This window comes from Streptomyces sp. NPDC033178 (assembly GCF_055577685.1).
The window spans coordinates 1-224,570 of sequence record NZ_JBVIPT010000011.1 but is presented as its reverse complement, the minus strand read 5'-3'; the positions used below and the strand labels follow the sequence as shown (position 1 = coordinate 224,570).

Here is a 224,570-nt window from a genome sequence, read left to right as displayed (position 1 = left end):
TGCCGGTGTGCCGCAACAGGTCCCGCACCTGCCACTCGGGACACGTCGGCACCTTGGCGTCGGCCCCGGCCTCCTCCGCGGCCTCGGCCAGCAAGCCGCCTTCCCGGTCCAGGCTTCGAATGAGCTCGGCAGTCTCCATGTAGAGAAGTGTGCCGGATGGAGCGGGCTTCAGGAGGGGCAGCAGGCGGCGTACTGGGCGAGGGTCACGATGGTCGCGCCGTGACGGCTGAGACTCGAGCCGACGGAGTCGACAGTGCCGACGGAGCCCGGCGGGGCGTCGTGCGCGTTTCGACACGAGCCGGCGTGTCCAACTCCGCTGTCAGCCGCCGGTGTTCGCGTCCTTCTCGTCGAAGCTCGCGAAGTAGGCGGCGGCCATGTCCTCGTCGGCGTGGCCCTGGGCGGCGGCGCGGGCGAAGCGCTCGGCGCTCGCGGCGGCGACGTCGAGACGGAGTCCGTGCCGCTCCCCGGCCTCGACGATCAGACGGGCGTCCTTGGCGGCGGTGCCCACGGCGAAGGCGGCGGGTGACAGCTGGTCATTGAGGATGAGCCCGGCCTTGGCGCGCAGGTAGCCCATGTCGAGCGGGCCGCCCGCGATGGCGTCGAAGAAGCTCTGCGGATCCACGTCCAGGGCCTTGGCCAGGGCCAGCACCTCACCGGTCGCGTTGGTGACGGAGAGGACCCAGCTGTTGGCGACGAGCTTGAGACGGGTGGCGCTGCCCGCGGCACCGTCCTCACCGGTCCACACCGTACGGGCGCCGACGGCGTCGAAGACCGGCGTCACGGTCTCCCTGCCGTCGTTCGGACCGGCGGCCAGGACGAGCAACTGGCCGGCCTCGGCGGGCTGTCGGGTGCCGAGAACGGGCGCGTCGTAGAAGACCAGGCCCTTCTCGCGGGCGAAGTCGGCCAGTTCGCCGACGGCCTCGATCCCGGCGGTCGTCGACTGCACCCACGCGGTGCCGGCACGCAGGGCGGGTGCGGCCTGCCGCATCACGTCCAGCGCGGCAGGGCCGTCGTACAGCATGGTGAGGACGACATCGGCGCCCTCGACCGCCTCCACGGGGGTGCCGACGACGAGCGCGCCGTCGGCGGCGAGGGGTTCGGCCTTGTCGCGGGAGCGGTTCCAGGCACGGACGGTGTGTCCGGCGCGGACGAGGTTGCGGGCCATCGCGGCGCCCATGATCCCGGTGCCGAGGACACTGACGGTGAGCTCGTCGGTCATGACATCAACTTTCCTGATCCGTATGGTGCGTCGGTTACCACTGTGCCTTGCCCTGCCCTGCTGTGCCTTGCTGTGCCCTTGCTCTGCGGTGGCGTGCTGCGCCGTGGTGATGTCGGGCGGGCGCGCGAGGCGCCGCGCGGCGGCGGGCGGTGTCTCACCCGGCGGCGGCTCCGACGATGCCATCAGCCGACATCATCAGTCGGCAGTCGCCCGCCGCGTCCCGTATCCGATGACGGCGGCCACCGCGGCCAGGGTCGCCACGCTGGTGAGGGCGATGGGCAGGGAGAACCAGTCGGCCATGAAACCGATGGCGGGGGGCCCGAGGAGCATGCCGCCGTAGCCGAAGGTGGAGGCGATGGCGACGCCGCTGGGGCCGGCCAGGGCACCGGCCCGTTCGACGGCGATCGGGAAGATGTTGGCGAGGCCGATGCCGGTGACGGCGAAGCCGAGCAGGGCCGCCCACACGGAGGGGGCGAGCGATCCGACGAGCATGCCGACGGCGGCCATGGCGCCGCCCGCGACCACCGTCCGGGTCCGCCCGAGCCGCTCCAGGAGCGTGGTCCCGCAGAGTCGGCCGATCGTCATGGCGAGCGCGAAACACGAGTAGCCCGCGGCGGCGATGCCCGGGTGCGCGTCCAGGTCCTGCTCCAGATGCAGTGTGCCCCAGTCGGCCAGGGCCCCCTCTCCGTAGGCCGTGCAGAGGGCGATCAGACCGAAGACGACGACCAGTCGGCGCGTACGGGGGTCCGGTCGACGCGGTGCCCGCTCCTCGGGCTCTCCGCGATCCGGCCGCGGTACGGGGGACTCGTACCGCAGCAGGGCGCGTCCCGCGACGGCCGTCACCAGCAGGCCGATCATGGTCAGACCGAGCAGATGCCGGGTCGGCGACAGCGAGCCCGCCACCAGCCCACCGAGGCCGGCGCCGATCATCCCGCCCAGGCTGAAGGCCGCGTGGAAACTGGGCATGATCGGCCGCCGCAGCGCGGCCACCAGGTCGACGGCGGCGCTGTTGAAGGCGACGTTGATCCCGCCGTAGGCGATCCCGAAGATCAGCAGTACGGCACCGAGTGCCAGTGCCGAGTGCGTGAGTGGTGGCAGTGCGACGCTGAGGGAGAGCAGGACGCCGCAGATGACGGTGATGGGGTGGCTGCCGTAGCGGCGGCAGAGTCGACCGGTGAACATCATCGTGACCACAGCGCCGGCGGAGACGCCGAGGAGGGCGAGGCCCAGGGCGCTGGCGGAGGCATTGGTCTGCTCTTTGATGGCGGGGATACGGACGACCCAGCCGGCGAAGATGAAGCCGTCGAGGGCGAAGAAAACGGTGAGGGCGATGCGGAGTCGCGTGAGGTCGTTGCCCGGCACGACGCTGTGCGATCGGGATTTGTTTATTAGCGGCACAAAGTCAGGCTAGGTGGGAGCCCGTGGCTGGGCAAGGGAGTTGACGGGTGCCTGGTCGCCGAGGGCTTCGGGTGCCGAAGGGAAACGCCTCCGGGAGCAATCGAGCCCAGCCGCGCGTGGCGGATGACCGAGGCAGTCATTGCGGGCTTCTGTCGCCTTCCGGGGGCTGTTCGTGCTCTTGGACCACGCGATTGCGTACCGGTGCTGGTTGGGTTGCGGATCATGGGCTGACGGGCAGGGGATGCCGTCGCCTGTCAGGCTCTGGGCGATGGCGAAGAGGTCGAAGCCGGCCAGGTATTCCGCGAAATTCCGTCGCAGGCGGTCGTGGCGTCAGGCACGAGACGGTGCAGCCGCTTGCCGTCGGCCGCTTATGCACCGTCGCTGCCGTCGCGCAGGGAATGGATCATGCTCTGCAGGATCCGGAACGCGCCTGACTGCTCGGTCTCGGTCATGCCGGCCAGCATTCTGACCTCGACGGACCGGACCGCTACGGTCGCCTTCTCCAGGCTCCGTCGGCCGCGAGGTGTGAGCCGTGCGGGAAGGACCTTCCCGACGGGTGCCTCCGCGGGCCTGGTCACGTAGCCGTCTCGTTCCAGGGCCTGGAGCAGCACGTTCATCGACTGCCGTGTCACGAACGCGCCCCGCGCGAGCTCGGAGTTCGACAGGCCCGGCCGTTGAGCCAGCAGTTCGAGACAGGAGTAGTGCGTCACGCTCATCCCGAGCGGCCGCAGCACCTCCTCCATGGCTGCGCGGAGGACGCTCGACGCCTCTTTCAGCAGGTAGCCCAGTGACGTCTCCAGGTCGACACCGTCTTGATTCATGTCAGAATTCTGACATAAATTGACCGTGTCAGAAAGCTGACACGAAGAGAAGGAGCATCATCATGCCCGCCACCGGCCCCGACTTCATCTCGCTCCAGGCGCGCGACCTCGACGCTTCGCAGGCGTTCTACGAGCAGTACCTCGGCCTCGTCCGCTCGCAGGCCGGACCTCCGCACGCCGTCGTCTTCGAGACGAAGCCCATCGCGTTCGCACTCCGCGACGTCGTTCCCGGCACCGATCTCGCATCCGTTGCCCAGCCCGGCATCGGTGCCGCGATCTGGCTCCACGCCACCGACGTCCAGTCCATCCACGATGCTCTCGTCGCCGACGGCCACACCATCGTCTCCGCACCGATCGACGGCCCCTTCGGTCGGACATTCACCTTCGCCGACCCCGACGGCTACCAGGTCACGCTCCACGACCGCGCCTGATCGGCCAAACGCCACCGGACGATCATCGATCCCCGAAGACCGCGGTTGCGCCCTGGGCTCGTGCGTGACGCTACTGCCTGAGCGGGTGGGTCAGAAGATCGGCGTCTGTGCTTGGACTTCGGTGAGCGCATCCTCCATGGTCAGCGACGGGAGCACGCGGACGCGGTTCCAGTGGGGGAGACGAGACTCCACCAGGAAACGGTCGATGTTCTCGACCTTGTCGGACTGCACGATCGCGACAATCGTGTGTTCACGGTTGACGAAGGGACCGGCCACGATCTCGACGCCTGCCTTCTGGGCGAGGTTCGGCACGTCAGGACCGGTCTTCAGCATCAGGTCGCGCGTTGTTGCGTTGGAGGTCGGACAGATTTCCGGAGTGTGGGTCGCGATCAGGACGAAATGCATCTCGAGGTTTCCTTCCACTCGAAGGCCCCTGATCTCAGGCTAAGCCGCGTCAAGGTGCTCCGCGAACGGCGATCCCGGTGGAGGAGTCAAGCCGTGTGGCCGGTCACGGCAACAGGGGCTGCAGTGCGTGGAGTGGGTGACTCTCGCAGGGACGGCGCTCGGGGCTGTGACGGGGGTGGGGGCCACCTTGCTCGGCGAACAGCTGCGCTGGCGGCGCGACCAGCGACAACAGGCTGCAGGATCTCCGGAACCTGCATGACCTCAGTTCCCTGGTCATCTGGTTTGCCGTGTCCGTGTACGGCTGCTTTCCGGGCCCGGCGGCGAACGTGTCTGTACGACTACGGCTGGAGTACTGGCCGGTGGGCCGGGGCCTGGCGACTTGGTAGAGGCATCGGTCCCGGATCAAGGCCCACAGGAGTAAGTTCCAGTGTGTTCAGGCCGTCTGCCCGCGCGCAACTCAACGGTGCTGACTCTTGGGTGACAGGTCAGCAGCCATGCGCACCCAGCGCGCCGCCGACGCCCATCGGGCACGTGCGCGGACTCGTGGCCTGCCTGCCCGCCGGGCACCCGGAATGTGTCTACCGGCTCTACGACTACATGGCCGACGCGGTTCGTATCGACTCCTCCAGCAGCTGTGGTAACACCCTGGTACCGGAGTACTTCGTGCCGTAAAGGCCTGCGATGGCGGCGACTTCCGGATTTGCACCATCCGGGCTTCTAGAGATCTTCCGCAGCTGGGCTACGGCGGTTGGAGGCCGAGACCGCCTTGGCATGAGGCCCTCGATGTGGAGGGGCCGACACTGCCATCTGTTTGAGCCGGGCCTTCACCAGTGCGGTGTTCTGGGCAGGGCTGTGGCTGATGAATGGTGGCCGGGGACCGTGACGCGGGTGGACGCGATGCAGCGCCGGACAGTGACCAGCCTGTTGGGCGGCGTGAGGTCGCGATGGACGAGACCAGTCTGGTGAATGGAGACCAGGCTTCGGCCAGTCCGGCCGCTAGAGGTTGGCCCACAAGGGCGGGGCACAAGTGAGATGATCTCTCATGCCGTCTGTGTGCTCGCGACCACCGGCGGGTGCTGGCGGTGCTGAGATTCCTGGAAGGAAACGGCTGACCCCAGGCGCTCGCCGAAGGCCCGGCCGACGCCGGGGCGGCGAAAAGGCTGGTGTGCGGGGCCGACGGAACCGGGTAACGTCTTTGTCATGTTCTTCCAGACGTCGATTTACGAGTGAGAGCGTGACGGGCCCCTGCTGACGTCCTTCGACGTCGCCGCCCGTCCCCCACCGATGAATCCGTAGATCATTTCACATCATTACCGGGAGAAGCCGTGACCGTGAGCAAGAACATCAACAATCCCGTGGGCATGGGCGGCGGCCAGCGCAAGAAGCTGTCCCGCGCCGAGCGGCAGAACAACGGTCCGTACCGGAACCTCGACCGCCAGGGTGCGGCCGACCAGAAGGCGGAGCTGGTGCGCAAGATGCGCGAGAAGACAGGCGCAGCTGAGGGCGCCGGGCAGGCGGGCGACGACACGGCACAGAGCTGACGCACCGCCGCCGCAGGGCGGCACCGCACGGGCAGGGCCCGGACCGCGACGCGCAGTCCGGGCCCTGCCGCCGTATCGGGGCTCTGGTGCCGTACCGGGCACGGCCGGTCCTGCTCAGCTCTCGACCGACCACCCGTGTCTCAGTTGACCACCCGGGGCAGCCGCAGATTCGGCAGCCCCGTCACCGCCACTACCCCCGAGCTGCACCAGCAGCTCAGCGTGTTCCCCGTGCCCAGCCCGGGCGACACTGCAGCTGAGGCTTGTTCTGCAGAAGGATCTTTGCTCTGGCGGCGTGGCTGATCGCGCTGTGAACTGCCTCTCTGCCCAGCGAGGTTGAGGTTGTGCAGGCGCGCGATTCCGCGCATGGCGTGATGGACTCCGGGCAGGGTCGAAGACCTCGCCTCTGCCACCCGCGACCTGTACGCCGAGGCTGAGGCCGCGCTGGTCCTCGCCGAGAACGACGCTGGGCAGGGGCAATAGCCGCGGGTCGCCCGGGTCGCCCGGGCCGCGCGGGTTGTCGTCGGCGTCTCGACGGCCAGGACTCCGCGCAATCACCGCATCCCGAGCGAGTGCAGCCACCGAGACGATCACCACGCCGACGATGCTCGGTCCATCATGGACAGCGCCCGTGGCAAACGCCGGCAACGATCACTCCGCTGATCTGGGGTTTTTGCGCTGGTTGGCATTGAAGCGCGCTTTCTTCTGACGATTCCCGCACGTGTTCATGTCGCACCATTTGCGGGTGCGACTTTGGCTGGTGTCGAAGAAGGCGGCTCGGCAGGTTGGTGATGCGCACAAGGCCAGTTTTCCGTCTCGTTCGCCGGCGATGATGCTGATCGCGTCGGCGGCGATCACGCTGAGGGCGTCCTCCACGCAGGAAGCCGAGCCGAGCTGCCACCGCCGCTTGCCCTCGGGCGTCAGGATGGCCGCGGCCCGACCCTGAGTGCTGCAGTCGTTGATGACTTGGACAGCAGACGCAGGGAGAGCGTCCTGGATCGCGGCCGCTGTCGCTGCGGTGTGAATCGACTCCCTCAGTTCCCGGGCGAGGTCGAGTTGGGCAGTGGTGCAGGACGCCACGGTGAGGCCGTTCACTGCCAGCCAGTCGATGAGTCGGTGTGGCGTGGGAATGCGCTCCACAGCGTTGCCATGACGCTCCGACAGAGTCCCCGTGAAGCTGGTCGCCAGCACGCTACCGAGGCGGAAGTCAGGGAATCCAGCACGCATGGAACCACCTTAGAGGGTTGCGGCGTGGCTCGGAGAACTGCTAGAACCGCCTTAGCCGGTTCCACGAAGGCCAGGAGGTCTCATGCCCCGTCCAACCAGCGGCGTGCAAGCATTCGAAGCCCAGGCAACTGACGCTGACCTCGATGATCTGCGCGCGCGACTGGCCGCGGCGAGACTGCCGGAGGCTGAGACGGTCCATCGCGCCGCGCCCGACCCTCGCCGATGGGAACAGGGCGTTCCTCTCGCCGACCTCGTGGACGTCGTGAACTACTGGCGCACCGGGTACAACTGGCGGTCGTTCGAGGAGCGTCTCAACCGGATCGGCCAGTTCCGTACGACCATCGATGATCTGGGAATCCACTTCCTGCACCGCCGATCCGCGCGCGCCGATGCCACGCCTCTGCTCTTGACGCACGGCTGGCCGGACAGCATCGCTCGGTTCATCGATGTGGTGGACGAGCTGGCAGATCCGAAAGACGCAGACGCGCCGGCGTTCCACGTCGTGGTCCCGTCGCTGCCAGGCTTTGGTTACAGCGACAGGCCGGCCACCACCGGGTGGGGAACCGAAAAGATCGCGGCCGCATGGGTGGAACTCATGGGAAGGCTCGGCTACAGCCGGTTCGCAGCCCACGGCGGCGACTGGGGAGGCAACATCACCACGGTGCTCGGCGGCAGGTTCCCGGCGCACGTGCTCGGTATCCACACCACGTTCGCGGAGGCACCACCCGGGTTGACAACGGACGGGCTGACGGCGGAAGAGCGGAGGTGGACCGAGGAAACCCGCGATTTCTGGCGCCACCGCGCGGCGTACGCGAAGCAGCAGGCGACCCGACCGCAGACCATCGGCTACTCGCTCGTCGACTCACCGGTCGGGCTCCTCGCCTGGATCCTTGACAAGTTCGCCGAGTGGTCGGACACCGAAGACAGCCCGTTCGAGACGATCTCCATGGACAGGATTCTTGATGACGTCACCCTGTACTGGCTGACGCGGACCGGCGCGTCGGCGGCCCGCATCTACTACGAAAGCCACAACTCGCTCGATCCCGAACTTCGGGTCGACGTCCCGTCAGCACTCACTATGTATCCCCGCGACGTCGAGAAGTGTCCGCGCCCCTGGGCGCAGGAGCGGTACCGACAGATCGTCCGATGGAGGTCGCCCGAAACCGGGGGACATTTCCCGTCGCTGGAGGTTCCCGAGTATTTCGTCAAAGATCTACAAGAGGGCCTCGTGGCGGTGCTGGCCGCCAATCGGTGAACGCGGCTGGGTGCCGGCGCTCACTCACCCCACTTCGCCGTCTTCTTCATCGCGGGCAAGGGCGGTGCGGCTCGCCCAGACCCCCGCAACCCCTACGGCCGCCACACCCACTCCAACAGCTGCTACACGCCCGGCTTCCGCAGCCGCGCTCTTCAATTGCGCCGGGTCCCGGGCCGCGTCCCACCATCGTGTCGCCTCCAATGAACGTCGGCCGGACTCGATTCCGAGAGGCCTGTGGAATTCATCGACGGCAATGCCGACATGGTTGATCGAGCCCACCACAGCCCGGAGCGAGGGCAAGTGCAGCAGCACATTCGAGTTGGCCGTGCCGGCAGCAGCATCCATCCGTGCCATCAGGTGCTCGATCTTCTGCGAGATGAGTTCCCGCCGCTTCTGCCGGTCGTCCTTCAGTACGAGCCGACGCCCGTCCAGTCCGTCCGGGGACTCGTCCAGCACCCGCGCCAGTCGCAGCACATCGAGCGCGTCCTGCAGTTCGAAGCAACGAGCCACGACGGCGAGCAACTCCTGGACCTCGGACTCTGCTTCCTTGGCCGTCTTGGCGAGTTCACCGATCTTGGTCGTGCTCTCCACCCTCTTCGCGAGTGCGTCGAGGCCGCCCAGCGCCCACCCCAGGGCATCCGTGATCGTGTGGGTCCTACCCTGCACGGTCGACCACGTGTCGTCGTCGACCCCACCCGTCCGTTCCAGAACGTTCATGGCGGAATCGAGGTCGATTCCCGCTCCGAACACCTTCGCCAACTCGGCGTTCTTCTGGGCGCGGAGCACGTCGTCGACCTTCTTGTCGATCGTCGCGAGATAGCTCTTGATCTCGCTCATCTCATGCTGCCTCGCGAGCTGCGCCATGATCCCCGCGGCACCGGCAAGAATCGCGGGGTTGGTCAGCAGCGAGCCGGGCCCCTTCACGATCCGGAGCCAGGACTCAATCGAGCCCGGTCTCCCCACCATCGCGTAGCTGACCCCTGGCGTCTTGCTTTCCATCAGCCCGTACTTCTTGACCAGCTGCGCGGACTCCTCGGTCAGCTTCACCCAGCGGCACGAGTTGGCGGCGATCTCGGAACCTGCCTGTGCGAGTCCGGCCCCGAGGCGGAGGAGAGGTCCGAGCCTTCGCAATCCGAGGTCTTTCGACAACGACAACAGTCCCTCGGAGGCGAGGAAGCGCTCGACATCCGTCAGGGTCCCGATGACCGCAAGGCCATCGCCGTCACTGATCAGCTGAATCTCGTTGTCCATCGCCCGCTCCTGTAGTGACTCCTCGCAGCTGAGGGTAGTTGCACACCGCGGCCGCACCCTCAACTACGAAGAACCCCTTCACTCTTCGGTCTGTTCGAGCAGCGGGGCCAGGTACTCGATCAAGCGCCAAGTGTTCGCAGCATCACCCATGGACTCCGCCCAGTCGGCGACAAGCTCCAGCAACAGGCTGTCAGCACGTTCTGCCTTGCCGGCATAAAGCAGCAGACTGACCTCCTCAGTACGGAGTACAAGCGTGACCCCGTCCGTGCTCCCCAGAACTGACCGGCACTGATCCACCATCTTCTCCACCAGCACCACGGCTCTTCCGAAGTCACCGCGCGCTGCCAGCTCGGTGAGCCATGCACGCCGCAGCGGCATCAGTTCCCAGGCGTCGCTGCCCAAGATCCCTTCCGCAACGGCAAGTCGAGTCCCGGCGTCGTCGAGTTCCGACTCCGGGGGAGCCAGGATGTTCAGCTGGGTGCGGCGGCGGAGGGTCCGCGGATGGTCGTGTCCGAGGTCGCGCTCAGCACGCCCCACGGTCTCGTCGGCCAACGCCCGCGCTCCGGCAGGATCGACGCGCGACAGCGCCGAGAGCGTTAGACAGAGCAACCAGAACGTGTTCGGGTGGTCCTCTCCGAAGAGGCGTCTCGCCTCCGCCAGCTGCCTCTCGAACAGCGGGCAAGCCCGTTCGAAGTCGCCCAGCCATGAATAGGCCAGGCCCGTCAGCAGCCGTGCTCCGGCAGCCGCGGGGCTGTCCGCGCCCCTGAGGCGCTCCAGAGCGGCAGCGCTCCGAGCACAGAGAGCCGCGCTGCGCGCCGGATCGATCGAGGCGAGGTACAACGCGGCCTTGATGAACAGGTCCGCCAGTTCGGCGGTATCGGACTCGGCGGAGGAACGACTGGCCAGCGCCTCCACGTGGGTCGCCCACAGCCGTGCGGCTGGACCCCAGGCATGGCCTTCGATGCGGACCTCTCCCAGCGCCCAGGCCGCGCAGTCGCGGTCGCCGAGTGCCTCCTCCGGATCCGCTGCCCGGGCCGACGCCTGGACCAGCCGGTGCACCGAGACGGTGTCTCCCCGCAGCGTGATCATGCTGTATGCCGCAAGACGGCGGATGCCTTCGGTCACTGCGAACTGATCCGCGAGCCTGTCCAAGTACGCTCTCGGGATCTCTTCCGGTGCCCACCAGGCGATGGTCCGCAGGATGCGCGTCGCAGTGGGCGTTCCGTTGAGACGCTCCAGCGTGACCTGCCATACCCGGGCGATCGTCCGCTGCGCATCACCGCCCTCCGCAGTCGCGGCGAACATCTGGGAAGGCCGACGGGCAAGGAGATCGAGGTACTTCCTCGGAGTCACTCCTGATTCACGGCAATACGCGGCCGCTTGGTCGACGGCCAAGGGGAGTCGGCCCAGTTCGGCGCAGAGCTCCTCGACTCCGTCCGGTGCACCGGCTTGGATGCGCATGAACAGGTCCACGGCCTCGGCCGGCTCGAGTACGTCCAGGTCCAGCGACTTGCTGACCCCCCGCCAAGTCGCCGCGCCCAGCCTTGTAGTGATCAGGAAACGTCCGTGCGGCAGCCGTGCCAGCAGGGGTCGGATGTCGGCCAGGTCCGAGACATTGTCGAGGACGAGCAGCCAGTCGCCGTGGGAGGAAAGCCACTGGAGTACCCGCTCCCGGAGCGCTTCGTCCGTCAGGATGCCGACCAGGGCGGGCTGGAGGGCCCGGCCGAGCGCGGCGAGGCCCGCGTCAAGTTCGCTCGGGGACTCCGCCGTGATCCACCACACGGGGTTGTACACGGTGGCTTGGGCCGCGGCCCAACGAGCCGCCAGCGTCGACTTTCCGACTCCGCCCAGGCCGTGGACAGCATGGACGACGACCCCTCCAGTGTCGGCGAATGCCTGGTCCAGCAGCTCCAGTTCACGCCTCCGCCCCACGAATTGCTCGGTGCGCTCGGGTAGATGGCACACCCGTCCGGCGAAGTCGAGTGCCTCCGCCGGAAGGAAGGTCGCCCGCGCAACCTGCGTGACGAAGTCACCGGTTGAGACGCTGCCGATGTCACCACCGGCCGCGACCGCCCGCTCTCCCGATGCCTCGCCAGACATGCCACCGCTCATGCGTCCCCCGTGGAGACACTCCCGATGTCACCACCCGCCGCAACGGAACGGTCGCCGGAGGCGATGACGGTCCCGCCGGAAGGCGTGGTCGAGGCAGACGTCGTCCGAGGCGTCACGGACACCCCGTCCCCGGTGGCCACGGCACCGATGCTCCCGCCCGCGGCTACCGAACGCGCACCGCTCGCGGTCACATCCGGCCCGGGAGCCGCCGACGATCCGAGCAGGGCGTAGATGGTCAGCGCAAGGCCGATCAGTCCCGCCGCGCCACCCGCCACACCTGCCCAGGGATCAGCTGCATCGACGTCCCACACTCCACCCACGAGCAACCCCACGGCCCCCGCCGCGCAGAGCCCGATCCCCGCCCACATCAACACCCTCGACTGGCCCGTCATCCGGACATCATCCCGCCGGAGCATCCGGACCGCAGCAATTCGCCAGTCTGCGAACTCCTTTGAGAGCCTGCGACACGATCACGGCCGCGCCTACTTGAGGCGTCTCCATGCGCTCGGTCGGGAAGCGTCTCTGCGTGCCCAGTCGAGGGCCGGCCCGCGGATCGCCGGCTCCTGTGTGGGAGAGAGGGCGTGGTCGAGCGCCGGGTCAGGCGGCACGACGGTGTTGCCCGCTCACGAGCGCGCGGATGCCCGCTAGGAAACGTCGGCCACCGAGAAGACCCCCGGCCCGCTGACCCCGTACAGCACACCGCCCACCAGAAGCGGCGGCACCGAGTTCGGCGTCAGTTCCTCGAAGGAGCGGTCACCTGTGTCGAAGGACGAGGCGGTGCGCCCGATCTCCTTGCCGGTGCGTGGATCGAGAGCCAGGATGCTGGTGTCCGGCATCGTGACGTACAACCGGCCGTCGTGGAGTGCCGGTTCGCTGAAGACGCGCAGGTCGCGCGAGCTGGTCCAGAGCGGCTTCCCGCGTTTCAGATCGAGGGCGAGCAGGGTCTCGTTGCCGTAGTCGAAGATGTACATGGTGTCGCCGTGCACCAGCGGCGGCGCTTCCGGCTCGACGCTCCAGGGAAAGTCGAATCGGCGGGTCTTCCCGCTGCCGAGTTCCTGGATGAAGAAGGCGGCGGAGACCCCGGTGTTGTCGTCCCAGCGCGCGTAGTACGCCGTGTCGTCGTGGACCGTGGCCAGCCACAGATCGCCCTTGGGCGCCTCGACGTTGCTCAGCGTCCTGCCGGTGCGCGCGTCGAGGCGGGCTATGCCGCCGGAGCCGCCGCGCAGATCGGCGTAGAGGGTTCCCTCGGACCCTTCGTGGAACGGGCTCGCCGACGCGGAAGCCAGTTTGCGCTGCCACAGTTCCTCACCCGTGCGCGGCTCGTACGCCGCAAAGCGCGCGCTGTCGGAAGGCCCGAGCTCGTCCAGCCGTACGAGCAGCACCCCGCTCAGGTACGCGAAGTCGCCCACCGGACCGTCCACATGCCACAACCGTGCGCCGGTCCTGCCGTCGAAGGCGTCCACTCCCTCGGATCGGTCCGAGCTGTTGACGAACACCACACCCTCATGGACGACGGGCTCGCGCAGCGTGTAACCGCTGACCTTCTTCTGGCTCATGGGACTGGTCCACTCCACGCGGCCCGTCGCGGAACTCAGTCGCATCAGCGCGATCTGTGGAGAGGAGCAGAAGACACCGAGCGCGTCCGGAACGCACGCCGGGCCGAAGGGCATCGGCTCGTCCTCCTTCACGTCCGGCTCCAGTGCGTTGTGCCACGGGCTCCAGCCCGCCGGTACCGGGCCGTCGGCACGGTCGACCGTGCTCGCCGGATCGTCGTCCAGCACCGTGACCGAAGCCGCCCCGGCCATGCCGAGGACGACCGCGCCGACGAGGGCGGTCCACAGCCAGGTTCTACGGCGCCTCCGTTCGGTCGGCCTCGCGCCCGAAGGCGGCAGCCTCCCTGATTCCGGCAGCACGGTCACCGGGCTCTGGGACGGCTCTTCGTCGGAATCGGACTCTTCGCCGGTCGGCTCCTTCGGCAGTCCGGTCAGTGCGTCCAGCACCTCGCTCGACGTCGGACGGTCCGCCGGCTCCTTCGCCAGACAAGCCGAGACCAACGGGCGCAGCGGCTCCGGCAGCCCGCCCAGCTCGGGCTCGCTGTGCACGGTGTTGTACGCGGCGAGGTAGGCGTTCTCCGCCTCGAAGGGGCTGCGCCCGGTGGCCGCGTACACGAGTACCGCCCCCAGTGAGAAGACATCGACGGCGGGGCCGACCTCGCGGGGGCGGCTGAACTGCTCCGGTGCCATGAACGGGGGCGAGCCCATCACCATGCCCGTCTGGGTGCGGACATCGCTGCTTGCCGCGCGCGAGATGCCGAAGTCGATGACGCGTACCGCCCCGTCGTCGCCCTCACCCTCCAGCAGGAGCACATTGCTCGGCTTGAGGTCCCGGTGCACGACCTCCGCGCGGTGGATCTCACGCAGCGCCTCGGCGAGTTCGGTGCCGAGGCGGCGCAGCGCCTGCCGATCCAGCGGACCCGCCTCCGCGACCCGTTCGGTGAGTGTGCGGCCCGGAACGAACGCGGTTGCCATCCACGGTCGTTCCGCGTCCGGGTCGGCGTCCACGACCGGCGCGGTGAACGCACCGCTGACCCGGCGCGCGGCCGCGATCTCCTGCCGGAACCTGGCCCGGAACTCGGCGTTGTCGGCATACCTCGTGTGCACGACCTTGACGGCGACGGCCCGCCCCGAGGCTGATCTGCCCAGATAGACGACGCCCATGCCGCCGGTCCCGATCCGCGATTCGATCCGGTAGCCGCCGACAGACCGCGGATCGTTCTCGCGCAGGGTCACCCTGGCTCCTCCACCAATTCTCGCCCGGACGGTTCTGGCCCGCGTCCTTCTGACGGGGACCCTTCTGACAGGGACCCTTCACTCTAGTGCCCGTCTCCCGGGCTCATCCGGTGAACAGTCGGCGCATGGGCTGCCGATTCCGCCCGGGCGTCATCGTTCGAGCGTCATGTACAGGCGGGTGCCATGGGGTTGGTAGCCAACGCGTTCATAGACGCGACGGGATCCCTCACCCCCGTACTCCAGCCAGACCGTGCGTGCTCCGCGGGCGAACATGGCCTCGCTGAGCGCCGCGGTGACAGCGGCGGCGATGCCCTGGCCCCGGAAGGCGGGCCGGGTGCCCACGCCCGCCAGCTCCGCGGTGTCCACGGCCGGCGCGGAGCAGGAGGCCGCACCGGCGCAGCCACCGTCGGGGGCCCGCACGAAGCGAACGGCCCCGCCGCCCGCCTCGATCCGGCGCAGCCTGGCCGCGCCTTCCGCGGACGCGGGGAACTCCCCGGCGAACGCCTCGGACAGTGCGGCATCGATCGATGCGTACTCCTCGTCCGACCGCGGGGCTTCGACCTGCGGCGGAACGAGGCTCACGGGGTGCGTCGTGCCGACGGCCGACGGCATCGTCAGGGTGGCGGGAGTACAGACCAGGTACTCGTGCGTGGCCTCCGTGATGAACCCCGCCTGCCGAAGGGCCGCTTCCACGGCGGGCGCGCCGTCCGGCGCGAACTCCAGGCGTGGCTTGAGGCCGCGCTCTCGGAATGCGTCGATCAGGACTGCGACGTCCCGTCTGCTCGGGTGGGCGCCGGGCAGAGGCGTTGCGTAGTTGACGTAGGGGCTGGTGGTCGAGGGGTCGAACCCCGCGATGAAACCGCCGACTTCGGTCGCTTCGGGGCGGCGACGGAGGTTGATGACGGCAAAGCTCTGGACGTCGATGTCCACGGTACGGATGACCTCACGAAAGACAGCGTGACGGAGCGCGCTCCCGCCGCACGTACATACGGATCGAGAGCCACGCAGGCTTGTGGTCCCGGCATCGACCGGGAATCACCTCGGCGCCGAGAGGTGAGGGCGGTGCATCGGACACCGCGTTGGTGGGCCACCGTCATCAGCGCGAACGACACCGATCGCCGCCATGCCCGAAGGCAGGGCGGTCAGTGCCGACGGCGGCCGCTGGGGGACGCCGCAATCATTGGCTTCAGTCCTTCGACGTGAGTGAGTACAACTGGAGAACTCGACGGACGCTTCCACACCATCGAGGTGCAAGGCAAGGGAGTTCCCGACAGCAGCGCTCCACCCTTCCCGTAGACCTTCCCGCAGAGGTGATTGCGTATGGGTAACTCATCAAGTCAGATACATGCACTTGATGTTAAGTGAGTGTCTCTCTAGCGTTCTCGGCATGAACCTCACCGTCCTCGCGGCCTCCGGTCGGACCGGAATCGCCCTCACCCGACAGGCGCTGCGACGTGGTCACACGGTGACCGCCATCGCGCGTGATCCCGAGAAGATCGTCCTGCCCGACTCCCCGAGCCTGCGGAAGGTGGCGGGCGACGTGAACGACGCGGCCGGTATCGCCGCCGTCGTGGACGGGGATTCCGTGGTCCTGTCCGCGCTCGGCACGGACCGGGCCGGGACTCTCCTGACCGGCGCCCGGGCTCTCGTCGCCGCCGGTCCGCGGCGCGTCATCTGGCTCGGTGCCTACGGCACGGGCAGGTCGGCCGAAGCGGCGGGGGAGGGCGCGGGCGTGCTCGCCCAGGTGCTGGGCGACCGGCTCGCGGACAAGGTCGAGGCCGACAACACCGTTCTCGCGGCCGGCGGCACGGTCTTCCACGCCGGGATGCTCGCCGGCGGGCCGGAAAGCCCCCGCCGGCGCACGGTCGGCCTGGAGGCCGCGCCTCCCTTCGACCTCGGTGCGAAGGTCAGCCGGGAAACCGTCGCCGCGGCGATGCTCGACGAAGCCGAGGCGCCCGGTTTTCCCGGTGCCGTGGCCCTGCCATTGGCAGAGTAGGAGAGGTAGGTGGAGCAGCCGGCAGGCGGGGTGGTGGGCAGGTGGAGTGGTCAGCAGGCGGTGATCTCCTCGATCGACGCCCGGACCTGCTCGCGGAGCCAGGCGTGGGCTGGGTCGGAATCGTAGCGCTGGTGCCAGTTGCAGTTGATCGTCGCCACCGGGGCCCCGATCGGCAGCGGCCGGGCGACGAGCCCGAACACCTCGATGAGCGGGCGGCCGAGGACCGCCGTGCAGGTGACCAGCGCGTCGCCGCGGGCGGCGATCTGCAGAGCGGTGGACACCGTCGCCACCGCCGCGACCACCCGGCGCCGCAGGCCTTCGGCGGCCAGCACGTCGTCGATCGACGCGGTGAGGCGGCCACGCCGGGAGATCACCACATGCGGCTGCGCCGCGTAGGAGGCCAGGTCGAGTCCGGCGGCACACGGGTGGTCCGCGCGCATCGCCACGACGAGACGGTCGTCGCCGAGCGGCTCGGACCGGAACTCGGGCAGATCGGGCCTGCCGCCACCGAGTTCCAGATCGACCCGGCCGCGTCGCAGGTCGTCGGTGTCGACGGAGTTCTCCGCCAGCACCCGCAACTGCACCCCGGGAGCCCGCTGCTGGATCCTCCCCACCAGTACCGGCACCAGTGACGCGGCCACCGCGTCGTGACACTGGATCGTGAAGGTGCGAGCCATCCCGGCCGGGTCCAGCTCACGGACCGGCGAGAGCACGTCGTGCGCCTGCCTGACCAGCCGGTGGACGTCCTCCCGCACCGACAGCGCGTACGGGGTGGGAGCCATCGAGTGGCCGGTGCGCACCAGGATGTCGTCCCCAGTGACGGCGCGAAGCCGGCCCAGCGTGCGGCTGACCGCGGGCGAGGACAGGTGCAGCCGCTCGGCCGCACCCATCACGCTGCCCTCTTCGAGCAGGGCGTCCAGCACGGTCAGCAGATTCAGGTCCAGTTGCATGAAAGTAAATCTTAACAAGACATGGATCCACTTCGATCAACTCGGGAGCATCCCATGACCCAGAGCCAGGAACTGCTTGCCGCCACCGTCGCCGCCGTCCGCCAGGCCGGCGCCCGGATGATGACGCGCTATTCCACCGAGTCCCGTCAGCCCGGGCTCCCCGAACTGCTCGCGAACCTCCAGGCCAATGACGCGGTCGTCGTCGACACGTTGCGCCCTGCGTTGACCGAGGCCCTGCCGAGCGCGGGCTGGCTCAACGACGAACACGGATCAGGACCGCTGCCCACGGGCGAGTGGTGGCTCATCGACCCGGTCGGTGGCAACGTCAACGCCGTGCACGGCATGCCCGACTGGAACATCGGAGTGAGCCTCGTCCGTGACGGCCGCCCGGTGATGGCGGTGGTCTACTTCCCGGTCTTCGACGAGATGTTCACCGCGACCGAGGGCGGCGGGGCGTTCCTCAACGGCGCACGGCTGCGGGTTTCGGTCAAGACGTCGCTGGACGGCGCACTGGCCGGGACCGGCCAGGCCCAGCCGGGTCACGACCCCGACCTCGCGAAGCGGATGGGCTCCGCCTTCACCGCGATGACGAACTCCGCCCTTCATGTACGCATCTCCGTACCGGTGACCCACCAGCTCGCCCAGGTCGCCGCGGGCCGGATGGACCTGCACTGGCAGTTCGACAACGTCCGGTCCCACGCGGCCGGTGTGCTGCTGGTCCAGGAGGCCGGAGGAGTCGTGACCGACATGGAGGGCAAGCCGTGGCAACTGGCAGGCGTGAACTACCTCGCCGCCGCGCCGGGTGTGCACGCCGCCGCGCTGGAAGTCCTCCTTGCCTGAGGGAGTTCGGCGCGGCGACGCTCCCGGGCCCCGGTTCAGGCTCGTGCGCCTCCGTCTACCCGCAGGACCGTGCCGGTCACGAACGAGGAGCGGTCGCTGAGCAGCCAGGCGGCGGCCTGGGCGATCTCGTCGGGGTCGGCCGCGCGGCGCAGCGGGGTGTGCGCCTGGAGGCGCTCCTGGAGGCCGGGTGATTCCGTTTCCCAGGTACGGATCATCTCGGTCAGCGTGTTGCCGGGGGCGATGGCGTTGACGCGGATGCCCTCCGGGCCGTACGTGATGGCAGCCGACTCGGTGAGGCTGTTGACCGCCCGCTTCATCGCACCGTACGCGGGCAGCTCGGGGTTGCCCATCAGGCTGCCGACGGACGAGTTGTTGACGATGGCCCCCGTCCCGGCGGTGGCCCGGATGGCGGCGACCTCGGCGACCATCGCCACCCACGGGCCCTTGAGGTTCACGGCGTAGACGTGGTCGAAGTCGGCCTCGGTCACCTGGTCCATCGGGCCGGGCGGCACGAACGTACCGGCGTTGTTGAAGGCGATGTCGAGACGGCCGTACAGGTCCACGGCACGGTCCACGGCGGCGCGTACGGCGGCCGCGTCGGCCAGATCGCACACCGCGTAGTCCGCGATGCCGCCCGCCGCCCGGATCTCCTCGGTCACCGCCTTCAACTGGGCCTCAGTCCGGGCCGCGAGCAGTACCCGGGCGCCCTCTCGGGCGAACAGCCGCGCCGCGGCCGCGCCGATACCGCGACCGGCGCCGGTGATGAAGGCGACCTTGCCGTCCAGCAGGCCGTGGGCGGCAGGGGCGGCGGATGTGTCGGTGGTTCGTGTGTTGTCCATGGCATCGAGCCTGCGCCGGTCCGCGGAGCCCATCCAGGCACCGGCGGTACCTGGATGGGCCCACCCCACCCGCGCACACTGGGGGTGTGGACAGACGAGAACTGGCGGACTTCCTGCGCAGCAGGCGCGAGCGGATCACCCCGGCCGACGTGGGGCTGCCCGCCGGGCCGCGCCGCCGCACGCCGGGACTGCGCCGCGAGGAGGTGGCACAGCTGGCGTTCATCTCGACCGAGTACTACATACGCCTTGAGCAGGCCCGCGGCCCGCACCCGTCACGCGAGGTACTGGCCGGGCTGTCCCGGGCCCTGCGCCTGTCGGACGCCGAGCGCGACCACCTCCACCACCTCGCCGGCGCACCACCCGGCCCGCCGCCCGGACCCTCGCGCGAGGTGCGGCAGAGCATCCTCGACCTGCTTGGCCGACTGCCGCAGGCCGCCGCCATCGTGACGTCCGCGACGTTCGAGGTGATCGCATGGAACGACCTGGCGGCCGCCCTCATGGAGGACTTCTCCGCCCTTCCGCGGCGCGACCGCAACCTCGTACGCCGGGTCTTCCTCGGTCCGCACCCACAGGGGCGGCGGCTGTACGGAGTGTCGGACGCGGACGCGTTCGCCCGCAACGCGACGCAGCGGCTGCGCGCCACCGCCGCCCGCTATCCCGAAGACCCCGAGGTGACCGGGCTCGTGGCTGAACTCCTCGCCGGAAGCGAGGAGTTCACCCGGCTGTGGGCCTCCCACGACGTGAGCGCCGAGCCCACGCTGCGCAAGACCTTCCAGCACCCGCTGGTCGGCCCGGTCACCGTCAACTGCGACGCCCTCGACATCAGCGACCGGGACCAGCAGGTCGTGATCTACACCGCCGCCTCCGGCTCACGGTCCGAGGAGGCGCTGCGACTGCTGTCGGTCATCGGCACGCAGCGCATGGACGCGGGCCGCTGAGCCACGCCGGGCCGACACCGGGAGTACACGGCGTCGGCCATCCAGGTCGCCCCTCGGACCCGCGTAGTCGCTCCTCAGACCCGCGTATACGTGAGCCGTCGCCCGTCGGCCAGTTCACGTACGAGCGTGCCGCCCTCGGTGCGCAGCGTGGAGGAGCCGCCGCGGAGGCAGGGGCCGGAGGACGCGGCCCGGTCGATCGCCGGCGGCGCGAAGCGTGCCGGACCGCCGTTGTCTCCCACGGAGACCAGGTTCATGTCGGCCTCGCAGTGCTCGCCGCCGCCGTCCGAGACCAACGTGGCGGCCGGGCTGCCCACCGGCGTCCGCTCGACGGTCATGCGCTGCGTGCCACCGTTGGCCAGTGAGCGCTGCCAGGTGCCGAGCAGGTCCTCGGACAGCTTCTCCGGCCCCTCGACCCTGTGCAGTTCGGCGGTGCGCCCCGCGGCCTCCCAGCGGAGGGAGTCACCGTCGACCCGGGAGAGGACATGCTCGCCGAGGGCCGAGCACGAGCCCGGGGGGACGCTGCTGACGACCTTGGTGTCCAGCCGCAGCGACGTACCGCCGCCGGACGGCTTGGCGGCGAGCTTGCCGTCGCTCTTGCACTCGTACTCCTTGCCGAGGCTGATGCTGGTGGCGACGACCTCGCCCACCTGCCCCGACGAGACGACGAACCGGCGGAACTGATCGGTCGGCTTCCCGTCCCGCTCGACTTCGCCCGCCCAGATGCCCACGAACTCCTTGGGCACATCGGATGTCACGCCGCCGTTGTCACCGGAGCCGGAGGCGGAGTCGGATTCCGAGCCCCCGTACGGCAGCGGCAGATCGGCGGTCGACGCCGCGTACGCGGCTCCTGCCACCACGGCGGTGGCCGCCAGCGCGAGCGCGATTCGTCGGTTCTTGCCCCTTGGGCGAGGGCGCGGCGAAGGAGTTGACTCCGTGCGCCCGTGGTCCGGCTTCGGCACGACCTGGGTTCCCCACTCCGAGCGTTCCGACTGCTCCGACGCGGGCGGTTCCTCCCAGGTCACAAGTGAGGCGGCGGACGCGGTTGCCGACGATGGTGCGGGCGCGGCCGGTGCGGGCGACGCCACGAAGGCGGTCGGTGCCGGCGCCGCCATCGCGCTTGCGTGCGGGGGTGTGTCCGTGTCGAGCAACTGGACGGCACTGCGCCCCAGTTCGGCGATGATCTGGGCAGGCAGCCACGGCGGAGACGAGGCGCCGGTCGCCACCGGTCGCATCCGTTCGACCACCTCCTGCGGAGTCGGCCTGGCGGCCGGGTCCTTGGCGAGGCAGTCGGAGACCAGTCCCCGTACCGGCTCCTCGATCCCCGTCAGGTCCGGCTCCTCCTGCGCGATACGGAACATCACGGCGTGGACCCCGCCGGAACCGCCACCGCCGAACGGCGTCTGCCCGGTCGCCGCGTACGCCAGTACCGTGCCCATGCAGAAGACATCGGCGGCCGGGCCCACCGGCTCGTCCCGGAGCTGCTCGGGCGACATGAAGCGCGGCGAGCCGACCAGCACGCCCGAGCTGGTCGGGGTCGATCCCGGTACCGCGTCCAGCGCCCGCGCGATACCGAAGTCGATGACCCGGGGGCCGTCGATGGTGATCAGAACATTGGAGGGCTTGAGGTCCCGGTGGACAAGACCCGCGCCGTGAATGTCGAGCAGGGCGCTGGCGAGTCCATGGGCGAGGGTGCGTACGGAAGGGGCGGGGAGGGGGCCGTGTCCGTTGGGCGAGACGATGTGTTCGAGCGAGGGGCCCGCGATGTAACCGGTGGCCACCCAGGGCGTTTCGGCCTCGGTGTCCGCGTCGAGGACCGGTGCCGTCCAGCGGTCGCTCACCCTGCGCGCCGCCGCCACCTCAAGCCGGAAACGCTCACGGAACTCGGGTTCGGCGGCCAGCTCCGGCTTGATGAGCTTGACCGCGACCGTGCGCCCGCCCTCCGAACGCGCCAGACAGACCCGGCCCATACCGCCCGCGCCGAGGGTTCTGAGCAGTCGATACCGGCCGATTCTGTCGCCAACCCCACCGGAGGTGGCATCGAAGTCGCCTGTCGACGGCTTCGTCATCTGACTGTCTCCCCTCGGTCGGCACTCCGCCCCACTCACCGCCACGAAGGGTCACGAGCCGGTGGACCACGAGCTTCCGTCTGACGTGAACAGAGGCTACCCGGCTTCGAGTTGCCGGTCGTGCGACGTCCGCAGGCTCTGCCGCCGCCGAACACGCGTACTCCTTCGGCCGTCGCGGCCGGGCGACGACACGTGAGCGGCCGGGCGACGACATGTGAGGGGTCACGCGCCGGTCAGCTGCGGCGCGTGACGATGCTGAGGGAGTTGGCGGCGACGATGGCCCCGATGCTCGCCCACTCCGTCCAGCCCAGGTTCTGGCCGAGGCCGAGCCGGCCGACCAGGGCGGCGAGGACGGGGTTGACGCTCATGAACAGCCCGAAGGCCTGGGCGGGTACGCGGCGCAGGGTGAACATGTCCGCGAGGTACGGCACCGCCGAGGAGAGCACCCCGGCGGCGACGGCGTAACCGACGGCCTCGGCGGTCGGCGGGTGCCGGAGCACCAGGACGACGCCGACCGGCAGGAACATCAGGGCGGAGAGTCCTGACGCGGCGGCCGAACCCTGTGCACCGGGGACACGTTGGCCGACGGTGCGGTTGAGGAGGATGTACGACGCCCAGCAGGCGGCGGCGAGCAGGCCCAGGGCCATCCCGGCGTAGTCGGTCGAGGGCTGGGGGCGCATCAGCGTCACCACACCCGCGGCGGCGACGACCGCGGCGCAGATGTCCACACGGCGGCGCGCGGCAGAGAGGGCGATGGCGAGCGGGCCCAGGAACTCCAAGGTCACCGCCAGTCCCAGACCGATGCGGTCGATGGCGCTGTACAGGGACAGGTTCATCGTCCCGAAGACCAGGGCAAGGAGCAGCACCGGCCGCCACTGCGCCGCGGTGAAGGTCCGCAGCTGCGGCCGGCCGACGGCCAGCAGGACGACCGCGGCGACGTACTGGCGGACCGCGACGACCCCGACAGGACCGAGTACGGGGAAGGCGAGGGACCCGATCGCGGCGCCGGTCTGGGTGGACAGACCGCTGCCGATCATCGTGGCCACACCGGCGAGCTGCCGTGAACGTCCGGCCGGCTGCGGGTCCGGGAGATCCGGGGCCGCCGGGCGCGGGGGCACCGCGGGGGGTGGCGGGACTGTGGGGCGTACGGAAGCGGTGGTGCCCTGTGCGGGTGCGGCTCGCATGCTTCGAGCGTGTGACATGGCGCCTCTTGCGCAAAATGCACCCGGCAGCCTATCTATACGCTTGAGTCATGGATGTGGAGCTACGGCAGTTGCGTTGTCTCGTCGCGATCGTCGACGAGGGCAGTTTCACCGACGCGGCCATCGCGCTCGGCGTTTCCCAGGCGGCCGTTTCCCGGACCCTGGCGTCACTCGAACGTGCCCTGGGCGTACGGCTGTTGCGCCGCACCTCGCGCGAGATGGCACCGACCCCGGCGGGACTGCGCGTGGTGGCACACGCCCGGCGGGTGCTCGGGGAGGTGGCCGATCTGGTCCAGGAGGCCAGGTCGGGTCATACGCGTCTGCGGATCGGGTACGCCTGGTCGGCGCTCGGCCGCCACACGTCGGCCTTCCAGCGCCGCTGGGCCAAGGCGCAACCGGAGACGGACCTGCGTCTGGTCCGCGTCAACTCCGCCACCGCCGGTCTGGCGGAAGGGGCCTGCGAACTCGCGGTCGTGCGCAGGCCGTTGGAGGAGGACCGGCGGTTCGACTCCGCCATCGTCGGCCTTGAACGGCGCCTGTGCGCCCTGGCCGCCGACGACGCTCTGGCCGGACGCCGTTCGGTCCGGCTCGCGGACCTCGGCGGGCGCACCCTGCTGATCGACCGCCGGACCGGCACCACGACCGCCGAACTCTGGCCGCCGGACGCCCGCCCGGCGACCGAGGAGACGTCCGACGTCGACGACTGGCTCACCGTGATCTCCAGCAGCCGCTGCATCGGCCTGACGGCGGAGTCGACCGCCCACCAGTACCCCAGGCCCGGCATCGTCTACCGGCCGGTCCGCGACGCCGAACCCATCGCCGTACGCCTCGCCTGGTGGCGGGACGACCCGCACCCGGCCACCCAGGCGGCCATCGAACTGCTCACGGCTCTGTACCGCAACGGCTGAGCGGCTTCAGCCCGTTCTGCGCCGAACGGTTCTGCGCCGACCATCGGTCCGGTTCAGCCGACATGCACCCGCGGCCGCCGTGCCCGGTCCGCCTCCGCCTCGCGGAGGACCTCCCGGGTGACGGGGGCGACCTCGCCCTGGCCGAAGAGGAAGAAGCGGAGGAAGTTGGTGAAGGGGCTGCCCTCGGTCCACTCGAAGTAGATGTGCGGGATGCAGCCGGTGGTGTCGCGTACGTGCAGGACGAGGGCTGCCAGGGCGTTGGGGACGGAGGACGACTCCAGGGTGAGGACGCGGTAGCGGCCGTGCAGGACCTCGCCGCGAACGGTCAGGCCCGCCTCGAACTCCGACGGGTCCAGGACCGTGACCTCGACGAAGACGAAGTCCTCCTGGGCGGGAACGTCGTTGTCCGCGCGGATCTGCTCGATCTTCTCGCGGTACTCGGTGATGTCTCGGTTGTCGGGTTCGTTGGCGATGAACCGGATCCTGCGGCTGGCGATGTCCCGTACGAACCGCTGGGCCATGTCGTCCATGGTCACGCTGGTGACGCGGAGTTCGAAGGCACGGGCGAGCCGCGAGAGGAGCGAGAGGAGGATGATGCCGGCGATGAAGCAGGCGCCGATCTTCACGCCGTCCGGACGCTCGATGACGTTCGCGACGGTGACGTAGAGGAAGACCGCCGAGATCACGGTGAAGGCGATGGTCCAGTTGCGCTGACCGGCCTTGCGCGCCGCGATGGTCACCGCGATCGCGGCCGAGCTGATGAGGACCAGGACACCGGTCGCGTACGCGCCGCCCTGCGCGTCGACGTCCGCGTCGAAGATCCACGTGACCAGGAAACCGACCAGCGTGAAGACGATCACCATCGGGCGGACGGCGCGCGCCCAGTGCGGGGCCATGCCGTAGCGGGGCAGATAGCGGGGCATCAGGTTGAGCAGCCCGGCCATGGCCGAGGCGCCGGCGAACCACAGGATGGCGATGGTGGACACGTCGTAGACCGTGCCGAACGCGTTGCCCAGGTACGCATGCGCCAGATAGGCGAGCGCGCGGCCGTTGGCCTCGCCGCCCGACTCGAACTCCTTCTCCGGGATCAGCAGCGTGGTGATGAAGCTGGTCGCGATCAGGAACACGCTCATGATGAGCGCGGCCGTGGTCAGCAGCTTCTTCGTGCCGCGGATACGGCCCTCGGGGTTCTCCTCGGTGTCGCCGGGATCGCCCTCGACGTGCGGCATGACCGCCACACCGGTCTCGAAGCCGGACAGGCCGAGCGCCAGTTTCGGGAAGACCAGCAGTGCGACGCCCACCATTGCAAAAACGTTTCCGTGCTCGGCGGTCAGAGCGGTGGACCAGTCGCTGATCACATGCCCCTCGGTGGCCACGTGCCAGAGCCCGGTCACCACGACCACGACGTTGAGCGCCAGATAGAGGCCCACCAGTGCCACGGCGACACCGATCGCCTCCAGGAAGCCCTTGAGGAACACCGCGCCGAGCAGTGCGATGAGCACCAGCGTGATCAGCACCTGCTTGTCGTGCAGCGCGTCGGCCAGATGGGGGTTCTCCACCAGGTGGGTGGAGGCGTCGGCGGCCGACAGGGTGATGGTGATCAGGAAGTCGGTCGCGGCGAAACCGAGCAGGGTCAGGACGAACAGCTTTCCCTTCCAGAAGGTCAGCAGCCGCTCCAGCATGGCGATCGAGCCCTCGCCGTGGGGGCTCTCCTCGGCCACCCGCCGGTACACAGGCAGTGCGCCCGCCAGTGTGACGACGACCAGCACGATGGTGGCCACGGGTGACAGCAGCCCGGCGGCGAGAGCCGCGATGCCAGGCTGGTAGCCGAGCGTGGAGAAGTAGTCGACGCCGGTCAGGCACATCACCCGCCACCAGCGCTGTCCCTTGTGCAGGGGCTCCGGCTGGACGGGCCGCGGTGCCGCCTGCCTGCCCTTGCCCATGTCGGACAGCCCCTCCAGCATCCAGGCGCGCAGGCGACTGGGCGGAGGGCGTTCGGTGGTGGCCATCGGCGTGCTCCTGATGTCCGGCTCGGCGTGCGGTTTCCGGCCATCACGCGGACGGCGGCACCAGCGTATGCAGAGAGTGACGCACGGGCCCACGGATGAGGCCGCCGTGGGCGTCAAGCTTCCGTTAAGAGAAACCGGGCGACTGTCACCGGCCCATCAGGACGACGACGTCCTGGCTGCGGGGGAGTGGCCCGGGCCGTCGAGCGGCGCCACAGGCCGCGCCCGTCGGGCACGGACACCCAGCGTCATCCCGTACGTCGTCTCACGGGTTCCCTGCACGAACGTGATGCCGACCGGCAGGGGCCCTCGCGCCGATCGACGCGGCCCGGCGCCGCCGCGGCGGCCGGGGGATCAGCGGTCCCGCTGCCCGTCGGCCGGTGCCTTCAGCAGCCGCTCCAGTTCATCGCCGGCCTCGTCGTATCCGGCGTCGGAGATCCGTTGCAGCTCGCGCAGGTCTCCGGTCGCCTTTGCGCGTCGGGTGAGCAGGAACCCCGCGTGCATGGATCCCTCGTCCAACAGCTCGCTCAGTTCCCCGACGTCGCCGGCCGATTCGGCAAGGTCGGCCAACCGGTCCAGGGCGGTCTCGTTGCCCTCGTCGGCCAACTCGCGCAGGGTCTCCCGATCGATGTTCATGTTCGCCATGGGGCCATGCTGCAACCCCGCCCCAAGGGCAGGGTCAAGTGGCACGATGACCGGGTGATCACCATCGGGCAGCTGGCCGGGTACGTCGGGGTGTCGGTGAAGACCGTCCGCGTCTACCACGACAAGGGCCTGCTCCCCGAGCCCGACCGCGACGCGTCCGGCTACCGGCGGTACGGCGCGAACGACGTCATCGACCTGATCAAGATCCGGACGCTCGCCGAGGCCGGCGTCCCCCTGGCCCGTATCCGGGACCTGAGATCGGCGGGCGACGAGGAGTTCCGGCAGGCGCTGCGCGAGATCGACGACGGGCTCACCGACCGCATCCGTGGCCTGCGGGCGACGCAGGGGCGCCTGCGCCGGCTCGCCGCGGGGGATCTGGCACCGCTGCCCACCGAGGTGGGCGCGCATCTGGAGGACCTGGCCCGCTGGGGATTCACGCCCCGTTGGGTGGACCTGCAACGCGACCTGTGGATCCTCGTGTTCGCCACCCACCCGGACCGCGCGACCGCACTGTTCCACGACCAGGCCGAGATCCTGGCCGACCCGGCGCTGCGGCGGATCTTCCTCGACTACGACCACGCGTACGACCTCGACGCCGACGATCCCCGCATCGACGACCTCGCCCGCCGGGCCGCCGAAGCGACCCGTGAACGCTACGGACCGGACGAACTGCCCGGGCTGGATGCGGCCTCCGAGATTCCCGCCCTCGTCCAGGGCACGGTCAACGCGTCGTCCCCGGCATGGCAGCGGATCGACACGCTCATTCGCGCACAACTGGAGTAGCCCGATCGGCCCGGCTCGCCCGGGGTGTCCTCCGGGGTGACGGACGCGACCACCTCCGTCGCGTCCACGAGACCGCCGAACTCGCTCAGTCCGCCAAGTCCTCGGACACCGTCGTCGACCACGTCCGGGGCGAGCTGACCGAAGTGCTCGCCCTGCGCGCCTGCCGCTTCGAGTACCCGAGGACCGCGCCCAGGGGTACGCCCTGGAACGCGACTGGGTCCGCTGGGACCCCGGGGTGCCGCTGATCCGGCTCACCTCCGAGCGTCGTGCCCTGGGCCGCCCGATCACCGCGGACGTGGGCGAGAGCGCCGCTGCCGAGCCCGGCACCCGCGTCACGGTGCTGATCCCCGAGGTCGAGCCGGACCGGCTCTGGCAGCGGCTGCTGCAGAACCATCGGGGTGCCGTGGTCGCCCATGCCGTCCGGCAGGACGCGGACGCGGTGATCTGCCGGCTGCGGTTCGGCATCTGATCCCGCACGCCGGAAGCAATCCTCCCGGAGGGCTTGCCCCGGCGGTGTTCAGGCGCCCGGGGGGGATTGGTTCACGTAGATGGATCAGCCCGCCGTATGGGTTCCGTCAAAGCCGTACGAACCTGCGTATGGGAGCCGTCAACGGCGCTCGAATCCGGCCAGAGAGGCGCTTTCCTCCAATCGTCCGATCGATTCGAACCTCATCTAGGAGCTTGCGATGGCCGACGTGGCCTTCGTCGTCACCACGATCGCGGTGTTCGCGCTGGTGGCTCTCGTCGCCAAGGGGGCGACGAAGCTGTGACCGCCGAGAACATCGTCGGCCTGATCGTGGCCGTCGCCCTGCTGGGCTATCTCGTCCTCGCCCTGATCTTCCCGGAGAGGTTCTGAGAAGCGAATGAGTCCCGTCCTTGCCGGTGTGCTCCAGATGGTCGCTCTGATAGCGGCCCTGGCTCTCGCTTACCGTCCCCTCGGCGACTACATGGCCAAGGTCTACTCCTCGGACAAGCACTTGCGCGTCGAGAAGTGGATCTACAAGGGCATCGGCGCCAACCCCAACACGGAGATGCGCTGGCCCGCGTACCTACGCGGTGTCCTCGCCTTCTCCGCGGTGAGTGTGCTGTTCCTGTATCTGCTGCAGCGCTTCCAGGGCAGCCTGCCCGGCTCGCTCGGCTTCTCCTCGATCGACCCGGACCAGGCGTTCAACACCGCCGCATCGTTCGTCTCCAACACCAACTGGCAGTCGTACTACGGCGAACAGGCCATGGGCCACGTCGTACAGACCGGTGGCCTGGCGGTGCAGAACTTCCTGTCCGCCTCGGTCGGTATCGCCGTCGCCGTGGCACTCGTCCGGGGCTTCGCTCGCTCGCGCACCGGTGAGCTCGGCAACTTCTGGTCCGATCTGGTCCGCGGCATCATCCGTATCCTGCTGCCGATCTCGGTGATCGCCGCGATCGTGCTCGTCGCGTGCGGCGCGATCCAGAACTTCGCCGGCATCCACGAGGTCGGCCAGTTCACTGGCGGATCGCAGCAGTGGAACGGCGGCGCGGTCGCCTCCCAGGAGGCCATCAAGGAGCTGGGCACCAACGGCGGCGGCTACTTCAACGCCAACTCCGCCCACCCCTTCGAGAACCCCAACGCGTTCTCCAACCTCTTCGAGATCTTCCTGATCCTGCTGATCCCGTTCGCGCTCACGCGGACCTTCGGCCGGATGGTCGGCTTGCTCAGGCAGGGTTACGCGATCCTCGCCACGATGGTCACCATCTGGATCGGTTTCACGGCCCTGATGATGTGGACCGAGTTCGCCCACCACGGCCCGGCGTTCGATGTCGCGGGCGGTGCGCTGGAGGGCAAGGAGACCCGCTTCGGCGTCGGTGCCTCGTCGATCTTCGCGGTGGCGACGACGCTGACCTCGACCGGCGCGGTGGACTCGTTCCACTCCTCGTTCACCGGACTCGGCGGCGGGATCACCATGCTCGGCATGCAGCTGGGCGAGATCGCGCCCGGTGGCACCGGCTCCGGCCTCTACGGCATGCTGATCATGGCGATCATCGCGGTGTTCATCGCAGGTCTGATGGTGGGCCGAACGCCCGAGTACCTGGGCAAGAAGATCGGCACCCGCGAGATCAAGTTCGCCGCCTGCTACATCCTCATCACCCCGGCGCTGGTACTCGTCTTCACCGCCGCGGCGATGGCCCTGCCGACCCCGGGCAACTCGATGACGAACAGCGGGGCGCACGGCTTCTCCGAGATCCTGTACGCCTACACGTCGGCCTCGAACAACAACGGTTCGGCCTTCGCGGGTCTGAACGCGGACACGCAGTGGTTCAACAGCACGCTGGGTCTGGCGATGCTGCTCGGCCGCTTCCTGCCGATGGTGTTCGTGCTCGCGCTGGCCGGATCGCTCGCCGAGCAGAAGCCGGTGCCCGCGACCGCGGGCACGTTGCGCACCGAAAAGCCGCTGTTCACCGGGCTGTTGGTGGGCGCGATCCTCATCATCACCGGTCTGACCTACTTCCCGGCGCTCGCGCTGGGGCCGCTGGCCGAGGGGCTGGCGTCATGACCACCCGCACAGAGAAGCAAGAGGACACCGTGTCCACGACTACTCCCACTCGGGCGCCGCACAGCGATGTGCCGACCGGTCACAAGGACGAAGGACGCGTCGGCGCGGGTCTGTTCGACCCGAAGCAGCTGCTGAAATCGCTGCCGGACGCCTGTCGCAAGCTCGACCCGCGGGTGATGGTCAAGTCCCCCGTGATGTTCGTGGTGCTGGTGGGCTCGGTCCTGACGACCGTGTTCTCCTTCAAGGACCCGGGCGACTGGTTCGGCTGGGCCATCAGCGCCTGGCTCTGGCTCACCGTGATCTTCGCCAACCTGGCGGAGGCGGTGGCCGAGGGCCGCGGCAAGGCGCAGGCGGACACCCTGCGCAAGGCCAAGACCGACACCGTCGCGCGCCGGCTTTCCAAGGACGGCGAGCCCGGCAAGACGGAAGTGCAGGTGCCGGGCACCGAACTGCGCGTCGGCGACCTGGTCGTCTGTGAGGCGGGCGACATCATCCCCGGCGACGGTGACGTCGTCGAGGGCGTGGCGTCCGTGGACGAGTCGGCCATCACCGGTGAGTCGGCCCCGGTCATCCGCGAGTCCGGCGGCGACCGCTCCGCCGTGACCGGCGGTACGAAGGTGCTGTCCGACCGCATCGTCGTCAAGATCACGACGAAGCCGGGCGAGACCTTCATCGACCGCATGATCGCCCTGGTCGAGGGTGCGGCCCGGCAGAAGACGCCCAACGAGATCGCGCTGAACATCCTGCTCGCCTCGCTGACGATCGTCTTCCTGCTGGCCGTCGCCACACTGCCGCCGTTCGCGGACTACGCGGGCACGCACCTCACCATGGTCGTGCTGGTGGCCCTCCTTGTCTGTCTCATCCCGACCACGATCGGCGCGCTGCTCTCCGCGATCGGTATCGCGGGCATGGACCGGCTGGTGCAGCGGAACGTACTCGCCATGTCCGGCAGGGCGGTCGAGGCGGCCGGAGACGTGTCGACCCTGCTGCTCGACAAGACCGGCACCATCACGCTCGGCAACCGGCAGGCAGCCGAGTTCGTACCGGTGACCGGCACCACCGACGCCGTCCTGGCCGACGCCGCCCAGCTCTCTTCGCTGGCCGACGAGACGCCCGAGGGCCGCTCCGTCGTCGTCCTGGCGAAGGAGAGGTACGGGCTGCGCGAACGGAGCCAGGGCGAGCTGTCCGGCGCCGAGTGGATCGCCTTCACCGCCCAGACCCGGATGTCGGGCGTGGACGTCGACGGGCGCAGGATCCGCAAGGGCGCGGCCGGTTCGGTCATGGCCTGGGTCCGGGAGCGGGGCGGCGAGGTGTCCGAGGACGCCGACACCCTGGCCAACCGGATCTCCGAGGCGGGCGGCACACCGTTGCTCGTCGCGATCGAAGACACCGAGGGCGCCCGGGTGTTGGGCGTCATCCACCTCAAGGACGTCGTCAAGGACGGCATGCGCGAGCGGTTCGATGAGCTGCGCCGCATGGGCATCAAGACCGTCATGATCACGGGTGACAACCCGCTGACCGCCAAGGCGATCGCCGATGAGGCCGGCGTCGACGACTTCCTCGCGGAGGCCACTCCCGAGGACAAGATGGCCCTCATCAAGCGGGAGCAGGCGGGCGGCAAGCTCGTCGCGATGACCGGCGACGGCACGAACGACGCCCCCGCGCTGGCCCAGGCGGACGTCGGCGTGGCGATGAACACGGGTACGTCGGCCGCGAAGGAGGCCGGCAACATGGTCGACCTCGACTCCAACCCGACCAAGCTCATCGAGATCGTCGAGATCGGCAAGCAACTCCTCATCACCCGGGGCGCGTTGACGACGTTCTCCATCGCCAACGACGTCGCGAAGTACTTCGCGATCATCCCGGCGCTGTTCGCGGCGGTCTACCCGGGCCTGGACAAGCTCAACATCATGCAGCTGTCCTCGCCCGACTCCGCGATCCTGTCCGCGGTCATCTTCAACGCGCTGATCATCATCGCGCTGGTGCCGCTCGCCCTGCGGGGCGTGCAGTACCGGCCGGTGAGCGCGGACAAGCTGCTGCGGCGCAACCTCGGGATCTACGGCCTGGGCGGGCTGATCGCGCCCTTCATCGGCATCAAGATCATCGACCTGATCATCTCCCTCATCCCCGGGCTGTAACTTTTTGAAAGCGTGCTGATCAACTATGAACAACTCGGTATCGAACACTGCCCGGTTGCTCTGGGCCGGCCTGCGTGCGCTTCTCGTCCTGACGGTGGTGACGGGCATCATCTACCCGCTGGCCATCACCGGCGTCGCCCAGGGCCTCTTCAACGACAAGGCGAACGGCTCGGAGATCACGTCGAACGGCAAGGTCGTCGGCTCCTCGCTCATCGGCCAGGCGTACAACCTGCCGCTGAAGAAGGGCCAGGAGACCCCGGAGCCGGACCTGAAGTGGTTCCAGGGTCGTCCGCAGAACGGCCTGGGCACCAACAGCGTCAACACCCAGTACAAGCTGATCCTGTCCGGCGCCACCAACCGCTCCGGTGACAACGGCGCGGTCGACGGTGTCTGCCCGAAGGACCCGGCGAAGGCCGAGGAAGCCACCCTCTGCCAGTGGGTGGTCGCCGCCAAGGACGCTGTCATCAAGGACAACTCCGTGAACGGTTACACGGTCAAGAGTGTGCCCCCCGACGCGGTCACCTCCTCAGGCTCCGGCCTGGACCCGGACATCTCCCCGGCGTACGCCGACATCCAGGTCCACCGGGTCGCGGAGAAGAACGGGCTGTCCGTCGCCGAGGTCCAGAAGCTGGTCGACGACCACACCGACGGCCGTACGCTCGGCTTCATCGGAGAGCCCACGGTCAACGTCCTCCAACTCAACATCGCGCTCAAGGAACTCGTGGCGAAGAGCTGACCGCCTTACGCGCACCATGCGGGAGTTGGCGGCCGGGGTGACACCTCGATTCGTCAACTCCCGCAGCCATAAGGCTTGTTCCGTACGACCTCGGTCCTCCGCGCGACAGGAAAGGCATACACCGATGACCCGGGTACTGGTGGTGGAGGACGACCCTCAGCTTGTCCGGGCCCTCGTGATCAACCTTCAGGCCCGCAAGTACGGAGTGGACCCGGCACCCGACGGCGCCACCGCGCTCCGTCTCGCCGCCGCGCGCCAGCCCGACGTGGTCGTCCTCGATCTGGGCCTGCCGGACATGGACGGTGTGGACGTCATCAGGGCCCTGCGCGGCTGGACCCGCGTACCGATTCTGGTGCTGTCCGCCCGCCGGGCCTCCGACGAGAAGGTGGCGGCGCTCGACGCGGGCGCCGACGACTACGTCACCAAGCCGTTCAGCATGGACGAACTGCTGGCCCGGCTGCGGGCCGCCGTCCGCCGTACCGAGACCACCCCGCTCGCCCAGGAAACCGCCGTGGTCACGACGGACGACTTCACCATCGACCTGCTGGCGAAGAAAGCCACCCGAGCCGGACACGACATACGCCTCACGCCGACCGAATGGCATCTGCTGGAGATCCTGGTCACCAGCCCCGGGCGTCTCATCACGCAGAAGCACCTGCTCCAGGAGGTGTGGGGCGTCTCCCAGAGCAACAAGACCAACTATCTCCGGGTCTACATGGCGCAACTGCGCCGCAAGTTGGAGGCGGATCCCTCCCACCCCCGCTACCTGATCACGGAACCGGGCATGGGCTACCGCTTCGAAGGCTGAAGCGGCGCTCCGGACACCCGCCCCTCGCGCACCACCCTTCCTCAACACCCCCCGGCACCCCGCCCGTAGAGACGAAGAGACGAGAAGATGGCACGCGGCAAGCTTCGGATCTACCTCGGTGCGGCGCCGGGCGTCGGCAAGACGTACGCGATGCTCTCCGAGGCACACCGCCGTGTCGAGCGGGGCACCGACTGCGTGGCCGCGTTCGTGGAGCACCACAACCGGCCGCGTACGGAAGTGATGCTGCACGGCCTGGAGCAGACACCCCGCAGGGAACTGGAGTACCGGGGCACGGTCTTCACCGAGATGGACCTGGACGCGGTGCTCGCCCGGCACCCCCAGGTGGCCCTCGTCGACGAGCTGCCCCACACCAACATCCCCGGCTCGCGCAACACCAAGCGCTGGCAGGACGTCGAGGAACTCCTCGCGGCCGGCATAGACGTGATCACGACGGTCAACATCCAGCACCTGGAGTCGCTGGGCGACGTCGTCGAGTCCATCACCGGCGTACGGCAGCAGGAGACCGTCCCGGACGAGGTGGTGCGCCGGGCCGACCAGATCGAGCTCGTCGACATGTCCCCGCAGGCGCTGCGCCGCCGGATGGCGCACGGCAACATCTACAAGCCCGACAAGGTCGACGCGGCCCTGTCCAACTACTTCCGCCCCGGCAACCTGACCGCCCTGCGCGAGCTGGCGCTGCTGTGGGTGGCGGACCGGGTCGACGAATACCTGACCGAGTACCGCAACGAGCACCGGGTCTCGAAGATCTGGGGTTCCCGCGAGCGGATCGTCGTCGGCCTCACCGGCGGACCCGAGGGCCGTACGCTGATCCGCCGCGCCGCCCGGCTCGCGGAGAAGGGCGCCGGCGGCGAGGTGCTGGCCGTCTACATCGCCCGCAGCGACGGCCTGACCTCCGCCTCCCCGAAGGAACTCGCCGTCCAGCGCACCCTCGTGGAGGACCTGGGCGGCACCTTCCACCATGTCATCGGCGAAGACATACCGACGGCCCTGCTGGACTTCGCGCGTGGGGTGAACGCCACGCAGATAGTCCTCGGGGTGTCGCGTCGCAAGGGATGGCAGTACGTCTTCGGACCGGGCGTCGGAGCCACGGTGGCCCGGGAGTCGGGGCCCGACCTGGACGTCCACCTGATCACCCACGACGAGGCGGGCAAGGGGCGCGGACTGCCCGTCGCCCGGAGCGCGCGGCTCGGCCGGTCCCGGGTCGTCCGGGGCTGGCTGGTCGGTGTGGGCGGCCCCGCCCTCCTGACGCTGCTGCTCACCGGCGTCACGCCCTCGGTCGGCCTGGCCAACGACATGCTGCTGTTCCTGACGCTCACGGTGGCCGCGGCCCTGCTCGGCGGCCTCTATCCGGCGCTGGCCTCGGCCGTGGTGGGCTCCCTGCTGCTGAACTGGTACTTCACCCCGCCCGTGCACACCCTGACGATCGCCGACCCCAAGAACATCGTCGCCATCGCCATCTTCGTGGGAGTCGCCGTGTCGGTCGCCTCCGTGGTGGACCTCGCGGCCCGGCGCACGCATCAGGCGGCCCGGCTGCGGGCCGAGTCGGAGATCCTCTCGGTCCTGGCGGGCAGTGTGCTGCGCGGGGAGACCAGCCTGGAGGCGCTGTTGGAGCGGGTCCGGGAGACCTTCGGCATGGAGGCGGTCGCCCTGCTGGAACGGGACAGCGACGTCGATCCGTGGACCTGCGCCGGCAGCGTGGGCCCGCGGCCCTGTCGGAGCCCCGAGGACGCGGACGTCGACATGCCGGTCGGCGACCACATGGCCCTCGCGCTGTCGGGACGGGTGCTGCCGGCGGAGGACCGACGGGTGCTCGCCGCGTTCGCCGCGCAGGCCGCGGTGGTCCTGGACCGCCAGCGGCTGCAGTCCCAGGCCGACCAGTCACGTGCGCTGGCCGAGGGCAACCGCATCCGCACCGCCCTCCTCGCCGCCGTCAGCCATGATCTGCGCACCCCGCTCGCCGGCATCAAGGCCGCGGTCTCCTCGCTCCGTTCGGAGGACGTGGCCTGGTCCGAGGAGGACCAGGCGGAACTGCTCGAAGGCATCGAGGAAGGCGCGGACCGCCTGGACAACCTCGTGGGCAATCTGCTGGACATGTCCCGGCTCCAGACCGGCACGGTCACACCGCTGATCCGCGAGATCGACCTCGACGAGGTGGTCCCGATGGCGCTCGGCGGAGTCCCCGAGGGCAGCGTGGAACTGGACATCCCCGAGACGTTGCCGATGGTCGCCGTCGACCCGGGCCTGCTGGAGCGGTCGGTCGCCAACCTCGTCGAGAACGCGGTGAAGTACAGCCCCGCCGAGGAGCGGGTCCTGGTGTCGGCGAGCGCCATGGCCGATCGCGTCGAGGTCCGGGTGGTGGACCGCGGCCCGGGCGTCCCGGACACCGCGAAGGACCGCATCTTCGAACCCTTCCAGCGCTACGGCGACGCCCCGCGCGGCGCCGGAGTGGGCCTCGGCCTCGCGGTCGCCCGGGGCTTCGCCGAGGCGATGCGCGGCACCCTGACCGCCGAGGACACCCCCGGCGGCGGCCTCACCATGGTCCTCACCCTCCCGGCCGCGCCCGGCGCCCACCAGATCCGCCCCGACCTCCCGGCGACCGCCACGTCCTAGAGCTCAGGCCGCGGTCACCAACCCCTTTGCACAGCGCACCCCAGAGCGAGTGTGACGACTGCCACACGCCGAAGTTCGAACTTCGGCGTTCGCCGTGCATCCAGTCGGCGTCCGGCCATCGAGCGGCTGCGGAACACCACTCCTCCGCAGTCGTCCACTTCATTTCACCAAGGAACGTTCAATGGGTTATGTGCGCGGATTCATCCCCTGGATCGTCTCCGGCGTCGTGTCGTCCTTCGACTGGCGCTGGGGTGCGACAGGAGCCGGCCTCGTCGGAACCGCCGTCTTCACGAAGGTCCATCCCGCCCGGGCCCAGGCCCGACTGCTGGCCCAGGCGCCGGTCGGAACGTGACCACCGGTACCCGGGCGGCGAGGCCCGGGCCGCTCGACGACCGTTCGGCGCGACGGCCTTCACCGGCCGGCTGCCCGGGCACCGTCACGGACACGATCGAGGACGCGGCCCACGCCACCACGAGGAGAGCGCAATGACCGACCGGACAGCTCTTCCCCTGTACCTCCGGGGCCGCTTCGCCCCGGTCCCCGAGGAACACAGCACGGCCGATCTCACCGTGCGGGGCTCCCTGCCGACCGACCTGGACGGCCGCTATCTGCGCAACGGCCCCAACCCGCTGCCCGGCCAGGACACGGGCCACTGGTTCACCGGTCACGGCATGCTCCACGGCATCCGGCTGCGGGGCGGCCGCGCCGAGTGGTACCGCAACCGGTGGATACGTACACGGAAGCTGGAGGGACATCCGTTCATCCGCGGGAACGCCACTGTCGACCTCACCGTGACGCCCGCCAACACCCATGTGATCCGGCACGCCGACACCGTGCTGGCGCTGTGCGAGGTGGGCCTCCCCTACTGGGTCTCGCCCTCCCTGGAGACCGTCGGACCGTACGACTTCGGCGGGCGGCTGACCACCTCGATGACCGCCCACCCCAAGGAGGACCCGGTCACCGGCGAACTGCACCTGTTCGGGACCGGGTGCGCCCCGCCCTACCTCACCTACCACCGGGTCACCGCGGAGGGGCTGCTGCTCGACAGCCGGCGGATCGACGTGCCGGGCCCGACGATGATGCACGACTTCGCCATCACCGAGCACCACGTGCTGTGGATGGACCTGCCCGTCGTCTTCGACCCCGCCTTCGCCGGGCGCGGCGGCATGCCCTACCAGTGGGACGAGGGGTACGGCGCGCGGCTCGGGGTCATGTCCCGCGCGCCCGGCAGCACCGATGTGCGGTGGTACGACATCGACCCCTGCTACGTCTTCCACGTCGGCAACGCCTACGAGGACCCGCGGGGGCGCATCGTGCTGGACGCGGTGCGCTACGACCACGCCGGCTTCCGGAACGCCTGGACGGACATCGGCGGACCCGCGGGCCCCGGTGGCCTGGCCGGTGCGCTGGAGCCGGGCCGTTCCCGGTCCCTCGCCGTCCTGCACCGCTGGACACTGGACCCGGCCACCGGCCGCGTCACCGAGTCCCAACTGGACGACCGTGCGGCCGAGTTCCCCACGCACAACGAGACCCTCACCGGGCGCCCGAACCGCTACCTGTACACCGTCTCCGGTGACGGCATCGCCAAGCACGACCTGACGCGCCACACCGGTCACGCCTACGAAACACCAGGCAGCCGCTACGCCGGGGAGGCGGTCTTCGTACCCGCGGCGGACGGCGCGGAGGAGGACGAGGGCTGGCTCCTGTCGCTCGTCTCGAACGACGACGGCCAGGCGGGGGAACTGGTTGTCCTCGACGCCACGGACCTGTCCGTCCAGGCCGTGGTGGAGCTGCCGTACCCCGTACCGGCCGGTTTCCACGGAAGCTGGCTGCCGGAGTCCGTCCACCGGCCCCGGGGGCTCTAGTGCGGAGCCGGCTTCGCGGTCGCACGCGGCACCGGGGATCCGCCCCGGCACGTCCTCCTCGGCAAGGGCTCCGCGAGTTTTTGCCCAAGTTCCACCCCGCGCACATCGTCGAGTGGAAAAAATGGGAGCCCATCTCCCGAGCACCACACGGTTCGTGATTCGTCCGCACGGAGGCGTTCAGCTCATGTTGCCCCTCAACCCGCCCACGGATGAGGAACTCACCCGCAGGGCCCAGGCCGGCGAGACCGGAGCCCTGGGACTCCTGCTGGCTCGCCACCAGGCGCCGATGCGCGCGGTGGCGCTGAGCGTGCTCGGCTACGGCCCGGACGCGGAGGACGCGGTGCAGGACGCCGCGCTGACCGCGCTGCGGCGCATCGGCGACGTACGGGATCCGGCGGCCGTGGGAGCGTGGCTGCGCGCGATCGTGCGCAACGCCTCCCGCACGCGCCTGCGAGACACCCGCGAGACGCCCGGCCTGGACGGGCTCGACCACCTGCGGCTTCGCGACCAGGAGGCCTCGCACCCGGAGCAGCTCATCGAGCAGCACGCGATGCGGGACTGGATCTGGGACGCGGTGGACGAACTGCCGCCGAAGCTCCGGCTGGTGCTGATGCTGCGGCACTTCAGCGGCGTCACCTCCTACCAGGAGATCGCCGATGTCTGCGAGGTACCGGTCGGCACGGTGCGCAGTCGGCTCAACCAGGCCAGGGGGAAAATGGCCCAGGTGCTGCTGTCGACCGCCGCTCAGGCGCACGACGACGCCGCCGCGCTCACCGAGGACAGCCGGCACGAGGCCGTGGAGACCCTGCAGGCATCCGAACGCGGTCAACTGCCCCAGGAGATATCCGAGTTGTGGCCGGCGGAGAGCGAACTGGTCGGCCCGCTCAGCCGGCCGGGAGAACGCACCCATCCCGTCCCCGTCATGCGGCAGACCCTGGAATTCGGGGTGCGCCAGACCCTGCGCCATGTGGTGGCCAGCCGCGACATCACCCTCTGGGAAATGGACGTCACCCACCACGTCACCGACCACCGCGCCGACCACATCTGCCCGCCGACCCTCGCCTGGCTCATGTTCCGCCAGAAGAGAAGGGTTCAGAAACTGCGGCTGATCTTCCCCGCGCCGGTTTCGACGGGCCCGGCCGGGTTTCCGGAACCTGCATGAGGCGTCGGTTATGAGGCGGCGGTGCCCAGGCCGGGACGGGAGCCCGCCGTGGCCGAAAGGCCCCGAGGGCTGACGCCGGACAGATCGTGGGCGGTCATGCTGTTGCGGTCGGCGACCGCGCGGCCCAGGGCGTGGTGCGGCCACAGACCCCCGGCCACCCGGCGGCTGCGCTCGCCCCATTCACGGGCCGGCGCGCTGCTGGTCTTGTAGTGGTTGAGGGCGTAGCCGCCGGAGTGGATCCGGAGCAGGCAGAAGCCGCCGGGATAGTCCTTGGCGGCGCTGACCTCCTGCAGGGTGACGTGCGGCGCCTGCGGCAGGAGGGTCCGCTTGTTGCGGTGGGTGTGGCCCGCGTGGTGGAGGAAGACACCGGGCGCGGAGGCGTAGGCGTCGAGGATGGAGCGGGCCTGGCGGCGGCCGAGACGCTGCCCGCCGCTCACGGGAAAGAGGGAGTCCCGCACGGTCAGCGGATGGTGGCCGAACACGACGGTGGGCTGGTCGCCGCGCTCCTTCAACCGGGCCCGGAACCAGGACAGTTGCTCGTCACCGAGCCCGCCGGCGTCGGCGCCGTTGCCGTCCTTCTCGTAGGTGTCGAGCCCGATGATCCGCAACCCGCCGAGGTCGCGGGCGAAGTACGCGGGCCCGGCGCCGCCGAGGAACTCTGCGCGGAAGGCGTCTCCGGCGTCACGGTGACGGGGTCGGTCGTGGTTTCCGCGTACGGCGAAGTAGTCCTGTCCGTGGCTGCCGAAGCCGTCCAGGATCCGCTTGGCCTCCGCCAGGTCCCGCGGTGCGCCGCCGGCCGAGATGTCCCCCGCGGCAAGCAGCAGATCCGCTCCACGCCGCCGGGCCTCCTCGACCAGGGCCCGGCTCATGATCTCCGGATACGGCGCGAGCCCCGGCTCCTGCGCCACGCCCCGCAGCAGGGGCAGGCCGGCCATCAGACCGGCGGTGGTCTCCCCGATGTGGAAGTCGTTGCACAGCGCTATGGACAGCAGGTGCCGCCCCGGCGGGGGCTGCGGTGTTGTGAAGGAGTACGGGCCCCCGCTCGAACCCAGCCCATAGCGGTTGGTGCCGACGGCGTTGCCGCGGATGAGGTGCAGCGGCGTGGGCGTGGCGGCCGTGCCCCGCGAGCGGGCCTGGTAGTAGTACGTCTGCCCGGGCTCCAGGTCCGTGAGCTCGACATGGTGGTGCGCCGTGGGCCGGTCCTCCGCCGCGCTGCGGTCCAGCCGGGAGGGGTGGGTGCCGTAGACGACCTCGCCCTCCGTGACGGCGGGGAGCATGTGGCCCAGCCCGTCGTTGGTGCCGGGAATCCCGGTGTACCAGGTGATGACGGCGCGGTCCTCGGTCAGGGTGACCAGTTCCAGATGGACGGCCGTCAATGCGTCGGGGTGATGGGCGTGGCTCTTGCGTGTGGACCCGTGGAGGGCTCCGGCGGCGGCCCGCAGCAGCGTGGGGGCGAGGAGGGCACCGGATCGTAGGACTTCACAGGGAGAGGGCAGGGCCGACATGGCCGCGAGGGGAGCGGAGAAGCAGCAGCGCATAACTGAGTATGTGCCCGCGCGCAGTGAACGCCAGTGGTGACACCGAATGCGGCGCCCGGTACGGAATGCGACATCGCCGCACGATCAGGTGCATACTTGATCTTTCTCCAAGGTTTCGCACTCTCGTCGACAGGCCCAACAGGGTTGTGTCGCAAGGGATTTGACGGGAGTCTGATGGTGCGTCAGTCGAGCCGAGCCGAAGCGGCGCTTCGGTGGGCGGGCCGTGTGTCCCGCCCGGACGTGTTCTTCGCCACCTCCGGCGCAACGGGGCGTTTCCGCGACCGGATCTCTCGCCGTGGTCACGCTCCGCTCTGGCGTCGTGCCTCAGGGTCAATCTGCCGCCAGGGGCTGTTGATCGTCCGGACCCCTGCACGGAGGGGTACATCAACCGCGTACCGTGGAGCCATCAAGACCGGAGGTCACGCACATGTCCGCGCTACCGCACGAGCCGAGCCCGCAGGCCGATTCGGATCCGTACCAGCTCGAATCGGACCCGTACCGGCTTGAGTACGCCGAGGGCCCCCAGACGCTCGCCGAGTTGCGCGCCGCGCTCGAGGTGATCAACCCCGATGTGCTGACCGCTTTCAACGCCCGGCTCGATTCCGCGAGGTTCGGTGCGGAGCAGGCCGAGGTCATCGCCAAGGCCCGCCGCACCGTGGCGTTCCAGAAGCGTGCCGAGGTGGAGGCCGCCGCGGCGCTCGCCGCGGACGAGGCCGCCGGGGAGCTGCCGGTCGAGGATCTCTGGTCTCACCTGGACGTGCGCGACAGCGCTTCGTGACGTCCCGGCTGCCTGGCTAAACTGGGGATACGCAGAAGTCTTGAGGAGGAGCCGGGATGCCGCCGCACAGCCCTTCCGCGGCCGGTGTCCCGGACGAGGGCGACGAGCGGAGTGTGGCCCCTGTCCGGCAGGCCCTGTCGGACAGCGTCTACGAACGCATCAAGGCGATGGTCATGGACCACGAGATCGCCCCAGGCGCACGCGTGGGCATCGAGTCACTGGCCCGAGCGCTCAAGGTCTCGCCGACCCCCGTCCGGGAGGCGCTGGCCCGGCTTGAGTCCGACGGCCTGGTGGTGAAGCGCGCGCTCTCCGGATACCGGGCCACGGAGTTGCTGACCCGGCAGGGCCTTGAGGAACTCTTCGAAATGCGCCTGCTGCTGGAACCCAGGGCGGCGGCCCTGGCCGCCGACAACGCCACCGAGGCGCAACTCGACGGCCTGGAGCGGATCGTCGAGGAGATGCAGGTCCAACCGAGCCCGAACGGACGGTACGCGTCCTACCGCGACTTCGCCGCCCTCGACCAGCGCTTCCACGAGGCGATCGGACAGGCCGCGCATCGGCCGCTGCTGGCGGACGCGGTGGAGCGGCTCCACGCACACCTGCACATCTTCCGGCTCAGCAAGGTCGTCGGCGCGGGCGGCCCGACCGTCGCGGAGCACGAACGGATCGTCCGCGCGGTTCTGCGCCGCAATCCCGAGCGCGCGGCCGAGGCGATGACGGAGCATCTCACGCGCAGCATGGAACGCCAGCACGAGGAAGACGACGGGCCCGCTCCCGCTCCTTCGACCCGCTAGACGCGCGCCGAGGCGGCGGATCACGGGGCAGAGCCTGTTCGGCCGCGCCTGCGCCTCGAAGGCGGGCAGAGTGAACGACCGCCGCGGCGGCCGGAGTTCGGGGCCCTGCTGCGTTCACTCCATGAGGAACACCTGTTCAGCCGTCGCCCACCACTCCCCGGGGGCCGCCTCCGCCACCGGCACCTGACAGGGGCCGGTGAGCTTCCACCACCGCTGCGTGGCTTCGTCCGCGGCCATCAGGGCCAGGTCTGCCTCAAGATCGTCGCCGTGATACTCGAAGTAGCCGAACAGCCGGTCGCCCAGCAGATGGATCGAGTAGTTGGAGATGTGACTGCGCCGGATCCGGTCGAGCACCGCTGGGGGTACGTTGCGGTGCAACTCCCGGTACTCGTCGAGCTTCTCCGGCCGCACGGCGATGATCTGTGCCACGCGTCTCATCCGCCCACCGCCTTCGCGCCGGCCGTATCGGCCACGCCGGCGATGGGGTCCGCGCGGTCGTGGATCAGGCGGATGACGCGGCCGCTCATACGGTCGTAGTCGCGGTCGTTGTCGACCTCGCCGCGGACGCGGTGGTCGGTCATGACGACGATCCGGTCGGCGAGGGTGACCATCTCGGCGAGGTCGCTGCTGATCAGCAGCATAGGCAGGCCGTCGCGGGCGAGGTCCCAGATCAGTTCGTGGAAGGCGTGCTTGGTGCGGACGTCGACGCCCACCGTCGGTTCGTCGATGACGAGCAGCCGGGTGTCGGCGGCGAGCCACTTGGCGAGGCTGACCTTCTGCTGGTTCCCGCCGGAGAGTTCACCGGCGTTCTGCCCGAGTCCCGCGATCCGGATGCCGAGCCGCTCGACGAGGTCCTGCGCCACGTCACGCTCCTCGCGTGCGGAGACGAACCCGAGGGCCTTGGCCAGTCTCCTCCACACCGTCACCGTGATGTTGCGGACGATGGGCTGCTCCAGGAAGACGCCCTCCTCCTTGCGGTTCTCGGTGACGTAGCCGATGCCGAACTCGTGCAGGGCCTGGCGGGGCGAGGTGATCCGGGCCGGTGCGCCGTGCACCCGGACCTCGCCGCCCGTGATGCGGTCCAGGCCGAGCACCGCCTTGACCAGTTCGCTCCGCCCGGCGCCGACCAGTCCGTACAGGCCCACGATCTCCCCGGGCCGCACCTCCAGGCTGATGTCACGGTGCCCGCCGGCCGTGGAGACCGCGTCCAGCGCGAGCACCGGGGCGGCGGTCCGGTCGACCGTGCGCGGGCGCATCTCGGTCGCCGCGTGGGCGTGGCCCACCATGAGGCCGACGATGTCGTCGTGGGTGTGGTCGGCCAGCGGCGCGGACTCCAGCACCGACTTCCCGTCGCGCAGCACGGTGACGGTGTCGCAGACGGCGAAGACCTCCTCCAGCTTGTGGCTGACGAAGACGACGCAGGCGCCGTGGGCGGCCAGCCGCCGGATCACCTCGAACAGCCGCTCCGTCTCCTGCGGGGAGAGGGACGCGGTGGGTTCGTCCAGGAGCAGCACCCGGCTCTCGGTGTGGAGGGCCTTGGCCGTCTCCACCAACTGCTGTTGTGCGACGGACAGTTCACGCACCGGCTGATGCGGATCGAGGTCGACACCGAGCTCCGCGAGACACGCCAGGGCCGGTTCGGTCATGGCCTCGCGGTCGACCAGTCCACGGTGCGAGGGAGGCTTCTGCAGGGTGATGTTCTCCGCCACCGAGAAGCCCGGGATCAGATTGCGCTCCTGGTGGACGACACCGATGCCGGTACGGGTGGCCTCCAACGGCGAGCGCAGGTGGACCGGTTCGCCGCACCAGGTGAGCCGGCCGCCGTCGGGGGAGTGCACCCCGGTGAGGACCTTGATCAGGGTGGACTTGCCCGCGCCGTTCTCGCCGAGGAGCGCGTGCACGCTGCCGGCGGTCAGGCGCAGCCCGACACCGTCCAGCGCCCGCACACCGGGGAAGACCTTGACCAGGTCGTGGCATTCGAGAAGGACCGTACTCAACGGGCACCTCCCGGCTGCGGCAGGACGGCGGACGGTTGCTTACCGCCTTCCGCCGGTGGGGGTGCCGCGCCACCCGTCCTCCCCAGACGGCTCTGGTGCAGGCGGCCACCGGCGACCGTACCCAGGACGACCAGGCCGATCAGGAGGTTCACCCAGCTCGGGTCCAGCGAGAACTGCGCTCGCGCCGCGTCGATCAGCCGCGTCACGAAGGCGGCGAGGACGGTCCCGAACACGGCGATGGAACCGCCGGTGAGCGCCACGCCCCCGATGATGGGCGCGGCGAAGCTCGGCAGCAGCCAGTCCCCGCCGACGCTTCGGTTGACGCCGGGCAGCGAGGCGGTGGCCGTCACGGCGGCCACGCCGATCAGCAGCCCTGACAGCGTGTGCGCGGCCACGATCTGCCGGTCGGTGGAGATACCGGCCAGCCGGGCCGCGAGGGGGTTGCCGCCTGCGGCGAGGAGCTGCCTGCCCGCAACCGTGCGGTACATGAAGGCGGCCAGCAGGGCCGCCGCGACGAGCGCGGTGACGAAGACGAGGGGGATGTTCAGCGGCGCCGCCGTGCCGAGGTCGCGCAGCGCGGGGGAGTAACCGTCGACGGTACGGGTGCCGGTGAGCCGGTACTGCGCTCCCAGGAGGATCGTCATGGTGGCGAGCGTGACGATGAACCCGTTGATCCGTGTGGCCACGATGATGACGCCGGTCACCAGGCCGACGGCCGTCGCCGTCAGCAGGCCCACGATCACGGCGACCGCGGCAGGCACGCCGTGGTCGGCCATGAGAACACCCGTCAGACAGGCGGTGAAGCCGCCCAGGGCGCCGACGGCGAGATTGAGCTGCCCCACGCACAGCGCCACCATCTGCGCCAGGCCGATGAGGATGGGGGTGGCCAGGTACTGGAGGAAGACGCGCACCGAGGGGCCTTCGAAGAAGGCGCCCGACGAGGCCGCACCCAGCGCCACGTATCCCGCCACGACCACGCACAGCAGCATCGCCGTCGTGGAACGGGAGAACCGGCGCAGTGCCGGTGTGGTCCGGCTCCACTGTTCGCGGATCGTACTCATGTGGAGCGCACCACCTTGCGATAGGACACCACGGTGCGTATCCGGTCGGCCGACAGGGCCAGCAGGAGGACACAGCCGAGGTAGATGTTCAGGCTTTCCAGGCCGACGCCGAGCAGGTCGAGGCCCTTGCGGATCACGCCGACCAGGGCGGTGCCCAACAGCGTGCCCAGCACGGACACCACCCCGCCGGTGAGCAGGGTGCCCCCGAGCACCGCACCCAGGAAGGAGGGCAGCATGAAGTCGTTGCCGATGGAGGCGCGGAACGTTCCCGTGCCCGCGGCGGCCATGAATCCGGCGAGCGCGGCGAGCAGCCCGGAGAGCGTGTGCGCGAGCAGGACACGGCGCCCGGTGGGAATGCCCGACAGCTCCGCGGCCGCCGGGTTCGCACCCGTGAGCAGCAGTTCCCTGCCGATGCGTGTGCATCCGTACAGAAAACCGAGGCCGACCATGGCGAGCACGGTGAACTGCGCGATCTGCGGTACGGCGGGCGAGCCGCAGACGGGCCCCGCACAGATGTCGGCGAGCGAGTAGGACCGCAGTTCGTCGATGCCGGACGGCCGGGTGGTGAAGGCGGCCTCCTCGGTGAGCGCCGAGTACAGCAGGGACACCAGACCCAGCAGGGCGAAGTCCATCGCCAGCGTGACGACGAAGGAACTCACGCCGGTACGGGCGATGAGCCAGCCGGTGACGGCGCCGATGGCGGCACCGGCGGCCAGACACAGCAACAACCCGGCAGGCATTGGCAGACCCAGCCGGTCGTACCCCAGGCCCGCGAACATGGCCCCGAAGGCCGCCATCCGTCCGACCGCGAGATTCATGTGCCCCACGGACAGGGCGACCATCTGCGCGAGCGCCACCACGGTCAGCGTGGCGACGTCCCGCAGGAGCGGGAAGAGCACCAGGCGCTGGTCGAGGAACGCCGGCCGCAGCACACCGAACAGGACACTCAGCGCGATGACCAGCACCAGCAGGCCGAGCCGCTGGTTGACCCAGAACGGCATGCGATGACCTGCCGCCTTCTCCTCCGGGACGGTGTCCGGCGGGCTGATGGAGGTCGTCATGCCACCCTCCGGTCGTCGAGGGCGTCCAGGTCCCAGTCGATGCCGATGCCCGGCGCGTCCGGGGCCACGGCCATGCCGTCGCGGATGGTCAACTCGGTCCGGGTCACGGCCCGCAGCTGCGGGATGTACTCGACGTACCGGCCGTTGGGCACCGCGGCCGCGAGGCTGACGTGCAGTTCCATCAGGAAGTGCGGGCAGACCATCACGTTGTGGCTCTCGGCCAGGTGCGCCACCTTCAACCACGGTGTGATGCCACCGATCCGGGCGGCGTCGACCTGTACGACGGACGCGGCCCCGGCCTCCAGATAACTGCGGAACTGCATGAGCGAGTACATCGACTCCCCGACGGCGAGGGGAATCCGGGTCGCGCCCGCGAGACGGGCGTGCCCGCTGATGTCGTCCGCGGGCAGCGGCTCCTCCAGCCAGTACGGGTCGTACGGCTCCAGTGCGGCCGCCAGCCGGAGCACGGAGGACGCCGTCTGGGACTGGTTGGCGTCGGTCATGATGTGCAGCGAGGGGCCCACGGCCTCGCGTACGGCGCGCATCCTTTCCGCGTCCTCGGCGGGATGCGGACGGCCCACCTTGATCTTGACGCCCGCCCACCCCGACTCCTGGGCCCGCACGGCGCCCTTGACCAACTCCTCGGCGCTCAGATGGAGCCAGCCGCCCTCGGTGTCGTAGACCGGCACCTCCTGGCGGTGTCCGCCGGCCAGCCGCCACAGCGGCTCGCCCGCCCGCTTGCACCGCACGTCCCACAGGGCGGTGTCCACGGCGGCGAGGGCGAGCGAGGTGATGGCTCCGGTGGTGGTCGCCCGGGTCAGGCCGAACAGCCGCTGCCACAGCGCCTCGACGTTGCGGGAGTCCTGTCCGACGAGGGCGGGCAGCAGATGGTCGCGCAGCAGGGCCAGTACGGACGTGCCGCCGGTGCCGATCGTGTAGGTGTAGCCGGTTCCCGTGACGCCGTCCCCCGTCTCCAGGCAGACCAGGACCGTCTCCTGTTTGACGAAGGACTGCACCGCGTCGGTACGGTCCTGCTCGACGGCTATGTCGGCCAGCCGGGCGGTCGCGGTCGTGATGATGCTCATCCAGCGAATCCGATTTCTGTCGTGGTCCGTCGTGGTCCGTCGTGGGTCGGCCGAGGGTCGTCGTGGTCCGTTGTGAGTCGGTCGAGGGCCCGTCGGGGGTCTGTCGTCGTGGGAGCCGGTCAGCCGCACGAGAGGATCTTGTCGGCGAACTCCGTCTTGAGCTGGGCGGTCTTCTTCTGCCGGGCCTTGTCGTAGGCGGAGACGTTCGCCTTGTCGACGACGAACGAACCGGAGTCCACCTCCACCCCGGGATCGCGCACGGTGCACTGCTTCGTCTGCAGCAGCGCCAGGGCCCACGTTCCGATCTCGGCCTGACCGACCGGGTTCTGCACCACGGTGGCCGTGACCGTGCCCTGCTTGATGCCGCTGAGGATCTTGGCGTCGTCGTCGATGGCGATGACCTTGGCCTTCGACCCTGAGGTGCTGACGGCGTCGGCTGCGGCGACGGCCGGGTTGTAGGCGGTGGCGACGATGCCCGTGATCTTGTCGCCCTTGGCCGCCATCAGGTCGGACACCGCCTTCTGCGCGGTCTGCAGATCCGTGTCGATGTCGGTGATGGTCTGCAGGAGCTTCACCTTGCGGCCCGTTTCCTTCACGGCCTGAGCGACACCCTTGATCCTCAACTGCGTATTGGCGTCAACGTTGTTGCCCGTCAGGTGGACCAGAGTGCCGCGACCGCCCATGGCCTCGATCGCCGCCTTCGTGGCTTTGTAGGCGGCGAGTTCGACGTCCGTGGAGAGGCAGAAGTCGGCCTCGTCCTTGTCACCGGCGGGGCAGGAACCCAAGGACGCCACGGGGAAGCCCTGCGACCTGAGGTCCGCGAAGGTCGAGTTGATGTCGGTGGGGGAGACACCGAACACCCCGAAGGAGTTGTAGCCGCGCGCCGCCAGCGTGGACAGCAGGTTGTTCTGCTTCTGCTGGTCCCACTCCGCCGTCTCGTCGAAGGTGACGGCTCCGAGGCCGTAGGTCTTGCGCGCGGTGGTGACCGCCGCCTTCCAGGGCTGGAAGTACGGGTGGGCGCCGCCGGGCACGAGGGCGACCTTGGTCCGGGAGCCGTCCACGAGTTCGGCCCCGCCGCCCGTCCTCGCGCTCGGTGCGGCCTGACCGCCGGACGGAGCACCCGAGTTCTTGTAGGTGCAGGCCGCCGTCCCCGCGGCCAGCACCACGGCTGCGACAACTCCGGGCAGGACGGATCTGGTTGGGAAGCGCATGCCCCACCCCTGAGGAATCAGATAGGAAATCGATGCGGCGATCGTGGGGCAGGAACGCTGACGCGTCAAGACTTTCGGCACGGGTCGATGGCGCAAAGAGAGGTTTACGCTGGCATGTCACGGCTCCGTCCGACTGCAGGGCGACCCCGGAGGGCGTGGCGCCTGCGCTTCTCAGGAGGTATGGACGCCCCCAAAATCATATAGGAAACTGAAGTTCGCCCCGCTCGACAGTGGAGCCTGGGCTTTGGTCAAGGGTTTCCCTCGGAGTTCCCAAGAACGGTTCAACTGTTGATCATGGTTCATCAATGCTCGTCCATGATTCGGCAACCCCAGCGGAGGGGGGTCGAGTCGGACGTACGTTCCCGTTCGTGATCTCTGACCCAGCACCCCACAGAGCTGTCCGCCCTTCGCGGACGGCATCCGTCGCCCCGCTCTCCGGCGCGACATCTCCGGCCCGGCGCTCCCTCCTCCGCGTCGCGCTCACCGGGACCGCGGTCCTCGGCGCCGGCCTGGCCGTCGGCGCCGCACCCGCGGCCGCAGCACCCCTCACCGCCGCCGCGCGCAAGCGGCCCACCACCGCCGAAGAGGCCCTGCGGGAGCTGGCGGCGGGCAACCGCCGCTGGAGCACCTTCCGCGAGCAGCATCCCGACGAGTCTCCCGCCGTCCGGCAGTCGCTGACGACCGCTCAGCACCCCTTCGCCCTCCTGCTCGGCTGCATCGACTCCCGGGTGCCTCCGGAGCTGGTCTTCGACCAGGGCCTCGGCGACCTGATGACCGTACGCAGCGCGGGCCAGGTCCTCGACGAGGCCGTGCTCGGCAGCCTCGCGTACGGGGTGCTCGAACTGGGGATCCCGCTGCTCATGGTGCTCGGCCACCAGTCGTGCGGGGCCGTGAAGGCCACGGTCCAGGCGGACGAGTCGGGCGAGGAACTGCCCGCCCACATCCAGTACCTGGCCGACCAGATCAGCCCGGCCATAGATCGCAGCCAGGAGGGTGACGCGCGCGTCGACGCGACGATCGACGCCAACATACGACTCATACGGTCACGGCTCGCGGCCGAGCCCGACCTCGCCGCCAAGGTGGACTCGGGTGAGCTGGCCATCGTCGGCGCCCGCTACGAGCTGACCACCCAGCGGGTGCACCGCATCGGCTGAACCACGTACACATGGGGGCGACCGCGGCGGACAGTTGCCGCGGTCGCCCCTCGTGCGCAGGTCAGCGGGCGGTGCTGAGCCAGGGCAGCGGATCCGTGTACTGGCCGTCGAGGAGGACCTCGAAGTGCAGGTGGGGTCCCGTGGACAGGCCGGTGGAGCCGACGAGTCCGACCGGCGAGCCGGCGGTCACGGTCTGGCCCGTCGTGACCTGGAGGGCCGACAGGTGACTGTAGGTCGTCTGCAGCCGCTTGCCGCCGATCGTGCCGTGGTCGATCACCACGCGGATGCCGTACGCCGTGGTCGTGTCCGCGAACACGATCCGGCCGTCACGCGCGGCGGACACCTGTGCCCCTTGAGGTGCGCCGAAGTCGACTCCCGTGTGGAGCTTGGTGACCCCGGTGAGCGGATGCGTACGCGATCCGAAGGACGAGGTGACCGTGAGGGTGCTGACGGGAGGGGTCAGTACGGCGGCGGCGTTCTGGCCGCCGTTCCGGTCGGGGGTTCGGCGGACGAGCGCGTCGTACCGCGGAAGCCGTGCCTTGACCTGGCCGAGGAACGTGCGTGCGTCGGCGGGCACGCGGCCCGCCCGCTCCACGGCGTCCGTCCCGGCCGTGTACGCGGCGAGCGTGAGGTCCACGAGGTTGCCGCTGACGGTTCCCTCGGTCCTGAGGTCGGTCACCCTCTCGGCGAGAGAGCAGTCCTGCCGTCCGAGAGCCATGATGGCGTCCTCCGCATCGCGCGGTGAGGAACGGCCGTTGGCGTTGTCGTCCCGGCCCCAGGTCCGCCATTGGGCGTCCGTGAAGCCTGCGATTCCCTGCTGCGACAGGCTGGCGCTGTCGTTGCTCCACCCGGAGAGCTGATCGATCTGGGCGGCGAGGAGGGCGGGAGTGACGACCGTGCAGGCCTCGGCCGCCTTGCGCAGCCAAGGGACATAGGAGGCGTCGACGTTGGCGACGGACGTCTGTGCCGGATCCGGCCCCTGGGACTGGTCGGGGGAGAGCCCGCCGGTCAGGGCCAGGTATCCCGACACCCCGATCAGCGCCACCAGACTGGGCGCCACGATCAGGGCGAAGGGGCCGGGACCGCGGCGCCGCTGTCGTTGTTGCCGACTGAACGCCTCTTCGGAACCAGTGCGTTCGGCCGTGCCCGCCGCCTCGCGGACGGCTGCCGTGCCTTCCCTCTCCTCGGTCACGTGCTGGGCTGGCTGCGCAGACGTGGTGAGGCTGGGAGTGGTCTCGAAGGAATGTTCATGCTCACATTCGGACGCTAACGGCCCTTCGACCGCACGTCACCGGCCATCGAGGCACATTGGCCTGCCCGAAGGGGCAGTTCTGCGAGGCTTGCCGCCGTGGTCCCGGGTCTGGGACGATCGCTGACCCTGCGCCCGCGCCAACAGATCACGCCAACAGGTCGCGGCAGTCAAGGAGGTCCGGTGCACAGACGGTGGCTGTTCATCGGGGCGGCCGGGGTGCTCATCGTCGTCTCCTTGATCGTGGGGCTGCTTGTCGACCACAAGGGCGACACCGGGGGTGCCGAGGCCAAGCCCGTCGCCGGTACCCAGGCGGACGTCCCGCCCCCGACGGTGTCTCCGACGGCGTCCGTCAGCGCGACCGAAGCATCGGCGAAGCCGTCGGCCAGGAGGACTCCGCGGAAGGAGTCCGCCCGCGCGACGGCCACGTCGGCGAAGCCGTCGGCCGCGGACACCCCGCGAACCGGGTCCGCCGCCGCGCCGCTGGCGGGACGCATACGGCCCGGTGCCACGTACCGGGGCATCGCCACGTTCTACGACTCGGACGGTACGGGCGCCTGCATGTACGACGCGAGCGGTGACGTCATGACCGCGGCGATGAACAGCACCGACTACGAAACCGCCAAGGCGTGCGGAGCGTACGTACTCGTCCGCGCGGCCAACGGGGCCTCCATCACGGTTCGCGTCACCAACGAGTGCCCGGGGGACTGCGCGCCCGGTCAGATCGACCTCAGCGCGGAGGCCTTCGCCGAACTCGCCCAGCCCTCGGCGGGCCGGATCCCGATCACCTGGACGCTGTCGAGCCCGAGTGCCGCCGACACGGTCTCGGTCCGGTACAAGACCGGCTCCAGCCGCTACTGGTGCGGCATCCAGGTCATCGGTCACCGCAATCCGGTGGCCCGGCTCGAAGTACGCGCGGGCAGCGGCTGGCGTCAGCTGTCGCGCGCCGAATACAACTACTTCATCTCCGACGACGGCAGCGGGTGCGGCGGTGCGATCAGGGTCACGGACATCTTCGGAGAGCAACTCACGCTCAACGGGGTCGCGTTGACGGCGAACGCCGTGCAGTCGACCCGGGTCCAGTTCGCCAAGCGCTGACCCGGGCGGCCGTCGCGCCGACGCCCGGGGCCATGGTTCGCCGCTCAGGAGCGGGTCGGGCCGGCCCTTCGGCCGCCCCGCTCACGCGGACGGTGCCCGGGCGCCGACCAGCCAACTGGCCGCGGTGAAGCGGACTTCCGTGCCTTCCACAAAGGGGTCGAAGGCGGTGCGGACCGTTTCGACGACCTTCGCGCGGGTCTGCTCGTCCGCCTCGCCCAGGATCAGGCCGACGGGACCGAACCGGGTGAAGTAGCGGATCAACTCGCTTTCGGGGAGCGTGCAGGTCACGTCCTTCGGCTGGATGTCGATCCCGGTCCAGCCCGCCTCCGCCAGGATGCGCCGGACCCGGTCCGCGTCCGCGAAGGCGAACTGCCCCGGCTCGTCCGGCCGGCGGGCGGGAAGGTTCGGAAGGAGCGGTGCCGCGGCGCGTTCGGCCGTCGTCATGAACGGGTTCTCCGCCGGGCCGCGCCACGCGATGAACCGGAGCGCGGCCCCGCCCTTCGCGGCACGCCGCAGGTTCGCGAAGGCCCGGACGGAGTCGCTGAAGAACATGACGCCGAAGCGCGACACGACGGCGTCGAAGGTGGCGGGCTCGAACGCGTACTCCTGCGCGTCGGCGCGGATGAAGGACGCCGGTGCGTCCGCCTGCTCGGCGCCCGCCCGGGCAGCGGTGATCATCGGCTCGGAAATGTCGACGCCGACGATGTGGCCCCCCGCACCGAGCCGGCGCGCCACGGCCAGCGTGGTGGTGCCGGTGCCGCAGCCGACGTCGAGCACACGGCCGCCGGCGTCGAGCACATGGTCTCCGGCATCGAGTACATGGTCTCCGTGATCGGCGGACAGCGCTTCGACGAGGAGGTCTTCGAAGGGCTTGAGCACCCCGTCCACCAATGTCTGGGCCTCGACCCAGGCATGGCCGGCGGGCCCGTTCCAACGGGCCGTCTGCTCGTCATCGGTCCTGCGCGTGGCGTCCATCTTCGTCTCCTGTGCTTGCCTTCGACGGGCCTGGGTGAAAGCGTGCTACTTCAAGTCGACTTGAGGTCAAGAGAATGACAGACCTGGACATCTCCGAGGTGGCGCACCGCGCCGGGGTTCCCGCCTCGACGCTGCGGTTCTACGAGGAGAAGGGGCTGATCACCCCGATCGGCAGGCGGGGCCTGCGCCGTCAGTACGATCCCGGTGTACTGGAGCGCCTGTCGCTGATCGCGTTGGGGCGGACCGCAGGGTTCTCGCTCGACGAGATCGCGCGCATGGTCGCACCCGACGGGCAGCCACGCATCGACCGGCAGATGCTCACGGCCAAGGCGGAGGAACTGGACAGGACGATCCGCGAACTCGGCGTCCTGCGCGATTCCCTGCGGCACGCCGCCGCCTGCCCCGCGCCGAGCCATATGGAATGCCCCACCTTCCGCCGCATCCTCAAGGCCGCCGTGTCCGGCGTTGTCGCAGTCCCGAGGAAGCGGGCCTCGGGGCCACCGTGACCCCGGTACCCCGCTGAGGCAGCGCGAACACGCCGGGCCCGACTTGTAGGGTGCGTTCCATGTCGGACGCTTCGCCCCGCCCCGAGCCGTTCGCACCGCACACCGATCCCGCGGTGCTCGAGGACCTCCGTGCGCGACTGCGTGCGACGCGCTGGCCGGACGCGCCCGAGGACGCAGGGTGGTCGCTCGGCACCGACATCGCCTACCTCCGCGAGCTCGTCGCCCACTGGGCGGACGGGTTCGACTGGCCGGCGCAGGAGGCGGCGCTCGCCCGGCTGCCCCGGTTCCGCGTCCCGCTCGGCGGCCTGGGCATCCACTTCGTACACGCCCGGGCCGCCGCGCCGACCGGGTCCGTCCTGCCGCTCGTCCTCACCCACGGCTGGCCGGACTCGTTCTGGCGCTACACGAAGGTCATCCCGCTTCTCACCGATCCCGGCGCGCACGGCGCCGACCCCGCCGACGCGTTCGACGTGGTCGTTCCCGACGTGCCGGGCTTCGGGTACTCCGACCGCCCCACGGGGCCGCCGCTCGACTCCATCGCGGTCGCCGGACTGTGGGCCGAGCTCATGGGCGTCCTCGGTTACGAGCGGTTCGGTGCGGCGGGCGGGGACATCGGCAGTCATGTGAGCCGCTACCTCGCGCTCGACCATCCCGATCGGGTCGTGGCCGTCCACCGCATGGACGGAGGCCTGCCCGTCCTCACCGGCGATCCGGCGGACCTCGCGCCCGAGGAACGCGCATGGATCGAGGGCGTCGGGGCCTGGAGCGCGACCGAGGGCGGCTACGCAGCCATGCACCGCACGAAGCCCCAGACCGCCGCCGTCGGGCTCACCGACTCGCCGGCCGGGCTCGCCGCGTGGATCGTCGAGAAGCTCCGGTCGTGGAGCGACTGCGACGGCGACGTCGAGCGGGCGTTCACCAAGGACGAGATCCTCACGAACGTCACGCTCTACTGGCTCACGGGGACGATCGGTTCGTCGATGCGTATGTACAACGCGAACGCGGCGATCCCACCCGCGCAGCTCGCCCGCCGGGTCGAGGTCCCCTCCGGGTTCTCGCTCTTCCGCGGCGACGTCGTCCGCCCGCCGAGGGCCTGGCTCGAACGCACCACGAACGCCGTACGCGTGACCGAACCCCCGCGCGGCGGCCACTTCGCACCGTTCGAGGAGCCCGAGTTGTACGCGGAAGAGCTGCGCGCGTTCTTCCGCCCCTTCCGGGCGGCAGCAGCGACGGCGGCGGCAACGGGCTGAGAGCGAGGCCGGCCGGGGCGGAGACTGGCACACCGGCCTGCCCCTTCGCGCGGATGGGCCGTGGCTTCTCGGGAGGCCACGGCCTGTCCTCGGTCCCACGGCCCACCAGCCCCGCCCAGCGGGCTACCGCGCTCCCACCAGCACCTCCGCGGCGGCCACCCCGGAGGCGGCGGTGGCGCCATGGGTGAAGATCTGTACCGCCCCCGGAACAGCGGCACCCGGCAGGCCCATCTCCACGACGATCGCGTCGGGACGCGCCGCGATGAGGTCCGCGAGGGCGCGGGCCATCCACTCGTGCCGGGAGGCGTCCCTGACCACGACGACCAGGGGGCGCCCGGCGGCCGGTTCGAGCGCGCAGGTCTTCAGGGCGCTCATGGCGGCGGCCCGTGAGTCCAACTCCTGGTGCCGCACCCGTACGGTGGTCGTGCCGGGCAGCCGCTCGCTCAGCGGGGCGGCGACACCCCAGGGGGTCTCCTTGCCGATGGCCAGGTTGGTGGTGGCCACGAACTCCACCACGTGCGGCGCGGCGGACAGGGGCAGGGCGTCCCGTGCCGCTCCGGCCAGCCGGATGGCGCGGCGGGCGGCCGCGAAGCCGATGTCGCTGCTGATCGCGTCGACGCTGTCGGCCTGGACCAGGCCGGCCGACCAGTCGGCGAACGCCCTCACGCGCCCGGCCGCTTCCTCCAGCCGCTCCCGGGTGAGGTCACCGCGGACCACGGCGTCGGCGAGAGCGTCGGCGAGGAGGCCGACGGTCGCCTCCTCGGCGTTCTCGCCGCCGACACAGACCGCGTCGGCACCGGCGGCCACCGCTCTCACCGTGGCACCGTCGATCCCGTAGCGGTCGGCGACAGCACCCATCTCGATGGCGTCGGTGACCGTCATCCCCTCGAACCCGAGCTCCCCGCGGAGCAGCTCGCCCAGGATGCGCGGGCTGAGCGTGGCGGGCAGGTCGGGATCGTAGGCGGGCACCAGGAGGTGGCCGCTCATCACCGCGCGGACACCCGCGTCCAGCGCGGCCCGGAACGGAGGCAGGGCCTGCGCGGCGATCTCCTCGCGGTCGGCACCGTACGTGGGCAGGCCGTGGTGGGAGTCGACTGCGACATCGCCGTGGCCGGGGAAGTGCTTGGCGCAGGCGGCGACCCCGGCCGACTGAAGGCCGCGGATCCACGCGGCGGTGTGCCGGGACACCACCTTCGGGTCCACGCCGAAGGACCTGACCCCGATGATCGGGTTGTCGGGGTTGGAGTTGACGTCCGCGCTGGGCGCGTAGTCGAGGCTCACACCGATGGCGCGCAGCTGGCGGCCGAGGCCGGCGGCGACGGACTCGGTGAGTTCGGTGTCGTCGACGGTTCCGAGGGCGAAGTTGCCCGGCCGGGTGGAGCCGGTCGCGGACTCGATGCGGGTGACGTCGCCGGCCTCCTCGTCGATGGCGATGATCAACTCGGGGTTTTCCGCGCGGAGTTGGCCGGTCAGCCGGGCGACCTGGTCCAGCGAGACGATGTTGCGGGAGAAGAGCACGACGGATGCGAGTCCGTCGCCGATCTCGCGCAGAACCCAGTCCGGTGCCTCGGTGCCCACGAACCCCGGCTGCAGGACGGAGAGCGCCAGCTGCCGCAACTCCTTGCTGTGCTTGCTGGAGACCATCGAGTGCGTTCGCCTTTCGGGTAGAGCCCGCGCGTCGGTGCCGCCGATGACGGCGCATCGACACCATGACACAGCTTGGTACAGACCAATGAGTCTCCGCTCAGGCTAGCCGCTCGTGTCAAGAGGCGGGTTGGGCCGTCGTGCGGGCATCGCCGTGGGACTGTCGTGCCAGGTGGCCGGTGTCCCGGGTGTCCTCAACCGGTGTTCGGTGCAGGCGATTTGGGTGCGACACGCAGTCAACGACCATGTTTGACAGGGCGGTTGGTCTAGTCCAGGTTAGTGGCACGCGAGTTCGAGGGGGCTGGCGCGGCGCCCGATGCAGTGACCCTGCAGGCCGGCCGTCTCTCTCTTCATGCCGTGCGACGTGCGCTGCTTCCGGCGTCGTCGTACAGCGCCGGTGCGCGTCCGGAAGCGGGCTGCGCAGACCGCCGCCCGTCCGGATCCACGCGATTCACGTGCCGCGAGCCACCGGTGACCGCGTTTCCGTCCTCGTCGACGTCTCCGTCGACGGGGAATCCCGAGGTCCGGAGCACTGCATGCCCATGCCTGACGACTATCTCCATCGAGCCGCGTCTCGCGTCCCCTACTTCAGTTCGGACGGCGAGACCTATCTGGCGCAGACCCCGCTGCGCGATCTGAAGAAGACCGTCCCGCTCAGGGTGCTGTCCGAGGAAGACCTGGCCTTATGGCAGACCTACGGCTACGTCGTGGTGAAGCAGGCCATCCCCGCCTCGGCGGCCCGGAGCCTGCTGGACTTCAGCTGGGACTTCCAAGGACTCGACCCCGAGCGCCCGGACACCTGGTACGAGGATCGCGAGTACCGCTCGGACCTGGACCGTGACCTGCACATCTACGGGTTCGTCGAGGCCTACCAGCACCAACTCCTCTGGGACAGCCGCCAGGCGCAGCGGGTCTACGACGCCTTCGTCGACGTATGGGACTGCGAAGAACTGTGGGTGACCCTCGACCGGCTCAACCTCAACCCGCCCAACATCAAGAACCGAGACCGTGCCCTGATCCCGCGTACGGACGAGGGCTTCGACATCGAGCTGCACTGGGACGTCGACACCACGCTCGGCATACCGCCGCAGCGGGTGCAGGGGATCATCGCGCTCAACGACACCAGTCCGGAACTCGGCGGCTTCCAGTGCTGCCCCGAGCTGTTCCGGCAGCTCGACCGGTGGAAGGCACTCCAGCCGGACGACCGCGACCCGATCCGGCCCAGGATCGACAAGGCCGAATTCCCCGTCGTACGACCGGAACTGGAGGCCGGCGACCTGCTGATCTTCAACGGCCTCCTGGCACACGGAGTGGCCCCCAACACCTCCACCCGCAACGGTGTGCGGGCGGTGCAGTACCTGTCGATGATGCCGGCGCTGGAGACCCACCAGACCCTCAGGGACTCACGGGTCGAATCGTGGCGCACCCTCAGCACACCGGACTGGAACGCGACCCTGCTCGGCGACGCCGTGCGGCACGAGTCCCTGCGGTACGGCAGGGCCGAACTCAGCGACCTGGGCGCCAAGTTGCTGGGCCTCGCGTCCTGGAACGGTCCGGAACTGGACGAGCCGGTCGGAGAAGCGGCATGCGCAGAATATGTCTGACCCTTCCCACCAACAGGCCGTGTTCCGCCACGATCGAGGCCATCGGTGAGGAAGCGGCCCACGCGGCCGAGTACTTCGACACCGAGGTGCACCTGCTGATCCTGGACTCCTGCGACGCACCCGCCTACGCGGAACACGCCGAGACCGTACGCCACCTGCCCGTCGACCCGCGGATCGTCGTACACCACCTCGACGAGGCGCGGCAGCGGGACTTCCTCCAGCGGACGATCGGCCGGACCGCGGCCACGAAGCCCGACCTCCTGCTGGAACTGATGCTCCCCGCGGGACTCTCCTACGGTGCCTGCACCAACCGGGCGTTCCTCATCGGCGCCGCCCTCGGCTGCGAGTCCGTGCACCGCCGGGACTCCGACAGCCGGTACCAGGTCGTGAACGGCGAGACCGTCTTCCCCGTCCATCACGAACTCACCTCGCTCGGCAGACGCGCGGCCGACGCCGCGCACGACGTCACCGAGAACGCGTTGGCCGCACAACACGCGGACAAGCGGGTCGCGATGGTGGGCAGCTCCTTCGTGGGCGAACTGTCCGTGGACATCGGCGAGATCCTTCGGATCGACCCCGACGTCTACTACGACTTGGTCAGCCTGTGGGCACCCGCCCACTGGTCGGGCGAGCAGAAGAGGGGCCTCGTCGACGAGTCCTTCCGCGGCGCGGGCACGGACCCGTTCGTCCGGGACCACTCGACGCTCGCCCTGGTCGACCCCATGCGTGTGGACATGTGCAATATCAGCTTCCACGGGGTGCACGAACACGTGCCGCTGCCACCGGCCACCGACACCATCGGCAGCGACTACTTCCTGATCCATCTGGTCCACGACGCCGCGCTGCCCGGTGTGCTGCACAACCGGAGCATCGTGAACTTCTACACCGGCGAACGCAGAACGGACGCGGGCTTCACGGCGTACCAGATGCGCTACGTCAAGTTCCTGCTGTCGATGCTCTACTTCAACGCCATCTACGACGGGATGGCCGAGGCCGGCCCGGAGTTGACCGACGAGCGGGGGCAGGTGCGCGCGTCCGTCGTCGCCCGGCTGGTGACCGAGAGCACGCGGCTCGACCGCACCGAGAACATCCAGCGACTGGACGCCCTCGACACGGCGTACCGGAAACTGGGCGGCGCCTACGCCGAGTTCGCCGACCTCCTGGCCACGCGCCGCGAACGGCTCCTCGACGAAGCCCGCAGCGACATGGAGGACTTCGCCCTCCTGACCGAGGCATGGGGGCAGCTGGTGCACGCGGCCCGGCGTACCCCCGTACATACCTCACCGGGGAGGCCGGGGTGAGGCCGGCCACGACACATGAGTCAGCAACACATGAGTCAGCAACACATGGGTCCGCGGTCCTTCTCGCCGCGCTGGCGGCCGCCGAAGAGGACCGGATCGTCTTCGACCTGACAGGTGTCGAGGACCGCTACGAGACGCTGCGGCGCGAACTGCCCGGAGTGCTCGTGCGGTTCGCGATGAAGGCCTGTCCGGTGGACGAGGTGCTCGCGTGCCTGACGGCGAAGGGCGCCGGCGTGGACGGGGCGAGCCCGCGCGAACTGGAGCAGGCGCTGCGGGCGGGGGTGCCGCTCGACCGCATGCACTACGGCAACACCGTCAAGTCCGACCGGGACATCGCCGAGGCCCATCGCCTCGGCATCAGGGACTTCGCGACCGACAGCCTGGAGGACGTGGCGGCCATCGCCGCCCATGCCCCGGGCGCCCGGGTGTTCTGCAGGCTGACGACCAGCGGTGAAGGGGCGCTGTGGGGCCTCAGCAACAAGTTCGGCTGCTCGCCCGCCGACGCCGTACAGGTGCTTGAAGCGGCACGGGCACAGGGCCTGACACCCTCGGGTCTGTCCGTGCACGTCGGTTCCCAGCAGATGACGGCGGACGCCTGGCACAGTGCCGTCGAATCCCTGGCGGACGTCCTGACCGCCCTGGGCCGGCGCGGGATGACCCTGGATCATGTCAACCTCGGCGGCGGTCTTCCGGCACTCGGATATCTCGACAGGTTCGGCATGCCCCTGGATCCGCCGATGGACAAGATCTTCGCCGTGATCCGCGAGGGGATGCGGTACCTGAGAGGCGTCCACGGCGACCACCTCCGGTTCGTCATGGAGCCGGGGCGTCATCTGGTCGCCGACCAGGGAGCCATCCGGGCCCAGGTGGCCCGGCTCGCCGAGCGGCGGGGACCGGACGGCGAGCGGCAGCACTGGCTCTATCTGAGCTGCGGCAAGTTCAACGGGCTCTACGAGATGGACGCGCTGCAGTACCGGCTCGTGTTTCCCACACACCCCGACGCCGAGTGCGTTCCCGCCGTCGTGGCGGGTCCCACCTGCGACAGCGACGACGCCTACCTCCATGAACACGGCGGCCTTGTCCACGTACCCAAGGACCTGGCGTCGGGGGACCCGGTCTGGGTGATGTCCAGCGGTGCCTACGCGATCAGTTACATGACCCAGGGCTTCAACGGTTTCGATCCGCTCCCGTACACCTGGACGAGGACGGGCCGCCCGTGAGAGACGTCGTACACATACGCCACATCACCGAGGCCGACTGGGACGGCATCGTGGCGATCGAGTCCCGTGCCTACACCGCACTCGGCCTGTCGGAGGGCCGCGCGGTGCTCCGGTCGCGGGCGGAGATCTCGCCGGGCACGTGCTTCGTCCTGGACGTCGGGTCCGGACCGGCGGGCTACCTGCTGGCACTGCCCTATCCGGCCCTCCGGTACCCGGACCTGGAACGGCCCGAGGAGGCGGTGGTCCCGCCGCGGCCCGCGCCCGCGACCCGCAATCTCCACTTGCACGACATCGTTGTCGAGGAGGGCCTTCGCGGCAGGGGACTGGGGCAGCGCCTTCTTCACCACTTCACCCTGGCGGCCCGGTCGCGCGGGTACGAAAGGATCTCGCTGATCGCCGTCGGCCGCAGCGACACGTTCTGGTCGGCCCGCGGCTACACCGCACACCCGGGAATCTCGCCCGGCGGCTACGGCGCGAACGCCGTCTACATGTCCAAGGCGGTGCCGACCGACCCGGGTGCACAGCCTGAGCCGACCGGCGTGGTGCCGCGCGGCCCCTCCGTCCCCACGAAGCGAGCTGATGCGCGTGTCCCGTGTCCATGACCCCTTCCTTCGCAGCCAGTTGGCGATCGCCGCACTGTTCTGTTCCCTCGGCTTCCAGTACGCCACCTGGGCCGCGCGCATCCCCGCCATCAAGGCGGATCTCGGCCTGACCGCGGCCGAGGTGGGTGTGCTGCTGATGGCGGCGGGGATCGGCGCGGTGGCGTCGTTCCCCGTGGTCCCGGTGCTCATGAAACGGCTGGGTTCGGCGCGGCTCGCCCTCCTGTCGGCCCTCTGTCTCACCCTCCTTCTCCTGGCGCTGGCCGCGGCGCCCAACTATCCGGTCGCCCTGCTGGTCATGGGCGTCGACGGTGTCTTCGTGGGATGCCTGAACGTCGCCATGAACGCGCAGGGCGCGGCCCTTGAGGGACGGCACGAACGCAACACCATGGCCAGACTGCACGCGACCTTCAGCGGCGGTTCGCTGCTCGCCGCGCTCCTCGCCTCCGGCATGAACGCGGCGACCTCGTCCGTCGCGGCGCACTTCGGCGTGGCCGCCGTGATCCTCGTCCTGCTGGCCGCCGCCGCGCGCCCCGGTCTTCTCGCCGAGGACGCGCCTGCCGAGGCGAAGGAGCAGAAGACCCGCGGCAGATGGAACCTTCCGTCCCGTATGACGCTGTGGATGTGCTGCGCCATGGCGTTCGGCACCGTGACCGAGGGCGCCATGACGGACTGGTCCGCCCTCTACATGAAGGACGTGGCCAAGGCGTCGGCGGAACTGGCACCCATGGGCATCGCCGTCGTCTCGGGAATGATGGTGGTGGCCCGTCTCTTCGCCGACGGCTGGCGCAGCCGCTGGGGCGACGGACGAGTCGTGCTCCTCGGCAGCGCGCTGGCCGCCGCCGGGCTGGCCTTCGCCCTGGTGAGCGGAGGAGTGGTGCCCGCCCTCATCGGATTCGCCTGCGTCGGACTGGGCTGCGCGGCCGTGACCCCGTGCGTGTACGTGGCCGCGGCGAAACAGGGCTCGGACGCGCTGGCCCTCGTCGCCGCCACGGGCACGACGGGCCTGCTGGCGGGCCCGCCGTTCATCGGCTTCGTGGCGAATGCGAGCAGCCTGGTGTGGGGGCTGGGGGTGGTCGCGGCCGCGGCGGTCGTGGTGTCCCTGTGCAGCACCCGGATCCGCTGGACACCGGTCAGCAGCTGACCCGTTACGCCGGTCGTCGATTCCGTCAAGGGCAGGTCCCGTCGGCAGTGGTGCCACGTGACCTGCTCCGGCAGGCGCCGGGGAAGAGTCGTTCTCCGCTTACGGGGAACCTGGAGACGAATGGAGCACAACGACACGAACTCACCCGACCGAGGAGTCCCGCCCGCCGTGACCGACCCCGAAGAGAAACGTCACAAGACCGCGAACAGCGACCCGGTGCCGGAGCGGCCCGAGGGCGCGAGCGGACTCACCGTTCTGGAGCGGGCGCTGGAGCGCCTCGGAGCGTCACTGCTCGCGCAGTTCCGCCACAAGGAACCGGTCGAACTGGTCGCCGCGCTGCGCAGGGAGTGCGACGACCACGCCGTCGTGTGCAGTGAGAGCCTGGTCGTCGTCCCGAACGCCTACGGCGTCGAACTGCCCGAGCCCGTCCATCAGGAACTGGAGCGGAACGGCGGTCGCGTCGACCAGGTGCTCACCGACAGTCTGCTCCGGCACGGCGAGAGCCGGGGCTACGCATGGGCGGGGCCCCTCGCGGTGCATGTCACCCGGTCGCCCTCCGTGCCGAACGGCCGGTACCGGGTGACGAGCAGCGTGATGCGGCACGTGCGGGCCGGCGAGTTCCACAACTGAGCCGGGCCCGAGGCGTTCGACCCGAGCGCGCAGGCTTGAGCCGTCAGTCCCGAGGCGCCCGGCCCGAGGTGTCCGCCCGTCAGTTCGTGAGCGTCACGCAGGGCAGGCCCACGCTCGCGCCGCCGCGAAAACCCTCCGCGCACAGCCGGGTGCCCGGGACGATGACGCAGCCGAGTGCCGCGGCAAGGGTTCCGATTCCCGCAGTGATCTTCTTGGTGATGCTGCGCATGTGAAGCGACCTCAAGCAGTTCTCCGGGCCCGACGGGCGTCGTGTTTGATGTCCGGGCGGACCAACGAGGGGCATGATCATGAGTTACGTGCTCCTACGCCCTACCCCTGCCTCGCTCGGCCTGCGAGGTCAGCGCCCCGGCAGCCATTCGCTGAGCGCGTCGATGAGGCGGTCGAGCGCGGGCTGGTCGGCGGAGCGATCGGTCATGACCGTGCGGCCGTTGAACTGCAGCGCGTACTGGAACATGTCGGCCGCCCCCGTGTCGATCGTGAACTCGGGGACGTCGTCGAGCGCCGGATCGCCGAGCAGCGTGCGCAGCTCCGTGAACTGGGCCGCGCTCGTACGGCGTACCACGGGGTCGCCCTTGTCGTCGGCGAGGACGGTGCCGTCGCCCCGGAGAACCACCTTCTGGTTGACCCCCGCGAAGCCGCCGGTGACCGTCATGGTCACCAGCTTCTGCTTGGGCCCGGTGACGGGCACCGGCGACGGGCTCCTCGCAGCCGAAGCCGAAGCCGAAGCGGACGCCGAAGCCGGAGCGGACTCGGAAGGAGAGGACGTGGGTGAGACCGGCGGCGAGGCGGACGAAGGAGACGCGGTGCTGACCGCCGTACTCGCCGTACCCGCCGTGCCTGCCGTTCCCGCCGCATCCGGCGACTCCTCCGAACCGCCGCCCGACCCCGACGTGCAGCCGGTCAGTCCCAGTACCCCGACCGCCATCACCGACGCCGCCATCGCGGCCGTACGCCCTCCGAACATCGTGCCCCCGCCCGTCACCGTCGACCGACTCAACCGGACTGTGAGTACCACGGAACCGCAATCGTCATGTCCGGTGCCATGCTGTCAGTTCCGCGCTGCCTCATGGAGGTCTTCATGCCCGAGCCGTCCATCCTCGCCTCGCTGGTGTCCGCGCTGCGGAGCGGGGCGATCGAAGTCGTCGACCTGACGGCGCCGTTGTCGTCGTCGACACCGGTACTCCAGTTGCCGCCCGAGTTCGGCCAGACAGCGGTGTTCGAACTGGATGAGATCAGCAGGTACGACGACCGGGGCCCGGCCTGGTACTGGAACAACTTCCGCAGTGGCGAGCACACCGGCACCCACTTCGACGCGCCGAACCACTGGGTGACCGGGAAGGAGCTCGCCGACGTGGCGTCCGTACCGGTCAACCGACTGGTCGCACCCGCCGCCGTGCTCGACTTCACCGCGGAGGCGCAGGAGAACCCGGACTTCCTCGTGGAGGTCGACCACGTGAAGGCGTGGGAGGCGGAGCACGGGCCGTTGCCCGACGGCGGCTGGCTGTTGGTGCGCACCGGCTGGGACGCGCGCTCGCATGCCCAGGAGCCGTTCCTGAACGCGGACGAGAACGGCCCGCACACGCCCGGCCTGTCGCCGGAATGTGCCCGTTGGGTGGCTCAGGAATCGCCCGTCATCGGCCTCGGGGTCGAGACGGTGGGTACCGACGCCGGTGGGGCGCACTCGTTCGACCCGGCCTTCCCGTGTCACTCGTACCTCATGGGCAGTGACAAGTACGGGCTGACCCAGCTGCAGAACCTGGCGGTGCTGCCCGCGACCGGCTGCGTCGTCGTCGCGGGGCCGCTGCCGATCGTCACCGGGTCCGGGTCTCCCGCGCGGGTGCTCGCCCTGGTGGAACGTTCGTGAAGGTCGCCGAGGCCGTCGGACGGGCGCTGCATGCGGCCGGGGTCGGTCAGGTCTTCGGCGTGGTCGGCTCGGGCAACTTCCATCTCACCAATGCCATGGTCGCGGCGGGTTCGCGGTTCGTGGCCGCACGTCATGAAGGCGGCGCGGCGACCATGGCCGACGCGTACGCCCGGACGAGCGGAACGGTGGCCGCGCTGAGCGTTCATCAGGGACCCGGCCTGACGAACGCCATGACCGGCATCGCCGAGGCGGCCAAGAGCCGTACGCCGCTGCTCGTGCTGGCGGCCGAGGTGACCGAGCCGCGGTCCAACTTCTACGTCGACCAGGAGGCGTTGGCGCGATCGGTGGGCGCGGTCACGGCGCGGGTGACGTCGGCGGAGGACGCCGTCACGCAGGCCGTCGACGCCGTTCGGCGAGCGGTGTGCGAGCGGCGGACCGTGCTGCTCAACCTCCCGCTGGGCGTACAGGCCCTTGATGTGCCCGATGCACCCGACGTACCCGGCGACGCGTCGGCCCCCGCCGTCATTCCGCCCGAACGAGCCTCCGTGGAGCCGGAGTTCGCCGACGTCGAGGCGCTGGCGCGGGTGCTGGAGAAGTCCCGGCGGCCGGTCTTCGTGGCCGGCCGGGGAGCGCGCTCGCCCGGAGCCCGGGACGCCCTGGCGGCGCTCGCGGAACGTCATGGCGCTCTGCTGGCCACGTCGGCCGTCGCCCGCGGCCTCTTCCACAGCGATCCATGGTCGCTCGACGTGTCCGGAGGCTTCGCGTCGCCCCTGGCTGCCGAACTGATCCGGGAAGCCGACCTGATCGTCGGCTGGGGCTGCGCGCTGAACATGTGGACCATGCGGCACGGCAGGCTGATCGGCCCGGACACCACCGTCGTACAGGTCGACGACGACGCGTCGGCCCTCGGCGCGCACCGGGAGGTGCACCTCGGAGTCACCGGCGACGTGGAACTCACGGCCCGGCGCGCGCTGGAGACGAACGAAGCGAACCGGCAGCCCCAGCCAGGGGAACAGGCCCGGCAAGGCCAACAGGCCCAACCAGGTCAACAGGCTCAGCGAGGCCAACAGTCCCGACAGGGCTTTCGGACCGCCGACATCGGCGCGGCCATCGCCGCACGCGTGCGCTGGCGGGACGTGCCGTACGAGGACACGGGCAGCCGCGAGCGCATCGACCCGCGCACACTGAGCATCGCGCTCGACGACATCCTCCCCGCGGAGCGGGTGATCGGCGTGGACTCCGGCAACTTCATGGGCTACCCGAGCATGTACCTGTCGGTGCCGGACGAGAACGGCCTGTGCTTCACCCAGGCGTTCCAGTCGATCGGCCTGGGCCTCGCGACCGCGATCGGCGCGGCACTGGCGCGGCCGGACCGGCTGCCCGTGGCCGCGCTCGGGGACGGCGGCGCGATGATGGGCGCCGCGGAACTCGACACCGTACGCAGGCTCGGGCTGCCGATGGTGGTCGTCGTCTACAACGACGACGCCTACGGGGCGGAGGTCCACCATTTCGGACCGGACGGACATCCGCTGGACACCGTCGAGTTCCCGCCGACGGACATCGCCGCCGTGGCGCGGGGCTACGGCTTCGAGGCGGTGACCGTACGCACGCGGGCGGATCTGAAGGCCGTCGAGGACTGGCTCGCCGGGCCACGCTCCGCGCCCCTGCTCATCGACGCCAAGGTGGTCGCGGACCGGGGGGCCTGGTGGCTGGAGGAGGCGTTCCGCGGACACTGAGCGACGGCCCGCGGCCGGACGGGATCGCGGTCCGCCTCCGGGGTGTCGGCGTGGCCGGGCAGCGGTGTTGCTCCTCGCGGGCCGCCCGGCCACGCCGACCCGGTTACGGCAGTCCCCAGGGCTCTCCCGGCTCGCTCGGGGTGACCGGGGCGATGACGAGGTTGGGGCGCTTGTCCGCGTACAGCAACACCTCGCGTCCCTTGGGCAGTTCGACGGCGAGGGTGCCGTCGTCCGCCGTGTGGGTACGTGCCGGAGTGCCGTCGTCCAGGACCGCGGTGACCCGCCCACCGGTCAGACCGTGCCGCAGGCGCAGCGGCTCGCCCGCCAGACTCCGTACCCGTACGAAGCGGGTGACGCCGCCGCTGCGGACCGCGCTGACCAGGAAGGCCCCCTGGGTGCGGAAGTCGTGCAGGGTGACATCGGCCCAGGAGTCGGGCACGGCGGGAAAGACCCGTACGACGCCGTCCCAGCTCTGGCAGAGCATGTCGTGCAGGGACTGCGACGCCGACAGCGGTGTCTCGATGACCGGCCCGGCCTCCGTGTAGTGGGTGTTGGCCCGGCACGGGTAGCGCGTGCTGGTGTCGAAGAACTTCTTCAGGTACGAGAGTGCCGTGTCGCCGCGGCCCATCATGGCGTACAGCGAGGCGGCGCCCGTGTAGCTGTACCCGCGGTGGGAGCCGGTCAGCGCGTGCCAGTGGACGACCGACTTCTCGATCAGCTCGCGCTGCTCCGGCTGGTCCCAGTTCACGAGGTACAGCGGATAGACCATCAGCAGGTGCGAGTAGTGGCGGTGGGACTGTGCGTACGGCGTGTCCGCGCCGATCATGAAGCCGTTGCCGTCCACCGGATACGGCGTCAGCCTGGCCAGCACCTCCTGCCAGCGCGGCACGAGCGGATCGTCGACACCCAGGCGCTCGGACGCCTCCAGCAGCGCGCCGCAGCCCCAACGGATCAGCGCCAGATCGTAGTTGGTGTCCTTCGGCGGAACCACCGGGTACTCCGGGGACAGCGTCGAGGGCAGATGCAGCTTGCCGTCGTCGCCCGGCTGGAGGAAGTGCAGGTAGTAGTTGATCGCGCGGCGCAGCAGCGGGTACACCGTGTCGCGCAGCAGGTCCTCGTCCATGCTGTGGCGGTAGCTCAGCCAAACGTTGTGCAGGGCCCAGGTCAGATTGCCCGCCTCGCCCCCGCTGCCCGGCACGGGGACGCCGCGGTTGGCGAACATGTCGGAACTGCGGCCGACTCCGGCGCTGTCCGCCCGGTACGCGGCGGGCACGTTCGCGATCAGCTGTTCCTGGTTCTGCCGCAGGGTGCTGGCGAGCGAGTCGAGTTCCAGGTGGTTCGAGCCGTGGATGAGCCAGTACTCCAGCTGGATGTTGAGGTTCCACCACACCGCGGGCCAGGGGGTGGGTTCGAGCCAGGGCCCACAGGTGGCCATCGGGGGGCCGCCCTCGCGGCTGGCCGACGCGATCTTGTAGAGCTGGATCCAGTGGAAGCTCTGCAGCCGTTGGTCGGGGATCGAGACGAAGCTCCGGCGGTAGAACGCGTGCCACCAGCGGGTGTGCTGCCTGCGGAGCGCTCCGTAGGGAGCCGCACGCTGGATCTTCCTGAGCGAGGCCTCCCCGGCCCGGGTGTCCGAGGGGTGGCTGTGGGAGACGTTGAGCAGCAGGGTGTCGCCCGAGCGGCGGTAGGCGGTCGCGGTCTGGCCGCCGCCGACAAGCGGCTGGAGCACCTGCTCGACGTCACCGGTGGTGCGGGTGGTCCAGGGCGGGTTGGCGACGTAACCCGTCGGCGGTGCCTCGCTGATCTTCCGGGGGCTGACGGCCTCCTCGGGGTGGAACGTCCAGCGGACCTCCTCGTCGCCGTCGGCCGTGACACGGGCGGCGAGGACTCCGTCATGGATGAGGGCGGAGAGTGTCAGGGTGCCCTTGTCGGTGGTGACGGTGCCGGTGAGTTCGGCGTTCCACAGGCTCAGGCGCCAGTCGACCGTGCCGATGGTGCCGACCGGATCGAGGGTCAGATGTCCCACGGGTAGCCGACAGGTGCCCCAGCCGCTGCCGAACTCGGGCCGGTGGTCCTGTACTTCGCCGTGCTGGACGGTGAAGCGGACGCTGTTGGCCCCCGGCTCCTTGTAGACCATGCTGCCCAGCCGGCCGTCACCGAGGAACGGCCCCTCGTGCCACAGCGTGGGCATCCTGTGCCACACCAGGTCTTGCTTGCGCAGGAAGTCGTTCCACGCGCCGTCGGAGCCCATGCGGTTGCGGAGTTTCCAACTGCCGCCGGTGGACCCGGCCGTGAGGTCCTCGCCCACGGTGTCCGGGACTTGGGCGGGCGCCGCCTCGGCGACTCCTGGCAGCGCGGCGGCAGCCGTGCCGCCCAGGACCGAACCGAGCACAACTCTTCTAGAGGTCATCTGCGGGTGCCTCCAAGCTGCGACATGGTTCACCGCGTCCAGTACGTGAGGTTGCGGAAGCGTGCTTCGGCCCGGCCGCTGCCATGGTGGTAGACACCGTTCTTGAAGTGGCGGGTGGCGGGCCCCCGGTCCTGGGTCGTCAGGACCAGTTCGTCGTCGAAGTAGACCTTGACGCTGCGACTGGAGGCGTTGTGCTCCAGCTTGACGTTGAACCACGTGTTGTAGGCGTTCGTCCTGAGGACCGTGCTGTCGTACGCCCTCACCGTGCCGCCGCTCGCGCTGTAGGCGTTGAGCATGAAGTCCGTCGCGGGTGTGCCCGACGGGTGGATCACACGGAGGATCTGCACGAAGGTCGCGCCGTTCGTGCCGGACGGGAGGTACACGTCGGCGTCCCACATGTGCCGTCCGGACGTGTACTCCTGCCGCCAGCGCATCTCGGTGCGCGGGTCGGTGGAACTGCCCTGCGACATGGGCTCGTCGGTGTCGTACACCCACATGCGGTGGACGCCGCCGCTGTTGCCGTACCGGTCGCCCAGGTCCAGGTTCCAGGGCTTCTGCATGCCGTAGGTGAACGCGGTCTTGTTCCAGCCGTCCGTGGGCGACGCGGCGGAGGCGGCGGAGGACGTCGACGGGGTCGTCGCCCAGGCGGCGCCTCCGGCGAGTAAGCCTCCGGCGGCGAGAACGGTACGTCTCGATGGGTTTGATGGGGGCATGCCAATCCAATCCTCGAAGCGATGTGCGTGATACGAACGGGCGACACGAGCGATTCATCGGATCTATTGCCTGTCGAAGGGTAGAACTGGCCGCATGGAGCGTCAATGATGGTGATGAGGCAAAGATAGATCCGATGTGCGGGGTCAGTGTTCGGTCGTGGAACCGGGGCGGAGGCGGCGCAGTGTGCGGATCAGCAGCGGGGGCAGCAGTGCGCACTGCACGGCGACCGCGGCCCAGAAGAGACCGGGACACCCCGAGCGCTCGGCCAGTCCGTAGCCCCCGCCTCCCGCGATGCCGCTGACGAACGCGCCGATTCCCGCGGCCAGCCGCTGGTGGCCGAAGACGACGGCGGGCGCGCGGGGTGACCGGGCCAGGGCTTCGAGGTCGTTCTTGAGGAAGAGCACGATCTCGCCGAGGCAGATGAGCAGCGCTCCGGCCAGCAGGGCGGCGGGACGGCCGAGAGCGAGCGTGGCCATGCCGGCGGCCAGCGCGGCGAATCCGAGGCGCAGGGCACGGGGATACGGCATGCGGGCTATCCGGCCCGACAGGAGAGGCTGGGCCACCACCAGGAGCACGGCGTAGAGGGCGAGGACCAGACCGTAGAACTCCGTCGAGGTCCGGGGCACGGCGTACACCGCGAGGTAGTGCTGGAAGAACATGAAGACGTACACGCTCAGGACGGTGACAGCGAAGGGCAGGACCGGCAGTCCGGCGAACGGCTTCTGCCGGTGGCGGGGCGGGGGTTGGTCGTTGACGCCGTCCTTCGGTCGTGCCGGCTCTTCCGGGTGGTGGTCGGGGGCTTCGACGGGCAGCAGCGCGTGGCCCACGGTGATGGCCGCGAACAGTACGGCGACCGCGGTGAAGAGCCCCGCGGAGGCGCTGAGTACGAAGGGGGCGGCGGCGAGCGGACCCAGCGCGATACCGGCGTTGAGGGCGGAGCCGCTCGCAGACAGCAGCAGCGGGCGCTGCTCGTCCGCGACGCGGTGTACCAAGTACGCCTTGTTGGCGGGCAGATAGAGCGCCGCACCGCAGGAGACGAGGAACAGCGCGGTGACGGCCGCGGCGGGATGGCCGAGCCCCGGCACGAAGGCGGCGAAGCCCGCCGTACGGATCACCAGGGCGAGCAGCATGGTGCGTTGCAGCCCGATGCGCTCGGCGACCACCGCCCCCACGACGCCACCGGCGAACTGCACGAACGAGGCGACGGCGAGCACCACGCCGACGGCGCCGAGCCCCATCCCCAACTGCTCGTGCAGCAGTACCGACATGAAGGGCAGCACCGCGAAGCTGCCCAGTGGGATGAGGAACGATCCGGCCAGCAGGAAGTACTGCGGGCCGCTGAGACCGGCCGGCCCCTTGAGGCTTTTCCGCCCGGTGAGCCGTGCCGGGCGGAACCGCAGTCGGCCCGGCGGCTCGGCCGACGGCGTCACCCCTCGTCGTCGGCCGCGACGACCGGACGTACGCTCCCGGCCGCGCTGAGCGCCCGGTGCAGGGCCAGTTCGGCCGTCGCGGCCTCGGCCAGCACGATCCCCGTACAGCCTCGCTGATCACCCAGGTGCTCAACACGCCGTCCCGGGGCGGAGGTTGGATACCACTCGGGTGAGCCGGGGAAGGCGGACAGGGCGTCGAGGCCGGTCCAGCCGGTGAGCTTGCCGCGTCGGTCCGGGTAGACGAGCACGAAGCCGGTGGCCGGTCCCGAGGAGGCGTCGACAGGGCTGTCCAGCAGCGCGGGGCGGCGGCCGAGAGCCGTGTCGACCATGGCCTCGTAGACGTTGGTGCCCAGGGCCCGGCACAGCGCCTCGCCGACCAGGGCACCGCCGACACGGCGGTTGATCTCCACCAGTTCCGGCCGCTCGGCCGTGAGGACGAACTCCACGTGCGCGAAGCCGGTGTCATGGCCGGCGGTCGCCAGTACGCGCCCCACCCAGTCCTGGAGCAGGGCCAGTTCGGGATCCGGGAAGGCCACGGGGAAGGCCGCGGCCTCCTCCCGGACGGACGGTTCGGGGGACATCTGGCGGCTGAGGACGCCCAGCAGCCTCGTCTCGCCCTCCCAACTCAGGGTTTCCGCGCTGTAGACGGGGCCGGAGAAGAAGGGCTCCACGAACAGCCGCCCGGCGAAGGTGCGTTGGGCGGCCTCGGCCAGGGCGGCGTGCAGCTGCTGCTCGTCGCGTACCGGCCACACGTTGCGGGAGGAGGTGCCTGCCGAGTCCTTCAGGATCGCCGGCAGCCCGATCTCGCGGACGATCTGGGCGGCGGCGTAGGAGGGATCGAATGGATCGGCGGGATCGGCGGAGCCGACGGGGACGGTCAGGGCGCCGCCGAGGCTCAGTCCGTGCTCGTGGAGGAGAGTACGCACCCGGCTCTTGTCGCGCAGCAGCCGGACCGCGGCCGGGTCCGGCCCAGGGAGGCCGAGTTTGGCGGCCAGGTCGGCGCCCGGAACGCTCCAGGTGTCGGTCGAGTTGACGAGCCCTCGCAGGTCGGGCACCGCGGCCAGCGCGGCCGCGCAGGCGGACTCGTCGAGCGTGTCGACGTCGACGATGTCGAGTGCCGTGAGCGCTTCGGGCGTGAGGTGGGCGAGTTCGTGGCGGTAGACGGCCCGGTCCCCGGTGAGCAGGCACAGCCGGTGCCCGGCACCGCCGGCCGCCTCCGCCAGGCGGCCCAGTCCGAAGGTGAGTGCTTCCAGGGCGGCGATGGTCACGATGCCCGGTCCTCCTTGTTCGTTGCGGCAGTTGATACGGCGGCAGATACGTCAGTTGATACGGCGGCGGATACGCCGGTCGATGTGGCGGTCGGTGCGGCAAGCGGCGCCGGTACCTGTGCGGGTGCGGCGGTCCCGCGTACGTCGTAGCGCCGCCGTTGCCATGCCATCACCGACCAGGGCGGGGCGAGATCGGCGAGGTCCGTGATCTGGTGGGGCTTGAGGACGCTCGGGTCGAGGGCTTCCTGGTGGCGGGCGAAGACACGCTCGGTGTAGCGGTGTCCCGTGTCGGCGCCGATCACGACGTGCACCCGCTCGGGGTGGCGCGCGGCCTCCCAGCCGGCGACGAGGTGGGCGGCGCCGGTGGACAGACCGGCGAACACGGCGTGTTCCCGCAGCAGGCCGACGGCTCCGGCCATGGCATGACGGAAGTCGAGCCAGTGCAGCGTGTCGTAGAGGTCGTGGCGGACGTTGTCGAACGGGATCGAGCTGCCGATGCCCGCGATGATCGCCTCGGGGTCGCTGAAACCCTCGCTGCCGAAGGTGACGCTGCCGAAGGGCTGCACCCCCAACAGCCGTACGGTCCGGCCGCGTTCGCGCAGCGGATCCACCAGACCGCCGGTGGACGATCCCGTGCCCACGGCACCCACGACGGTCAGCGGGACGTCGGGAAGCGCACGGTCGACCAGGTCGGCGAACTCGCGGTAGCCCGTGTAGTGGACGGCGTCGTGGTACTGCCGCATCCAGTGCAGACCTGGCCTGTCGGCCAGCAACTGCCGCACCCGGCGCACCCGCCGCTCCTGATCGAGTCTCAGATCTCGTGAGGGCGGCATCTGGTCCACTGTCGCCCCGAGGATCTCCAACTGGGCGCGCATCGCGGCGTCGACGGTGGTGGAGGCGACGATGTGGCAGTTCAGCCCGTACCGGTGACACGCCATGGCCAGGGCCAGCGCGTAGATGCCGCTGGAACTGTCGACGAGGGTCTGGCCCGGCTGGACGGTGCCGCGCTCCAGCAGAGTGCGGACCGCGCCGAGGGCGGCGTAGACCTTCAGGGTCTCGAAGCGCGCGAGCACCACGTTGTCGGACAGCCGGAGCAGGTCGGGGGCCTTCATCGCGTCGGTGATGTGCTCGTGGACCGGGGGAGCGGGAGTGGGTGCGGGCGTGGGTGCGGTGCGCGTCGGAGTCACCGTCACTGCCCGACCGAGCGCAGGTAACGGCCCAGGTCCTCGGCGCCCTTGACGTTGCGGGGACCGCTGACGGCGTCTCCGTACGACATCACGAAGAAGCGGTTGTCCTTCACCGCCGGTACGGACTCAAGGCTCTTGAGCGACTTGAGGTAGGCGATCTTGTCCTTGGCGGGCTGGTCGGCGTAGTCGACGATCACGATCACTTCGGGCTTCGCCTCGATCACCGGTTCCCAACCGACCGTCGTCCAGCCTTTGTCGAGCCCGTCGAAGACGTTGGTCGCTCCGGCGGCGGTGATGATGTCGTTCGGCGCGGCATGGCGGCCCGCGGTGAACGGCTGGTCGGTGCCCGAGTCGTAGACGAAGACCTTGGCCGGATCGCCCTTCTCGGGCCAGGTCTTCTTCAGCGCGGCGACGCGGTCCTTGAGGTCGGTGACGAGCTCGTCGGCCCGCTTCTCGACGTCGAAGATCCGGCCGAGGTTGTCCAGGTCGGTGTAGAGCGCGTCCAGCGGTGTCACGTCGACGCTCTTGTCGCCGTAGTCCCAGCAGGTCTCGGTGTGCAGATAACTGGCGACGCCTACCTTCTCCAACAGGGCCGGTGTGATGCCCCGTTCCTCACTGAAGCCGGAGTTCCAGCCCGCCAGCACCCAGTCGGCCTTGGCGTCGACGACGATCTCCCGGGTGATCCGCTCGGTGCCCAGCCGCTCGACCCCGGTGTAGTCCTCGCGCCAGGGCGAACCCTTGATGGCCGGGTCGCCGAGCTTGTTCATGACGTAGCCGCGCATCCGGTCGGCCAGCCCGAGGGAGAACATCTTCTCGGCGCCGCTGACGTCGTAGGCCACCGCGCGCTTCGGGCGGGTGTACGTGACGTCCTCGCCGCAGTTGGAGACGGTGACCGTGTCGTCCTTCTTGTTCTTCGCCGCGGACTCGACCTCGGCGCCGCAGCCGGTGGTCAGGAGCCCGGCCGCGAGCAGTACGGCGGCCAGGGTCCGGGGCAGCGGTGGTCGCATCATGAGTGCCGTCCTTCTGGTGGGGCGTCGGGGAGTGCGGAAGGTGCCGCGGCGGTCAGGTCGTGGATGCCGTGGCGGTCAGGTCGTAGATCAGGTGGGGTGCGCCGGTGCGCGGGTGGTGGACGACCGTGACGTCGACGCCGAACACCTTGCGGACCAGCTCGGGGGTCAGGACTTCCGCGGGGCTGCCGGTGGCGACCAGGGAGCCGGAGCTCAGTACGGCGATCCGGTCGCAGGCGGCGGCCGCCAGGTTGAGGTCGTGCAGGGCCGTGAGCACGGTCAGCCCGGAGCCGCGCAGGAAGGACAGCAGCTCCACCTGGTGCCGTACGTCGAGGTGGTTGGTGGGTTCGTCGAGGACCAGGACACGGGGTTCCTGGACCAGGGCGCGAGCGACGAGGACGCGTTGGCGCTCCCCGCCGGAGAGCGTGAGCACGCTGCGGTCCGCGAGGTGGGCGACGTCCAGCCGTTCCATCGACTGCCGGCCCAGGGCACGCTCGCGGGCGGTGAGGGGGTGATTGCCCCGTGCGTGCGGAGCGCGGCCCAGGGCCACCACCTCCTCGACGGTGAAGTCGAGTTCGGTCTGGCTCTCCTGGGTCAGAGCGGCGATCGACCGGGCGCTGTCACGCAGTTTCAGCGATGTCAGGTCGGTGCTGTCGAGCAGGACGGCCCCGGACGTCGGCCGCAACGCCCGGTAGACACAGCGCAGAGCGGTCGACTTGCCGCTGCCGTTCGGACCGACGAGCCCGACGATCCGACCGGCCTCCACGTCGATGTTCAGCCGGTCCACCAGGGCACGCCCGGCCGCCTCGACCGACAGGTCACGCAGGGACAGGACCATCTACCGGCCTCCGAACAGATAGCCGCGGCGGCGCATCAGCGTGATGAACACCGGCACCCCGATCAGCGCGGTGATCACCCCGAGCGGCAGTTCCTCGGGCGCGAAGGCGGTACGGGCCACCAGGTCGACCCAGACCATGAAGCAGGCCCCGGCGAGCGGCGTGACCGCGAGCACCCGGCGGTGCGTGGAGCCGACCAGGATCCGCACCACATGGGGCAGGACGAGACCGACGAAGGCGATCGCGCCGCTGACCGCGACGATCAGCCCGGTGACGGCGGCGGTGAGCAGGAACAGCCCGCGCCGCAGCGCGTCCGCGTCCACGCCCAGACTGGCCGCGGTCTCGTCGCCCAGCGCCAGCACGTCCAGCGACCGGCTCTGCCGCAGCAGCACCACGATCGCCACCAGGACCGCCGCCGTCACCAGCGGCAACGACTCCCAGGACGCCGCCCCGAGACTGCCCAGCAGCCAGAACAGCACCGTCCGTGCGGCCTGGCCGTTCGGCGAGAGGAAGACCAGGACGCTCATCAGCGCCTGGAAGCCGTACGCCAGCGCCACTCCGGTCAGCACCAGCCGCAGCGGTGTCAGCCCCAGCGGGCCGCGCGCGGCCAGATACACCAGCAGCGTGGCGCCGAGCGCGCCCAGGAACGCGGCGGCGGACAGGGCGTAGACCCCGAGGCCCGCGAAGACCCCGAACACCACCACGGCCGTCGCCCCGACGGACGCGCCGGACGAGATGCCCAGCACGAACGGGTCCGCGAGCGCGTTGCGCACCAGCGCCTGGATGGCGACTCCGACGACGGCCAGCCCGGCTCCCACGACCGCGGCGAGCAGCACCCGCGGGGTGCGCACATGCCAGACGATGGAGTAACCGGTCGCCTCGTCGGCCCCGATGCCGCCGCCGGTGAGGGCCGCCCAAAGGAAGTGCACGACATCGACCGGCGGTACGACGGTCGGCCCCAGCGCGATACCGGCCAGGACGGAGACCACCAGCGTCACGGAGAGCACCACCAGCGCGGTCAGCAGTCTGCCGCGACGCGCACCGCGACCGTCCGGCTCCTGACGCGACTCCTCGTGAGGCGTCTCGTCCCGCGAGGGTGCGGTGGTTCCGGGCTCGGCGGGAGGTGTCCCGGATACGGCTTCGGCCATGAAGTCCCTTTGTCCGTACGGCAGTTCGGGCGCAGGTGGCCCCAAACGCCGCCCGCTCACCAGTAGTCGGCCGCGACCGCCTCAGAGTTCCCGCGCATCGGCGGAGAGTTCAGGACGGGTCCCTCGCACGATCAGCCGCTTCGCGTGGTTGTCGTACGGGCCGCCGTCGAAGTCGCCGTAACAGCACACCTCGGTGAAGCCGGCCGCCTCGAAGAGCGCGCGCAACTCGGCCGCGCTGTAGAGGAACGAGGTGATCGACGCCTCCCGCGCGATCCCGTCGCGCACGAGCGTCCAGTCGGTGCGCAGCCGCGTCCAGCTGTCCAGGACGGTGTCGCGCTGCACCACGTACGCGCCGTCGTCGAGCTCGACGACCTGGGGCCGGCCGATCCAGCCCGCGAGGACCTCCTTGCCCATGACGTCGATGAGCAACTGTCCACCCGGTACCAGCGAGTCGTACGCGTTTTGCAGCACCCGCTCGTTGTCGCCCGGGGAGTCGAAGTAGCCGAACGAGGTGAAGACGTTGAGCACCACGTCGTACGAGCCCGGCTCGACGTGTGTCAGCATGTCCGCCCGCACCAGCCGGACTTCGGCACCGGCCTCCTCGCACTCGGCACCGGCCCGCTCCAGCATGACCGGGCTGAGGTCGACTCCTGTCACCGCGTATCCACGACGGGCCAGGGGCACCAGATACACACCGGGCCCGCAGCACAGGTCCAGCACCCGGCTCCCGGGCGGGAACTCCAGCAGCGGCGACTTGGCGACGACGTCCTCCGTCTCCGTACGCCTGCGCCCGGAGAACATGGTCTCGGAGAAGTCCGACCAGAATCCGTCGTCCTCGTACCAGTGCATACAGCTGCAACCTCGATCCAGGGCCGGACGAGCCGCACACCACACCGCAGTGCAACGGCCTCGTCGGTGCGGGGCTTGTTGTTGCAGTGGTCGGACGCGGAGGCCCTGGAGTTCCCGACGGTTGCCGGCGGATCGCGCACGCCGCACGCACTGGGCACTCCAGGGACACCCGGTCGTAAGTCGGAAGTGCCACGCTGCGCCGATGGACATGACTCCACTGGCACGCTCGCTGCTGGAACCGATACCTGCGCACCGGACCGTGGGCGTGGAGGTGCTCCGGGCCGCCGACGGCACGGCCGAGATCGCGGCGGACACACCCGAGGGACTGACGAACGTCATCGGGTCGCTGCACTCCAGCGGCCTCGTCGCCCTTGTGGACGCGGCCGGTCTGGGAGCGATCATCGCCGCCGCGGTGCGTCCCGAGGAGTTCCAGGGGGTCGTGCCCCTGGGAGCGGCCGCCTCCCTGGAGTTCCTCGCCCCGGCTCGCGGGCGGCTCGTGGCCACCTGCCGTCTCACCGACGAGGCTCAACGCGTACTGCGTCCGCTCCTCGACGGAAAGGCAGATCGCGCCCGCTTCGCCACCAGCGCCGAAGTCACCGATGCCGAGGGGACTTTGGTGTGCCGGGGCGCCTTCGACTGGAGTGTCCGGCGGACCGCGCCCCCGGCGACGCGGCACCACCCGGAGTGAGGGAACGAGGTTCCCGGCGCCCGTCGGGGCACCGGGAACCGATCAGACCTCTGCCCCCTTGCGTATCACGAGCTTCTTGATGAGCGGCCAGGCCAGCAGCAGCACGATCACCGCGTACACGGTCACCGCGAAGGGCGTGTTGACCAGTCCCGTAACGCTGCCGTCGCTGATCTGCAGGGCACGCCGGAGCTGCTGTTCGGCGTTCGGGCCGAGGATGACGCCGATGACGGCCGGCAGCACCGGAAGCCCGTAGCGCCGCATACCGAAGCCGATCAGGCCGATGATCAGGAGGATCACCAGGTCGATGACCTCGCCGCCGACCGCGTACGCGCCGACCGCCGCGAAGAACATGATCCCCGCGTACAGGTACGGCCGCGGGATGCGCAGCAGTTTCGCCCACACCGGAGCCAGCGGCAGGTTGAGCGCGAGCAGCAGCACCATGCCGACGAAGAGCGAGGCGATCAGGCCCCACACCAGGTCGGGTTCGCGCTCGAAGAGGAGCGGGCCCGGCTGGATGCCGTACTGCTGGAAGGCGGCCAGCATGACCGCCGCGACCGCCGTGGTCGGCAGCCCCAGGGTCAGCATGGACACCAGCGTGCCCGCCGCCGAGGCGGACGCAGCCGACTCCGGCCCCGCCACACCCTCGATCGCGCCCTTGCCCCACTCGTCCTTGTGCTTCGACAGGCGCTTCTCCGTGACGTACGACAGGAAGGTGGGGATCTCCGCGCCGCCCGCCGGGATCGCGCCGAACGGGAAACCGATGAACGGTCCGCGCAGCCACGACTTCCAGGTCCGCCGCACATCGGCCCGGCCCAGCCACGGCCGGCCCACCGGTATCGGCTCGCCCGGACTGCGCCGCAGATGCGCCGCCACCCACAGGGCCTCGCCGATCGCGAAGAGACCGACCGCCACGATCACCACGTCGATGCCGTCGGCGAGTTGGAGCGAGCCGAAGGTCAGCCGCTGCTGCCCGGTCATCTGGTCGAGGCCGACCAGCCCGATCGTCAGTCCGATCAGCAGGGACGCGAGCCCCCGGATACGGGACGAGCCCAGCACGGACGTCACGGCGATGAACGCCAGCACCATGATGGCGAAGTAGTCCGGCGCGCCGATGTCCACCGCCAGTTCGGCGACCGTCGGCGCGAGCATCACCAGCAGGATCGTGCCGATCAGACCGCCCGCGAAGTGGCCGATGGCGGCGGCCGCGAGCGCCTGAGCGCCGCGCCCCGACTTGGCCATCGGGTTCCCCTCCATGGCCGCGACCACGGCCGCGCTCTCGCCCGGCGTGTTCAGCAGGATCGAGGTGGTCGAACCGCCGAACATCGCGCCGTAGTAGATGCCGGCGAACATGATGAACGCGCCGATCGGGTTGAGGCCGTACGTCACCGGCAGCAGCAGGGCGACCGCCATCGCGGGGCCGATGCCGGGCAGCACACCGATCGCCGTGCCGAGCAGCACGCCGATGGCGGCCCACAGCAGGTTGATCGGGGTGAGCGCCGTACCGAACCCGTCCATCAGGGAGTTGAGGGCGTCCATGTCACAGCACTCCCATCAGCGGGCCGCCGGGCAGCGGTACTCCGAGCAGGTTGTTGAAGATCACGTACGTGGCGAGGGAGAGCACGGCCGCGATGAGCGGGTCCCGGTCGAAGCGGCGGCTGCCGAGCGCGAACGCCGCTCCCCAGAAGAGGAGCGCGCCCGCGACGGGGAAACCGGCGGGCTCGATGAGGACGGCCGCGCCCAGGAACACCCCGGCGAGCAGCAACACCGTCCGCCAGTCGGCCGGTTCGGACAGATCGATGTCCTCACCGCCCTCGGCCTCGCCACGGCCACCGCGCAGTACGTCCACGGCGAGCAGGGCGGCGATGACGAGCAGCCCGATGCCGACCACGATCGGCACGGTCTTCGGCCCGACGGGACCGCGCTGGGTGATCTCGACGTCCATGGTGAGCGCGTCACCCAGGACGAGCGCGCCGAGGGCCAACAGCAGGACGCAGACGCCCAGTTCGGAGTGGTCGCGCAGCCACGAGCGCCGTTCGTCCGTGGGCGGCGTCGGGGAGGCTTCGGTGGTCGGCGTCGTCACAGTCCCAGCTCCTTCAGTACCGAAACCACGCGCCTGTCCTGAGCGTCGAGGAAGTCACCGAACTTCTCACCGGTGAGGAAGGCGTCGTCCCAGCCGTTCTGCTGCATCGACTTCTGCCACTCGGGGGAGTCGTGCAGCTCCTCGACGAGGCGTACGAGCTTGTCGCGCTCGGCGTCGGACAGGCCGGGCGGGGCCACGATGCCCCGCCAGTTGGTGAAGTCCACGTCGTAGCCGGACTCCTTCAGCGTGGGTGCCTCGGCGAGTTCGTCGACCCGCTCGGGACCGGTGACCGCGAGAATCCGGAGCTCGCCCGCCTTGATCTGGTCGAGGTACTCACCTACGCCGGACACCCCGAAGGCGACTTTGTTGCCGAGGATCGAGGCGAGCAGCTCGCCACCGCCGTCGAAGGGCACGTAGTTGACGTCCTTCGGAGCGATACCGGCGGCCTTCGCCATCAGCATGGGCGCGAGATGGTCGGGCCCGCCGGGCGAGGAACCCCCGCCCACAGGGAGCTTGCCCGGGTTCTTCTTCCAGGCCTCGACGAGCTGGTCGATCGTCTTGTACGGGGAGTCCTTGCCGACCACCACGACGTCCTGCTCCTCGGTGAGCCGGGCGATCGGCGTGGTGTCGGCGAGCGTCTTGGGCGCGTCGTTGGAGCGGACCGCGCCCACGACACCGAGGCCCATCGACATGGCGAGCTTGCCGTTGCCGTGCTCGCTCACCAGCCGGCTCAGTCCGACGGTGCCGCCGGCGCCGGGCAGGTTGAACACCTCGATGTTGTGCGTGAGTTCGGCGTCCTCGGCGTTCTTCGCGGCCGTACGGGCCGTGATGTCATAGCCGCCGCCGGGCGTGTTGGGGACCATGAAGCGCAGGCCCGGGATCTGCGTGCCCGTCGCGGAATCGCTGCCCGCCGTGAGCAACGGAGGGCCCACGAGCACGAGCACGGCGGCCCCGAACAGGGCGAGGAGGGTGCGCAGGCGCACGAGTGCCACCACCTGTCGGTACGTCGATGAGGTCGGGGGAAGCCCTGTGGGGAGGGTGACGTGGGCCACATGTTGCCCGCACGTCGAACGTCTGTCTCTCTTCCGGAACCAACGGAGGTTGTGGTCTTTGCGGTCACCGGCGCCGGTCGCGTGCACGGATCGTACGGCGCCTCTCCTGTCCCGGCTCCCTGCTCACCCCTTTTCCCGGCCACGGGAGGGGTCCATGATGGGGCGACCCCACAGACGAGCCGCCCAACGCCGTGTCGGCCCGAGAGATTGAGTACGTCGTGGTCGCCACCTTCCGCCGTCAGACCCTCGCGGGCGAGATGCTGGTGCTCCAGCTCGCCATCGTCGTGGTGGTGCTGCTGGCCGTCGCCGCGGTCTCCCTCGCCCAGTCGGAGGCGACCTTCAACCGCGTGGAGGGCCGCCGTGTCGCCGCACTGGCCGAGCAGCTGGCCGCCAACCCCCTGGTCCGTAGCCAGCTCGTACGGCCCGCTCCGCTGGAGGCCCTCGCCCCGCTGGTGAACTCCACCCAGACCCAGTCCGGGGTCACCTCCGTGACGGTGACCGACGCCGACGGCCGGATCGTCAGCTCCACGAACCCCACGGCGCTCGGCGACCGACTCGCGCTCGGCGAGGGCGCCGCCGAGGGCCGCGGCTGGTCGGGCTCGCTGACCCTGGACGGCAGCCGCCAGCTCGTGGCCCAGGTGCCGGTGCTCGGCGCCACACAGCAGAACCTCGGTGATTACCTGGGCACGGTGATGATCGGCGAGGCCGACCCGACCGTGTGGCAGCGCCTCAACGGCGCGTCCTCCTACCTGCTCGCCTACCTGGGCATCGCCAGCGGACTCGGCCTCGTGGGCTCCTGGCTGCTGGCCAGACGCGTCAAACGGCAGACCCTCGGCCTGGAGCCACGCGAGATCGCCGGCCTTGCCGAACACCGCGAGGCGATGCTGTATGGGATCGCCGAGGGCGTGATCGCCCTGGACCCGCAGCACCGGCTCACCCTGGCCAACGACATGGGCCGCCGCCTGCTCGAACTCCCCGAGGACTGCGTGGGCCAGAACCTGGCCGAACTCGGCATCGAGGGACGGCTGAGGGACGTCCTGGTGGGCGACCGCAACGGCGCGCCCCACGAGCGCGACGAGGTCGTGATCCGGCACGGCCGGGTGCTGGTGATGAACCGGATGACCGTCACCAAGGACGGCCGCCTGCTCGGCTCGGTCACCACCCTGCGCGACCGCACCGAACTGGCCCGCCTGGAGCGGGAGATCGGCTCCTTCCGCAGCTCCTCCGAGCTGCTGCGCGCGCAGGCACACGAGTTCGCCAACCAGCTGCACACCATCTCAGGGCTGATCGAGATCGGTGAGGAGGACGAAGTCGTGTGCTACATCCGCGCGTTGAACCAGCGCCGCCAGTCGCTGGACGTCACCCTCAGCCGCCGCGTCCGCGACACCGCCGTCGCCGCCCTGCTCATGGCGAAGGCCTCACTGGCCGCCGAACGGAAGGTGAGGCTGCGGATCTCCGACAGCACCGCGCTCGACCGGCTCGTACCGGAGGACGCCGCCGACGTGGCGACCGTGGTCGGCAACCTCGTCGACAACGCCGTGGACGCCGCGTCCGTCGCCGGCGTCGCGGGTGAGGCGGACGGCCACGAGGCCTGGGTCGAGGTCGAACTGCGGCAGGACGCCTCCAGCGTGGAGATCGTGGTCCGCGACTCCGGCCCCGGCGTCGCCCCGGAACTTGCCCGGGAGGTCTTCCTGCACGGCTTCACCACCAAGGCGGCCCAGGAGGGCGAGCGGGGCATCGGCCTGGCGCTCACCCGGCTGGTCTGCGAGCGTCACGGTGGTGAGATCTCGGTGACCAACACCCCCGAGGGGGCCATGTTCACCGCACGCATGACCGTCAGCCACCTCGCCGACGCGGTGGCGGAAGGAGCGGCCCGATGAAGGGGACGAAGGGGATGAAAGGCACGTCCGGCACGCCGGACACGCCCCGTGGGCCGGGCACGTCCGTCGCGACCGACACGATCGACGTGCTCGTGGTCGACGACGACTTCATGGTGGCCCGCGTCCACCGCACCTTCGTCGAACGCGTCGAGCCGTTCCGGGTCGTCGGTGTCGCCAACACCGGCGAGCAGGCGGCCCACGCCGTCGACGAACTGCACCCGGACCTGGTCCTGCTCGACCTGTATCTGCCCGACGTCTTCGGTCTGGACGTCATCCCCCGGCTGCGCACCTCCGGCCACGACTGCGACGTCATGGTCATCAGCGCCGCCCGGGAGGCCGACACGGTCCGCGGCGCCGTCCGCCACGGCGTCGTCGACTACCTCCTCAAACCGTTCGAGTTCGAGGACCTGCGCGCCCGCCTGGAGCGCTACGCCGTCCAGCGGGGCCGCCTGCTCGCCACCGTCGTGCACGGTCAGGCCGATGTGGACCGCGTCCTGGCCGGATCCGCCGTGCCGGCCTCGACCCCCGGTACCCTCCCCAAGGGCATGAGCGTCGAGACCGCCGAGCTGATAGAACGCACCCTCCGCACCGCGGAGGGGACTCTCTCCGCCGCCGAATGCGCCACCCTGGCCGGTATCTCCCGCGTCAGCGCCCGCCGCTACCTGGAGCACTTCCACACTGTCGGCAGCGCGGACGTGACGTTGCGCTATGGGGCGGCGGGGCGGCCTGAGCGGCGGTATCGGTTCCAGGGGTAGGGCGCGGTCCGGATCCCCAGGTGGCACGGGGTCCGGCAACGCGGTGATGCCAAGTGGTCGTCAGACGGCGACGACCGTGACCCCCGCCTCCTCGAAGCGCCGCACCATGTCCTCGCTCACCGCGACGTCCGTGACCAGCGTGTCCACCGACTCGGCCGCGCAGATCCGGGCGAAGGCACGCTGCCCGAGCTTGCTGGAGTCGGCGGCGACGATGACGCGTTCGGCCCGCTCGCAGAGCAGGCGGTTGATCGCCGCCTCCGCCTCGTCGGTCGCCGCCGCGCCATGGACCACGTCGAGGGCGACCACGCCGAGAACGGCCACGTCCAGGGTGATCTGGCCGAGCACGCCGTCGGCGAGGGGGCCGACGAGTTCGTACGACTGGGGGCGGGCGACGCCGCCGGTCAGCACGATCTTGAACTGGGGCCGCACCGCCAGCTCGTTGGCGATGTTGAGGGCATTCGTGACGATCGTCAGGGCGGGCGAGCCGGACGCGAGATCACTGCGTACGGCCAGCGCGCGGGCCACCTCCGTGGTGGTCGTGCCACCGGTCAGGCCGACTGCCTCGCCGGGCACGACGAGGGCGGCCACCGCCTTCGCGATGCGCTGCTTCTCGGAGGCGTGGCGGGCCGTCTTGTAGCGCAGCGGCAGCTCGTACGAGACGCCGTGCACGACCGCACCGCCCCGGGTCCGTACGAGCATCTGCTGCTCGGCGAGCTGGTCGAAGTCGCGCCGGATCGTGGCCGCCGACACCGCCAGCTCGGCCGCCGCCTCCTCGACGTCCAGCCGGCCCCGCTCCACGAGCAGCTCCAGCAGCGCCTGCCAGCGGGCGTCGCGCGACATCCGCACCCTCCGTCCGTCGATCCGCGTAGTGATCCAAACGATCCGTGCGTCGCTCCGTGCAGCGGCCGTTCCCTGATCTCTCGGCGACCCTAACGCACACCGTTCACTCAGGGATGCTTGATTGTGCTCGAAAGCTGGCTATATCTTGCACGAACAATCATCATGGCAGGGAGGCCGCGGCGTGAGCCACGTGGAGAACGAGCTGAAGAGCCAGCCGGAGTGCTGGGTGCGGGCCGCGGGAGAAGCCGCGGTCCACGGGGACGTGCTACCCGCCACCGGGGAGCGGGTAGCCGTCGTCGGCTGCGGCACGTCGTGGTTCATGGCACAGGCCTTCGCGGTGCTGCGCGAGCAGGCGGGGCAGGGCGAGACGGACGCCTTCGCCGCCTCCGAGTTCCCGCACGGCCGCTCGTACGACCGGGTGATCGCCCTGACCCGCTCCGGCACCACCACCGAGGTGCTCGACCTGCTCGGCCGGCTGAAGGGCCGTACGCGCACGGTCGCGATCACCGCGGATCCGCGAACTCCCGTGATGGAGGCGGCGGACGACATCGTCGTGCTCGACTACGCCGATGAGAAGTCCGTGGTGCAGACGCGGTTCGCGACCACCGCGCTCACCCTGCTGCGGGCCCATCTCGGGCTGCACGGCGACGCCGTCGTCGCAGACGCCCGTACCGCACTGGCGGAGCCACTGCCCGAAGGGCTCGTCGACTGCACGCAGTTCACGTTTCTTGGGCGAGGCTGGAGCGTGGGGCTCGCGAACGAGGCCGGGCTCAAGATGCGTGAGGCCTCACTCGCGTGGACCGAGGCCTATCCGGCGATGGAGTACCGGCACGGGCCGATCAGCGTGACCACCTCGGGCACCGCGACCTGGATGCTCGGCGAGGCACCCGAGGGGCTGGCCCAACAGGTGCGTGACACAGGCGCGTTGTGGGTCGGGGGCGGGCTCGACCCGCTCGCCGAACTCGTCCGCGCACAGCGCCTCGCCGTGGCCGTCGCCGCGGCCCGGGGCCTCGATCCCGACCAGCCCCGCCACCTCACCCGCTCGGTCATCCTCACCACGCCCTGAAGGGAGAGCCCATGCCTCTCGCAGCAGCCGGAGAGCTGGTCGCCCGGGCGGCCGCGTCCCGCACCGCAGTCGCGGCGTTCAACGTCATCACGCTGGAACACGTCGAGGCCGTCGTCGCCGGCGCCGAGGTCGTGGACACGCCCGTCATCCTCCAAGTGAGCGAGAATGCGGTGAAGTTCCGCGGCGGACGGCTGCTCCCGCTGGCCCAGGCTGCGAGCGCCGCCGCCGAACACGCCGCCGTACCCGTCGCGTTGCACCTCGACCACGTCCAGAGCGACGAGCTGCTGCGTCAGGCGGCCGACGCCGGATTCAGCTCCGTCATGTACGACGCCGCCCGTCTCCCGTACGCCGAGAACCTCGCGGCCACCCGGGCCGCCGCCGACTGGGCCCATGCCCAAGGGCTGTGGATCGAGGCCGAGTTGGGCGAGGTCGGCGGCAAGACGGGGCAGCCGCCCCTGGACGCCCACGCGGCGGGCGCCCGTACCGATCCGGCCGAGGCGCGTGCCTTCGTCGCCGATTCCGGCGTGGACGCCCTGGCCGTGGCCGTCGGCAGTACACACGCCATGACCACCCGCACCGCCGCCCTCGACCACGACCTCCTCAAGCGTCTCGCCGCGGCCCTCGACGTGCCGCTCGTACTGCACGGCTCGTCCGGTGTGCCGGACGCCGAGCTGAGGGCGGCCGTCGCCGGCGGCATCACGAAGGTGAACGTCGGCACCGCACTCAACATCGCGATGACCGGCGCGATCAGGGACTACCTCACCGCCCATCCCGAGGCGGTCGACTCACGCAAGTACCTGACCGTGGGACGGGCGGCGATGGCGGAGACGGTGACCCGGATCATCCGAGTCCTCGGCGCCACCGGCTGACGGCTCAGCCCGCAGCCACGCCCTCCGAGCTCTCTGGTCCCGCCGATCCCTCCACGAGCTTCTCGAAGAAGAACTCGTGCTTGAGGAACGACACGTCGTACTCGCTACCCGGGTACGGCGGGATCAACTGGGCCGCCTGGAAGAGCCGCCAGCCGTCCCGCAGTGCGTCCACCCCTGACTTGTACGGGGGTTCGTCGCTGTCCCCGGTGGTGGGAGACGTACACCCCGTGCCGTCGTACACCGACCAGCCGACCACCGGCGAGTCCAGCGCCGACGTGCCCAGATAGAGCACCAGAACCTGCTGACGTATCGTCATGCGACCTCCTCCTGAGGGTGGTTGGAGACACGGGTCACCCAGTGCTCCAGGTCGAAGGACCCGTCGCCGGTCAGGGACCGCCACAGCAGCACACGGTTGTAGATCTCCAGCCGGCCGGTGGCGGGCTCGTACCAGGGGAAGGTCGTCAAGAGCTCCTCGGCCACCCGGGGATCCCCGAGGTCCGAGGTGTCCCACAGCCGTCGCTGCCGCACTGTCGGATTGAAGCGGATCTTGAACATGTACCGCACCGCGTCGCTGTCGTTGCGCCGCCCGCCGTGCCAGAGGCCGTGGTGCAGAAACACCACGGTGCCGGCCGGGCAAACAAGCCGGGACTGGCCGAGCAGGTTCTGGTAGCGGCCGGTGTCCGTTTCGTTCGTACGCCGCAGATGGCTGGCCGGCACACTGAGGGTGCCGCCCATGTCGAGGGTCACGTCCTGCGGGTAGTACATCAGCTGGACGTCGAAGGCATCGGTGCGCACGTCGATGATCGCGTCACCGTGCAGCGGCTGCGCCGACCCCTCGCGGGGTTCGCGCACGTGCACCGCGTGGTGGTCGACGCGCGGGTCCGGGCCGACGAGGCTGCGCAGGGCCCCGGCCACGGCCGGGATGTCGAGGAGCCGCCGGGCGAAGGAGCCCTCGGGGTACGCGTCCGCCACCGCGCTGCCGTAGGGCACACCCGGGACGCCCCGCCTCAGGAACCCGATCGCCTCGGCGTTCATCTCCGCCGGCACCACCGCGTCGAGGCGCAACGAACCGTGGGCCACGAAATGCGCCATCCGCACGGAGCTCAGCAGCGGAGCGACCTCCGTGCCCAGCAGCGGAGAGACGGGGGGACGGTCCGGACAGGGGAGAGGCGGCGGGGGATGCTCAGGATTCGTCATGGTCCGAACGTACGGAGCAGGGTCCGTCCGGCGCGTTGGCCCGTTTCACCACCACTGGTAGTTTTTCACCATGCGGGAGACGGAGATCCACCTCGGGGAGCCGCCCGTCGTCGCCAACGCGGGCGTCGGCGTGCACGGCGTCGCGAGCCGTACGGACGTCTTCCGGCTGCCGGAGCTGTGGCAGCTGCATCTGTACCAGTACGAGGCCGAGCTGACCGTTGACGGAACGGCACACGTCATCCGTCCCGGCCGAGTCAGCCTCGTACCGCCCGGCACGACGGTCCGCTACCGCTACCGGGGCCGCTCGGAACACCTGTACGCGCATCTGCGCATCGCACCCGCGGGACTGGCGCACACCGTGCCCGTGATGCAGGACGCCGGACCCGAACTCCCCATGCTGACCGGGCTGTTGCTCCAGGCGGTCGCCTCCGTACCGGGTGAGCCGGAGCGCACCCGGGCCGAGATCTGGACCGCCCTGTGGCGCATCGCCCATCTCGCTCCGGCGGGCGAGCGGCCAGGACCGCATCCCGCAGTCACGGCCGCGATCGCCTTTGTCGAGGCGAACCTCGCCGCCCCGCTCACCGTGCCCGCCGTGGCCCACGCCGCGGGCGTCTCGCACAACCACCTGACCCGGCTCTTCCGCGCCACCACGGGCGGCACCGTCGTCGCGTACATCCGGCGCCGCAGGCTCGACCGCGCCCACCACCTGTTGCGGGCCTCGACCCTGTCGATCCCGGCGGTCGCCGCGTCGGTAGGCATCCCCGACCTGCAGGCCTTCAACAAGGCGTGCCGACGCGAACTGGGAGCGTCCCCGCGAGCCCTGCGCGGCGAGACGAGCGCCGCCTGAGCGTGAGCGTCTTCGGGCGCCTGCGAAGAACGCCCCTCAGGACTCCGCGGACTCCTTGACGGCCTTCAGAACCACGAACTTCGCGTCGCTCGCGACCAGTTGGCTGTTGCCGAAGAGGCGGCGCAGCTTCACGTGGTAGCCGAGATGACGGTTGCCGACCACCCACAGCTCGCCGCCCGGCCGCAGCGCCCGACGTGCCCCGGTGAACATCCGCCAGGCGGTGGCGTCGGACGTCGCCTGGTGCGAGTGGAAGGGCGGATTGTTCAGCACGAGGTCGACGCTCGCGTCCGGAACGCCCTCCAGCCCGTCGCCGACGCGGAACTCCGCCTTGCCGTACTCCACCGTGTCGTCGGTGTTCGCCCAGTACGTGGCCTCCGCAGAGGTCACCGCCTGGTACGACTCGTCCAGGAACAGCGTCTCTGCCCGGGGGTGCGCCAGCGCCATCGCCGTACCGACGACTCCGTTGCCGCAGCCCAGGTCCACCACGCGCTCGGCCCCGCCCTCGTACGGCAGGTGCTGGAGGAAGAACCTGGTGCCGATGTCGAGGCGCTCGGCGCAGAAGACGCCCGCGTGGTTGACGACCGTACGGCCGGAGGCGGGACCGATTCCGTCGGGCAGCGTGTAGCTGTGGGGCCACGGGTTGGCCGGTCTGGTGATCCCCGGATTCGGCGTGCAGAAGATGAGCCGGGCCTTCTTCTCGGCCAGCGAGGTCCGCGTGGGGCCGAGGATCCGCTCGAACAGCTTCAGCGTGGAGGTGTGGATCTCCTTGACCATGCCGGTGCCGATGACGACCGTTCCCTCGTGCACGGCGGGCGCCAGGCGCAGCAGCTGATCCTCCAGGAGCGCGAGGCTCTTCGGTACCCGCACCAGCAGCACGTCGACGCGGTCGACCGGCGGGTCCTGGGTGGTGAGGAGACGTACGGAGTCCTGGTCCGCGCCGTTGCGCGCCAGGTTGGCGCGGGTCGCCTCACGGGTGAGGAACGAGTCGGTGATCTGCACCGGCCGGTGCGCCTGAAGGGCCGTGGTGAGGGCGCCCCACCGGTCGCCGACCACGACCACCGTGCCGTCGAGTGCCTGGTCGCCGTCCGCGAGATGCTTCAGCAGATACTCGTCGGAGGCGTCCCACGCACGGAGCTGGTCACGGGAGTCCTCGGGGAAGCGGGCCAGCGTCAGCTCGGCCGAGGGGGTCGTCATACGGTCGGTCATTGGGTCCAGGCTATCCGAGGCGCAGCTCAGGGGGTTTCCGGCGTCCATCAGGGGCCGTGCGCGAGGATGGGAGCCATGGACGCCGAGCTGTTTCCCCGCACCCGTACGGAGATCGCGCCGGGCGCCGCGCACCTGCCGGACTGGCTGACCGCCGAGCGCCAGAGCGAGCTCCTCGACGCCTGCCGCGCCTGGGCACGCCCGCCTGCGGGACTGCGCACGGTCCGCACACCGGGCGGCGGCACGATGACGTCCCGGCAGGTCTGCCTCGGCCGGCACTGGTACCCGTACGGGTACGCGCGCACGGTCGTCGACGGGGACGGGGCGCCGGTGAAGGAGTTCCCCGAGTGGCTGGGGGAGCTGGGCCGCCGCGCGGTCGTCGACGCGCTCGGCCCGGCGGCGGCCACGGCGGCGGCGTACGACATCGCCCTGATCAACTTCTACGACGCCGACGCCCGCATGGGCATGCACCGCGACAGCGACGAGAAGTCCGACGCTCCGGTGGTGTCGCTGAGCCTCGGCGACACCTGCGTCTTCCGCTTCGGCAACACCGAGTCGCGGACCCGCCCCTACACGGACGTGGAACTGCGCAGCGGCGACCTGTTCGTGTTCGGCGGGGACGCCCGGCTCGCGTACCACGGGGTGCCGCGCGTGCACGCGGGCACGGCGCCGCCCGAGTTGGGCCTGACCGGCCGCCTGAACGTCACGCTGCGGGTGAGCGGCCTCTAGACCGGTGGGTTCATCCGGCTCGTCCGGTTCGTTCGGTTCGTTGCCCTGGCCACGGGACGACCGGATCATGGGAGACTCGCCCTCATGAGCGGCAATGCGGCCCCCAGAGCGGCGGGAGAAGGAAGCACCAGGACACGCCTGGACCGGGGGCGGGGTGCGCTCGGGCCCGCCCTGGAGCTCGTGCACACCGGACGCGCGCCCACCAGGGCCGTACTCACCGCCGAGCTCGGCGTCACACGAGCGACGGCAGGCGCGGTCGCCGCGGAACTCGAAGCGCTCGGACTGATCCACGTCGACGCGCGCCCCGGCGCGGCCGCCGGCTCGCAGGGCCGCCCCTCGCACCGTCTCGAACTCGCCGAGGACGGCCCCGTGGCCCTCGCCGCCCAAGTGCACGCCGACGGCTTCCGCGCCGCCCTGGTCGGCCTCGGAGGCCGCCTCGTCGCGACCGCTCCCGGCTGCGAGACGGTCGACGCCGACCCGGCCAAGGTGCTCGGCTCCGTCGTCGAGGCGGGCGCCGAACTGCTCCGGGAGACGGGACGCCGCTGCGTGGGAGCGGGCCTCGCCGTACCGTCGGCCGTCGCCGAACCCGAGGGCACCGCCCTCAACCCCCTCCACCTGGCCTGGCCCGCGGGCGCACCCGTACGGGAGATCTTCGCGGAGCGCGTCCGTGCGGCCGGGATCACCGGACCGGCGTTCGCGGCAAACGACGTCAACCTCGCCGCACTCGCCGAGCACCGGCACGGCGCGGGCCGTGGCTCCCGCGACCTGCTGTGCGTGGCGACCGGACACCGGGGAGTCGGCGGCGCGCTCGTCCTCGACGGGCGTCTGCACATGGGCAGTTCGGGGCTGGCGCTGGAAGTCGGACACCTCACCGTCAATCCGGAGGGGCGTCCGTGCCACTGCGGCAGCCGCGGCTGCCTGGACGTCGAGGCGGACCCGCTGGCGTTCCTGACGGCGGCGGGCCGCGACCCCGGACCCGAGGTGTCGCTGCTCCAGCAGTCCAACGACCTGATCCGCAACCAGTACGCCGACCCGACCGTACGTACAGCGGTCGAGGCTCTGATCGACCGGCTCGGCCTGGGCCTCGCGGGCCTGGTCAACATCCTCAATCCGGACCGCATCATCCTCGGCGGACTGCACCGCACCCTCCTCGACGCCGATCCCGAGCGGCTGCGCGCCGTGGTGGCGGACCGGAGCCTGTGGGGCCAGAGCGGCGGCGTCCCGATCCTCGCCTGCACACTGGACCACAACAGCCTGGTGGGAGCGGCCGAGTTGGCGTGGCAGCCGGTCCTCGACGACCCGATCGCGGCGCTGGCCCAGGTCTGAGACCGCCCCCCTTGGGCGCGCGGGGAACTGCGATCAGCCACAATCGGTCCGCGGCCGAAGAGCGCCCTCGTAGCGGAACCGTCACCACTCGACAGCGAAGGCCCGCCCGGGGTTGACCGTCAGAACGCGCTCCACCAACGTCGCCCCCAGGGCGAGTTCGAGCCGAGGGCGTACCCGACGCAGCAGATACGGCATGCCGGGGCCGCCGTCGACCGAGCGGGCCCCGGCCGTCGTCGTGTCCGCGCCGAGCAGCAGCTGGTCTCCGAACCCGGCCTCGGCGAGGGCCCGTACGGCGTCCGGCATCCGCCAGTCCGTCGCGTGGTTCGCCCGTGACGGTCCGTCAAAGGCCAGATAGGCACCGGCCTCCGCGGCCTGCCGGTGCACCACCGGGTCGGGCGAACGATTGAGGTGCCCGAGGATCACCCGGTCCGGCGGCACCTCCAGCTCCCCGCACAACAGGTCGAGTACGTCGAGCGCGCCCGTACCGAGCTCCAGATGCACGGCGATGGGCGCCCCCGTCGCGTGATGCGCCTCGGCCGCCGCGGTCATCGTCCAACGGGTGTGAGCGTCGAGGGCATGGAAGCCGCCGGCGACCTTGATGAACCCCGCCCGGACTCCTGACGTGGCCAGGCCCTCCGTCAGCTCGGCGACGAAGAGGTCCGCGAGCCCGTGCCGCAGACGGTCGATCAACTCGGGGGCGTAGTGGGCGGCCTGGTGCAGTCCGGTGGCGGCCACGATGTGAACCCCGGTGGCGCGGGCGAGCAGTGGCAGATCGGCGGCCCGTCGCCCCAGCCCGTACGGTGTCCACTGCACGACACTCCCGCCGCCCGCCTCACGGAACGCCACCAGCTCGGCCGTCGCCGCGGACGCGTCACGCAACTCCTGACCGGGGAGTCGCGGACTGCTGAGGAAGAGATGGTCGTGGGCGTCGCACACCCCCAACTCCGTTGGGGAGAGGTCCCCGAGGACCGTCCGCACGGTACCGACGGCAGGGAGCGCAGGGACCGGACGCGCCCCAGGCGTCGTGTTCACCACTGCCGCCCCCGCCGGAGCCGGTCACGCTCCGGCGCCGAGAGATGCAGCACCCGGTACACCTCACCGGCCGCCTTGGGCGAGTCATGGGCCCAGAGCGAGAAGTGCACGACCTCCCAGTGGCGCGGGTCGACCGCGACAGCCGCACCCACGACCCCGTCCAGCGCGGCCAGCCGCCCGGTCACCCGCATCGCCTCCTCCGTCACCTCGGCGAGCGGCGCTCCTTCCGGAATGCTCACGCGCCGACGCACCGCGACCTCGGGTGTGGCACCGGCGGCGCCCCCGTCCTCGTACGCGAGACCCGTCCAGTGCTGCACCACAGGGCGCCCGAAGTCGTTCACGAGGCCCTGGAATCCTGGCCCCCAGAGGAAGGAGTTCATGCCTTCGGGCGTGTGCCACAGATAGAACGGCGCGTACTGGTTGACCAGTGAGCCGTCCACTCCGCGTTCGCGCAGCAGGTAGGCCTTGAGGCCGAGTCCGTCCCAGTCGTCGAGGAGGTGTCCGACGCGGGCCACCCGGCCGCGGATGATGTCCATGTCGTAGTCGGCGGGCAGGTTTATCTCGTACTGCATGGCGTGCATCGATGCCTCCAACGGCTCCAAAAGGGTCCAGCGGCTCCAACGGCTCCAACAGGTTCCGGCGGTCCCTAACCGTCCGTACGAGCAGGGGAGTTGAGGGTGAGCAGGGACAACAGTCCGCGAACTCCCGTGTCGAAGGCGGCGGTCGAGCCGGACGCGCGTGCCAGCACATAGCCGCCCTGGACCGTGGCAACGATCGTCGCGGCGATCTCCTCTCCGTCCAGCGAGGGGGCGAACTCGCCGCGCTCCTGGCCCTCCTCGACGAGCCCCGCCAGCCGCTCGCGCAGCCAGTCCAGCGTCTCGTCGACGGGCGCGCGCAGTTCGTCGTTCGCGATGACGTCCGGGTCCATGGTCAGCCGCCCGATCGGGCAGCCGCGCAGCACATCGCGCTCGCGACGCAGATACGCCTCGACACGCTCGTACGGAGAACCAGGGCCGCCGAGTACTCCCTCGGCGGTAGCGCGCATCTCGTCCGCCGTGCGCCGGATCGCGGCGAGCGCCAGATCGGGCTTGCCCGCGAAGTGGTGGTACATGCTGCCCTGGCCCGCTCCGGCCTGCTGCTGGATCGCCTTCGGGCTCGTGCCCACGTACCCCCGCTCCCACAACAGCTCGCGCGTGGCCTCGATCAACCGCTCCGGAGTGCTCATGAAATCACTGTACATACTAGTAGGTACAGAATCGAGGAGGCAGCCGAGGGAGCAGCGGAGCACCCCGTTCCTACTCCCGCGGAGGTACGCGTAGTGCCGCTGGCCGTACGACGACCCGGACCCCCTCCCGGCGCGAGTCTCGAAGCATCACCGGAACACCCACCGAGGAGATGACTTCAGATGCAGACCCTGGCGCACTGGGACGGCGGGCCCGGCCCGTGGATCCTTCTCTTCCCGCTGATCTGGGCGGCCGTCGTGATCGGCGTCGTGACCGTGCTCCGCCGTACCGTGTGGCGCGGCCGCCGCGGTCCGTGGCGCGGCATGGACCGCACCGCTACGGACGTCCGCCCGACGGGCGACTCGCCGATCGCGATGCTCGGCCGGCGCTTCGCCTCCGGCGAGATCGACGAGGACGAGTACTGGCGTCGGCTCTCCGTCCTGGACGAGCAGTTCGGACGCACCGACTTCGGACGCACCGACTTCGGACGCACCGACTTCGGACGGACCGACTTCGAGCGCACCGACTTCGGTCGTACGGGCAAGGGCGGTGCGGCATGAGCACCGCGACCGCCACGAAGGCCACGCGGACCGCGGCACGTGTCGCCGACGCCGTGAAGGTGTACGGCAGCGGCGACACCGCCGTCAGGGCCCTGGACGGGGTGAGCGTCACCTTTCGGGCCGGACGCTTCACCGCGATCATGGGGCCCTCGGGCTCCGGCAAGTCCACCCTGATGCACTGCGCGGCCGGTCTGGACACCCTCACCTCGGGCGCCGCGTTCATCGGCGACACCGAGCTGAGCAGCCTCGACGACCGCCGCCTCACCCTGCTGCGGCGCGACCGCATCGGCTTCGTCTTCCAGGCGTTCAACCTGGTGCCGACGCTGACCGTCGCGGAGAACATCACGCTGCCCATGGACCTCGCGGGCGGCCGGGGCGACACCTCGTCGCAGGAGTGGATCGACGCGCTCGTCGACGTCGTCGGCCTGCGCGACCGACTGCACCACCGGCCCTCCGAACTCTCCGGCGGCCAGCAGCAACGCGTCGCCGTGGCAAGGGCGTTCGCCGGACAGCCCGATGTCGTCTTCGCCGACGAGCCCACCGGCAACCTCGACTCGCGCTCCGGCGAGGAGGTCCTGAACCTCCTCGGCCGGGCCGTACGCCAGATGGACCGCACGGTCGTCATGGTCACCCACGACCCGGTCGCCGCCGCACACGCCGACGAGGTCGTCTTCCTCGCCGACGGCCGTCTCGTCGACCGGATGGAGGCCCCCACGGCCGACAAGGTCCTGGACCGCATGAAGGCTTTCGACAGCAAGGGAGCGCCGCCGGCATGAACGCCTTCGACATCAACGGGAAGGGAGCGCAGTCGTCGTGAACGCCTCCGTGCGCATCAGCGTCTCGTCCCTGCGTGCCCACAAGCGCCGCTTCGCCGGTACGTTCCTGGCGGTGCTCCTCGGCGTCGCCTTCCTGGCCGGCACGCTCGTCATGGGCGACACCCTGCGCGCCAGCTTCGACACGATGTTCGGTAACGCCACGAGCGGCACGGACGCCGTCGTCCGGAGTGCCGGCACCATCACCACGCCGGGCGAGAGCCAGGGCGTACGGCAGCCCGTCGACACCGACCTGGTGGCGGCCGTCGAGAAGGCACCCGGTGTCGCGGCCGCCGAGCCCGACATCCAGGGCGCAGGACAGCTCGTCGGCGCGAACGGCAAGCCCATCGGCGGTCAGGGCCCGCCCACCCTCGCGGGCAACTGGATCGACGACCCGAAGCTCAACTCGTACCAACTGGCCGAAGGCCGTGCGCCGTCGAAGTCCGGCGAGGTCGTCGTCAACCGGGGTGCCGCCGAGAAGGGCGACCTGAAGATCGGCGACACGACGACCCTGCGGACGCCCGACCCGGTCGAGGTGACCGTCGTCGGCCTGGCGACCTTCGGTGGCGAGGACGGCATGGCCCAGGTGACCTACACGGGCATGACGCGGTCCGACGCCGAGAGGTACCTGACCGCGAAGCCCGGCGAGGCCGCGAGCATCCTGGTGCGTGCCGGGCCCGGCACGAGTCAGCAGGAACTCGTCGACGCTCTGACTCCCGTACTACCCAAGGGAGTTGAGGCGATCACCGGCCAGGAGCTGGCCGCGGAGAACACCGACATGATCTCCGGGCAGTTCCTGTCGCTCTTCACCACCTTCCTCCTGGTGTTCTCCGGAGTGGCGCTGCTGGTCGCGACCTTCTCCATCCACAACACCTTCGCGATCGTCGTCGCCCAACGCACCCGCGAGAACGCCCTGTTGCGCGCCCTCGGTGCCTCACGCCGGCAGGTCACCGCGTCGACCCTGGTCGAGGCGAGCGTCGTGGCCGTGGTCGCGTCCGCCGCCGGACTCACGGGCGGCATCGGAATCGCGGCCGGACTCCAGGCACTGTTCCCGGCCATCGGATTCCCGTTCCCCGAGGGCGACTTGGTCATCAGCGGGCTGTCCATGACCCTGCCGCTCGCGGTCGGCATCGTGGTCTGCCTCGGCTCCGCGCTGCTGCCCGCCGCACGCGCCGGGCGCACCGCACCACTGGCAGCCCTGCGGGAGACGGCCGTCGACCAGTCCGGCGCGTCCCGCACCCGTGCCGTCGTGGGCACCGGTCTCGCCGCGCTGTCGATCGCCGTCACGCTGACCGGCGTCATCGTCAGCCCGTCCCTCTGGCTCGCCGGAAGCGGCGCGATCCTGGCGCTCGCAGCCTTCGTGGTCCTCGGCCCGGTCGCCTCGACCACCGCCGTACGCGTCCTCGGCAGCCCGCTCGACAAGCTGCGCGGCGTCACCGGCGGCCTGGCCAGGCGCAACGCCCTGCGCAGCCCCAAGCGGACCGCCGCCACCGCCAGCGCGCTGATGATCGGCGTCGCCGTCGTCTCGCTGTTCACCGTCTTCGGCGCCTCACTGAAGGCGACCATGGACCAGACAGTGTCCCGGTCCTTCGCGGGCGACGTCGCGGTGAGCACCCCGTCGTTCGGCGCGGGCGGCAGCGGACTGAGCCCGCGGCTCGCCCCCGCGATCGCCGAGCGGCCCGAGGTCGACACGGCGGTCGGACTCGGCCGCGGTGTCGCCGAAGTCGACGGCAAGGGAAGGGCGTTGACCGTCACCGACCCGGTCGCGCTGGAGCGCACCTTCGACCTCGGCGACGTACGGGGCTCGATGCGCGACCTCGGCGACGACGGCATCGCCATCACCGGGAACGAGGCCGACAAGCTGGGCCTCAAGACCGGTGACACCGCCCAACTGGCCTTCACCGACGGCAAGAAGCAGACCTTCACGGTCCGCGCGGTCTACGGCCGGTCCGAGCTCGCGGGCGACTACGTCATCACCCGTGACGCCTGGGCCCCGCACCGCACCCAGGACTCCGACACGCTCGTGGCCGTCAGCTTCGAGGACGGCGTGAGCGCGGCCGACGGCAAGGCGGCGGTCGAGAAGGTCGCGACGGCGTACGGCAATCCGGAGGTGCAGACCCGCGACGAGTACGCGCAGTCCTCGGCCGGCGGCATCGACATGATGCTCACCCTGGTCTACGCGCTCCTCGCGCTCGCGGTGCTCATCGCACTGCTCGGCATCGCCAACACGCTGACCCTCGCGGTCCACGAACGCACCCGCGAACTCGGCCTGTTGAGGGCCGTCGGGCAGACCAGGGCGCAGCTGCGCGCCATGGTCCGCTGGGAATCGGTGCTGGTCGCCGCGTTCGGCACGGTGGGCGGACTCGCACTCGGCGGGTTCCTCGGCTGGGTGCTCGTCAAGGCATCCGACGGAGCGTCCGACAGCGCCTTCGCCTTCGCGATGCCGCCGTTCCAGCTCACCGTGGTGGCCCTCGTGGGGGTCGCGGCCGGAGCCCTCGCGGGCCTGCGCCCGGCCCGGCGGGCGGCACGCCTCGACGTACTGCGCGCCATCGCCACCGAGTAGTGGAGTGGGCGCGTCATCGCCACCGAGTAGACGGGCGGGCGTGCCACCTCCGCCGAGTGGACGGACGGGTACGAACCCGCCACCGAGCGGACCGAACAGTGGGCCTTCGCCACCGAGCGGCGGACTTTCGCCACCAATCGGCGCAGGAGGCCCCGGTCACCGCCCGGTCAGCCGGCAACGGCCGACCGGGCGGGAGCGTGTCCGGTCCTCAGCGTGCCGGCGGCGTGCTCCACCTCCGCGAAACTGCGCGCGGGCGACTCGGCGGCCGCGCCGTACGGCGGGCAGGCGGGCAGACCCGCCGTGGCGGAGGCGGCCGGAAGGGTGAACCACACGACCTTCCCCGACTCGCCGTCCGGCCGCACACCCCAGCTCTCGCTGAACGCGGCGACCATCGCGAGACCACGTCCGCAGGTCGCGGAGGAGTCGGCCTCCCGCACCTCGGGAAGGCGCGGGTCGTTGTCGTGCACCGAGACGGTGAGGCGGTCGAGCAGCAGCTCGATCTCGACGGTGCACAGCTTGTCGGGTACGGCGTGCCGGTGGACGTTGGTCAACAGCTCTGTCACACCGAGCGCGGCCCGGTCTATCAAGGGATCCAGATGCCAGTAGCGCAATTGCGCAGATACGATTCTGCGGACCTGGCCGATCCGCGACGGCAGGGCTTGGAGCTCCACCGTGCAATGCCTGCTTGGCTGGCTGATCACGGCTGCGACTCCCCGAATTGAGGTCCGGAAGAAGACGGAGTACGGATCCAGCGGGCGGCCTGCGCGCAAACGACCGCCTGCGGTTGGTGCCCGGCGGGCTGGTTCGCAGCGTTATCGCCGGTAAACCCAGAGTGACGTGAGAACAGCGTGACGCAGGAGGTGCGGTCTCGCAACTCGTTGTGTCCGTGGCGATGCCCCCGGCAACCGGACCGGCAACGTGAGGGCTCTCAGTGCCCGCGCCCCGCCGCCCTGCGCACGGCCTCGATGAACCGGCTGGCGGCCGGTGGGCCCGGTTCCCCAGGAGCCGGATCGTGGTCCCCCAGTGTCAGCAGATAGCGCGTGCCGTTGACGTCCGCCAAAGCCCGGTCGTCATGGGCGAACCAGGGCTTCGACGCCCGGACCGCCTGCACCGGCGCGCTGTCGATCTCGCTGCCGTAGCTGGTCAGCAACTCCAGCCTGCCGTCGCTGATCCGGACCTGTCCGGCCCGGGTGAGCGAACGCAGCCTCTTTCCGATCCGCACGCCCGTGGCCGTGAACTCCGGCTCCGCCATGTGCCCCGCCCCCTTGTGCGCTTCGGCCCGTGTGCTTCGGTCCTGCCAGGCCTGCTTCGGTCCGGCCACGCCGCGACCCGGGTGGATTCCGCTCCAGTGTGCGTCCCCGCCCGGACCGGCGTCCCATGCGGTGCAGTCTGCCCGCCTTCGGTGTCGAGCACCAGTGCGCATGACGACGTCACGGGTGCTCTCCGGCGCACTCGCGCGAATGCGCCCCCCACCGCCCGAAGCTGGCTGCGCCAGGGGTTCCTTTGAGGTGCTCAAAGGTGTGTTTATGCAGGTGAGAAGCGTGCGGAAGGTGCATATGATCGAGGTGTCCGACCGCGTGAACCGGCGTCGGCACAACCTAAGGAGCCCCGCCGTGACCACCCCACAGCAGGCCCGCACCCATGAGCCGATGGCCACACTCGATGTCGATCACAGCGACGCGGAGTACCGGCACTGGCTCAAAGAAGCCGTACGGAAGGTGCAGGCCGACGCGAACAGATCGGCAGACACCCACCTCCTGCGCTTCCCGCTGCCCGAGGGATGGGGCATCGACCTCTACCTCAAGGACGAGTCCACCCACCCCACCGGCAGCCTCAAGCACCGCCTGGCTCGCTCGCTGTTCCTGTACGGCCTGTGCAACGGCTGGATCCGCCGCGACCGCCCCGTCATCGAGGCGTCCAGCGGCTCCACCGCCGTCTCCGAGGCGTACTTCGCGAAGCTGATCGGGGTGCCCTTCATCGCCGTCATGCCCCGCACGACCAGCCCCGAGAAATGCCGCCTGATCGAATTCCACGGCGGACAGTGCCACTTCGTGGACGACCCGCGGACGATGTACGCGGAGTCGGCGGCCCTCGCGGCCGAGACCGGCGGACACTACATGGACCAGTTCACCTACGCGGAGCGGGCCACCGACTGGCGCGGCAACAACAACATCGCCGAATCGATCTACCGCCAGCTGGAGTTGGAGCGCTACCCCGAGCCGGCCTGGATCGTCGCCACGGCCGGCACGGGCGGTACGTCGGCGACCATCGCCCGGTACGTGCACTACATGCAGCACAACACCCGTATCTGTGTGGCCGATCCGGAGAACTCCTGTTTCTTCGAGGGCTGGACCACGGGCGACGCGGACGTCACCACCGACTGCGGCTCGCGCATCGAGGGCATCGGCCGCCCTCGTATGGAACCGAGCTTCGTGCCGGGGGCCATCGACCGGATGATGAAGGTGCCGGACGCGGCGAGCGTGGCCGCCGTGCGGGCACTGGAAGCGGCCATCGGGCGCAAGGCGGGCGGCTCGACCGGTACGGGGTTGTGGAGTTCGCTGAAGATCGTGGCGGAGATGGTGGCCGCGGGGCGGACGGGGAGTGTGGTGACGCTGTTGTGCGATCCCGGTGACCGCTATCTGGACAAGTACTACTCGGACGAGTGGGTGGCCGGTCAGGGACTGGACATCGAGCCGTACGCAGCGGCGATCGAGTCGCTGTTGGCGACGGGGGTCTGGCCGGACTGAGCGGCGCGTGGGCAGGTGTGGTGTTCCGTCTGCGGGCGGTGGGGGCTGGTCGCGCCCACGCGGCAGAGCCGCATGTTGCAACAGTCCCGCGTCCCTGACGGGGCGCCCCTGAGCGTGACGCAGACATGGATCAGGCGGGCATGGAAGCGAGCCGTCGGTCCAGCTTCGTCACCGCGTCCCGGAACGCCCGGCCCAGGCCCGCTCGGCCCAGCTTTATCGCGAAGCGGAATGGGGCTGTTCCGTCGGCGGCCCAGGTCCACTGGACTCTCGTACCCGTGCCGTCCCGGGTGAGGCGCCACTCCTCCACGAGGGCGCGGGCACCCGGAGCGTTCGTCACGTCGACGCGGTACGTGTAGACCTCGGAGGGCTCGGCCGCGAGGATCGTCTCCTCGAAGCGTGTCCCGCCCTTCAGCCGGACCTGCCGCCCGGCCCCGTCCTCGGTCGGGCGAGCCGCTCTCACCGCCGAGAACCACTCGGACCAGCCCGCCACGTCCTCGGCGAGCGCGCGATAGACGGTCTCGGGGGGCGAGGCGACCTCTCTTGCGAAGACAAGGCGCAGGGGAGCGGTCTCGACGAAGTCGAGTCCCACCGGACGCAGTCGGTGTGCCATGTACGGACCCCCTCGCGGGAACAAACGGGGAACGAATCCGAACGCAGCCCCACAACGCGGCGGTTGACGAGGCACCGTCACCATAGCCGGGGGCCCGTCGGATGTCTGTACCGCCCACCGATGCCCCGCCGATGTCCCGCCGCCGTCAGTCGTCCGTATCGCTCTCGTCCTCGGGCTCTCCCGCCACCACCAGCCGCCGCAGATGCTCGGAGATCTCGGCACGCGCCCCGGCGGGCAGCCCGTCGTCCGTGACCAGCGTGTCGATCTGTTCCAGCGCGGCGAACGAACTCAGGCCCACCGTGCCCCACTTGGTGTGGTCCGCCACCACGACGACACGCCGTGCCGACTGGACGAGCCGCCGGTTGGTCTCGGCCTCCGCCAGGTTCGGCGTCGACAGACCGGCCTCCACCGATATGCCGTGCACACCCAGGAACAGCACGTCGAAATGGAGCGCCGCGATCGCCTGGTCCGCGACCGGCCCCACCAGCGAGTCCGACGGGGTGCGCACACCACCGGTCAGTACGACCGTCGCCGCTCCCTGCCGCTGTCCCGAGGTGCGCTGCGCCGCATGGAAGACATCGGCGACCCGCACGGAGTTGGTCACCACCGTCAGATCCGGCACGTCGAGCAGCTGATGGGCGAGGGCGTAGGTCGTCGTGCCGCCCGACAGGGCGATCGCCGTGCCCGGTGCGACCATCGCCGCGGCGGCCCTCGCGATGTCCTCCTTGGCGGTCAGCTCCAGACCCGACTTGGCCTCGAAGCCCGGCTCGTGCGTGCTCGCCTCGACCACCGGGACCGCTCCGCCATGCACCTTCTCCACCACGCCCTGGCGGGCGAGCGCGTCGAGATCGCGGCGGACCGTCATGTCCGACACGCCGAGTTTCCTGGTGAGTTCGTTGACGCGGACACCGCCGCGCCGCCGGACCTCGTCGAGGATCAGAGCGCGCCGCTGCTCCGCGAGGAGGTTCTGATTCTCACTCACGTCCGCTCCGGTTCCCTTCGCCTCGACACGTCCGGCATGTCCCCGAACCCCCTCCGACAAGGACATTCACCCTCACCTCCGGTCCATGGGATGCCCCATCCTCGCATGGGTCACCGCAGGTCGCGCCACTGCCTGTGGCGACGCGCACACGTCACGCTGCCATCTTCCGTGCGTCACTGTCACACGGATCGGGGAGATTCCGTGACGAGTGGTGCGCAACGCTCCCGGAGGCGGGATCCTTGTACCTGAACATGACATGTGCCGTACGGGCATCACGGGGGAAGCAGAACAGTGGAGCGTCCACAGAGGCATGCCTCGCCGCATGACGCGCACGAGGCGCACGATTCCGAGCGGCCGCCCGCGACGGCCGACACCGCACTCGAACTCCTGGTCCACGGCGTCGGCGGTACGACGCCCCAGGAGATGCTGAACGATCCGCGCACCGTCCGGATCACCGGCGACGACACGGCCGCCGTCTTCCGCCGCGCCGACGACGTCGAAGCGGAGAAGAAAGCAGCGAAGCGACTCGACGAGGACCCGGGCAAACCGGTGCCCGAGGCGTACGTCTGGTGCAACCTCACCTCCGGCAACGGCTCCCGCGCCCTGTGGCTGCTGCTCCTGCCGTTCATGGTGGTCAACCTCGCCCACTGGATGCGGCCCACGGTCAGCGACAACAGGAAGCGCACGGTACGGCTCTACGGCCTGCTCGTCCGACTCGCCGGCCTGACCCTCACCGTGCTGCTGGTCGCCGCCGCCTGCGAGGTCGCCCTCGACCTGGCCGCCTGGCAGTGCGCGGGCACCGGCGGATGCGCCCAGGAGCATTCCTGGCTGGGATTCCTCTCCCCGGCAGGCCCCGACGCGGGCTGGTGGAGCCTGCCGGGCCGCCGGCTCGCCCTCGCCGCCCTGGTGCCCGCCGCCCTCACCGTCCTCCTCTGGTACCTCTCGCACCGAACCTGGAGCGCGTACGAGTCCCAGCCGCCGATCGAGTACGGGGCCGAGTCCGACGAGGAGACCAGCCGCGCCGGCCTTGGCCGCCCGGGCTTCTGGTACGGACGCCGGCTGGTCGCCCGGCTCCGCGCGGCCCACACCGCAGCCGGCCTGCTGACGATCGTCGCGGCGGTCGGCACCTCGGCCGCCCGCTACGACAGCGAGCCGGGCGGGCCACCCGTCCTGGAGGCGCTCGGCCGGATCGTGGAGGCGACGCTCGTGGTGGGCGGGGTCGTCGTCGTGTGGGTGGTCTGCCGCCGCGGCCGCAGCGAGCACCGGCTCGACCGGCACCTCGATGCCGCCCTGGTGCGCTGGCTGCCCATCGGCTCACTCGTCCTGCTCGCCCTCACCCTCCTGTACGCCGGCTGGTCGCGCCCGGGGTGGAGGTCGGACGGCCGGCTGCCCGGTGGCGACGCGATCTTCGGCGGCATCGCACTCGTCCAGTGCCTGCTCGTGATCGTGCTCGGCGTGGTGGCCCACCTCCTGTACCGCGCCCACCCGGATCCGCGTACCGCGATGCGCGGGTTGGCCGGGCCCGCCGTCGCCATGCTGGCCTGCGCCCTGGGCGGGGTGATGTCCGGCGGGGTTGCCCAGCGTGTCGCCGACTGGCTGGACGGCACCGGAGGAACCATCGAGGGCCCGCCCGTCCTGCTGACCTGGCAGGCCTCCGTCATCCCGCCGCTGCTGATCGTCCTGCTCGCCCTCGTCGGCTGGCTGGCCAGGCGCACCGTACAGCTGCGCCGCATCGAGACGGCCTCGGTGGAACTCGACTACGAGGACGAGCCCGCCGACACCGGGCGCACCCACCGCATCGCCCGCATGCGCGCCATGGCCGCCCTCACCGACCGGGCGCCCCGGATCATCGGCATCACCTCCATCGTGACGCTGCTCCTGGGTGCCCTGGCCCTGGTGGGCGCGATGACCACCGACGAGACCCCCGGCGAGGCCGCGCACGGTACGTACCCCGTCGTACAGGGAGCGGCGGACGCCGCGCAGGCGCTCGGCTCCTGGCTGATCGGCGTCGGCTTCATACTGTTCGTCACCTGGGGACGCCGCGCCTACAAGGACGCCTCGGCCCGGCGCACGATCGGCATCCTGTGGGACGTCGGTACGTTCTGGCCGCGCGCGGCACACCCCTTCGCGCCCCCTTGCTACGCCGAGCGCGCCGTGCCCGACCTGACCTGGCGCATGGCGACCTGGACCGGTGCCGCCGAGGGCCGGCGGCTCGTCCTGTCCGGCCACTCCCAGGGCAGCGTCCTCGCGGCCGCCGCGGCCTGGCAGCTCAAGCCCTCGGTGCGCAAGCGGGTCGCGCTGCTGACCTACGGCTCGCCCCTGGAGCGCCTCTACGGGCGCTGGTTCCCGGCCCACTTCGGGCCCGACGCGCTCAGCGGGCTGCACCGCGAGGTCGACTGCTGGCGCAACCTGCACCGGGCCACCGACCCCATCGGCGGCCCCATGCGGCTGCCGGGCGACTGCGGCCCCCAGGTCGACCGGGAGGCACTGAAGGACCCTCTCGCGTACGGCCGCACCGAGGACCACCCGCTCCCCGCACCGATCCTCGGGCACTCCGACTACCAGGCCGACCCCGCCTTCGCCGAGGAGCGGGAGAAGCTGCTCGCACGGCTCAGGCCGGAGGTGCCGGGGCCACGGGAGGACAGCGGACCCGAGGAGTCCAAGGAGTCCCGGCTGGAACCGACGCCCATGTGAGGCGCGACGCCCGTGTGACGCGGAGGCGGCCGATGCTGCAGGGCCTCAGGGGAGCTCCGGGAGGTCCTCCGCGTACAGGAGGGTGAGGTCGTCCTTGCTCGGTTCGGGGAGCTGGGCGACCCGCCCCGCGTGCCGCTCCACCATGGCCTCGAACGTCTGCCGCGCCGTGCGGCCGTTGCCGAACGCGGGCCCCTTCGGGATCGCGGTGAAGTACTTGATCAGCGCCTCGCCCGCACCCGGCGCGATCCGGTACTCGTGCTCCTCGGCCTGCTGCTCCACGATCCGCAGCAACTCCTCGGAGTCGTAGTCGCCGAAGGTGATGGTCCGTGAGAACCGGGACGCCACACCGGGATTGACGGTCAGGAAGCGCTCCATCTCGGCCGTGTAGCCCGCGACGATCACCACCACCGCCTCCCGGTGGTCCTCCATCAGCTTCACGAGCGTGTCGATGGCCTCGCGGCCGAAGTCGCGCCCCGAGTCCTCCGGCGAGAGCGCGTACGCCTCGTCGATGAACAGCACACCGCCGCGGGCCCGGTCGAAGGCCTCCTGAGTGCGGATGGCCGTGGAGCCGATGTGCTCGCCGACCAGGTCCACCCGGGACACCTCGACGAGATGCCCCTTCTCCAGGACACCGAGCGAGGCCAGGATCTCGCCGTACAGCCGGCCGACCGTCGTCTTGCCGGTGCCCGGGGAGCCCGTGAAGACCAGATGGCGTCGCGCCGAGGCCGCCTTCAGACCCGCCTGCTGGCGGCGGCGGCCCACCTCGATCATGTCGGTGAGGGCCCGCACCTCGCGCTTGACGCTCTCCAGGCCCACCAGCGCGTCCAGTTCACCGAGCACGGCCGTCGACGAGCGCGCGGGCTGCTCGGGCTCCTGGGGAGCGACGAGCGGCTCCTGCTCGGTGATGCGCTGCCCCGGGATCGCTCCCAGCAGACCGGGGGACTGACTCGTGGTCTGCATGGCGGTCTCGTGCGCCGGAGGCCGAACCCCCGCGCTCTCGTCGCTCGTGCAGTCCTCGACCACGGGACCCGTGCCGGACGCCTGGTCGCCGCCCGCCTCCGCGAACTCGTAACCACCGCGCGCACACCGCTCCGTACGGCACTTCTTCAGCGTCGTACGGCAGCCGTCGAGCACATGGAAGCCGTAGCCGCCGCTGTCCGTGACGCGGCAGCCGTGGAAGCTGCCGCGGCCGCCCGCCGACACATAGAAACCGGCCTCCGCGGGTGAGGTGACCGTGCACCGCTCGATGGTGGGGTCGGCGCCCTTGGTGACGATCACGCCCGTCTGAGTGCCGTCCACGGTGCAGCCGTTCAGCGTGCCGCCGCTGCCGTGGTCGCGGAACCAGGCGCCCGTCGCGGCGTCCCGGATCCGGCAGTCGTCGAGCTGCGCGGTCGCGCCGTCGCTCACCGACACGGCGGTGTTGCGGACTTGAGAGATGTCGCTGTCGACGACGTCCGCGCGCGAACCGCGGTCCAGGACGAACAGGGCGTCCGGCACGTCGTGCACCCGGCAGGAGTCGAGTACGACCGTCGCGCCGTCACTGACCCACACCGCGGGGTAGTCGCCCGTACTGTCGTGGATCTCGCACTGGTTGGCGTCCACGCGCGTGCCCGGGTCCCAGACCGACAGGCCGTTGCGCCCGAACTGCCGCACGGTGGAACGGGTCATGGTGAGGACCGAGCGGGACCGCAGGTCGACCGCGTTCTCCGGGATGTCGTGGATGCGGCAGTCGGCGAGCGTCAGGACGGCGTCCGTGTCGAGCGTGATGCCGTCCGCGGTCGTACGGTGCACATCGCAGTCGGTGAGATGTGCCGTGGCCCGCGCGGTGACCTGTACTCCGCTGCCCCTGACCTCGTACACCTCGCAGCCGATGGCTTCGAGGGCGGACTGCTCGCCCGTCGCCGACAGGCCGGCGCCCGAGGTGTGGTGGATCCGGCACCGCTCCAGACGCGGATGGGCGCCGCCGCGCACGGAGACGCCCGACTGGCCGGCCGCCACGACCTCGCACTCCTCGAACACCCCGCCCCCGCCGTCCAGTACGGCGATACCGACACCCGCGGGGTTGTCGACAGTGCAGCGCCGCACCGTCGGACGCGCGCCGCCGCGCACCTCGATACCGGCCGCGGACCGGGTGACGATCCGGATGTCCATCAGCTCGGGTGTGCCCTCCTCGACGAGCAGGGCGGGCGCGGCCGAGTCCTGGCCCTCCACGAGCAGGTCCTGGACCACGGCGGAGGCGCGCACGGTGAGCGGTACCCCGTCGACGGGAGCGATGCGCACGGAACCGGGTGAGCCCTCGGGGCCGCGCAGCGTCACCGCCCGCTGGACGACGAGGTTCTCCCGGTAGGTTCCGGCGGCGACGGTGAGGACGTCACCGTCGGCCGCGGCCTCCAGGGCGGCGGCGAGCGATGCGTACTCACCCGTGCGGCGCCGCCACCGCGACGTACCGGTGTGCGTCACCTGGACCGTGCCCTGTGCCATGGCGCTGCTGTGCCCCCACCTCGTCGTACGCGGGTCCTGAGAGGCTCTTCCCGACACCCGGCCGCGTCAACTCCGCGCACGGGGAACGAGAACAGCCTCTCACGACGGTGCCGAACATCTCGGCCGGTCCACCGTAGCGTGCGCGGAGCCGGCCGGTTGACCGGAGCGGCGAGGCCGTCAGCTGCCCGTGCCCGTCCTGCCCCAGTCCGGGCCTGCCTGCGACCATGCCTGGTCGAGGCGGTCGTACCTGCGCCGCACCATGCGCCACACCACCAGCCGCCGGGAACCCTCGACGAGCCCCGCGCAGGCGACGGCCGTGCCGAATCCGGCCAGGGCGGCATGTGTCGTCGCAGTCGCGGTGTCGAGCGGCCGGCCGACTATTCGGCCGTGCAGGTCCGTCCAGACCGTGAAGTGGTCGCCGCGCTGCGGGGAGTTCAGGGCGGCCATGACCGTGTCGCGGCGCGCGGTGCCGTCGGGGGCCGTCCAGTCGGCGATGACGCGGGTGTGCGAGTCACGCCCCGAGGACGTCTCCGGATCGGGGTCGAGCGGGGTGCGGTCCGCCTTCTTGACGACGATCGCCACCACCGGATGGCGGTCCAGCCGCTGCTCGCGCACGGACTGCTGCAGGGCGTCCTGGGCGAGCCCGCCGATCAGGACACCGGCCAGGGGTGCCGCGACGAGGATCAGCAGCAGCGCCCCCAGCGCGAGCCACGCCTCGGCGAGATCCGTCGTACGCCGCAGCGGGTTGTGCCGCCAGCGCCAGAGTCCCCTGATGGCCCGCAACGTTCCGACCCCCTTCCGCGTCCGTGATAACCCCCCTCGGAGTCGTTCACGCGCGGTGCCGGCGAAGAGAGAGCGAAGTCACCCCTCGCGCCCGGCCTCTCATGAACTTCTCACACAGGCTCAACGGGCATGCCGGGCGTCGGTGTTCCCACGGCGAGGGTCTATTCGAGGAGTCTGACCGGATCGCCCACGCGGACCGAGCCGGGGGACTCCGGCACGAGATTCTGCCCGAAGACCAGCTTGTCGCCGAACCGGCGGTGGCGGGCGAGGGTGCGCAGCGGCTCCCTGCCGCGCTCGGCGGTGCTCTGGTCGGTGGTGGTCACGACGCAGCGCCCGCACATCTTCGCGACCCGGAAGGTGACCTCGCCGATGGCGAGCCGGGACCAGTCGTCCTCGGCCCAGGGGGCGGTGCCCTCGACCACCACGTTCGGCCGGAAGCGGTTCATGGGCAGCGGGCCCTCGCCGGGCCGGTCGCCCTGCGCGATCAGCGCGTTGAGGGCGTCGAGCGAGCCGAGCGTGGTGAGCAGCAGGGGATAGCCGTCGGCGAAGCTGACCGTCTCGCCGGGCCGGGCGAACGCCGGGTCGAGGGGCCTGCGGACGGCAGGGTCGTCCAGGTGTACGAGACGCACCCCGATGCCGAGATAGTCGCTGAACCAGGCGTGCGCCGAGGCGTCGGCGGCGACTCCCTCCACCTTGTCGTTCCAGATCTCCACCGTCGTCGTCCCGGTCGGCTCGGGCACGCGGACGGCGAGCGGCTCACGGCCGGGCGCGGACAGCAAAATACCGCCGTCGGGCCCTTGCTCGACGGCGGACAACGCCATGCGCGGCTGTGGACGTTGGGTGACGACCTTGTCGTTCTCGTCGATCAGCACCCAGCGCCGGTCACCCGCCAGACCCCACGGTTCCACGACGGCCTCACGCAGGGCATGACCCCCGGCCGCCTTCAGCGGATAGACGTGGATCGAGTGCAGCACCGACTTCGACATGAGGTCATCGTGCCAGCGGACACCGACGACCTCGGCCGATTTTCCTCAGTAACCGCGGTACTGCTGGTTGTTGTAGGGCTCCTGGTACGGGGCCGGGGCGGGACGCGGGGCGGCGGGGCGCATCGCCTCGTAGCCCGTACCGCCCGCCATCGGACGCTGCGGCTGGGGAGCCTGCTGGCCCGGGTAGCCGCGCGGCGCACCGGCCTGCTGAGGGATGTAGGGCGCGGCCTGTTGCAGCGGCGAGGGCTGTTGGGCCTGCGGGTAGGCGTACGAAGGAGCCTGCTGGGAGGGCGCGGCAGGCAGTGCGGGCAGTGCTGACGGCAGCGCGGGCAGGTGACTGCCCGTGTCATAGGCCGCGGGGACCCGGATCGGGGCGATCTGCGGGGTTCCCCGCTCGGCCACGAGAGAGTCGTAGATCGGAGTGTCCGGGAAGGAGGCGGAGTAGTAACCGCCGCCATAGGTGGAGCGGGGGGAGGTCATGGCACATAAGTTAAGCCCACGATGTGCTGGTTGGGGAGACCGATAAGAGGGTTGTTTTCCGTGTCGGCCGTGACGTGGGATCGTCAATGCGAGCGAACTTGGCGAAAAGGGGCGGCGGCCGGGACTGAGTTCATGTAAAAGCCGAGTTCCAGGCCGGTTACTCATGGGTTGGTCGTTGATCTCCCGCACCGGGTGATGGGCGTTCGCCGCTCGGGGGATTAGGTTGGCGCAGAACGGCTGAACGAACCGAATGAACTGAACGTGACCAGGCGCGGTCGTGCGCGGAGACACCCGATGGGGGCGGACATGTCAATGCCTAAGGGATCGAACGTTCCGGTGCCGACGACCGGACTGCGTGTCGAGCTGGGCTGGCGGGCAGGCCCGGGTGTGCCCGACGCCGACGCGTCGGCCCTGTTGCTGGCATCGGGGAAGGTCCGCTCGGACGGGGACTTCGTCTTCTACAACCAGGCGAACCACTCCTCCGGCGCGGTCCGCCACGAGGGCAAGCAGAGTGCCGGCGGCCAGGTGAACGACACGTTGTTCGTCGACCTCGCGCGCGTGGAGCCCGGGATCGAGACGGTGGTGCTCGCCGCGTCCTCGGACGGCGGAACGTTCGGGCAGGTGCCCGGCCTCTACATCCGGGTCGTGGACGCACAGCAGGGGACGGAGGTCGCGCGCTTCGACAGCGAGGGCGCGAGTGTCGAGACGGCCTTCGTGCTCGGGGAGTTCTACCGCCGCCAGGGCGCCTGGAAGTTCCGCGCCGTCGGACAGGGCTACAGCAGCGGTCTCGCGGGACTGGCCACCGACTTCGGTATCTCGGTGGACGAACCGCAGCAGGCGGCGCCGGCCCCCGTGGCCCCGCCCGCCCCAGTGGCCCCACCGGTCACCGCCCCGCCGGTCACGGCCGCGCCGGTGACACCGCCGCCCGCCCCACCCGCACCGCCCGCCCCTCCGACGGCCCCGGTACGCCTGACCAAGGTCACGCTCACCAAGGAGGCCCCGTCCGTCTCGCTGACCAAGCAGGGCGGCACCTCCGGTGTGATGCGCGTGAACCTCAACTGGCAGGTGCGCAAGCAGTTCTCGGGGTGGCAGGCCAAGCTGGGCCGGGCCGTCGCCATGCACGCGGACCTCGACCTCGACCTGTGCGCCCTGTACGAGCTCTCCGACGGAAGCAAGGGCGTCGTCCAGGCTCTGGGCAACGCCTTCGGAGCCCTGCATCAGCCGCCGTTCATCCATCTCGACGGCGACGACCGCACCGGGGCCTCGACGAGCGGCGAGAACCTCAGCATCAACCTCGACCACACACGCAACTTCCGCCGCGTCCTCATCTTCGTGACCATCTACGAAGGGGCGCGCTCCTTCGCGGACCTGGACGCGACGGTGACCCTGCAGCCGCTGCACGGCGCGCCCGTCGACTTCTCGCTCGGCGAGTGCACGGTCCCCTCGACGGTGTGCGCGCTCGCCCTCATCACCAACACCGGCAGCGACCTCGTCGTCCAGCGCGAGGCCCGCTTCCTCGTCCCCGATCGCGGAGTGAGCCCGCAGCGCACCGTCGACTACGCGTACGGGTGGGGCATGAACTGGACGCCCGGCAGGAAGTGACCGGCGCGAGCCGTCCGGGCCGGGCGTGACATCTCAGGGCTGCTCGGGCGCCGCGTCGCGGTGGGTATCGGGGCGGGTGTAGGTGCGGCCCTTCCAGGCCGCACCGCGCCCCCTGTAGTGCTGCACCGCGGAATCCACCGTCATGAGGAGGTACAGGAACGCGGCGACCGGGAGCGACGGGGCGAGCCACAGCGACTGGCGGTGGTACCGGAGCATCGGCAGGTACGTCAGGGTCATCAGCAGCCACGCGAGTCCGCCCGCCACCGCGGCACCGGCGCTGCCGGCCGCGAGGCCCGCGAAAAGCGCCACGGGCGGCACCAGATACACCACCGCGAGACCGGCCACCGTCCCGGCCAGCACCAGCGGGTTGTGCCGCAACTGGGCGTACGCGCTGCGCGAGACCATCCGCCACAGATCGTGCAGCCGAGGGTAGGGGCGCACGCTGTCGACGTGTTCCGCGAGCCCCAGCCAGATGTGCCCTCCGGAGCCCTTCACCGCCCTGGCCACCGCGACGTCGTCGATCACTGCGTGCCGGACGGCGTCCGGAATCCGCGCCCGCTCGGCGGCCTCGGTGCGCAGCAGGACACAGCCGCCTGCCGCGGCCGCGGTCCGCGACCCCTTCACGGCGATCCAGCGGAACGGATACAGCTGGGCGAAGAAGTACACGAACGCGGGCACCACGAGCCGCTCCCAGACACTCTCCACCCGCAGCCGGGCCATCTGGGACACGAGATCGAAGCCCCCGGTACGGGCCGCGGCCACCAACTCCCGGAGGCTGTCCGGCGCGTGCGCGATGTCGGCGTCCGTCAGCAGCAGATACTCGGGTGCACGCGCGCGTGCCAGACCGATGCCGTGGCGTACGGCCCAGAGTTTGCCGGTCCAGCCCGCGGGCGGCTCCCCGGGCGAGGAGACGGTGAGCGGCAGCCCGCCGTGCAGCCGCGCCAGTTCACGGGCCAGCTCCCCGGTGCCGTCCGAACTGCCGTCGTCCACCAGGAAGATCTCGGCCCGCCCCGGATAGTCCTGCGCGAGGAGCGAGGGCAGGCTGTCCGGCAGCACGGCGGCCTCGTCCCGCGCCGGTACGACGACACACACGGACGGCCAGCCGTCCGGCTCCCGGCGCGGCGGCAACCGCATGTCCGTACGCCAGAAGAAGCCCTGGCCAAGGAGCAGCCACAGCCAGGCGGCGAGTGATCCGACGGCGGTCCACACAAGGGCGCTCACCCGTCGCAGTCTGCCCCACCCCGGCGGCCCGCCGAGGCGGATCGTCTATGGTGACCGGGTGAAGATCGCGCTCATGGACTCCGGAATCGGACTGCTCGCGGCGGCCACCGCGGTACGTCGTCTGCGGGCCGACGCGGAGCTCGTTCTCTCCTCGGACCCCGGCAGCATGCCGTGGGGACCCCGCACACCCGAGGACGTGACCGCCCGCGCCCTCGCCGTCGCCGAGGCGGCCGCCGCGTACCGGCCCGACGCCCTGATCGTCGCCTGCAACACCGCCTCCGTGCGCGCCCTGCCCGCGCTGCGCGCCCGCCTTGAGCCGGGGGTGCCGGTCATCGGCACGGTCCCTGCGATCAAGCCGGCCGCTGCGGGCGGTGGACCCGTCGCGATCTGGGCGACGCCCGCCACCACGGGCAGCCCCTACCAGCGCGACCTCATCCGGGAGTTCGCCGATGGTGTGACCGTCACCGAAGTGCCCTGCCCCGGACTGGCCGACGCCGTGGAGCACGCGGACCGGGCGGGCATCGACGCCGCCATCGCCGCGGCCGCGGCACGTACCCCTGACGATGTAAGGGCCGTCGTCCTGGGCTGCACCCATTACGAACTGGTCGCCGAGCGGATCCGTGCGGCCGTGCAACGGCCCGGGGTCGCCCCGCTCGTCCTCCACGGCTCCGCGGGCGCGGTGGCCGCCCAGGCGCTGCGCCGGATCGGCGAGCACCCGGCCCCGGACGCGCCCGCGCACGGCAGCCTCACCGTGTTGCTCGGCGGACGCGAGGGGACGCTGCCCGAGACCGCGTTGACGTACGACGAGGGCCGTCTGCTGCAGGCGATGAGCCCCGCCCGCTGAGCCGCCCGCCGCGAAGCGGACACTTGGCGTCCACCCGGAGCAGTAACAGCCCGCAACCTGGTGCCCGCACCGCGGAACCTGAGTACGCTCTCAGGCATGAGGGACCACCCCCACGGCGAATCGGGCGCTGCCGACGCCCCGCACCCCGAGGTCTGGCACGGCCGCGCTTCCAATCGTGTGCAGTGGCTGCTCGCGAGCGGTGGCGCCGCCTGTCTGGCGCTCGGTATCGAGCTTGCCGTCGACTCCACCTGGACGTCCGGCATCGCCCCCCTCGTCATGTCCGTGGTCGGCTGCATCGCCGCTGGACTCCTGGTGCTCTTCGGAACCCTCGCGTTCGTGCATGTCGCCGTGAAGGTCGACAAGGACTGCCTGGAGGTGCGCTGCGGCCACATGGGCCTCCCGCGCCGCCGCATCCCGCTGTCGCACATCATCGGCGCCGACTTCGCGCCCCGGGTGACGCCCCGGCAGTGGGGCGGCTGGGGCTACCGCTGGCGACCCGAGCAGGGGACCGCCGTGGTGGTCCGCCGCGGTGAGGGCCTGGTGCTCCGGCTGGGCGACGGCCATACGTTCACGATCACGGTGGACAACGCGGAAGCGGCGGTACGGGACATCCGTCGCCGGCTGAAGGCGGCCGCCTCGGGCCCGACCCGCTGATCGCGGAGCCGATGCCGCCCCGCTGACTGCGAAAAGGGGTCCGGCGTTCCGCGGCAAGGGGTTCGGCTTCCCGCGGACCTCACGGGGACAGCGGGTCCTTTCGGGCGTGTCCACCGGGCTCCATCGCGTTCTGCGGCGCCTCTTCGAGCATGGGACGTGCCGTGGCGAGGCCCGCGAGCAGGCCCGCGCCCGCCGTCACCGTGGTGAAGCTCAGCGCGTTGCCGACCGCGGCGATCGCGGCCAGTGCCGTCAGAGCCGCACCTGCCGTGAGCACGACCGGCGTCGGGCGCGGCGACCGCCACAGGGCGTACAGGACCCAGCAGAACACCGCCGCCAGCAGGGCCACGCCGACCACGCCCTGTTCGGCCGCCTGCTGGAAGGGTGCCGAATGGGGTTTGCCGTCGGGCAGCAGCGACTGCGTGACGGTCGGGCTCAGTTCGGAGAACCGACCGGGCCCCACGCCCAGCCCCGGCTCTCGGCCGGTCATGTCGAGCGCGTCCTGCCACAGCAGCACGCGGTGCTGTGTGAGCTGTCCCTCCAGAGACGTGGTGAGACCGTCCGGAAGCACGTTCTCGGCCACCGCCCAGGTCGCCCCGGTCACCAGGACCGCGGCCAGCGCGAGGCCGCCGAGCCCCAGGCCACGGCGTCGCATACGGTCGGCGGCCAGGGAGCACAGCAGCACGGCCAGACAGGCCGCGAAGCCCGACGTCGACCCCAGGACGGCCGCGGTCGCCGCGATACCGGCGGCCAGCAGACGGAACACGAGCCGCAGTCCCGGCGGACGGGCCGCCCAGGCCGCGCAGCAAGCGGACCCCGCGGAGAGGGCCAGCAGCGCGGCGGTGGCACCGGTCTGCCCGAGCGGCGAGATCACCTGGGGGCCCTGAGTGGTGTGCGGGGAGGCCACCGCCAGGCCGAGCCCGGCGAGCGCGCCCGCGCAGGGCGCGGCGACCGGCAGAAGCTCTCCGCAGATCCGCCCCGAGGCGTAACCGGCGGCGACGGCGAGCACCGCGAGGAGTACGCCTTCGGGGCGTCCGCCGTGTGCCGCGGCCGTGATCAGGGACCAGGCCGCGCAGGCTCCCAGCACGACCACGCCCGTCGCGTCCGACGCGCTGCGTCTCTCGTGCGCCGACGCCGGACCGGCCGCCGACGCCATTCCTGTGGACCCCACCCCGTCGCCCCCGGCCTGTGAAGGGCCCCGACCGCCCGGCCGGCCTGCCACGGCCCGTACGTCAGAGGCTCCGGCACACCGTAACGGGTGATGCGCCGGTTTGTGGACGAGTTGCGCAGAAACGATGCAGCAGGTGGGAGGGGAGTGCCCCGGCAGGTGACCAGGGCCGCGCTGTCGGCGCCGTGACCACCCGCCGTACACTCCGGGGGTGACCGTCACAGCAACCTCCGTAGACGAGCCGGAACAGCTCGAACCGCAGGCCCGGCCCGTTTCGCGCGTGGTCCGGCTGATGCGGCGGCTCGCTCCGGCCGCCACCGCGGCACTCTCCGGAGTGCTGCTCTACGTCAGCTTCCCGCCACGCACGCTGTGGTGGCTGGCACTGCCGGCCTTCGCGGTTTTCGGCTGGTTGCTGCGCGGCCGCACCTGGAAGGCGGGCCTCGGTCTCGGCTACCTCTTCGGTCTCGGCTTCCTGCTGCCCCTGCTCGTGTGGACCGGCGTGGAGGTCGGGCCCGGGCCGTGGATCGCGCTGGTCGTCATCGAGGCGGTGTACGTCGCGCTCGTCGGCGCCGGCATCGCGGCCGTGTCGAAGCTGCCCGGCCGGCCCCTGTGGGCCGCCGCCCTGTGGATCGCCGGCGAGGCGGCACGCGCGCGTGCCCCGTTCGGCGGCTTCCCCTGGGGCAAGATCGCCTTCGGCCAGGCGGACGGCGTCTTCCTGCCGCTCGCCGCGCTGGGCGGCACCCCGGTGCTCGGATTCGCCGTCGTCCTGTGCGGCTTCGGCCTGTACGAGATCGTGCGCCTGGCCGTCGAGACGCGGCGCACGGGTGTCGTGCGTCGCGGGGCCGCCGCGGTGGCCCTGCTCAGCTTCCTCCTCCCCGTGCTCGGTGCCTTCGCCGCGAAGCCCCTGGTCAGCGACAAGGCCGAGAACGGCACGGCGACCGTCGCCGTCATCCAGGGCAACGTGCCGCGCGCGGGCCTCGACTTCAACTCCCAGCGGCGCGCCGTCCTCGACTACCACGCCCGGGAGACCGAGCGCCTCGCCGCGCAGATCAAGGCGGGCAAGGTCGCCCAGCCCGATTTCGTGCTGTGGCCGGAGAACTCCTCCGACATCGACCCGTTCCGCAACCCCGACGCCTACGCCGTGATCGACAAGGCGGCCAGGGCGATCGGCGCGCCCATCTCGGTCGGCGGCGTCGTAGAGAAGAACGGCAAGCTCTACAACGAGCAGATCCTCTGGGACCCGCAGAAGGGCCCCGGTGCCACCTACGACAAGCGGCAGGTCCAGCCGTTCGGCGAGTACCTCCCCATGCGGTCGCTCATCGGAGCCATCAACGACAACTGGACCTCCATGGTCCGCCAGGACTTCAGCCGCGGCACCGAGCCCGGCGTGTTCACCATGGCGGGCACCCAGGTCGGCCTCGCCACCTGCTACGAAGCCGCCTTCGACTGGGCCGTGCGCGACACCGTCACGCATGGCGCGCAGATGATCTCCGTGCCGAGCAACAACGCCACGTTCGACCGCAGCGAGATGACATACCAGCAGCTCGCGATGTCCCGGATCCGTGCAGTCGAGCACAGCCGTACCGTCACCGTCCCGGTGACCAGCGGCGTCAGCGCCGTGATCATGCCGGACGGGAGGATCACCCAGCGGACCGGCATGTTCGTGGCGGACTCCCTCGTCCAGAAGGTGCCGCTGCGCTCCTCCGAGACGCCTGCCACGCGGGTCGGAATCGCGCCGGAAATGCTCTTGGTGCTGATCGCCGCGGGCGGCCTCGGCTGGGCCGTGACGGCCGGGGTGCGCGGACGACGCGCAGGTGCCGCGTAGCCGTACGCCGGTGGTGAGCTGCCCGTACGCGTCCGGAATGCGCCGAGCCGACGGAACCGGGCCGTTAGGGTCGGCCCATGGCTACTCCTGACTTCATTCGTACGATCCGGGCCACCGCCGGCCAACAACTGCTCTGGCTCCCCGGAGTCACCGCCGTCGTCTTCGACGACGAGGGCAGAGTGCTGCTGGGACGCCGGGCCGACACCGGCAAGTGGGCCGTCATCGCCGGAATGACGGACCCGGGGGAGCAGCCCGCGGTCTGTGCCGTGCGGGAGGTGTACGAGGAGACGGGCGTCCGGTGCGTCGCTGAGCGCGTCGTGCTCGTACAGGCCCTGACGCCGATCACGTACCCGAACGGCGACATCTGCCAGTTCATGGACATCACCATCCGGTGCCGGGCCGTCGGCGGTGAGGCCCGTGTCAACGACGACGAGTCGCTGGAGGTGGGCTGGTTCGACGTGGACGCGCTTCCGGAGCTGACCGAGCACGGTCTGTTCCGGATCAAGCAGGCGCTGTCCGACGAGCCCACGTGGTTCGAACCCATGCCCTGAGCGCGAAGTGTGGGTTGCAGCCACATCGGTCGGGGCGTGGACGCTGCCTAGGGTCGGGGCATGACCGCGCCCAGCGCCCTCGCAGGCACCCACGCCCCGTCCCCCGACCTCGGCGGCCGTACCGCCCTCGTCACCGGCGCCGCGGGTGGCATCGGCCGAGCCTGCGCACTGCGGCTCGCCGCGGCCGGGGCCAAGGTACGGGCGGTCGACCGGGACGCCGGGGGACTGGACACCCTCACCGAACAGGCCCGCGGCCTCGCGGGCACGGTCGAACCGCACGTCCTCGACCTCACCGACCTGGACGCCGCGGAGTCCGCCGCGGCGGGCACCGACATCCTCGTCAACAACGCCGGGCTCCAGCTGGTGCGCCCCATCGAGGAGTTCCCGCCCGACACCTTCCACACCGTGCTGACCGTGATGCTGGAGGCCCCGTTCCGGCTGATCCGGGGGGCACTCCCGCACATGTACGGGCAGGGCTGGGGCCGCATCGTCAACGTGTCGTCCGTACACGGGCTCCGTGCCTCCGCCTTCAAGTCGGCGTATGTGGCGGCGAAACACGGTCTGGAGGGCCTCTCCAAGACCGCGGCCCTGGAAGGCGCCCCCCACGGCGTCACCTCGAACTGTGTGAACCCCGCCTATGTGCGCACCCTGCTGGTCGAGAAGCAGCTCGCCGACCAGGCCGCCGCCCACGGCATCCCCGAGGAGCGGGTGCTCGGCGAGATCCTGCTGCAGGACAGCGCGGTCAAGCGCCTCATCGAACCGTACGAGGTCGCCGAGGCCGTGGCGTACCTGTGCGGCCCGGCCGCCTCCTTCGTCACCGGGACCTCACTGGTCCTCGACGGCGGCTGGACCGCGCACTGAGCACGAGTTGTCCACAGGGCTGGTCAGGCTGTCGGTGCGACGGGTAATCCTGGTGCACATGTCTCGCGATCAATTGCAGTCCGCCGAGCGCTCCGAGGCGAGCGCCGAGGCGCCGTTCCTGGAGCTGCTGGCCAGGGGCGCGTCCGCCGACGCGTACGAGCAGCCGGTGCTGCTCGCCCGCGCGGACGGGCTGCCGCCCGACCGGATCGCCGCTCTGGAGCGCGCCAAGCTCCTCGCCCTGCGCGTGCGTTCGGAGATGGAGGGGCGCCGCAGACGCGAGGCCGAGCTGTCCGCGCTCTTCGAGACGGCCCACGACCTCGCGGGGCTGCGCGACCTCGACGCCGTGCTCCAGGCGATCGTGCAGCGCGCCCGTTCCCTGCTGGGCACGGACGTCGCGTACCTGAGCCTGAACGACCCGGCCGAGGGCGACACGTACATGCGGGTTACCGAGGGATCGGTCGCGGCGCGCTTCCAGCAGCTGCGGCTCGGCATGGGGGAGGGCCTCGGCGGACTCGTCGCCCAGACCGCCCGCCCCTATGTCACCGACGACTACTTCCAGGACGACCGCTTCCAGCACACCCCGACCATCGACGCGGGCGTACGGGACGAGGGTCTGGTGGCGATCCTCGGCGTGCCGCTCATGCTCGGGCCGCACGTCATCGGCGTCCTGTTCGCCGCCGACCGCCGGGCGCGGGTGTTCGAGCGGGAACAGATCGCGCTGCTCGGCTCGTTCGCCGCCCTCGCGGCCGCCGCCATCGACACCGCGAACCTGCTCACCGAGACCCGCGAGGCGCTCGCGGACCTGGAGCGGGCCAACGAGATCATCCGCGACCGCAGCGGGGTCATCGAGCGGGCCTCCGACGTCCACGACCGGCTGGCCGAGCTCGTGCTGCGGGGCGGCGGGGTCCACGACGTGTCGGCCGCGGTGTCCGAGATCCTCGACGGCAGCGTGCAGTTCGCGGACGCGGGCACCGCACCCGGTGACGCGCTGGAGGCGTCCCGTGCCGAGGGCCACGCCGTGCGCCACGGGGACGACTGGGTCGCGGCCGTGACCGCCGGCGGCGAGCTGCTCGGCGCGCTGGTGCTGCGCGGCCATCCGGGACTCGACCCCGTGGACCAGCGCACTCTGGAGCGGGCGGCCATGGTCACCTCGCTCCTGCTGCTCGCCCGGCGATCGGCCTCCGAGGCCGAACAGCGCGTCCGCGGCGAGTTGCTGGACGATCTGCTCGACGCGCGGGACCGCGATCCCCGGCTGCTGCGCGAGCGCGCGGCCCGGCTGGACGCCGACCTCGACGCCACCCACGTGGTGCTGGCCTCCCGCCTGGACTCCACGGCCGCCGACGCGGACCAGGAGGCCGCCGCGCGCCGCAGACTGTGGTCCGCCGCGTCCCACCTCGCCGCCACCCGGCACGGCCTGGCCGCCGCGCGCGACGGGGGAACCGTCCTGCTGCTGCCCCTGAACGCCGGTGACACCGCGACGGAGCTGGCCCGCCGCACGGCCAAGGAGCTGGGCACCGCCGTGCACGAAGCGGTCACCGTCGGCGCCTCGGCACCGGTCCAGGACCTCGCCACCCGCCCGGACACCGTGGCCGAGGCCTACACCGAAGGACAGCGATGCCTCGAAGCGCTGCGGCTGCTCGGCCGCACCGGAGACGGCGCCGCCGCGGAGGACTTCGGGTTCCTGGGTCTGCTGCTCGCCGGGAGCAGGGACATCTCCGGCTTCGTCGAGCGCACCATCGGCCAGGTCGTCACGTACGACGAGAAGCGCGGCACCGATCTCCTGCACACCCTCGACGCGTACTTCGCCTGCGGCATGAGCCCCGCGCGCACCAAGGACGAGCTGCACGTCCACGTCAACACGGTCGCACAGCGCCTGGAACGGGTGGGCCGCCTGCTCGGCCCCGACTGGCAGAGCCCGGCCCGGACACTGGAGATCCAACTCGCCCTGCGGCTCCACCTGTTGACGTCCAACGGACAGCGCTGACTCCCGTCCGCGTGGGTGACCCCCGTACGCGCGGGCGCACGGGGGTCGGTCCGGGGCCGCCGGCTCAGACGGTATGGGCGTCTGCCGTGCGGGCGGACCCCTTCGCGTCGTCCGCCCCGGCGCCGCCGTCTCCCGCCACGTCCGCGAGGTCGCGGTGCCGGGTCTCCTTCGCCACGCCCACCGCGATCAGCGTCAGCACGACCGCCCCTATCACGTACAGGGAGATGGGCGTGGAGCTGTCGTAGTCCGCGAGGAGCGCGGTCGCGATGAGGGGTGCGGGCGCGCCCGCGGCGACCGACGCGAACTGCGCGCCGATCGAGGCGCCGGAGTAGCGCATGCGGGTCGCGAACATCTCGGAGAAGAAGGCGGCCTGCGGCGCGTACATCGCCCCGTGCAGGACCAGGCCCACGGTCACGGCGAGGATCAGGTTCCCGAAACTCCCGGTGTCGATGAGCGAGAAGAACGGGAACATCCAGAGACCGATACCGGCCGCGCCCAGCAGATACACCGGCCGACGGCCCACGCGGTCGGACAGGGCGCCCCACAGCGGGATGACCGCGAAGTGGACGGCGGAGGCGATGAGCACCGCGTTCAGCGCGGTCTGCTTGGACAGACCGGCCGAGGTCGTGGCGTACACGAGGATGAAGGCGGTGATCACGTAGTAGCTGATGTTCTCCGCCATGCGCGCGCCCATGGCGATCAGGACGTCCCGCCAGTGGTGGCGGAGCACGGACACCAGCGGCAGCTTCTCGGCGGCCCCGTCCCGGGTCGCCTTGCGCGCCTCTGCCTGGGCGAGGGCCGCCTTGAAGACAGGAGATTCATCGACAGACAGACGAATCCACAAACCGACGATCACCAGCACACCCGACAGCAGGAACGGAATGCGCCAGCCCCATGAGGTGAAGGCGGCGTCCGACAGCACGGCGGTCAGCAGCGACAGCACGCCCGTCGCCAGCAACTGCCCGGCGGGCGCCCCGGTCTGCGGCCACGAGGCCCAGAACCCGCGCCGCCGCGCGTCCCCGTGCTCCGACACGAGCAGCACCGCGCCGCCCCACTCCCCGCCCAGCGCGAAGCCCTGCACCAGGCGCAGCACGGTCAGCAGCACCGGCGCCGCCGTACCCACCGTCGCGTGCGTGGGCAGCAGCCCGATCGCGAAGGTCGCCCCACCCATCAGCAGCAGACTCAGCACCAGCAGCTTCTTGCGCCCGAGCCGGTCGCCGTAGTGCCCGAAGACAAGCGCCCCGAGCGGCCGCGCGGCAAATCCCACCGCGTACGTCAGGAACGACAGCAACGTGCCGACGAGCGGGTCTGAGTCCGGGAAGAACAGCTTGTTGAAGACGAGCGCGGCGGCGGATCCGTACAGGAAGAAGTCGTACCACTCGATGGTGGTGCCGATGAGACTCGCGGCGACGATGCGCTTGAGGCTGGCGGGGGGTGGGGGAGCGGTTGCTGCGGAGGCCATGTGCACCACTTCCGGACAGTTGCGGGGACGTGTACGTGTCGGCACAACCTAGAAAGGCGCATGTTCGCGGCACATGTGGTGGGACACCATAGTTCGGCGGCCCAGTGTGCGTGTTGCCTCCACGTCTGCGTCCCGGAGCCGGGACCCGCTGCTCGGTCGACCGCAGGCGTCAGGGCCCAGGGCTCACGGCCCGGGGTTCACACCTCACGCCAACCTCGCATAGACGATGAGGTTGTTCACCGGGTGGCCCTCGGCGTCGAAGTCGCCGTCGCAGGTGACCAGGCGCAGGGCGCGGTCCTTCGTCGGGCCGTACACCTTCTCGGTGGGGAAGGAGTCCTTGCTCACGCTTTCGGTGTCCGTGACCGTGAAGTGCGCCGATTCGCCGCGGCCGTTGGTGACGGTGATGTCCGCGCCCTTGGTGATCTTCTTGAGGTCGTGGAAGACGGCCTTGCCGAAGCGGGTGTCGTTGTGGCCGATGATCACGGCGGGACCGACCTCACCGGGCACGGAGCCGCCGATGTACCAGCCGGCGGTCATGCCCTTCTCGGGAGGAGGGACCTCGACGGTTCCGTCCGTGTTGCGACCGAGCTCCATCAGGGAACTGGTGATCCCGATCGAGGGGATGGCGACTTCGGTGGGGACGGCCGACTGCGTGGCCTCCGGAGCGCCCGGCGAGGCGGTACCGGCGGCGGCAGGTGTGTTCGGGGACGCCGGGGCGGGCTTGTCCGGGGCGGACGAACAGCCGGTGAGCACGGTGAGGACCACGGGCACGACGAGGGCGAGACGGGCAAGAGCCGGCAGGGTGCCGAAGCGCTGTACCGGATGAGGTGCAGGTGACACTACGAACTCCAGAGCAGAAGCAAGGGACTGAACGACCAACAGGGCCAGGCGCATACGCGGTGGCGCCGCCCGGAGAAGGGCGGCGCCACTGTTGTGCCCGGTGGGGCCGTGCCGAGTGTCAGCCGTTGCGGCGTCCGGCCGCGCGGCGGTGCAGGACGACGGTGCCGGCGCCCGCGAGCAGCAGAGCGCCGGTGGCCGAACCGACGAGGTTGGTGGTGCCGGAGTCTTCGGCCGGGGCCTCGCCCGCGGCGACGCCGCCCTTGGGAAGGTCCTTGGCGGCGGCGGCCTTCCTGGCTTCGTGCTCCTTCGCCCTCTTGGCGTCCTCGGCCTTCTTTTCGGCCGCGGTCTTGTCTTCTCCTGTGACCGCGCTCGGCGTGGGGGTCGGGTCGTCGGCGACGGCCGCGCCGACCGGGACGAGCATCGCGCCGGTCGCGACGGCGGTCAGAACGGCGAAACGCAGGGTGAGTTGGCGGGACATGTATCGCTCCAGTTCCAGCCCGGCCTTGGTGGTACCTGGTTGGCGAGCCGCACCAGGTTCCGGGCATGGCCCCACACTTGCGCCCACTTGTGAAGAAGCTGTCAGAAGCTCATGGTCATCGCATCAGGGCTGCCCAGGGGTCTCCCCGGCCCCCTGAATTCCGCCGTCCTTCCCAGTCACTTCGGTCCGTTCTCCGGTCCGGTGGAGGCTGTCTCGTCACGCGTGGCAGGCAGCCACAAGGTGAACACCGAGCCCTCTCCCTCCGTGCTCACCACGCTCGCCGTGCCACCGTGCGCCTCGGCGAGCTTGAGGACGATCGCCAGGCCGAGGCCGCTGCCGCCGGTGCTCCGGTTGCGGGACTTCTCCGCCCGCCAGAAGCGGTCGAACACATGGGGGACATCGCCCGCGGGGATGCCGCTGCCGGTGTCGGCCACCTCCACGGCCACCTCGTCCCCGGAGTCGGTGACGTACGAGCGCAGCGTCACCCTGCCACCGGACGGTGTGTGGCGTACGGCGTTGGAGACCAGGTTGCTCACCGCCTGTCGCAGCCGGACGGGGTCGGCGTCGAGCAGCGGCGGTCGAGGGGCGTCGGGCGGCGCCGCGGAGACCGCCAGGGTGACACCCGCCGTCTCGGCCAGACCCTGGTGTGCCGCGGCGACCTGGCCGAGCAGGTCGTCCACGCGTACCGGTTCCAGGTGCAGCCGCAGCGCGCCCGCGTCGGCCGCGCCCAGGTCCTGGAGATCGTTGACGATGTGCTGGAGCTGTACCGCCTCCTCGTGCAGCGAGGAGACGAACGCCGGGTCCGGTTCGGCGAGACCGTCCTGTGCCGCCTCCAGCCAGCCACGGATATTGCTCAGCGGGGTACGCAGTTCATGGGCGACGTCGCTGACCATCACCTTGCGCTGCTCCTCCAGCCGGGCCCGGTGCGCGGCCATGTCGTTGAAGGCCGCCGCCAGCCGTCCGATCTCGTTGTCCGAGCCGACCGGTACGGGCGCCGAGTCCATGCCGTCCCGCATCCGCTGGGCGGCTCCGGTGAGCGCGTGCAACGGGCGTACGAGCCGGGCCCCGGCGATCACCGAGGCGCCGACGGTGAGGGCGAGGACCAGGGCCGTGACCCCGGCGATGCGCGCGGTGTTGGCCGGTGAGAGATCGAAACCGGGCACGCCGGCGGTCTCGGTGCTGTCGATGAACAGCAGTGCCGGCGCGGCGACATAGGACGTGAGCTGCTCGCGGCGGGCGCTGCCGACGCAGGCGGCTATGGCCCGGTCGTGCTTGCTGCTGTGAGCCGCGGGCACGCGCCCGTCGTCGGTCGCCCGCTCCTTGGTCGCCCTCGCCAGCGCCGCCTTCGCCTCGACCGCCTTCTGCTCCGCGGCCCGCTGCTGGGCGGCCGCCTCCTCCCTGGTGAGGCCGGTCGTGGGCAGCGCGACCGGCAGGCCGGTGTCCGTTCCTCCGGACCCGTATCCCCGGTCCCAGGACAGGTCCAGGTTCAGTTTCACGCCCGTGCGGCCCTGCCGTTTCAGACAGGCGTCGGTCAGTTGGTTGAGCGCGCGCAGGGCCTTCTTCTCGGTCGGTGTGGGACCGGCCGCGTAGGACGTCAGGCACTTCAGTTCCATGGAGCGGTCGGTCTCACTGCTCACGAACTGGACGCGAGACCGCCCGCTCGGGCTCTCGACGACGTCCGCGGCGATGCCCGCCGCGCCGAGGCACTCCGCGCTGTCGGCGCTGGCCTTCCGCAGGAGCGTACGTTCCTTCGCGGGCAGCAGGAACGGCCCCACCGCGCGCGGATCGACGCGGTCCTCGCCCGCGGAGGCGGTGTCGGGCACGAGCACGGTGTCGACGGACAGCGGGTCGACGACCGCCGAGGCCTGCGGTGGCAGCGGGGCGGCGGACGAGGTGCCGGAGGTGCCGTTCGAGTCGTCGGAGGAGTCGAAGAGCGGGCGCTTGTCCTGGGTGGTCAGCACGATCCGGCGCTGGGACTGCCGGGCCAGTTCGCGCACGGTACCGTCGACGCCCTCCCAGCCCGGGTGGGTCGCCGCGTACCCCAGCAGGGTGTTGTAGATCTCGGCATCGGCGCTGAGGTTCTGGCCCTGCTCCTGGCGGATCGCGCCGGAGGTCGTCTGCACGGCGAGCCAGGCGGTGGCGGCGACCGAGCACGAGGCCACCAGCGCCGACACGGTCAGCAGTCGCCCGAGCAGGCTCTTGCGGAGTGGCAGCCGCGCCCGCTCGTCACGACGACGCACGGCGCACGTTCTTCGCGTTGGTCCTCGTAATGGTCCTCGCGGGATCCGTCAGCTTGTAGCCGACGCCGAAGACGGTGAGCAGCCGGTCCGGCCGCCGGGGGGCGCGCTCGATCTTCTTGCGCAGGTTCATGACGTGCACGTCGACGGTGCGGCCGCTGATGTACTTGTCGAAGCCGTGCAGTTCCTCCAGGAGCCGCTGCCGGGTGAAGACCCGGTCGGGCTCCGCCGCCATCGCGGCCAGGATGCGGAACTCGCCGGGCGTGCACACGACCGGCGTCCCCCCGACCGACACCTCGTGCCGGTCCGGATCGACTCTGAGCGCGCCCACCGACAGCGCCTTGTCCCCGGAGCCGGGCGCGGGGTCGGGGGCGGCTGGGGCGGACCCGTCGGAGCTCCGGTTGCGGCGCAGGAGCGTACGCACCCGGGCCACCAGCTCACGCGGACTGAACGGCTTGGTCACGTAGTCGTCGGCACCGAGGTCGAGGCCGAGCAGCAGATCGTCCTCGGTACTGCGGGCCGTCAGCATCATCACCAGCACTTCGCGGCCCTCGGCGCGCAGAATCCGTACCACGTCGAGGCCGTCTGCCCGGGGCATCATCACATCGAGGACGAGCAGGTCCGGTTCCCGGTGCCGGACCTGCTCAAGAGCCGTACGGCCGTCCTCCACCACCGTGACCGTGTGTCCCTCGTGCTCCAGATAACGGCGCACCAGTTCGGCCTGCTTCGTGTCGTCTTCCGCGACCATGATGTTTGCGCACACGCCGGAGAGCGTAACGAGCGTGGAGCCGGGGACGGTGGCAAGTGACCTTTTGAGGCGGGGAGTTCAGGCCACCGCCGTGAAGCCGGACCGCTCCGGAGCCGTCGCGGCGACGCCCCGCCGTCCGACGGTCGGCAGGTGCTCCCCGGGCGGCTTCCCATACGTCCACAGGCTCGCGCGCCCGGCCTGACCACGGCCCTCCTGCGGGCAGAGGACCGGGCGGGCGCTGTCGGGCGGGCACGGGACTCGTACGAACCCACAGGACTCGGTGGCGGATGCTGTTGCCGCCCCGGGAGAAGCCAGTGCCGTCGGTTTGGCGCGCACATGCGCAGAAACCGCGGGATGCTGAGGGGAGCGCTGCCCATGACCTGACGAGCAGTGGTGGTGAGCGCCATGGCTGGGCTGGAGGAGAACGGTCCGGAACCGACCACGTCGTGCGCCGATCCCCAAGGAGACCCGTTCCTGCACACGCGGTTCGTGATACCGACCCGTCCCGCGACGTTTCTGAGACGGGAGCGGCTGGTCAGGCACCTCGACCAGGCTCTGCGGACGCCGTTGACCATGGTCAGCGGGGCCGCGGGGGCGGGCAAGACCCTGCTGGCCGCCGACTGGGCCGCGCGAGGGGACCGGCCCGTGGCCTGGCTCACCAACGACGCCACCGCCCAGGGCTGCGGCATGTTCTGGGCGTACTTCCTCCAGGCACTGAGCGCCTCCGGTGTGCACCCGCCCGCCGAGGTCGGCTCCCCAGCTGACGCGAGCCGCGTGGACCAGACCCTGCTCACGCGCCTCGCCGCGGGCCTGAGCGACCGGGACCGGCCCGTGATCGTGGTGCTCGACGAGTACGACCGTGTGACGGCGCCGGAGATCGCGGAGCAGCTGGAGTTCGTCCTGCACCACGCGGGACAGGGCATGCGCCTGATCCTCGTCACCCGCACCGAGCCCCTGCTGCCACTGCACCGCTACCGGGCGGTCGGCGACATGACCGAGATCAGGGCGGCGGAGCTGGCCTTCACCCCCGAGGAGGCGGCCGAACTGCTGGAACGGCACGGGCTGCGCGTGCCGCTGTCCGCCGCGCGGGCCCTCGTGGAGCGCACCCGGGGATGGGCCGCCGGACTGCGGCTGTGTGCCCTGGCCGCGCAGGAGAGCCCGGATCCGGAGACGTATCTCAAGGAGTTCGAGGTCGATCGCACGACGGTGGCCGACTTCCTGCTTGCGGAGGTGCTCAAGCGGCAGAGCCCCGAGGCGCAGGACCTCCTGCTGAGGGTCAGCGTCCTCGACCGCTTCGGTCCCGAGTTGGCGAACGCGCTGACCGGGCGAACCGATGCCGAGTCCGTCCTGGCCGGGCTGCACCGCGAGAACGCGTTCGTCGAGTACCTCGGGCACGCCCGGTACCGGCTCCACCCGCTGTTCCGGGAGATCCTCCATGCCCATCTGCGGATGCGCTCTCCCGGTCTGGAGCCCGAACTCCACCGACGGGCCGCGGCCTGGCTGCGGGATTCCGGATCCCTCGCCGAGACGCTCGGCCACGGCGCCGCCGCGGGCGACTGGGAGTTCACCGCCGGCGCCCTCGTCGACGACCTCGCCATCGGCCAGCTCTTCACCGGTCTCCGCTCGGACCATCTTGCCGAGCTGTTCTCGGGGATGGGCCCCGAGGCCACGGGCCCCGCCACGGATCTCGTCCGGGCGGCCCGTGAACTGGCGCGGAGCGACCTCGACCATGGCCTGACCCACTTGCGGCATGCCGAGCAGAGCCTGGCGGCGGAAGAGGGGGTCCCGGCCGGGGACGGCCCAGCCGGCCTCGCGGCGGCACGGTTGAGCTGCGCTCTGCTGGAAGCGCTGGCGGCCCGGCTGACCGGTTCGCCCGCAAGGGCGGAGACGGCGGCGGAGACGGCCGTGGAACTCCAGCAGGAGGTGCCCGCCCAGCTCCTCGACGCGCACCCCGAACTCGCCGCCCTCCTGTCGACCCATCTCGGCTCGACACGGCTGTGGGCCGGGCGCTTCGAGGACGCACGTGACGCACTGAGCACGGCGGTCGCCTGCTCCGGAGGAGCCTCGACGGCGCTTCCGCGCGAGGAGTCCCTCGGCCATCTGGCCCTGATCGACTATCTGAACGGCTGGCCCGGCAGGGCGGAGCGCAAGGCCCTGGCGGCGACCACCGAGACCGAGCGGTTCAGCCTGAGGGAGGAGTCCGGCTCCGGCGTCGAGCTGCTCGTCCTGGCCGCCGTGGCCGTCGACCGCAACGAACTCGACCGCGCCCAGGCCCTCCTCGACGCGGTGGCCGACTCCCGTCACGCGATGCGGGACCCGGTGATGCGGGCGGGACGGGCCCTCGCCACCGCGTGGCTGCTCCTGGCCCGCGGTGAAACGCACGCAGCCCTCGAAGCGGCGGAACCCGCCGTCTCCGCCGACGTGGTCTCACCCTGGTCGGAGGCGCACACGGCACTGGTGACCTCGGCCGCACACCTGGCCGAGGGCCGGCCGCGGACTGCCGCCGAGCTGCTGCAGGAGGTGCCCGGCGACCAGCCGGCGTGTGTCGTGGGGGCCGCACGGGCCCAGCTCGCCGCGGGCCGGCCCGTCGAGGCGCTCGATCTGCTCGACCGGGTGCGCCCCGAGGGCCGTACGGGTCCCGCGGTGACCGTCCGGGCCTCGCTGGTGCGGGCCCAGGCCGCGGACCGCGCGGGGGACTCCGCCACCGCGCGCAGACTCGTCGCCCATGCCCTGCACGAGGCACGGCGCGAACGGCTGCGGCGCCCCTTCCTCGAAGCCGGACCGTGGATCCGGCCCCTGCTCGGCACGGTGTCGCTGCGCGGGCTGTCCGAGGGCTGGCTCACCCCCGGACCGCCGCCGGGCGACGCGCCGCGGGCCCGCCCTGGAGACCAGCCGCCGGCACCGGTCGTGGAGGAGCTGAGCGGACGCGAGCACGACGTGCTGGAACGGCTCGCGCAGATGATGTCGACGGAGGAGATCGCCGCCGATCTGTATGTGTCGGTGAACACGGTCAAGACCCACCTCAAGAGCGTCTACCGCAAGCTGGCGGTGAACCGGCGCCACGACGCGGTGCACCGGGCGCGCGAGCTGGGGCTGCTGTGAGCGCGGGGATGCGTCTCCAAGGCCTGGCCGGCCGGGGGCTTTCACGGGGTGCCCGGCTCGCCCGTGCGGGGTGAGGCGCGGGGCGGCTTCTTCGGGTGCGATGGGGGTGGCGGCAGGGCATCGGCCGGCCGCTGCCCGGTCGACTTGGCCGGGTCCCGGGGCGACTCGGCGAGGTGGGCACCTTGAGGCACTGGCGGGCGCTGATGGTCCTGGGCACGGCCCAGTTCCTGATGGTCCTGGACACCTCCGTCATGAACGTGTCCATCAGCCAACTGGTGGAGGACTTCGACACCGAGGTCACCGCGATCCAGGCCGTCATCACGCTGTACGCGCTGGTCATGGCCGCTTTCATGATCATCGGAGGCCGGCTCGGAGACATCTTCGGACGCCGTCGCCTGTTCCTGTTCGGGCTCGCCGTCTACGCCACGGGATCGGCCCTGACCGCCGCGGCCCCGACCCTGTGGGTCCTCGCGCTGGGCTGGTCGGTCATCGAAGGACTCGGCGCCGCGCTGGTGCTGCCCGCCATGGCGGCCCTCGTGGCCGAGGCCTACCGAGGGCGGGACAGGGCGGTCGCGTACGGCGTCATCGGCGGACTCGCCGGAGCCGGAATCGCGGTCGGGCCGCTGCTGGGCGGCTGGGTGACGACGTACCTCACCTGGCGGCTGGTGTTCGCCGGTGAGGTCGTGGTCGTCCTGGTCGTGCTCTGCTTCCACCGGGCGATCACGGAAGAACCCAGGACCGGTCCGAGCCCCCGCCTGGACGGGGTCGGCGCCGCACTCTCGGCGACCGGGCTCGCGCTCGGCGTCCTCGGTGTGCTGCAGAGCGGCTCGTGGGGCTGGGTGCAGCCCCGCAACCCGCCCTTCACCGTCCTGGGCTTCGCGCCGACGCTGTTCGTCGTCGCCGCGGGGATCGCCGTGCTGGCCTTCTTCCATCACTGGGAGAGGCGGCGGGAGGCCCGCGGTGACGAGCCCCTCGTACACCTGCCCCTGCTGCGCAAGCCCCCGCTGCGATCCGGCCTGATGGCCCTGCTGAGCCAGAACCTCATCCTGCTGGGCCTGTTCTTCACCATCCCGCTGTACCTGCAGGTGGTTCAGGGGTTCAACGCCTTCCAGACGGGGCTGCGGCTGCTCCCGGTGTCCATCACCATGCTCGCCGCCTCCATGATCGCCGCCCGGCTCGGGCGGGCGGCCGGACCGCGCCGGGTGGTCCGACTGGCCCTGCTGACCCTCATCGGCGCCATCGTGTGGCTGCTGGCCACCATCGATCCCGTCATCGACGACGCGCAGTTCGCCGGAGCCATGGCCGTGCTGGGCGTGGGCATGGGCCTGCTCGCCTCGCAGCTGGGCAACGTCGTCCAGTCCAGCGTGGGCGAGGGGGAACGCAGCGAGGCCGGCGGCCTGCAGTTCACTGCCCAGAACCTGGGCTCCGCACTGGGCACCGCCCTCATCGGATCACTGCTCATCGGGGCCCTGGCCCACGCCTTCACCACACAGGTGGACAAGAACCCGCAGCTGTCGGAGGAGGCCCGCCAGCAGACCGGTGTCGCCCTCGAAGCCGGCATCACCTTCGTGCCCACCGACCAGGTGCGCTCGGCCGCCGAACGCGCCGGGCTGCCGCCGTCCGAGGTCGACGCCCTCGGTGACTCGTACGCCTCGGCGCAGCTCGACGGCCTGAAGGCGGCGATCCTCGCCACCGGCGGAATCACACTCGCCAGCTTCCTGGTCACGCGGCATCTGCCGACCCGGGGAACAGGCCGTCCGAAGCAACCCGACACCGGCGCGCCCGCCGGGGCGACCGGGTCGACCGGCTGACCGATCGACTCCGGCCGGCCGACTTCGAGGGAGGCCGCGATGTCCGAGGCCGAGCACACCGCGGCCCGAGCGCGCAGCGCCGAGCACCGCGCCCGTGCCGACTACACAGGCGGCGTCTACGGATCCATGCTCGCCGCCTCGGTGATCGTCGGCGCCGGTTCCCTGGGCGAGTTCCCCCGTCTGGAACTGGTGCTGCTGCTGTTGCTCACCGGCGTGGCGTTCTGGATCGCGCATGTGCACGCCCAGCTGTTCGGGGCCCGTCTGGCGGAGCTCGGTCTCGACCGCCGGACCGTGCTGCGTGCGTGCCGTGACGAGTGGCCCATCGTCAAGGCGGCCGTCCCTCCTGCCGTCGCCCTCGCCGTCAGCCCCCTCCTGGGCCTCGACCTGTCGGGCTCCCTGTGGCTGGCCCTCTCGGTCGCCGTGGCGGGCCAGGTGGGCTGGTCGGCGGCCGCGGCACGGCGGGCCGGGGCCTCGTGGCGCCTGGTGGCCGCCACCGCCACGGTGAACCTGCTGCTCGGGCTGCTGATCATCGCGTTCAAGATCTACCTGACGCATTGACGGCGTCGAGGCGGGAGGGCCCGCGCCGGGGAGCATCGACGCAGGTGAAGCGCGTGCCGGGCGGCGTATCACCTCTACGGGGTGAGGCCGGGCGGCCCGCCGGGGCGGAGGATCGCACCGTAAGGCCGCAGCCCGCCTGCCCCAGGCCACCCGCGGGAGAGCAGCTCATGCGCTACGAGATCCGCGTCGACGGACACATGTCGGAGACGCTGACGAGTGCCTTCCCGGAGCTGGATCACGTGATGATGTCCGGCCACACGGTCCTGTACGGCTCCGTGATCGACGAGGCACACCTGTACGGCCTGCTGGCCCGTTGCCGCTCGCTGGGGCTACGGGTCCTGGAGATGCGCCAGTTGCCGGAGTGACACGGGGTTCGGCTGCGTACGACGATCGGCGCGGACCGGCTGCGTACGACGATCCGCCCTGTACGACGATCCGCACCCGTACGACGATCCGCACGAGCAGCAGCGGTCACAGGCTTTCCGCCCGGATCCTGCCGGACTTGGCGGCGGCGCCGAGTGCCTCGAAGTCCCGCTCGTTCTGGTCGGCGTAGGCCTGGGCGAACTCGGCGAGCGCTCGGTCGAACCGGTCGCTGCCGCCCAGGTAGGCGGCGATGGCCACCGGATCGCCCGAGCGGGCGTGTGCCCGAGCCAGACAGGCCCCGCACAACTGCGCGAACAGACGGAGCATGCCGGGGTCCATGGTGTCCGGCCGCGCGATGCCCTTCCAGTCCTTCAGCTGGCGTACGTAGAAGTCGCGCTCGCGCCCGTCGAGGCCCACGACATGGGTCCAGCCCAGGAAGATGTCACTGGTCGTCTGGATCAGCCGCTGTCCGGCCACCACCCGGCGGCCCTGGTTGTCGTAACGGTCGCCGCCCGTGTGGGCGGCGAGAACCGACTCCTGCGCCTCCTTGGCCTGCAGGAGCAGCGGGTCGGAGTCGTCCCTGCCGAGGAGGAGCACGATCCAGCAGCGCGTACCGACACTGCCGACACCCACCACCTTCCGGGCCATGTCGGCCAGGTGGTAGTGGCGCAGCAGGTGCCGGCGCTCGGACGACAGGGTCCGCTTGTACCCCTCCAGCACGTTCTGGAGCTCCTTCTCCTCGTCGCCCTCGGAGGAGTCCGCCAGCAGGTCACGGAACGGAGTGATCAGCGGCGGGTCAGGTGCGATCCGCCGGCCCTCGGCCGTGATCCGCGTGAGTTTCGCGAAGGCCTGGAGCTGGGTGCGCGTACGGGCCCGCGTCGTCGCCTCGGCGGTACGGCGCCTGGTCTTCTTGTCCATCGACGAGGCCTGCAGTTCCCGCAGCCGGTCGGCGTCGTCCTGGGCATACCAGATGTCCAGGGTGCCCATGCCGGCGAACGTCCGCATCCGCTGCCGGTAGGCCCGCACGCAGGCCCGTACCGCGCCGTTCTGCTCCTTGACCGAGAAGCCGTTGGCCCGCCCGGCGATCGCGAAGCTCGCCGCCAGCCGCTTCACGTCCCATTCGAACGGCCCGGCGAGGGTCTCGTCGAAGTCGTTGATGTCGAAGACGAGATGACGTTCGGGCGAGGCCAGCAGCCGGAAGTTGAGCAGGTGCGCGTCTCCGCAGAGCTGGGCCGTCAGGCCGGTGTTCGGGGCGGGTCCGAGGTCCGTCGCCATGATCGACGCCGCACCCCGGTAGAAGCGGAACGGGGATTCGAGCATGCGGCCGTAGCGGATGGGCACCAACCCGGGCAGCCGGGTGGCCGACTGACGCTCTATCACCTCGATGGGGTCGGGTCGTTCCTTGCCCGCCTCGAACCAGCCGTGGCACGAACGCGAGGCGCGCGTACGCGCGTCCCTTCCGTACGCGGCCCGCTCGGCCGGTGTCAGGGACGCTGTGAATGCGCTCGGTACGGCCATCACTCACACCTCCTGTGCGCTGTTCCTGTGCCGGGGAGTCCTACTCCGGCGGTGGCTCCCGGCCCTGCCTCCGCAGACCCGCCCGGACCGCGCCCGCGAGCACCCGGGCGGCGACGCCCACGAGCATCAGCCCGCCGGCCATCTGAAGCATCGTCACCACGCGTCCCGTCTGGGACCGGGCCACGATGTCGCCGAACCCGACGGTGGTGAACGTGGTCAGGGTGGAGTACAGCGCGTCGGTCCTGGTCAACGGTTCACTGAAGGACCCCGGGGAGGAACGCTCCATCAGGTAGTAGACGCAGGCGAACAGCACCAGATACAGCGCCAGCGTGGCGGACAGTGCCTCGACGGCCTTCAGACGGGGCGAGGGCGAGTGCACGATGGCCCGCACCTCCCACAGGAAGACCAGGACGACCGCCAGCAGTCCGCAGGTGAGCAGCGCCGCGGTGCGGGCCGTGCCACGCCCGTCCAGGGGCAGCAGGTAGTACGCGGTGACGAGACCCACCGTGAGGCACACGGCTCGCACGACGGGCACGGCCGTCTCCCGCCGCCCCGGACCCGGTCGTCTCCGGTACGCCGCCCGCTCGGACCGGGCGGACTCCGTCGGGGCGGCCACGGGATCGTTGCGGGCAGCCGCTCGATCATCCATCTCGTGTCTCTTCGTCCTGGCGCGCCGCACGTCGGCGCGTCTCCTCCCGCCCCCACCTCATCGCTCCGGCGGCCCGCACGGATCACCCGCCGGGGGTGACCCGGCGGCCGACGACGGGCGGGACCCTGGCCCTGCGATCCCCCCCCGTGTGCCGCCTCGTCGGCGGTCCGGGAGCGACCCTCTCGATCGCGCGAGGAGGAACCATGACCGTGTCGCGTGATCCGGAACCGGGCACCGGACCGGCACACATGCCCGACGGGGCGGCCCATGCGTCCGGCGGGCCGGACCACATGCCCTACGGAGGCCCCGTCCCTGCCGCCGACCCCGCGGCCGTGCTGGCGAAACTCGGGCGCTCCTGGACGTGGGTTCTGGGCTCGGCGATCTCCACGCTGGTGCCGGGCATCCTGATCCTGGTCTGGCCGAGCGGGACCCTGCACGTGGTGGCGGTCCTCCTCGGTCTGTATCTGCTCGTGACCGGGGCGTTCCGGTTCGTCGAGACCTTCGCCAGGGAAGAGCACGGCGAACGGCTGCCCGGGCTGCTCCTCGCCGTGCTGTACGTCCTCGGCGGGGTGCTGTGCCTGCGGAACCCGCTGCAGACCATCGCCGCGCTCTCACTGATCGTCGGGATCGTCTGGGTGGTGTCCGGCATTCTCACCCTCTACACGGCCATCGCCGCCCGGGACCTGCCCCACCGGGGCTTCGTCCTCGGCATCGCGGTGATCGGCATCGTCGCGGGGATCGTGGTGCTGGCCCTGCCCTCCGAGTCCGCCCGGGCACTGACCCGCCTGCTCGGACTGTGGCTCGTCCTGCTCGGCCTGGCCGAGGTGGCTCTCGCCCTGGCTTGGCGCGCCGCACTCCGCAGGGCGGGAGTCACCGGGCCGCACGACCCCGCCCGGACCGCCTGAGTCCGCGCCCGGTCAGTGCGAGACCCCGCTCGACGCGGCTGCGGACCGTTTGCGTACGTCCCGGGGCGCGGTGCCCCGGCGGATGGTGCGGTCCGCCGCCGAGAACGGCACGCCTCACCGAGGAGGAGCCATGGCCTCGGGCAAGACCCCCGGATCGTCCGGTTCCGGCGAACCGCCCCGCTCGGGCGCGCACGCGGAGTCCGGTCACACCCTGACCGCAGAGGAACGCGCGGAGTACGAGCGGCTGCGCCGGGCCGCGGGCGCGTCGTAGCCCTGATCACGGCTCTGAGCGCCCATCTGTACGGACCCGGGCGTGCGGCACGCGGCGTGCGGCGCAGTGCTCGCCGCAGCCCCCGCACCCGCTCCGGCCACCGACGAACCGGGACGCGCGGTCCCGTGAGACGTGCCGGGCGCCGCATCCCCTCGATCCGTTCCCTCACCCGCCTCGGGTGAGGCCGCCCGGGCTTTGTCGTGTGCAGGCTGGACGCGACAGACAACGGCCGGCGGTCGAACGCCGGGGACGGAGGAGAGACATGAGCGGGCCTACGTACCTCGCGTACGACTATCCCCTGCTGAGCGTCTTCTGGTCCATGCTGGTGTTCTTCGTGTGGATCATGTGGTTCGTTCTGCTCTTCCGGATCGTCGTCGACATCTTCCGTGACGACGACATGAGCGGCGGGGGCAAGGCCGGCTGGCTGGTGTTCGTCATCCTCCTGCCGTTCCTGGGTGTCTTCGTCTACGTGATCGCCCGTGGCAGGAACATGGGCCGCCGCGAGGCCGCGCAGGCACGGGCACAGCAGGAGGCCTTCGCGAGCTACGTCCGGGAGACCGCCAAGGGCGGCGACGGCAGGCCCAGCAGCGTCGACGAACTCGCCAAGCTGTCCGAGATCCGCGGCCGCGGCGACATCACGGACGAGGAGTTCCGCAGGGCGAAGAAACTGGTCCTGAGCGGCCACGGCCCGTCGGAACGCGCGGGCAGCAGCGCCTCCGGGAGCTGACGGCACTCGCACCGGCCGAGAACACCGCACGAGACTGAAACGAGGCAGCACGATGACCGCCACACACACCACGCACCACCCGCAGACGGCCCATCGGCCGTGGGCCGAAGGCCTGACGGTTTTCGCAGCCGTCATGCTCATGATCGCAGGCGTACTCGACATCTTCCGGGGCATCATGGGGATCGCCGAGGACGACGTCTTCGTCACGACACGCGACTACGTCTTCGCGTACGACCTCACCGGCTGGGGCTGGATCCACCTCATCCTGGGCGCCGTCGCCGTGATCATCAGCCTCGGCCTCTTCCAGGCGTCGTTGTGGGCGCGCGTCGCGGGCGTCACCATCGCCGGATTCATCATCATCGCCAACTTCCTCTCCCTGCCGTACTCGCCGGTCTGGTCGATCGTGATGATCGCCTTCTCGGGGTTCATCATCTGGGCGCTGTGCGTGGTCCGGAAGGACGACTCCGACGAGTTCGGACGCTCATGAGTCCGTGAGCTCCAAAGCGTCATGAGCAGGCTCATATAGGCTGCACGCTCTGTCCGTTGCAGCCCGTACCACCTTCCCCAGGAGAGCCGCTCAGTGACCGTGGAGATCGCTCAGCCCGCACCGGCCGTCCAGTCCGCCGACGACACGCACGGAGAAGCAACGCCCGCGGACGAGGCCTTCTGGGAGGAGCCCGGAGCGCCGGGCGACGGGGATGCGGCCGGCTCCGCGCACGGCATCGTGGCGCAGGGCACCGCGAAGGACGTGGTGACTCAGGGCACCGTGAACGACGTGGCGACGCAGAGCACTTCGACCGACGTGGTGGCCCAGGACGCCCGGGACTTCGGGGCGTACGTCCGGGCCGGCGGCTGGGCCTTCGCGCTGAAGGTCGCCCGCAGCGTGCGGCCCGGCGGGGAGGCCGCGGGGGAGACGGCGAAGATCTCCGCGAAGGACTTCGCCGAGCTGGCCGGATGCTCGCCGGAGCGGGTCATGCGCTACTACAAGGCGTGGGACAAGGCGGCCGACGACGGTCTCGTCCCCTACTTCGAGGCGCTGGCCCCGGGCCAGGACGTGGAACTGCCGGACTCCGACGTGTGGCACTCGTACTACATCTCCCGTTCCAGTGCCGCCTCCGACCGCGGCACCGCCATCGCCGCGGCGGCCGAGGCCGAGGGCATCAGGCCGACCAAGGCCCTGGAGGTCGCCGAGAACCCCACCGCGCTGCGCGCCGCGATCCTCGCCGACCCCTCCACCGCCCAGGCCGCCCGTGCCGCGCTCCTGGACCGGCTCAAGGAAGACCCGGCCCTGCAGACCGAGTTGGCGCGTGACATCGCCCGTACCGACGATCTGAAGAAGGCGGTCGCCACCGAGACGCAGGCGGCCAGCCGGATCGGCTATGTCCGGCAGATCGTCGAGAACGGCCAGGTCAAGACCCCCGCAGGGCAGACGATCGAGGCAACCTCCGAGCTGCGCGCGGAGGCCGAGCGGCACCTGTCCCTCATCGACGAACTCGACGAGGGCGAGGACACCGGCGAGTGGGCCTCCGACGCCTACGACACCGTGAAGGATCTCGTAGCCCAGACCGTCCAGGCCGACCCCGAACTCCGCCTCCAGGAGCGCCGGACGAAGTTCTACAGCAGCCTGCAGAAGGCGACGAAGGTCTTCGAGGAGCTGACCTTCGACGACGTGGACGACCTCGACACCATCTACGAGGACGACATGCTCCAGCGCCTGGAGGAACTCCAGCAGGCCGTCGGCATGTGCATCACGGCCCTTCGGAAGGCGGCTCCCGCGAACTGAGCGAGCGTCTCGCGCTGGACCTACGGCCTCGGTGGCCGCCCCGAAGGAGGGGCGGCCACCGAGGCCGTTTTCGCGCCGCGGGTGTGACCGTGCGGCCCGTACCGTTCACTGACTCGGTCGAACCAGCCGCTCCTCCGGGATCACCGCCACGCCGAGGATCTCGATCATCGCCTCGGGCTGCCACAGGGCGGTGCAGCCGATACCCGCCATCGCCGGGTACACGGGCCCGGCGAGTTCGCGCCAGACCCTGCCGATCTCCTTGCCGTGTGCCTGGTAGTCGGGGATGTCGGTGAGGTAGATCGTCACGCTGACCAGGTCCTCCGGCAGGCCGCCCACCTCCCGGAGCGTCGTCAGTACGTTGCCGAACGCCTGGCGGAACTGCTCGACGATGCCTCCGGGAACGATCTTCATATCGGCGTCGAGGGCGGTCTGCCCGCCGAGATGCAGGGTGTTCCCCGCCAGGGTTCCGTGGGAGTAGCCACTGGGTGTCGGCAGGGCAGCCGGGTTCACGGGGATGTGCTTCATGCGGCCTCCGGTTCGAGGTCGGTCGCGGTCCGATCCGACGATCCGTACAGTGGCATGTATTGACAGTAAATGACGGTCGTGAAAAAAACGAGATAGCGCGAACGTGACTGAACGCGAACGTGACTGAAGTCGTCTGAACCGAAGTCGTTTGAGCCGTCACGACTGGAACGGAGCCCCCTCCATGGAGCCCGACCTCAGCAAATACCGCCTTGAGGGCGACAACTCGATGTACCGGCTGCCCAGCGGGCTCGTCGCGCCCGTCGTGACCCGCGCCGGTTCCGAGAACGCGAACACCGCGGACTCCGGTGGGGCCGTTCGTGTCTCGGGCGTCAGCGCCCAGCACACCCCGGCCCGACGGCTCTGGTTCGGCAAGGTCAGCAACGAACCCGGCTACCGCTCCGTCACCCACCACCACGGCGAGGCGGAGACGGGCGGCTACGTCCTGTCGGGCCGGGCCCGCATCTACTTCGGCGAGAAGTTCGAGGACTACGTCGACATGGGGGAGGGCGACTGGGTCTTCGTGCCGCCGTTCATGCCGCACATCGAGTGCAACCTCTCGCGCAACAAGCCCCTGACGTGGATGACCACCCGGACACCGGAGAACATCGTCGTCAACCTGCCCGACATCGCGGACGCCGACCTGCGGGATTGGCTGGACCGATGACGACCGGGACACCGCCCACCTCGGAGATCTTCACCGCGGCCGTCGCGCTGACACCGGCCGAGCCCGAGCACTTCGACATCGCCTTCACCGCCGTCACCCAACCCTGTCCCTGGCCCAAGGCCTACGGCGGAGACCTGGTCGCCCAGGCCGCCGCCGCGGCCATGCGGTCGGTGACCGACGGCAAGACCCTGCACTCCATGCACAGTTACTTCCTGCGCCCGGCCGACATCGGGGCGAGCGTGCGCTACGAGGTGGAGGTGCTGCGCGACGGCCGCGGCTACAGCACCCGGCAGGTACGCGGCTACCAGAACGGCAAGACCCTCTACGTCTGCCTCGCCAACTTCGCCGCGGGGGAGCCCGGCCAGACCTTCGAGGCCGAACTCCCGCAACTCGCCGAGGACTTGCCCGACCCCGAGGGGCTGCCCAGTTCGGCGGCGTATCTCGCCGGGCTCAGCGGCGGTTCCATGACCGAGGAGTCGAAGGCCTACTGGTCCGGCGGCCGCGGCTTCGACATGCGGCACGTGCCCGGCCCGGTCTACCTCACCGTCGAGGGCAAGAAGGTCCCCCAACAGGCCGTCTGGCTCAAGCCGTTCGACCAGCTCCGGCCCGTCGAGGGGCTCACCGACGCCCAACGGGACCTGGCCGCGCTGGCGTACGTCTGCGACTACACGATCCTCGAACCCGTACTGCGCGTACTCGACCTGCCCTGGGCCAAACCCGGGCTCGTCACCGCCAGCCTCGACCACGCCATGTGGTTCCACCGCCCCGAACCCGTCGGTGACTGGCTCCTCTACCTCCAGGAAGCCGGCGCCGCCGACGCGGGCCGCGGTCTCGGCTCGGGTCGCTTCTTCACCCGCGACCACCGTCACCTGGCCACCGTCGTCCAGGAGGGCATGATCCGCCCCACCTGACCCGCCGCCTCCACCGGTGGGCTCCCGGAAGGACTCCCGCGTTGACTCCTCCGTCGCCTCTCCCGATATCCGCGATCTCCGCGCACCTGGACACCTTCACGCGCGATCACCTGCCTCCCGCGCACCTGTGGCCGACTATCGAGTTCAGCACACCGGAGCTGCGGTACCCGGACCGGCTCAACGCCGCCGCCGAGCTCATCGACATCCCCGTATCGACGTTCGGAGCCGACCGTCCGGCACTGCGCACTCCGACAGGGGAGAGCTGCTCCTACGGCGAGTTGCAGACCCGGACCAACCAGGTCGCCCAGGTGCTCACCGAGGACCTGGGGCTGGTCCCCGGACAGCGGGTCCTGTTGCGGTCTCCCAACAACCCCTGGGCGGTGGCGAGTTGGCTCGGCGTGCTCAAGGCCGGGGGAGTGGTCGTCACCGTCATGGCCGCGCTGCGCGCCCGCGAGATCGCCCCCATCGTCGAGCGGACGCGCCCCTCCGTAGCGCTGGTGGACCAGCGGTTCGCCGAGGACGTGCACGCCGTCAGGGAGGCGCAAGACGCGCGTGCCGAACGGGACGCGGCGTCGCCGGCGCTGACGGTCGTGGAGTTCGGCGGCACCGGCCCGGACGACCTCGTGGCGCGGGCCGGTACCAAGTCCGGCGAGTTCACCGCCGTGGACACCGCCGCCGACGACGTGGCGCTCCTCGCGCCGACGTCCGGCAGCACGGGTGTCCCGAAGATCACCATGCACTTCCACCGCGACATCCTGTCCATCGACAACACCTTCGGCCGCCATGTGCTGCGCCTGCTCCCCGACGACCTGGTCGCCTGCAGCGCCCCCTTCGCCTTCACCTTCGGTCTCGGCATGCTCGTCGTCTTCCCGCTGCGGGCCGGCGCCTGCGCCCTGCTGACCGAGGCCGCCACACCGCTCCAACTCGCCCAGTACGTCGATGAGTTGGGCGTCACCGTGCTCGCGACAGCCCCCACGGCGTACCAGGCGATCCTGCGGGAGGGGCAGGAACAGCGGCTCGCCGGACTGCGGGTCGGGGTGTCGGCCGGTGAACACATACCCCGGGCCGTCTGGGAGCGGCTGCGGGACCGGCTCGGACTACGGATCGTCGACGGGATCGGCGCCACCGAGCTGCTGCACATCTTCCTCTCCGCCGCCGGTGACGACATCAGGCCCGGAGCCACCGGGAAGCCGGTGCCGGGCTACCGCGCCACCATCCTCGGCCCGGACGGCTCGGAGCTCGGACCCGGCGAGCCGGGACGGCTCGGCGTCATCGGCCCGGTCGGCTGCCGCTACCTCGACGACGAACGCCAGAAGGACTACACCGTGGACGGCTGGAACGTCACCGGCGATGTCTTCCACCGGGACGAGGACGGCTACTTCCACTACCACGCCCGCGGCGACAGCATGATCGTCTCTTCGGGCTACAACATCGGCGGGCCCGAGGTCGAGGCCGCCGTGGACACCCATCCGGATGTGCTGGAGTCGGCCGTCGTCGGGAAGCCCGACGCGCAACGCGGCTTCGTCGTCTGCGCGTTCGTCGTGCTCCGCGAGGGCGTGCTGGGTGATGCCGCCAAGGCCAGGGAGATCCAGGACCACGTCAAACAGGTCATCGCTCCCTACAAGTACCCGCGTGACGTGCGGTTCTGCGACGCGCTGCCCCGCAACGCCAGCGGCAAGCTGCAGCGGTTCGCGCTCCGCAGGATCGTCGAGGACGAGCAGGCCGCCACGGCCGCCGTCGAGCAGTGAGAGGAACTCCCGTGAAGATCGCGATCGTTGGCGGTGGCCCCGGCGGCCTCTACTTCGCTGCTCTCATGAAACAGCTCGACCCGGCCCACGAGATCACCGTCTGGGAGCGCAACGCCCCCGACGACACGTTCGGCTTCGGTGTCGTCTTCTCCGACGAGACGCTCGGCGGCATCGAGAACGCCGACCCGGAGTTCGCCGACGCCATGGCACGGCGGTTCGCCCGCTGGACCGACATCGACATCCACTACCGGGGCAGGAGCCACACGATCGGCGGCCAGGGCTTCGCCGCGATGAGCCGCAAGGACCTCCTCCGGCTGCTGCAGGAACGTTGCCGCAGACTCGGTGTCTCCGTGCACTACTCGACGCTCGCCCCTCCGGTGGACGACCTGAGTGCCTCGTACGACCTGGTGGTCGGGGCCGACGGTCTCAACTCCCAGGTCCGGGCGGCCCGCGCGGACGTCTTCCGCCCCTCGCTGGACCGGCGGCACAACAGATACATGTGGCTGGGCACCGACCGGGTCTTCGAGGCCTTCCAGTTCTTCGTCAGGCAGACGGAGTGGGGGACCATGCAGGTCCACGGCTACCCCTACTCCGAGTCGGGCTCCACCTTCATCGTCGAGATGCACGAGGACGTCTGGCGGCGGGCCGGCTTCGACGACACCGAGGAGACCGAGTTCCCGCCGGGCGCCTCCGACGAGCGGGCCGTGGAGCGCGTCCGCGGACTCTTCGCAGACGAACTCGCCGGGCACCAGGTGTTCGCCAACAACTCGAAGTGGCTGGCCTTCACCACCGTACGCAACGAGCGCTGGCACCACGGCAACCTCGTCCTCGTCGGCGACGCCGCGCACACCGCGCACTTCTCGATCGGGTCGGGCACCAAGCTGGCCATGGAGGACTCCCTCGCCCTCGCCGCCTGTCTGCACGAACACCCGGACGTCGAGGGGGCGTTGACGGCCTACGAGGCGGAGCGGCGACCCGTCGTCGAGTCCACCCAGCGGGCCGCGCAGGCCTCGCTGGAGTGGTTCGAGAACATCGGCATGTACGTCCACCAGGAGCCGACACAGTTCTGCTTCAACCTGCTCACGCGCTCGCGCCGCATCACCTACGACAACCTGCGCACCCGCGACCAGGAGTTCGCCGACCGCGTCGACGCCGCCTTCGCCAAGTCGCAGGGCCTCGACGAGATCGCCCCGGCGATGTTCCAGCCGTTCCGGCTCGGGGAGCTGGAGCTGAAGAACCGGGTGATCGTCTCCCCGATGGACATGTACTCCGCCGTCGACGGTGTGCCCGGCGACTTCCACCTCGTCCACCTCGGCTCCAAGGCCATGGGCGGGGCCGGGCTCGTGATGACCGAGATGGTCTGTGTCTCTCCGGACGCCCGCATCACCCCCGGCTGCACGGGGCTGTGGACCGGGGAACAGCGTGACTCCTGGGCGCGGATCGTGTCCTTCGTCCACGACCGCAGCACCGCCCGTATCGGCCTGCAGCTCGGCCATTCGGGCCGCAAGGGTTCCACGCGGCTGATGTGGGAGGGCATGGACGATCCGCTGCCGGACGGCAACTGGGAGACCGTCGGCCCGTCACCGCTGCCGTACGGCCCCGGGTCGGCCGTCCCGCGCGAGATCACCCGCGCCGACAGGGACCGGATCACCGCCGACTTCGTCGCAGCCGCCCGCCGCGGCGCGGAGGCGGGCTTCGACCTGCTCGAACTGCACTGCGCGCACGGCTACTTGCTGTCCTCCTTCCTCTCGCCGGTCGCCAACCACCGCACCGACGAGTACGGCGGTTCGCTGCAGAACCGGCTCCGGTTCCCGCTGGAGGTCTTCGACGCGGTCCGGGCCGTCTGGCCGGCCGGGCGGCCGATGATCGTGCGTATCTCCGCGACCGACTGGGTGCCGGACGGCAACACCGAGCATGACGCCGTCGGCATCGCCCGCGCCTTCGTCGCCCACGGCGCTGACGCCATCGACGTCTCGTCGGGACAGGTCACCAGGGACGAGGACCCCGCGTACGGCCGCTCGTACCAGACCCCGTTCGCGGACCGGATCCGCCACGAGGTCACCGCCGCGACCGGCACCGCGGTCATCGCGGTCGGCGCGATCGCCTCCTACGACGACGTGAACTCGATCCTCCTGGCGGGCCGGGCCGACCTGTGTGCCCTCGGCCGCACCCACCTCTACGACCCGCACTGGACGCTGCACGCGGCGGCCGAGCAGGAGTACCGGGGCGCCGCGACCCAGTGGCCGGTCCAGTACCGGGCCGGCAGCCGCAAGCCGCCCACCTCGCGCACCGACGCCGTACGCCCCCGCCTCTCCCTGCTGCGAGCCGACGACTCCGACCAGAACGTCCATCTGCGCTGGACCCCGCCCCGCGAGCCGGCGACGGTCACCTGAACCGGCGGAAGCTACCTCTCACCTCTCAAAACCCGTGCAGTGAGCCGTGCGACGCGCCCCAGGAGCGCGCCGCACGGCTCTCGTGCGTCAGGTCCGCGAGCCCCGGTTTCGGCGGAGACGTTGCTCCGGACAGCGGAACGTCTCCCTCCTGCCGCACTGCGCCGTCGAAGATCGCACGTTAATTTGGCCATGTTTTCACCGGATCACACCTTTCGTCCTGCCCGTCGCGGCAGAGGCGGAAGAGGCCCTGCGCCCGCGCGGGGACGAAGGGTGGACGATGGCCAAGACCTTGAACGACACGCTCGCCCGGGCCGAGCGCCACGGAGCGACGCGGACCGCCCGCATCGGTCCGCGCACCAGAGACCTGGCCTGGCCGGCAGCGGTCGCGGCCGCCTTCACACTGGCCCAACTGGCGCTCGTACGCCCGGGGATGGGCCTCGGCTGGGACGAGTCGGTGTACGTCAGTCAGGTCAGCGGTCACACCCCGGCGGCGTTCTTCAGCGCCCCGCGCGCCCGCGGTGTCTCGTTGCTGGTCGCACCGATCGCCTCGTGGTCCTCGTCCACGGAACTGCTGCGCGTCTATCTGGCTCTGCTGTCCGGGCTCGGCCTCTTCCTGGCACTGCGCGCCTGGCGCGGACTCTTCCCCGCACGGGTGATCGGCGCCGGCGGTGCCCTGTTCGCGACGCTGTGGGTGACCTTGTTCTACGGTCCGCAGGCCATGCCCAACTACTGGGTCGCGATCGGTGCCCTGGCAGGTGTCGGCTACTTCCTGCGTGCCCAGGCCGAACCCGGCGACCGGGCGGCCCTGTGGGCCGTCGGTGCGAGTGCGGCGCTGATGGCGTGGATGCGGCCCACCGACGCCGTCTGGGTCACGCTGCCGTTGTTCGCCGTGCTGGTGTGCCTCCCTTGTTGGCGACGACCCTGGCTGTTGGCGGCGCTGCTCGTCGGTCTGGTGAGCGGGGCGGCGCAGTGGGTCGTCGAGGCGTACGTCGGTTTCGGCGGCCTGAGCGAGCGGCTCGCCGACGCCTCCGGGATCCAGGGTGGCCTCGGCTGGAACATCGCCGTCCTGGACCAGCTGCGCACCCTGGGCGGACGGAGCCTGTGCCGCCCGTGCGCCGGATCGATTCCGGCCACACCGATCATCGTGTGGTGGTTCGTCCTGCCGCTGCTCGCCGCCGTCGGGCTGGCGGTCGCGGTCAGGGCCCGGCGTACGGCGGGCACCCTCCTGCCCCTTGCCTGCGCCACGACGGCCGGCATCCCGTACCTGTTCATGATCGGATACGCCGCGCCGCGCTTCCTGCTCCCCTTCTACGCGCTGCTGGTCATCCCGGTCGCCGACGCGCTCATCCACCTCGTCACCGCGTCGATCCGCAAACGGCGACCGGTGGCCGCGATCCTGGTGGCACTCGGCCTCGCCGGGCATCTGGCGGTCCAGTACACCGTGCTGTACCACGCCGTGGACCGCACCACGGCCTCGCACCGCGACTGGGCCCGCACAGCGGCCGAGCTGCACCGACTCGGGGTACGGCCGCCCTGTCTGCTGACCGGGCACCTGGCCATCCCGATCGCCTTCTACGCGGGCTGCCGTTCCGTCCAGACCCAGGGTCACAACGCCAACACCACCCCGGCGGGCATCGTCGGGGCCGCCGAGCGGCTGCCGGTCGCCGCCCTCACGACACCGAAGGGCCAACCGCCCGAATTCGCCCGGACCTGGGAACGGCACCGCGTCGCCGGCCTGCACCTCCACATCGCGCCCGCCGTGCGCTGAGACGACCGCGCCGACCGCACCCCGAGCCCGCCGCTGACGGCCTCCGGCCGGACTGTGACGTACTTGTGCGGCCTCCTGTCCGGTCAGGTCCGATCACGAGATATCTTGATGTCGAGCAATGTTGCAGACGTGGAGCGGAGCACCCGGTGACTGACTCGACCATCATCTATACGCACACTGACGAGGCCCCGGCCCTGGCGACCTATTCGTTCTTGCCGGTGGTCCAGGCGTACGCGTCGCAGGCCGGTGTCACTGTGGAAACCCGTGACATCTCGCTGGCCGGACGCATCATCGCCCTCTTCCCCGAGTTCCTTGAGGAGGGCCAGCGCATCGCCGACGCCCTCTCCGAGCTCGGTGACCAGGCCAAGACGCCCGAGGCCAACATCATCAAGCTGCCCAACGTCTCGGCGTCGATCCCGCAGCTGAAGGCCGCGGTAGCCGAGCTGCAGGCGCAGGGCTACGCGCTGCCCGCCTACCCGGACGACCCGAAGACCGACGAGGAGCGCGACATCCGCGCCCGCTACGACAAGGTCAAGGGCAGCGCCGTGAACCCGGTGCTGCGCGAGGGCAACTCCGACCGCCGCGCCCCCGCGTCGGTCAAGAACTACGCCAAGGCCCACCCGCACCGCATGGGCGCCTGGACCTCCGAGTCGAAGACCAACGTCGCGACCATGGGTGTCGACGACTTCCGTTCCACCGAGAAGTCCGCGGTGATCCCGGAGGCCGGTTCCCTGCGCATCGAGCTTGTGGGCGACGACGGCTCCACCACGGTCCTGCGCGAGTCCGTACCCGTCCTCGCGGGCGAGGTCGTCGACGCGTCCGTCATGCACGTCGCCGCCCTGCGCGAGTTCCTCACGGCGCAGATCGCCCGCGCCAAGGCCGAGGACGTGCTGTTCTCCGTGCACCTCAAGGCCACGATGATGAAGGTCTCCGACCCGATCGTCTTCGGTCACGTGGTGCGCGCCTTCTTCCCGAAGACGTTCGCGAAGTACGGCGAGACGCTCGCCGCCGCCGGTCTGACCCCGAACGACGGTCTGGGCGGCATCTACAAGGGCCTGGAGTCCCTGCCCGAGGGCGCCGAGATCAAGGCGTCCTTCGACGCCGAGCTCGCCGACGGCCCCGCGCTCGCCATGGTCGACTCCGACAAGGGCATCACCAACCTGCACGTCCCCTCCGACGTCATCGTCGACGCCTCCATGCCGGCGATGATCCGCACCTCCGGCCACATGTGGGGCCCGGACGGCGGGGAGGCCGACACCCTCGCGGTCCTCCCGGACAGCAGCTACTCCGGTGTCTACCAGGTCGTCATCGACGACTGCCGCGCCAACGGCGCCTTCGACCCGTCGACGATGGGCTCGGTCCCGAACGTCGGTCTGATGGCGCAGAAGGCCGAGGAGTACGGCAGCCACGACAAGACTTTCGAGATCCCGGCCACCGGCACGGTCCGCCTCGTCGACCAGGCCGGCAACGTCGTCCTCCAGCAGACGGTCTCCGCCGGCGACATCTTCCGCGCCTGCCAGACCAAGGACGACCCGATCAAGGACTGGGTCAAGCTCGCCGTCACCCGCGCCCGCGCGACCGGCGACCCGGCCGTGTTCTGGCTGGACGAGAGCCGCGCCCACGACGCAGTGCTCATCGAGAAGGTCCAGCGGTACCTGCCGGAGCACGACACCGAGGGCCTGGACATCCGCATCCTGGCCCCGGTCGAGGCGACCAAGCTCTCCGTGGAGCGCATCCGCCGCGGCGAGAACACCATCTCGGTCACCGGCAACGTCCTGCGCGACTACCTGACCGACCTGTTCCCGATCCTGGAGCTGGGCACCAGCGCCAAGATGCTCTCGGTCGTCCCGCTGATGAACGGCGGCGGCCTCTTCGAGACGGGCGCCGGCGGCTCCGCGCCCAAGCACGTGCAGCAGCTGGTCAAGGAGAACTACCTGCGCTGGGACAGCCTGGGCGAGTTCCTCGCGCTGGCCTCCAGCTTCGAGCACCTCGCGCAGACCACGGACAACGCGCGCGCCCAGGTCCTCGCGGACACGCTCGACCGCGCGACCGCCACGTTCCTGGAGAACGACAAGTCGCCGAGCCGTCGCCTCGGTGGCATCGACAACCGCGGCAGCCACTTCTACCTCGCCCTCTACTGGGCGCAGGAGCTGGCCAAGCAGACCGACGACGCGGCGCTCGCCAAGGTGTTCGCCCCGCTCGCCGAGACGCTGACCGCGCAGGAGCAGACGATCGTCGACGAGCTGATCGCGGTGCAGGGTTCGCCGGCCGACATCGGCGGCTACTACCAGCCCGACCCGGTCAAGGCGGCGGCCGTGATGCGGCCGTCCGCGACGCTCAACGCGGCGCTGGCCACGCTCGCCTGAACCTGAGCCGTAGCGGTCCGCCGGCGGCACGTTGGTCGTCTGCGGGTGCGTTGTGGCTTGTCGCGCAGTTCCCCGCGCCCCTGAAGGGGCGCGGGTCTCGCCAGAGGGGTAGGTCGACGATGACGGACTCTCCCGTGGACTCTTCCGACAGAGGCGCAGGCAGTCGGCAGCTCCAGGTCGAGGTGCATGGCCTTGACGTGATCGGGGATGCCGAGCGCAAGGGCACCCCCCGGACCCTGTTCTGGCCCTGGTTCGGGGCGAACGTGTCCATTCTCGGACTTAGCTACGGGTCCTTCGCGCTCGGGTTCGGGATCTCGTTCTGGCAGGCGCTGGCCGCCGGGGTGATCGGGATCGTCTTCTCGTTCCTGCTCTGCGGGTTCGTCGCGGTGGCGGGAAAGCGTGGCTCCGCGCCGACGATGGTGCTCAGCCGGGCGGCCTACGGAGTACGCGGCAACCGGCTGCCGTCGGTCGTCTCGTGGATGCTCACCGTCGGCTGGGAGACCGTGCTCACGGCCCTGGCGACGATGGCCACCGCGACCGTTCTCGACCGGCTCGGCTGGGGCGGCGGCACCGGGACCAAGGTGGTCGCCCTGATCGTCGTCGGGGCGCTCGTGGTGGTCGGCGGAGTGATGGGCTTCGACCTGATCATGCGGCTGCAGACGGTCATCACCGTGGTCACCGGTGTCCTGACCGTCGTCTACATCGGGCTCGTCGCCGACCACATCCACTGGTCGGCCGTCAGCGCCGTACCCTCCGGCTCCGCCCAGGAGTTCATCGGCGCGCTGGTCTTCATGATGACCGGCTTCGGACTCGGCTGGGTCAACGCGGCCGCGGACTACTCGCGCTATCTGCCGCGCGGCTCCTCCGGCCGGGGCGTGGTCGGCTGGACCGCCTTCGGCGCCTCGGTGGCACCGCTGCTCCTGCTGGTCTTCGGCCTGCTGCTCGCGGGATCGTCCACCGAGCTCAACACGGCCATCGCGGCCGACCCGATCGGCGCGCTGACCACGATCCTGCCCACCTGGTTCCTGATCCCGTTCGCCGCCGTGGCCGTACTCGGTCTCGTCGGCGGCGCGGTCCTCGACATCTACTCCTCCGGTCTCGCCCTGCTCGCGGCGGGGCTGCGGATGCCGCGCTATCTGGCGGCCCTGCTGGACGGCGTGCTGATGATCGCGGGCTCGATCTACATCGTGTTCCTCACGGACGACTTTCTGGGCCAGTTCATCGGCTTCCTCACCACACTCGGTGTGCCCGTCGCCGCCTGGTGCGGTGTGATGCTCGCCGACCTCCTGCTGCGGCGCCGCGACTACGACGATGCCGACCTGTTCCGCACCCGCGGCCGTTACGGCGACGTCGAACCGCTCCCGCTGCTGCTGACCCTCTCCGCCACCGCGATCGGCTGGGGCCTCGTCACCAACACGGCCGCCGGCTGGCTGGAGTGGCAGGGCTATCTGCTCGGCCCGCTGGGCCTCGGCGGCAAGGACGGCTCCTGGGCCTACGCCAACCTCGGCGTACTCGCCGCGCTCGCCCTCGGCTTCCTCGGCACCCTCGCACTCGGCCGCGGCCGGATCCGTACGCAGGAGGCGCAGCCACCGAGCCGGCCGCTGGACGTGGAGGTGCCCGGCGCATGAGCCGACCGGGGCCCCGGAGCCTGCTGGCCGTCATCGACATGCAGCGCGTCTTCGCCGAGCCGGACAGCCCCTGGGCCGCGCCCCGCTTCACCGAGGCCGCGGACGGGGTACTCCGCCTGCTGCCGGCCTTCGAGGAACGCGTCACCTTCACCCGGTTCCTGGCACCCGAGAAGCCCGCCGGCGCCTGGCGGGCGTACTACGAGCAGTGGCCCTTCGCGCTGCGGCCGCCGCACGACCGTCTCTGGGAGCTGGTGGACGAACTCGCGCTCCACGCCCGGCACTTGCTGGACGCCCCGACCTTCGGCAAGTGGACTCCCGAATTGGCCGGGCGAGTCGGTCCCGAGGGCCGTCTGGTGCTCGCCGGAGTCAGTACGGACTGCTGTGTGCTCTCCACCGCACTGGCCGCCGCCGACGCCGGGGCCGAGGTGTGGGTGGCGGCCGACGCCTGCGCCGGGGCGGACGACGCCTCGCACGCCAAGGCCCTGCAGATCATGGACCTGTACCGGCCGCTGATCCGGGTCGTCACCGTGGCCGAGGTGCTCGCCCGGGTCGCGTGAGCGCCTGAGCACGGGTCGCGTGAGTACCCCAGCACCGCTCGCGTGAGCACCCGAGCACCGCAGACCCCACACGGCACCCCAGGCCCCATCGGGCGAGGCGTACCATACCGGGTGGGGTATATACCGAGGGAGCGCTCCACATGGAACTGCAGATGGCGGCCGACGAGCTGAAGTCCGTGATCAACCGGCTCAAGCGGGCCCAGGGGCAGATCGCGGGCGTGATCAACATGATCGAACAGGGGCGTTCCTGCGAAGAGGTGGTCACCCAACTGGCCGCGGCGTCACGGGCGTTGGACCGCGCCGGGTTCGCGATCATCGCGACCGGACTCCAGCACTGCATGACCGACGAGAGCGGCGAGCAGGACCTGGACCGCGACCAGATGCGGGCGCGCCTGGAGAAGCTCTTCCTGTCCCTCGCCTGACGCACCCCTGCCGGAAGGCCGTCGTCAGAGGCGCCCCGCACCCGTGTACAGGTCCAGCTCCCCTTCGAGTTCGACGGCGATCACCGTCGCCCGGTCGTCCAGGTCGGCGGCCGCTAGCGCGTCGATCCACGTCACCCCGGGAACGGCGTCGAGGCCGCCGGTGACGTGGTGGCCCAGTTCCGCGCCCGTACCGAGGACCGTGGCCCGCCGGACCGGATTGCGCAGGCCGCGGATCGAGACGGAGTCGCGGGGAGCGTCGAAGCACACCAGGTACAAGGTGCGCCGGTCGGCGGACAGGGTGCTGGGACCGTAGTGGTGCCCGGCGGGCAGCCCGGCGACGGTGCCGTACACGGCGTCGGAGTGCCGCGCGATCCATGCACCGAGGCCTTCCAAGCGCTCGATCTGCTCCTCGGGGATCGTGCCGTCCTCGCGGGGCCCGGCGCCCAGCAGCAGATTGCCGCCCATGCCGATCGTCTCCGTGAAGTACCGCACCAGCTGGCGCACCGACTTGAAGTCGCGGTCCTGCGGCCGGAAGCTCCATGAGTCGTTGATCGTGAGGCAGAGCTCCCACGGACCGTCCGGGGCCCGCAGCGGGGTGCCCTGCTCCGGCGTGGCGTAGTCGCCGTGGCTGAGCATGCGGCCGTTGAGGATGGTGTCCGGGTTGCCGGAAAGGATCAGCTCGGCGAGCTCGCCCATCCGCCACTGCTCCTCGGTGCGCTCCCATTCCCCGTCGAACCAGAGGACGTCGGGCCGGAAGCGCTCGACGAGCTCGCCGACCTGGCCGTCGCGGTACGCGAGATAGCGCGCCCAAGCCGCCGGGTCCTCCTTGCCAGGCTCGGCGTGCGAGTACTCGTTGGGCGGCACGATGACCGGTCCGGGGTGCCGCTCCGTCGCGTAGTCCGGGTGGTTCCAGTCGGAGTGCGAGTAGTAGAGGCCGACCTTGAGGTCCCGGGCGCGCAGCGCGTCGACGAAGCCGGTGACCAGGTCGCGTCCCGCCGGGGTGTCCCGCACCACGTCGAGATTGCGGTGGTCGGTGTTCCAGAGGGCGACACCGTCGTGGTGGCGGGCGGTGAGCACCGCGTACCGCGCGCCCACCCGGGCGAACAACTCCGCCCAGGCGTCCGGGTCGTAGTGCGACGCGGTGAAGCCGTCGAGCTGTTTCATGTACTGCTCGTGTGTCATCTCGCCCGTGTAGAACGACCAGGACTCGGCGGCGCCGCCCACGGCGTAGATGCCGTAGTGGATGAAGATGCCCAGCTTGGCATCGGGAAACCAGGGTTGCATCGGCATGGCTCCACGCTAGGCGCGGGCCCGGTTCCGACGCGTGGGCGACGGTCACCACTACTGGTCCGTTTTCACCCCGGGATCCGGTTGCTGCGAGATCCCCCCACGTGCCACCGGATCACCTCCGTGCGGAACTACTTGGCTCTATCCGGTGGGTACAGCAGGTGCCTGTGGCGTGTTCAATCACCCGTATCGCGACACGTACGGACGGCCCCACACGTCAGGAGGCACCGTGATCGCCGCTCCCGAACCCGGACTGACCGAACGCGAACTGATCGACCGAGCCGTCGCCCTGCGGCCCGCACTGCTCGAACGTCAGCCGGAGACCGAGCGGTTGACGCGCTACCCGAAAGACACGCACGACGACTTCCTGCGGGCCGGTTTCTACCGGATCCTGCAGCCGCGCCGCTACGGCGGATACGAGTTCGGCGTGCCGACCTTCTACCGCGTGGTCACCGAGATCGCCCGCGGCTGCCCCTCCACGGGCTGGGCGCTCTCCCTGACCGCCGCCCATGTGCTCCAGGTCGCCGCGCAGTTCGAGGAGCGGGCGCAGGAGGAGATCTTCGGTGACGACGGCGAGTTCCGCGCCGCGTCCACGGTCATGCCGGTCGGTGTGGCCCGGCCGGACGGCGACGGGCACGTCGTCCTCGACGGAACCTGGCCGTACTCGTCCGGATCGCCGTACTCCACGCACTACGTCGGCCAGACCCTGCGCGCCCCGGAGAAGCCGGGCGACCCGCCAGGACCGCTCGTGCTGTTCGTCGCGCCGCGCTCGGTGTGGACGCTGCTCGACGACTGGCACGGCGTCCTTGGGCTGCGCGGCAGCGGCTCCAACAGCATCCGCATGGAACAGGCTCGCATCCCCGAGTACCTCACCCGGGAGGTGGGCCTCCTCGACCTGCCGGTGGAGGGCGGCACACCCGGATCGAAGCTGCACGGCAACGCGCTGTACGCGGGCCGGGCCCCCAGCTTCTTCCACGGGGAGCTGGCCGCCATCATCGTCGGCACGGCGTACGCGGCCGCCGACGAGTACGCCCGGATCCTCGCCGAGCGGCCGCTGACCCTGGAACCCGACCGCACGCGGGCCGAGCTCCACGACTACCAGCGCCACCTGGGCGAGGCACTCGGTGCGATCCACACGGCTGAGGCGGCCCTCCAGCGCAGTGCCGAGGACTACATGGAGACCTGCCGTCGCAATGTCTCCGGGGAGGCGCCCTTCACCGTCGCGGACGACAACCGGCTCGCGCTGGTCTTCCTCACGGCGGGCCGCATGGCCTGGGACGTCACGCAGAGCATCCTCTTCCGCACGGCCGGTTCTCGCCATGCCCGTGACGGCGAGCGGATGCAGCGCTACCTGCGGGACGCCGCCACGTACTGGTCCCACATCGGGCCGAGCATGGCCGAGCCGCTCGCGCGGCGCGTCGGCTGCGACCGGCTCGGGCTGCCCTCGCACGACATCCCGCTGATTCCGTGAGCGTTCGGTGACGTCCGGGTGAGACGTGCATGGCCCGTCCCGCGTCGGGTACGCGACCAGCCGCGCCCGGGTCGGAACCTGGTCCGGGCGGCCTGTTTTCGTTACTACGTCGGGATGTGCCATGGAGATTTCCTCGAACAACAACGTCACGGCGGAGGCCGAGCGAGCGCTTACCGTGCTGGCCGAGAACGCCGAGGACGGCGATGCCCTGGACACCCTGGCCGGCAGTGACGTGCTGGTCCCGGTGCCGGACGACGCCGACGACGAGGCGGCAGGCGATCCCTCCGTCGTTGCCCTGCCCGTCATCGAGCAGCCGGGCGGGGACCCGCTGGTTCCGGTGTTCACCTCGGAGGTGCGGATGGCCGAGCTGCTGCCGTCGGTGTCGCGCTACCGCCTGGTGCCGCTCGGTGCGCTTGCCGCGCAGTGGCCCACCAGTGAGGTCTCGCTGAGCATCGACGCCAGTGCGCCGCATGGGCTGACGCTCAGCTCGCAGGGTGTGCGTGCGCTGTTGGCGCGGCCTCACGCCTGAGCGGGGTGTGTTTTGGGCGCGGGGTGCCTTTGGCTCCCGCGCCCCTGGGTGGGTGGGGGTTTCGGTGGTTTGCGACGTGCGGGTCGTCCGTGGCTGAGCGCGCAGTTCCCCGCGCCCCCAAAAGACAAAAGCCGGGGCGCAGCCCCGCTTTCAGGGGCGCGGGGAACTGCGCTACCAGCCACACACAACCCGCGGCCGACCGCCGACGATCAGAGGCTCTTGCCGGGGTTGAGGATCCCCCGGGGGTCGAACGCCTCCTTGAGTCGCCGCTGCAGCGCGTGCGCCGCGGGCCCCAGCTCGTCCGCGACCCACTGCCGCTTCAGGACACCCACGCCGTGCTCGCCCGTGAGCGTGCCCCCCAGCCGCAACGCCAGCGCGAAGATCTCGCCCGCCGCCTCCCACGCGGCATCCGGGAGCCGGTCCAGAGCCGGATCCACGACGATGATCGGATGAAGGTTCCCGTCGGCCGCGTGGGCGATGGTGAAGATCGGCACGTCATGACGTGCGGAGATGGCACGGATCGAACGAGCCGCCTCCGCGAGCCGCGAGCGCGGTACCGCGATGTCCTCGATCAGCGGCCGGCCCAGCCGTTCGAGGGCCGGCAGGGCCAGCCGGCGCGCGGCGAGCAGCGACTCCGCCTCGGCGGGATCGTCGGTCACCTCGACCGTCGTCGCCAGCGGCGTGAGCAGTTGCGCGACCACCTCCGCCTCCACGGCCGCACCCGCTCCGTCGCACTGGACGACCAGCAACGCCGCGCCCCGCTCGCGCAGTTCGGGGTCGATGGCGTGCAGCACAGGCCCGTCGACCAGCTCCGCGAGCGCCGGTTCGACCCCGGCCCGGCCGATCGCGTACGACGCCTCGGCGGCGGCCTCGAAGGACGGGAAGTACGCGGCGAGCGTGGCCGTCGCCACGGGGACGGGCCGCAGCCGCAGCGTCGCCGAGGTGATCACCGCGAGGGTGCCCTCGGAGCCGGTGAGCAGGGCGGTCAGGTCGTAGCCGGTGACCCCCTTCACCGTACGGCGGCCGGTCCTGATCACCGTGCCGTCCGCGAGCACCGCCTCCAGACCGAGCACGCTGTCCCGCGTCACGCCGTACTTGGCGCAGCGCAGGCCGCCCGCGTTGGTCGCGATGTTCCCGCCGATCGTGGAGATGGCGGCGCTCGCGGGGTCGGGCGCGTACCGCAGGCCGTGGGCGCCGGCCGCGCGGTCCAACTCGGCTGTGATCACGCCCGGTTCGACGACCGCGAGCTGGTCGTCCGCCGACAGTTCGAGGACGCGGTTCATGCCGGACAGGTCGAGGACCAGCACGCCCTCGCCCGCGGTCGCGCCGCCCGACAGACCCGTGCCGGCGCCGCGCGGCACGACCGGCACACCCAGGGCATGCGCGTGCCGGAGGGTGACCGTCACGTCCTCGGTGCGCCGGACGTGGACGACCGCCAGGGGACTGCCGTCGGACCGGGCACCGGAACGGTCGGTGGCGTGCGCGGCCAGCGTGCGCGGATCGGTGGCCAGCCGGTCGGGGGCCAGATCACGGGCCAGCAGCCCGAGCAGTTCGGCGGCCTTCGTGGATTCGAGAGCGGTCGTCGCGGGAGCGGTCACAGGTCGAGTGCCTTCGTTCCGATGGCGAGCAGGGAGATGTCCTCCTGGGGCGCGTGCACGGGCGCGCACTGGATGTCACGGAAGTGCCGCTCCAGAGGATTGCCGCGGGCCAGCCCCGGATTGCCGAGCAGCCGTACGGCCAGCTCGACGGCCCGTACCGCGTGCCGGTCGGCCAGTACGCGCGCGCCGAGGGCCTGCTCCAGCGTGTAGGTCGGGTCCTCGGCGTCGACCCTCGCGGCCCCGTCGAAGAGCAGCTGCTCGGCGGTGGCGAGGAGCACCTCGATCTCCCCGGCCGTCCGCCGGAAACGCTCGGTACGGGCCACCGGGTAACCGAGATTGGCGGGCACGCGCGTGTGCGCGAAGGTGTGGAAGAAGGCCTGTGCCGCACGCGCGACCCCCACATACAGGGCGGCGAGCGGGAGATGGAGCGATGCTCCGGCCCGGTTGTCCTGCTCGCTCGCGGGACCGTGCGGGCCGAGCCCGATGACATGTTCGTACGGGACCTCCACGTCCCGGAACGTCACGTCGTGGCTGCCGCTCGCCCGTAGCCCCAGCTGGTCCCACCGGTCGGTGATCTCGATGCCGGGCGAGCCGCCGGGCACCAGGAACGTGCCCACGCGCGGCTCCGGCTCATCGGTGGTCGCCCACACCAGAAACCAGTCCAGTCCCTCCGCGCCCGTCACGAACCGCTTGCGCCCGCCGACCGACCAGCCGTCCGCCGTGCGCCGGGCGACCGTCGCGGGCAGTCCGCCCCGCGCCGGGGAACCCAGTTCGGGCTCCACGCGCGCGTGGTTGACGAGAACCGGCCGCTGCTCGGACTCCTTGAGCACGCGCGCGTACAGCTCCTCGGGCCACGTCGGTCGTACGGCCTCACGGGCGTGGGTGTTGAGGGTCATCGCCGTGATCAGGGCCACGGACGGATCGCCCCGACCCAGTGTGTGCAGGATGCGCGCGGTCTCCTCCACTCGGGCGCCCCGGCCGCCGTACCGCTCCCCGACGGTCGCGGTGAGCAGCCCCGCCTCGTGCACCACCTGGACGGACTCGGCGGGAAAGGCACCCGACCGGTCGTATCCCACGGCGAGTTCGGCGAGGCGCGCGATCAGGTCCGGGCTCACGCCCGGACTCACCGGGGGGTTCTCGGTCACAGGGCCTTCTCCAGATCGGTGTCGAGTGCGCGGCTCCAGAAGGACTTCACGTCCAGCTTTCCCTTCAGGGCGCCCAGTTCGGTGAAGGCGTCGGCGACCTTCTGCTGCGAGGCGATGGTGTCGTCGCCGACCGTCCTGGCCCGGGTCGGTCGCTGTGCCTGCGCGTCGCGGAAGTCCTTCTCCGCCTGGGCCACGGGCTGGTGGGTGGCCTTGGCGACGACCTTCGCGAACTCGTGCTCGCGGCCGTCACGGATGTACGCGTACGCCTTGGTGATCCGGGCGATCAGATCGGCCGCGGCGGCCCGCCGGCCAGGGCTCTTCAGAACGTTGTCTCGGGCCGACCAGAGGAAGTTGCCGGACAGCACGTCCTTGCCCGAGCCGACCGTGACGGCGCCCTGCTGATGGGCCGTGATGACCGACGTGCCGTAGGAGGCGAAGGCGTCGATGCCGCCGCCGTTCAGGGCAGCGAGCCCGTCGTTGGGCAGGAGCGGCTTGGCGTCGATGTCCGACCACTTCAGGCCCGCCCGCTTCAACAGCTCGTACAGGAAGTAGTGGGCGGTGGTGTTCTGGACGTAGCCGACCTTCTTGCCCTTCAGATCCGCGATGTCCGTCACCTCGGAGCCCTTGGGGACGACGACCTCCTGGTTGAGGGTGGTGCCGCGCTGCACGGCGACGACCTTGAAGTTCGGGCTGTCGTCGGCGGCGGCGAAGACCGGCGGGATCTCGCTGGAGGAGGCAAGGTCGAGCGCTCCGGCCCGGACGGCCTGGAGCTGCTGGTCACCGCCCTGGAACAGACTCCACTTCACCTTGTACGGGGTGTCGTCGAGGTGGGCGAACTTGAGCACGGCCTCCTCGTTCTTCCAGCCGGTGGCGCCGACGGCCAGCGTCACCGAGGAGAGGTCGGAGGAGGACTCGGCCTCCGCGTCGCCTCCGCAGGCCGTGGCGAGCGGCAGCAGAAGCGCGAGCGCGGCGGTGGACGTGAGCAGGGTGCGACGGAACACGGAGTCTCCATGAGAGGAATCGATTCAGACGAGGACGGAGGACGGACGGAGGTGGGGGAGCGCAGGGAGGGCAGGGGAGGGACGAGAGCGCGCGTGGGTACGTGAAGAGTCAGGCGGCCCGGTCCGCCGAAGCGCGGTGGGCGAGTTCCTGCCGGACCAGCGGCAGGACGTAACGCGCGTAGTCGATCGCGTCGTTGAGCGGGTCGTAGCCGCGGATCGACAGCAGGTCGCAGCCGATGTCCACGTAGTCGAGCAGCGCCTTCGCGACCGTCTCCGGGGAGCCGACCAGTGCGGTCGAGGCGCCGGCCGCGTTGGTCGCGACCGCCGGGGCCGTCCACAGGCAGCGGTCGTGCACCTCGCCCCGCTCGGCGATGTCGAGCAGCCGCTGCGAACCGACGTTGGCCGGACGGCCGCTCGTCCTGTAGTGGCGCAGCAGCTCGGTGTTCTGCGCCTGGTCCTTCAGCACGCCCAGGGTGCGGTGCGCCTTCTCCCAGGCCAGTTCGTCGGTGGGCGCGATGATCGGGCGGAACGACACCCAGATACGGGGACGGGGGCGCCCGGCGGCGTCCGCGACCGCGTTCACGGCGACGATCTGCTCGGCCGTCTCCTTCAGCGGCTCGCCCCACAGCCCGAAGATGTCGCCCTGCTGCCCGCCCACGCGGTACGCGTCCTGGGAGGACCCGCCGACCGAGATCGGCACCAGGCCGTTCACCGGCTTCACATCCGAGTAGTAGCCCTCGAACTTGAAGTACGTGCCCTCGTGCGACACGGGCCCGTCGGCCTGCCACACCTTCCGCAGGATCTGGATGTACTCGTCCGACCGCTCGTACCGCTCCCTCTTGTCGAGGTAGTCGCCCTCGCGGTGCTGCTCCTCGTCACTGCCACCGGAGATGATGTGCACGGTCAGCCGGCCGTCGCTGATCCGGTCGAGGGTCGCGAGCGCGCGGGCCGCGTGCGTCGGGAAGATCACGCCCGGCCGGTGCGCCAGGATCGGACGCACCCGCTCGGTGTGCGTGGCCACGAACTGGGCGATCTGGAAGGCGTCCGGCGAGGCCGAGTGGTAGGCGACCAGCGTGTGGTCGAAGCCTCCGTCGTCCAACGCCCGGGCGTACCTGCGCAGATGGTCGACGTCGAGACCGGTGCGGCTCGCGGCGGCCGGACCGGACGCCCCGGAGTCGGTGTGCACGGCGCTGATGAACTCGACAGGCATGGTGAACTCCTTTGCTTGGCAAGCGACGTGAGAGCGCTTCGGTCGCTGTGTGAGGCCTGCTGTTTGCGAACTGCTGCTTGAGAGCTGCCGTTCGAGGGCCGCTACTTGAGGACGGAGGCGTCGGCGGACTTCGCCACGTCGACGTTCGGGTCGAGGACGCCGATGCCGTGCATCAGGTCGGCCACGTCCTGGACTGTCCCGTTCACCTCGGGCGTGACGGGTTGCACCTTGCTGTACGCGGCCGAGGCGAGGGTCTTCGCGATCGCGGGGTCGGCGCCGTTGCGCTCGACGATGGCGTCGGCGTACGCGTCCTGGTGGGTGCTGGTCCACTTCAGGGCCGTACCGAGCCGCGTCAGGAAGTCGCCGAGCGCGGCCTTCTTCGCCTTGTCCGCGAGCGCCTTCTCGGAGGCCCCGATGAATCCGTAGCCGCTGATCCGTCCGTCGGCGCCGTCGACCAGCAGCCTGCCGCCCTGCTGGAGGCCGACGGCCTGGTAGACCCCGAAGGTGGCCCAGACCTCGATCTTCCCGGAGGAGAAGGCGGCCTGCGCGTCGGTCGGCAGCAGGTACTGGACCTTCACGTCGGAGTACTTGAGGCCGTTCTGCTGAAGCACGTTGGCGAGCAGGTACTCGGCGATGCTGCCCTTCGCGGAGGACACCACGACCTTCTTGCCCTTGAGGTCCTTGACGCTCTTCACGTCCGAGTCCTTGCGGACGACGATCCCGGTGTGATGCCCGTCGTTCTTCAGAGCGGCCACGTTCTTGAACTTCACCCCGCCGCTGAGCGCCTGGAGCGCGGGCAGGTCCGCGGAGTACGTGGTGTCGGCGGCGCCCGCCTGCACGGCCTGGAAGAGCGGGGCCGCGCCCTCGAACTCGGCCCACTTCACCTTGTAGTCGGCCCCCTTGAGGGCCCCGGAACCGGCGAGGATCGTCTGGAGGGTCTTGGCCTGGTCGCCGATGGTCAGAGTGACTTCCGAGGAGCCGCCGGCCGTGTCCGCGGCGGAATCCCCTCCACAGCCCGTCACCGTCAGCAGGGCGCTCAGACCGAGAGCGGCGGCGAGCGTACGGAAGATGGTGCGCTTCACGAGGGGTTCCCTTCGGGGGTACGGGGGTTGGGGACGTCGGAGGTGCCGGTGTGGGTGACGCCGAGCCAGCCGAGCAGGCGGGCGCGGAGCGTGACGAACTCGGGGGCGGTCAGATCGCGGGGGCGGCGCAGCTCGACGGTGACCTCATGGGCGATGCGCCCCTCGTCCATCACCAGGACGCGGTCGGCGAGCAGCAGCGCCTCCTCCACGTCATGCGTGACCAGGAGGATCGCGCAGCCGTGCCGCTTCCACAGTTCGGCGACGAGCTGCTGCACCTTGCCACGGGTCAGCGCGTCCAGGGCGCCGAACGGCTCGTCCAGGAGCAGGAGTTCGGGCTCCCGGACGAGGGCACGGGCCAGCGAGACGCGCTGTGCCTGACCACCGGAGAGCGTCTTGGGCCAGACGGTGGCGCGCTCGGCGATCCCGACCTCGTCCAGCGCCTTGTCGGCCAGCGCCCGGTCGGGCCGGCCCGGCAGTCCGAGGACGACATTGCGCCACACCTTCAGCCAGGGCAGCAGCCGAGGCGACTGGAAGGCGGCGCTGCGCCGGGCGGGCACCGTCACCTCGCCGCCGATCTCGTCGTCGAGCCCGGCCAGGATGCGCAGCAGGGTCGACTTGCCGCAGCCGCTGTGACCGAGCAGGGCCACGAACTCGCCCTCACGGATGTCGAGATCGAGCTCGTGCAGCACGGGGTTGCCGTCGAAGGCGCGGGAGAGACCACGGATCTCGACACTGTTCGCTGTGGCTGTCACGGCCGTGTTCACGGTGTTCGCGGTCATGGTCACGCCTCGCCGTCGAAGGAGGCACGCCAGCTCAGCAGGCGGCGCGAGAGGACCCGTACGGCGAAGTCGCAGGCCAGGCCGAGCAGTGCGTACACGGCGAGGCACAGCACGATGACGTCCGTACGGAAGTACTGCTGGGCGTTGCTCATCAGATAGCCGAGCCCGGCGTCGGCGTTGATCTGCTCGGCGAAGACGAGGGCGAGCCAGGCGGTGGAGAGGGCGTACCGGAGTCCCACGAGGGCACCGGGCAGCGCGCTCGGCAGGATGACGTACCGGATCAGACCGAGCCTGCCGAGCCCCATCATCCTTGCGGCCTCGACGAGTTGGGCGTCGGTGGAGCGGATGCCGCCGTAGATGTTGAAGTACAGCGGGTAGGTCACGCCCAGCGCCACCAGCGCGATCTTCGGCGTCTCCTCGATGCCGAACCAGACGATGAACAGCGGGATCAGACCGACCCACGGGATCGCCCGGAACATGCCCATCGAGGAGTCGATGACGTCCTCGCCGAGCCGGAACAGCCCGGCGAGCAGGGACAGCGACAGCGCGACCGTCCCTCCGATGAGGAAGCCGGTCGCCGCCCGACGGCCGGACGCGGCGATGGCGTCGGGCAGTTCGCCGGTCTTCGTCAGCTCGACGGCCTGGCGTACGACGTCCACCGGCGAGGCGAGCACGGACTCCGGGAGCACACCGGTGGCGGAGCCCAGGAACCACAGGAGCACCAGCCCGACCGGTCCGGCGGCGCGGCGTACGGAACGGGGGACGGAGAGGCGGCGGCGGGGGAGATGTGCCGTACCGCGGATGGTGACGCGGGCGGGTGAGGGCTCGGCGGGCGGTTCGGGCTTCTCCAGTGGCGGGGCTGTCACCCCGATCTGTTTCGTCGGCATGGCGGTCTTCCTCTCGGGACGGCCGAAGGAGGTTCGGGACTGCTCGGTGCGCATCAGGACGGCAGGGAACCGGTCGTGGCCGGGCGGGCGGGATCGGCGGACCAGGCCGACCAGGAGCCGGGGAAGAGCGTCGCGTCGAACCCGGCGATCGCGAGGGCGGCGATCTGGTGGGCCGCGGTGACACCGGACCCGCAGTACACGCCGATCCCAGCCGCGTCACCGGCGCCGCGGTCCTCGAACCGCTTGCGCAGCTCCTCAGGCGGCAGGAACGTCCCGTCGGCCGCGAGGTTCTCGCCGGTCGGGGCGGAGACCGCGCCCGGGATGTGGCCCGCGCGAGGGTCGACCGGCTCCTGCTCCCCGCGATAGCGCTCCCCGGCGCGGGCGTCCAACAACAGCCCAGTGATGGCCAGTTGGGCTGCCCCGTCCGCGTCCGTCACCGGAAGTCCGCCCGGCCGGAGGACGACGCCACCCGGTTCCGGCATGTCAGGATCCGGCTTCGACGCATTCGCTGCATGCCTTGTCGCCCTCGAACCGGACTCCAACGGCAGCCCCGCCGCCCGCCATGCGCCCAACGCCCCGTCCAGCAGGGTCACTTCCGGAACTCCGGCCCAGCGCAGCAGCCACCAGGCGCGGGCCGCGGCCGTGTTGCCCAGGTCGTCGTACACGACGACCGGCCGCCCCTCACCGAGGCCCCAACTCCACGCCGACGCCTGCAGATCCGCGAGGTCCGGCAGCGGATGACGGCCGCCCTCCGGGCTGGGCGGACCGGCCAGTTCGCGGTCCAGGTCGACGTACACCGCCCCTGGAATGTGAGCGGCTTCGAAGTGGTCCCGGCCGTGCGGGTCGCCCAGCGCCCAGCGCACGTCGAGCAGTACGGGCGGCTGCCCGGAGTCGAGCAGCTCGCGCAGTTCCGCGACCGTCGTCGTCACCCGGGCGCTCATGCGAGGCCCTCAGCGATCGCGGGCAGCTCGGGGGAGAGGCGCAGCCGTTCCAGGAAGAGCACGACCGTGGCGGCGGCGGTGCGGTGCAGCGCGTCGTTGAGCACGTCGTGCCGGCCGCCGTTGAAGGTCACGGTCCGTACGTCGACGTGTCCCTCGTAGGCGCCGAGCGCGTCGGCGAGTGGACTGACCGCGTCCTCGGTGCCGTGCAGGGCCAGCACCGGAACCCGTACGAGATCCAGGCGGGGCTCCGGCAGGTCGGGGGTCGTGTCCAGTGCACCGCGCCGGAAGCCCGGGTCGTTCGTGAGGCGTGCCTGGTGGGTGGGGCAGGCGGTGCGTGCCTCGACCTCGGCCTCCCAACTCCCGGACGCCCAGGGGGCGGTGGGCAGACCGGCCAGGATCAGCGCGTCGATCCCCGGGGTCTGCTCGGCGGCGAGCCCGGCGGCGTACAGGGCACCCGTGTCCGAGCCGACCAGCACCTTCGGGCCGGGCAGGGACTCGTCGGCGAGGAGCTTGGCCACCTCGTCGAGCACGGACGGATCGGCGACCGGGTCACCGAGGGCACGTACGCGATAGGCGTCGAAGGCGAGACGGCGGCCGAACCGCTCGTACACGCCACCGTGCTCGCCCCGGCCGGCCAGCACGATCAGTGTGCCGCGGGCGGCGAGGCCTTCGGGTTCGTCCCAGGAGGTGGACAGCGAGGAGGGCATGAAGAAGCAACTCCCTTGTTCAGGGCAGGGGGAAAGGAGGACCGCAGGAGCGAGGGGGAGGCGCGGCAGCCTGCCGACACGTGTCAGGACAGGGGAGACACGATCAGTGGAGGCCGAGCGGGAACGCCGGTGACCGGCGGGGAATCAACGACAGCGCGCGCTGCACGCCACGCCGAAGTCGATGACTCGGCGCTGCGTCAGAAGGGCAGCGGAAGCGGTCGTGGGAACCATGGGTTCATCATGACCGGCCGGGGCGGATTCCGTCCAACGACGATTCCGCATCGAAATCGATCAGCGATCGCGATCGATGACGGCGACGGGCTACGGTCGCCGTATGCCCCAACCTGTCCTGGACATCGTGGCCCTGCGCAGCCTGACCGCGATAGCCGACTGCGGCGGTTTCCACCGCGCGGCCCACTCCCTCGCCCTGAGCCAGTCCGCGGTCAGCCAGCATGTGCGCAGGCTGGAGAAGACGCTGGGGAGCCCGGTCGTCGAACGCGAGGGCCGGGGCACCCGGTTCACCCCCGAGGGACGGCTCCTCGTGGAGCAGGCCCGTCGCATCCTCGCCGTCCACGACGAGGCCGTGCGGGTGCTGCTCGACACCGAGGGCGACACCGTCACCATCGGGTCCACCGAGCACGCCGCCGACCAGTTCCTGCCACGGCTGACCGCGGCCGTCCAGGAGGTGCGGCCCGGCTGCCGGGTGCGCTTTCGCATCGACCGCTCGGCACGGCTCGTCGAGGCAGTGGAGCGAGGCAGCGTGGATGTCGCGGTGTATGTCACGGAGGCGGCGGCCACCGAGGGGACTCCGGTCGGCGGTCTCCCGCTGACCTGGCACGCCACTCCCGGCTGGGTGCCGCCGCCCGCGCCCGCACCGGTCCCGCTGGTCGCCATCGAGGACCCGTGCGCGATCCGCCGCCGGGCCATCGCGACCCTCGCCGCGCACGGAGTCGCGGCCACGGTGGTGGGCGACGCCGGCTATCTCGCGGGGGTTCTCGACGTGGCGCGCACGGGCGTGGGTGTGGCGCTCCTCGCCGCGGTCGGGCCCGCGCCGGACGGGCTGAGCCCGTACGACGGACTGCCGTCGGTCACACCGATCCCGATGAGCGCGCTGGCGCGGCCGGGCGCCGACCCGGCGACGGTCGCGGCGGCGTTCGAGGCCGTACGGAACCTGCTGCGCCCGGCGGGATGACTCGGCCCCGGCCGGGGGACTGGGGCTCTTGGAGCATCATGAAGGTGGCGAACGGCAGCTGGAACATGGCCAGTACGAGGCTCGGCCCGACCAGGAAGCGGGGTGACTCGGCCCTCAGCCCTTGGCGAGCATGCGGGCCAGTACGGCGCGCTGCAGCGGGCGTACCTCGCTGTGCAGGTCGCGGCCCTTGCCGGTGAGGGCCACCCAGACCCCGCGGCGGTCCTCCTGGCAGACGCTCCGTTCTACAAGGCCCTCCTTCTCCAGACGGCCGATGAGGCGGGAGAGGGCGCTCTGGCTCAGATGGACCCGGTCGGCGATGTTCTGCACCCGGCACTGCTCGACGGGGCCCGAGGCCGTGCTCGTAAGCGAGTCGGAGTCAGAACCCGTCGCCGTGCCCGACGCGAGGATGTCGAGCACCTCGAAGTCACTGGCGCCCAGGCCGTGCGGATGGAGTTCGCGGTCGATCTCGCACATGGTGCGCGCATGCACCGACAGGATGTCCCGCCACTGGTCCTCGAGCGGGGGAGCGACCTTCTCTGCTGCCATATCCGCACGGTAACAGAGAAAGCGGCCATTGTTTACCATGCAACTAGTGCAGTTGCATGGAGTTGCTCACCCTGCTCAGGACGCCTCCTGGATGAGACCGACGTCGTTGCCGTCCGCGTCCTTCACGGAGGCGATCAGCGTGCCGCCCCCGACGTCCTGGATGTCCTGGACCACCGCGGCACCCCCGTCCACGAGACCGGCCAGACTCGCCTTGATGTCGGCGACATGCCAGTAGGGGACGGGCGCCGTCAGGCCCTTCGCGTGGCCGTTGGGGTCGAGCCCCACCTCCGGCCCGCCGGGGGCCCGGAAGCCCACGTAGTACGCCTCGTCCACGTACGGCTCCACCCCCAGGAGCGTGCCGAACAGGGCCTTGGCCCGGGCGAGGTCCTTGACGGGATAGGTGATCGTCCTGAGGCCTTCGGACATGACGGGCTCCTTCGCTGGTCGTGATCTCCACCGGCTGTCGTCACCGGTTCGGACCGGTTTCTCGCCGGTGGAATCACGCTATGGCCGAGTGGCGGGAGCACGCTTCTCCGATCCTGACCGGTCGCCCCGGAGCACGGATCGTCACCCGGCGAAGATCTCCACGACCGACCAGACGGCGAGCCCGAGCATGCACAGCCCGCCGATCCGCTGCACGGTCTTCAGCGGTACGCGCTTGGCGATGAACCGCCCGGCCAGCAGCGCGAGCGCGGAGACCGACATGAGGGCGGCGGCGGAACCGACGGCCACGGACGCGACGCCGTTGGTGGCCGCGAGATTGGCGGTCGTGATCTGCGTCAGATCGCCCCACTCGCTGATGAAGACGGCCATGAACGCGGTCGTGTAGACGGGCCAGAAGCCGGTCACGGTCCGGCCTCCGGCGTCCTGCTCGTCGTCGTCCCCTCCGCTGCGCAGCAGCATGAAGGCGCCGAACGCGAAGAGCGCGGCCGAGACCGACTTGACGGTCCAGTCGGGCAGCAGACCGATGAGGCTTCCGGCGCCGACGGCGATCGCGACGTGCACGACGAACGCGGTGGACGTACCGAACCACACGTACAGCGGCCGCATACGGGTGCCCATGGCCAGTGACGCGAACATCGTCTTGTCCGGCAGTTCGGCGAGGAAGATCAGCCCGAAGGCGGTGAGGATCGCCAGGGGGTCGAGATGCATTCCGGGTGGCTTTCTGTAGGGACCGGGCCCCCGGATCTTCGCGAAGCGCCCTCGACTGGGGCGACGGGAGAACCGATCGGCCCGGCATGACGGGGTGCACCGCAAGGACTTGCGGGCACATCAATGCCTGGCCGAAGGTCTCGTCCACCCGTGTGATCACGCGGGCCCGGCCACCGGGAACCCGAGGGCTCCAGTGTGTCGACGACCGGTTCGCAGGACTACTCCCCTTCGCAGTCACTCAGTGTACAGGACACCCATACGGGCCTCGCATGAGAGTGCGGGCGGGGGGTATGCGAAGAACACTCGACGCGGACGGGCAAGGGATGGTCCCGCCCGCGACTCACGGGCGGAACCCTCATGAACGGCTCACTTCACGAAGCGACAACCTCGGACGACACGTCCGACGTGATCCTGCGCGCGCTGAGCGTCCTGGCCCACAACGGCCTGGACGGCGCCGCGCGGACGCGGCTGGCCGGGATCAAGGTGCTGGTGCCGGCCTCCGACACGGAGACGCCGAAACTGACCTTGCGGGTCACCGGCCGGGCCGTCCTCGTCTTCACGTCCGAGGAGCGCATGGCGCAGGTCCTGCCGGACGTCCAGTGTTACCACCTCGTGCCCCTTGGCATGATTCCGGCCCACTGGCCGGTGCGCGGCCTGACGCTCACCATCGACCCGGGTTCGCCCGAGGCCGTGACACTGTCGGCGGAGGGCGTGCACCTGCTGCTGGGCCCACCCCTGAAAGCCGCGTGAAGCGCTCCGTCCTCAGGTCGACTGACGCTTCACCAGTTCCGTCGGCAGGATCACCGCCGCCGGATCCTCCCCGCCGATCTGTGCGAGCAGCACCCGCACCATCTCCGCGCTGATCCGGTCGTAGGGCTGCCGGATGGTCGTCAGCTGGGGTCGCGCCGCCAGGGCCGCCGAGGAGTCGTCGAAGCCGCCCACCGACACGTCCTCCGGGACACGGCGACCGGCCCGTTCCAGTGATGTGAGTACGCCCTGAGCCATCAGGTCGGACGCGACGAACACGGCGTCCACGTCCGGGCACTGGGCCAGGAGCCGTGCCGCGCCCGCCTCGCCGCTGGCCCTGCTGTAGTCACCGGACACGACGAGCCGCTCGTCGAAGTCGATGCCCGCCTCGGCGAGCACCTCCCGGTAGCCCGCGAGCCGCTCCACACCGCCGGGTGTGTCCAGCGGACCGGTCACCACGCCGATACGGCGACGGCCCAGCGACACCAGGTGCCGCACCATGTCACGGGCGCCGTCCCGGTCGTCCGCGGCCACGTAACTCACCTTGGAGCCGACGCCGATGGGCTTGCCGCACATTACCAACGGCACGCCCGCTTCCCGCAGTTGCTCGGCGACCGGATCACCGGAGTGGCTGGAGACCAACAGCACCCCGTCGACATGACCCGCCGTGATGTACCGGGTGATGCGGCGCCGCTCGTCCTCGGTGCCCGCCAGCATCAGCAGCAGCGGGATGTCGTGCGCCGCCAGCGCCTGCGTACAACCCCGCAGCAGGACATTGAAGTTGGGGTCCTCGAAGAACCTCTCCTGCGGCTCGGTGAGGAGGAAGCCGATCGAGTCCGAGCGTCCGGTGATCAGTGAGCGGGCGTGCCGGTTCACGACGTAACCCGTCCTGCGGATGGCGGCGTTGACCGCCTCCTGGGCCGTGGGACTCACATAGTGCCCGCCGTTGAGCACGCGCGAGACGGTCCCTCGTGAGACTCCCGCCTCGCGCGCGACATCGTGAATCGTCGGCGGTTTGCGCCGGCCCCCCGATTGGCTCATGGTCACGACTTTACGGCTCCCGACAGCAGATCGAGGCTCCAGAACCGCTGGATGACCAGGAACAGCGCGATGAGCGGAATGACCGCGAGCAGCGCGCCGGTGATCACCAGTGTGTAGAGGGCCGGGGTGTTGGCTCCCTGTTCGAGCAGGGTGAACAGACCGAGGGTGATCGGGAACTTCTCGTCGTCGCTGAGCATGATGTACGGCAGCAGGAAGTTGTTCCACACCGCCACGAACTGGAAGAGGAACACCGTCACCAGTCCGGGCACCATCATCGGCAGCGCGATCCGGGTGAAGATTCCCAGCTCGCTCGCCCCGTCCATCCGCCCCGCCTCGACGACGTCGGCGGGCACGGCCGCGGCGGCGTAGATCCGCGCGAGATACACGCCGTACGGTGACAGGACCAGCGGCAGCAGGACGGACGCGTACGAGTCCGTGAGGTCGGCCTTGGCCATGAGCAGATACTGCGGGATCGCGAGGATCACCGGCGGCATCAGCACGCCCGCCATCAGGATGCTGAAGATGGTCTCGCGGCCGCGGAACTGGTAGATCGCGAGGGCGTAGCCGCTGAACGCGGAGACGACGGTCGACAGGAGGGCGCCCAGGCCCGCGTAGAGGGCGGAGTTGCCCATCCACTTCCAGTAGACGCCGCCGCGGTAGGCGTTCAGGTCTGTCACGTTGTCGGCGAAGCCCGTGCCCGGCAGGAACGTGAACGTCGAGAACAGCTCGCTGCCCGACTTGGTCGCCGCGATCACCACCCACGCCACCGGCAGCAGACAGTAGATCGCGCCGATCAGCAGTGTCACCGTCGGGACGAAGGCGATCCGGCGGCGCAGCGGCGGCCCCTGGGCGGTGCCGGGTGTCGTCCCCGCGGCCGGGGACGCCTTGCGGACGGCAAGAGAACTCACTGTGCTGCCTCCTGCTTGTTACGGGAGTTCGCGGCCCGCAGGAAGCCGAAGGACAGGACCAACGTGACGATGGCGATGATCACCGCGGTCGCCGCCGCCGAGTAGATGTCGCCCTTGCCGAAGGCGTCCTGGTACACCTTCATCAGCGGACTCCAGGTCGTGGACACGGAGTTGGTCAGGGGCTTGAGGGTGGTCGGCTCGCTGAACACCTGGAGCGTCGCGATGATCGAGAAGAAGAAGGTCAGCACCAGCGAGGGCGCCACCATCGGGATCTTGATCCTGATCGCGATCTGCAGCGGGGTTGCGCCGTCCAGCTTCGCCGCCTCGTACACCTCGGCAGGGATGGACTGCAGCGCGGTGTAGATGACGATCATGTTGAAGCCGGTGCCGCCCCACACCGCGATGTTGGACAGCGCGAGGTACAGCGGCCCGCCGTCCAGCAGGTCCGGCTGCGGCATGCCCAGCTTGTCCAGGACGAAGTAGAAGGGGCTGACGTCCGGCAGGTACAGAAAGCCCCACAGCATCGCCGCGACGACACCCGGAATGGCGTACGGGAGGAAGATCGCGAGCCGGGTGACCGGCGCGAGGCGGACCCGGTCGGTGTCGAGCATCAGCGCGAAGAGCAGCGCGAGCCCGAGCATCACCGGCACCACGATGGCGCCGTAGCCGAGCACGCGCAGCGCTCCGTCGAGCAGTTCGGAGTCGGTGAGGGAGTCGGTGTAGTTCTCCAGGCCCGCCCAGACCTCCTTGCGGGCGCCCGCGCCCAGGCCGAGGCCCTTGACCTGGACCTTGTGCAGGCTGAGCCAGACCGCGTAGCCGATGGGCAGCGCGAAGAAGAGGGCGAACAGGATCGTCGCGGGGAGGAGGAAGGCGTACGGGGCTCCCTTGACCCCGTACGACTTCCGGCGTGCGCTCGTCACTCCGCGACCTCGAAGCCCTGCTTCTTGAGGTCGGCGACGGTGTCACCCTGCATCGTCTTCAGGGCGGCACCGAAGTCCGACTTGTTCTTGGCGGCGGAACCGAACGCGTCCTTGAACGTGGTGTACGCGACGTTCACGTTCGGGCCCCACGCGGAGGGAGCGGTGGTCTTCGCGATGTCGGCGGCCCGGGTGTAGAAGTCCGTCTGGTTGGAGAAGAAGGCCGGCGGCTCGGTGAACGCGTCACTGGTCTGCGCGGTCGTGGCCGCCGGGTAGATGCCGCCTTCCTTCGCGAGCGCGGTCAGCGCCTCCGGGTCCGTGTTCAGCCAGGCGGCGAACTTCGCGGCGGCCGACTTGTGCTTGGAGTCCGTGGTGACGGCCGTGGACGAACCGCCCCAGCTCCCCGTGACGTCCTCGCTCTGCGACCACTGCGGCAGCGGAGCCATCGCCCACTTGCCCTTGGTGTCGGGCGCGGCGGTGGTCAGGGTGCCGGGCGCCCAGACGGCGCTGACCCAGGCGATCTGCTTGCCGGTGTTGAGCGCCTTGTTCCAGGCGGGGGTGTACATCGGCTGGTTGTCGATCGCGCCCTCCTTGACGAGGCCGCCCCAGAAGTCGGCGACCTTCTGCGTCGCCGCGTCGTCGATGCCGACCTTCCACTTCTGGCCCTCTGTCGTCCACCACTTGGCGCCCGCCTGCTGGGCGAGACCGGCGAAGAGACCGGAGTCGTTGGCGGAGAAGGTGGTCAGGTCCGTCTCCGGCGACTTCTTCTTCAGCGCGCGGGCCGTCTCGGCGAACTGCTCCCAGGTCTGCGGGACTTCGAGGCCGTACTTCTTGAACAGGTCCTGGCGGTAGTAGAACATCATCGGCCCGGAGTCCTGCGGGATCGCGTACACCGCGTCCGAGCCCAGCGTCGTCTGCTGCCAGACGCCGTCGGCGAACTTGTCCTTCACGCCGTCGACGTCGCCGGCTATGTCGGCGAGCGCGTCATTGCTGACCAGGGTCGGCAGGGCCTGGTACTCGGCCTGGACCAGGTCCGGCGCCTTCTTGGCCTTGTGCGCGGTGAGGATCTTGGTGACCAGCGTGTCGCCGGATGCCTGCTTCTTGACCGTGACCTTGATCTGGTCCTTCTTGCCCTGGCCGTTGTTCCACAGGTCGGCGACCTTGTCCATGCCCGGCGTCCAGGACCAGTACGTCAGCGAGACCGGCCCCGAGTCGGCCTCGCTGTCGTTGTCGTCCGAGGAGCCGCAGGCGGCAAGTGCGGTGGCGCCGAGCGTGACGGCGACCGAGATGGTCACGAGGCGACGCAGCTTCGTGTGTGGCATGGATCTATCTCCCTGACCGTGGTCTCCGCCTGCTGCGGAGGCCTGCCCCTTTTTTTCCTGTGCGGCTCGCCTCCGGGGTGCTTCAGCCGGTGTCGAGTGCACGACCGTGCTCAGCCCTTCGGGCCTCCACGCGCTCGCGCCCTCGACATCGGCGCGCCCCTCCGGCTCGCCCGTGCTGCTTCTGTGAGCGTTCACAGTAGAGAAACATCCAGGACACTTGTCAATGGTTGTTGCTGTGCGGTTATGTTGGCCCCGCGCCACTGGAGCTGTGTGTGCACGTTCCCAAATGATCGATCGACCGGGAGACAATCCATGCCGGAGACCACCCCCAAGGGCCTCACCAGGCTCGCCTTCGGTGGGGACTACAACCCCGAGCAGTGGCCGGAAACGGTCTGGCCCGAGGACGTCCGGCTGATGCGCGAGGCCGGCGTCACGATGGTCAGCGTCGGAATCTTCTCCTGGGCACTGCTGGAGCCCGAGCCCGGGAACCACGACTTCGGCTGGCTCGACCGGCTCCTCGACCTGCTGCACGAGAACGGGATACGCGCCGACCTCGGTACGCCGACGGTGGCGCCGCCCGCCTGGTTCTACCGCGAACACCCCGAAGCACTGCCCGTGGCAGCCGACGGCACCCGCTACGAGTTCGGCTCACGCGGCGCCATCTGCCACAGCAACACCCACTACCGCTCGGCCGCCGCCGACATCACCACCAGGCTCGCCACCCGGTACGCCGAGCACCCGGCGCTCGCGATGTGGCACGTCCACAACGAATACGGCGTCCCCGTCTCGGCCTGCTACTGCGAGAGCTGCGCCGCGCACTTCCGCCGCTGGCTCGCCAGGACGTACGGCACGGTCGACGAAGTCAACGAGGCCTGGGGCACGGCCTTCTGGGGCCAGCGGTACGCGGACCTCGACCAGATCAACCCGCCCCGGGTGACCCCGACGGTCGGCAACCCGGCCCAGGCGCTCGACTACAAGCGGTTCGCCGACGACACCATGCGCGAGAACTTCGTCGCCGAGCGGGACATCCTGCACCGGCTCGCGCCCGGCATCCCGGTCACCACCAACTTCATGACCGCCCTCAGCCAGTGCGACTCCGTCGACTACTGGGCCTGGGGCCGAGAGGTCGACCTCGTCACCAACGACCACTACCTGATCACCGACGGCCGCCGTACGCATGTGAACCTCGCGATGGCCGCCGACCTCACCCGATCCGTCGCGGGCGGCGCCCCCTGGCTGCTGCTCGAACACTCCACGTCGGGCGTCAACTGGCAGACCCGCAACCCCGCCAAGGCGCCCGGGCAGATGGCCCGCAACTCCCTCGCCCATGTGGCCCGCGGCTCCGACGGCGCGATGTTCTTCCAGTGGCGGCAGTCACGGCGCGGCGCGGAGAAGTTCCACTCGGCGATGCTGCCGCACGCCGGCACGGACTCGCGGGTGTGGCGCGAGGTGGTCGAACTCGGCGCGTCCGTCGACTCGTTGAGTACGATCCGCGGCACCCGCACCCAGGCCGACGCCGCCGTCCTGTGGGACTGGCACTCCTGGTGGGCGCAGAACCTCCAGTGGCGCCCCAGCGAGGACCACGACCCGCGCGAGCGCGCCGACGCCTTCTACGAAGCCCTCTACGACCGTCACCTCACCGTCGACTTCGCCCACCCCGAAGCCGACTTGTCGGCCTATCCCCTTGTCGTCGTACCGGCCCTCTACCTGATGACCGAGGCCGCCGGACAGAACCTCACGGAGTACGTCGAGAACGGCGGCACCCTCGTCGTCTCGTACTTCTCCGGCATCGTCGACGAGCACGACGCCGTGCACGACGGCCCCTACCCCGGCCCGCTGCGGGACGTACTCGGCCTGACGGTCGAGGAGTTCTCGCCGCTGCTCGCCGGCGACCAGGTCCGCATCACCGGACCCGACGGATCCGAACTCGCCGGGGACGTCTGGACCGAGTTCGTGGTGCCTCGCGGGGCCGAGACCGTCTGGACGTACGCCGACGGGCTCACCGAGGGGCACCCGGCCGTCACCCGGCACCGGCTCGGTGAGGGATCCGCCTGGTACGTGTCCACGCGGCTCGGGGCCCATGGGCTCGACGCGCTCGTCGGCTGGGCCGCCGATGACGCGCGGATCGCGCCGCGTGCCGATCTGCCTCGGGATGTCGAAGTGGTGCGGCGGGTGGGGGAGTCGGGGTCGTTCCTCTTCGCGATCAACCACTCCGGTGTCGATGCGAAGGTCGCGCTCGATGCGCACGGTACTGAGCTGCTCACCGGCGAACGGGCGGCGGGGCGCCTCGCGGTGCCGGCGGGCGCCGTACGGGTTGTACGCCTCGACGGCTGACTCACCCCATTGGTTTCGCCCCCGCCGCCCCTACCCGTTCCCGTCCCTTTTCAGGGGCTCCGCCCCCGAACCCCCGCTCCTCAAACGCCGGAGGGGCTAACTACCAGCCCGTCCGGCGTTTGAGGACGAGGCCGTTCAGGCCGAAGCGGGGGTCTGGGGGCGGCAGCCCCCAGAAGGGACGGGAACGGGTAGGGGCGGCGGGGGCGAAGAACCCCACGTCACCCCACTACGCCCCACTCAGGGGCAACCATCCACATCATCACGTCGAAGGGACGACGGACGACGATGTTCCATCCCAGACGCACACTCAGGGCCCTGCTGCTACCGCTGGCAGCCGGCCTGGCCCTCACCGCCCTGCCCGCGCAGAGCGCCAGCGCGGCAAGCACCCTCACCAACCCCGGCTTCGAGTCGAACGGCACAGGCACCACCACCCCGACCGGCTGGTCGACCTACTCCGCGGGAGGCCAGACCGCGGCCTCCTTCACGGAGGCAGGCGGCCACGGCGGCAGCTACCGCCTGACGCACTACTCGGCGTCCGCCTACAAGGTGGAGACGTACCAGTACCTCTCGGGCCTCACGAACGGCAACTACAAGCTCACCGCGTGGGTGCGCTCGGGCGGCGGCCAGAACTCCGCCTACCTCGCCCTCAAGAACTGCGGCGGTTCGGAACAGCGCACCGACATCCCCGTCTCGTCCAGCGGCTGGATACGGATCGTCACCCCCGTAGCCGTGACGAACAACCAGTGCACGATCAGCATCAACTCCGATGCGAAGGCGGGCAACTGGATCAACGTCGACGACCTGACGTTCACCTCCGGCACGGCGGGCCTGCCCATCAAGGGCTCCGACGTGTCGTCGCTCGCCAAGAGCGAGGCCAAGGGCGGCGTCTACAAGAACAGCTCCGGCACGACCGGTGACGCGCTCGCCATCCTCAAGTCCGCCGGGCAGAACTACGCGCGGCTCAAGGTGTGGGTGAACCCCGCCGACGGCTACAACAACAAGGCGCGCGTCCTGGCGACGGCCAAGCGCGTCAAGGCGCAGGGCATGAAGCTCCTCGTCGACTTCCACTACTCGGACACGTGGGCCGACCCGGGCGCCCAGTCCAAGCCCGCCGCCTGGGCCGGACACTCGTACAGCCAGCTGAGGACCGACGTCTACAACCACACGTACGACGTGCTGAACGCGCTGAAGGCGCAGGGCACCACGGCCGACATGGTGCAGGTCGGCAACGAGATCAACGGCGGCATGCTCTGGAACGAGGGTTCCACCTCGAACTGGTCGCAGCTCGCCGGGCTGCTCAACTCCGGCTACGACGCGGTCAAGGCGGTCAACTCCGGTACGACCGTGGCACTGCACCTCGCCAAGGGCGGCGATCTGGCGGGCACCCGCTGGTGGTTCGACAGCGCGGTCTCGAACGGCGTGAAGTTCGACATCATCGGCCTGTCCTACTACGGCTACTGGCACGGCACGCTCGCCGACTTCCAGACGACCCTGGACGACGCGGCGACCCGCTACGGCAAGCCGGTGTACCTCGCCGAGACGGCTTACCCCTTCCGCCTCGACAGCAAGGACTCGCACGAGAACATCATCGATCTCAGCAGCGAGCTGGTGTCCGGCTATCCGGCCTCGACCGCCGGTCAGACGCAGTGGATGAAGGACATGGCGAGCATCGTGGAGGCCGTCCCGAACGGCCGCGGCCTCGGCATCTTCTACTGGGAGTCCACCTGGACCGCGGTCACCGGCAACGGCTGGGACCCGACGGACCCCTCCTCCGGCAACGGCTGGGAGAACCAGGCCCTGTTCGGCTACGACGACAGGGCGTTGCCGGCGATGGCGTGGTTCAGCCACCGGTGACGGTCTGAAGGCGTGGTGAGGTGGTGACGGAAGCGGGACCGCTTCCGTCACCACCTCACCGCTCGCGTCCTCACTCCCGCCAGAACGGCTCGCGCAGCTTGAACTTCTGCAGCTTCCCCGTCGCCGTGCGCGGCAGCGACTCCACGAAGTCGACCCGCTTGGGCGTCTTGAATCCGGCCAGCCGCGTACGGCAGTGCGCGATCAACTCCTCGGCGGTGACGCCCGATCCGTCCGTCACGACGAGCGCGGTCACCAACTCCCCCCACTTGGCGTCCGGAATCCCGATCACCGCGACCTCGCGCACCGCCGGGTGCGACGTGATCACGTCCTCCACCTCGATCGACGAGACGTTCTCGCCGCCCGAGATGATGACGTCCTTCTTGCGGTCGGAGATCACCAAGTACCCCTCGTCGTCGAGGTATCCGCCGTCCCCGGTGTGGAACCAGCCGCCCGCCTGCGCCTTCGCGGTCTCCTCGGGCTGGTCCCAGTAGCCGTCCAGGTTGTGGTTCGACGCGGTCAGCACCTCGCCGTCGACGTCCACATCGACGCGTACGCCGAGCGCGGGCACCCCCGCCCGCCCGAGCCGCCGGGCCCGATCGGTGGGCTCCAGGTCGTCCCACTCCTCGCGCCCCCGGTTGACCGTGACGAGCGGCGAGGTCTCGGTGAGCCCGTAGATCTGGATGAACTCCCAGCCCAGCTCGCCCATCACGCGCTCGATCGTGCGGGTCGGCGGCGGCGCGCCCGCGCAGACGATACGGACCCGGTCGCGGCCGGGGATCTCGCCCTCCCAGTCGGCGGCCGCGTCGAGCACGGCGTTCAGGACGGCGGGCGCCGCGCACATCAGCGTGACGCCGTGCCGCTCGACGCGCCGCAGGATCTCGGCGCCGTCGACCTGGCGGAGCACGATGTGCCGGCCGCCGACGCCGGTGACGCCGTACGGCATGCCCCAGCCGTTCGCGTGGAACATCGGGAGCGTGTGGAGGTAGACATCACGGTCGCTGATCGTGGTGTGCAGGCCGAACACAGCCGCGTTCAGCCACAGATTGCGGTGGGTGAGCTGAACTCCCTTGGGGCGGGCGGTCGTTCCGGACGTGTAGTTGACGCTGGCCGTCGCTCCCTCGTCCGGTGTGGCCCACTCCCGCGGTTCCGTGTCGCGGAGGAAGAGGTCCTCGTCGTCGCCGAGGACGAACTTGTGCTTGACGTCGAGTGTGTCGAGCACGTCCGCACAGGACGCGTCCGCGTAGACGACCGAGGCACCGGAGTGCCGGACGATGTAGTCGATCTCCGGCTGGGTGAGCCGGAAGTTCACCGGCACCAGGACGCGCCCCCAGCCGGAGACCCCGAAGAACGAGGTGAGCAGCCGCGCCGAGTTCTGCGAGATCACAGCGACCCTACCGCCCACGGGTACGTCCAGTTGGTCGAGCTTGGCGGCCTGGGCACGGGCGAGTGCCGCCAGCTCCCGGTAGGTGGGTTCGCCGAGGCTCGGCCCCGGCTGCTCCGGTTCGTCGACGACGGCGACGCGGTCCGGATAGACGTGGGCCGCGCGGTCGAGGTAGTCACGGACGGTCAGCGGGTAGTACACGACAGCACCTCCGGGGTCGGTGATGCATACGTACCTACCCGGCGTTGCGCAATGCCACCAGCGGCCACTACTGTCCAAAGTGGCTAATCAATTAGTTACCTAAGAGGTGGCAGATGAATCCCTTCCGCAAGGCGGTGGAGGACGGCGACCACGCGGCCGTCGTCGACCTGCTCGCCGAGGACGTCGTGTTCACCAGCCCCGTGGTGTTCAAGCCGTACGCCGGAAAGCTGATCACCGCGGCGATCCTGGGCGCGGTCATCGAGGTCTTCGAGGACTTCCACTACATCCGCGAGATCGCGAACCCGGACGGCCGGGACCTCGTCCTCGTCTTCGAGGCGCGGGTGGGCGACCGCGCACTCCAGGGCTGCGACATCCTGCACTTCGACGAGGACGGCCGCGTCGACGAGCTCACGGTCATGGTCCGCCCGCTGTCGGCGGCCCAGGCGCTCCAGGCGGCGATGGCGGCCCGGTTCGAGGCCGTCGAGAAGCAGGCGTCGGGCGCGTCCTGACCAGCCGGGGTTAGCCTGATCTCCTGCCACGACCAGGAGACGTACGCCCATGCCCGCCCCCCATTCCGAGACGGTGGACGAACCCGCGGACCTCCCTGCGTCCGGCCGGCGTCCCTCGGTCTGGCGGGGGCAGGGGCCGGCTGTCGCGGCGGTCTCGGTGGGCGGTGCGCTCGGGGCCTCGGCGCGCTACGGGGCCGCACTCCTCTGGCCCACACACACGGGCGGCTTCCCGTGGACCACGTTCTGGGTCAACGTCGTCGGATGTTTCGTGATCGGTGCCTTCATGGTCGTGATCACCGAGGTGTGGGCGGCCCACCGGTTGGTACGCCCGTTCTTCGGCACCGGAGTGCTCGGCGGCTTCACCACCTTCTCGACGTACGCCGTCGACATCCAGAGACTTGTCGACACGGGCCACCCCCGCACCGGCCTCGCCTATCTCGCCGCGACCCTGGTGGCGGCGCTCGCGGCGGTCTGGCTCGCGGTGACGGCCGCGCGCCGGGCCCTGGTGTGGCGGCGGCGCCGATGAGCGCCACGGGCATGGAGGCGGCAATCCGGTACGTCGGCCGGGAGGAGCCCGCCGATGAACCCGGTGGCACGGGCGAGAAGGGTAAGAAGTCGTTGTGAACTGGGTGCTGGTGATCGTCGGCGGCATGGTCGGTGCGCCGCTGCGCTATCTCACCGACCGTGCGGTGCAGTCCCGGTACGGCACGGTCTTCCCCTGGGGCACCTTCACGGTGAACGTCGTCGGCTGTCTGATCCTGGGCACCCTCACCGGCGCGGCCGTGGCCGGAGCGGCCTCCTCGCACCTCCAGCTGCTGCTCGGCACCGGCCTGTGCGGAGCGCTCACCACGTACTCGACGTTCTCGTTCGAGACCCTGAGGCTGGCCGAGGACGGGGCCCGTCTCTACGCCGCCGCCAACGTGATCGCGAGCGTCGTCGCGGGACTCGGTGCGGCGTTTGCGGGTGTTTCGGTGGCAGAGGTCCTCTGGGCGTAGCCCCCGGCGTCACACCTGGGCGTAGTAGGACTGGCTCAGCCGCGGCCGACGTACGGCTGCCTGCCCGTGCCGCGGCCGCCGCCCGCACGCCCGCCCAGCAGAACTGGATCCCATGAGCGCCATCTCCGTCGGTCAGGCCGTCGTCCTCGGAGCCGTCGAGGGGGTGACCGAGTTCCTCCCCGTCTCCTCCACCGGCCATCTCAAGATCACCGAGGGGCTCATGGGCATCCCCGTCGACGACAACGCCGTCGTCGGCTTCTCCGCCGTCATCCAGGTCGGTGCCATCGCTGCAGTGCTCGTCTACTTCTTCAAGGACATCGTGCGGATCGTCTCGGCCTGGTTCCGGGGCGTGCGGGACCCCGACGAGCGATACCACCACGACTACAAATTCGCCTGGTGGGTGATCTGCGCGACGATCCCGATCGTGGCCGTCGGCCTGGCCGCCAAACCGCTCATCGAGGGGCCTCTCGCCTCCCTCTGGGTGGTCGCGGGCTCCCTGATCGTCGGCAGTGGCGTGATGTGGGCGGCGGACCGGATGGGCCGGCACAAGCGCGGCGAGGACGACACCTCGTTCAAGGACGCGATGCTGGTGGGCAGTTCACAGATCCTGGCCCTGCTCTTCCCCGGCTTCTCCCGCTCGGGCGCCACCATGTCCACCGCCCTGATCCTCGACCTCGACCGCGTCGCCGCCACCCGCCTCTCCTTCTTCCTCGGCATCCCGGCCCTCACCGGCGCCGGCATCTACGAACTCAAGGACGCCTTGGGCGCGGGCACCGGCGCCCTCCCACTGGCCGTGGGGACAGCAGTGTCCTTCCTGGTGGCGTACGCCTCGATCGCGTGGCTGCTGAGGTTCGTGGCGAAGCACTCGTTCAACGCATTCGTGATCTACCGGATCATCATCGGGTTGTTGCTGTTCGGGCTGCTGGGCTCCGGGGTCCTCTGATCGTCCGGGCGAGCGGGGCCCGCGGGCCGGTCTCACGCCACGGGCCTCCCTTGACAGCCACCTCCCGTTCCCCCCAGGATCACCCCCGTGAACCTGTCAGACAGCCAGACAGCTGGCTCGGTGCCGAGGCGTATCAGCGCCATGGAAGCGGTGCTCGGGCACCTTCGTGGTGCCATTGAGCGCGGTGAGTACGCCGTGGGGGACAAGCTGCCCTCCGAGGCGGAGCTGTGCCGGCGTCTTGAGGTCAGTCGGCCCGTGCTGCGGGAGGCCCTCCGGGCCCTGCAGACCATGGGGCTGACCGTGTCCCGGACCGGCAAGGGCACGTTCGTGCTGTCCAACGGACCCGTCGAGGACCCCACCTTCGGCGACTACGCGGCCAGCGACCTGCTGGAGGTCCGCCGGCACGTCGAGATCCCCGTGGCGGGCTATGCGGCGGCGCGCCGCACGCCCGAGGATCTCGACCACCTGGCACACCTCCTCGACCGGATGGAGCGCGAGACCGACACCACCGCGTGGGTGGCCATGGACACGCTCTTCCATCTCGCCGTGGCGCAGGCCGCCCAGAACCCGGTATTCCGCCGCGTGATCGAGGAGATCCGGGACGCGCTGGCCCGCCAGTCGGCGTTCCTCAACGAACTCGGCGGCCGCCGCGAGCAGTCCAACCGCGAGCACCGCGCCATCGTCGAGGCCCTGATCGACGGCAGCGCACACGACGCGACCGAGGCCATGGCACATCACCTCGACCGCGTCGAGACGACCCTCACCGCGATCGTGCGCTCCGAGCACACGGACGGCGCGGACACCCCCACGGAAGGCGGACCAAAGGCGTGAGCGAGCAGTCCCTCGAAAAAGAGACAGGGCGGACACGGAAAGCCGCCGTTCATGTCGACGCCGGTGACGCGGGCTACAGCAAGTCCCTGAAGTCCCGGCACGTCAACATGATCGCCATCGGCGGCGCCATCGGTACCGGTCTCTTCCTCGGCGCCGGAGGCCGCCTCGCCGACGCCGGACCCTCGCTCTTCATCGCGTACGCCGTCTGCGGTGTCTTCGCCTTCCTGGTCGTCCGTGCCCTCGGCGAGCTCGTCCTGTACCGGCCCTCGTCCGGCGCCTTCGTGTCGTACGCCCGGGAGTTCCTGGGCGAGAAGGGCGCGTACACCGCGGGCTGGATGTACTTCCTGAACTGGGCGACCACCGGCATCGCCGACATCACCGCGGTCGCCACCTACACCCACTACTGGGGCATGTTCTCCGACGTTCCGCAGTGGGTGATCGCCCTCATCGCGCTCGCGGTCGTGCTGACCGTGAACCTCATCTCCGTGAAGATCTTCGGAGAGCTGGAGTTCTGGTTCGCGATCATCAAGGTCGGCGCGCTCGTCGCCTTCATGCTGATCGGCATCTTCCTGCTGGTCACCCAGAACCCCGTGGACGGGACCACCCCCGGCCCCTCGCTGATCACCGACAACGGCGGTCTCTTCCCCAACGGTCTCCTGCCGATGCTGCTGATCGTCCAGGGAGTCGTCTTCGCCTACGCCTCCGTCGAGCTGGTGGGCGTCGCGGCGGGCGAGACCGAGAACCCCGAGAAGATCATGCCGAAGGCCATCAACTCGATCATGTGGCGCGTCGGTCTCTTCTACGTCGGCTCCGTTCTGCTGCTGTCGATGCTGCTGCCCTGGAACAAGTACACCGCCGGAGAGAGCCCGTTCGTCACCGTGCTCTCCAACATCGGCATCCCGGCCGCGGGCGGCGTGATGAACCTCGTCGTGATGACCGCCGCCATGTCCAGCCTCAACTCCGGGCTCTACTCGACCGGCCGCATCCTGCGCTCCATGTCGATGTCCGGCTCGGCGCCGAAGTTCACCTCCGTGATGAGCCGCAGCCAGGTCCCATACGGCGGAATCCTGCTGACCAGCGGTATCTGTGTACTCGGCGTCGGACTCAACTTCGTCGTCCCCGCCGACGCGTTCGAGATCGTGCTGAACTTCGCGGCGATCGGCATCCTCGCCACCTGGGGCATGATCATGATCTGTCACCTGCAGTTCTGGCGGAAGACGGAGGACGGCGAACTGGACCGCCCCAGCTACCGCCTCCCGGGCTCGCCCTGGACCGAACTCGTGACCCTCTTCTTCCTCGCCTCCGTACTGGTCCTCATGTACGCGGACGGAGGAGCGGGCCGCACCACAGTCCTCTGCCTGCCGCTGATCGTGGCGGCGCTGGTCGCCGGCTGGTACGGCGTACGCCGCCGGGTCGAGTCCATACGCAAGCCCGAGGTGGACGCATGAGCCCCAACGCCCTTGCCGACTACGGCTGCTCGCTCGCCGCGGCGCCCTCGATCCGGGAACCGCTGCACGCGCCCGTCGCCCATCTCGTACGCGGCGGAGTCATCGAGGGCATCCACTACGGGTCGGTGGTCGTGCTGGCCGCCGACGGCAGCGTGGAACTGCAGATCGGTGACATCGAGGCGGCCTTCTACCCCCGCTCGGCCCTCAAGCCGGTGCAGGCCGTGGCGATGCTGCGCGCCGGGCTGCCGCTCGACGGAGACCTCCTCTCGCTGGCCGCCGCCAGCCACTCCGGCGAGGAACGCCATCTCGCCGGCACCCGGCGGATCTTGGAGCTCGCCGGACTCGCCGAGGACGATCTGCGCAACGTCACGGACCTGCCCTTCGACCCGATCGTCCGCGAGGACTGGATCCGCGCGGGCCGACTGCCCTCCCGGCTCGCGCAGAACTGCTCGGGCAAACACGCCGCGATGCTCTACACGGCACGCCTGAACGGCTGGTCGCTCGACGACTACCTCGACCCCGCGCATCCGCTCCAGCAGGCGATCGCGGAGATCATCGAGGACCTGACCGGCCAGGCCATCGCCCGGGTCTCTGTCGACGGCTGCGGCGCCCCGCTCTTCTCCGTCTCGCTGCACGGGCTCGCCCGCGCCGCCGCCCGGATCACGACGGCCCCGCCTGGCACTCCCGAGGCACGGGTCGCCGACGCGATGCGCGAGCACGCCGAGATGGCGTCCGGCACCGGCCGCGACGTCGCCGCGCTGATGCGGGCCGTACCGGGCCTGCTCACCAAGGACGGCTTCGAGGGCGTACAGGTCGCCGCGCTCCCCGACGGCCGGGCCGTCGCCGTGAAGATCGCGGACGGCGCCGACCGCGCCCGCATCCCGGTCACCGCGGCGGCGCTCGCCCGCTGCGGCGTAGACCCGTCCGCGCTCACCGAGTTCGCCGGGGCGCCGCTCCTCGGCGGCGGCGCGGTGGTCGGGAGCATCCGCCCGGCCCGGGCACTGGACCCGCTCGCGGAGCCTGCGGCGCCCTGAGGGATCCAACGGATCCGCCGGACACACGACGTGCACAGTCCGGCCCCACCCTCTCCAGAAGAAAGAAACGCACCGACATGACAGTTCGCAGCGAGCACGACCTGCTCGGCGACCGTGACGTCCCAGCCGAGGCGTACTGGGGGGTCCACTCCCTGCGTGCCAAGGAGAACTTCCCCATCACGGGGATGCCGATCTCCGCGTACCCGCACCTGATCGAGGCGCTGGCCGCCGTCAAGGAGGCCGCCGCCCGCGCCAACGAGGACCTCGGGCTGCTGGCGCCCCGCAAGGCGGCCGCGATCGTGGCGGCCTGCCGGGAGATCCGGGAGGGGAAGCTGCACGACCAGTTCGTCGTCGACGTCATCCAGGGCGGGGCCGGCACCTCGACCAACATGAACGCCAACGAGGTGGTCGCGAACCGGGCGTTGGAGCTTCTCGGTCACGCCAAGGGCGAGTACGGGTTCCTGCACCCGAACGAGGACGTCAACCTCGGGCAGTCGACCAACGACGTCTACCCGACGGCCGTCAAGGTCGCCACGGTGTTCGCGGTGCGCGAGCTGCTGAAGGCGATGTCCGTGCTGCAGGACGCCTTCGCGGCCAAGGCACTGGAGTTCCGTGACGTCCTCAAGATGGGGCGTACGCAGTTGCAGGACGCCGTGCCGATGACACTCGGGCAGGAGTTCTCGGCGTACGCGGTGATGCTGGACGAGGACCGCAGCCGGCTCGCCGAGGCCGTCGAGCTGATCCACGAGATCAACCTGGGTGCGACGGCGATCGGTACCGGGCTCAACGCGCCCGCCGGATACGCCGAGGCGGCGCGCCGGCACCTCGCCGACATCACCGGCCTGCCGCTCGTGACGGCGGCGAATCTGGTCGAGGCGACCCAGGACTGCGGCGCGTTCGTCCAGATGTCCGGGGTGCTGAAGCGGATCGCGGTGAAACTCTCCAAGAGCTGCAACGACCTGCGGCTGCTGTCGTCCGGTCCGCGGGCCGGGTTGAACGAGATCAACCTGCCGCCCGTGCAGGCCGGTTCGAGCATCATGCCCGGCAAGGTGAATCCGGTGATTCCCGAGGTCGTGAACCAGGTCGCCTTCGAGGTGATCGGAAACGACGTGACGATCACCATGGCGGCGGAGGCCGGGCAGCTGCAGCTGAACGCGTTCGAGCCGATCATTCTGCACTCGCTGTCCGAGAGCCTGATGCATCTGCGTGCGGCCTGCATGACGCTGGCCGAGCGGTGCGTCAGCGGGATCACGGCGAACACGGAGGCGTTGCGGGTGACCGTGGAGAACTCGATCGGGCTGGTCACCGCGCTCAACCCCCACATCGGCTATTCGGCCGCGACGGACATCGCGAAGGAGGCCCTCGCCACCGGGCGCGGCGTCGCCGAGCTGGTCCTGGAAAAGGGCCTACTCCCGGCGGACCACCTGGCGGCGCTGCTCCGCCCGGAGGTCCTGGCGGGCTCCCAGCGGGTCTGAGGCGGCGGGGGGTGCGGGTCGGTCGGTGCTGGCCGCGCAGTTCCCCGCGCCCCTAAAAGCCAAAGACTGCGCCGTTCCCCGCGCCCCTGAAAGCGTGGCTGAGGTCGGATGCGTAGGTGCGGGTGGGTCGTCGCTGGGTGCGCGGTTCCTCGCGCCCCTAAAAGATCAGGGGCGTAAGCCCCTCTCTCAAGTGCCCCCTACCCCTCCGGTTGCCGCCCGCCGGGCGAAGGGGTCGTGTCGGGGTTTCCGATCGCAGCACGACCTCCCGAGGGCAACCTGATGGCCCGGGACGACACAGCTGCGATCGGATGCCCCGTCGCGGCCCCGACCCGAGAACTCAACGGCTGGCGCATCTTTTAGGGGCGCGAGGAACCGCGCACCCCGCCACGACCAACCCGCACCCATATACGTACCGGCACCACCCCCACGGAGCGAACCGGCGTCACAATGGTGATCATGAGCTCGCCCCTGACCTTCCAGCCGGTTCTGCAGCGCATCGCCGCCGAGATCGCGGACGCCCCCGACCGCGGCCGCCCGGCCGACTACATCCCGGCGCTCGCGGCATGCGACCCGCACAGGTTCGGCATGGCGGTCGCGGAGCTGGACGGCACGGTGTACGGCGTCGGCGACTGGCGGAAGCCGTTCTCGACCCAGTCCATCACCAAGGTCTTCACCCTCGCCCTGGACCTGGCCCGAGAGGGCGACGAGCTCTGGGAACACGTCGGCCGCGAACCCTCCGGCAACCCCTTCAACTCCCTGGTACAGCTGGAGTACGAGAACGGCATCCCCCGCAACCCCTTCATCAACGCCGGCGCCCTCGTCGTCACCGACCGCCTCCACACCCGGACCGGCAACGCCGCGGACACCCTCCTCGACTTCCTGCGCGCGGAGAGCGGCAACGAACAACTCGCCATCAACAAGGACGTCGCCGCCTCCGAGGCCACCCGAGGCGACCGCAACGCCGCGCTGGGCCACTTCATGGCGTCGTACGGGAACATCGAGAACCCGGTCCCGGTCCTCCTGGACCAGTACTTCCACCAGTGTTCCATCGAGGCCTCCTGCGCCGACCTCGCCCTCGCCACCGGCTTCCTCGCCCGCCACGGCATCCGCTCCGACGGCACGCGCCTGCTGACCCAGAGCCAGTCCAAGCAGGTCAACGCGATCATGCTCACCTGCGGCACGTACGACGCGGCGGGCGACTTCGCCTACCGCGTGGGCCTGCCCGGCAAGAGCGGCGTCGGCGGCGGCATCATCGCCGTCGTCCCCGGCCGCTGCACGCTCTGCGTCTGGAGCCCGGGCCTGGACGAGCGGGGCAACTCGGTGGCGGGAGTAACAGCCCTGGACCGCTTCACGACTCTCACAGGCGTGTCCGTGTTCTAGCCGGTTCGACGGGAACGTCCGACAGCTCGAAGAGACGGCCGCCGTCCGGTAAGACGGCGGCCATGCTGCGGCTGCCGCTCAGAGGGAGAGGCGTCGCTTTCCGGCCACCCCGCGTTGACACGCTGACCGAGTGTTGGCCAAGGGTTTCTCCGTCGATCTGCGTCGCTGTCAACTGCTCGGGCTCACTGGCTCGGTCGTCCTCGCACTGGGAGGCGAGACGGCCGGAGCGCTGCCCGTAAGGGAGTTGCCGGCCCTCGCGTCCGGACGGGCGGCGCTCGGGCTGGTCGGCGTGTACTTCGGAGTGGTGCTGCTCATAGCGGCCTGGGGTCTGCTGGGGCGCGTGATCCGGGGGCCAGAGCCACCGAGTCCGCGAGCGCTGCTGGTCGTACTCGCCGTGTGGGCCACGCCGTTGCTCCTCGCGCCGCCCCTGTTCAGCCGTGACGTCTACAGCTATCTCGCACAGGGCGCGATGGTCGACGCGCACATCGACGTCTACACGCACGGCCCCGCCATACTCGGCGGACCGCTCGCGGACGAGGTCGCCCCCGTGTGGCAGCGGACTGCGACACCGTACGGACCGGTCTTCCTCGCGGTCTCCTCCGCGCTGTCCGGGCTGACCCGGGGCGAGGTGCCCGCAGGGCTGTTCGGCATGCGGGTCGTCGCGCTGCTCGGCGTGGCGCTGATGGCGGCCGCGCTGCCGAGGCTGGCCAGGCACAGCGGAGCCGATCCGGCCGCCGCGCTGTGGCTCGGCGCGCTCAACCCGCTCGTGCTGCTGCACCTCGTCGCCGGAGCGCACAACGACGCCATCATGCTCGGCCTGCTGGGCGCGGGACTGGTGGCGGCACTCGGCCGGTGGCCCGTCCTGGGCGCCGTGCTCGTCACGCTCGCGGCCCTCGTCAAGGTCCCCGCGCTGCTCGGCCTCGCGGCCGTCGTGGCCCTCCAGGTGCGGGCCGGCCGCAGCATGGGGAGAGCCATCGCCACGACGGCGGCCGCCGCAGCGGCCACCACCGTCGCCGCAACGGCCGCCGCCGGTACGGGATACGGCTGGATAGGCGCCCTCAAGACGCCCGTGTCGCCGGAGAACCTGTCGCCCACGAGCGTCCTCGGCCGTGCCACAGGTGCCCTTCTCCAAGGCCTGGGCAGCGATCTCGCACCCTTCGCGCTGCCCGCCTGGCACGCCCTCGGACTCGCGGCCACCGCCGTCGCCGTACTGGTCATATGGCTGCGCCGCCCCCGCCTCAGCCCTGTCTACGCGCTGGGCCTCAGCCTGGCGACGGTGGCCGTGCTGGGCCCGGCCATCCGCCCCTGGTACGCGCTGTGGGGGCTGTTCCTCATCGCCGCGGCAGCGCCCAGCACCTCCGTACGCCACCGGGTCGCCGCCGTGACCGGGGCGCTCGCGCTCGCGGTCCTGCCCAGCGGCGGTCCGCCGGACGCCGAGCAGCTGGCCCTGGCGGTGTCCGGCGGGATGCTCGCGCTGGTCGTGCTCTGGCAGGCCCACCAGACGACGAACGCACCCGTCCTGGGGCGGACCGCATGAAGATGACCAGCACAGATCGCGGGCGGCTGCTCCTTGTGCTCGCCCTCGCCACAGCCGTGGCCGTGTTCACCGCGACCGTGCCGCTCCTGCGGGACTGGTTCGACCTGCGGGTCTACCACGGGGCCGTGGACGCCTGGATCCACCACGGCGGCAGCGTCTACGACTACCGGGTGCCGGGGACCGAGTACGGCTTCACGTATCCGCCGTTCGCCGCGGTCAGCATGCTGCCGATGGCGCTGCTCGCCCTGAACGCCGCGATCGCCGTGGGCCTGGTGCTCAACCTCGCCGCGACGGCCTTCGTCCTGCACGTCCTGGCGGGGGAGAGGCTGCGCCGGCACGGCTGGTTCGGGCTCGCCGTCACGGTCTGTCTGCTCGCCCTGCTCGAACCGGTCCGCGACACCTTCAGCTTCGGCCAGGTCAACCTCGTGCTCCTGGCTCTTGTCCTCGGCGACGCCTGGCTGCTGTCGACGGGCCGTGCGCGCTGGGCCGGTGTCGGGATCGGGCTCGCCGCCGCGATCAAGCTGACGCCCGCGATCTTCATCGTCCTGTTGCTCCTCGCCGGACGTTGGCGAGCCGCCGGGACCGCGGTGGGCGTCGCCGCGGCAGCCACCGCACTCGCGGCCTGGGTCATGCCCGACGCCTCCCGCTTCTACTGGACCGAGGCGGTCTGGGACACCACCCGCATCGGCCGCCTCGACTACGTCTCCAACCAGTCGCTGCAAGGCGTACTGGCCCGGCTCGCCGACCCCGCCGAACCGAGCCGCGCCGCCTGGGCGCTGGCGGCGCTGGCCGTGCTCGGCGTGTGGGTGTGGCGCGCGCGCCGGGCCCTGGCAGCGGACGACGTCCTCGGCGCCTTCGCCCTCACCGGGCTCGCCGCCTGTCTCCTCAGCCCGATCACCTGGGTGCATCACCTCGTCTGGCTGCTGCCGTCGCTCGCGATCCTGTTCGGGGAGGGGCTCGGGCGCAGACGTCTGCTGTGGATCGCCGGGGGCCTGTACGTCCTGCTGTGCAGCAGTGTGGTGTGGCTGTGGTTCGACGACGCGTCCGGCATCGACGGCTTCGTCGGAAGCAACACCTACGTGTGGATCACCCTCGGCCTGCTCCTCGGGCTGCCCGTCGGTCAGGCACGGGTGAACCGCCCGCCGTGGAGGCGCAGGACCAGCGACACGGCACCCGCGCCGAGTCCGGCGGCGCCCGCGAGGGTCCCCGCCTCCGCCAGCCAGCCGACGGAGGCGTCCTCGACCGCCATGGCCGCGGGCACTGCCGCCGGGCCCGCCGTCGACACGCGGCGCGGCGGCAGGAGCGAGCCCACCGGTTCGACACGCCCGACGGCCCCGAAGCCCCAGTCGAGCAGTGAGCGCGCCTCCTCGTACACGGTGAACCCGCCGCCCGCCTGAGGGTCCATCACCGTGACGACGAGGGTGCGCCCGTCCCGGCGCGCGGCGGCGACGAGCGTGTTGCCCGCCTGGGAGGTGTAGCCGTTCTTGACGCCGACGAGCCCCCGATAGGGCGCGACCCCGTCGGCGCCGGTGAGCAGCCGGTTGGTGTTCTGGATCTCGAACGACCAGCCGTCGGCCGGGAACTCGGCGCGGACGGTGGCGGCGTACCGCGCGAAGTCCGCGTTGCGCAGCCCGGCGCGCCCGAAGACGGCCAGGTCGTACGCGGACGACACCTGGCCCGGCGTGTCGTACCCGTCGGGCGAGACGACCCGCGTGTCGCGGGCGCCCAGGGACTGGGCCTTGGCCTGCATCTGGGCGGCCGTACTGCGCCAGCCGCCGTTCATCTCGGCCAGTACGTGCACGGCGTCGTTTCCGGAGTTCAGGAAGACGCCCCGCCACAGGTCGGCGGCGCTGTAGGTGTGCCCCGCGGCGATGCCGACCCGGCTGCTGCCGGGGCCGACGCCCGCCAGTTCCTCCGCTGTGACGGTGTGCCGGACCGCTGCGGGCAGCACCGGCAGCACGGTCAGCGCGAAGAGGGTCTTCAACGTGCTGGCGGGCGGCAGCCTGAGATGGGCGTTGTGTGCGGCGAGCACGTCGCCGGTCTCGGCGTCGGCCACCACCCACGACCGGGCGGAGACGTCCTGCGGCACCCTGGGCGCTCCGGCCCGGGGCCGTACCTGGGTCCCGGGCCGGTCCAGCGCCGAGGGCCGCGCGGTGGCGGGTTTCGACGCGGAGACATGGGGAGTGGCCGGGGCGGCTCCGTCGTGGGCGGCGGCCGTTCTCGGCGCGAAGGCCAGCACGCCCACCACGCAGGCGGCGGAGCAGCAGACGGCCGCACGCGAAGGAAATCCGATTGTCATACCGCCAACCTAGGAACGCGCAGGTCACATCCCCGGCTGCCCGGGCCGGGCGGCGGCATCGAGCACCCGGATGCCGCAGCGTCCCTGGGTCTGCCCGGTCCGGGGCGGGCCCGCGAGGTCGACCTCTACTGGCCGGTGGGCACGGTCGGCTGGACCTGCCGCAGGAACGTCGCGTTGTCCGGGGTGCGACGCAGCTTGTCCAGGAGCGTCTCAAGGCCGGCCTGTGCGTCCCCGCGGGAGAGCAGGGCGCGCCGCAGGCCTCGTACGGCCCCCAACTCGGCGGCCGGGACGAGGAGTTCCTCGCGGCGGGTGCCGGACGGGGTGATGTCGACGGCGGGGAAGATCCGTCGGGACGCGAGGTTGCGGTCCAGGCGGAGCTCCATGTTGCCGGTGCTCTTGAGCTCCTCGAAGTAGTAGTCGTCGGCTCGGGAGCCGGTCTCCACGAGGGCGGTGGCGATGATGGTGAGCGAGCCGCCCTCCTCGGTGAGGCGCGCGGCCCCGAAGAACCGCTTGGGCCCGTGCAGCGCGGCCGCGTCGACACCGCCGCTGAGGGTGCGGCCACTGGTGGCGGCGGCGTTGTTGTGCGCCCGGCACAGCCGGGTGAGCGAGTCGAGGAGGATCACGACGTCCTGGCCGGCCTCGACCAGCCGCTTGGCGCGCTCCACGGCCAGCTCGGCGAGCGCGATGTGCTGCTTGGGAGCCTGGTCGAAGGTGGAGGCGAGCACCTCACCCCGTACGGAACGGCGCATGTCGGTGACTTCCTCGGGCCGTTCGTCGAGGAGTACCACCATCAGATGGGCCTCGGGGTGGTTGCCGGCGACGGCGGCGGCCAGCTGCTGGAGCAGCACGGTCTTGCCGGTCTTGGGCGGGGCGACGATCAGGCCGCGCTGGCCCTTGCCGATCGGCGCGACCAGGTCGATGAGGCGGGTGGTCGCACCGCCCGCCGGGTGTTCGAGCTGCAGCCGCTCACGCGGGTGCAGCGGGGTCAGGTCATGGAAGTGCGGGCGGCCGCTCAGGTCAGCTGCCGGCAGGCCGTTGACCCGCTGGATCTCGGTGAGGGCTCGCTGCTTGCCGCGTACGCCTTCGACGAGGTCGCCCTTGCGCAGTCCGTGTCGGCGGATCAGCGCGGCGGAGACCTGAAGGTCGGAGGGCCCGGGAAGCAGGCTCCGGGCCCGCAGGTGGCCCTGCCCGTTCGAGGTGATGTCGAGTACGCCGGTGGCCTGCTCCTGTGTGACGGGAGTGGGCGGGCGTTCGAGTGTGGTGGTCATGGTGGGTGTCCTTTCGCGGACGGTTCATGTGGTCATGAGGGATGGGGGAGAGGCCGGATCGGGGGCGGTATGGACACACCCCGGCTCGGCGGAGGCATCACCTCTCGTGCCGCGCCGCGTACGGCGGACGGGAAGGCCCGTGGCTGGACACGTCGTAGGAGTCGCACGACTCGCACGCGGTGTACCTGTACGAGGAGAGGTGGTGCGGAGAAGCTGTTTCGCCGGTCGGAAGGGACGGGCTGATCAGCTGGATGAGAGGTGTTTCGGCACCGGCGCCCGAGAAGGGGGCGTACACAAGTGCTGGTGGCACTGTAGCACTACTCCCTCCAGCGGGGGCCGGACGGCCGGATCCCAGGGCGTTGACAGGGGAGATGCCTCACGTCACGGTGGTCGGCATGGTCGATGCCGGGATCGTCGAACGCGTAAGGGAACTGCGGCCGTTGATCCGGCGGAACGCGCTGCGGGCCGAGCGGGAACGGCGCGTGCCCGACGAGGTCGTCGCCGCGCTGACCGGCACCGGCATCCACCGGATGAACGTCCCGCGTCGCTACGGCGGTTACCAGACCCCGCTGCGCACACAGGTCGACGCCTTCGCGGAGATCGCCGTCGAGTGCGGCTCCACGGCGTGGATGACACTGAGTCAGGCGGGGGTCTCGTACATCGCGGCGCTCTTCCCCGACGAGGCGCAGGACGACTTCTTCACCGGCCCGAGCGGCCCCGACGCGAGGATCGGCGGCACGCTCGTCCCCGGCGCCACGGCGGTGCCGTACGACGGGGGCTATCGGGTGGACGGCGCCTCGGCCTTCGCGACCGGCTGTCATCACGCGGACTGGCATCTGCTGACGGCCGCGGTCGTGCCCGCCGACGGATCGCCGCCGGAAGGGCCGCCCGAGATGGTCTGGGCCGCGGTGCCGATGTCCGAGCTGGAGATCCTGGACGACTGGCATGTCACGGGTCTCGCCGGTACTGGCAGCAACACCGTCGTGGCCCGGAACATTCCCGTGCCCGCTCATCGCGTGCTTCCGGTCGGTCCGATGCTCGCCGGGCAGATCCCGTCGAAGGCCAACGCGGACGATCCCTTCTACCGGATGCCCGTGCTGCTGCTGTTCTGTGCCTGGGCCGCGCCGGTGGCACTGGGCCTGGCCCGGGCGGCGATGACGGAGTTCGGCGAGCGCATCCACCGGCGCGGCATCACGTATACCTTCTACGAGCGGCAGAACGAGGCCACCGTCACGCATCTCCAGGCGGCCGAGGCGGAGATGAGGATCTCCGGTGCCGAGCTGGTGGCCGCCCAGCTGACGGCCGAGATCGAGACCAAGGCCCGCGACGGCTCCCCGTACACCCTGGCGGAGCGGGCCAGGATCCGTGCCGAGAGCGGCTATCTGACCCGCCTCTGCAAGGAGGCCGTAGATCTGCTCGCCTCCGCCGCCGGTGCCTCCTCGCTCCAGCAGGAGGTGCCCATGCAGCGCATCGCCCGCGACATCAACGCCCTGTCCCTGCACTCCTTCGTCAACCCGGCCACCAATCTGGAGATCTACGGCCGCGTCCTGTCGGGAGTCGACCCGGGCACCCCCTTCCTGTGACGATCACGGACGGCCACGCTTCCTGTGACGGTCACGGACGGCGGCTGCCCGCACGCCGACAACGCGCGCCTCCTCGCGCGCGGCGCCGTCGCGTCGGTCGTCCTGCCCGGCGGTGCGGAGGGCATGGCGGTCCTCGGACACGAGGCGCTGAAGGAGTTCCTCGCCCACCCCGAAGTCGCCAAGGACACCAGGCACTTCACCGCGCTGCGGGAGGGGCGGACAGCCAAGGGATGGCCCTTGACGACCTTCGCGACCCTACGAGGGATGACGACCGCGGACGGCGACGACCACCGGCGGCCGCGCTCACTGGTCAGCAAGGCGTTCACCGCCCGGCGGGTCGAGAAACTGCGGCCCAGGATCGAGGAGTTGACGGACGGACTGCTCGACGGCCTGCACCGCGCGGCCGAAGAGGGCGGGGGAGTGGCCGACCTGCGCGAACACTTCGCGCTGCCGCTGCCGAGCGGGTCACGAGGGGCGAAGCGAGCTGGGCGGATGTCGTCGAGGAGACCCTGCGCTGGGACGCGCCCGTCAGCTACTTCCCCTTCCGCCATCCCGTGCGGGACCTGACGGTCGACGGGACCGTGATTCCCCGGGGCACGCGCCCCGCTGGAGCGTCCGGGCGCTTCCCGTACGGGTGCCACCGGGGGTGTGAAGTCCGCTCGCCCGAACAATCATGGGATGTGTCGATCCGGCGCCGGTCCGTTCGTCGGTGGGGTGCAGGGACCAGGAACTGAGGGAATCGAGGAGGACCGGTCATGAAGTACGTGATGTTCATCTGCACCCCCGTCGGCGGCGAGGAGCTCAGCCCCGAGGAGATCGCCGACGACCCCCGCTTCACCGCGTACATCGACGAGGTCCGCACCAGCGGCGTGGTGAAGGGCGGCGCACGGCTGCGGCCGGCGACCGACGCCACCACCGTGCGTGTCCAGGGCGACGAAGTCCTGCTCAGCGACGGGCCGTTCGTGGAGTCCAAGGAGTATGTCGCCGGTTTCGACATCATCGAGGTCGCCGACCTCGACGAGGCCATCGCGCTGGCGTCCAGGCATCCCGCCGCGCTCGGCGGCGGTTCGGTGGAGGTGCGGCCGGTCTGGGAGTGAACGAGAACGAAGGCGCGGACGGCATCGAAGGCGCGGACGGCGTCGAGGAGGCCGTCGCCGCCGCCTTCCGCGAGGAATGGGGCCAGGTCGTCGCCACCCTGATCAGGGTGACCGGCGACTGGGACCTCGCCGAGGAATGCGCGCAGGACGCCTTCGCCCAGGCCCTCGACCGGTGGCGGCGCGACGGAGTACCGCGCCGCCCCGGCGCCTGGCTGACCACGACCGCGCGCAACCGCGCCATGGACGTGCTGCGCCGGGAGGCGGTGGGGGCGGCGAAACTGCGGGAGGCGGCGGTGCTGGCACGGGACGGGGGACCCTTCGACCCGCAGGACCCGGACTTCGACGACGACAGCGGAGTGACGGACGACCGGCTGCGGCTGCTTTTCACCTGCTGCCATCCCGCGCTGCCCATCGAGGCCCGGGTCGCCCTGACCCTGCGCACCCTCGCGGGGCTCACCACGCCCGAGATCGCCCGCGCGTTCCTCGTCCCCGAGGCGACGATGGCGCAACGCCTCGTGCGCGCCAAGCGGAAGATCCGCAACGCGGGCATCCCCTACCGCGTACCGCCCGCGCACCTGCTGCCCGAGCGGACGACCGGCGTGCTGGGCGTGGTGTACCTGCTGTTCAACGAGGGGTACGCGGCCACGTCCGGCGCCGATCTCCTGCGGAGGAACCTCTGCGCGGAGGCCGTCCGGCTCGCCCGGGTGCTGGCCCGGCTCATGCCGGACGAGCCCGAGGTCCTCGGCCTGCTCGCGCTTCTCCTGCTGCACGACGCCCGGCGGAACACCCGCGTGGACGCGGCGGGTGACCTGGTCACCCTGGAGGACCAGGACCGTACGGCCTGGGACCGGGCGGAGGCCGACGAGGGCGCCGCCCTGCTGGAGACGGCGCTGCGCCGCGGGCGGCCGGGGCCCTACCAGATCCAGGCCGCCATCGCGGCCTGCCATGTCACCGCCGCCACCGCCGAGGAGACGGACTGGGCCGACATCGCCGCGCTGTACGGGGAGTTGGCGCGCCACGTGCCGTCCGACGTCGTCCGGCTGAACCGCGCGGTGGCCGTCGGCATGTCCGAGAGCCCCGAGGCCGGTCTGGCCCTGGTGACGGAGCTGGAGGAGGCGGGCGACCTGGCCGGGTACCACCTGCTGCCCGCCACGCGAGCGGACCTCCTGCGGCGCACGGGACGCATGAGTGAAGCGGCCGAGGCGTACGAGAAGGCCCTGGAACTGGTGGAGAACGACGCCGAGCGGCGATTTCTGGAAAAGCGCCTCGCGGAGTGTCGATCGGCGTAGGAACGGTTCGTCGGTGGGGTGAAAGCACCCGACGACACCGGAGGCTCCGATGACCGCCACCGACCCCACCACGCCCGCCGCGCCCATCCGGCGCACCGACAAGCTACTCGCCCTGCTGTCGCCGCGGCGGCGGCGCCGGCGGCCTGTGCCCCACGCGGCGAAACCGTCGGCCGATCACAGCCCGGGCGGCGACGGGCGTGACAGCGGCCCGGACGTCTGGCTCGCGGGCCTCCGGCTGGGGAGCTGAGCCATGTCCCCGCGACACCAGAAGTCCGGACCGGCGCGACCGCCGGCCCCGGCCCCGATCCGTGCCGCCGGCATGCCCTCGCCGTGCTCCGACGGCCGGACTACCCGGTCACGTCGAAGATCCCGAACCCGAAGCCCTGAGCCGTGATGGTGTCGCCGTCGATCGCGACACCGGACGACTCCAGGGCTCGGCCGGGCCGCACGCCGTCGAGGCGGTAACTCACCTGCCGCTGCTGAGGGTTGACGACCACGAGATACCGGCCGCCGCGTACGTACACGAACGGGTATCCGGCGTGCAGGACCTCGACCGAGCCGCCCGACCCGAGTTCCGGGGTCGTCGTGCGGAGGGTGATGAGACGGTGTACGAGATGGAGGAGGGACGTGTCGTCGGCGCGCTGGGCGGCGACGGTGGGGCGGTCGGGGGCGGGGTCGACCGGGAGGTAGGGGTGGTCGGACGTCGAGAAGCCCGCGTTGGGGCCGTCGTCCCACTGCATGGGGGTGCGGGAGCCCGCCCGGTTGTAACGCGGGCCGAGCACACTGCCCTCGGTGTCGGGGAGGTCCGGGATGTAGCGCATGCCGATCTCGTCGCCGTAGTAGATGGCGGGGAGCGTGGGCCAGGTGAGCTGGAAGGCGAAGGCGGCGGGGAGCTGTTCGGCCGTGCGGGGGCCGCAGTTGAGGCGGGAGAAGTCGTGGTTGGCGGTGGGCAGGGAGATGAAGCCACTGCCGCCCAGGGCGGACGAAGCCCGCTGCCAGGCTTCGACGAAGGGGCGGGGCGAGCCCTGGCCGCTCGGGTCGAAGAAGCAGTCGAGCGGGTCCCAGGTGTCATTGACGGTGCCGGTGCCGTTGCTCCACAGCGAGCGTAGCGCCAGGCCGTCGGTGGGGCCGCCGAAGTGGAGGAAGAAGTCCGTGTGGAACCCCGCCGGGACCGACACCTCGGGCTCGCCCCACTCCGACAGCAGCACCGCGTCCGGGTGCGTACGGTCCAGCCAGTGACGCAGCTCCGTCCAGATCCCGCTCGTACCGGCCTTGTCCGGGTCGTCCTTGACGAGCGAGGCGGCCATGTCGACGCGGAAGCCCGAGAGGCCGAGGCTCAGCCAGTGGTCCATGACCGTGCGCAGGGCTTCCCGGTTGGCGCGCGGACCCTCCGCGTCCACCGGTTGCCGCCACGGCTCGGCCGAATTCTCGCGTGCGTAACCGAAGTTGAGGGCCGGCTGGAAGTCGAAGAAGTTCGGCAGATACGCGCCAGGCCGACTCCCCGGCGAGGCCACGAAGCCCTCCGGCGTGACCCTTGACTGGCCCTCCGGCGCCCAGATGTAGCGATGGTCGTCCGGGTCGTTCGCCGAGGCCCTGAACCACGGGTGCTCGGCGGAGGTGTGCCCGGCGACCAGGTCGAGGAGCACGCGGATGCCGCGGCGGCCCGCCCGGTCCACGAGCTTCGCCAGGTCGTCGTTGGATCCGTAGCGCGGAGCCACGTTGAGATAGTCGGCGACGTCGTACCCCGCGTCCCCGAACGGCGAAACGAAGCACGGGTTCAGCCAGACCGTGTTCACCCCCAGCCAGGCCAGATGGTCGAGGCGCTCGGCGATGCCGTCGAAGTCACCGATCCCATCGCCGTTCGAGTCCGCGAACGACTGCGGATAGATCTGGTAGAACACGGCATCGGCCAGCCAGGCGGGTGCGGGACGGAAGGAGGTCATAGGTGGAGAGTGACAGCGTGACCGAAGCCTGGGAAAGGCCGCGCCATGGCCAGAGGCTTGGGGGAGGCGCCCAGAGCGGCGCGGGGCTGTCTCATTGTGCGGCTCCTCCCTCACTCTCGGCTTCGCTCAAGCGGGGACCCCCATCGTGGGCGCGCCCAGCCACAACGAACTCACAGACAGACCACCGCACCCCAGTGGAACGCCTACGCTGAGCAGCCATGTTCACCCCGCAAGGCCCCACGTTCCGCGAACTCGCCGTACAGGCACTGTCGTCCGTCGAGCACGGCTACGACCTGCTCGCACCGAAGTTCGACCACACCCCATTCCGTACGCCGGACTCGGTACTGCGGTCCGTCGCCCGGGCGCTGAGGAGGATCGGCCCGTTCCAGCGCGGACTCGACCTGTGCTGCGGCACCGGTGCGGGCATGGACGTGCTGCGGACGGTGTGCCGGGAGCAGGTCACCGGCGTCGACATCAGCACCGGCATGCTCGCCGTGGCACGGGAAAGGGCGGCACGTCCCGGCGGGCCGTCGACCGCCTGGGTACGCGGTGACGCCCGGGCCCTCCCGTTCGGGCCGGCCTTCGACCTGGTGGTGAGCTTCGGGGCGTTCGGGCACTTCCTGCCCAGGGAACTGCCGGGGCTGTTCGCGCAGGTCCACTCCGTGCTCCGGCCCGGTGGACGATTCGCGTTCCCGATCGGTGCCCCCGCCCGCCCCGGCTCACGCGGCTACTGGGCCCTGCTCGGCTTCGACGCGGCGATGCGCGTGAGGAACGCCCTGTGGCGGCCCCAATTCGTCATGTACTACCGGGAGTTCCGCCTCGACTACGTACGACGGGAACTCGTCCGCGCCGGTTTCTCGGTGGAGCTGTACGCCCTCCCCGAGTTCGGGCGGAGGAGTGACGGCAGCCCCCGCTGCCGGATGGTGGCGGCGAGGAAGCCGGGGAGCGCGGAGTAGCTGCGGCCGGGGACACCGGGAGCGGCTATTCGAGCCCGGAGATCCGGAACACCGTCCGAGCCGTCTCCCGGTCGAGCCGTTCCGACAGGCGCCGCAGCTCCGTCGTACCGCAGACGAGCGAGCCGCCTGCCGCCGAGGCCCGCGCGCCCTCGTCCAGGAGCCGCCACAGCGCGGGGTTGCCGACCAGGACCCGGGGATCGAACTCGACGCGTCCGCCGAACTCGTCGCGCAGGACGAGGCGTTGGGCCACCCCGTCCGAGCGGCACACCGCCACGAGCCGGTCCGTGCACACGGACCGGTGCCCGAACAGGCCCTGGCACACGAGCTCGCCGTCGCACGCTGACACGCGGGCGGGCAGCAGCACGGCGAACAGGACGAAGGCCAGCGTCGCCCACAGCAGGAGCCGCAGCGCCGTGAGCCGTCCCGAACCCGCGTCGAACACCAGCAACAGCCCCAGCATCAGCACGGCACAGCCCACGGCCGAGCGCGCCTCGCCCGCCCACGCGCGGTCGTGCACCCACGTGCCGTCGTCGTACGCCGGCACATCGGGGAAACGACCGGACGCGGGCCCCTCGATACGTCGAGACATGGCGGCGACGGTAGGCACGCGCGTCACGCGGTGGGAGCGACTTGATGCTTCGCTGACTCTCCGGCCGACGAAATTGACGCGTGTCGTACGGCGCCCGTCCGGAATGCAACCCACCCGTCACCGTTCGTAGTTCACATTTCGCCGGTGCGGGCTCGCCGCGGCGGACCGAGCCCGGTGCCCGGGGGGTGGGACGGTCGACGCCTGCCGAGGAGCTCGGCTGCCAGGGAACGCTGATGACCATCACACCGGGCGTGAACAGCAGACGGCTCTTTCAGCCAGAGGGCCGACTGGTTGTGCAGCAGGTTCTCCCACCAGTGACCGGCGACGTACTCGGGAATGAACACGGCCACGACGTCCCGCGGGCTCTCCCTCCGCAGCGAGCGCACATACTCGACCACCGGCTGCGTCACTTCGCGATAGGGCGAGTCGACGACTTTGAGGGGCACCTCGATGCCGTACTCCTCCCAGTGCTCCCGAAGATCGGCAGGGCGAGCCGTTTGGGCAGGAGCGTCTCCCGGAGCTCTTCACTGTGCCTGGCCCGGCCGATCACCAGGCGTTTCAGCAGACCGGTCACGTTGAACACGGCGCGAGCGTAAGCGTGGGAGCGGCCCGAATCCCGTGAGCCCTGCCCGGCAGGGTGTCAGGACGGCGTCAGGTGCGGCGAGATCCGTACGGGCGCAAGAGTCGGGGCCGGGAGCGTCCGGAACTGGCCGTCCCAGCCGATCGCCCGGGCCCGGGCTGCCTCCTGGCCGAAAGGCGTTCTGTGCGGCGAGACCCCCACGGTTCACCTGTCCTTCGCACGCGCCCCATCGGTCACGACGGGCCGTTGTCAGTGGCCCGCGCTAGTCTGCGCAGATCTGATTGTTTGGCCCGATCTGGGAGGTTTTCATGGCCTCGCGCCTCAATCCGTACATCAGCTTCGACGGTGACGCCCGGCAGGCGTTGGAGTTCTACAAGGAGGTCCTCGGCGGCACACTGGCGCTGAACACCTTCGGGGAGTCCGGTATGGCGGACAGCCCCGAAGCGGACAAGATCATGCACGGCATGCTGGAGACCCCGAGCGGTTTCACGCTGATGGCCGCCGACACCCCGCCGGGCATGAAGCACACCCCGGGCGGCAACTTCTCGGTGAGCCTCAGCGGTGACGACGACGCCGAGCTGCGCGGCTACTGGGAGAAGCTGTCCTCCGGCGGCACGGTGGCCGTCCCGCTCGAGAAGCAGATGTGGGGCGACGTGTTCGGCATGTGTACGGACCGGTTCGGCATTCCCTGGATGGTCAACATCAGCGAGACACAGGCCTGAGCCGGCCACCCGCAGGAAACCGGGCCCGGACGCCCGTCCCAGGTCCCGCCGACCCGACGGTCGGCGGGACCTCGCCGTTTCCGCCGTCGTGGCCGTCGTGGCCGTCGGACGCATGGTGGGGCTGATGGCCCGTCTGCGCGACGCCCACGGTGTCGTACTGCCCGAACTGGACCTGGGCGGCGGTCACGGCATCGCCTACCGGCCGGGGGAGGAGGCACTCGACCTCACCACGCTGGCCCGCAAGGTGCGCGCCGGACTCGTCGAGAGCTGCGCGGCCGCCGGGCTGCCGGTGCCGCGGCTGCTGATCGAGCCCGGGCGCGCCATCGCCGGACCTGCGGGCCTCGCCCTCTATCACGTGCTCGCGGTGAAGCGGACCGCCGAGCACACTTTCGTGGCCGTGGACGGCGGGATGAGCGACAATCCGCGCCCCGCGCTCTACGGAGTGCGGTACGCGCCCCGGCTGATCGGACGCCACTCCACGGCGGAGCCGGCCCCGGTGACCGTGGTCGGCCGGCACTGCGAGGCGGGCGACGTCCTCGCCTCCGACGTTCGGCTGCCCGGTGACGTACATCCGGGCGACCTGCTGGCCGTGCCGGTCGCCGGTGCGTACCACCTCTCCATGGCCTCGGGCTACAACCTGGTCGGACGCCCGCCCGTGGTCGCCGTCGACCGCGGTCACGCCCGGCTCCTCGTCCGCCGGGAGTCGCTGGAGGACATCCGCAGCAGGGACGTCGGCCTGTAGGCGAGGACCCACCTCCGGGCTGGTGACGGCCCGTCCCCGCCCGGAGGTGTTCGCCCCGGTCAGCGGCCCGGCGACCCATACGCGGAGTGAACGGAATTCGGTGGCACACTGACCCGGTCACCGAAGGAGCCCAACCCGTGCCCATGATCAGCAATCTGAGCAGAGCGGTGCGCCGCGCCTACCGCCGCACCGTGGACCTCAGCCATCCCGCCCGTTCCCCGCTCGGCAGCGCGGTGGTGAACTGCGTGGTCTACCGCGAGGGCGGACGGCAGCCCGGGGACTGGGCACCGGCCGAGGCGATCCGGCGGGCCCGCAAGGGTCGGGGCGGCTTCGTCTGGATCGGACTTCACGAGCCCACGGACGAGGAGTTCGCGGGCCTCGCCAAGCTCTTCGATCTCCATCCGCTGGCCGTCGAGGACGCCGTGCACGCCCATCAGCGGCCGAAGGTCGAGCGGTACGACGACACGCTGTTCGCCGTCTTCAAGACCGTGCGCTACGTCGAGCACGAGCAGCTCACCGCGACGAGCGAGGTGGTGGACACCGGCGAGCTGATGGTCTTCATCGGCCGCGACTTCGTGATCACCATCCGGCACGGCAACCACGGCTCCCTGGGCCCGCTCCGCGAAGCCCTTGAGAGCTTGCCGGACCAGCTCGCGAAAGGCCCTTCCGCCGTCCTGCACGCCATCGCGGACCACGTGGTCGACGACTACCTGGAGGTCACGGACGCCGTACAGAACGACATAGAGGCGGTCGAGACCGCAGTCTTCGGCGAGCACACCGCGCGCGGCGACGCCGGCCAGATCTACCAGCTCAAGCGGGAACTCCTGGAGCTCAAACGGGCCGTGGTCCCGTTGGCCCGGCCCCTGCAGATCCTCGCCCACGAGCCGCCGGCGGCCCTCTCCCCGGACATCCAGCCGTACTTCCGCGACGTCGCCGACCATCTCGCCCGCGTCACCGAGCAGATCAACGCCTTCGACGGGCTGCTCGACTCGATCCTCCAGGCCCACCTCGCGCAGGTCACGGTCGCCCAGAACGAGGACATGCGCAAGATCACGGCCTGGGCCGCCATCGTCGCCGTCCCCACCATGATCTGCGGTCTCTACGGCATGAACTTCGACCACATGCCCGAGCTGCGCTGGACGTACGGATACCCCCTGGTCCTCGGCGTCATCGTCACCCTCTGTCTCGTCATCCACCGGGGCTTCAGGCGCAACGGCTGGCTCTGAGCCGGGGCTGCGGGCCCCGGCTCCCGACGAGCACGCATCAGCTCCTGATGAAGCCGAGCAGATCCGCGTTGAAGGCCTTCTCGAAGTCGCCGACCAGGCCGTGCGGGGCGCCCGGGTACACCTTCAGCGTGGCGTCCTTGACGAGCTGTGCCGACTTGTGGGCGGCCGCCACGATGGGCACGATCTGGTCGTCGTCCCCGTGTGCGATCAGCGTGGGTACGTCGATGCGCCCCAGGTCCTCGGTGAAGTCCTGCTCGGAGAACTGCTCGACGCAGTCGTACGCGGCCTTCAGCCCGACCTGCATGCTCCACAGCCAGAACGAGCGGCGCAGACCTTCCGAGACCGTGGCCCCGGGCCGGTTGAAGCCGAAGAAGGCCTCGCTGAGATCCCAGTAGAACTGCGAGCGGTCGGCCTCGACGCCGGCCCGGATGCCGTCGAAGGCCTCCCGCGGGGTGCCCTCGGGGTTGGCGTCCGTCTTGAGCATCAGCGGCGGTACCGCTCCCAGCAGCACGACCTTGGCGACCCGTGCGGTGCCGTGGCGCCCGATGTAGCGGGTCACCTCGCCGCCGCCGGTCGAGTGGCCGACCAGGACCGCGTCGGTGAGATCGAGCTCGTCGAGGAGCTCGGCCAGGTCGTCCGCGTACTGGTCCATGTGGTTGCCCTGCCACGGCTGCCCGGAGCGGCCGTGGCCGCGACGGTCGTGGGCGACGGCACGGAAGCCGTTGTCGGCGACCAGCCGGGCCTGTCCGTCCCAGGCGTCCGCGTTGAGGGGCCAGCCGTGACTGAAGACGACCGGCTGTCCGGTGCCCCAGTCCTTGTAGAAGATCTCGGTGCCGTCGCCGGTGGTGAAGGTTCCCATGGGGGGTGCCTTTCCTTTCGAACGTTCTGGATCTCTGCAGGTGGTCTGTGCCCTTGTCGATGGTGAACGCGTGGCCCCGGTTCGGCATCTCGGTGATCTCCGTGATGCCGGGATCGCGCTGCTGCTTCCGGGTGAGCGGTCCGCCGAAGGAGCGACCGGTCGCGGCCGGCCGGGACCTCGGGGTGGGCGCCGGCCTCGGCGACCGTCCCGGACATGCCTCCGACGTTAGACCCGCACGGCACGCCTGCTGTCTGTCACGCGACTGCATTCTCGGACCCTTGTCGCTCAAAGGCCCGGTGTCGCTCAGAGGCCCGGTGTCGCTCAGAGGTCCGGTTCGTCGAGTGCGCCGTCCAGTGCGAGCCGGATCGCCGCCTCAGGGCTCAGCTCCCGCCCCTCGCGCACCGCTTCGGCGAAGACGCTGTCGCCGAGGGCCTTGCGGAGGTGGCGCGCGTACTCCCGGCGGAAGACGGTCGTCCCGGTGTCGCCGAGCTGGGGGAGTCCGGCCGCGTGCCAGAGGCGTGTGCCGGCGCCCAGGATGCGGGCGGCGCGTTCGGGCTCGCCGCGGGAGTCCTCCGCGGCGACCAGGAGGTCGGCGACGGCCGCGACGCCCAGCCGGTCGTGGACGCGCCACTTGGCGGCCAGGGCCTCGCGGGCGGAGACCAGCGCGTCGTCCGGCCGTCCGAGCCCGATCCCAGCGAGGGCGACGAAGAAGTCGCCCCAGGCCCGCATCCACAGTTCACCGCGCTTCGCGCAGTCGGCACGCAGCCGCTCGGCCACCGCCGCGCACCGCTCGAACGCGCCCTGGCCTGCCAGGAGATATGCCTGCAGCGCCAGCGTGAGGAGCTGGAAGAACTCCGCTCCGCCCCCGCCGCCCGGCCCCTGCGTGCTGCTGCCGTACAGCAGCGCGGACCGCGCCGACTCGCCGCGCACGGCGAGACTCGCGCCGGTCAACGGCAGCGCGGGCACCGGCAGTTGACGCTCCTCGGCGAGCCACACGTACGCAGCGCTCACCGACTCCGCTGCGTCCACGTCGTCCGGCACCACGGTGACCAGGCGGTGTGCCCAGATCGCCAGCCTGTGCTCGGGGCCGTCGTCGTGCGCCCGCCGCAGCGCGCGCTCCAGATGGGCGCGGCCCTCCTCGGCGAAGCCGCAGGCGAACCAGAAGTACCAGAGCGTGCCCGCGAGTTCGAGTGCCGTCTCGGGCTCCGGCGCCGCCAGGCACTCCTCCAGCGCGACCTGCAGGTTGGCGTGCTCCACACTCAGCCGCTCGGCCCACATCCGCTGGCCCGGGCCCAGCCACTCGGTCTGGCCCTGGCGCGCGATCCAGCGGAAGTAGTCACGGTGACGGCCGCGTACGGTGTCCTGCTCGCCGAGGCCTTCGAGCCACTCGGCGCCGAAGGTGCGGACCGTGTCGAGCATGCGGTAGCGCCCGGCCACGCCGTTGCCCTCGCGTGTCACGATCGACTTCTCGGTGAGCGACGCGAGCAGCGCGAGTATCTCCTCGGCGTCCAACGGGCCGCCGTGGCACACGAATTCGGCCGCCTCCACGTCCCAGCCGCCCACGAACACCGAGAGGCGGGCCCACAGCAGCCGCTCCAGCGGAGTACACAGCTCGTGGCTCCAGCCGATCGCCGTACGCAGTGTCTGGTGCCGGGCGAGCCGCGGCCGGGCGGGGGAGACGAGCAGGTCGAACCGGGAGTCGAGCCCCTCCAGGAGCCGGTCGAGGGGAAAGCCGCGCAGCCGTACCGCGGCCAGTTCCAGGGCCAGCGGTATTCCGTCGAGGCGGGCGCAGACCGCCGCCACGTCAGCCCGGTTGGCGTCGGTCAGCGTGAACGACGGCACGGCGGCCGCGGCGCGGGCCACGAACAGTGCCACCGCGTCGTCGCGTTCACCGAGCGGCAGCGGCGTCACGGACAGCAGATGCTCACCGGCTACGCCCAGTGGCTGCCGACTGGTGGCCAGAACCCGTAACTCAGGTACGTGCGCGAGGAGTTCCTGGACAACACGTGCGCACTCGTCGAGTACGTGCTCGCAGGTGTCCAGGACGAGCAGCAGCGGCCCGTCGTCGAGATGTTCGCAGACCGCCACCAGAAGAGGGCGCAGTGTCTGCTCGGTCAGCCGCGTCGCCTCGGCCACGGCGTTCGTGAGGAGGTCGGGGTTCTTGAGGTCGGAGAGTTCCACCAGCCACACTCCGCCGGGAAAGGCGGCCCGCACGGTGTGCGCGGCCCGCAGCGCCAGCCGTGACTTGCCGACCCCGCCGGGGCCGGTGAGGGTGACGAGCCGCGTGGTCCCCAACAGGGCGGATATTTCGGCCAGTTCGGATCTGCGGCCGATGAAGGCGTTGGACTCGGCGGGGAGATTGCCGGTCCTGCCGTTGCGCACCGAGGCCACCATCGCTCCCCCTCACCCGACCGATGGCGGTCACCCTAACGCCCGGGAACGCCCGTGTCCGACGCCTGTCCGGGTGACCGGTATTCGGGCCCGCGCCCTCACACAGAGGCCGTATTGGGCGTAGCGTGGATGCGACCCGGCACGCCGAGTGGCGACCTTGGGAGGTGCGGGGGATGGACACCGTGCCCGCACCGAAAGCCGTCGGGGAGATGCGCGCCGGGGACCATCTGCTCCTGGGCTACGAAGCGGACGAGGAGCGCGAGACCGTGGTCGCCGCGTTCCTCCTGGACGGGCTGGCCAGCGGCCACCGGGGGCTGCTGCTGGGCCCGGCCGATCTGCCGGCCGACCTCGCCCTGACCTTCCTGGAGTCCCGCGGTTGCGCCGTCGAGGACGAACTCGCCGCCGGGCGGCTGACCGTGGACCCGCACCTCGCGACCCCCGACGGCCTGTGGGACCTCGACGAGGTGATCCGCCGCGAGACGCGCCGCGCGGTCGGTGACGGCTACCTCGGCCTGCGCGTCAGTATGGAGGTCATGCGCGGCCAGGCGGGCAAGGGCCTCAAGACGCTGCACGACAGCGAACTCCTCCTCGAACCCGTCTTCGCGTCCCTGCCGGTGCTCGGCATCTGCCAGTACGACCGCCGTGTCTTCGACGAGGGCGAACTGGCCCCTCTCGACGGACTGCACCAGGGCCGGGTCGCCGCCGACCTGGTCTGGCACGACGAACTGCTCTCCATCACCCGCACCTTCGCCCCGCCCGGTCTCGCGCTCGTCGGAGAGGTCGACGACACGAACGTGACCGCCCTGGCCCGAGCCCTGCACGCCGAGACGGACCGCGCCCGTGCCCGCCCGGTGAACGGGGTGCGCACCCGGATCGACCTGCGCGACCTGCACTTCATCGATGTCGGTGCGCTGCGTCTGCTGGTCTTCGCGGGCGGCGCCCTGTCCGCGTCCGGCGGCACCCTCGTCCTGCACGGCGTCGCCCCGCACATCCAGCGGCTGATGCGGGTCACCGGCTGGGACCGCGTCCCCGGACTGCTCGTCGAACAAGCGCACTCGTGAGAGGACCTGTCGGAAGGAGCGGCGCCGTGAGCCGTACGCGGTTCGTCCACCAGGCGCTCTGCTACGGCTCGGCCGACGAGTTCCTCGAAGGGACGCTCACCTTCGCCCGCGACGGCCTGGACGCCGGCGACACCGTCCTCGCCGTCGTCGCGTCCCACAACATCGGCCTCCTGGGCGAGGCACTCGGGCATCGCTCCGACGAGGTCGAGTTCGTCAACGCGGACGACTGGTACGGCAGTCCGTCCCGCACCCTGGGCCGCTACAACGCCTACTGCGCCGCGCACGACACGGACGAGACCGGCGGGCCGCGCAGGGTCCGGGTCATCGGCGAGCCCGTCTGGTCGGACCGTACGGCCTTCGAGGTGCGGGAGTGGATGCGCTACGAGTCCCTGCTCAACATCGCCTTCGCGGGCACCGGCCACTGGGTCCTCTGCCCGTACGACACCCGTGTCCTCCCGGTCGCCGTCATCCGCTCGGCGGTCCGCACCCATCCCGAACTCGCCCTGGGGGCAAGGCAGTCGGCGCACTGCGGCCGCTATCTCGAGCCGGCCGACTTCTACGCCGAGTGCGACACGACTCGGCCGCCGGCACTCCCCGCGGGACGCGACGACGTTCCCTTCGCGCGTGGCCGGTCGGCGCACGTACGGCGCGCAGTCTCCGCGTACGCCCGCGGCCTGGGGATGTCCGAGCAGCTGACGCACGACATGGTGAGCGCGGTGCACGAGGCGGTGGTCAACTCCGTGCGCCACGGAGGCGGCCGGGGCGTCCTGCGGTTGCGCAGCGACTCCGACCACGTGATCTGCGAGATCTCCGACACCGGCACAACGGCTGTGCCACCGCCCACGCCACCGCCGTTCCCGGGCCATCTGCCACCCGACCCGCGTGCCGCGAGCGGCCACGGGATGTGGGTGGTACGGCAGTTGAGCGACCTGGCAACGGAGACGCTGGACCCCTCGGGCTCTGTCGTGCACCTGTACTTCAGGAGGAGCGCCGCCCTGTGACGGGCGCGGGACCGCCGTCGCAGCGCGCGGACCGACTCCTGTGGCCCGAGGCCGAGTTCGGTGAGGCCGGCCAGCGCGGACCGGATGGTCTCCAGGGCCGCCCGTGAGTGCGGGGGCCTGGTGAGGGCCAGTGGGAACGCCTTGGGGTGCCGCAGCGCGGCCGCGCGGAAGATGGTGACGTGCGCACGGACGCGGTCCTGCCACGTGCCGGTGTCCGCCCCGGAGAAGTCGATCCCGGCGAGCAGCGTCTCGTCGACGCCACCAGCGCCGAGGACCTCAACGCGCACTGGCCGGCAGTCGGGCCGTGGTGTCGGCGCTGGGCCCCGGCAAGGCCCGCAGGTCCGACCTCGCGAGCCGCACCGCCCGTGCGCTGGACCCGCCGCCGAGACGACCGGTGTGCGGCGGGTCGTGGTCCTGTCCGCCTTCGGCGTGGGTGACGCCCTGCGGGACTACAAGGCTGTCCCCAGGATCGCCATCCAGCTGCTGCTGAGCGACGTCTTCGGTGACAAGGCCGTCACAGACGATCTCGCCGTACTCACCGGCTGAATCGGGGCACCAGGGCGTGGAGCGCGGTCAGAGTGCGGCGTAGAGGGCATCGATGAGTGCCATCTTCCGTGGGTCGTCGGCGATGTGCGGGCCCATGCGGTTCATGACATAGCCCAGCGAGACGCCGGTCTCCGGGTCGGCGAGACCGCAGGAACCGCCGAAACCGTCATGTCCGAAGGCCCTCGGATTCGGGCCGTAGGAGCCGTTGGGGCCGCTGAGCCAGAGGCCCAGGCCGATCTCCGTCTCGCTTTCGAAACCCGCCCCGAGGACCAGGTCACGGCATGCGCCCTGTCCCTCACGGACCCGCTCGGCGGCCTCCGCGGAGAGAACGCGCTGCGAGCCGTACGATCCCCGCCCGGCGAAGATCCCGTACAGCGCGGCGACCGCGCGGGCCGTGCCGTGTCCGTTGACGGCCGGGAACTCCGCGGCCCGCCACGCCGCCGTGTTGGCCTCGGCCGCGCCCATCAGGGGATTGGCCAGGGCGGCCAATGCCACGGGCGTCAACTGGCTGAAGATCGCGGCCTGTTCACTGGACGTGGCGGCCGGCGGATGCACCAGCTCGGCCGCGCGCCCGGCCTCCTTCTCCGGCAGCCCGATGGTGAAGTCGATGCCGAGCGGCCCGGTCACCTCCCGCTCCAGGAACGCGCCCGGCAGCAACCCCGAGACACGTCGCACCACTTCACCGACGAGGAAGCCGTACGTGAAGGCGTGGTAGCCCGAGGCGGTCCCCGGCTCCCACCAGGGCTCCGTCGCCGCGAGCCGCTTCGTGGTCAGTTCCCAGTCGAGGAACTGCTCAAGCGAGTGCGGCTCCCGCAGCCCGGCCAGACCCGCCCGGTGCGACAGCAGATGCCGTACGAGCACCGTCTCCTTGCCTGCCGCGGCGAACTCCGGCCAGTACGTGGCCACCGGCGCATCCAGGTCGAGCAGCCCACGGTCGGCCAGGACGTGCGCACACAGCGCTGTCGGCCCCTTCGTGGTCGACCACACGTTGACCAGCGTGTCCCGCTCCCACGCGCGTGTCCGGGCCGAGTCCGCCCAGCCGCCCCACAGGTCGACCACGGTCTCGCCGTCCACCGTGACGGTCACGGCCGCACCCAGCTCGTCGCGCTCCCGGAAGTTCTCCTCGAACGCGTCCCGCACCGCCTCGAAGCGCGCCTCGCACCGACCCTGAACCTGGGACATGGCTCCTCCGTCGTCCGCCGGAACACCGGTCGCGACAGGGCCGCCCGGCTTCCCTGAACGTACCGACTGGTCGGACTGGAGGGAAGCGGTTAGGCCGAACAGCGCCCCGCAAGAGGCGCGGGGCTGTATCGATGTGCGGCTCCGCCGCGTGGGCGCGACCAGCCACAACCGGTCCGCACGTATTCCGGCGTCGAGAGTCCCTCGCCGTCCCCGCTCTCCTCAGAAGCGCTGAGGCAGCCAGGCCAGCTTCACGGCCTCCTGGAACGGCCCGCCGCCCTCGTGGTCGTTGAAGTCGTACACCTCGATCGCCTTGTCGTCGTGACCCCAGGCGTTGAAGGCCGCGAAGACCGTCGACGGCGGGCAGGTCTGGTCCTCCAGCGCCGCCGAGAACAGGGCGGGCGCCCGGCCGCGTGCGGCGAAGTGGACGCCGTCGAAGTAGGAGAGCGTGCGCAGGACCTGCTCGGTGCGGCCGCGGTGCGTCTTGAGGTAGTTGCCGACCTCCCGGTACGGATCGCGGTCCGTGAGCGTCGTCGCGCGCGGGTAGTCGCACAGGAACGGCACGTCCGGCGCGACCGCCGAGAGGTCCGGCACCAGTCCGCCCACCGCGATGGAGATGCCGCCGCCCTGGCTCGAACCGACGACCGCGACCCGCTCGGCGTCGACGAACTCGTGCGAGCGGGCCGCCTCGACGGCCCGTACCCCGTCGGTGAACACCCGCCGGTAGTAGTAGTTCTCGGGAGCGTCGATGCCCCGCGTCATGAACCCGGGATACGCGGGCGCGCTGCCCACCGGGTCCGGCGTGTCACCTCCGCCGCCCCAGGCGCCGCCCTGCCCCCGCGTGTCCATCACGAAGTGCGCGAAGCCCGCCGAGGCCCACAGCAGATGCGTATGCGAAAGGCCGCGCCCGCCGCCGTAGCCGATGTACTCGACGACCGTCGGCAACGGTGTGTTCGCCCAGGCCGGAAGCGTCAGCCAGCCCTTCACAGGGTGACCGCCGAACCCGGCGAACGTGACGTCGAGGACCTTCACGTTCTTCAGGTGCGCCTCGACGGGTTCGAAGCGGGCGTCCAGACCGTGCTCGCGCGCCTCCTGAAGCGTCTTGCCCCAGAAGGCGTCGAAGTCCTCGGGCTCGACGGACGCGCTGCGATAGTTCGGGAGCTGATCGAGCGGAAGGTCGAACAAGGCCATGGAAGACCGCCTTTGCTACGAATAAGAGTGCGGATGATCACACCGTACGGGGGTGGCCGGAGGGCCGCCAGACCTCCTCCGCGGGCCGGCCGGTCCTGGCTACCATGACGCCATGCCGCCTGCCGTGGACCTGCTGGTCAAGGACGCCGAACTGCTCGTCGTGGACGGGGAACGGGAGATCCCGGGCGGCTGGGTGGCCGTCGTGGACGGCCGGGTCGCCGCCGTGGGCGGTCCCGGGGCCGAACCGGAGGCTCGCTCGGAGGTGTCCGCGGCCGGCCGGATCGTCACCCCCGGACTGATCAACACGCACCACCACATCTACCAGAACCTCACCCGCTCCTACGCGCCCGCGGTGAACGGCTCCCTCTTCGACTGGCTCACCACGCTGTACCCGCTGTGGGCCGCGCTCAACGAGGAGGCGGTCTACGTGTCGGCGTACGTCGGCATGACCGAGCTGCTGATGGGCGGCTGCACGACCTCCTCGGACCACCTTTACGTCCATCCGCGCCCGCACCTCGTGGACGCCGAGATCCGCGCCGCGCGGGACATCGGTTTCCGCTTCCACGCCACCCGCGGCTCGATGACCCGGTCCGTGGAGGACGGCGGCCTGCCGCCCCGGAGCGTCACGCAGACCGAGGACGACGTACTCGCCGACAGCGAGCGGCTGATCAAGGCCCACCACGACCCGCAGCCGGGCGCGCTCATCCGGGTGGCGCTCGCCCCCTGCTCGCCGTTCTCGGTCACCAAGGAACTGATGACGGCGACCGCGGAACTCGCCGAACGGTACGACGTACGACTGCACACGCACCTCGCCGAGGACCGTGACGAGGACACGTACTGCCTGGAGACGTACGGTTGCCGGCCCGTCGAGTACTTCGAGGACACGGGCTGGCTCAGCGACCGCAGCTGGGTCGCGCACTGCATCTACCCGAACGACGCCGAACTGCGGCGGCTCGCAGGGGCCGGGGTCGGCGTGGCGCACTGCCCGAGCTCGAACATGCTCATCGGTGGCGGCACGGCCCGGGTGACGGAGATGCGCGACCTGGGCCTGCCGGTCGGCATCGGCTGCGACGGCTCCGCCTCCACGGACCACGCCTCGCTGTGGATGGAGACCCGCGGCGCGCTCCTGCTCGGCCGCTACCGGGGCGGACCCGGCGCGATGACCGCCCGTGACGCCCTCGACATCGCTACTCGTGGTTCGGCCCAATGCCTGGGCCGCGCCGACGAGTTGGGGCATCTGCGGCCGGGCGCCTGCGCCGACCTGGTCGTCTGGGACCTGCACGAGGTCGCGCTCGCGGGCGCGCTGAGCGACCCCGTCGAGGCCTGGCTGCGCTGCGGCCCCGGCCGCGCCTGGACCACGGTGGTCGGCGGCCGCGTCCTCGTCGACCGGGGCGAGCCGGTGCTGCCCGGGCTGCGTGACGCGCTGCGGGAGCACGGGCGCATCGCGCGGAGCATGCAGCGACTCACCTGACGCCTCGCGACTGACCACCCGGCGCCACCCACCGGGCGCCACCCACTGAGCACGGCCCATTGAACACGGCTCACTGAGCACCGGCGCACCGAGCAGCTGCTGGCCCGGATCCGCTCAGGTGCAGTGCCGCCGCCACTCGGGCCCCGTGTACGCCCACTCCTGTTCCCACTCGGCCAGACGATGGCGCGTGGCGACCCGTCGTACGACGGCGTACCCGGCCAGGACGCCGCCCGCGAACAGGGCCGTGGCGCAGGCGCCCACCGACAGCGTGTGCTGCCACACGGCGGTGCCGTCCGCGGGAGCGGGGACGACCCGGCCCCGGTCGTCCAGCCAGATGTACGCACGGTCGCCGCTCCGGGTGCCGGCGGGTACCCGGGCCTTGTCCGTACGCGGCGGCTCGCCCGGCTCGGCCCAGCGGACGGTCACCCGGTAGGTCGGCTGCCGTTCGCCCTCGGAAGTGGGCATCGCGGCGGGCGCGTGCTCGGTGACCTCGGCGGGCACCCGGTGCCGTTGGGCGCGCTGCTCCTCGGCCGTGGCCCGCGCTCCGTCGTACGCCCACCAGCCCGCGGCGATCCCGGCCAGCGGGCCGCCGACGCACAGCAGGACCGCGACGCACAGTGCGGTCCACGCCTCCACCACGTCCGAGCGGCGCCGCAGCGGATTGCGCCGCCAACGCCAGCCCCGCATCCGAGTCCGCATCTCCCGGGCCTCCTCACCGCTCGACCGCCCTCGCCTCCCGGCACCGCTCGTGACCGTTACCGCCTCTCGTCACACCCACATCGGCGTACATATCCACCTTCCACCGTCCTCTTCGTCGGGCGTCTTCGCCAGCCGCCCACGACTGATCCGCGCCACGTGTGGAACCCGCGTCCTGTGTGCGGCCGGGAAGTCGCGTGTGCGACCGGGGCGGCGATCACCGCGAGGGCATTCGCGAGAGGGGTACCCCGGGGCACGCGGGCGAAAGGCAGGAGGCATGACCTTCGAAAGGTACGAGCCATGAACAAGGACACCCGGACCGTCACCGTCGGCATCGACGGCTCCCACGCGAGTCTCGACGCCGCCGACTGGGCGGCCCGCGAGGCCGAGCGACGCGGGGTCGCCCTGCGGCTGCTGCACGCCGGAGACGAACCCGCCGCACCCGCACGGCCCCCTGGCGGCGCGTCCGTCCGCACCACACTCGACCGGGCCGCCGTCCAACTCTCCTACAGCCACCCGGCGTTGGACATCACCGCCCGCCGCACCGACATGCCTGCCGTCCCGGCGCTGGTAGCAGCCGCCGCGGAGTCGGAGACCCTGGTCCTGGGCTCGCGGGGCTTCAGCGGCTTCGCCGGATTCCTGGTCGGCTCGGTCGCGCTCGCCGTGGCCGCACGGGCCGAACGCCCGGTGGTGCTGGTGCGCGCGGGCGAACTCCCCGAGGACGAGCGGATGCCCGTCGACGGGACCACCCCGCCGACCAGGGCCCCGTACCTGCCGGTGGTCCTCGGTCTCGACCTCGCCCACCCCGCCGACGACCTCATCGGCCACGCCTTCGACACCGCCACCGTCCGCTCGGCGCCCCTGCACGTCGTGCACGCCTGGACGCCGTCCCCGCGGCGGGGCTACCTCGACGGCGGGCGGACGTCCGGTGACACGGCCGAGCAGGAGGACGTCAAGTGCCGTTCCCTGGCGGTGACTCTGCAGCCGTGGCGCCACAAGTACCCGGAGACCGAGGTCACCGAGCGCGTGGCCCACGGGCACGCCGGACACCATCTGCTGCAGGCGTCCGCCCGGGCGGGACTGCTGGTCATCGGCCGCCGCGCCTCGGCCGGCCCGGGCCTGGGCCGTGCGGCGCGCTCGCTCGTCCACCACTCCACGTGCCCGGTCGCCGTGGTGCCCCATCCCTGAGACGACTCGGGTCGATCAGCCGAAGCGCTCGATCCGGATACGGTCCACCGGCTGGCCGGCGTCCACCAGCAGCCGCGAGGCATGCTCGGCGAACCCGTTCGAACCGCACACATAGGCCTCCCACCCGCCTTCGGGCCGGTCGGCCAGGAGCGCCGCCACATGTGCGGCCGACACACGTCCCACGGGCACACCCGCCGGCGCGGTGCGCGTGAACACGGGTGTGGTCTCGGCGCCGTACTCCGACGCGTAGATCAGTTCCTCGGGGCTGCGAGCCGACACGAGCAGCCGCAGCGGCACCGACAGCCCCCGCGTGCGGTGGTGGCGGACCATCGACATCAGCGGTACGACGCCGGAGCCCGCGCCGACGAGCAGGGCGGGCCGGTCGCCCGGCCAGGCGAAGAAGCCGCTGAGCGGGCCGCGCACCTCCACCTCGTCGCCGGGCTTGGCGACGGTGTGGAACCAGCCGGACACCTCACCGCCGCCGACATGGTCGAGGGTGAGCTCGACGTGCCCGGTGTCGTCGGGCGGCGAGGCGATCGAGTAGTGCCGCTGGGCGACATAGCCGTCCCCCGCCCGAAGCCGCAGCATCAGGTGCTGCCCGGGCAGATGGCCCTCCCAGTCCGGCACCGCGAACCGGAAGGTGGCCGCGTGCGGGGTCTCCCGGCGGATCTCGGTGAGCGTGGCGCGCTGCCAGGTGGCCGCCGCGCGGTTGCTCACGGCGATCCGCCCCGGCACGGCGAAGCGGGTCGGCGGCGTGAAGCCCGCCGACGACGTGGAGTCCGTAACGGACATGGCGGTCTCAGTCACCGGAGTAGCGCTGCTCTTCCCAGGGGTTGCCGCGGTGGTGGTAGCCGTTCTGCTCCCAGAAGCCCGGCTCGTCGTGGTCGAGGAGCCTGAGGCCCGCGATCCACTTGGCGCTCTTCCAGAAGTAAAGATGCGGCACGATCAGCCGCGCCGGACCACCGTGCTCGGCGGGCAGCGGCCCGTCCCCGTACTCCCACACGATCCAGGCACGTCCGCCGGTGAGATCCGCGAGGGGGAGGTTCGTGGTGTAGCCGGTGTGCGAGTACGCGACGACGTGCGTGGCCTCCGGCGCCGGGCGGACCGCGTCGAGGAACGCGTCGAGCGACACGCCCCCGAAGCGCACCCCGAACTTCGACCAGCTCGTCACGCAGTGGATGTCGCCGTCGTACGCGGACGGCGGCAGCGCGTGCGCCTCGTCCCAGGTCCAGGTGCGCGGTTCGGCGGCCAGGCCGTCGACGGTGAACGTCCACTCCTCGGGCGCCAGGTCCGGCGTGACCTCCGCGGACAGGACGGGCCAGTCGTCGCCCGTGTCGTACTGGCCGGGCGGCAGCCCGTCGTTCCGGACGCGCGGGCGGCCGGTGAAGCCTCGGGTGACGTTCATGCGGGAGGTGCCTCCAGGCCTGCCGGACGGCGGCCCTTGATCGTTGCGTACGCCCTCCACGGTACCGGGCCCGCCGGAAAGCCCCGCCCCTGGATCGCCCCTGGATCATTGCGGCCGCATGAACAGTCCGGCGGCCCGGGAATAGCAACCCCGCGATCTTCCTTGCCGCTATTGCCCACCCCGGTTGATACCCACCCCGGTGCGAAGGAGAGTGACGGAGCAATGCCCAAGGCGTACGTCTTCACCCAGTACGGCGGCCCCGAGACCGAAGCCCTCGTCGACCAGGACCGCCCGAGCCCCGGACCCGGCGAACTGCTGGTCGCCGTACGGGCGGCGGGCGTGAACCCCGTCGACTCCAAGCAGCGCACCGGCTACCAGCGCCCCGGCCAGCAGCCGCGCGCGGTGCCCGCCGTGTTCGGCAACGAGGCCGCCGGAGTCGTCGAGGAGGTCGGCGAGGGCGTCACGGGCTTCGCGGTCGGGGACGAGGTCTTCGGCAACCCGGTCGCCGGGGCGTTCGCCGAGTACGTGCTGCTCCCCGTGGCGGTCACCGCGCACAAGCCCGCCGGGGTCTCCTTCACGGACGCCGCGGCCCTGCCCGTCGCGGCGGCGACCGCGTACGACGGAGTCCGCCAGCTGGACCTTCCTGCCGGTTCGACCCTGCTGGTCACGGGCGCGGGCGGCGGGGTGGGCGTCTCGGTGGTCCAGATCGCGCGCGCCGAGGGACTGAACGTCATCGGTGTGGCGAGCGCGGGCAAGAAGGACCTGGTCGAGTCGCTCGGTGCCGTGCATGTGCCGTCGGGCCCGGACTTCGTCAGCGGTGTACGGGCCGTGGCGCCCGACGGCGTGGACGCCGTGTACGACGTGGTCGGCGGTGAGGTCCTCGAAGCCGCGTCCGAACTGGTCGAGGACCGGACGAAGCTGATCACCGCCGGCGGCAAGGACATCGTGGCGCGACTCGGCGGTTCGCCCGTCGCGCGGGCCCGTACCGCCGCGGTGCTCGACCAGGTGGCCCGGCTCGTGGCCGACGGCGAGCTGGATCCCCTGGTGACGCAGACCTTCCCCCTCGAACGGGCCGGGGAGGCGCTGCGGACCGTCGAGGAGGGCCACACGCGCGGCAAGGTCGTGATCGAGGTCGCCATATGAGCGGGGCGCGTCACCCGCTGGACAACCCCGCGCTCGGATCGCTGACCGGCCCGCACGCGCACTTCGCCGAGCACCGCGGCCGCGTGCTGCGCTACCCGGTCGACGTGTCGCCCTGGCTGGCGCTGCCCGACGAGCCGGACGCCGACGACTGGGCCGACCTCGCGGCGCTCGTCGGCCCCGGCGAGGAGATGGGGCTGCCCGCCTTCGACGGCGGCATCCCGGACGGCTGGGACGTGACGTTCGACCTGGACGGCGTGCAGCTCGTGGACGACGGCCTGGCCACCGCACCGGAGCCGGAGGCGGTACGGCTCGGCCCCGCCGACGTACCTGAGATGCTGGACCTGGTCGAGCGCACCAGACCGGGCCCGTTCCTGCCGCGGACGGTCGAACTCGGCACGTATCTCGGGATTCGCCGGAACGGGGCCCTGATCGCCATGGCGGGGGAGCGGCTGCACCCACCGGGCTGGACCGAGATCAGCGCGGTCTGCACCGATCCGGACTTCCGCGGCGAGGGCCTCGCGACCCGGCTGACCCTGGCGGTCGCCCACGGCATACGCGCCCGCGGCGAGACCCCGTTCCTGCACGCCGCCGCAGGCAACACCACCGCCATCAGACTCTACGAGGCGCTGGGCTTCCGGCTGCGGCGCAGGACGAGGTTCGTGGGGGCGCGGGTGCCCGAACCGCTCGGCGACCGGCAGACGTTGGGGGTCGCTTAGCGGCAGGGGAGGCCGCGACCCGACGAGGTTGAATACGTTGGTGTGGCGTGCCTCAGTCGTTCGCGGGCGTGGACTTGAACGTCACTCCGCCCGCCGCCGCGTTGTACCGCAGCAGATACCCGGCGAACCGCTCCAGGTCCTCCTCGGGCCAGCCCGCGAGCCGCTCTCGAAACGCCACCCGGCGGCTCGCGGTCACCTGGGCGAGGATCTCCCTGCCGGCGGGGGTGAGGTGGAGCACCTGGACGCGCTGGTCCTGGGGATCGGCGCGGCGCTCGACCAGCCCGGCGCGTTCGAGGGCCGAGACCTGACGGCTGACCGTGGACTTGTCCAGGGCGTAGTGCGCGGCCAGGTCGGTGGCCCGGCAGCCGCCGACGTCCTCAAGGTGGCCGAGCAGCGTGTACGACACCAGCGACAGCTCGGGGTGCAGACGTCCCGCCGAGGCCCGGGCGCGGCGGGCGAAGGCCGTCAGCTCGTGGTGGATCGTCTCGATGGACACGTCGGCTGCGTTCACTGTTTCTTCCTTTCTCTTCTGGTTGCACCGTACAACTAAGTGGTTGCTTAATGCAACTAGAGGTGCCCCGGGTGCTGCGGCCGAAGATGCCTCGGGTGCGAGGTGAAGAGGCTCGGGGACCGGGTCCCGGCCGCAGTCGGCGCCGTGTAATGTTGCCGTCCGGCTGCGGACCGCCCCAGCCGCGAACGGACCGAGGAGGTGAGCCCCATTACCGCTGTGTCAGCTCGGGTGCTCTCGCCTCAGGGCCTCACCGGCATCAGGTGACCTGGAGGGCGCCCTTCGGCTTCCCGAAAGGCTCTCGGCTTCCATGCCACCTTCTTACGCACATGTCGTCACCGCGCTCCGCTCCGCGGGCTGTGTCTTCGCCGAGGACGAGGCGCGGCTGATCCTCTCCAACGCTCGTACGCCCGCCGAACTCACCGTGATGGTGGACCGCCGGGTCGCGGGCCTGCCTCTCGAACACGTCCTGGGCTGGGCCGAGTTCAGCGGCCTGCGCATATCCGTGGAACCCGGTGTCTTCGTGCCCCGCCGCCGCACCGAGTTCCTGGTCGAGCAGGCCGTCGCGCTCGCCGCCGAGGCCCCCGTCGTCGTGGACCTGTGCTGTGGATCGGGTGCGGTGGGTGCGGCGCTCGCCGCCGCGCTTCCCGGCGTCGAGTTGCACGCCGCCGATGTCGATCCCGCCGCGGTGCGGTGCGCTCGGCGGAACGTGGGTGCGGGCGCTCGTGTCTACGAGGGGGACCTCTTCGAGGCGTTGCCTCGTGGCCTCCGTGGCCGCATCGGCATCCTGGCCGCCAACGTGCCGTACGTTCCGAGCGGCGAGGTCGGGCTGCTGCCGCCGGAGGCCCGTGACCATGAACCTCTCGTGGCCCTCGACGGGGGTGGGGACGGGCTCGATGTCCTGCGTCGTGTCGCCGTGGAGGCACCGCGGTGGCTGGCGCCCGGGGGGAGTCTCCTCGTCGAGACGAGTGACAGCCAGGCGGGCCCGGCTGTCGAGATCTTCGCCGGTGCCGGGCTGATACCGCGGCTGGAGGTCTCGGAGGAGCTCTATGCGAACGTCGTGATCGGCGTGAAGCAGCTCCGCAGGGGGCGGGACTGAACCTGCGGGTCCGTTGAGGCTGGTCGCGCCCACGCGGCGGAGCCGCATATGTCACAGCCCCGCGCCCCTTTGGGGTCCGCGATTGTGCAACTAGTTGCAAAAGGGCCCGTCCGTCGTCTACAAAGACATGACGACACCGCGTACGGAGGGGCCCATGAGCCGTTACCCGCATCTGCTGAAACCGCTCGACCTGGGCTTCACCACGTTGGCCAACCGTGTGCTCATGGGCTCCATGCACGTCGGCCTGGAAGAGGCCGAGCGGGGCTTCGAGCGCATGGCGGAGTTCTACGCCGCCCGGGCGCGCGGCGGTGTCGGCCTCATCGTCACCGGCGGCATCGCCCCCAACGAGGCGGGCCGCCCGTACGAGGGCGGGGCCAAGCTCACCACCGAGGCGGAGGCCGAGCAGCACACGGAGATCACCGCCGCGGTGCACCGCGAGGGCGGGAGGATCGCGATGCAGATCCTCCACTTCGGGCGGTACGCCTACCACCAGGACCTGGTCGCCCCGAGCGCGCTCCAGGCGCCGATCAGCCCGTACCCGCCGCACGCCCTCACCGACGACGAGGTCGAGCGGACCATCGACGACTACGCCCGGGCGGCCCGCCTCGCGCGGCAGGCCGGCTACGACGGTGTCGAGATCATGGGCTCCGAGGGCTACCTCATCAACGAGTTCATCGCCGCCCAGACCAACAAACGCGAAGACCGGTGGGGCGGTTCGTACGAGAACCGCATGCGTTTCCCCGTCGAGATCGTCCGCCGGGTGCGGGAAGCGGTCGGCGAGGACTTCATCATCATCTACCGGCTGTCGATGCTGGACCTGGTCCCGGGCGGATCGTCGTTCGACGAGGTGATCACGCTCGCCAAGGCCGTCGAGGCGGCCGGGGCGACCATCATCAACACCGGTATCGGCTGGCACGAGGCGCGGATCCCGACCATCGCGACCTCGGTGCCGCGGGGCGCCTACGCCTGGGTGACCAAGAAGGTCATGGGCGCCGTGTCGATCCCGCTGGTGACGACCAACCGCATCAACACCCCCGAACTCGCCGAGCAGTTGCTCGCCGAGGGCCACGCCGACATGGTGTCCCTGGCCCGCCCGATGCTCGCCGACCCGGACTTCGTCGCCAAGGCGGAGGCCGGGCGCCCCGAGGCCATCAACACCTGCATCGGCTGCAACCAGGCGTGCCTCGACCACACGTTCAGTGGCAAGATCACGTCGTGCCTGGTGAACCCGCGGGCCTGCCACGAGACCGAGCTCGTCCTCTCACCGACCCGGCTGCGCAAGCGAGTCGCCGTGGTCGGCGCGGGTCCGGCCGGACTCGCCTGCGCGGTCAGCGCCGCCGAGCGCGGCCACGACGTCACCCTCTACGACGCCGCGCACGAGATCGGCGGCCAGCTCAACGTGGCCCGCAGGGTCCCCGGCAAGCAGGAGTTCGACGAGACGATCCGCTACTTCCGTACACAGCTCGAACTGCACGGCGTGGACGTGCGGTTGAACACCCCGGTCACCGCCGAGGACGTCTCCGCGTACGACGAGGTCGTCGTCGCCACCGGAGTCAGCCCGCGCACCCCCGAGATCCCGGGTGTCGACCACCCCAGCGTCGTCGGCTACCTCGATGTGCTGCGCGACGGCGCGCCCGTCGGCGACCGTGTCGCGATCCTCGGCGCCGGCGGCATCGGCTTCGACGTCGCCGAGTACCTGACCGACGGCGGCGACAAGGCGAGCGAGGACCCGGCGACGTACTTCCGGCACTGGGGCGTGGACATGGACTACCGGGCGCCCGGCGGCCTCGGTACGCCAGAGCGGCCCGCCCCGCCGCGTACCGTCCACCTCCTGCAGCGCAAGGCGTCCAAGGTCGGTGGGGGACTCGGCAAGACCACCGGCTGGATCCACCGCACCGAGCTCAAGCACCGCGGCGTCACCATGGTCCCGGGCGTCCGGTACGACCGCATCGACGACGCCGGCCTGCATGTCACCGTCGACGGCCAGGCCTCCGTGCTCCCGGTCGACACGATCGTGCTCTGCACGGGACAGGAACCGCGCCGCGACCTGTACGAGGCGCTGCGTGCCGACGGCCGCAGCGTGCACCTCATCGGCGGCGCCGACGTGGCGGCCGAACTGGACGCCAAGCGGGCCATCAAGCAGGGCACGGAGCTGGCGGCGGCGCTGTAGGCCGACAGGGGCCGGGGGACGAAACGCCCGTCCCTAGGATGACTCCATGTCACTCCCGCACGCGATCCTCACCGCCCTGCTAGAGAAGCCGTCGTCCGGGCTTGAGCTGACCCGTCGCTTCGACAGGTCGATCGGCTACTTCTGGTCGGCGACGCATCAGCAGATCTATCGCGAGCTGGGAAAACTGGAGGCCGAGGAACACATCAGGGCCCTCCCGACGCAGCAGCCGGCCCGGGGGCAGAAGAAGCGGTACGAGGTCCTGCCCGCGGGCCGTGCCGAACTGGCCAGGTGGACCGCCGCGTCCCAGGACCCGAAGCCGCTGCGCGACACAATGCTGCTGCGGCTGCGGGCCGCGGCGGTGGTCGGCACAGCGGGCATCGAGGCGGATCTGCGACGCCATCTCGACCTGCACCAGCGGCAGTTGGCGGAGTACGAGGAGATCCAGGAACGCGACTTCCCACCCGGCAAGGACGCGCCGCAGGACCGCCTTCAGCACCTCGTCCTGCGGGCCGGGATCGATCTGGAGACCTTCTGGACGGGCTGGCTGACACATGCGCTGGAGGAGTTCGGGCGGCTGCCCGCGGAGGATCCGGCGTCCTGACGGTCCGGTGCCCTGGTCGGCGGCGGCCCGTCCTCCCCTTCGAGGTCGGGGTTCCGGGCCGCCGCCGTGCTCACAACCGGTGCGGCTTGGCGCGCCGGCGCAGGACCCAGACCGTGGCCCCGACTCCCGCGGCCACCAGGACACCACCAGCCGCGTAGGTGGCGGCGCCGTAGTCCTTCGTACCGCCGCCCATACCGCCCATGACCCCACGCGACGGTGATGCCGACGATGTCGCAGTCGCCGTCGCCGTCGCCGTTGCGGAGATCGTGGGGCTGGAGACGGGGGAGACGGTGACGGACTGGGTGCCCGCCGTGGTGCCGTCGGCGCAGACCACGATGACGGTGTAGGTGCCGGTGGTGACGCTGGACCAGGCCGCGGCCTGGCTGGTGCTGGTCCCGGACAGGGTCGCCTGGCGGCCCTGTGCGAAGTTGGCCTGACCGCTGGAGAGCAGTGAGGCATTCCCCATGGAGCCGTTGGACCTGGTGGCACAGTCGGTGGTGGTCACCTGCACCGTCGTGCCGCTGGTGGTCACGTTGATGGCCGTGTTCACCGCGACGGCCTCCGTGGCGGTGAGGGTCAGCGGCAGCGCGGCGGCGGCCGCCACGGTCAGGCCGGAGCGGACGAGCATCTGGGTCATACGCATAGAACTGCCCTCCGACAGCACGGTTGGCGGTACATCCCATGCGCCGCCGAGGATTGGGAACGCCCGTGCGCCTTCGGACCGAGCCAATGCGAGGATCACCGGTTCCGCACGCGGGCCGGGACCGGGCAGGTGACGAGTTCCTCCGTCCGGCCGACCGCCGATGGCGTACGTCCGGGGCGGTCCGCTACTTTCCGCCGGCCGTCACCAGGTCCGGCCGGCCGCCAGGATCCGTTCCCGGACGAGCGCGACATGCGGGCTGTCCGACACCCCCGGGCGCCGCACCAGATACGCGGTGTTGATCGGCGGATCCTCCGGGTCCAGCAGGGTGACCAGCGCGCCGGAGGCCAGCTCGTCGAGGCACAGATAGCGGGGGAGCACCGAGATCCCGGCGCCCGCCACCACCGCCGCGAGGACGCCACGCAGATCCGGCACCGTGATCGCCGCCTGACCGGTCAGCCGTACGCCGAAGACGTGCCGCCAGTATCGCCGCGCGATGGGCAGATCCTCGGCGTACGAGATCAGCGGCGCCCCGTGCAGCACGGCGGGCCCCTCGGCGGCGACCCGGTCCGGACCGATCCGCCCGGCCCACGCGGGCGCGGCCACGAGGACGAACTCCTCGTCCGCCAGCGGCACCGCGCTCAGTGTGCGGCCGCGTGGACGTGACGTGGCGATCGCCAGATCGAAACGGCCGCCCCTCAGCCCCTCCAGCAGACCGTCGGTCAGCCCGGTGGTGACCCGCAGCCGCACCCCCTGCCCGGTCAGCGGGGCCAGAGCGGGCAGCACCCGCGTGCACAGCAGCTCCGCGGGACCCGCCACATGGACCGGCTCCGGCACCACGTCCGCACCGAACCCGCCGCGGTCCGTGACCGTCGCGAGCGCGTCCAGCGGCGCCGCGACCTGCGCGGCCAGCTCGTCGGCGACCGAGGTCGACACCACACCGCGCGGCCGCCGCTCGAACAGCTCACGCCCCAGCTGGTCCTCCAGCGACCGGATCTGCGTGGTCACCGTCGGCTGCGACAGCCCCAGCAGCCGCGCCGCCGCCGTGAACGAACCCGCCCGGTGCACGGCGAGGAAGGTCCGCAGCAGCGAGAGATCGAGCGGCGCGGCGGACGCGGCGGTGCCATTGGATTCCCTATGGGGCATACGGAGAATCCTAGGCTCCGTCTATGGCCGGGCTGCCTCCGGGCGCCCGCCGCCCCCGCCGAACCGTTCCATCACCCCGCGCTACGGCCGCGCCGCTCCCGTCGTCACCGTCCGTTCCGTCGAGAAGCCGCTCCACGTCCCGTCGGGCAACTTCGCCCTGATGCGCACCCGCTGTGTGACCCCGGCCTCCCGCCCCACGTAGAAGCTGTACGTCGCCTTGTCGCGCGGTGCGGTCCCGCCCCAGACGAGCGAGGTCGCGGGCTCCCGGTCGAGCTGGATCTGGTACTCCGAGATCACCCCGTCGATCGTCTCGGCGTCCGGCGGAATCCAGGAGAGGTCGAGGTAGTACGCCCCGTCGGTGCGATGCGTCGAGGCCCGGAAGCCGGTCGGCGCCAGGCCGGTGCCCTTTCCGTCCCCTGAGCCGGCGGGAGTCGTGATCCGTACCGCCGCGCTCGGGGGCGAGACGTTGTCCGCCGCGTCCCGCGCCCGGACCGTGAAGGAGTACCGCGTGCCCGGCCGCAGGCCCGTGACCACGGTCGCCGACTGTGCGCCGCCCACACTGTGGATCTTCGAATCGCCCTGATAGATGTCATACGAGGCCACGCCCCGGTTGTCCATGGACCTGTCCCAGGACAACTGGGCGGCCCGGCTCCCGGCCGCCTTGCCCCGGGGGTGCTCGGGGGTGCTCGGGGCCCTTCCGTCGGCGGCGGCCGCGGCCGGAGTGGTGGCCCGCACCCGCTCGCTGGGCGGTCCGAGCCGCCCGTCGGCGTCCCGTGCCCGTACGGAGAAGGCGTATTCGGTCGACGGCTTGAGCCTGGTGATGTCGACCATGTGGTCCGAACCCGGCACTTCCTTCACCATCGTGGTGCCGCGATACACCTCGTAGTGGGCGACCTCGGGTTTCCCGGAGGCCCGGCTCCACATGACGTGCACGCTGGTGGAACTCCCCGCCACCGCGGTGACGCCCGCCGGGGCCGCGGGCGGCCGGTCACCCGCGGCCGTGCCGTCGCCGCCCCAGCCGCAGGACACCACCATGAGCAACGCGCCGCAGACCGCCGCGGCTCGCAGGAGTACGCGTCGCACAGCCCTGCCCTCCCTCGACGGGAATGGTCCGGACCAATATGACCTGCTCGGCGTGACCACATCAAGAGGGCCGTGTTCGCGATATCGATCGCACGTTACGTATGCTGATGGTCTTCGCGGCTGAACTCGCCCCTGTCGTAGGGAAGTTCATGCCCACGGTGCGGAACGCTGTCGTCGCTGATCCCGCGCCGGCGAGGGCGGCCGGGGGGGGGGGGGGGGGGGGGGGGGCTCCCCCCCCCCCCCCCCCACGAAAAAAAACAAAGTGGTTTGGTCGGGGTTCTAACAGGGGGGGTGAGGGTTGTACCCCCCCCCACTT

General features: G+C 70.8%; 201 protein-coding genes and 7 pseudogenes (1 of these 208 running past the window's edge). 107 read left to right on the top strand and 101 right to left on the bottom strand.

Annotation, left to right across the window (positions count from 1 at the left end; translation table 11 throughout):
* The 4 genes from ACZ5VQ_RS26990 to ACZ5VQ_RS26975 form a co-directional block, all read right to left on the bottom strand.
* On the bottom strand, positions 1-139 hold the 5' end (the start) of the coding sequence (locus tag ACZ5VQ_RS26990) for a maleylpyruvate isomerase family mycothiol-dependent enzyme (RefSeq protein WP_469107134.1). Its footprint begins 599 nt before the window's first position; the window shows 139 of its 738 coding nt (coding positions 1-139); it begins with the start codon at positions 137-139; the stop codon falls past the left edge of the window.
* A 180-nt stretch (positions 140-319) separates the two neighbouring features.
* Positions 320-1,219 carry an NAD(P)-dependent oxidoreductase gene (locus ACZ5VQ_RS26985; protein WP_469107133.1) on the bottom strand — a complete coding sequence of 300 codons (900 nt, stop codon included), beginning with the start codon at positions 1,217-1,219 and terminating at the stop codon, positions 320-322.
* Positions 1,220-1,414: 195 nt separating this feature from the next.
* The gene (locus ACZ5VQ_RS26980; RefSeq protein ID WP_469107132.1) at positions 1,415-2,581 is read right to left on the bottom strand and encodes an MFS transporter; all 1,167 of its coding nucleotides are present in this window, start codon (positions 2,579-2,581) and stop codon (positions 1,415-1,417) included.
* A 404-nt stretch (positions 2,582-2,985) separates the two neighbouring features.
* Positions 2,986-3,438 (bottom strand): MarR family winged helix-turn-helix transcriptional regulator, encoded by a 453-nt coding sequence (locus tag ACZ5VQ_RS26975; RefSeq protein WP_469107131.1) that lies wholly within the window; start codon positions 3,436-3,438, stop codon positions 2,986-2,988.
* A 62-nt stretch (positions 3,439-3,500) separates the two neighbouring features.
* Here ACZ5VQ_RS26975 and ACZ5VQ_RS26970 point away from each other — a divergent pair, with 62 nt between their 5' ends.
* The gene (locus ACZ5VQ_RS26970; protein WP_469107130.1) at positions 3,501-3,869 is read left to right on the top strand and encodes a VOC family protein; all 369 of its coding nucleotides are present in this window, start codon (positions 3,501-3,503) and stop codon (positions 3,867-3,869) included.
* A gap of 90 nt (positions 3,870-3,959) precedes the next feature.
* Here the strand turns inward: ACZ5VQ_RS26970 and ACZ5VQ_RS26965 are convergent, their stop codons facing one another.
* Complete coding sequence (locus ACZ5VQ_RS26965) at positions 3,960-4,274, bottom strand: hypothetical protein (protein WP_469107129.1); 315 nt, start codon at positions 4,272-4,274, stop codon at positions 3,960-3,962.
* A 531-nt stretch (positions 4,275-4,805) separates the two neighbouring features.
* Here ACZ5VQ_RS26965 and ACZ5VQ_RS26960 point away from each other — a divergent pair.
* Together ACZ5VQ_RS26960 and ACZ5VQ_RS26955 are read left to right on the top strand one after the other, a co-directional pair.
* A complete protein-coding gene (locus ACZ5VQ_RS26960; protein WP_469107128.1) occupies positions 4,806-4,946 on the top strand; it encodes a hypothetical protein in 141 nt (46 codons plus the stop codon).
* A 653-nt stretch (positions 4,947-5,599) separates the two neighbouring features.
* Entirely contained in the window at positions 5,600-5,815 is a 216-nt protein-coding gene (locus tag ACZ5VQ_RS26955; RefSeq protein ID WP_382129688.1) for a DUF6243 family protein, read from the top strand.
* Between the two features lie 648 nt (positions 5,816-6,463).
* Here ACZ5VQ_RS26955 and ACZ5VQ_RS26950 read toward each other — a convergent pair.
* Positions 6,464-7,039, bottom strand: coding sequence for a CGNR zinc finger domain-containing protein (locus tag ACZ5VQ_RS26950; RefSeq protein WP_469107127.1), 576 nt, complete (start codon positions 7,037-7,039; stop codon positions 6,464-6,466).
* Positions 7,040-7,121: 82 nt separating this feature from the next.
* Here ACZ5VQ_RS26950 and ACZ5VQ_RS26945 point away from each other — a divergent pair, with 82 nt between their 5' ends.
* Complete coding sequence (locus ACZ5VQ_RS26945) at positions 7,122-8,294, top strand: epoxide hydrolase family protein (protein WP_469107126.1); 1,173 nt, start codon at positions 7,122-7,124, stop codon at positions 8,292-8,294.
* 24 nt (positions 8,295-8,318) lie between these two features.
* Here the strand turns inward: ACZ5VQ_RS26945 and ACZ5VQ_RS26940 are convergent, their stop codons facing one another.
* The 5 genes from ACZ5VQ_RS26940 to ACZ5VQ_RS26920 all read right to left on the bottom strand — a co-directional run bounded on the left by ACZ5VQ_RS26940 (position 8,319) and on the right by ACZ5VQ_RS26920 (position 15,376).
* A complete protein-coding gene (locus ACZ5VQ_RS26940; protein ID WP_469107125.1) occupies positions 8,319-9,545 on the bottom strand; it encodes a hypothetical protein in 1,227 nt (408 codons plus the stop codon).
* A 78-nt stretch (positions 9,546-9,623) separates the two neighbouring features.
* A complete protein-coding gene (locus tag ACZ5VQ_RS26935; protein ID WP_469107124.1) occupies positions 9,624-11,645 on the bottom strand; it encodes a tetratricopeptide repeat protein in 2,022 nt (673 codons plus the stop codon).
* An 8-nt stretch (positions 11,646-11,653) separates the two neighbouring features.
* The gene (locus ACZ5VQ_RS26930; protein WP_469107123.1) at positions 11,654-12,049 is read right to left on the bottom strand and encodes a hypothetical protein; all 396 of its coding nucleotides are present in this window, start codon (positions 12,047-12,049) and stop codon (positions 11,654-11,656) included.
* Positions 12,050-12,301: 252 nt separating this feature from the next.
* The gene (locus ACZ5VQ_RS26925) at positions 12,302-14,446 is read right to left on the bottom strand and encodes a serine/threonine-protein kinase (protein ID WP_469107122.1); all 2,145 of its coding nucleotides are present in this window, start codon (positions 14,444-14,446) and stop codon (positions 12,302-12,304) included.
* A gap of 150 nt (positions 14,447-14,596) precedes the next feature.
* On the bottom strand, positions 14,597-15,376 hold the full coding sequence (locus ACZ5VQ_RS26920) for a GNAT family N-acetyltransferase (RefSeq protein WP_469107121.1): 780 nt from the start codon (positions 15,374-15,376) through the stop codon (positions 14,597-14,599).
* A 457-nt stretch (positions 15,377-15,833) separates the two neighbouring features.
* Between ACZ5VQ_RS26920 and ACZ5VQ_RS26915 the strand changes: the two genes are divergently transcribed.
* On the top strand, positions 15,834-16,442 hold the full coding sequence (locus ACZ5VQ_RS26915) for an NAD(P)-dependent oxidoreductase (protein ID WP_469107120.1): 609 nt from the start codon (positions 15,834-15,836) through the stop codon (positions 16,440-16,442).
* 50 nt (positions 16,443-16,492) lie between these two features.
* Here the strand turns inward: ACZ5VQ_RS26915 and ACZ5VQ_RS26910 are convergent, their stop codons facing one another.
* Entirely contained in the window at positions 16,493-17,392 is a 900-nt protein-coding gene (locus ACZ5VQ_RS26910; RefSeq protein WP_469107119.1) for a LysR family transcriptional regulator, read from the bottom strand.
* 54 nt (positions 17,393-17,446) lie between these two features.
* Between ACZ5VQ_RS26910 and ACZ5VQ_RS26905 the strand changes: the two genes are divergently transcribed.
* Entirely contained in the window at positions 17,447-18,232 is a 786-nt protein-coding gene (locus ACZ5VQ_RS26905; RefSeq protein ID WP_469107118.1) for an inositol monophosphatase family protein, read from the top strand.
* A 35-nt stretch (positions 18,233-18,267) separates the two neighbouring features.
* On the opposite strand, the gene ACZ5VQ_RS26900 is transcribed toward ACZ5VQ_RS26905, so the two are convergent.
* Entirely contained in the window at positions 18,268-19,071 is an 804-nt protein-coding gene (locus tag ACZ5VQ_RS26900; RefSeq protein ID WP_469107117.1) for an SDR family NAD(P)-dependent oxidoreductase, read from the bottom strand.
* Positions 19,072-19,157: 86 nt separating this feature from the next.
* Between ACZ5VQ_RS26900 and ACZ5VQ_RS26895 the strand changes: the two genes are divergently transcribed.
* On the top strand, positions 19,158-20,009 hold the full coding sequence (locus tag ACZ5VQ_RS26895) for a helix-turn-helix transcriptional regulator (protein WP_469107116.1): 852 nt from the start codon (positions 19,158-19,160) through the stop codon (positions 20,007-20,009).
* A gap of 74 nt (positions 20,010-20,083) precedes the next feature.
* On the opposite strand, the gene ACZ5VQ_RS26890 is transcribed toward ACZ5VQ_RS26895, so the two are convergent.
* The gene (locus ACZ5VQ_RS26890; protein WP_469107115.1) at positions 20,084-22,075 is read right to left on the bottom strand and encodes a serine/threonine-protein kinase; all 1,992 of its coding nucleotides are present in this window, start codon (positions 22,073-22,075) and stop codon (positions 20,084-20,086) included.
* A 233-nt stretch (positions 22,076-22,308) separates the two neighbouring features.
* The gene (locus tag ACZ5VQ_RS26885; protein WP_469107114.1) at positions 22,309-23,259 is read right to left on the bottom strand and encodes an EamA family transporter; all 951 of its coding nucleotides are present in this window, start codon (positions 23,257-23,259) and stop codon (positions 22,309-22,311) included.
* Between the two features lie 68 nt (positions 23,260-23,327).
* On the opposite strand from ACZ5VQ_RS26885, the gene ACZ5VQ_RS26880 reads away from it, so the two are divergent.
* Complete coding sequence (locus ACZ5VQ_RS26880; protein ID WP_469107113.1) at positions 23,328-24,185, top strand: LysR family transcriptional regulator; 858 nt, start codon at positions 23,328-23,330, stop codon at positions 24,183-24,185.
* 53 nt (positions 24,186-24,238) lie between these two features.
* Here the strand turns inward: ACZ5VQ_RS26880 and ACZ5VQ_RS26875 are convergent, their stop codons facing one another.
* Together ACZ5VQ_RS26875 and ACZ5VQ_RS26870 are read right to left on the bottom strand one after the other, a co-directional pair.
* On the bottom strand, positions 24,239-26,194 hold the full coding sequence (locus tag ACZ5VQ_RS26875; RefSeq protein WP_469107112.1) for an APC family permease: 1,956 nt from the start codon (positions 26,192-26,194) through the stop codon (positions 24,239-24,241).
* A 351-nt stretch (positions 26,195-26,545) separates the two neighbouring features.
* Positions 26,546-26,836, bottom strand: a complete 291-nt coding sequence (locus tag ACZ5VQ_RS26870; protein ID WP_469107111.1) for a hypothetical protein — start codon at positions 26,834-26,836, stop codon at positions 26,546-26,548.
* A gap of 6 nt (positions 26,837-26,842) precedes the next feature.
* Between ACZ5VQ_RS26870 and ACZ5VQ_RS26865 the strand changes: the two genes are divergently transcribed.
* The 11 genes and pseudogenes from ACZ5VQ_RS26865 to ACZ5VQ_RS26815 all read left to right on the top strand — a co-directional run bounded on the left by ACZ5VQ_RS26865 (position 26,843) and on the right by ACZ5VQ_RS26815 (position 39,487).
* The gene (locus ACZ5VQ_RS26865) at positions 26,843-27,619 is read left to right on the top strand and encodes a MerR family transcriptional regulator (protein ID WP_469107110.1); all 777 of its coding nucleotides are present in this window, start codon (positions 26,843-26,845) and stop codon (positions 27,617-27,619) included.
* A 175-nt stretch (positions 27,620-27,794) separates the two neighbouring features.
* Positions 27,795-28,088, top strand: a pseudogene (locus ACZ5VQ_RS26860) (amino acid permease); the annotation flags it as partial.
* 297 nt (positions 28,089-28,385) lie between these two features.
* Positions 28,386-28,475 carry a K(+)-transporting ATPase subunit F gene (gene kdpF, locus ACZ5VQ_RS26855; RefSeq protein WP_037659531.1) on the top strand — a complete coding sequence of 30 codons (90 nt, stop codon included), beginning with the start codon at positions 28,386-28,388 and terminating at the stop codon, positions 28,473-28,475.
* Between the two features lie 7 nt (positions 28,476-28,482).
* Positions 28,483-30,147 (top strand): potassium-transporting ATPase subunit KdpA, encoded by a 1,665-nt coding sequence (gene kdpA, locus ACZ5VQ_RS26850; protein WP_469107109.1) that lies wholly within the window; start codon positions 28,483-28,485, stop codon positions 30,145-30,147.
* Entirely contained in the window at positions 30,144-32,285 is a 2,142-nt protein-coding gene (gene kdpB, locus ACZ5VQ_RS26845; RefSeq protein WP_469107108.1) for a potassium-transporting ATPase subunit KdpB, read from the top strand. Before kdpA ends, kdpB begins: the two co-directional genes overlap by 4 nt.
* Positions 32,286-32,310: 25 nt before the next feature.
* Positions 32,311-33,021: a potassium-transporting ATPase subunit C gene (locus ACZ5VQ_RS26840; RefSeq protein WP_469107107.1), complete on the top strand. Its 711-nt coding sequence runs from the start codon at positions 32,311-32,313 to the stop codon at positions 33,019-33,021.
* 124 nt (positions 33,022-33,145) lie between these two features.
* Complete coding sequence (locus ACZ5VQ_RS26835) at positions 33,146-33,829, top strand: response regulator (RefSeq protein WP_469107106.1); 684 nt, start codon at positions 33,146-33,148, stop codon at positions 33,827-33,829.
* A gap of 87 nt (positions 33,830-33,916) precedes the next feature.
* Positions 33,917-36,460, top strand: a complete 2,544-nt coding sequence (locus tag ACZ5VQ_RS26830; protein ID WP_469107105.1) for a DUF4118 domain-containing protein — start codon at positions 33,917-33,919, stop codon at positions 36,458-36,460.
* 181 nt (positions 36,461-36,641) lie between these two features.
* On the top strand, positions 36,642-36,812 hold the full coding sequence (locus tag ACZ5VQ_RS26825) for a hypothetical protein (RefSeq protein WP_469107104.1): 171 nt from the start codon (positions 36,642-36,644) through the stop codon (positions 36,810-36,812).
* Positions 36,813-36,945: 133 nt separating this feature from the next.
* Positions 36,946-38,325 (top strand): carotenoid oxygenase family protein, encoded by a 1,380-nt coding sequence (locus tag ACZ5VQ_RS26820; protein ID WP_469107103.1) that lies wholly within the window; start codon positions 36,946-36,948, stop codon positions 38,323-38,325.
* Between the two features lie 184 nt (positions 38,326-38,509).
* Positions 38,510-39,487, top strand: a complete 978-nt coding sequence (locus tag ACZ5VQ_RS26815) for an RNA polymerase sigma factor (RefSeq protein WP_469107102.1) — start codon at positions 38,510-38,512, stop codon at positions 39,485-39,487.
* 8 nt (positions 39,488-39,495) lie between these two features.
* Here the strand turns inward: ACZ5VQ_RS26815 and ACZ5VQ_RS26810 are convergent, their stop codons facing one another.
* On the bottom strand, positions 39,496-41,025 hold the full coding sequence (locus ACZ5VQ_RS26810; RefSeq protein WP_469107101.1) for a purple acid phosphatase family protein: 1,530 nt from the start codon (positions 41,023-41,025) through the stop codon (positions 39,496-39,498).
* A gap of 427 nt (positions 41,026-41,452) precedes the next feature.
* Between ACZ5VQ_RS26810 and ACZ5VQ_RS26805 the strand changes: the two genes are divergently transcribed.
* Both ACZ5VQ_RS26805 and ACZ5VQ_RS26800 read left to right on the top strand, forming a co-directional pair.
* Positions 41,453-41,803, top strand: coding sequence for a hypothetical protein (locus ACZ5VQ_RS26805; protein WP_469107100.1), 351 nt, complete (start codon positions 41,453-41,455; stop codon positions 41,801-41,803).
* A gap of 56 nt (positions 41,804-41,859) precedes the next feature.
* Positions 41,860-42,597, top strand: coding sequence for a GntR family transcriptional regulator (locus ACZ5VQ_RS26800; RefSeq protein ID WP_469107099.1), 738 nt, complete (start codon positions 41,860-41,862; stop codon positions 42,595-42,597).
* Between the two features lie 114 nt (positions 42,598-42,711).
* Here ACZ5VQ_RS26800 and ACZ5VQ_RS26795 read toward each other — a convergent pair whose 3' ends face one another.
* The 6 genes from ACZ5VQ_RS26795 to ACZ5VQ_RS26770 form a co-directional block, all read right to left on the bottom strand.
* A complete protein-coding gene (locus tag ACZ5VQ_RS26795; RefSeq protein WP_469107098.1) occupies positions 42,712-43,035 on the bottom strand; it encodes an L-rhamnose mutarotase in 324 nt (107 codons plus the stop codon).
* Positions 43,032-44,594: a sugar ABC transporter ATP-binding protein gene (locus ACZ5VQ_RS26790; protein ID WP_469107097.1), complete on the bottom strand. Its 1,563-nt coding sequence runs from the start codon at positions 44,592-44,594 to the stop codon at positions 43,032-43,034. The genes ACZ5VQ_RS26795 and ACZ5VQ_RS26790 overlap by 4 nt, the downstream gene beginning before the upstream one ends.
* The gene (locus ACZ5VQ_RS26785; RefSeq protein WP_469107096.1) at positions 44,591-45,655 is read right to left on the bottom strand and encodes an ABC transporter permease; all 1,065 of its coding nucleotides are present in this window, start codon (positions 45,653-45,655) and stop codon (positions 44,591-44,593) included. The genes ACZ5VQ_RS26790 and ACZ5VQ_RS26785 overlap by 4 nt, the downstream gene beginning before the upstream one ends.
* A complete protein-coding gene (locus tag ACZ5VQ_RS26780) occupies positions 45,652-46,716 on the bottom strand; it encodes an ABC transporter permease (protein WP_469107095.1) in 1,065 nt (354 codons plus the stop codon). The genes ACZ5VQ_RS26785 and ACZ5VQ_RS26780 overlap by 4 nt, the downstream gene beginning before the upstream one ends.
* Positions 46,713-47,801 carry a mandelate racemase/muconate lactonizing enzyme family protein gene (locus tag ACZ5VQ_RS26775; protein ID WP_469107094.1) on the bottom strand — a complete coding sequence of 363 codons (1,089 nt, stop codon included), beginning with the start codon at positions 47,799-47,801 and terminating at the stop codon, positions 46,713-46,715. Before ACZ5VQ_RS26775 ends, ACZ5VQ_RS26780 begins: the two co-directional genes overlap by 4 nt.
* A gap of 119 nt (positions 47,802-47,920) precedes the next feature.
* Complete coding sequence (locus tag ACZ5VQ_RS26770) at positions 47,921-49,012, bottom strand: sugar ABC transporter substrate-binding protein (protein ID WP_469107093.1); 1,092 nt, start codon at positions 49,010-49,012, stop codon at positions 47,921-47,923.
* 368 nt (positions 49,013-49,380) lie between these two features.
* Between ACZ5VQ_RS26770 and ACZ5VQ_RS26765 the strand changes: the two genes are divergently transcribed.
* A complete protein-coding gene (locus ACZ5VQ_RS26765; RefSeq protein ID WP_469107092.1) occupies positions 49,381-50,166 on the top strand; it encodes a carbonic anhydrase in 786 nt (261 codons plus the stop codon).
* A 61-nt stretch (positions 50,167-50,227) separates the two neighbouring features.
* Here the strand turns inward: ACZ5VQ_RS26765 and ACZ5VQ_RS26760 are convergent, their stop codons facing one another.
* The gene (locus ACZ5VQ_RS26760) at positions 50,228-51,358 is read right to left on the bottom strand and encodes a M23 family metallopeptidase (RefSeq protein WP_469107091.1); all 1,131 of its coding nucleotides are present in this window, start codon (positions 51,356-51,358) and stop codon (positions 50,228-50,230) included.
* 240 nt (positions 51,359-51,598) lie between these two features.
* Between ACZ5VQ_RS26760 and ACZ5VQ_RS26755 the strand changes: the two genes are divergently transcribed.
* On the top strand, positions 51,599-52,513 hold the full coding sequence (locus ACZ5VQ_RS26755; RefSeq protein WP_469107090.1) for an expansin EXLX1 family cellulose-binding protein: 915 nt from the start codon (positions 51,599-51,601) through the stop codon (positions 52,511-52,513).
* An 81-nt stretch (positions 52,514-52,594) separates the two neighbouring features.
* Here ACZ5VQ_RS26755 and ACZ5VQ_RS26750 read toward each other — a convergent pair whose 3' ends face one another.
* Positions 52,595-53,488: a class I SAM-dependent methyltransferase gene (locus ACZ5VQ_RS26750; protein WP_469107089.1), complete on the bottom strand. Its 894-nt coding sequence runs from the start codon at positions 53,486-53,488 to the stop codon at positions 52,595-52,597.
* Positions 53,489-53,562: 74 nt separating this feature from the next.
* Between ACZ5VQ_RS26750 and ACZ5VQ_RS26745 the strand changes: the two genes are divergently transcribed.
* On the top strand, positions 53,563-53,994 hold the full coding sequence (locus ACZ5VQ_RS26745) for a helix-turn-helix domain-containing protein (RefSeq protein ID WP_469107088.1): 432 nt from the start codon (positions 53,563-53,565) through the stop codon (positions 53,992-53,994).
* Positions 53,995-54,053: 59 nt separating this feature from the next.
* On the top strand, positions 54,054-55,244 hold the full coding sequence (locus ACZ5VQ_RS26740) for an epoxide hydrolase family protein (protein WP_469107087.1): 1,191 nt from the start codon (positions 54,054-54,056) through the stop codon (positions 55,242-55,244).
* Between the two features lie 123 nt (positions 55,245-55,367).
* Here the strand turns inward: ACZ5VQ_RS26740 and ACZ5VQ_RS26735 are convergent, their stop codons facing one another.
* Complete coding sequence (locus ACZ5VQ_RS26735; RefSeq protein WP_469107086.1) at positions 55,368-56,888, bottom strand: glycoside hydrolase family 3 protein; 1,521 nt, start codon at positions 56,886-56,888, stop codon at positions 55,368-55,370.
* A 536-nt stretch (positions 56,889-57,424) separates the two neighbouring features.
* Between ACZ5VQ_RS26735 and ACZ5VQ_RS26730 the strand changes: the two genes are divergently transcribed.
* The 6 genes from ACZ5VQ_RS26730 to ACZ5VQ_RS26705 all read left to right on the top strand — a co-directional run bounded on the left by ACZ5VQ_RS26730 (position 57,425) and on the right by ACZ5VQ_RS26705 (position 63,386).
* Positions 57,425-58,492 carry a phytanoyl-CoA dioxygenase family protein gene (locus tag ACZ5VQ_RS26730; protein WP_362068751.1) on the top strand — a complete coding sequence of 356 codons (1,068 nt, stop codon included), beginning with the start codon at positions 57,425-57,427 and terminating at the stop codon, positions 58,490-58,492.
* Positions 58,474-59,793 (top strand): DUF6271 family protein, encoded by a 1,320-nt coding sequence (locus ACZ5VQ_RS26725; protein WP_469107085.1) that lies wholly within the window; start codon positions 58,474-58,476, stop codon positions 59,791-59,793. The genes ACZ5VQ_RS26730 and ACZ5VQ_RS26725 overlap by 19 nt, the downstream gene beginning before the upstream one ends.
* The gene (locus ACZ5VQ_RS26720; RefSeq protein WP_469107084.1) at positions 59,727-61,013 is read left to right on the top strand and encodes a type III PLP-dependent enzyme; all 1,287 of its coding nucleotides are present in this window, start codon (positions 59,727-59,729) and stop codon (positions 61,011-61,013) included. Before ACZ5VQ_RS26725 ends, ACZ5VQ_RS26720 begins: the two co-directional genes overlap by 67 nt.
* Positions 61,010-61,615 (top strand): GNAT family N-acetyltransferase, encoded by a 606-nt coding sequence (locus ACZ5VQ_RS26715; protein ID WP_469107083.1) that lies wholly within the window; start codon positions 61,010-61,012, stop codon positions 61,613-61,615. The genes ACZ5VQ_RS26720 and ACZ5VQ_RS26715 overlap by 4 nt, the downstream gene beginning before the upstream one ends.
* On the top strand, positions 61,593-62,756 hold the full coding sequence (locus tag ACZ5VQ_RS26710; protein ID WP_469107082.1) for an MFS transporter: 1,164 nt from the start codon (positions 61,593-61,595) through the stop codon (positions 62,754-62,756). Before ACZ5VQ_RS26715 ends, ACZ5VQ_RS26710 begins: the two co-directional genes overlap by 23 nt.
* 216 nt (positions 62,757-62,972) lie before the next feature.
* Positions 62,973-63,386: a DUF3662 domain-containing protein gene (locus tag ACZ5VQ_RS26705; RefSeq protein WP_469107257.1), complete on the top strand. Its 414-nt coding sequence runs from the start codon at positions 62,973-62,975 to the stop codon at positions 63,384-63,386.
* A 79-nt stretch (positions 63,387-63,465) separates the two neighbouring features.
* On the opposite strand, the gene ACZ5VQ_RS26700 is transcribed toward ACZ5VQ_RS26705, so the two are convergent.
* Together ACZ5VQ_RS26700 and ACZ5VQ_RS26695 are read right to left on the bottom strand one after the other, a co-directional pair.
* Complete coding sequence (locus ACZ5VQ_RS26700; protein WP_469107081.1) at positions 63,466-63,615, bottom strand: hypothetical protein; 150 nt, start codon at positions 63,613-63,615, stop codon at positions 63,466-63,468.
* Positions 63,616-63,744: 129 nt separating this feature from the next.
* Positions 63,745-64,095, bottom strand: coding sequence for a hypothetical protein (locus tag ACZ5VQ_RS26695; RefSeq protein ID WP_469107080.1), 351 nt, complete (start codon positions 64,093-64,095; stop codon positions 63,745-63,747).
* A gap of 390 nt (positions 64,096-64,485) precedes the next feature.
* Here ACZ5VQ_RS26695 and ACZ5VQ_RS26690 point away from each other — a divergent pair, with 390 nt between their 5' ends.
* Entirely contained in the window at positions 64,486-65,271 is a 786-nt protein-coding gene (locus ACZ5VQ_RS26690) for a cyclase family protein (protein WP_469107079.1), read from the top strand.
* Positions 65,268-67,007, top strand: coding sequence for a thiamine pyrophosphate-binding protein (locus ACZ5VQ_RS26685; protein WP_469107078.1), 1,740 nt, complete (start codon positions 65,268-65,270; stop codon positions 67,005-67,007). The genes ACZ5VQ_RS26690 and ACZ5VQ_RS26685 overlap by 4 nt, the downstream gene beginning before the upstream one ends.
* 103 nt (positions 67,008-67,110) lie before the next feature.
* Here ACZ5VQ_RS26685 and ACZ5VQ_RS26680 read toward each other — a convergent pair whose 3' ends face one another.
* The 9 genes from ACZ5VQ_RS26680 to ACZ5VQ_RS26640 all read right to left on the bottom strand — a co-directional run bounded on the left by ACZ5VQ_RS26680 (position 67,111) and on the right by ACZ5VQ_RS26640 (position 77,856).
* Positions 67,111-69,417 (bottom strand): glycosyl hydrolase family 95 catalytic domain-containing protein, encoded by a 2,307-nt coding sequence (locus ACZ5VQ_RS26680; RefSeq protein ID WP_469107077.1) that lies wholly within the window; start codon positions 69,415-69,417, stop codon positions 67,111-67,113.
* A gap of 29 nt (positions 69,418-69,446) precedes the next feature.
* Positions 69,447-70,130, bottom strand: a complete 684-nt coding sequence (locus ACZ5VQ_RS26675) for a polysaccharide lyase family 7 protein (protein ID WP_469107076.1) — start codon at positions 70,128-70,130, stop codon at positions 69,447-69,449.
* A gap of 144 nt (positions 70,131-70,274) precedes the next feature.
* Positions 70,275-71,561 (bottom strand): MFS transporter, encoded by a 1,287-nt coding sequence (locus ACZ5VQ_RS26670; protein ID WP_469107075.1) that lies wholly within the window; start codon positions 71,559-71,561, stop codon positions 70,275-70,277.
* Positions 71,558-72,829, bottom strand: coding sequence for an ATP-grasp domain-containing protein (locus ACZ5VQ_RS26665; protein ID WP_469107074.1), 1,272 nt, complete (start codon positions 72,827-72,829; stop codon positions 71,558-71,560). Before ACZ5VQ_RS26665 ends, ACZ5VQ_RS26670 begins: the two co-directional genes overlap by 4 nt.
* Positions 72,826-73,941 carry a pyridoxal-phosphate dependent enzyme gene (locus tag ACZ5VQ_RS26660; RefSeq protein WP_469107256.1) on the bottom strand — a complete coding sequence of 372 codons (1,116 nt, stop codon included), beginning with the start codon at positions 73,939-73,941 and terminating at the stop codon, positions 72,826-72,828. Before ACZ5VQ_RS26660 ends, ACZ5VQ_RS26665 begins: the two co-directional genes overlap by 4 nt.
* Before the next feature lie 77 nt (positions 73,942-74,018).
* Positions 74,019-75,026, bottom strand: coding sequence for an ABC transporter substrate-binding protein (locus tag ACZ5VQ_RS26655; RefSeq protein WP_469107073.1), 1,008 nt, complete (start codon positions 75,024-75,026; stop codon positions 74,019-74,021).
* 52 nt (positions 75,027-75,078) lie between these two features.
* Positions 75,079-75,861: an ABC transporter ATP-binding protein gene (locus ACZ5VQ_RS26650; protein WP_469107072.1), complete on the bottom strand. Its 783-nt coding sequence runs from the start codon at positions 75,859-75,861 to the stop codon at positions 75,079-75,081.
* Entirely contained in the window at positions 75,862-77,007 is a 1,146-nt protein-coding gene (locus tag ACZ5VQ_RS26645; protein ID WP_469107071.1) for a FecCD family ABC transporter permease, read from the bottom strand.
* An 81-nt stretch (positions 77,008-77,088) separates the two neighbouring features.
* Positions 77,089-77,856 (bottom strand): class I SAM-dependent methyltransferase, encoded by a 768-nt coding sequence (locus ACZ5VQ_RS26640; RefSeq protein ID WP_469107070.1) that lies wholly within the window; start codon positions 77,854-77,856, stop codon positions 77,089-77,091.
* A gap of 202 nt (positions 77,857-78,058) precedes the next feature.
* Between ACZ5VQ_RS26640 and ACZ5VQ_RS26635 the strand changes: the two genes are divergently transcribed.
* On the top strand, positions 78,059-78,544 hold the full coding sequence (locus ACZ5VQ_RS26635) for a PaaI family thioesterase (protein ID WP_469107069.1): 486 nt from the start codon (positions 78,059-78,061) through the stop codon (positions 78,542-78,544).
* Between the two features lie 42 nt (positions 78,545-78,586).
* Here ACZ5VQ_RS26635 and ACZ5VQ_RS26630 read toward each other — a convergent pair whose 3' ends face one another.
* The 3 genes from ACZ5VQ_RS26630 to ACZ5VQ_RS26620 are packed head-to-tail and all read right to left on the bottom strand — an operon-like array spanning position 78,587 to position 81,607.
* On the bottom strand, positions 78,587-80,080 hold the full coding sequence (locus ACZ5VQ_RS26630) for a tripartite tricarboxylate transporter permease (protein ID WP_469107068.1): 1,494 nt from the start codon (positions 80,078-80,080) through the stop codon (positions 78,587-78,589).
* Between the two features lies 1 nt (position 80,081).
* The gene (locus tag ACZ5VQ_RS26625; RefSeq protein WP_189838662.1) at positions 80,082-80,624 is read right to left on the bottom strand and encodes a tripartite tricarboxylate transporter TctB family protein; all 543 of its coding nucleotides are present in this window, start codon (positions 80,622-80,624) and stop codon (positions 80,082-80,084) included.
* The gene (locus ACZ5VQ_RS26620) at positions 80,621-81,607 is read right to left on the bottom strand and encodes a Bug family tripartite tricarboxylate transporter substrate binding protein (protein WP_469107255.1); all 987 of its coding nucleotides are present in this window, start codon (positions 81,605-81,607) and stop codon (positions 80,621-80,623) included. The genes ACZ5VQ_RS26625 and ACZ5VQ_RS26620 overlap by 4 nt, the downstream gene beginning before the upstream one ends.
* 287 nt (positions 81,608-81,894) lie before the next feature.
* Here ACZ5VQ_RS26620 and ACZ5VQ_RS26615 point away from each other — a divergent pair, with 287 nt between their 5' ends.
* Both ACZ5VQ_RS26615 and ACZ5VQ_RS26610 read left to right on the top strand, forming a co-directional pair.
* On the top strand, positions 81,895-83,556 hold the full coding sequence (locus tag ACZ5VQ_RS26615; protein ID WP_469107067.1) for a sensor histidine kinase: 1,662 nt from the start codon (positions 81,895-81,897) through the stop codon (positions 83,554-83,556).
* A gap of 14 nt (positions 83,557-83,570) precedes the next feature.
* On the top strand, positions 83,571-84,311 hold the full coding sequence (locus ACZ5VQ_RS26610; protein ID WP_469107254.1) for a response regulator: 741 nt from the start codon (positions 83,571-83,573) through the stop codon (positions 84,309-84,311).
* A gap of 60 nt (positions 84,312-84,371) precedes the next feature.
* Here ACZ5VQ_RS26610 and ACZ5VQ_RS26605 read toward each other — a convergent pair whose 3' ends face one another.
* On the bottom strand, positions 84,372-85,151 hold the full coding sequence (locus ACZ5VQ_RS26605) for a DeoR/GlpR family DNA-binding transcription regulator (RefSeq protein WP_469107066.1): 780 nt from the start codon (positions 85,149-85,151) through the stop codon (positions 84,372-84,374).
* A gap of 181 nt (positions 85,152-85,332) precedes the next feature.
* Here ACZ5VQ_RS26605 and ACZ5VQ_RS26600 point away from each other — a divergent pair, with 181 nt between their 5' ends.
* Together ACZ5VQ_RS26600 and ACZ5VQ_RS26595 are read left to right on the top strand one after the other, a co-directional pair.
* Entirely contained in the window at positions 85,333-86,217 is an 885-nt protein-coding gene (locus ACZ5VQ_RS26600) for an SIS domain-containing protein (protein ID WP_469107065.1), read from the top strand.
* Between the two features lie 11 nt (positions 86,218-86,228).
* Positions 86,229-87,086, top strand: coding sequence for a class II fructose-bisphosphate aldolase (locus tag ACZ5VQ_RS26595; RefSeq protein ID WP_469107064.1), 858 nt, complete (start codon positions 86,229-86,231; stop codon positions 87,084-87,086).
* 4 nt (positions 87,087-87,090) lie between these two features.
* Here the strand turns inward: ACZ5VQ_RS26595 and ACZ5VQ_RS26590 are convergent, their stop codons facing one another.
* Positions 87,091-87,402 carry a hypothetical protein gene (locus ACZ5VQ_RS26590; protein ID WP_469107063.1) on the bottom strand — a complete coding sequence of 104 codons (312 nt, stop codon included), beginning with the start codon at positions 87,400-87,402 and terminating at the stop codon, positions 87,091-87,093.
* Positions 87,399-88,178: a phytanoyl-CoA dioxygenase family protein gene (locus ACZ5VQ_RS26585; protein WP_469107253.1), complete on the bottom strand. Its 780-nt coding sequence runs from the start codon at positions 88,176-88,178 to the stop codon at positions 87,399-87,401. Before ACZ5VQ_RS26585 ends, ACZ5VQ_RS26590 begins: the two co-directional genes overlap by 4 nt.
* Before the next feature lie 175 nt (positions 88,179-88,353).
* Between ACZ5VQ_RS26585 and ACZ5VQ_RS26580 the strand changes: the two genes are divergently transcribed.
* Positions 88,354-89,130: an AraC family transcriptional regulator gene (locus ACZ5VQ_RS26580; RefSeq protein ID WP_469107062.1), complete on the top strand. Its 777-nt coding sequence runs from the start codon at positions 88,354-88,356 to the stop codon at positions 89,128-89,130.
* A 36-nt stretch (positions 89,131-89,166) separates the two neighbouring features.
* Here ACZ5VQ_RS26580 and ACZ5VQ_RS26575 read toward each other — a convergent pair whose 3' ends face one another.
* Positions 89,167-90,336, bottom strand: coding sequence for a methyltransferase (locus ACZ5VQ_RS26575; RefSeq protein ID WP_469107061.1), 1,170 nt, complete (start codon positions 90,334-90,336; stop codon positions 89,167-89,169).
* 75 nt (positions 90,337-90,411) lie between these two features.
* Between ACZ5VQ_RS26575 and ACZ5VQ_RS26570 the strand changes: the two genes are divergently transcribed.
* Together ACZ5VQ_RS26570 and ACZ5VQ_RS26565 are read left to right on the top strand one after the other, a co-directional pair.
* Complete coding sequence (locus ACZ5VQ_RS26570; RefSeq protein ID WP_469107060.1) at positions 90,412-91,062, top strand: alpha-ketoglutarate-dependent dioxygenase AlkB family protein; 651 nt, start codon at positions 90,412-90,414, stop codon at positions 91,060-91,062.
* Between the two features lie 84 nt (positions 91,063-91,146).
* Positions 91,147-92,388 (top strand): ROK family protein, encoded by a 1,242-nt coding sequence (locus ACZ5VQ_RS26565; protein ID WP_307528437.1) that lies wholly within the window; start codon positions 91,147-91,149, stop codon positions 92,386-92,388.
* A gap of 81 nt (positions 92,389-92,469) precedes the next feature.
* Here ACZ5VQ_RS26565 and ACZ5VQ_RS26560 read toward each other — a convergent pair whose 3' ends face one another.
* The 3 genes from ACZ5VQ_RS26560 to ACZ5VQ_RS26550 form a co-directional block, all read right to left on the bottom strand.
* Positions 92,470-93,366, bottom strand: coding sequence for a phosphotriesterase family protein (locus ACZ5VQ_RS26560; protein ID WP_469107059.1), 897 nt, complete (start codon positions 93,364-93,366; stop codon positions 92,470-92,472).
* A 50-nt stretch (positions 93,367-93,416) separates the two neighbouring features.
* A complete protein-coding gene (locus ACZ5VQ_RS26555; protein ID WP_469107058.1) occupies positions 93,417-94,001 on the bottom strand; it encodes a DUF4865 family protein in 585 nt (194 codons plus the stop codon).
* 65 nt (positions 94,002-94,066) lie between these two features.
* Entirely contained in the window at positions 94,067-94,645 is a 579-nt protein-coding gene (locus ACZ5VQ_RS26550) for a TetR/AcrR family transcriptional regulator (RefSeq protein WP_469107057.1), read from the bottom strand.
* A gap of 180 nt (positions 94,646-94,825) precedes the next feature.
* On the opposite strand from ACZ5VQ_RS26550, the pseudogene ACZ5VQ_RS26545 reads away from it, so the two are divergent.
* From ACZ5VQ_RS26545 to ACZ5VQ_RS26535, 3 genes and pseudogenes are all read left to right on the top strand, one after another.
* Positions 94,826-95,116: pseudogene (locus tag ACZ5VQ_RS26545) on the top strand (SHOCT domain-containing protein); the annotation flags it as partial.
* An 83-nt stretch (positions 95,117-95,199) separates the two neighbouring features.
* Positions 95,200-95,979 (top strand): ABC transporter ATP-binding protein, encoded by a 780-nt coding sequence (locus ACZ5VQ_RS26540; RefSeq protein WP_469107056.1) that lies wholly within the window; start codon positions 95,200-95,202, stop codon positions 95,977-95,979.
* Between the two features lie 37 nt (positions 95,980-96,016).
* Positions 96,017-98,578 (top strand): ABC transporter permease, encoded by a 2,562-nt coding sequence (locus ACZ5VQ_RS26535; RefSeq protein WP_469107055.1) that lies wholly within the window; start codon positions 96,017-96,019, stop codon positions 98,576-98,578.
* Between the two features lie 167 nt (positions 98,579-98,745).
* Here the strand turns inward: ACZ5VQ_RS26535 and ACZ5VQ_RS26530 are convergent, their stop codons facing one another.
* Both ACZ5VQ_RS26530 and ACZ5VQ_RS26525 read right to left on the bottom strand, forming a co-directional pair.
* Entirely contained in the window at positions 98,746-99,279 is a 534-nt protein-coding gene (locus tag ACZ5VQ_RS26530) for an ATP-binding protein (protein WP_269651284.1), read from the bottom strand.
* Positions 99,280-99,506: 227 nt separating this feature from the next.
* Positions 99,507-99,830, bottom strand: a complete 324-nt coding sequence (locus tag ACZ5VQ_RS26525) for a hypothetical protein (RefSeq protein ID WP_362068839.1) — start codon at positions 99,828-99,830, stop codon at positions 99,507-99,509.
* A 397-nt stretch (positions 99,831-100,227) separates the two neighbouring features.
* Between ACZ5VQ_RS26525 and cds1 the strand changes: the two genes are divergently transcribed.
* On the top strand, positions 100,228-101,325 hold the full coding sequence (gene cds1, locus ACZ5VQ_RS26520) for an L-cysteine desulfhydrase Cds1 (protein ID WP_469107252.1): 1,098 nt from the start codon (positions 100,228-100,230) through the stop codon (positions 101,323-101,325).
* Between the two features lie 130 nt (positions 101,326-101,455).
* Here cds1 and ACZ5VQ_RS26515 read toward each other — a convergent pair whose 3' ends face one another.
* Entirely contained in the window at positions 101,456-101,935 is a 480-nt protein-coding gene (locus ACZ5VQ_RS26515) for an SRPBCC family protein (RefSeq protein WP_469107054.1), read from the bottom strand.
* A 145-nt stretch (positions 101,936-102,080) separates the two neighbouring features.
* Complete coding sequence (locus ACZ5VQ_RS26510) at positions 102,081-102,917, bottom strand: DeoR/GlpR family DNA-binding transcription regulator (RefSeq protein ID WP_469107053.1); 837 nt, start codon at positions 102,915-102,917, stop codon at positions 102,081-102,083.
* 291 nt (positions 102,918-103,208) lie between these two features.
* Between ACZ5VQ_RS26510 and ACZ5VQ_RS26505 the strand changes: the two genes are divergently transcribed.
* The gene (locus ACZ5VQ_RS26505; protein ID WP_469107052.1) at positions 103,209-105,611 is read left to right on the top strand and encodes a hypothetical protein; all 2,403 of its coding nucleotides are present in this window, start codon (positions 103,209-103,211) and stop codon (positions 105,609-105,611) included.
* A gap of 45 nt (positions 105,612-105,656) precedes the next feature.
* On the opposite strand, the gene ACZ5VQ_RS26500 is transcribed toward ACZ5VQ_RS26505, so the two are convergent.
* From ACZ5VQ_RS26500 to ACZ5VQ_RS26485, 4 genes are all read right to left on the bottom strand, one after another.
* Positions 105,657-108,092: a right-handed parallel beta-helix repeat-containing protein gene (locus tag ACZ5VQ_RS26500; protein ID WP_469107051.1), complete on the bottom strand. Its 2,436-nt coding sequence runs from the start codon at positions 108,090-108,092 to the stop codon at positions 105,657-105,659.
* 177 nt (positions 108,093-108,269) lie between these two features.
* Entirely contained in the window at positions 108,270-108,875 is a 606-nt protein-coding gene (locus ACZ5VQ_RS26495) for an Rv1733c family protein (protein ID WP_362068851.1), read from the bottom strand.
* Between the two features lie 161 nt (positions 108,876-109,036).
* Entirely contained in the window at positions 109,037-109,861 is an 825-nt protein-coding gene (locus ACZ5VQ_RS26490) for an MOSC domain-containing protein (protein WP_469107050.1), read from the bottom strand.
* Between the two features lie 45 nt (positions 109,862-109,906).
* A complete protein-coding gene (locus tag ACZ5VQ_RS26485; protein WP_200400282.1) occupies positions 109,907-110,341 on the bottom strand; it encodes a DUF6643 family protein in 435 nt (144 codons plus the stop codon).
* 294 nt (positions 110,342-110,635) lie between these two features.
* On the opposite strand from ACZ5VQ_RS26485, the gene ACZ5VQ_RS26480 reads away from it, so the two are divergent.
* Positions 110,636-111,943 (top strand): TerD family protein, encoded by a 1,308-nt coding sequence (locus tag ACZ5VQ_RS26480; protein ID WP_469107049.1) that lies wholly within the window; start codon positions 110,636-110,638, stop codon positions 111,941-111,943.
* Positions 111,944-111,976: 33 nt separating this feature from the next.
* On the opposite strand, the gene ACZ5VQ_RS26475 is transcribed toward ACZ5VQ_RS26480, so the two are convergent.
* A complete protein-coding gene (locus ACZ5VQ_RS26475) occupies positions 111,977-113,164 on the bottom strand; it encodes a glycosyltransferase (protein ID WP_469107048.1) in 1,188 nt (395 codons plus the stop codon).
* Between the two features lie 58 nt (positions 113,165-113,222).
* On the opposite strand from ACZ5VQ_RS26475, the gene ACZ5VQ_RS26470 reads away from it, so the two are divergent.
* Together ACZ5VQ_RS26470 and ACZ5VQ_RS26465 are read left to right on the top strand one after the other, a co-directional pair.
* Positions 113,223-114,008, top strand: coding sequence for a glutamate racemase (locus ACZ5VQ_RS26470; RefSeq protein WP_469107047.1), 786 nt, complete (start codon positions 113,223-113,225; stop codon positions 114,006-114,008).
* 96 nt (positions 114,009-114,104) lie between these two features.
* Entirely contained in the window at positions 114,105-114,662 is a 558-nt protein-coding gene (locus ACZ5VQ_RS26465; protein ID WP_469107046.1) for a hypothetical protein, read from the top strand.
* A 79-nt stretch (positions 114,663-114,741) separates the two neighbouring features.
* On the opposite strand, the gene ACZ5VQ_RS26460 is transcribed toward ACZ5VQ_RS26465, so the two are convergent.
* Positions 114,742-115,815, bottom strand: coding sequence for an O-antigen ligase family protein (locus tag ACZ5VQ_RS26460; protein WP_469107251.1), 1,074 nt, complete (start codon positions 115,813-115,815; stop codon positions 114,742-114,744).
* Positions 115,816-116,038: 223 nt separating this feature from the next.
* Between ACZ5VQ_RS26460 and lnt the strand changes: the two genes are divergently transcribed.
* The 4 genes from lnt to ACZ5VQ_RS26440 all read left to right on the top strand — a co-directional run bounded on the left by lnt (position 116,039) and on the right by ACZ5VQ_RS26440 (position 121,048).
* Positions 116,039-117,652, top strand: coding sequence for an apolipoprotein N-acyltransferase (gene lnt, locus ACZ5VQ_RS26455; RefSeq protein ID WP_469107045.1), 1,614 nt, complete (start codon positions 116,039-116,041; stop codon positions 117,650-117,652).
* 77 nt (positions 117,653-117,729) lie between these two features.
* Positions 117,730-118,203 carry an NUDIX hydrolase gene (locus tag ACZ5VQ_RS26450; RefSeq protein WP_469107044.1) on the top strand — a complete coding sequence of 158 codons (474 nt, stop codon included), beginning with the start codon at positions 117,730-117,732 and terminating at the stop codon, positions 118,201-118,203.
* Positions 118,204-118,263: 60 nt separating this feature from the next.
* A complete protein-coding gene (locus ACZ5VQ_RS26445) occupies positions 118,264-119,064 on the top strand; it encodes a 3-hydroxybutyrate dehydrogenase (RefSeq protein ID WP_469107043.1) in 801 nt (266 codons plus the stop codon).
* Positions 119,065-119,122: 58 nt separating this feature from the next.
* Positions 119,123-121,048, top strand: a complete 1,926-nt coding sequence (locus tag ACZ5VQ_RS26440) for a helix-turn-helix domain-containing protein (protein ID WP_469107042.1) — start codon at positions 119,123-119,125, stop codon at positions 121,046-121,048.
* Positions 121,049-121,112: 64 nt separating this feature from the next.
* On the opposite strand, the gene ACZ5VQ_RS26435 is transcribed toward ACZ5VQ_RS26440, so the two are convergent.
* The 5 genes from ACZ5VQ_RS26435 to ACZ5VQ_RS26415 form a co-directional block, all read right to left on the bottom strand.
* Positions 121,113-122,510, bottom strand: a complete 1,398-nt coding sequence (locus tag ACZ5VQ_RS26435; protein ID WP_469107041.1) for an MFS transporter — start codon at positions 122,508-122,510, stop codon at positions 121,113-121,115.
* 204 nt (positions 122,511-122,714) lie between these two features.
* The gene (locus tag ACZ5VQ_RS26430) at positions 122,715-123,350 is read right to left on the bottom strand and encodes a class F sortase (RefSeq protein WP_469107040.1); all 636 of its coding nucleotides are present in this window, start codon (positions 123,348-123,350) and stop codon (positions 122,715-122,717) included.
* 118 nt (positions 123,351-123,468) lie between these two features.
* The gene (locus ACZ5VQ_RS26425) at positions 123,469-123,828 is read right to left on the bottom strand and encodes a hypothetical protein (RefSeq protein ID WP_469107039.1); all 360 of its coding nucleotides are present in this window, start codon (positions 123,826-123,828) and stop codon (positions 123,469-123,471) included.
* Between the two features lie 176 nt (positions 123,829-124,004).
* On the bottom strand, positions 124,005-126,068 hold the full coding sequence (locus ACZ5VQ_RS26420; RefSeq protein ID WP_469107038.1) for a sensor histidine kinase: 2,064 nt from the start codon (positions 126,066-126,068) through the stop codon (positions 124,005-124,007).
* Positions 126,055-126,813: a response regulator transcription factor gene (locus ACZ5VQ_RS26415; RefSeq protein ID WP_469107250.1), complete on the bottom strand. Its 759-nt coding sequence runs from the start codon at positions 126,811-126,813 to the stop codon at positions 126,055-126,057. The genes ACZ5VQ_RS26420 and ACZ5VQ_RS26415 overlap by 14 nt, the downstream gene beginning before the upstream one ends.
* A 405-nt stretch (positions 126,814-127,218) precedes the next feature.
* Between ACZ5VQ_RS26415 and ACZ5VQ_RS26410 the strand changes: the two genes are divergently transcribed.
* The 4 genes from ACZ5VQ_RS26410 (at position 127,219) to ACZ5VQ_RS26395 (ending at position 132,649) form a co-directional block, all read left to right on the top strand.
* Positions 127,219-129,915, top strand: a complete 2,697-nt coding sequence (locus tag ACZ5VQ_RS26410) for a winged helix-turn-helix domain-containing protein (protein ID WP_469107037.1) — start codon at positions 127,219-127,221, stop codon at positions 129,913-129,915.
* 182 nt (positions 129,916-130,097) lie between these two features.
* Positions 130,098-131,726, top strand: a complete 1,629-nt coding sequence (locus tag ACZ5VQ_RS26405; RefSeq protein WP_469107036.1) for an MFS transporter — start codon at positions 130,098-130,100, stop codon at positions 131,724-131,726.
* 39 nt (positions 131,727-131,765) lie between these two features.
* The gene (locus ACZ5VQ_RS26400) at positions 131,766-132,284 is read left to right on the top strand and encodes a hypothetical protein (RefSeq protein ID WP_469107035.1); all 519 of its coding nucleotides are present in this window, start codon (positions 131,766-131,768) and stop codon (positions 132,282-132,284) included.
* Positions 132,285-132,451: 167 nt separating this feature from the next.
* On the top strand, positions 132,452-132,649 hold the full coding sequence (locus ACZ5VQ_RS26395; protein ID WP_055610405.1) for a hypothetical protein: 198 nt from the start codon (positions 132,452-132,454) through the stop codon (positions 132,647-132,649).
* A 106-nt stretch (positions 132,650-132,755) separates the two neighbouring features.
* On the opposite strand, the gene ACZ5VQ_RS26390 is transcribed toward ACZ5VQ_RS26395, so the two are convergent.
* On the bottom strand, positions 132,756-134,165 hold the full coding sequence (locus tag ACZ5VQ_RS26390) for a DUF2252 domain-containing protein (RefSeq protein ID WP_469107034.1): 1,410 nt from the start codon (positions 134,163-134,165) through the stop codon (positions 132,756-132,758).
* 40 nt (positions 134,166-134,205) lie between these two features.
* On the bottom strand, positions 134,206-134,691 hold the full coding sequence (locus ACZ5VQ_RS26385) for a potassium channel family protein (protein WP_469107249.1): 486 nt from the start codon (positions 134,689-134,691) through the stop codon (positions 134,206-134,208).
* Positions 134,692-135,017: 326 nt separating this feature from the next.
* Between ACZ5VQ_RS26385 and ACZ5VQ_RS26380 the strand changes: the two genes are divergently transcribed.
* From ACZ5VQ_RS26380 to ACZ5VQ_RS26360, 5 genes are all read left to right on the top strand, one after another.
* Positions 135,018-135,719 (top strand): HdeD family acid-resistance protein, encoded by a 702-nt coding sequence (locus ACZ5VQ_RS26380; RefSeq protein ID WP_469107033.1) that lies wholly within the window; start codon positions 135,018-135,020, stop codon positions 135,717-135,719.
* Positions 135,720-135,849: 130 nt separating this feature from the next.
* Positions 135,850-135,990 (top strand): hypothetical protein, encoded by a 141-nt coding sequence (locus ACZ5VQ_RS26375; protein WP_469107032.1) that lies wholly within the window; start codon positions 135,850-135,852, stop codon positions 135,988-135,990.
* Between the two features lie 262 nt (positions 135,991-136,252).
* Positions 136,253-136,717: an SHOCT domain-containing protein gene (locus tag ACZ5VQ_RS26370; protein ID WP_469107031.1), complete on the top strand. Its 465-nt coding sequence runs from the start codon at positions 136,253-136,255 to the stop codon at positions 136,715-136,717.
* Between the two features lie 52 nt (positions 136,718-136,769).
* Positions 136,770-137,204: a DUF7144 family membrane protein gene (locus ACZ5VQ_RS26365; protein ID WP_469107030.1), complete on the top strand. Its 435-nt coding sequence runs from the start codon at positions 136,770-136,772 to the stop codon at positions 137,202-137,204.
* Between the two features lie 279 nt (positions 137,205-137,483).
* Positions 137,484-138,500, top strand: coding sequence for a hypothetical protein (locus ACZ5VQ_RS26360; RefSeq protein ID WP_469107248.1), 1,017 nt, complete (start codon positions 137,484-137,486; stop codon positions 138,498-138,500).
* 105 nt (positions 138,501-138,605) lie between these two features.
* Here the strand turns inward: ACZ5VQ_RS26360 and ACZ5VQ_RS26355 are convergent, their stop codons facing one another.
* Complete coding sequence (locus tag ACZ5VQ_RS26355) at positions 138,606-139,025, bottom strand: RidA family protein (RefSeq protein ID WP_469107029.1); 420 nt, start codon at positions 139,023-139,025, stop codon at positions 138,606-138,608.
* A gap of 181 nt (positions 139,026-139,206) precedes the next feature.
* Between ACZ5VQ_RS26355 and ACZ5VQ_RS26350 the strand changes: the two genes are divergently transcribed.
* The 9 genes from ACZ5VQ_RS26350 to ACZ5VQ_RS26310 all read left to right on the top strand — a co-directional run bounded on the left by ACZ5VQ_RS26350 (position 139,207) and on the right by ACZ5VQ_RS26310 (position 151,482).
* Positions 139,207-139,689: a cupin domain-containing protein gene (locus tag ACZ5VQ_RS26350; RefSeq protein WP_362069016.1), complete on the top strand. Its 483-nt coding sequence runs from the start codon at positions 139,207-139,209 to the stop codon at positions 139,687-139,689.
* On the top strand, positions 139,686-140,600 hold the full coding sequence (locus tag ACZ5VQ_RS26345) for an acyl-CoA thioesterase (protein ID WP_469107028.1): 915 nt from the start codon (positions 139,686-139,688) through the stop codon (positions 140,598-140,600). The genes ACZ5VQ_RS26350 and ACZ5VQ_RS26345 overlap by 4 nt, the downstream gene beginning before the upstream one ends.
* Positions 140,601-140,641: 41 nt before the next feature.
* Positions 140,642-142,348, top strand: a complete 1,707-nt coding sequence (locus ACZ5VQ_RS26340) for an AMP-binding protein (RefSeq protein WP_469107027.1) — start codon at positions 140,642-140,644, stop codon at positions 142,346-142,348.
* 11 nt (positions 142,349-142,359) lie between these two features.
* Complete coding sequence (locus ACZ5VQ_RS26335; protein WP_469107026.1) at positions 142,360-144,741, top strand: bifunctional salicylyl-CoA 5-hydroxylase/oxidoreductase; 2,382 nt, start codon at positions 142,360-142,362, stop codon at positions 144,739-144,741.
* A 277-nt stretch (positions 144,742-145,018) separates the two neighbouring features.
* Positions 145,019-146,509, top strand: a complete 1,491-nt coding sequence (locus ACZ5VQ_RS26330; protein WP_469107025.1) for a hypothetical protein — start codon at positions 145,019-145,021, stop codon at positions 146,507-146,509.
* 146 nt (positions 146,510-146,655) lie between these two features.
* Positions 146,656-148,875, top strand: a complete 2,220-nt coding sequence (locus tag ACZ5VQ_RS26325) for an NADP-dependent isocitrate dehydrogenase (RefSeq protein ID WP_469107024.1) — start codon at positions 146,656-146,658, stop codon at positions 148,873-148,875.
* A 134-nt stretch (positions 148,876-149,009) separates the two neighbouring features.
* Positions 149,010-150,503: a purine-cytosine permease family protein gene (locus tag ACZ5VQ_RS26320; RefSeq protein WP_362069031.1), complete on the top strand. Its 1,494-nt coding sequence runs from the start codon at positions 149,010-149,012 to the stop codon at positions 150,501-150,503.
* Entirely contained in the window at positions 150,500-151,060 is a 561-nt protein-coding gene (locus ACZ5VQ_RS26315) for a cysteine hydrolase family protein (protein WP_469107023.1), read from the top strand. Before ACZ5VQ_RS26320 ends, ACZ5VQ_RS26315 begins: the two co-directional genes overlap by 4 nt.
* Before the next feature lie 140 nt (positions 151,061-151,200).
* The gene (locus ACZ5VQ_RS26310; RefSeq protein ID WP_200400358.1) at positions 151,201-151,482 is read left to right on the top strand and encodes a metal-sensitive transcriptional regulator; all 282 of its coding nucleotides are present in this window, start codon (positions 151,201-151,203) and stop codon (positions 151,480-151,482) included.
* Positions 151,483-151,506: 24 nt separating this feature from the next.
* On the opposite strand, the gene ACZ5VQ_RS26305 is transcribed toward ACZ5VQ_RS26310, so the two are convergent.
* Complete coding sequence (locus ACZ5VQ_RS26305) at positions 151,507-152,772, bottom strand: alpha-L-fucosidase (protein WP_469107022.1); 1,266 nt, start codon at positions 152,770-152,772, stop codon at positions 151,507-151,509.
* A gap of 226 nt (positions 152,773-152,998) precedes the next feature.
* On the opposite strand from ACZ5VQ_RS26305, the gene ACZ5VQ_RS26300 reads away from it, so the two are divergent.
* Both ACZ5VQ_RS26300 and ACZ5VQ_RS26295 read left to right on the top strand, forming a co-directional pair.
* Positions 152,999-154,240, top strand: coding sequence for an acyl-CoA dehydrogenase family protein (locus ACZ5VQ_RS26300; RefSeq protein ID WP_469107021.1), 1,242 nt, complete (start codon positions 152,999-153,001; stop codon positions 154,238-154,240).
* A gap of 121 nt (positions 154,241-154,361) precedes the next feature.
* Positions 154,362-154,769: an SseB family protein gene (locus ACZ5VQ_RS26295; RefSeq protein WP_362069044.1), complete on the top strand. Its 408-nt coding sequence runs from the start codon at positions 154,362-154,364 to the stop codon at positions 154,767-154,769.
* Positions 154,770-154,978: 209 nt separating this feature from the next.
* Here ACZ5VQ_RS26295 and ACZ5VQ_RS26290 read toward each other — a convergent pair whose 3' ends face one another.
* The 9 genes from ACZ5VQ_RS26290 to ACZ5VQ_RS26250 all read right to left on the bottom strand — a co-directional run bounded on the left by ACZ5VQ_RS26290 (position 154,979) and on the right by ACZ5VQ_RS26250 (position 164,119).
* Positions 154,979-156,367, bottom strand: coding sequence for an FAD-binding oxidoreductase (locus ACZ5VQ_RS26290; protein WP_469107020.1), 1,389 nt, complete (start codon positions 156,365-156,367; stop codon positions 154,979-154,981).
* Positions 156,364-157,512 carry an acyl-CoA dehydrogenase family protein gene (locus tag ACZ5VQ_RS26285; protein ID WP_469107019.1) on the bottom strand — a complete coding sequence of 383 codons (1,149 nt, stop codon included), beginning with the start codon at positions 157,510-157,512 and terminating at the stop codon, positions 156,364-156,366. Before ACZ5VQ_RS26285 ends, ACZ5VQ_RS26290 begins: the two co-directional genes overlap by 4 nt.
* Positions 157,509-158,513, bottom strand: coding sequence for an ABC transporter substrate-binding protein (locus ACZ5VQ_RS26280; RefSeq protein ID WP_469107018.1), 1,005 nt, complete (start codon positions 158,511-158,513; stop codon positions 157,509-157,511). Before ACZ5VQ_RS26280 ends, ACZ5VQ_RS26285 begins: the two co-directional genes overlap by 4 nt.
* A 109-nt stretch (positions 158,514-158,622) precedes the next feature.
* On the bottom strand, positions 158,623-159,723 hold the full coding sequence (locus ACZ5VQ_RS26275; RefSeq protein ID WP_469107017.1) for an LLM class flavin-dependent oxidoreductase: 1,101 nt from the start codon (positions 159,721-159,723) through the stop codon (positions 158,623-158,625).
* Positions 159,724-159,824: 101 nt separating this feature from the next.
* Entirely contained in the window at positions 159,825-160,805 is a 981-nt protein-coding gene (locus tag ACZ5VQ_RS26270; RefSeq protein ID WP_469107016.1) for an ABC transporter substrate-binding protein, read from the bottom strand.
* Positions 160,802-161,584: an ABC transporter ATP-binding protein gene (locus ACZ5VQ_RS26265; protein WP_469107015.1), complete on the bottom strand. Its 783-nt coding sequence runs from the start codon at positions 161,582-161,584 to the stop codon at positions 160,802-160,804. The genes ACZ5VQ_RS26270 and ACZ5VQ_RS26265 overlap by 4 nt, the downstream gene beginning before the upstream one ends.
* A gap of 2 nt (positions 161,585-161,586) precedes the next feature.
* Positions 161,587-162,471 (bottom strand): ABC transporter permease, encoded by an 885-nt coding sequence (locus ACZ5VQ_RS26260; RefSeq protein ID WP_143633494.1) that lies wholly within the window; start codon positions 162,469-162,471, stop codon positions 161,587-161,589.
* Positions 162,472-162,524: 53 nt separating this feature from the next.
* Positions 162,525-163,412, bottom strand: coding sequence for a sulfurtransferase (locus ACZ5VQ_RS26255; RefSeq protein WP_469107014.1), 888 nt, complete (start codon positions 163,410-163,412; stop codon positions 162,525-162,527).
* A complete protein-coding gene (locus tag ACZ5VQ_RS26250) occupies positions 163,409-164,119 on the bottom strand; it encodes an alpha/beta fold hydrolase domain-containing protein (protein ID WP_469107013.1) in 711 nt (236 codons plus the stop codon). Before ACZ5VQ_RS26250 ends, ACZ5VQ_RS26255 begins: the two co-directional genes overlap by 4 nt.
* 334 nt (positions 164,120-164,453) lie before the next feature.
* Between ACZ5VQ_RS26250 and ACZ5VQ_RS26245 the strand changes: the two genes are divergently transcribed.
* Positions 164,454-165,311, top strand: a complete 858-nt coding sequence (locus tag ACZ5VQ_RS26245; protein ID WP_469107012.1) for a LysR family transcriptional regulator — start codon at positions 164,454-164,456, stop codon at positions 165,309-165,311.
* A gap of 114 nt (positions 165,312-165,425) precedes the next feature.
* On the opposite strand, the gene ACZ5VQ_RS26240 is transcribed toward ACZ5VQ_RS26245, so the two are convergent.
* The 3 genes from ACZ5VQ_RS26240 to ACZ5VQ_RS26230 form a co-directional block, all read right to left on the bottom strand.
* On the bottom strand, positions 165,426-165,857 hold the full coding sequence (locus tag ACZ5VQ_RS26240; RefSeq protein WP_469107011.1) for a MarR family winged helix-turn-helix transcriptional regulator: 432 nt from the start codon (positions 165,855-165,857) through the stop codon (positions 165,426-165,428).
* A gap of 75 nt (positions 165,858-165,932) precedes the next feature.
* Positions 165,933-166,283 carry a VOC family protein gene (locus tag ACZ5VQ_RS26235; protein WP_469107010.1) on the bottom strand — a complete coding sequence of 117 codons (351 nt, stop codon included), beginning with the start codon at positions 166,281-166,283 and terminating at the stop codon, positions 165,933-165,935.
* A gap of 141 nt (positions 166,284-166,424) precedes the next feature.
* Positions 166,425-167,009: a TMEM165/GDT1 family protein gene (locus ACZ5VQ_RS26230; RefSeq protein ID WP_200400369.1), complete on the bottom strand. Its 585-nt coding sequence runs from the start codon at positions 167,007-167,009 to the stop codon at positions 166,425-166,427.
* A 357-nt stretch (positions 167,010-167,366) separates the two neighbouring features.
* Here ACZ5VQ_RS26230 and ACZ5VQ_RS26225 point away from each other — a divergent pair, with 357 nt between their 5' ends.
* A complete protein-coding gene (locus ACZ5VQ_RS26225; protein ID WP_469107009.1) occupies positions 167,367-167,759 on the top strand; it encodes an SseB family protein in 393 nt (130 codons plus the stop codon).
* Positions 167,760-167,771: 12 nt separating this feature from the next.
* On the opposite strand, the gene ACZ5VQ_RS26220 is transcribed toward ACZ5VQ_RS26225, so the two are convergent.
* From ACZ5VQ_RS26220 to ACZ5VQ_RS26205, 4 genes are read right to left on the bottom strand one after another with little or no spacing between them, the layout of a single operon-like run.
* The gene (locus tag ACZ5VQ_RS26220; RefSeq protein WP_362069089.1) at positions 167,772-168,803 is read right to left on the bottom strand and encodes a LacI family DNA-binding transcriptional regulator; all 1,032 of its coding nucleotides are present in this window, start codon (positions 168,801-168,803) and stop codon (positions 167,772-167,774) included.
* A complete protein-coding gene (locus ACZ5VQ_RS26215) occupies positions 168,800-169,705 on the bottom strand; it encodes a carbohydrate ABC transporter permease (protein ID WP_469107008.1) in 906 nt (301 codons plus the stop codon). Before ACZ5VQ_RS26215 ends, ACZ5VQ_RS26220 begins: the two co-directional genes overlap by 4 nt.
* Positions 169,702-170,625 (bottom strand): carbohydrate ABC transporter permease, encoded by a 924-nt coding sequence (locus ACZ5VQ_RS26210; RefSeq protein ID WP_469107007.1) that lies wholly within the window; start codon positions 170,623-170,625, stop codon positions 169,702-169,704. The genes ACZ5VQ_RS26215 and ACZ5VQ_RS26210 overlap by 4 nt, the downstream gene beginning before the upstream one ends.
* Positions 170,622-171,944 carry an ABC transporter substrate-binding protein gene (locus tag ACZ5VQ_RS26205; protein WP_469107006.1) on the bottom strand — a complete coding sequence of 441 codons (1,323 nt, stop codon included), beginning with the start codon at positions 171,942-171,944 and terminating at the stop codon, positions 170,622-170,624. Before ACZ5VQ_RS26205 ends, ACZ5VQ_RS26210 begins: the two co-directional genes overlap by 4 nt.
* 312 nt (positions 171,945-172,256) lie before the next feature.
* On the opposite strand from ACZ5VQ_RS26205, the gene ACZ5VQ_RS26200 reads away from it, so the two are divergent.
* Positions 172,257-174,278, top strand: a complete 2,022-nt coding sequence (locus tag ACZ5VQ_RS26200; RefSeq protein ID WP_469107005.1) for a beta-galactosidase — start codon at positions 172,257-172,259, stop codon at positions 174,276-174,278.
* A 285-nt stretch (positions 174,279-174,563) separates the two neighbouring features.
* Complete coding sequence (locus tag ACZ5VQ_RS26195; RefSeq protein ID WP_469107004.1) at positions 174,564-176,132, top strand: glycoside hydrolase family 53 protein; 1,569 nt, start codon at positions 174,564-174,566, stop codon at positions 176,130-176,132.
* A gap of 70 nt (positions 176,133-176,202) precedes the next feature.
* On the opposite strand, the gene ACZ5VQ_RS26190 is transcribed toward ACZ5VQ_RS26195, so the two are convergent.
* Positions 176,203-177,714, bottom strand: a complete 1,512-nt coding sequence (locus ACZ5VQ_RS26190; protein ID WP_469107003.1) for an AMP-binding protein — start codon at positions 177,712-177,714, stop codon at positions 176,203-176,205.
* A gap of 113 nt (positions 177,715-177,827) precedes the next feature.
* Between ACZ5VQ_RS26190 and ACZ5VQ_RS26185 the strand changes: the two genes are divergently transcribed.
* The 11 genes from ACZ5VQ_RS26185 to ACZ5VQ_RS26135 all read left to right on the top strand — a co-directional run bounded on the left by ACZ5VQ_RS26185 (position 177,828) and on the right by ACZ5VQ_RS26135 (position 189,263).
* A complete protein-coding gene (locus ACZ5VQ_RS26185) occupies positions 177,828-178,223 on the top strand; it encodes a nuclear transport factor 2 family protein (protein WP_469107002.1) in 396 nt (131 codons plus the stop codon).
* 49 nt (positions 178,224-178,272) lie between these two features.
* Positions 178,273-178,749, top strand: coding sequence for a fluoride efflux transporter CrcB (gene crcB, locus ACZ5VQ_RS26180; RefSeq protein ID WP_469107001.1), 477 nt, complete (start codon positions 178,273-178,275; stop codon positions 178,747-178,749).
* A 94-nt stretch (positions 178,750-178,843) separates the two neighbouring features.
* Positions 178,844-179,218 (top strand): fluoride efflux transporter CrcB, encoded by a 375-nt coding sequence (gene crcB / locus ACZ5VQ_RS26175; RefSeq protein ID WP_469107000.1) that lies wholly within the window; start codon positions 178,844-178,846, stop codon positions 179,216-179,218.
* Positions 179,219-179,330: 112 nt separating this feature from the next.
* Positions 179,331-180,161 carry an undecaprenyl-diphosphate phosphatase gene (locus tag ACZ5VQ_RS26170; protein WP_469106999.1) on the top strand — a complete coding sequence of 277 codons (831 nt, stop codon included), beginning with the start codon at positions 179,331-179,333 and terminating at the stop codon, positions 180,159-180,161.
* A gap of 87 nt (positions 180,162-180,248) precedes the next feature.
* The gene (locus tag ACZ5VQ_RS26165) at positions 180,249-180,992 is read left to right on the top strand and encodes a FadR/GntR family transcriptional regulator (protein ID WP_362069121.1); all 744 of its coding nucleotides are present in this window, start codon (positions 180,249-180,251) and stop codon (positions 180,990-180,992) included.
* Positions 180,989-182,440 carry an amino acid permease gene (locus ACZ5VQ_RS26160; protein WP_469106998.1) on the top strand — a complete coding sequence of 484 codons (1,452 nt, stop codon included), beginning with the start codon at positions 180,989-180,991 and terminating at the stop codon, positions 182,438-182,440. Before ACZ5VQ_RS26165 ends, ACZ5VQ_RS26160 begins: the two co-directional genes overlap by 4 nt.
* Positions 182,437-183,474 carry an asparaginase gene (locus tag ACZ5VQ_RS26155; protein ID WP_469106997.1) on the top strand — a complete coding sequence of 346 codons (1,038 nt, stop codon included), beginning with the start codon at positions 182,437-182,439 and terminating at the stop codon, positions 183,472-183,474. Before ACZ5VQ_RS26160 ends, ACZ5VQ_RS26155 begins: the two co-directional genes overlap by 4 nt.
* A gap of 77 nt (positions 183,475-183,551) precedes the next feature.
* Positions 183,552-184,949 (top strand): aspartate ammonia-lyase, encoded by a 1,398-nt coding sequence (aspA, locus tag ACZ5VQ_RS26150; RefSeq protein ID WP_469106996.1) that lies wholly within the window; start codon positions 183,552-183,554, stop codon positions 184,947-184,949.
* Positions 184,950-185,396: 447 nt separating this feature from the next.
* The gene (locus ACZ5VQ_RS26145) at positions 185,397-186,329 is read left to right on the top strand and encodes a glutaminase (protein WP_469106995.1); all 933 of its coding nucleotides are present in this window, start codon (positions 185,397-185,399) and stop codon (positions 186,327-186,329) included.
* A gap of 130 nt (positions 186,330-186,459) precedes the next feature.
* Complete coding sequence (gene mptB / locus ACZ5VQ_RS26140; protein ID WP_469106994.1) at positions 186,460-187,866, top strand: polyprenol phosphomannose-dependent alpha 1,6 mannosyltransferase MptB; 1,407 nt, start codon at positions 186,460-186,462, stop codon at positions 187,864-187,866.
* Positions 187,863-189,263: a glycosyltransferase 87 family protein gene (locus ACZ5VQ_RS26135; RefSeq protein WP_469106993.1), complete on the top strand. Its 1,401-nt coding sequence runs from the start codon at positions 187,863-187,865 to the stop codon at positions 189,261-189,263. The genes mptB and ACZ5VQ_RS26135 overlap by 4 nt, the downstream gene beginning before the upstream one ends.
* A gap of 59 nt (positions 189,264-189,322) precedes the next feature.
* Here the strand turns inward: ACZ5VQ_RS26135 and ACZ5VQ_RS26130 are convergent.
* A pseudogene (locus ACZ5VQ_RS26130) lies at positions 189,323-190,165 on the bottom strand (D-alanyl-D-alanine carboxypeptidase family protein); the annotation flags it as partial.
* Positions 190,166-190,290: 125 nt separating this feature from the next.
* The gene (gene rho, locus ACZ5VQ_RS26125; protein ID WP_362069142.1) at positions 190,291-191,433 is read right to left on the bottom strand and encodes a transcription termination factor Rho; all 1,143 of its coding nucleotides are present in this window, start codon (positions 191,431-191,433) and stop codon (positions 190,291-190,293) included.
* Between the two features lie 371 nt (positions 191,434-191,804).
* On the opposite strand from rho, the gene ACZ5VQ_RS26120 reads away from it, so the two are divergent.
* From ACZ5VQ_RS26120 to ACZ5VQ_RS26100, 5 genes and pseudogenes are all read left to right on the top strand, one after another.
* Complete coding sequence (locus ACZ5VQ_RS26120; RefSeq protein ID WP_469106992.1) at positions 191,805-193,016, top strand: flavin-dependent monooxygenase; 1,212 nt, start codon at positions 191,805-191,807, stop codon at positions 193,014-193,016.
* 123 nt (positions 193,017-193,139) lie between these two features.
* Positions 193,140-193,615 (top strand): annotated as a pseudogene (locus ACZ5VQ_RS26115) (cytochrome P450 family protein); the annotation flags it as partial.
* Positions 193,616-193,771: 156 nt separating this feature from the next.
* Entirely contained in the window at positions 193,772-194,113 is a 342-nt protein-coding gene (locus tag ACZ5VQ_RS26110; protein ID WP_469106991.1) for a YciI family protein, read from the top strand.
* Positions 194,110-195,402: an RNA polymerase sigma factor gene (locus ACZ5VQ_RS26105; RefSeq protein ID WP_469106990.1), complete on the top strand. Its 1,293-nt coding sequence runs from the start codon at positions 194,110-194,112 to the stop codon at positions 195,400-195,402. The genes ACZ5VQ_RS26110 and ACZ5VQ_RS26105 overlap by 4 nt, the downstream gene beginning before the upstream one ends.
* 49 nt (positions 195,403-195,451) lie before the next feature.
* Complete coding sequence (locus ACZ5VQ_RS26100) at positions 195,452-195,649, top strand: hypothetical protein (protein ID WP_469106989.1); 198 nt, start codon at positions 195,452-195,454, stop codon at positions 195,647-195,649.
* 100 nt (positions 195,650-195,749) lie between these two features.
* Here ACZ5VQ_RS26100 and ACZ5VQ_RS26095 read toward each other — a convergent pair whose 3' ends face one another.
* Positions 195,750-197,345 (bottom strand): alpha-amylase family glycosyl hydrolase, encoded by a 1,596-nt coding sequence (locus ACZ5VQ_RS26095; RefSeq protein WP_469106988.1) that lies wholly within the window; start codon positions 197,343-197,345, stop codon positions 195,750-195,752.
* Positions 197,346-197,563: 218 nt separating this feature from the next.
* On the opposite strand from ACZ5VQ_RS26095, the gene ACZ5VQ_RS26090 reads away from it, so the two are divergent.
* Positions 197,564-198,301: a class I SAM-dependent methyltransferase gene (locus tag ACZ5VQ_RS26090; RefSeq protein ID WP_469106987.1), complete on the top strand. Its 738-nt coding sequence runs from the start codon at positions 197,564-197,566 to the stop codon at positions 198,299-198,301.
* A 25-nt stretch (positions 198,302-198,326) separates the two neighbouring features.
* On the opposite strand, the gene ACZ5VQ_RS26085 is transcribed toward ACZ5VQ_RS26090, so the two are convergent.
* Positions 198,327-198,890 carry a hypothetical protein gene (locus tag ACZ5VQ_RS26085; RefSeq protein WP_469106986.1) on the bottom strand — a complete coding sequence of 188 codons (564 nt, stop codon included), beginning with the start codon at positions 198,888-198,890 and terminating at the stop codon, positions 198,327-198,329.
* 142 nt (positions 198,891-199,032) lie between these two features.
* Positions 199,033-199,375, bottom strand: a pseudogene (locus ACZ5VQ_RS26080) (DNA-binding protein); the annotation flags it as partial.
* A 403-nt stretch (positions 199,376-199,778) separates the two neighbouring features.
* Here ACZ5VQ_RS26080 and ACZ5VQ_RS26075 point away from each other — a divergent pair.
* The 3 genes and pseudogenes from ACZ5VQ_RS26075 (at position 199,779) to corA (ending at position 202,160) form a co-directional block, all read left to right on the top strand.
* The gene (locus ACZ5VQ_RS26075; RefSeq protein WP_469106985.1) at positions 199,779-200,192 is read left to right on the top strand and encodes a VOC family protein; all 414 of its coding nucleotides are present in this window, start codon (positions 199,779-199,781) and stop codon (positions 200,190-200,192) included.
* Between the two features lie 94 nt (positions 200,193-200,286).
* Positions 200,287-200,934 (top strand): annotated as a pseudogene (locus ACZ5VQ_RS26070) (diaminopimelate decarboxylase family protein); the annotation flags it as partial.
* A gap of 143 nt (positions 200,935-201,077) precedes the next feature.
* The gene (gene corA, locus ACZ5VQ_RS26065; protein WP_469106984.1) at positions 201,078-202,160 is read left to right on the top strand and encodes a magnesium/cobalt transporter CorA; all 1,083 of its coding nucleotides are present in this window, start codon (positions 201,078-201,080) and stop codon (positions 202,158-202,160) included.
* 37 nt (positions 202,161-202,197) lie between these two features.
* On the opposite strand, the gene ACZ5VQ_RS26060 is transcribed toward corA, so the two are convergent.
* Entirely contained in the window at positions 202,198-203,019 is an 822-nt protein-coding gene (locus ACZ5VQ_RS26060) for an alpha/beta fold hydrolase (RefSeq protein ID WP_469106983.1), read from the bottom strand.
* Between the two features lie 321 nt (positions 203,020-203,340).
* On the bottom strand, positions 203,341-205,413 hold the full coding sequence (locus tag ACZ5VQ_RS26055) for an ATP-binding protein (RefSeq protein WP_469106982.1): 2,073 nt from the start codon (positions 205,411-205,413) through the stop codon (positions 203,341-203,343).
* 170 nt (positions 205,414-205,583) lie between these two features.
* On the opposite strand from ACZ5VQ_RS26055, the gene ACZ5VQ_RS26050 reads away from it, so the two are divergent.
* Both ACZ5VQ_RS26050 and ACZ5VQ_RS26045 read left to right on the top strand, forming a co-directional pair.
* Positions 205,584-206,471 carry an MEDS domain-containing protein gene (locus ACZ5VQ_RS26050; protein ID WP_469106981.1) on the top strand — a complete coding sequence of 296 codons (888 nt, stop codon included), beginning with the start codon at positions 205,584-205,586 and terminating at the stop codon, positions 206,469-206,471.
* Between the two features lie 26 nt (positions 206,472-206,497).
* Positions 206,498-207,472 (top strand): anti-sigma factor RsbA family regulatory protein, encoded by a 975-nt coding sequence (locus tag ACZ5VQ_RS26045; RefSeq protein ID WP_469106980.1) that lies wholly within the window; start codon positions 206,498-206,500, stop codon positions 207,470-207,472.
* Positions 207,473-207,504: 32 nt separating this feature from the next.
* On the opposite strand, the pseudogene ACZ5VQ_RS26040 reads toward ACZ5VQ_RS26045, so the two are convergent.
* A pseudogene (locus ACZ5VQ_RS26040) lies at positions 207,505-207,759 on the bottom strand (TetR/AcrR family transcriptional regulator C-terminal domain-containing protein); the annotation flags it as partial.
* 109 nt (positions 207,760-207,868) lie between these two features.
* Here ACZ5VQ_RS26040 and ACZ5VQ_RS26035 point away from each other — a divergent pair.
* Positions 207,869-208,018, top strand: a complete 150-nt coding sequence (locus ACZ5VQ_RS26035) for a hypothetical protein (protein ID WP_469106979.1) — start codon at positions 207,869-207,871, stop codon at positions 208,016-208,018.
* Between the two features lie 27 nt (positions 208,019-208,045).
* On the opposite strand, the gene ACZ5VQ_RS26030 is transcribed toward ACZ5VQ_RS26035, so the two are convergent.
* Positions 208,046-209,200 (bottom strand): serine hydrolase domain-containing protein, encoded by a 1,155-nt coding sequence (locus ACZ5VQ_RS26030; RefSeq protein WP_469106978.1) that lies wholly within the window; start codon positions 209,198-209,200, stop codon positions 208,046-208,048.
* 219 nt (positions 209,201-209,419) lie between these two features.
* Complete coding sequence (locus tag ACZ5VQ_RS26025) at positions 209,420-210,388, bottom strand: acetylxylan esterase (protein WP_469106977.1); 969 nt, start codon at positions 210,386-210,388, stop codon at positions 209,420-209,422.
* A gap of 112 nt (positions 210,389-210,500) precedes the next feature.
* On the opposite strand from ACZ5VQ_RS26025, the gene ACZ5VQ_RS26020 reads away from it, so the two are divergent.
* On the top strand, positions 210,501-211,859 hold the full coding sequence (locus ACZ5VQ_RS26020; protein ID WP_469106976.1) for an 8-oxoguanine deaminase: 1,359 nt from the start codon (positions 210,501-210,503) through the stop codon (positions 211,857-211,859).
* Between the two features lie 114 nt (positions 211,860-211,973).
* Here the strand turns inward: ACZ5VQ_RS26020 and ACZ5VQ_RS26015 are convergent, their stop codons facing one another.
* Entirely contained in the window at positions 211,974-212,558 is a 585-nt protein-coding gene (locus ACZ5VQ_RS26015; RefSeq protein ID WP_469106975.1) for an Rv1733c family protein, read from the bottom strand.
* A 297-nt stretch (positions 212,559-212,855) separates the two neighbouring features.
* Here ACZ5VQ_RS26015 and ACZ5VQ_RS26010 point away from each other — a divergent pair, with 297 nt between their 5' ends.
* Positions 212,856-213,743, top strand: a complete 888-nt coding sequence (locus ACZ5VQ_RS26010) for a universal stress protein (protein WP_469106974.1) — start codon at positions 212,856-212,858, stop codon at positions 213,741-213,743.
* A gap of 15 nt (positions 213,744-213,758) precedes the next feature.
* On the opposite strand, the gene ACZ5VQ_RS26005 is transcribed toward ACZ5VQ_RS26010, so the two are convergent.
* On the bottom strand, positions 213,759-214,535 hold the full coding sequence (locus tag ACZ5VQ_RS26005) for a ferredoxin reductase (RefSeq protein ID WP_469106973.1): 777 nt from the start codon (positions 214,533-214,535) through the stop codon (positions 213,759-213,761).
* Positions 214,536-214,542: 7 nt separating this feature from the next.
* On the bottom strand, positions 214,543-215,148 hold the full coding sequence (locus tag ACZ5VQ_RS26000) for a sulfite oxidase-like oxidoreductase (protein ID WP_469106972.1): 606 nt from the start codon (positions 215,146-215,148) through the stop codon (positions 214,543-214,545).
* A gap of 222 nt (positions 215,149-215,370) precedes the next feature.
* Here ACZ5VQ_RS26000 and ACZ5VQ_RS25995 point away from each other — a divergent pair, with 222 nt between their 5' ends.
* Together ACZ5VQ_RS25995 and ACZ5VQ_RS25990 are read left to right on the top strand one after the other, a co-directional pair.
* Positions 215,371-216,291 carry an NADP-dependent oxidoreductase gene (locus ACZ5VQ_RS25995; RefSeq protein ID WP_469106971.1) on the top strand — a complete coding sequence of 307 codons (921 nt, stop codon included), beginning with the start codon at positions 215,371-215,373 and terminating at the stop codon, positions 216,289-216,291.
* Positions 216,288-217,007, top strand: a complete 720-nt coding sequence (locus tag ACZ5VQ_RS25990) for a GNAT family N-acetyltransferase (RefSeq protein WP_469106970.1) — start codon at positions 216,288-216,290, stop codon at positions 217,005-217,007. Before ACZ5VQ_RS25995 ends, ACZ5VQ_RS25990 begins: the two co-directional genes overlap by 4 nt.
* 52 nt (positions 217,008-217,059) lie before the next feature.
* Here ACZ5VQ_RS25990 and ACZ5VQ_RS25985 read toward each other — a convergent pair whose 3' ends face one another.
* The gene (locus ACZ5VQ_RS25985; RefSeq protein WP_469106969.1) at positions 217,060-217,518 is read right to left on the bottom strand and encodes a MarR family winged helix-turn-helix transcriptional regulator; all 459 of its coding nucleotides are present in this window, start codon (positions 217,516-217,518) and stop codon (positions 217,060-217,062) included.
* Between the two features lie 307 nt (positions 217,519-217,825).
* Here ACZ5VQ_RS25985 and ACZ5VQ_RS25980 point away from each other — a divergent pair, with 307 nt between their 5' ends.
* The 3 genes from ACZ5VQ_RS25980 to ACZ5VQ_RS25970 all read left to right on the top strand — a co-directional run bounded on the left by ACZ5VQ_RS25980 (position 217,826) and on the right by ACZ5VQ_RS25970 (position 221,385).
* Positions 217,826-218,614, top strand: a complete 789-nt coding sequence (locus tag ACZ5VQ_RS25980) for a putative protein N(5)-glutamine methyltransferase (RefSeq protein ID WP_469106968.1) — start codon at positions 217,826-217,828, stop codon at positions 218,612-218,614.
* Positions 218,615-218,768: 154 nt separating this feature from the next.
* Complete coding sequence (locus ACZ5VQ_RS25975; protein ID WP_469106967.1) at positions 218,769-220,784, top strand: FAD-dependent oxidoreductase; 2,016 nt, start codon at positions 218,769-218,771, stop codon at positions 220,782-220,784.
* Positions 220,785-220,830: 46 nt separating this feature from the next.
* Positions 220,831-221,385: a PadR family transcriptional regulator gene (locus tag ACZ5VQ_RS25970; protein WP_469106966.1), complete on the top strand. Its 555-nt coding sequence runs from the start codon at positions 220,831-220,833 to the stop codon at positions 221,383-221,385.
* A 70-nt stretch (positions 221,386-221,455) separates the two neighbouring features.
* On the opposite strand, the gene ACZ5VQ_RS25965 is transcribed toward ACZ5VQ_RS25970, so the two are convergent.
* From ACZ5VQ_RS25965 to ACZ5VQ_RS25955, 3 genes are all read right to left on the bottom strand, one after another.
* On the bottom strand, positions 221,456-222,028 hold the full coding sequence (locus ACZ5VQ_RS25965; protein ID WP_469106965.1) for a hypothetical protein: 573 nt from the start codon (positions 222,026-222,028) through the stop codon (positions 221,456-221,458).
* A gap of 201 nt (positions 222,029-222,229) precedes the next feature.
* Entirely contained in the window at positions 222,230-223,171 is a 942-nt protein-coding gene (locus tag ACZ5VQ_RS25960) for a LysR family transcriptional regulator (RefSeq protein ID WP_469106964.1), read from the bottom strand.
* A gap of 81 nt (positions 223,172-223,252) precedes the next feature.
* Positions 223,253-224,254: a fibronectin type III domain-containing protein gene (locus tag ACZ5VQ_RS25955; protein ID WP_469106963.1), complete on the bottom strand. Its 1,002-nt coding sequence runs from the start codon at positions 224,252-224,254 to the stop codon at positions 223,253-223,255.
* Positions 224,255-224,570 lie beyond the last annotated feature (316 nt).

Bases quoted from the DNA above. Each gene is read 5' to 3' on its own strand.
- ACZ5VQ_RS26985 (WP_469107133.1), bottom strand. From the start codon at position 1,219: ATGACCGACGAGCTCACCGTCAGTGTCCTCGGCACCGGGATCATGGGC.
- ACZ5VQ_RS26975 (WP_469107131.1), bottom strand. From the start codon at position 3,438: ATGAATCAAGACGGTGTCGACCTGGAGACGTCACTGGGCTACCTGCTG.
- ACZ5VQ_RS26970 (WP_469107130.1), top strand. From the start codon at position 3,501: ATGCCCGCCACCGGCCCCGACTTCATCTCGCTCCAGGCGCGCGACCTC.
- ACZ5VQ_RS26965 (WP_469107129.1), bottom strand. From the start codon at position 4,274: ATGCATTTCGTCCTGATCGCGACCCACACTCCGGAAATCTGTCCGACC.
- ACZ5VQ_RS26950 (WP_469107127.1), bottom strand. From the start codon at position 7,039: ATGCGTGCTGGATTCCCTGACTTCCGCCTCGGTAGCGTGCTGGCGACC.
- ACZ5VQ_RS26945 (WP_469107126.1), top strand. From the start codon at position 7,122: ATGCCCCGTCCAACCAGCGGCGTGCAAGCATTCGAAGCCCAGGCAACT.
- ACZ5VQ_RS26940 (WP_469107125.1), bottom strand. From the start codon at position 9,545: ATGGACAACGAGATTCAGCTGATCAGTGACGGCGATGGCCTTGCGGTC.
- ACZ5VQ_RS26935 (WP_469107124.1), bottom strand. From the start codon at position 11,645: ATGTCTGGCGAGGCATCGGGAGAGCGGGCGGTCGCGGCCGGTGGTGAC.
- ACZ5VQ_RS26930 (WP_469107123.1), bottom strand. From the start codon at position 12,049: ATGACGGGCCAGTCGAGGGTGTTGATGTGGGCGGGGATCGGGCTCTGC.
- ACZ5VQ_RS26915 (WP_469107120.1), top strand. From the start codon at position 15,834: ATGAACCTCACCGTCCTCGCGGCCTCCGGTCGGACCGGAATCGCCCTC.
- ACZ5VQ_RS26910 (WP_469107119.1), bottom strand. From the start codon at position 17,392: ATGCAACTGGACCTGAATCTGCTGACCGTGCTGGACGCCCTGCTCGAA.
- ACZ5VQ_RS26905 (WP_469107118.1), top strand. From the start codon at position 17,447: ATGACCCAGAGCCAGGAACTGCTTGCCGCCACCGTCGCCGCCGTCCGC.
- ACZ5VQ_RS26900 (WP_469107117.1), bottom strand. From the start codon at position 19,071: ATGGACAACACACGAACCACCGACACATCCGCCGCCCCTGCCGCCCAC.
- ACZ5VQ_RS26890 (WP_469107115.1), bottom strand. From the start codon at position 22,075: ATGACGAAGCCGTCGACAGGCGACTTCGATGCCACCTCCGGTGGGGTT.
- ACZ5VQ_RS26885 (WP_469107114.1), bottom strand. From the start codon at position 23,259: ATGCGAGCCGCACCCGCACAGGGCACCACCGCTTCCGTACGCCCCACA.
- ACZ5VQ_RS26880 (WP_469107113.1), top strand. From the start codon at position 23,328: ATGGATGTGGAGCTACGGCAGTTGCGTTGTCTCGTCGCGATCGTCGAC.
- ACZ5VQ_RS26875 (WP_469107112.1), bottom strand. From the start codon at position 26,194: ATGGCCACCACCGAACGCCCTCCGCCCAGTCGCCTGCGCGCCTGGATG.
- ACZ5VQ_RS26870 (WP_469107111.1), bottom strand. From the start codon at position 26,836: ATGGCGAACATGAACATCGATCGGGAGACCCTGCGCGAGTTGGCCGAC.
- ACZ5VQ_RS26865 (WP_469107110.1), top strand. From the start codon at position 26,843: ATGCTGCAACCCCGCCCCAAGGGCAGGGTCAAGTGGCACGATGACCGG.
- kdpA (WP_469107109.1), top strand. From the start codon at position 28,483: ATGAGTCCCGTCCTTGCCGGTGTGCTCCAGATGGTCGCTCTGATAGCG.
- kdpB (WP_469107108.1), top strand. From the start codon at position 30,144: ATGACCACCCGCACAGAGAAGCAAGAGGACACCGTGTCCACGACTACT.
- ACZ5VQ_RS26840 (WP_469107107.1), top strand. From the start codon at position 32,311: ATGAACAACTCGGTATCGAACACTGCCCGGTTGCTCTGGGCCGGCCTG.
- ACZ5VQ_RS26835 (WP_469107106.1), top strand. From the start codon at position 33,146: ATGACCCGGGTACTGGTGGTGGAGGACGACCCTCAGCTTGTCCGGGCC.
- ACZ5VQ_RS26830 (WP_469107105.1), top strand. From the start codon at position 33,917: ATGGCACGCGGCAAGCTTCGGATCTACCTCGGTGCGGCGCCGGGCGTC.
- ACZ5VQ_RS26825 (WP_469107104.1), top strand. From the start codon at position 36,642: ATGGGTTATGTGCGCGGATTCATCCCCTGGATCGTCTCCGGCGTCGTG.
- ACZ5VQ_RS26820 (WP_469107103.1), top strand. From the start codon at position 36,946: ATGACCGACCGGACAGCTCTTCCCCTGTACCTCCGGGGCCGCTTCGCC.
- ACZ5VQ_RS26815 (WP_469107102.1), top strand. From the start codon at position 38,510: ATGTTGCCCCTCAACCCGCCCACGGATGAGGAACTCACCCGCAGGGCC.
- ACZ5VQ_RS26810 (WP_469107101.1), bottom strand. From the start codon at position 41,025: ATGCGCTGCTGCTTCTCCGCTCCCCTCGCGGCCATGTCGGCCCTGCCC.
- ACZ5VQ_RS26805 (WP_469107100.1), top strand. From the start codon at position 41,453: ATGTCCGCGCTACCGCACGAGCCGAGCCCGCAGGCCGATTCGGATCCG.
- ACZ5VQ_RS26800 (WP_469107099.1), top strand. From the start codon at position 41,860: ATGCCGCCGCACAGCCCTTCCGCGGCCGGTGTCCCGGACGAGGGCGAC.
- ACZ5VQ_RS26795 (WP_469107098.1), bottom strand. From the start codon at position 43,035: ATGAGACGCGTGGCACAGATCATCGCCGTGCGGCCGGAGAAGCTCGAC.
- ACZ5VQ_RS26785 (WP_469107096.1), bottom strand. From the start codon at position 45,655: ATGAGTACGATCCGCGAACAGTGGAGCCGGACCACACCGGCACTGCGC.
- ACZ5VQ_RS26780 (WP_469107095.1), bottom strand. From the start codon at position 46,716: ATGACGACCTCCATCAGCCCGCCGGACACCGTCCCGGAGGAGAAGGCG.
- ACZ5VQ_RS26775 (WP_469107094.1), bottom strand. From the start codon at position 47,801: ATGAGCATCATCACGACCGCGACCGCCCGGCTGGCCGACATAGCCGTC.
- ACZ5VQ_RS26770 (WP_469107093.1), bottom strand. From the start codon at position 49,012: ATGCGCTTCCCAACCAGATCCGTCCTGCCCGGAGTTGTCGCAGCCGTG.
- ACZ5VQ_RS26750 (WP_469107089.1), bottom strand. From the start codon at position 53,488: ATGGACGCCACGCGCAGGACCGATGACGAGCAGACGGCCCGTTGGAAC.
- ACZ5VQ_RS26745 (WP_469107088.1), top strand. From the start codon at position 53,563: ATGACAGACCTGGACATCTCCGAGGTGGCGCACCGCGCCGGGGTTCCC.
- ACZ5VQ_RS26740 (WP_469107087.1), top strand. From the start codon at position 54,054: ATGTCGGACGCTTCGCCCCGCCCCGAGCCGTTCGCACCGCACACCGAT.
- ACZ5VQ_RS26735 (WP_469107086.1), bottom strand. From the start codon at position 56,888: ATGGTCTCCAGCAAGCACAGCAAGGAGTTGCGGCAGCTGGCGCTCTCC.
- ACZ5VQ_RS26730 (WP_362068751.1), top strand. From the start codon at position 57,425: ATGCCCATGCCTGACGACTATCTCCATCGAGCCGCGTCTCGCGTCCCC.
- ACZ5VQ_RS26725 (WP_469107085.1), top strand. From the start codon at position 58,474: ATGCGCAGAATATGTCTGACCCTTCCCACCAACAGGCCGTGTTCCGCC.
- ACZ5VQ_RS26720 (WP_469107084.1), top strand. From the start codon at position 59,727: ATGGGGGCAGCTGGTGCACGCGGCCCGGCGTACCCCCGTACATACCTC.
- ACZ5VQ_RS26710 (WP_469107082.1), top strand. From the start codon at position 61,593: ATGCGCGTGTCCCGTGTCCATGACCCCTTCCTTCGCAGCCAGTTGGCG.
- ACZ5VQ_RS26700 (WP_469107081.1), bottom strand. From the start codon at position 63,615: ATGCGCAGCATCACCAAGAAGATCACTGCGGGAATCGGAACCCTTGCC.
- ACZ5VQ_RS26690 (WP_469107079.1), top strand. From the start codon at position 64,486: ATGCCCGAGCCGTCCATCCTCGCCTCGCTGGTGTCCGCGCTGCGGAGC.
- ACZ5VQ_RS26680 (WP_469107077.1), bottom strand. From the start codon at position 69,417: ATGACCTCTAGAAGAGTTGTGCTCGGTTCGGTCCTGGGCGGCACGGCT.
- ACZ5VQ_RS26675 (WP_469107076.1), bottom strand. From the start codon at position 70,130: ATGCCCCCATCAAACCCATCGAGACGTACCGTTCTCGCCGCCGGAGGC.
- ACZ5VQ_RS26660 (WP_469107256.1), bottom strand. From the start codon at position 73,941: ATGAAGGCCCCCGACCTGCTCCGGCTGTCCGACAACGTGGTGCTCGCG.
- ACZ5VQ_RS26655 (WP_469107073.1), bottom strand. From the start codon at position 75,026: ATGATGCGACCACCGCTGCCCCGGACCCTGGCCGCCGTACTGCTCGCG.
- ACZ5VQ_RS26650 (WP_469107072.1), bottom strand. From the start codon at position 75,861: ATGGTCCTGTCCCTGCGTGACCTGTCGGTCGAGGCGGCCGGGCGTGCC.
- ACZ5VQ_RS26645 (WP_469107071.1), bottom strand. From the start codon at position 77,007: ATGGCCGAAGCCGTATCCGGGACACCTCCCGCCGAGCCCGGAACCACC.
- ACZ5VQ_RS26640 (WP_469107070.1), bottom strand. From the start codon at position 77,856: ATGCACTGGTACGAGGACGACGGATTCTGGTCGGACTTCTCCGAGACC.
- ACZ5VQ_RS26635 (WP_469107069.1), top strand. From the start codon at position 78,059: ATGGACATGACTCCACTGGCACGCTCGCTGCTGGAACCGATACCTGCG.
- ACZ5VQ_RS26630 (WP_469107068.1), bottom strand. From the start codon at position 80,080: ATGGACGCCCTCAACTCCCTGATGGACGGGTTCGGTACGGCGCTCACC.
- ACZ5VQ_RS26610 (WP_469107254.1), top strand. From the start codon at position 83,571: ATGAAAGGCACGTCCGGCACGCCGGACACGCCCCGTGGGCCGGGCACG.
- ACZ5VQ_RS26605 (WP_469107066.1), bottom strand. From the start codon at position 85,151: ATGTCGCGCGACGCCCGCTGGCAGGCGCTGCTGGAGCTGCTCGTGGAG.
- ACZ5VQ_RS26595 (WP_469107064.1), top strand. From the start codon at position 86,229: ATGCCTCTCGCAGCAGCCGGAGAGCTGGTCGCCCGGGCGGCCGCGTCC.
- ACZ5VQ_RS26590 (WP_469107063.1), bottom strand. From the start codon at position 87,402: ATGACGATACGTCAGCAGGTTCTGGTGCTCTATCTGGGCACGTCGGCG.
- ACZ5VQ_RS26585 (WP_469107253.1), bottom strand. From the start codon at position 88,178: ATGGCGCATTTCGTGGCCCACGGTTCGTTGCGCCTCGACGCGGTGGTG.
- ACZ5VQ_RS26580 (WP_469107062.1), top strand. From the start codon at position 88,354: ATGCGGGAGACGGAGATCCACCTCGGGGAGCCGCCCGTCGTCGCCAAC.
- ACZ5VQ_RS26575 (WP_469107061.1), bottom strand. From the start codon at position 90,336: ATGACCGACCGTATGACGACCCCCTCGGCCGAGCTGACGCTGGCCCGC.
- ACZ5VQ_RS26570 (WP_469107060.1), top strand. From the start codon at position 90,412: ATGGACGCCGAGCTGTTTCCCCGCACCCGTACGGAGATCGCGCCGGGC.
- ACZ5VQ_RS26565 (WP_307528437.1), top strand. From the start codon at position 91,147: ATGAGCGGCAATGCGGCCCCCAGAGCGGCGGGAGAAGGAAGCACCAGG.
- ACZ5VQ_RS26555 (WP_469107058.1), bottom strand. From the start codon at position 94,001: ATGCACGCCATGCAGTACGAGATAAACCTGCCCGCCGACTACGACATG.
- ACZ5VQ_RS26550 (WP_469107057.1), bottom strand. From the start codon at position 94,645: ATGAGCACTCCGGAGCGGTTGATCGAGGCCACGCGCGAGCTGTTGTGG.
- ACZ5VQ_RS26540 (WP_469107056.1), top strand. From the start codon at position 95,200: ATGAGCACCGCGACCGCCACGAAGGCCACGCGGACCGCGGCACGTGTC.
- ACZ5VQ_RS26525 (WP_362068839.1), bottom strand. From the start codon at position 99,830: ATGGCGGAGCCGGAGTTCACGGCCACGGGCGTGCGGATCGGAAAGAGG.
- cds1 (WP_469107252.1), top strand. From the start codon at position 100,228: ATGGCCACACTCGATGTCGATCACAGCGACGCGGAGTACCGGCACTGG.
- ACZ5VQ_RS26515 (WP_469107054.1), bottom strand. From the start codon at position 101,935: ATGGCACACCGACTGCGTCCGGTGGGACTCGACTTCGTCGAGACCGCT.
- ACZ5VQ_RS26500 (WP_469107051.1), bottom strand. From the start codon at position 108,092: ATGGCACAGGGCACGGTCCAGGTGACGCACACCGGTACGTCGCGGTGG.
- ACZ5VQ_RS26490 (WP_469107050.1), bottom strand. From the start codon at position 109,861: ATGTCGAAGTCGGTGCTGCACTCGATCCACGTCTATCCGCTGAAGGCG.
- ACZ5VQ_RS26485 (WP_200400282.1), bottom strand. From the start codon at position 110,341: ATGACCTCCCCCCGCTCCACCTATGGCGGCGGTTACTACTCCGCCTCC.
- ACZ5VQ_RS26480 (WP_469107049.1), top strand. From the start codon at position 110,636: ATGGGGGCGGACATGTCAATGCCTAAGGGATCGAACGTTCCGGTGCCG.
- ACZ5VQ_RS26465 (WP_469107046.1), top strand. From the start codon at position 114,105: ATGAGGGACCACCCCCACGGCGAATCGGGCGCTGCCGACGCCCCGCAC.
- ACZ5VQ_RS26460 (WP_469107251.1), bottom strand. From the start codon at position 115,815: ATGGCGTCGGCGGCCGGTCCGGCGTCGGCGCACGAGAGACGCAGCGCG.
- ACZ5VQ_RS26450 (WP_469107044.1), top strand. From the start codon at position 117,730: ATGGCTACTCCTGACTTCATTCGTACGATCCGGGCCACCGCCGGCCAA.
- ACZ5VQ_RS26445 (WP_469107043.1), top strand. From the start codon at position 118,264: ATGACCGCGCCCAGCGCCCTCGCAGGCACCCACGCCCCGTCCCCCGAC.
- ACZ5VQ_RS26440 (WP_469107042.1), top strand. From the start codon at position 119,123: ATGTCTCGCGATCAATTGCAGTCCGCCGAGCGCTCCGAGGCGAGCGCC.
- ACZ5VQ_RS26435 (WP_469107041.1), bottom strand. From the start codon at position 122,510: ATGGCCTCCGCAGCAACCGCTCCCCCACCCCCCGCCAGCCTCAAGCGC.
- ACZ5VQ_RS26425 (WP_469107039.1), bottom strand. From the start codon at position 123,828: ATGTCCCGCCAACTCACCCTGCGTTTCGCCGTTCTGACCGCCGTCGCG.
- ACZ5VQ_RS26415 (WP_469107250.1), bottom strand. From the start codon at position 126,813: ATGGTCGCGGAAGACGACACGAAGCAGGCCGAACTGGTGCGCCGTTAT.
- ACZ5VQ_RS26410 (WP_469107037.1), top strand. From the start codon at position 127,219: ATGGCTGGGCTGGAGGAGAACGGTCCGGAACCGACCACGTCGTGCGCC.
- ACZ5VQ_RS26400 (WP_469107035.1), top strand. From the start codon at position 131,766: ATGTCCGAGGCCGAGCACACCGCGGCCCGAGCGCGCAGCGCCGAGCAC.
- ACZ5VQ_RS26395 (WP_055610405.1), top strand. From the start codon at position 132,452: ATGCGCTACGAGATCCGCGTCGACGGACACATGTCGGAGACGCTGACG.
- ACZ5VQ_RS26390 (WP_469107034.1), bottom strand. From the start codon at position 134,165: ATGGCCGTACCGAGCGCATTCACAGCGTCCCTGACACCGGCCGAGCGG.
- ACZ5VQ_RS26380 (WP_469107033.1), top strand. From the start codon at position 135,018: ATGACCGTGTCGCGTGATCCGGAACCGGGCACCGGACCGGCACACATG.
- ACZ5VQ_RS26375 (WP_469107032.1), top strand. From the start codon at position 135,850: ATGGCCTCGGGCAAGACCCCCGGATCGTCCGGTTCCGGCGAACCGCCC.
- ACZ5VQ_RS26370 (WP_469107031.1), top strand. From the start codon at position 136,253: ATGAGCGGGCCTACGTACCTCGCGTACGACTATCCCCTGCTGAGCGTC.
- ACZ5VQ_RS26365 (WP_469107030.1), top strand. From the start codon at position 136,770: ATGACCGCCACACACACCACGCACCACCCGCAGACGGCCCATCGGCCG.
- ACZ5VQ_RS26355 (WP_469107029.1), bottom strand. From the start codon at position 139,025: ATGAAGCACATCCCCGTGAACCCGGCTGCCCTGCCGACACCCAGTGGC.
- ACZ5VQ_RS26350 (WP_362069016.1), top strand. From the start codon at position 139,207: ATGGAGCCCGACCTCAGCAAATACCGCCTTGAGGGCGACAACTCGATG.
- ACZ5VQ_RS26345 (WP_469107028.1), top strand. From the start codon at position 139,686: ATGACGACCGGGACACCGCCCACCTCGGAGATCTTCACCGCGGCCGTC.
- ACZ5VQ_RS26330 (WP_469107025.1), top strand. From the start codon at position 145,019: ATGGCCAAGACCTTGAACGACACGCTCGCCCGGGCCGAGCGCCACGGA.
- ACZ5VQ_RS26315 (WP_469107023.1), top strand. From the start codon at position 150,500: ATGAGCCGACCGGGGCCCCGGAGCCTGCTGGCCGTCATCGACATGCAG.
- ACZ5VQ_RS26310 (WP_200400358.1), top strand. From the start codon at position 151,201: ATGGAACTGCAGATGGCGGCCGACGAGCTGAAGTCCGTGATCAACCGG.
- ACZ5VQ_RS26305 (WP_469107022.1), bottom strand. From the start codon at position 152,772: ATGCCGATGCAACCCTGGTTTCCCGATGCCAAGCTGGGCATCTTCATC.
- ACZ5VQ_RS26295 (WP_362069044.1), top strand. From the start codon at position 154,362: ATGGAGATTTCCTCGAACAACAACGTCACGGCGGAGGCCGAGCGAGCG.
- ACZ5VQ_RS26275 (WP_469107017.1), bottom strand. From the start codon at position 159,723: ATGCCTGTCGAGTTCATCAGCGCCGTGCACACCGACTCCGGGGCGTCC.
- ACZ5VQ_RS26265 (WP_469107015.1), bottom strand. From the start codon at position 161,584: ATGACCGCGAACACCGTGAACACGGCCGTGACAGCCACAGCGAACAGT.
- ACZ5VQ_RS26260 (WP_143633494.1), bottom strand. From the start codon at position 162,471: ATGCCGACGAAACAGATCGGGGTGACAGCCCCGCCACTGGAGAAGCCC.
- ACZ5VQ_RS26255 (WP_469107014.1), bottom strand. From the start codon at position 163,412: ATGAGCGCCCGGGTGACGACGACGGTCGCGGAACTGCGCGAGCTGCTC.
- ACZ5VQ_RS26250 (WP_469107013.1), bottom strand. From the start codon at position 164,119: ATGCCCTCCTCGCTGTCCACCTCCTGGGACGAACCCGAAGGCCTCGCC.
- ACZ5VQ_RS26245 (WP_469107012.1), top strand. From the start codon at position 164,454: ATGCCCCAACCTGTCCTGGACATCGTGGCCCTGCGCAGCCTGACCGCG.
- ACZ5VQ_RS26240 (WP_469107011.1), bottom strand. From the start codon at position 165,857: ATGGCAGCAGAGAAGGTCGCTCCCCCGCTCGAGGACCAGTGGCGGGAC.
- ACZ5VQ_RS26235 (WP_469107010.1), bottom strand. From the start codon at position 166,283: ATGTCCGAAGGCCTCAGGACGATCACCTATCCCGTCAAGGACCTCGCC.
- ACZ5VQ_RS26230 (WP_200400369.1), bottom strand. From the start codon at position 167,009: ATGCATCTCGACCCCCTGGCGATCCTCACCGCCTTCGGGCTGATCTTC.
- ACZ5VQ_RS26225 (WP_469107009.1), top strand. From the start codon at position 167,367: ATGAACGGCTCACTTCACGAAGCGACAACCTCGGACGACACGTCCGAC.
- ACZ5VQ_RS26205 (WP_469107006.1), bottom strand. From the start codon at position 171,944: ATGCCACACACGAAGCTGCGTCGCCTCGTGACCATCTCGGTCGCCGTC.
- ACZ5VQ_RS26200 (WP_469107005.1), top strand. From the start codon at position 172,257: ATGCCGGAGACCACCCCCAAGGGCCTCACCAGGCTCGCCTTCGGTGGG.
- ACZ5VQ_RS26195 (WP_469107004.1), top strand. From the start codon at position 174,564: ATGTTCCATCCCAGACGCACACTCAGGGCCCTGCTGCTACCGCTGGCA.
- ACZ5VQ_RS26185 (WP_469107002.1), top strand. From the start codon at position 177,828: ATGAATCCCTTCCGCAAGGCGGTGGAGGACGGCGACCACGCGGCCGTC.
- crcB (WP_469107001.1), top strand. From the start codon at position 178,273: ATGCCCGCCCCCCATTCCGAGACGGTGGACGAACCCGCGGACCTCCCT.
- ACZ5VQ_RS26170 (WP_469106999.1), top strand. From the start codon at position 179,331: ATGAGCGCCATCTCCGTCGGTCAGGCCGTCGTCCTCGGAGCCGTCGAG.
- ACZ5VQ_RS26155 (WP_469106997.1), top strand. From the start codon at position 182,437: ATGAGCCCCAACGCCCTTGCCGACTACGGCTGCTCGCTCGCCGCGGCG.
- aspA (WP_469106996.1), top strand. From the start codon at position 183,552: ATGACAGTTCGCAGCGAGCACGACCTGCTCGGCGACCGTGACGTCCCA.
- ACZ5VQ_RS26145 (WP_469106995.1), top strand. From the start codon at position 185,397: ATGGTGATCATGAGCTCGCCCCTGACCTTCCAGCCGGTTCTGCAGCGC.
- ACZ5VQ_RS26135 (WP_469106993.1), top strand. From the start codon at position 187,863: ATGAAGATGACCAGCACAGATCGCGGGCGGCTGCTCCTTGTGCTCGCC.
- rho (WP_362069142.1), bottom strand. From the start codon at position 191,433: ATGACCACCACACTCGAACGCCCGCCCACTCCCGTCACACAGGAGCAG.
- ACZ5VQ_RS26120 (WP_469106992.1), top strand. From the start codon at position 191,805: ATGCCTCACGTCACGGTGGTCGGCATGGTCGATGCCGGGATCGTCGAA.
- ACZ5VQ_RS26110 (WP_469106991.1), top strand. From the start codon at position 193,772: ATGAAGTACGTGATGTTCATCTGCACCCCCGTCGGCGGCGAGGAGCTC.
- ACZ5VQ_RS26100 (WP_469106989.1), top strand. From the start codon at position 195,452: ATGACCGCCACCGACCCCACCACGCCCGCCGCGCCCATCCGGCGCACC.
- ACZ5VQ_RS26095 (WP_469106988.1), bottom strand. From the start codon at position 197,345: ATGACCTCCTTCCGTCCCGCACCCGCCTGGCTGGCCGATGCCGTGTTC.
- ACZ5VQ_RS26090 (WP_469106987.1), top strand. From the start codon at position 197,564: ATGTTCACCCCGCAAGGCCCCACGTTCCGCGAACTCGCCGTACAGGCA.
- ACZ5VQ_RS26085 (WP_469106986.1), bottom strand. From the start codon at position 198,890: ATGTCTCGACGTATCGAGGGGCCCGCGTCCGGTCGTTTCCCCGATGTG.
- ACZ5VQ_RS26075 (WP_469106985.1), top strand. From the start codon at position 199,779: ATGGCCTCGCGCCTCAATCCGTACATCAGCTTCGACGGTGACGCCCGG.
- corA (WP_469106984.1), top strand. From the start codon at position 201,078: ATGATCAGCAATCTGAGCAGAGCGGTGCGCCGCGCCTACCGCCGCACC.
- ACZ5VQ_RS26060 (WP_469106983.1), bottom strand. From the start codon at position 203,019: ATGGGAACCTTCACCACCGGCGACGGCACCGAGATCTTCTACAAGGAC.
- ACZ5VQ_RS26055 (WP_469106982.1), bottom strand. From the start codon at position 205,413: ATGGTGGCCTCGGTGCGCAACGGCAGGACCGGCAATCTCCCCGCCGAG.
- ACZ5VQ_RS26050 (WP_469106981.1), top strand. From the start codon at position 205,584: ATGGACACCGTGCCCGCACCGAAAGCCGTCGGGGAGATGCGCGCCGGG.
- ACZ5VQ_RS26030 (WP_469106978.1), bottom strand. From the start codon at position 209,200: ATGTCCCAGGTTCAGGGTCGGTGCGAGGCGCGCTTCGAGGCGGTGCGG.
- ACZ5VQ_RS26025 (WP_469106977.1), bottom strand. From the start codon at position 210,388: ATGGCCTTGTTCGACCTTCCGCTCGATCAGCTCCCGAACTATCGCAGC.
- ACZ5VQ_RS26020 (WP_469106976.1), top strand. From the start codon at position 210,501: ATGCCGCCTGCCGTGGACCTGCTGGTCAAGGACGCCGAACTGCTCGTC.
- ACZ5VQ_RS26015 (WP_469106975.1), bottom strand. From the start codon at position 212,558: ATGCGGACTCGGATGCGGGGCTGGCGTTGGCGGCGCAATCCGCTGCGG.
- ACZ5VQ_RS26010 (WP_469106974.1), top strand. From the start codon at position 212,856: ATGAACAAGGACACCCGGACCGTCACCGTCGGCATCGACGGCTCCCAC.
- ACZ5VQ_RS26005 (WP_469106973.1), bottom strand. From the start codon at position 214,535: ATGTCCGTTACGGACTCCACGTCGTCGGCGGGCTTCACGCCGCCGACC.
- ACZ5VQ_RS26000 (WP_469106972.1), bottom strand. From the start codon at position 215,148: ATGAACGTCACCCGAGGCTTCACCGGCCGCCCGCGCGTCCGGAACGAC.
- ACZ5VQ_RS25995 (WP_469106971.1), top strand. From the start codon at position 215,371: ATGCCCAAGGCGTACGTCTTCACCCAGTACGGCGGCCCCGAGACCGAA.
- ACZ5VQ_RS25990 (WP_469106970.1), top strand. From the start codon at position 216,288: ATGAGCGGGGCGCGTCACCCGCTGGACAACCCCGCGCTCGGATCGCTG.
- ACZ5VQ_RS25980 (WP_469106968.1), top strand. From the start codon at position 217,826: ATGCCACCTTCTTACGCACATGTCGTCACCGCGCTCCGCTCCGCGGGC.
- ACZ5VQ_RS25975 (WP_469106967.1), top strand. From the start codon at position 218,769: ATGAGCCGTTACCCGCATCTGCTGAAACCGCTCGACCTGGGCTTCACC.
- ACZ5VQ_RS25970 (WP_469106966.1), top strand. From the start codon at position 220,831: ATGTCACTCCCGCACGCGATCCTCACCGCCCTGCTAGAGAAGCCGTCG.
- ACZ5VQ_RS25965 (WP_469106965.1), bottom strand. From the start codon at position 222,028: ATGCGTATGACCCAGATGCTCGTCCGCTCCGGCCTGACCGTGGCGGCC.
- ACZ5VQ_RS25960 (WP_469106964.1), bottom strand. From the start codon at position 223,171: ATGCCCCATAGGGAATCCAATGGCACCGCCGCGTCCGCCGCGCCGCTC.